At 56.5% G+C, this 230,686-nt stretch carries 143 protein-coding genes and 2 pseudogenes (2 of these 145 only partly in view); 25 read left to right on the top strand and 120 right to left on the bottom strand.

The window, feature by feature from the left end; all coding sequences use genetic code 11:
- The 5 genes from ABC336_RS23700 to ABC336_RS23680 form a co-directional block, all read left to right on the top strand.
- Positions 1-569, top strand: the final stretch of a protein-coding gene (locus tag ABC336_RS23700; RefSeq protein ID WP_413240998.1) for an MMPL family transporter. It extends 1,564 nt beyond the left edge of the window; 569 of the gene's 2,133 nt are visible here — the last part of the coding sequence; the start codon falls outside the window, past its left edge; the stop codon is at positions 567-569.
- Positions 570-595: 26 nt separating this feature from the next.
- The gene (locus ABC336_RS23695) at positions 596-1,267 is read left to right on the top strand and encodes a response regulator transcription factor (RefSeq protein WP_413240997.1); all 672 of its coding nucleotides are present in this window, start codon (positions 596-598) and stop codon (positions 1,265-1,267) included.
- Positions 1,264-2,652, top strand: coding sequence for a sensor histidine kinase (locus tag ABC336_RS23690; RefSeq protein ID WP_413240996.1), 1,389 nt, complete (start codon positions 1,264-1,266; stop codon positions 2,650-2,652). Before ABC336_RS23695 ends, ABC336_RS23690 begins: the two co-directional genes overlap by 4 nt.
- 18 nt (positions 2,653-2,670) lie before the next feature.
- Positions 2,671-3,096, top strand: a complete 426-nt coding sequence (locus ABC336_RS23685) for a hypothetical protein (RefSeq protein ID WP_413242586.1) — start codon at positions 2,671-2,673, stop codon at positions 3,094-3,096.
- Between the two features lie 128 nt (positions 3,097-3,224).
- Positions 3,225-3,869 (top strand): DUF998 domain-containing protein, encoded by a 645-nt coding sequence (locus ABC336_RS23680; protein WP_413240995.1) that lies wholly within the window; start codon positions 3,225-3,227, stop codon positions 3,867-3,869.
- Here the strand turns inward: ABC336_RS23680 and ABC336_RS23675 are convergent.
- From ABC336_RS23675 to ABC336_RS23660, 4 genes are read right to left on the bottom strand one after another with little or no spacing between them, the layout of a single operon-like run.
- Positions 3,811-4,473 carry a cysteine hydrolase family protein gene (locus tag ABC336_RS23675; RefSeq protein WP_413240994.1) on the bottom strand — a complete coding sequence of 221 codons (663 nt, stop codon included), beginning with the start codon at positions 4,471-4,473 and terminating at the stop codon, positions 3,811-3,813. The genes ABC336_RS23680 and ABC336_RS23675 overlap by 59 nt on opposite strands.
- A 2-nt stretch (positions 4,474-4,475) precedes the next feature.
- Complete coding sequence (locus ABC336_RS23670; protein ID WP_413240993.1) at positions 4,476-5,273, bottom strand: ABC transporter ATP-binding protein; 798 nt, start codon at positions 5,271-5,273, stop codon at positions 4,476-4,478.
- A 1-nt stretch (position 5,274) separates the two neighbouring features.
- The gene (locus tag ABC336_RS23665; RefSeq protein ID WP_413240992.1) at positions 5,275-6,048 is read right to left on the bottom strand and encodes an ABC transporter permease; all 774 of its coding nucleotides are present in this window, start codon (positions 6,046-6,048) and stop codon (positions 5,275-5,277) included.
- Between the two features lie 25 nt (positions 6,049-6,073).
- Positions 6,074-7,162, bottom strand: coding sequence for an ABC transporter substrate-binding protein (locus ABC336_RS23660; RefSeq protein ID WP_413240991.1), 1,089 nt, complete (start codon positions 7,160-7,162; stop codon positions 6,074-6,076).
- Positions 7,163-7,434: 272 nt separating this feature from the next.
- Between ABC336_RS23660 and ABC336_RS23655 the strand changes: the two genes are divergently transcribed.
- Positions 7,435-9,120, top strand: coding sequence for a PucR family transcriptional regulator (locus ABC336_RS23655; protein ID WP_413240990.1), 1,686 nt, complete (start codon positions 7,435-7,437; stop codon positions 9,118-9,120).
- Here ABC336_RS23655 and ABC336_RS23650 read toward each other — a convergent pair.
- The 12 genes and pseudogenes from ABC336_RS23650 to ABC336_RS23595 all read right to left on the bottom strand — a co-directional run bounded on the left by ABC336_RS23650 (position 9,107) and on the right by ABC336_RS23595 (position 25,037).
- Positions 9,107-10,138, bottom strand: coding sequence for an amidohydrolase family protein (locus ABC336_RS23650; protein ID WP_413240989.1), 1,032 nt, complete (start codon positions 10,136-10,138; stop codon positions 9,107-9,109). The genes ABC336_RS23655 and ABC336_RS23650 overlap by 14 nt on opposite strands.
- The gene (locus tag ABC336_RS23645; protein ID WP_413240988.1) at positions 10,135-11,205 is read right to left on the bottom strand and encodes a ring-opening amidohydrolase; all 1,071 of its coding nucleotides are present in this window, start codon (positions 11,203-11,205) and stop codon (positions 10,135-10,137) included. Before ABC336_RS23645 ends, ABC336_RS23650 begins: the two co-directional genes overlap by 4 nt.
- Positions 11,206-11,433: 228 nt before the next feature.
- Complete coding sequence (locus tag ABC336_RS23640; protein WP_413240987.1) at positions 11,434-12,297, bottom strand: fumarylacetoacetate hydrolase family protein; 864 nt, start codon at positions 12,295-12,297, stop codon at positions 11,434-11,436.
- Positions 12,298-12,512: 215 nt separating this feature from the next.
- Complete coding sequence (locus tag ABC336_RS23635) at positions 12,513-13,637, bottom strand: S-layer homology domain-containing protein (protein ID WP_413242585.1); 1,125 nt, start codon at positions 13,635-13,637, stop codon at positions 12,513-12,515.
- Positions 13,614-15,003: pseudogene (locus ABC336_RS23630) on the bottom strand (asparaginase domain-containing protein); the annotation flags it as partial. The pseudogene ABC336_RS23630 and the gene ABC336_RS23635, both read right to left, overlap by 24 nt.
- A gap of 19 nt (positions 15,004-15,022) precedes the next feature.
- Positions 15,023-16,414 carry an asparaginase gene (locus tag ABC336_RS23625; RefSeq protein WP_413240986.1) on the bottom strand — a complete coding sequence of 464 codons (1,392 nt, stop codon included), beginning with the start codon at positions 16,412-16,414 and terminating at the stop codon, positions 15,023-15,025.
- A 450-nt stretch (positions 16,415-16,864) separates the two neighbouring features.
- On the bottom strand, positions 16,865-17,698 hold the full coding sequence (locus ABC336_RS23620) for a ribosomal RNA small subunit methyltransferase A (RefSeq protein WP_413240985.1): 834 nt from the start codon (positions 17,696-17,698) through the stop codon (positions 16,865-16,867).
- A 625-nt stretch (positions 17,699-18,323) separates the two neighbouring features.
- Positions 18,324-18,986 (bottom strand): hypothetical protein, encoded by a 663-nt coding sequence (locus tag ABC336_RS23615; RefSeq protein WP_413240984.1) that lies wholly within the window; start codon positions 18,984-18,986, stop codon positions 18,324-18,326.
- Positions 18,987-19,110: 124 nt separating this feature from the next.
- Entirely contained in the window at positions 19,111-22,719 is a 3,609-nt protein-coding gene (locus tag ABC336_RS23610) for a glycoside hydrolase family 44 protein (RefSeq protein WP_413240983.1), read from the bottom strand.
- Between the two features lie 150 nt (positions 22,720-22,869).
- Entirely contained in the window at positions 22,870-23,367 is a 498-nt protein-coding gene (locus ABC336_RS23605) for a hypothetical protein (RefSeq protein ID WP_413240982.1), read from the bottom strand.
- 37 nt (positions 23,368-23,404) lie between these two features.
- Positions 23,405-23,734 (bottom strand): hypothetical protein, encoded by a 330-nt coding sequence (locus tag ABC336_RS23600; RefSeq protein WP_413240981.1) that lies wholly within the window; start codon positions 23,732-23,734, stop codon positions 23,405-23,407.
- 43 nt (positions 23,735-23,777) lie between these two features.
- A complete protein-coding gene (locus ABC336_RS23595; RefSeq protein WP_413240980.1) occupies positions 23,778-25,037 on the bottom strand; it encodes a stalk domain-containing protein in 1,260 nt (419 codons plus the stop codon).
- A gap of 203 nt (positions 25,038-25,240) precedes the next feature.
- On the opposite strand from ABC336_RS23595, the gene ABC336_RS23590 reads away from it, so the two are divergent.
- The 5 genes from ABC336_RS23590 to ABC336_RS23570 all read left to right on the top strand — a co-directional run bounded on the left by ABC336_RS23590 (position 25,241) and on the right by ABC336_RS23570 (position 32,889).
- Positions 25,241-27,301: a sensor histidine kinase gene (locus ABC336_RS23590; RefSeq protein WP_413240979.1), complete on the top strand. Its 2,061-nt coding sequence runs from the start codon at positions 25,241-25,243 to the stop codon at positions 27,299-27,301.
- 47 nt (positions 27,302-27,348) lie between these two features.
- Positions 27,349-28,035 carry a response regulator gene (locus ABC336_RS23585; protein ID WP_413240978.1) on the top strand — a complete coding sequence of 229 codons (687 nt, stop codon included), beginning with the start codon at positions 27,349-27,351 and terminating at the stop codon, positions 28,033-28,035.
- A gap of 1,051 nt (positions 28,036-29,086) precedes the next feature.
- Entirely contained in the window at positions 29,087-29,920 is an 834-nt protein-coding gene (locus tag ABC336_RS23580) for a hypothetical protein (RefSeq protein WP_413240977.1), read from the top strand.
- 141 nt (positions 29,921-30,061) lie between these two features.
- The gene (locus tag ABC336_RS23575; RefSeq protein WP_413240976.1) at positions 30,062-32,236 is read left to right on the top strand and encodes a sensor histidine kinase; all 2,175 of its coding nucleotides are present in this window, start codon (positions 30,062-30,064) and stop codon (positions 32,234-32,236) included.
- Positions 32,233-32,889, top strand: coding sequence for a response regulator (locus tag ABC336_RS23570; protein WP_413240975.1), 657 nt, complete (start codon positions 32,233-32,235; stop codon positions 32,887-32,889). Before ABC336_RS23575 ends, ABC336_RS23570 begins: the two co-directional genes overlap by 4 nt.
- A 146-nt stretch (positions 32,890-33,035) precedes the next feature.
- Here ABC336_RS23570 and tatC read toward each other — a convergent pair whose 3' ends face one another.
- The 4 genes from tatC to ABC336_RS23550 form a co-directional block, all read right to left on the bottom strand.
- Positions 33,036-33,791, bottom strand: a complete 756-nt coding sequence (tatC, locus tag ABC336_RS23565; protein ID WP_413240974.1) for a twin-arginine translocase subunit TatC — start codon at positions 33,789-33,791, stop codon at positions 33,036-33,038.
- Between the two features lie 69 nt (positions 33,792-33,860).
- Positions 33,861-34,124 (bottom strand): twin-arginine translocase TatA/TatE family subunit, encoded by a 264-nt coding sequence (locus tag ABC336_RS23560; protein ID WP_413240973.1) that lies wholly within the window; start codon positions 34,122-34,124, stop codon positions 33,861-33,863.
- A gap of 55 nt (positions 34,125-34,179) precedes the next feature.
- A complete protein-coding gene (locus tag ABC336_RS23555) occupies positions 34,180-34,731 on the bottom strand; it encodes a RidA family protein (RefSeq protein ID WP_413240972.1) in 552 nt (183 codons plus the stop codon).
- 78 nt (positions 34,732-34,809) lie between these two features.
- Positions 34,810-36,399, bottom strand: coding sequence for a flavin monoamine oxidase family protein (locus tag ABC336_RS23550; RefSeq protein ID WP_413240971.1), 1,590 nt, complete (start codon positions 36,397-36,399; stop codon positions 34,810-34,812).
- Positions 36,400-36,669: 270 nt separating this feature from the next.
- On the opposite strand from ABC336_RS23550, the gene ABC336_RS23545 reads away from it, so the two are divergent.
- Positions 36,670-36,963, top strand: coding sequence for a MerR family transcriptional regulator (locus ABC336_RS23545; RefSeq protein ID WP_413240970.1), 294 nt, complete (start codon positions 36,670-36,672; stop codon positions 36,961-36,963).
- Positions 36,964-37,004: 41 nt separating this feature from the next.
- Here ABC336_RS23545 and ABC336_RS23540 read toward each other — a convergent pair whose 3' ends face one another.
- The 10 genes from ABC336_RS23540 to ABC336_RS23495 form a co-directional block, all read right to left on the bottom strand.
- Positions 37,005-39,416 (bottom strand): hypothetical protein, encoded by a 2,412-nt coding sequence (locus ABC336_RS23540; RefSeq protein WP_413240969.1) that lies wholly within the window; start codon positions 39,414-39,416, stop codon positions 37,005-37,007.
- Positions 39,417-39,439: 23 nt separating this feature from the next.
- A complete protein-coding gene (locus ABC336_RS23535; protein ID WP_413240968.1) occupies positions 39,440-40,738 on the bottom strand; it encodes an FAD-dependent oxidoreductase in 1,299 nt (432 codons plus the stop codon).
- Positions 40,739-40,925: 187 nt separating this feature from the next.
- Positions 40,926-41,948, bottom strand: a complete 1,023-nt coding sequence (locus tag ABC336_RS23530; protein ID WP_413240967.1) for an S-layer homology domain-containing protein — start codon at positions 41,946-41,948, stop codon at positions 40,926-40,928.
- 61 nt (positions 41,949-42,009) lie between these two features.
- On the bottom strand, positions 42,010-46,803 hold the full coding sequence (locus ABC336_RS23525) for a chitobiase/beta-hexosaminidase C-terminal domain-containing protein (RefSeq protein WP_413240966.1): 4,794 nt from the start codon (positions 46,801-46,803) through the stop codon (positions 42,010-42,012).
- Between the two features lie 236 nt (positions 46,804-47,039).
- Complete coding sequence (locus tag ABC336_RS23520) at positions 47,040-47,930, bottom strand: carbohydrate ABC transporter permease (protein ID WP_413240965.1); 891 nt, start codon at positions 47,928-47,930, stop codon at positions 47,040-47,042.
- A 30-nt stretch (positions 47,931-47,960) separates the two neighbouring features.
- The gene (locus ABC336_RS23515) at positions 47,961-48,833 is read right to left on the bottom strand and encodes an ABC transporter permease (RefSeq protein WP_413242584.1); all 873 of its coding nucleotides are present in this window, start codon (positions 48,831-48,833) and stop codon (positions 47,961-47,963) included.
- A 313-nt stretch (positions 48,834-49,146) separates the two neighbouring features.
- Complete coding sequence (locus ABC336_RS23510) at positions 49,147-50,913, bottom strand: extracellular solute-binding protein (RefSeq protein WP_413240964.1); 1,767 nt, start codon at positions 50,911-50,913, stop codon at positions 49,147-49,149.
- A gap of 224 nt (positions 50,914-51,137) precedes the next feature.
- Positions 51,138-52,949 carry a cache domain-containing sensor histidine kinase gene (locus ABC336_RS23505; RefSeq protein WP_413240963.1) on the bottom strand — a complete coding sequence of 604 codons (1,812 nt, stop codon included), beginning with the start codon at positions 52,947-52,949 and terminating at the stop codon, positions 51,138-51,140.
- Entirely contained in the window at positions 52,946-54,571 is a 1,626-nt protein-coding gene (locus tag ABC336_RS23500) for a response regulator transcription factor (protein ID WP_413240962.1), read from the bottom strand. Before ABC336_RS23500 ends, ABC336_RS23505 begins: the two co-directional genes overlap by 4 nt.
- A gap of 227 nt (positions 54,572-54,798) precedes the next feature.
- Positions 54,799-55,455, bottom strand: a complete 657-nt coding sequence (locus tag ABC336_RS23495; RefSeq protein WP_413240961.1) for an HAD family hydrolase — start codon at positions 55,453-55,455, stop codon at positions 54,799-54,801.
- A gap of 68 nt (positions 55,456-55,523) precedes the next feature.
- Between ABC336_RS23495 and ABC336_RS23490 the strand changes: the two genes are divergently transcribed.
- Complete coding sequence (locus tag ABC336_RS23490) at positions 55,524-55,739, top strand: hypothetical protein (protein ID WP_413240960.1); 216 nt, start codon at positions 55,524-55,526, stop codon at positions 55,737-55,739.
- Between the two features lie 186 nt (positions 55,740-55,925).
- On the opposite strand, the gene ABC336_RS23485 is transcribed toward ABC336_RS23490, so the two are convergent.
- The 7 genes from ABC336_RS23485 to ABC336_RS23455 all read right to left on the bottom strand — a co-directional run bounded on the left by ABC336_RS23485 (position 55,926) and on the right by ABC336_RS23455 (position 73,101).
- Positions 55,926-56,366, bottom strand: coding sequence for a DUF6398 domain-containing protein (locus tag ABC336_RS23485; RefSeq protein ID WP_413240959.1), 441 nt, complete (start codon positions 56,364-56,366; stop codon positions 55,926-55,928).
- 209 nt (positions 56,367-56,575) lie between these two features.
- Positions 56,576-61,141 carry an S-layer homology domain-containing protein gene (locus ABC336_RS23480; RefSeq protein WP_413240958.1) on the bottom strand — a complete coding sequence of 1,522 codons (4,566 nt, stop codon included), beginning with the start codon at positions 61,139-61,141 and terminating at the stop codon, positions 56,576-56,578.
- A 3-nt stretch (positions 61,142-61,144) separates the two neighbouring features.
- The gene (locus tag ABC336_RS23475) at positions 61,145-62,668 is read right to left on the bottom strand and encodes a PEP-utilizing enzyme (RefSeq protein ID WP_413240957.1); all 1,524 of its coding nucleotides are present in this window, start codon (positions 62,666-62,668) and stop codon (positions 61,145-61,147) included.
- A gap of 225 nt (positions 62,669-62,893) precedes the next feature.
- A complete protein-coding gene (locus ABC336_RS23470; protein WP_413240956.1) occupies positions 62,894-63,445 on the bottom strand; it encodes a TetR/AcrR family transcriptional regulator in 552 nt (183 codons plus the stop codon).
- 214 nt (positions 63,446-63,659) lie between these two features.
- Positions 63,660-70,652 (bottom strand): S-layer homology domain-containing protein, encoded by a 6,993-nt coding sequence (locus ABC336_RS23465; RefSeq protein WP_413240955.1) that lies wholly within the window; start codon positions 70,650-70,652, stop codon positions 63,660-63,662.
- Positions 70,653-70,789: 137 nt separating this feature from the next.
- Positions 70,790-70,954 carry a helix-turn-helix domain-containing protein gene (locus tag ABC336_RS23460; protein ID WP_413242583.1) on the bottom strand — a complete coding sequence of 55 codons (165 nt, stop codon included), beginning with the start codon at positions 70,952-70,954 and terminating at the stop codon, positions 70,790-70,792.
- Complete coding sequence (locus ABC336_RS23455; protein WP_413240954.1) at positions 70,939-73,101, bottom strand: hypothetical protein; 2,163 nt, start codon at positions 73,099-73,101, stop codon at positions 70,939-70,941. Before ABC336_RS23455 ends, ABC336_RS23460 begins: the two co-directional genes overlap by 16 nt.
- Positions 73,102-73,190: 89 nt before the next feature.
- Between ABC336_RS23455 and ABC336_RS23450 the strand changes: the two genes are divergently transcribed.
- On the top strand, positions 73,191-74,690 hold the full coding sequence (locus ABC336_RS23450) for an extracellular solute-binding protein (protein ID WP_413240953.1): 1,500 nt from the start codon (positions 73,191-73,193) through the stop codon (positions 74,688-74,690).
- 310 nt (positions 74,691-75,000) lie between these two features.
- Here the strand turns inward: ABC336_RS23450 and ABC336_RS23445 are convergent, their stop codons facing one another.
- The 5 genes from ABC336_RS23445 to ABC336_RS23425 form a co-directional block, all read right to left on the bottom strand.
- Positions 75,001-75,807, bottom strand: a complete 807-nt coding sequence (locus ABC336_RS23445) for a PPK2 family polyphosphate kinase (RefSeq protein WP_413240952.1) — start codon at positions 75,805-75,807, stop codon at positions 75,001-75,003.
- Complete coding sequence (locus ABC336_RS23440) at positions 75,808-76,650, bottom strand: GNAT family N-acetyltransferase (RefSeq protein WP_413240951.1); 843 nt, start codon at positions 76,648-76,650, stop codon at positions 75,808-75,810.
- Between the two features lie 161 nt (positions 76,651-76,811).
- Entirely contained in the window at positions 76,812-77,783 is a 972-nt protein-coding gene (locus tag ABC336_RS23435) for an SGNH/GDSL hydrolase family protein (protein WP_413240950.1), read from the bottom strand.
- A 36-nt stretch (positions 77,784-77,819) separates the two neighbouring features.
- Complete coding sequence (locus ABC336_RS23430; RefSeq protein WP_413240949.1) at positions 77,820-80,297, bottom strand: hypothetical protein; 2,478 nt, start codon at positions 80,295-80,297, stop codon at positions 77,820-77,822.
- Positions 80,298-80,361: 64 nt separating this feature from the next.
- Positions 80,362-81,804: an L-arabinose isomerase family protein gene (locus tag ABC336_RS23425; protein WP_413240948.1), complete on the bottom strand. Its 1,443-nt coding sequence runs from the start codon at positions 81,802-81,804 to the stop codon at positions 80,362-80,364.
- Between the two features lie 132 nt (positions 81,805-81,936).
- Here ABC336_RS23425 and ABC336_RS23420 point away from each other — a divergent pair, with 132 nt between their 5' ends.
- Both ABC336_RS23420 and ABC336_RS23415 read left to right on the top strand, forming a co-directional pair.
- Positions 81,937-82,722 (top strand): helix-turn-helix domain-containing protein, encoded by a 786-nt coding sequence (locus ABC336_RS23420; protein ID WP_413240947.1) that lies wholly within the window; start codon positions 81,937-81,939, stop codon positions 82,720-82,722.
- A 240-nt stretch (positions 82,723-82,962) separates the two neighbouring features.
- The gene (locus tag ABC336_RS23415) at positions 82,963-85,479 is read left to right on the top strand and encodes a glycosyl hydrolase (RefSeq protein WP_413240946.1); all 2,517 of its coding nucleotides are present in this window, start codon (positions 82,963-82,965) and stop codon (positions 85,477-85,479) included.
- A gap of 65 nt (positions 85,480-85,544) precedes the next feature.
- On the opposite strand, the gene ABC336_RS23410 is transcribed toward ABC336_RS23415, so the two are convergent.
- The 15 genes from ABC336_RS23410 to ABC336_RS23340 all read right to left on the bottom strand — a co-directional run bounded on the left by ABC336_RS23410 (position 85,545) and on the right by ABC336_RS23340 (position 104,967).
- On the bottom strand, positions 85,545-87,788 hold the full coding sequence (locus tag ABC336_RS23410; protein WP_413240945.1) for a glycoside hydrolase family 2 protein: 2,244 nt from the start codon (positions 87,786-87,788) through the stop codon (positions 85,545-85,547).
- 19 nt (positions 87,789-87,807) lie between these two features.
- On the bottom strand, positions 87,808-89,391 hold the full coding sequence (locus ABC336_RS23405; RefSeq protein WP_413240944.1) for a glycoside hydrolase family 3 protein: 1,584 nt from the start codon (positions 89,389-89,391) through the stop codon (positions 87,808-87,810).
- 56 nt (positions 89,392-89,447) lie between these two features.
- Positions 89,448-91,118 (bottom strand): extracellular solute-binding protein, encoded by a 1,671-nt coding sequence (locus ABC336_RS23400; RefSeq protein ID WP_413240943.1) that lies wholly within the window; start codon positions 91,116-91,118, stop codon positions 89,448-89,450.
- Positions 91,119-92,786 carry a response regulator gene (locus ABC336_RS23395; RefSeq protein ID WP_413240942.1) on the bottom strand — a complete coding sequence of 556 codons (1,668 nt, stop codon included), beginning with the start codon at positions 92,784-92,786 and terminating at the stop codon, positions 91,119-91,121. It abuts the gene before it with no gap.
- A gap of 31 nt (positions 92,787-92,817) precedes the next feature.
- Positions 92,818-94,623 carry a sensor histidine kinase gene (locus ABC336_RS23390; RefSeq protein ID WP_413240941.1) on the bottom strand — a complete coding sequence of 602 codons (1,806 nt, stop codon included), beginning with the start codon at positions 94,621-94,623 and terminating at the stop codon, positions 92,818-92,820.
- A gap of 51 nt (positions 94,624-94,674) precedes the next feature.
- The gene (locus ABC336_RS23385) at positions 94,675-95,556 is read right to left on the bottom strand and encodes a carbohydrate ABC transporter permease (protein ID WP_413240940.1); all 882 of its coding nucleotides are present in this window, start codon (positions 95,554-95,556) and stop codon (positions 94,675-94,677) included.
- A 28-nt stretch (positions 95,557-95,584) separates the two neighbouring features.
- A complete protein-coding gene (locus tag ABC336_RS23380; protein WP_413240939.1) occupies positions 95,585-96,481 on the bottom strand; it encodes an ABC transporter permease in 897 nt (298 codons plus the stop codon).
- A gap of 86 nt (positions 96,482-96,567) precedes the next feature.
- Positions 96,568-98,253, bottom strand: a complete 1,686-nt coding sequence (locus ABC336_RS23375; RefSeq protein WP_413240938.1) for an extracellular solute-binding protein — start codon at positions 98,251-98,253, stop codon at positions 96,568-96,570.
- Positions 98,254-98,557: 304 nt separating this feature from the next.
- Positions 98,558-99,313: a hypothetical protein gene (locus tag ABC336_RS23370; protein WP_413240937.1), complete on the bottom strand. Its 756-nt coding sequence runs from the start codon at positions 99,311-99,313 to the stop codon at positions 98,558-98,560.
- Positions 99,303-99,857, bottom strand: a complete 555-nt coding sequence (locus ABC336_RS23365; RefSeq protein WP_413240936.1) for a sigma-70 family RNA polymerase sigma factor — start codon at positions 99,855-99,857, stop codon at positions 99,303-99,305. Before ABC336_RS23365 ends, ABC336_RS23370 begins: the two co-directional genes overlap by 11 nt.
- A gap of 145 nt (positions 99,858-100,002) precedes the next feature.
- Complete coding sequence (locus ABC336_RS23360; RefSeq protein WP_413240935.1) at positions 100,003-101,013, bottom strand: oxidoreductase; 1,011 nt, start codon at positions 101,011-101,013, stop codon at positions 100,003-100,005.
- A 2-nt stretch (positions 101,014-101,015) separates the two neighbouring features.
- Positions 101,016-101,420 carry a MerR family transcriptional regulator gene (locus ABC336_RS23355; RefSeq protein WP_413240934.1) on the bottom strand — a complete coding sequence of 135 codons (405 nt, stop codon included), beginning with the start codon at positions 101,418-101,420 and terminating at the stop codon, positions 101,016-101,018.
- Positions 101,421-101,760: 340 nt separating this feature from the next.
- Positions 101,761-102,660: an aldo/keto reductase gene (locus ABC336_RS23350; protein WP_413240933.1), complete on the bottom strand. Its 900-nt coding sequence runs from the start codon at positions 102,658-102,660 to the stop codon at positions 101,761-101,763.
- 187 nt (positions 102,661-102,847) lie between these two features.
- Complete coding sequence (locus tag ABC336_RS23345; RefSeq protein ID WP_413240932.1) at positions 102,848-104,149, bottom strand: copper amine oxidase N-terminal domain-containing protein; 1,302 nt, start codon at positions 104,147-104,149, stop codon at positions 102,848-102,850.
- Between the two features lie 134 nt (positions 104,150-104,283).
- The gene (locus ABC336_RS23340) at positions 104,284-104,967 is read right to left on the bottom strand and encodes a response regulator transcription factor (RefSeq protein ID WP_413240931.1); all 684 of its coding nucleotides are present in this window, start codon (positions 104,965-104,967) and stop codon (positions 104,284-104,286) included.
- Positions 104,968-105,431: 464 nt separating this feature from the next.
- On the opposite strand from ABC336_RS23340, the gene ABC336_RS23335 reads away from it, so the two are divergent.
- Together ABC336_RS23335 and ABC336_RS23330 are read left to right on the top strand one after the other, a co-directional pair.
- Positions 105,432-105,818 carry a hypothetical protein gene (locus tag ABC336_RS23335; RefSeq protein WP_413240930.1) on the top strand — a complete coding sequence of 129 codons (387 nt, stop codon included), beginning with the start codon at positions 105,432-105,434 and terminating at the stop codon, positions 105,816-105,818.
- A gap of 173 nt (positions 105,819-105,991) precedes the next feature.
- Entirely contained in the window at positions 105,992-108,718 is a 2,727-nt protein-coding gene (locus ABC336_RS23330) for an S-layer homology domain-containing protein (protein WP_413240929.1), read from the top strand.
- A gap of 195 nt (positions 108,719-108,913) precedes the next feature.
- On the opposite strand, the gene ABC336_RS23325 is transcribed toward ABC336_RS23330, so the two are convergent.
- The 9 genes from ABC336_RS23325 to ABC336_RS23285 form a co-directional block, all read right to left on the bottom strand.
- Complete coding sequence (locus tag ABC336_RS23325; RefSeq protein ID WP_413240928.1) at positions 108,914-109,831, bottom strand: acetylxylan esterase; 918 nt, start codon at positions 109,829-109,831, stop codon at positions 108,914-108,916.
- Positions 109,815-112,562: a glycoside hydrolase family 38 N-terminal domain-containing protein gene (locus ABC336_RS23320; protein WP_413240927.1), complete on the bottom strand. Its 2,748-nt coding sequence runs from the start codon at positions 112,560-112,562 to the stop codon at positions 109,815-109,817. The genes ABC336_RS23325 and ABC336_RS23320 overlap by 17 nt, the downstream gene beginning before the upstream one ends.
- Positions 112,559-115,138 carry a glycoside hydrolase family 2 protein gene (locus ABC336_RS23315; RefSeq protein ID WP_413240926.1) on the bottom strand — a complete coding sequence of 860 codons (2,580 nt, stop codon included), beginning with the start codon at positions 115,136-115,138 and terminating at the stop codon, positions 112,559-112,561. Before ABC336_RS23315 ends, ABC336_RS23320 begins: the two co-directional genes overlap by 4 nt.
- A gap of 30 nt (positions 115,139-115,168) precedes the next feature.
- Positions 115,169-120,088: a fibronectin type III domain-containing protein gene (locus ABC336_RS23310; RefSeq protein ID WP_413240925.1), complete on the bottom strand. Its 4,920-nt coding sequence runs from the start codon at positions 120,086-120,088 to the stop codon at positions 115,169-115,171.
- A 74-nt stretch (positions 120,089-120,162) separates the two neighbouring features.
- Complete coding sequence (locus ABC336_RS23305; RefSeq protein WP_413240924.1) at positions 120,163-121,464, bottom strand: glycoside hydrolase family 28 protein; 1,302 nt, start codon at positions 121,462-121,464, stop codon at positions 120,163-120,165.
- A gap of 118 nt (positions 121,465-121,582) precedes the next feature.
- A complete protein-coding gene (locus tag ABC336_RS23300) occupies positions 121,583-123,133 on the bottom strand; it encodes an ABC transporter substrate-binding protein (protein WP_413240923.1) in 1,551 nt (516 codons plus the stop codon).
- Positions 123,134-123,228: 95 nt separating this feature from the next.
- On the bottom strand, positions 123,229-124,113 hold the full coding sequence (locus ABC336_RS23295) for a carbohydrate ABC transporter permease (protein WP_413240922.1): 885 nt from the start codon (positions 124,111-124,113) through the stop codon (positions 123,229-123,231).
- Between the two features lie 37 nt (positions 124,114-124,150).
- The gene (locus tag ABC336_RS23290) at positions 124,151-125,134 is read right to left on the bottom strand and encodes an ABC transporter permease (protein ID WP_413240921.1); all 984 of its coding nucleotides are present in this window, start codon (positions 125,132-125,134) and stop codon (positions 124,151-124,153) included.
- On the bottom strand, positions 125,127-125,252 hold the full coding sequence (locus tag ABC336_RS23285; protein WP_413240920.1) for a hypothetical protein: 126 nt from the start codon (positions 125,250-125,252) through the stop codon (positions 125,127-125,129). The genes ABC336_RS23290 and ABC336_RS23285 overlap by 8 nt, the downstream gene beginning before the upstream one ends.
- A 249-nt stretch (positions 125,253-125,501) precedes the next feature.
- Here ABC336_RS23285 and ABC336_RS23280 point away from each other — a divergent pair, with 249 nt between their 5' ends.
- Complete coding sequence (locus tag ABC336_RS23280) at positions 125,502-127,847, top strand: helix-turn-helix domain-containing protein (protein WP_413240919.1); 2,346 nt, start codon at positions 125,502-125,504, stop codon at positions 127,845-127,847.
- Between the two features lie 187 nt (positions 127,848-128,034).
- On the opposite strand, the gene ABC336_RS23275 is transcribed toward ABC336_RS23280, so the two are convergent.
- From ABC336_RS23275 to ABC336_RS23250, 6 genes are read right to left on the bottom strand one after another with little or no spacing between them, the layout of a single operon-like run.
- On the bottom strand, positions 128,035-128,790 hold the full coding sequence (locus ABC336_RS23275; protein ID WP_413240918.1) for a DeoR/GlpR family DNA-binding transcription regulator: 756 nt from the start codon (positions 128,788-128,790) through the stop codon (positions 128,035-128,037).
- 4 nt (positions 128,791-128,794) lie between these two features.
- Positions 128,795-129,877 carry a DUF4432 family protein gene (locus ABC336_RS23270; protein ID WP_413240917.1) on the bottom strand — a complete coding sequence of 361 codons (1,083 nt, stop codon included), beginning with the start codon at positions 129,875-129,877 and terminating at the stop codon, positions 128,795-128,797.
- 4 nt (positions 129,878-129,881) lie between these two features.
- A complete protein-coding gene (locus ABC336_RS23265) occupies positions 129,882-130,430 on the bottom strand; it encodes a D-lyxose/D-mannose family sugar isomerase (RefSeq protein WP_413240916.1) in 549 nt (182 codons plus the stop codon).
- A gap of 57 nt (positions 130,431-130,487) precedes the next feature.
- Positions 130,488-131,675, bottom strand: a complete 1,188-nt coding sequence (locus ABC336_RS23260) for a carbohydrate kinase family protein (protein ID WP_413240915.1) — start codon at positions 131,673-131,675, stop codon at positions 130,488-130,490.
- Position 131,676: 1 nt separating this feature from the next.
- Entirely contained in the window at positions 131,677-132,837 is a 1,161-nt protein-coding gene (locus tag ABC336_RS23255) for a Gfo/Idh/MocA family protein (protein ID WP_413240914.1), read from the bottom strand.
- Between the two features lie 5 nt (positions 132,838-132,842).
- Positions 132,843-133,682, bottom strand: coding sequence for a class I fructose-bisphosphate aldolase (locus ABC336_RS23250; RefSeq protein ID WP_413240913.1), 840 nt, complete (start codon positions 133,680-133,682; stop codon positions 132,843-132,845).
- 226 nt (positions 133,683-133,908) lie between these two features.
- On the opposite strand from ABC336_RS23250, the gene ABC336_RS23245 reads away from it, so the two are divergent.
- The 3 genes from ABC336_RS23245 to ABC336_RS23235 all read left to right on the top strand — a co-directional run bounded on the left by ABC336_RS23245 (position 133,909) and on the right by ABC336_RS23235 (position 136,668).
- On the top strand, positions 133,909-134,730 hold the full coding sequence (locus tag ABC336_RS23245) for an SDR family NAD(P)-dependent oxidoreductase (RefSeq protein WP_413240912.1): 822 nt from the start codon (positions 133,909-133,911) through the stop codon (positions 134,728-134,730).
- A gap of 909 nt (positions 134,731-135,639) precedes the next feature.
- On the top strand, positions 135,640-135,903 hold the full coding sequence (locus tag ABC336_RS23240; RefSeq protein WP_413240911.1) for a hypothetical protein: 264 nt from the start codon (positions 135,640-135,642) through the stop codon (positions 135,901-135,903).
- 15 nt (positions 135,904-135,918) lie between these two features.
- Positions 135,919-136,668 carry a GNAT family N-acetyltransferase gene (locus ABC336_RS23235; protein ID WP_413240910.1) on the top strand — a complete coding sequence of 250 codons (750 nt, stop codon included), beginning with the start codon at positions 135,919-135,921 and terminating at the stop codon, positions 136,666-136,668.
- Positions 136,669-136,732: 64 nt separating this feature from the next.
- Here the strand turns inward: ABC336_RS23235 and ABC336_RS23230 are convergent, their stop codons facing one another.
- The 20 genes from ABC336_RS23230 to ABC336_RS23135 form a co-directional block, all read right to left on the bottom strand.
- Positions 136,733-138,160, bottom strand: a complete 1,428-nt coding sequence (locus ABC336_RS23230) for a sulfatase family protein (protein ID WP_413240909.1) — start codon at positions 138,158-138,160, stop codon at positions 136,733-136,735.
- Positions 138,161-138,175: 15 nt separating this feature from the next.
- Positions 138,176-139,624, bottom strand: coding sequence for a sulfatase-like hydrolase/transferase (locus tag ABC336_RS23225; protein ID WP_413240908.1), 1,449 nt, complete (start codon positions 139,622-139,624; stop codon positions 138,176-138,178).
- On the bottom strand, positions 139,621-140,595 hold the full coding sequence (locus ABC336_RS23220) for an aldose 1-epimerase (protein ID WP_413240907.1): 975 nt from the start codon (positions 140,593-140,595) through the stop codon (positions 139,621-139,623). The genes ABC336_RS23225 and ABC336_RS23220 overlap by 4 nt, the downstream gene beginning before the upstream one ends.
- A 13-nt stretch (positions 140,596-140,608) precedes the next feature.
- A complete protein-coding gene (locus tag ABC336_RS23215; RefSeq protein WP_413240906.1) occupies positions 140,609-141,898 on the bottom strand; it encodes an alpha-amylase family protein in 1,290 nt (429 codons plus the stop codon).
- The gene (locus ABC336_RS23210) at positions 141,895-143,208 is read right to left on the bottom strand and encodes a sulfatase family protein (protein WP_413240905.1); all 1,314 of its coding nucleotides are present in this window, start codon (positions 143,206-143,208) and stop codon (positions 141,895-141,897) included. Before ABC336_RS23210 ends, ABC336_RS23215 begins: the two co-directional genes overlap by 4 nt.
- Positions 143,209-143,213: 5 nt before the next feature.
- A complete protein-coding gene (locus ABC336_RS23205; protein ID WP_413240904.1) occupies positions 143,214-144,107 on the bottom strand; it encodes a carbohydrate ABC transporter permease in 894 nt (297 codons plus the stop codon).
- A 14-nt stretch (positions 144,108-144,121) separates the two neighbouring features.
- Positions 144,122-145,027, bottom strand: coding sequence for a carbohydrate ABC transporter permease (locus ABC336_RS23200; RefSeq protein ID WP_413240903.1), 906 nt, complete (start codon positions 145,025-145,027; stop codon positions 144,122-144,124).
- Positions 145,028-145,134: 107 nt separating this feature from the next.
- Positions 145,135-146,640, bottom strand: a complete 1,506-nt coding sequence (locus ABC336_RS23195) for a sulfatase family protein (RefSeq protein WP_413240902.1) — start codon at positions 146,638-146,640, stop codon at positions 145,135-145,137.
- A 59-nt stretch (positions 146,641-146,699) separates the two neighbouring features.
- A complete protein-coding gene (locus ABC336_RS23190) occupies positions 146,700-148,106 on the bottom strand; it encodes an ABC transporter substrate-binding protein (protein WP_413240901.1) in 1,407 nt (468 codons plus the stop codon).
- A gap of 127 nt (positions 148,107-148,233) precedes the next feature.
- Complete coding sequence (locus tag ABC336_RS23185) at positions 148,234-152,466, bottom strand: carboxypeptidase regulatory-like domain-containing protein (protein WP_413240900.1); 4,233 nt, start codon at positions 152,464-152,466, stop codon at positions 148,234-148,236.
- Positions 152,467-152,616: 150 nt separating this feature from the next.
- A complete protein-coding gene (locus tag ABC336_RS23180; RefSeq protein ID WP_413240899.1) occupies positions 152,617-153,666 on the bottom strand; it encodes a response regulator transcription factor in 1,050 nt (349 codons plus the stop codon).
- On the bottom strand, positions 153,644-155,434 hold the full coding sequence (locus ABC336_RS23175) for a sensor histidine kinase (protein ID WP_413240898.1): 1,791 nt from the start codon (positions 155,432-155,434) through the stop codon (positions 153,644-153,646). Before ABC336_RS23175 ends, ABC336_RS23180 begins: the two co-directional genes overlap by 23 nt.
- A gap of 60 nt (positions 155,435-155,494) precedes the next feature.
- Positions 155,495-156,835, bottom strand: a complete 1,341-nt coding sequence (locus tag ABC336_RS23170) for a sulfatase family protein (RefSeq protein WP_413240897.1) — start codon at positions 156,833-156,835, stop codon at positions 155,495-155,497.
- 171 nt (positions 156,836-157,006) lie between these two features.
- On the bottom strand, positions 157,007-161,626 hold the full coding sequence (locus ABC336_RS23165; protein ID WP_413242582.1) for an S-layer homology domain-containing protein: 4,620 nt from the start codon (positions 161,624-161,626) through the stop codon (positions 157,007-157,009).
- A 48-nt stretch (positions 161,627-161,674) separates the two neighbouring features.
- Entirely contained in the window at positions 161,675-170,062 is an 8,388-nt protein-coding gene (locus ABC336_RS23160) for a CBM96 family carbohydrate-binding protein (protein ID WP_413240896.1), read from the bottom strand.
- Positions 170,063-170,210: 148 nt separating this feature from the next.
- Positions 170,211-171,581, bottom strand: coding sequence for an ABC transporter substrate-binding protein (locus tag ABC336_RS23155; RefSeq protein WP_413240895.1), 1,371 nt, complete (start codon positions 171,579-171,581; stop codon positions 170,211-170,213).
- Between the two features lie 109 nt (positions 171,582-171,690).
- A complete protein-coding gene (locus tag ABC336_RS23150) occupies positions 171,691-172,755 on the bottom strand; it encodes a response regulator (protein WP_413240894.1) in 1,065 nt (354 codons plus the stop codon).
- The gene (locus tag ABC336_RS23145) at positions 172,733-174,520 is read right to left on the bottom strand and encodes a sensor histidine kinase (RefSeq protein ID WP_413240893.1); all 1,788 of its coding nucleotides are present in this window, start codon (positions 174,518-174,520) and stop codon (positions 172,733-172,735) included. The genes ABC336_RS23150 and ABC336_RS23145 overlap by 23 nt, the downstream gene beginning before the upstream one ends.
- A 38-nt stretch (positions 174,521-174,558) precedes the next feature.
- Entirely contained in the window at positions 174,559-178,077 is a 3,519-nt protein-coding gene (locus tag ABC336_RS23140; RefSeq protein WP_413240892.1) for a CBM96 family carbohydrate-binding protein, read from the bottom strand.
- A 107-nt stretch (positions 178,078-178,184) separates the two neighbouring features.
- Entirely contained in the window at positions 178,185-179,699 is a 1,515-nt protein-coding gene (locus ABC336_RS23135) for a sulfatase family protein (protein ID WP_413240891.1), read from the bottom strand.
- Positions 179,700-179,823: 124 nt separating this feature from the next.
- On the opposite strand from ABC336_RS23135, the gene ABC336_RS23130 reads away from it, so the two are divergent.
- The gene (locus tag ABC336_RS23130; protein ID WP_413240890.1) at positions 179,824-180,723 is read left to right on the top strand and encodes an AraC family transcriptional regulator; all 900 of its coding nucleotides are present in this window, start codon (positions 179,824-179,826) and stop codon (positions 180,721-180,723) included.
- A gap of 20 nt (positions 180,724-180,743) precedes the next feature.
- On the opposite strand, the gene ABC336_RS23125 is transcribed toward ABC336_RS23130, so the two are convergent.
- The 5 genes from ABC336_RS23125 to ABC336_RS23105 form a co-directional block, all read right to left on the bottom strand.
- A complete protein-coding gene (locus ABC336_RS23125) occupies positions 180,744-182,207 on the bottom strand; it encodes a sulfatase family protein (protein ID WP_413240889.1) in 1,464 nt (487 codons plus the stop codon).
- A 10-nt stretch (positions 182,208-182,217) separates the two neighbouring features.
- A complete protein-coding gene (locus tag ABC336_RS23120) occupies positions 182,218-183,048 on the bottom strand; it encodes a carbohydrate ABC transporter permease (RefSeq protein ID WP_413240888.1) in 831 nt (276 codons plus the stop codon).
- A gap of 7 nt (positions 183,049-183,055) precedes the next feature.
- The gene (locus tag ABC336_RS23115; protein ID WP_413240887.1) at positions 183,056-183,997 is read right to left on the bottom strand and encodes a carbohydrate ABC transporter permease; all 942 of its coding nucleotides are present in this window, start codon (positions 183,995-183,997) and stop codon (positions 183,056-183,058) included.
- Positions 183,997-185,484, bottom strand: a complete 1,488-nt coding sequence (locus ABC336_RS23110; protein ID WP_413240886.1) for an ABC transporter substrate-binding protein — start codon at positions 185,482-185,484, stop codon at positions 183,997-183,999. Before ABC336_RS23110 ends, ABC336_RS23115 begins: the two co-directional genes overlap by 1 nt.
- A 99-nt stretch (positions 185,485-185,583) precedes the next feature.
- Positions 185,584-186,975 (bottom strand): response regulator transcription factor, encoded by a 1,392-nt coding sequence (locus tag ABC336_RS23105; protein WP_413240885.1) that lies wholly within the window; start codon positions 186,973-186,975, stop codon positions 185,584-185,586.
- A 114-nt stretch (positions 186,976-187,089) separates the two neighbouring features.
- Between ABC336_RS23105 and ABC336_RS23100 the strand changes: the two genes are divergently transcribed.
- The gene (locus tag ABC336_RS23100) at positions 187,090-188,907 is read left to right on the top strand and encodes a cache domain-containing sensor histidine kinase (RefSeq protein ID WP_413240884.1); all 1,818 of its coding nucleotides are present in this window, start codon (positions 187,090-187,092) and stop codon (positions 188,905-188,907) included.
- A 118-nt stretch (positions 188,908-189,025) separates the two neighbouring features.
- Here ABC336_RS23100 and ABC336_RS23095 read toward each other — a convergent pair whose 3' ends face one another.
- The 18 genes from ABC336_RS23095 to ABC336_RS23010 all read right to left on the bottom strand — a co-directional run bounded on the left by ABC336_RS23095 (position 189,026) and on the right by ABC336_RS23010 (position 219,740).
- Complete coding sequence (locus ABC336_RS23095) at positions 189,026-192,514, bottom strand: golvesin C-terminal-like domain-containing protein (RefSeq protein WP_413240883.1); 3,489 nt, start codon at positions 192,512-192,514, stop codon at positions 189,026-189,028.
- Positions 192,515-192,538: 24 nt separating this feature from the next.
- Positions 192,539-193,690 (bottom strand): alpha-L-fucosidase, encoded by a 1,152-nt coding sequence (locus ABC336_RS23090; RefSeq protein WP_413240882.1) that lies wholly within the window; start codon positions 193,688-193,690, stop codon positions 192,539-192,541.
- A complete protein-coding gene (locus tag ABC336_RS23085; RefSeq protein WP_413240881.1) occupies positions 193,687-195,081 on the bottom strand; it encodes a sulfatase family protein in 1,395 nt (464 codons plus the stop codon). The genes ABC336_RS23090 and ABC336_RS23085 overlap by 4 nt, the downstream gene beginning before the upstream one ends.
- Positions 195,082-195,208: 127 nt before the next feature.
- Positions 195,209-200,002, bottom strand: coding sequence for a glycosyl hydrolase family 28-related protein (locus ABC336_RS23080; RefSeq protein WP_413240880.1), 4,794 nt, complete (start codon positions 200,000-200,002; stop codon positions 195,209-195,211).
- A gap of 20 nt (positions 200,003-200,022) precedes the next feature.
- A complete protein-coding gene (locus ABC336_RS23075) occupies positions 200,023-201,573 on the bottom strand; it encodes an extracellular solute-binding protein (RefSeq protein ID WP_413240879.1) in 1,551 nt (516 codons plus the stop codon).
- Between the two features lie 87 nt (positions 201,574-201,660).
- The gene (locus ABC336_RS23070) at positions 201,661-202,518 is read right to left on the bottom strand and encodes a carbohydrate ABC transporter permease (RefSeq protein ID WP_413240878.1); all 858 of its coding nucleotides are present in this window, start codon (positions 202,516-202,518) and stop codon (positions 201,661-201,663) included.
- Positions 202,512-203,462 carry an ABC transporter permease gene (locus tag ABC336_RS23065; RefSeq protein WP_413240877.1) on the bottom strand — a complete coding sequence of 317 codons (951 nt, stop codon included), beginning with the start codon at positions 203,460-203,462 and terminating at the stop codon, positions 202,512-202,514. The genes ABC336_RS23070 and ABC336_RS23065 overlap by 7 nt, the downstream gene beginning before the upstream one ends.
- A 166-nt stretch (positions 203,463-203,628) precedes the next feature.
- Positions 203,629-205,140: a response regulator transcription factor gene (locus ABC336_RS23060; RefSeq protein WP_413240876.1), complete on the bottom strand. Its 1,512-nt coding sequence runs from the start codon at positions 205,138-205,140 to the stop codon at positions 203,629-203,631.
- A complete protein-coding gene (locus tag ABC336_RS23055) occupies positions 205,112-206,929 on the bottom strand; it encodes a sensor histidine kinase (RefSeq protein ID WP_413240875.1) in 1,818 nt (605 codons plus the stop codon). The genes ABC336_RS23060 and ABC336_RS23055 overlap by 29 nt, the downstream gene beginning before the upstream one ends.
- Positions 206,930-206,980: 51 nt before the next feature.
- Positions 206,981-208,480 (bottom strand): sulfatase family protein, encoded by a 1,500-nt coding sequence (locus ABC336_RS23050; RefSeq protein ID WP_413240874.1) that lies wholly within the window; start codon positions 208,478-208,480, stop codon positions 206,981-206,983.
- Between the two features lie 124 nt (positions 208,481-208,604).
- Complete coding sequence (locus tag ABC336_RS23045; RefSeq protein ID WP_413240873.1) at positions 208,605-210,221, bottom strand: response regulator; 1,617 nt, start codon at positions 210,219-210,221, stop codon at positions 208,605-208,607.
- Positions 210,190-211,965 (bottom strand): cache domain-containing sensor histidine kinase, encoded by a 1,776-nt coding sequence (locus ABC336_RS23040; protein ID WP_413240872.1) that lies wholly within the window; start codon positions 211,963-211,965, stop codon positions 210,190-210,192. Before ABC336_RS23040 ends, ABC336_RS23045 begins: the two co-directional genes overlap by 32 nt.
- A 38-nt stretch (positions 211,966-212,003) precedes the next feature.
- Positions 212,004-213,635: a type 2 periplasmic-binding domain-containing protein gene (locus tag ABC336_RS23035; protein WP_413240871.1), complete on the bottom strand. Its 1,632-nt coding sequence runs from the start codon at positions 213,633-213,635 to the stop codon at positions 212,004-212,006.
- A 58-nt stretch (positions 213,636-213,693) separates the two neighbouring features.
- Complete coding sequence (locus ABC336_RS23030; RefSeq protein ID WP_413240870.1) at positions 213,694-214,566, bottom strand: carbohydrate ABC transporter permease; 873 nt, start codon at positions 214,564-214,566, stop codon at positions 213,694-213,696.
- Between the two features lie 15 nt (positions 214,567-214,581).
- Positions 214,582-215,487, bottom strand: a complete 906-nt coding sequence (locus ABC336_RS23025) for an ABC transporter permease (protein ID WP_413240869.1) — start codon at positions 215,485-215,487, stop codon at positions 214,582-214,584.
- 159 nt (positions 215,488-215,646) lie between these two features.
- Complete coding sequence (locus tag ABC336_RS23020) at positions 215,647-217,245, bottom strand: glycoside hydrolase family 43 protein (protein ID WP_413240868.1); 1,599 nt, start codon at positions 217,243-217,245, stop codon at positions 215,647-215,649.
- Positions 217,242-219,173, bottom strand: coding sequence for a DUF8034 domain-containing protein (locus ABC336_RS23015; protein WP_413240867.1), 1,932 nt, complete (start codon positions 219,171-219,173; stop codon positions 217,242-217,244). The genes ABC336_RS23020 and ABC336_RS23015 overlap by 4 nt, the downstream gene beginning before the upstream one ends.
- Positions 219,174-219,587: 414 nt before the next feature.
- The gene (locus tag ABC336_RS23010) at positions 219,588-219,740 is read right to left on the bottom strand and encodes a GyrI-like domain-containing protein (protein WP_413240866.1); all 153 of its coding nucleotides are present in this window, start codon (positions 219,738-219,740) and stop codon (positions 219,588-219,590) included.
- A 965-nt stretch (positions 219,741-220,705) separates the two neighbouring features.
- Here ABC336_RS23010 and ABC336_RS23005 point away from each other — a divergent pair.
- Positions 220,706-222,265: pseudogene (locus ABC336_RS23005) on the top strand (IS1182 family transposase).
- Positions 222,266-222,365: 100 nt separating this feature from the next.
- On the opposite strand, the gene ABC336_RS23000 reads toward ABC336_RS23005, so the two are convergent.
- The 5 genes from ABC336_RS23000 to ABC336_RS22980 all read right to left on the bottom strand — a co-directional run.
- Complete coding sequence (locus ABC336_RS23000) at positions 222,366-223,049, bottom strand: hypothetical protein (protein ID WP_413240865.1); 684 nt, start codon at positions 223,047-223,049, stop codon at positions 222,366-222,368.
- Positions 223,050-223,882: 833 nt separating this feature from the next.
- Entirely contained in the window at positions 223,883-225,391 is a 1,509-nt protein-coding gene (locus tag ABC336_RS22995; RefSeq protein WP_413240864.1) for a sulfatase family protein, read from the bottom strand.
- A gap of 20 nt (positions 225,392-225,411) precedes the next feature.
- Positions 225,412-226,836, bottom strand: a complete 1,425-nt coding sequence (locus ABC336_RS22990) for a sulfatase family protein (RefSeq protein ID WP_413240863.1) — start codon at positions 226,834-226,836, stop codon at positions 225,412-225,414.
- Positions 226,833-228,320 (bottom strand): sulfatase, encoded by a 1,488-nt coding sequence (locus ABC336_RS22985; protein ID WP_413240862.1) that lies wholly within the window; start codon positions 228,318-228,320, stop codon positions 226,833-226,835. The genes ABC336_RS22990 and ABC336_RS22985 overlap by 4 nt, the downstream gene beginning before the upstream one ends.
- Positions 228,321-228,322: 2 nt before the next feature.
- Positions 228,323-230,686 carry the 3' portion of a carbohydrate binding domain-containing protein gene (locus tag ABC336_RS22980; RefSeq protein ID WP_413240861.1) on the bottom strand. The gene runs 1,473 nt beyond the window's last position, so only the last 2,364 of its 3,837 coding nucleotides appear in the window; its start codon lies off the right edge, out of view — the gene reads right to left on this strand; it ends in the stop codon at positions 228,323-228,325.

Raw genomic sequence — 230,686 nt, 5'->3', positions numbered from 1 at the left:
GCATCACGCCCAAGCTGGCGGATGAGCGGACCGTCAACAACAGAGATATCATCACCATTATCATTCTGGAGACCTTATTGATTCTTATCCTTTTGATGGCATTGACTCGTTCCTGGAGGATGCCGCTCTACATGATGGCAGTCAATCTGCTGTCCTTTGTCTCCGCGCTCGGATTGGGCTTGTTCCTTGTCGACATTCTCTTTGGCTTTGATGCCATCAGTACGCGTGTGCCGGTCTATGCATTCATCTTCCTTATTGCTCTTGGCATCGACTACAATATCATCCTGGTCTCCCGTTTTCTCGAAGAACGCAAGGCGTATCGGGTCAAAGACGCGCTTGAGCGTGCGCTATCCCGCACCGGCGGCGTGATCTCCTCAGCCGGCATTATCCTGGCTGCAACGTTCGCCGCACTGACGACGATGCCGATTGCCGATCTGTTTGTATTTGGCTTTATCGTCGCCATCGGCATTCTTATGGACACCTTCCTTGTTCGTGGAATGCTCCTTCCTTCGCTCATCCTGTTCTTTGAGAAGGACGGTCACAAAAAAGAAGCAGCCATATCCGATTAACCGATGTGCAGATGGAGGCAGAACGCATGAACATTCTTGTCGTTGATGATGATCCGAATATCCGGCAGCTCGTTTCCATTCATCTTCAGCAGGAGGGCTACAAGGTCCTCCTCGCTGACCATGCAGAGCACGCATTGGAGATAATCGATGGCGAGCTGATCCATTTGGCCATTGTGGACGTTATGATGCCCGGGATGAACGGCTTTCAATTAACAAGCATCCTTAGTAAGGAGTTGTCGGTTCCGGTTATCCTGCTGACAGCCAAGGGACAGCTCGAAGACAAGGAGTTGGGATTCCTCTCAGGTACGGAGGATTATATCGTCAAGCCATTCGAACCCAAAGAGCTTTTATTTCGAGTGGCGGTAGTACTCCGACGGTACAAACCTTCGCTAGCGGAACATTTGCGCATAGGCAACCTTTCCATTAATAGGATAACCTACGAAGTGACGATCGATCAGGAGACGATCATCCTGCCCTTGAAAGAATTCGAACTGCTCTCTCACCTCGTCGCCAGGGCGCATCAACCAGTCACGCGCAACCTGCTCATGGAATATGTGTGGGGCGAAGACTACGCGGGCAATGAAATGACCTTGAACACACATATCAACCGAATTCGGGAACGACTGAAGCGACATCATGCCACTGTAGAGATCCAAACGCTGCGCGGCATAGGTTATAAATTGGAGACGCTGCTATGAAGACGCTGTACCGGCAGTTTATCCTGGCAACGCTTTGTATCCTGGCCATCAGTATTATCGGCGGATTTTTCTTGGCCAATCAGTATTACCTGCGGGTGACCAAGGAACGCAGCGATGAGCAAAATGTCGCCATTGCTCAGGAGATCGTATCGGCCATGGAGCAAAATCATCAATCCGAGACCGGCTTTGACGTCTACTTGCAATCCGTGGCAAGGCTGGGCTATCAGATCTATGTACGCAGTCAGGACGGGGAGGAGCATATCTTCGGAGAGGCCTTTGAAGGAAGGACACTGCCACCCGAAGCGATGAGGGTCATTACGGATCAGAGCATCTATCACGGGATTCAGAATTATGCCGGAGGAAATTTTATATTCGGGCATTTTTCCAATGATTTAAAAAACACCGTCGGCGTTCCGTTCACCTACAACAACCAGCGCTACGGTCTATTCGTGAGGCCAAATATCAGATGGCTTTCCTCGGACATTCACACGGTATTCGTCGGATTCATCCTGGCGATCGCGATCGTCAATATCGCAGGTATGCTCTGGCTCGCCAGGCAATTGACTCGCCCCATCGTTCAACTGACCGAGGCGACCAGACAGATCGCCCGGGAGAACTATAGTTACCAGCCGGATATCCAGCGCAAGGATGAGATCGGCCAACTCTCGGACAGCTTCAATCTGATGCAGCTTCAGCTGCAGCACAATCTGCTGGCCCGAAAAGCATTCGTCAGCAATGTATCTCACGACTTTCAATCCCCGCTTATGAATATCCAGGGATATGCCGGACTGCTGCAAACCTCCTCAGTATCAGAGGAGAAGCGCGTGGAATATGCCGCCATCATCGATCAGGAAGCGAGAAGGCTCTCCGCCTTGACGATGCAGCTGCTGCTGTTGAGCTCATTGGAACAGACGCATTATCCTCTCAACCTGAGCGAGTTCCGGCTCGACGAGCAGTTGAAGACGGTCATTCGCAGGTATCGCTGGCGTCTTGAGGAATCCGAGATCGACTTATCGTACAAGCTGGCGCCGCTCTCCATTCATGCCGACGAGGAGCTGCTGATGAATGTGTGGGATAATCTGCTGACTAATGCTATCAAGTACAACCGGCCTGCCGGCAGCATTGAAATCAGCATGAGAACAGACAGCAGCGGCGTGTCCGTCACGTTTCGGGATACAGGAATCGGGATAGCCCCAGCCTCCCTGCCGCACGTCTTCGAGCGCTTCTTCCGAGAGGATGAAGCGCGCAAGAACAATGGTACTGGTCTGGGCCTGTCCATTGCCCGGGAAATCATAACGCTTCATAATGGAAACATCCAGGTGCAGAGCAAGAAAGGGGAAGGAAGTATATTTACGATTTCATTTCCACAAAATATGATCTTTTAACTATTTGGAGGGCTCATGATGGAACAAAAATGGAGTATACGTCTCATTCGGTTTTCTGCAATATTCGGCGTTCTTGGTACATTCATCGGCTCCGACATGGCGGGGCGCAGCGACTATGCCATGACGCCCATTCACGCACACATGCTGCTTGTCGGCTGGTTATCTGTTTTTGCCTGGGGCATCTTCTACAAGGTGTACAGGATTCGCCGAAAATCGCTTGTAGCCCTCCATGGCATCATGGCGATGACTGGGTCGTTCGGTCTCACCTCGGGGATGTGGCTGTACTTCCTTAATCCGTTCTCCTGGAACGAAACCTTCGTGATGATCTACTTTATCGTTGGCGGCTCACTGCTGCTCCTTGCCTTTGTGCTGTTTGTAGTCAATACATTTCTGATCGACAACAAAATCCCGCAAGAATGGACACCCGATAGTCAGAAACCATGATGAACCGTCCCTTGATCTAGAATAGACGCCTGTCGCTCAGTAAAGATTCGTTTCATGACAATTGTAACTATCTCACATGACCGCCCCGACGTACTCTTAAGGTAACGAAAGCTTAGGAGGGGATCTGTATGGGGCATCCACGAACAACAAACGCCCTGCTGCTGTGCGGGGCGTTTGGTTCACTGCTATTCATGCTTGTGTTCCTGCTGGACGGGGCCACTCGTCCGGACTATAACCCTATCTACCACCCAGTGAGCGCCCTCAGCCTGGGCGAGCGCGGCTGGATCCAGACCGCCAATTTCCTAATCGCGGGACTGCTCCTGACCGCCTTCGCCATCGGGATCAGACGGGCACTGCGACCGGGAAGCGGCGCCGTGTGGGGACCGTTTTGGCTGAGTCTATTCGGCATCGGGTTGTTCTTCTCCGGCGTCTTCCCTATGGATCCGATGCAGAACTATCCGCCAGGCGCGCCTTCCGGCGTGCTTACCGACGTCAGTTCGGCGCATCTGATCCATGATGTATTCGGAATTGTCGTCTTCCTGTCACTCCCCTTGGCCTGCTTCGCCTTCGCGCGAGCCTTTGCCAAACGGGCCCGGCCGTGGTGGGCGATCTACAGTCTCCTCACCGGTCTGGTTACCCTCGTTCTGTTCTTTTATTACGGCATGGCCTGGGAGAACGATTCAGAGGCCGGGGGCCTGCTGCAGCGGGCAATGCTTATGACCGGTTTGGTCTGGATGACTCTGGTTGCCTTGCGTTTGAGAAAGCCTGCATGATCGTCCTGGTATTGCTCACGATACCGAAATGCCGCTCGATATTGCGCAGGCTCGGCTCGTAGGCGTCGGGGAACAGACAGGTCGTCGCATCCTTGGCCAGGACGACATGATAGCCGATCAGATGGGCATCCCGCAGCGTCGATTCCACACAGGTGTTGGTATTGATCCCGACGGCGATCAGCGTCCGGATGCCCCGCTCGGCGAGCAGCTGATGGAGCCGGGTCTGCACAAAGGCGCTATAGCGATGCTTCCAGATGACCATCTCCGCGATACCCGGCTCCAGCTCGTGATACAGGTCGGCGCCCCACGTGCCTGTCCGGCAGCTGGCCGGATGGTTGCTGCCGGCGCGGCGCTGGCTCCAGGCATCCTCGCCGTCGTTGAGCTCATTATGCGACATGCCTACCCATACGACAGGCACTTCTGCTGTTCGTGCCTTGTCGATTATTCGTTTTATCGCCGGGATGATCGCCTGATAGCCCGCGACCCGATACCCGGATTGGGCGAACGCTCCCCGCTCATGGACAAAATCATTCTGCATATCGATGACGAGCAGAGCCGCCGGCTCCTGCAGCACCTTCTCCAATGTATACTTGTCACTATTCACCGCTACACCTCCGCCAGCACGCCCTGGGACTGGAAGACGCCGCGGATCTCGCGGACGTACTCCAGGAAGCGTGCATCCATCCGCGTATTCATCCCCCGGGGACGCTCCAGCTCGATCGGGATATCCTTGACGACCGAGCCCGGTCTCGGACTCATCACCAGCACCCGGTCAGAGAGGAAGACAGCCTCTTCGATGCTGTGCGTGATGAACACGACGGTGCAGTTGTACCGCTTGTAAATCTTGAGCAGATCGTACATCATCTGCTCGCGGGTGAGCGCATCAAGCGCGCCGAACGGTTCGTCCATCAGCAGCAGCGACGGCTGCTGGATGAGCGCCCGGCAGATCGAGACCCGCTGGCGCATACCGCCTGAGAGCTCGAACGGGTATTTGTCGCCGAACCCCTCCAGCCCGACCATTTTCAGCATATCCTCCGCCATCTGCTTGTTCGTCGTGCGGTCTTTGCGGTCCAGCCAGGTGACGTTCTGCAGCTCGAACGGCAGCAGCACATTGGCCAGCACCGTCCGCCACTCCAGCAGCAGATCCTTCTGGAAGACGACAGCATTGCCCTCCTGCGGTCCCTTCATCGGCTTGCCGCCGATCTCGATCGTCCCGCCGGTAGCCGTATCCAGCCCCGCCAGCAGGTTCATCAGCGTACTTTTGCCGCAGCCGCTCGGTCCCACCACCGAGACGAACGACAGCGGCTCGATCGTCAGATTCACCTTGGCCAGCGCCTGCACGGCTCCACCGCGTGTCTGGAACGTCTTCTCGACCTCTCGAATGATGATCTGTTCAGCTGCCATCCTATTCGCCTCCTCTGGCTGCACGGTACCAAGGCAGCGCGATTTTCTCGATCAGACCGACGATATTGTAGAGCGTCAGGCCGATGATGCCCAGCATGACGATGACGCAGAATTGCATCGTGATATCCAGCCGGGAGTTGGCCACCAGCTGCAGATAGCCAAGCCCCCTGTCCGACGAGACGAACTCGGCGACCACCGCGCCGACGACCGCCAGTGTGATGCCGACCTTGAAGCCGCCGAAGATGCTGGGCAGCGCCTTGGGCAGCCGGAAGTACAGGAACACCTGCATCCGGTTTGCCCGCAGCGAGGTCGCGAGCATCAGCATCTCCTTCTCCATCGACTTCAGGCCGACGACGGAGCTGACGATGATCGGGAAGAAGGAGATCAGGAAGGCAATCATCACCTTGGTGACGATACCGAAGCCCAGCCAGGTAATCAGCAGCGGCGCAATCGAGATCATCGGCACGCACTGCAGACCGATCAGCAGCGGGAACACCGATTGCGAGAAATACCTGGAATAGACGATGATGACCGCTGCCGGGATGCCGAAGAGCACCGACAGGCCGAAGCCGGCCAAGATCTCGAAGAGGGTAACTCCGGTATGCCGCAGCAGTACATCGCTGTCCTGGATCATCCGGCCGATAATATCGGTCGGGGTCGGGAGCAGATAGGACGGGATGTCGAAGATCAGGCAGGCCAGCTGCCACAGGACCAGAAACCCCAGAAAGGTGGCGCTGACGGACAGCGCCTGCCTCAGACTAAAGCTTGATTTCATCAGGACGGCTCCTTTCGCACAGCCGCTATTGCGGCAAATAGTCGTTGGTGTAGTAGCGGTCAGCCGACTGCCTGGTGTCCATCAAGCCGCTCTCCAGCATACGCTGGGCCATCGTCTCCATCTTCTCGCCGTCCGACCAGCCGTACGGCTTGCCCTCCGGCCGGATGGCCAACTCGCCGGTACGCTTGATCTGCTCGATGACGATCTCTTCATCCACAACATCGGGGAAGAGCGACTTGGAGATGGCAGCCGCCTCCTCCGGGTGTTCAAGCGTGTAAGCGAAGCCTTCGTCGACCGCAGCCAGGAACCGTTTGAGCGTGTTGGGATTGTCCTGGATAAATGCGTCATTGGAGATCAGCGATAGACCCGTCAGATCGAATCCAAAGTCAGCCAGATACATCGGCACCAGCTCCTGCCCCATGGCTTGCTCGAAGATCGGATATTCATTGGTCGAGAAGACGGCGACGGCGTCGGCCTCCTTGTTCAGGAACAGCGTATTGCGGGCTCCCGTCTCGACCATGATGTGATCGACCTTGTCATAATCCGTATCATTGTAACTAAGGAAATGCTCGTAGATGCCTGTAAAGGTGGAGCCCGAAGAGGAGACGAGCGTCTTGCCCTCCAGATCCTTGGGCGTGTGTACCGGCGTGTCCGGATGGGAGAGCAGCATGATCGGCGACTTGGACATATAGGAAGCGATGATCTTCACAGGCATGCCCATCTCGATGCCCTGCACCGGCTCCACCGCAGAGGTCACGCCTATCGCTTCCCGGTTTTGCGAGATCACTTGCAGCACAGCTACTGAACCCGAACCTTCCTCCACGTCGACATCGAGGCCGTATTTCTCGAAGATGCCTTTTTCCTTTGTTACATAAAATGGGGCAAATTCGCCTTTGTACTTCCAATTCAGCCGCAGCGTAATCTTGCTCCTTTCGGCCGGCGGCAGGCCGGTCTCGTCTGCCGCAACTTCATTTTCGGGTGTGTTGTCAGGGGCCGCGGCCGCTGGCGGATTGTCACCTTGATTTACATTCGTACTCGTCGCGGCGCTCCCGCATCCTGCCAACACCAATACCATCACCCACATGACCGCTACTTTCCATTGTCGCTTTCTCATCCCTGCTCTCCTCCTATTATTCGCGTCAATTTATCTATCTCCCCTTGCTGGGTTATTGCTTATTTCACTATTAATGATATATTATATGACATACCCATCCCATGTTAACGGTGCACAATAAACACCCCTCAAAACTAAGCAACATGTACAAAAACCATTGCTGTAGAATATAATCCAGGCTGTTCATGATGCACAACGAAAAGCCCGCCTGATTAGGCGGACCGAGTACACGGAAATCATAGGTTAATTAATATAACATAGGAGGATGTGCGATGTCGCTAACCATCCAACGCATTTTGAAACTCCCGTTGTTCGCCGGCGCTTCCGTCGTCGGCGGCACAGAGGGACTGGGAAGCCCGATCGATTCCGTCAATGTCATGGTCAAGCTGCCGCAGGAAAAACTGCAAGGAACTGCGGAGGGCCCCGATATCTCCACCTGGCTGCGGCGCCATCAGCTGTTATTCACCACTGAGCACGTCATCCAGGAGAACAGCGACGCCTTCCTCCAGTTCTTGCAGCAGATGCATCTGTCACGGAGTTCAGGGCTCGTCATCAAGGCCAACGACCGCCATGCCCAGCTGCCGCAGCCGCTGCTCGACCAATCCGACAGCCTCGGCATGCCGATCATTGAGCTGCCCAATGAAACATCGCTAGGCGAGATGATGAGTCAGGTGCTCGGCATCATCCTCAATGAGAAGCAGGTCGAGCTGGAACGCACGTTTGAGATTCACCGCAAATTTTCCCGCTTGTTCCTGGGCGGCGCCAGCATGTCCGACATCGCCCAGACCCTGACCGGCGTCATCCATCACCCGATCCTGATCCAGAACAGCAAGCGCCAGATCGTCGGTTGGTCGGCGACCGCACGTCAATGGGCCGTCTCGCAGAGCTTCCAGACAGAGCTGCTCCAGCTTATCGTTCATCATGCTTCATCCGAGAACAAATTGACCTACTGCGTGTCCGAGCGCGGCGAACGGATGGGCATCTACCCCATCCATGCTTCGGGGATGTTCAAAGGCTGCATCGTCGTCATGCAGACCGACGAGTCGATCCGCACGCCGCTGATGCCTCTGGAGCAGGCAGCCCAGATCATCGCTTACGAGAGCATCAAGCAGGACGCGCTGCAAGAAGGCTCCAACCGGCTGCGCGAGGAGTTCTTCGGCGAATTGTTGGACAATGAGATTGCGACGACGGAGGAAATCGTCAAGCGGGGAGAAAAATACGGACTCGCAGCTCAAAGTCAGTACTGGGTCGTCGTCTGCAAACCGCTCTCGCACTCGTTTGACGGCCACGCTACCTTCCATCTGGGACAGCCCCAATTGGAGCATCTGATGCGTGAGGTTCAGGCTTATCTGGACGCCGCTCGGATTCGGGCGATCACCGCGACCAAGGGCGAGCATGTCGTACTCATCCTCATGGCGGTACAGGAGGCGCTGCACAGCCAGCAGGAAGGCGAGTGGATCCGGCTGCTCCAGCAGCTCCAGGATCACCTGGAGAAGGGCAAGGACAAGTGGTCCATCTCATGCGGGATCAGCAATCAGGCCGACCAGCTCGACCGGCTGCCCCGGGCTTATCAGGAAGCGTCGCAGGCGCTCAAGCATGGACTGGAGATCAATCAGCAGCCCTCCGTCGTCTCCTACCGGGTGCAGCAGGTGCCCGATCTGATCCGACTGCTGCCCTATCACAAGCTCAGCGAATTTTATGTCAGTATCCTCAAGAGCCTCGCCTACGCCAAAACCGACGAAAGTCTGGAGCTGCTGACGACACTGGGCACCTATCTCGAACAGGGAGGCAATGTCAAGGAAACAGCCAGCGCGATGTTCCTGCATCGCAATACCGTATTTTACCGCCTCAATAAATGCGAATCGCTGCTGGGTCTCTCGCTTAAGGATCCGATCGATCTGCTCAAGCTGCAGATCGCCTTGATGATCCACCACATCCTCATGGCTAACTCGAAGTAGCGGCAGCTCCCCTGCGCATCGCGGCCGGTCGCGGCGCATGGGCCAGCAGCTGGCGCACATCATCCGTACTGTAGAGCACCTCCGCATCCAGCTGGGCGAGCCGGTGGGACGCCTGCGAATCTATGGGCTCAGCGAGCAGCATATCGATCAGAGTTTGCTGCTCCTGCGGCTCATAGAACCGTTGTACATAAGCCAGCAGTTGCGCGTAACCAAGCATATTGCCGCTGCCCAGCGGATTGAACAGATCGCTCATATTGTCGCTGCCCAGCGTGATCCGCACGCCTGCCGCATGCAGCGCTTTGGTCCGGGTGATCGCTCTTGTTGCGATAGCCGTCGGACAGACGATGACATGCAGGCCGGCATTCGCGACGAGCCCGATCGCCTCCTGTGCCGCGTCGTCAGACACATTCGCCAGCGAATTGCAGTGGATCGCGTAGACACGGGAGCCGACACCTCTCGCCCCAGCTTCCCGCGCGATCGCCGGCAGCAAGAAATGCTCAGGCCGGCCGCTCTCATCGGTGTGGAATTCGATCCACGGCGCATCTCCCCGCTCCGCCAGCTCGAAGATCCGCCGGATATGGGCCTGGCCGTCCTCATCCGTCAAGGTGTGGCCGCCGATCCCGATCCGCCCCATCGTCAGTGCTTCGGCCAGCAGCTCCCCGGTCTCCGGATAGCGCTCGAAGCCTTCCTGATTGAACACGGTCAGATCGATGACAGCTTGATCTGCATAATTGCTTTGCAGCTCCAGCAGCGCCTCGACGCCCTTAAGACCGACCAGCGGATCGACATCGACATGGGTGCGGATATAGGTCGTGCCATATTGCAGCATCAGCTGCAGCGCCGCTTCCGCCCGCTCGTAGATATCCTGTTTGGTGAAGCGCGCCTTGTGCTCGCGCGTCCAGCCGCCCCGCACCGGTGCCGGCGCATCACTGTAGACGGCGCCGGGGACGAGCATTCCTTTGTCCAGGTGAGCATGCTCATTGGAGAACCCGCGGATCTGCCAAGCCTTCGTCATCATCTGCCACCTCCCGTACCGGCCGCCGCTTCCGCTATGACAGCGATCAGATTCGCTCCCTGCGGCCCCTGATGCTCCGAACCGGCTGAGCACAGGATCGTCGCATCGCCCACTACGCCTCCTACGACAGCATGAGCCACCGCCTTAGCCAGAATGCCGCTGTGCATGCTGAGCGCATCCGTATGCATCGTGTGCCGCTGGCCGCGGACATGCGGCAGCGCGTCGGCCCCTGCATTGACGAACACCTGGCGGATCCGCCGCTGCTCGTCTGCCTCCAGAACCGGCTGGGAGGCGAGGCCTAGGGTGCTGAACACTTCATGCAGACCGGCGAGATCAAAGCTGTCCTGCATCATACCGGATGCAGCCACCAGCTTGCTGTCGGCGCCTGCTCGGTTGCCCATCACGATGACCCGGACCGCTGTCTGCTCTCCGCCAGCCGAAACCGATGTACGCAGCGAGTACAGGCTATGGTCGCCATTGATGGACGCTTCATCGATCTTCTCACGTGATATCTCACCGAGCGCCACCGCCGAGCCCAGTGCCGACGACGCCTTCGAGCGGGCGCCGCCGATGCCCCACGGGCATTTGATCTCGACGCAGTGCACGTCTTCGAGCGCAGTGATGCCACTATCGGCAATCGCTGCCCGCACCGTCTCCGCCGCCACGTCTATTTGCACGGTTGTACCGATCTCCTCCGGCAGCAGCACCCGGCTGGAGGCGACGCCAAAGACGAAACGCTTGTCGCCCGTGGGATCGACGGTTGTACCGCTCGCATGTTCAGCGCCGCTGCGGATGAACAGCGTATAGTGCGGACTCATCAAGCCGCCTGTCTTGCCGATCATCATCATCGGGATCCGGTCGAATATCTCCTCGTGCGTCCAGCCCAGATATCCCGATAGCAGCACCTGGAACGCCAACGTACTGTAGCCTCTGGCATAACCATCCCCCTCCGTCTGGGCGATGATGCCTTTGATATCCTCTGCACGAACGCTGCCGTCTACCAGCAGCTTCTCCAGCTCGCTCACATCTCCAGGGTGGGTCATCGTCAATTTTAGCAATTCGTATCGCATATCTATCATCCTCTCGTTGGTTCGCTCGATTAGTACTCGCTCGTTGGTCCTCCGCCACCCCTCGCCGCTGTACGAACTCGTTTTTTTTCGCATTCGTTGCGCTCACGACGCGCCATTTCGCCCATCGAGTTCGAAATTACATACTCGTTTGACCTATCGCCCACCAGTCGGCCCGTATGAGTTCGATTTTTCGCATTCGTTTGCCTGTATCGCCTTCGCTGCATCGGTCTACCCTTGCTCGACTGTGTTGACCAGCGGCTGGAAGCCGTCGATTCGGCATTCGATGCGGTCACCTGCCCGGATCACGGCAGGCCCCGGCGTCCCGGTCATGATGATATCTCCGGGAAGGAGTGTCATCACCCGAGAATGAAATGCTACGATCCAAGCCGGTTGATACCGCATCACCCCCACCCGTTTGCTTGCAACCACTTCGCCATTCTTGATGGTCGCCACGCCCAGTTGTGTGAGATCATCGATCTCGCCAGGCGTTACCAACTCGGGGCCGAAGCTAAAAAAAGTATCAAAGCTCTTGGAGCGCGTAAGATATCTGGGATTGCGCTGATGGATATCGTCTGCGCCCATATCGAACACTGCCGCGTATCCTGCAATATGGGCCGCCGCTTCCGCCTCCGAGACATCGCGGCATTTGTTGCCGATGATGATGGCTAGCTCGGCTTCGGCGATGACACGTTCTGATTGGGGAGGCAGGAGGACCGCGTCGCCGTTGCCGACCAGACTCGTATCCGGCTTCAGGAAGCCGACCGGTTCTTGCTCGCGGTCAACCTTTGCCAACTCCGCCTCATCCGCAGCGTAGTTGAAGCCGACGCCCCAAATCTTGCGCGGCTGGCGGTACAGCGGCGCATAGACCACCTCTTCTTCGGCAAGTGCCGGCCAGTTGGCAAGCTCTGATAGCGGGCAGCTCGCAAGCCAGCGGGATAAAGCCTGCAGTTCGCCGGATTCTAACAGACCGTACACATCCGTAGCCCAGCCCGTATCAGCCAGCCGATTAACCGTCTCGACAGGAACGATACCTTGATCCAGGCGGATACCCGCCTGTTCGCGATCTCGGACAACGATGGTTACCAGTTTCATGCGTACCACCCTCCTTCATGGGCTTTATTCCATGATAGGAGATTCTGTATTACGAATCATTGTGCGGCCATGCCCAAAAAAGCCTCCGGAAATTAGTCGCCGCGCCTAAAGCGAGCTGAAACTATCTGGAGGAGGACGCAAAAAAAAAGCTGGCCGGGAACGTTACATTCCCAACCAGCTTTTATCTCACTTGCAGAGCTACTCCTATGTTATCTCTAGCGATTGCCGAGCATATTCATAATCATCGTGATCGAGTCGGCCCGGGTCGCTGTAGCCCGCGGTGCGAACAGATTGCCAGGCCGGCCCTGGACGATCCCCTCGTCGCTGACCGCCTTGACCGCCCCCTTCGCCCAGGACGGAATATCTCCGTCATCGGCGAAAGAAGTCGTAGCGGCAGCACTCGTATCCAGTTCCAAACTGTTAGCTATCATCACCGCCATCTCCATCCGTGTGACGTTTGCGCCAGGACGGAATGTGCCGTCCGGATAACCGCTGATGATACCCGCTCTGACTGCTTCCGCGATCGACGGAGCTGCCCAAGCCGGGATACTGTTGCGGTCGGTGAAGCTAAGTGGCGCGCTCAAGCCCTCTGCCTCCAGAGTCCTCATCAGCATGACAGCAAACTCCGCCCGCGTCACGGTATTGCCCGGTTTGAATGTCCCGTCTTCATACCCCGTCACGATATCCGCTGCAGCTGCCGCGCGGATCGCGGCTTCAGCCCAATGTCCCGCAGTATCAGAGAAGCTTATTGGCACCTGCGGTTCATCGGGACCGCCCGGTTCACCGGATTCCTCGGTATCCACAACAAATACGGCAAATTTCGTAAAGTGATCGACAGATGCGGTGATCACATCGCCGCTGACTTCCCCTCCGATCTCGACCCACTGTTTCGCCTCTTCGTCGTACCAGAAGATCGAAGCTTGTTGTCCCTCTTTCACCAGAGAAGGATCAAATTTGAAGGACAGGGTGACCGGCGCAAGGAAATCGCCTGTCGTACTCTTCGTAATCTCAAAGATTGGCGATGCCAGGACATCCGCTGGACCAGTAAGTCCTGCCGGATCGGCCAGTCTGACAATCTTGAACTCCGTCGGCGTACTGGTAGCTCCGGCCGGCACACTTACAGTAGCCAGATCACCCAGGCTGACGCTGCCTGCGCTGCCCGCCCCCAGCGAAGTTTTGGCCTCATCAGGCGAACCCGGGAACCCAGTGCCCGGAGGGTAGATTCCGCCTTGATCAGAAGTCCTCACCCTCACCGTTAGCCCTTCACTCTCATTGCCTTGGGCGTCCACAGCCTTAATCGTAAAGCTGTACAAGTTGCCGGCTGCAAGCCCCGTCACCATATATGAGGTGGCGGTACTCGGTAAGACAGCGACTGGCTCGGTGAGTGCGTCCCGATATAGCCGGTATTCCGTCACACCGGCATCATCCTTGGCGTGAGGCCAGTTCAACGTTGCGCTGGATGTCGAGACTCCGCTCGCAGCAAGCGCACTGCCTACTACCCAGAATGGCTCGCGATCATCGCCAATCTCTACCTGCTGCGTTCCTGTCGATGCGAACCAGCCCCTGATCGTCTCGACATCATCCGTGAAGGCGAGTGAGAGGACCAGCATGATCCGGGCATGCTGGGGGTTGAGATTGTCGCCCGCGATGATGTTGGTGCCGCCCCCGCCGACACTGCCCGAGCCCGTCCGTGTCGTTGAGACGAAGACGACGCCGTGATCCCGGATCGCATCCGTGCGGGCCGTACCCATAGCTGAGGAGATACCGCCGGCTCCTGTACCTGCCGTGACGATCCCCTTGGCACCGTCCTCGACCAGTCCTCGGATGGCCCCGCCGGTTGCTTCCTGATAGTTGTAGACAATCTCGACGAGGGGCAGCTTGTCTTTGGAGATCGTCCGCAGATCAAACGGCGTCGCCCAGTCGGCTTTGCCCGCCTTAAGGGCCCGGGCGTTGAGCCGGTAGATCCGCACCGCCGGGTCGTCAACATAACCCAGCGCCCCAAACATCGGTGTCTTGAAGGTGTCCATCCGGTGCGAATTGGCCTTGGTTACCTCGCGTGCCGCATGGATAACATCATTCAGCATAACTACAGTACCGAACCACTTGGTTTTGCCGCTCGCCGCAACCTTGATCGCCTGGTACAGGTTAGCCGGGCCATCGGTACCGATCACGTCCCACGGGCGCATCGCGCCAGTGACGACGACCGGTTTCTCTGCGCACCGTCAGATCGAGGAAGTAGGCGATCTCCTCCATCGTGTCCGTGCCTGTCGTGACGACGGCACTGTCATAGATTTCAAGAGCGGCATCCACGGCCAGCGACAGGTCGTACAGTTCTTTGATTGTGTAGCCCCCAGAGCCCTTATTGCCGAATTGATAGGTCGCGACATCGGCATTTTTGTGCTTGGGCAACTGAGAGACCATATCCGCGATCGGGTATGTACCTGCCCGGTAGCTTTGGAAATTGGTCTTGTCTTCGTCGCTCGCCGCACCCGCCAACGTACCGCCCGTAGCGACGACGATGACGTTGGGGAGCGGAGAAGTCTGGTGCTCGTCTGACAGCGCCGGGATAGCAAAGGTGGGCAGCACCGGCGCTTCTTCCGCTCGGACGGATACCGTGTATCCGGTCCAGAGCGAACTTAGTAGCGCTGCGATAATCAAGACGGCAATTTGTCTGCGCAGCGTCCTTTTTGAATCAATGATTGTCATTGCCTGTCTCCTCCTCTGCTTATGGCGTCACCACGAGCTCTTCCTCTTGTCCTTGCGCAGCCAGGTCGGTATCTTCTTCATTAGCCGGAGGCTCCGATTCTTCGGACTCTGTCCCTACAGGAGCTTCCGTCTCGGGAGTCGGCTCGCTTACTATAGGCTCCTCGATCTCGGGAAGGAGCGGCTCTTCGTCTACGGACGTGGTGAGCACGGTGTTCTCGTCGACTGAGATTTCTACATCACCCGTGCCGAAGGTTTGGAACCAATTGCGGATTTGCGTGGTGTCGTTAGAGAAAGCGAGCGACAGCAGCAGCATCATACGTGCATGCGAGGCGTTGAGATTGTCCCCGGCCACCGTATTGCCGGAGCCGCCGTATACCGAACCGGAACCTGTTCTGGTCGTCGATACGAAGACAACACCGTGGTCGCTGATAGCCGCCGAACGGGCCGAACCGAGAGCTGAAGAGATGCCGCCAGCTCCCGTACCTGCCGTGACGATGCCTTTGACACCATCTTCGACCAGCCCGCGAATTGCACCGCCGCTCGCTTCTTGATAGTTGTACACGATGCCGACCAATGGCAGGTTGTCTTTGGAGATCGTCCGCAGATCAAATGGCGTCGCCCACTCCGGCGTACCCGCCTTAAAAGCTCTTGCAGGCGCTCTGTAGATCCGTACGGCAGGATCGTCCACATAACCAAGGGCGCCTACCATCGGTGCATCAAACGTATCCATCCGGTGCGAGTTGGATTTGGTCACCTCACGAGCAGCGAAGACGACATCATTTAGCATCACGACAGTACCGAACCATTTGGTCTTGCCGCTGCCTGCAACTTTGATAGCTTGATATAAGTTGGCCGGGCCGTCGGTCCCGATAACATCCCACGGGCGCATCGCGCCAGTGACGACGACCGGCTTCTCGCTGCGGACCGTCAGATCAAGGAAGTAGGCGATCTCCTCCATCGTGTCTGTTCCTGTTGTAACTACGGCGCTGTCGTAGATCTCAAGAGCGGCGTCCACAGCCAAAGATAGATCGTAAAGCTCTTTAATCGTATAGCCGCCTGATCCTTTGTTTCCAAATTGATAGGTGGCTACATCTGCGGTTTTATGCGTAGGCAACTGAGCGACAAGCTCCGCCATCGGATATGTGCCTGCCCGGTAGCTTTGGAAGTTGGTCTTGTCTCCGTTGCTCGCCGCTCCCGCCAGCGTACCGCCCGTAGCAACGACGATAACATTGGGCAGCTGAGAAGTCTGGTGCTCAGCGGAGAGCGGAGGAATATCAAACGTCGGCAGATCAGGTACTTCTTCCGCCCTTGCCATAATCGCCAACAGGCTTGACATTGTTGCAATCAAAGAGAGAACCAACAAGGGGATAATAACCTTCCTACTTAACCTTCCCTTTACCATATCCGTCATTTTCTCTACTCCTCCTATGTAATATGTTTGAGTGAATCTTATCCGGATTATAGTATTGTGTGAGGATATATAACAAATCAATATGGAGATGAATAAAACGTATACAATATACATTTACACACTCAGTCATCAATTTTAGCTTAAAAAACGTATTAAATTGCATTGAAAACACGCCTAACATTATCATCCAAACAACCATTCAGGATAAAAAGGAGAGTTACACTCAGATTAGGAAAAGCCATTCAATATGTCATAAAAGTTTACATGATGTTGAATATATTTTTGTGAAATTCCAAGCGCTTCGTTTAATAGAAAACCTTTTAGCTGAGGATAAAATGCTATAGTTTCATTCCGGAGAAATACAAGCCAAGTAGATGTGAGAATACTTTTCTTGTATTTAAAAAATGCGACTTCCTCGATCAGACGATCGAAGAAATCGCATCTTGTTTGTCACCTCGGCCAGCGATGGCTTGGGACATATTGCAGCATTGCGGAGAATAGTATCCCCCACTGCCGTATGGAGAGGCGTGCGGAGGATTGGTCCCGATCAGTACCCGCCTGCTTCATCATCCGCTTTATCTGCTCCGCAGTAAAGACCGGTCTCAGCGCTTCATATAGCGGTTCACAGGCGTGTCGCAGCAAGTAGCCGGCGAATGCTCGAAAACGCTGGTGCTGGCCTGCTGCCAACTGGGGGTCGCCTCTGCGTTCCAGGCTGACTAGTGCGGCATCCACCTTTGGTGGCGGCGAGAAATGACTTCGGGGCACAGTCTTCCTGACCGTCATCCGATAATTCATCTGCCACGCCAGCACACGCGGATCAGAAGGGTAAGCGGCAGTAAACCGTCTGGCAGCTCCTAGCTCCATAATAAGCGCCCCTCGTTCAAACCTTTTGCCCCCCTCCCCCAGCAGCCGCTCCAAAATCTCGGTTGTGATAGCAAAGGGAATATTGGCGACAACGCAAAACGGCCCTTCAGGCAGCCGCATCTTTCGGAAATCAATAGACTTAATGACAAGCGGGTATCCATCTCCAATCTTCTCCCGCAAGTAATCCACCATCTGCGGATCTCGCTCGACTGCGACAATCCTGCATCCCGTCTCCAGCAGCGGCAGCGTGATTGCCCCTTTGCCCGCTCCGATCTCCACTACCGTCTCCCCCGGACTAAGGCGCGGCAGTCGGATCAACTCCCGGATTGTTCCTGGATGATGCAGCAGATGCTGACCTGCAAAGCTGGGGCCCGGGACACACTTTCTGATTTTGCGATGCTTCTTGTTTTCATTTCTCATCGTTCCGTCATCTCCCTTGTCGTCTCTGAAATACACGAAAAAACCGCAGGCATCAGCCTGCGGCGGGATAACGAAACAAGAGTTAAGCCAATTCGTGGACAGCCCCGAACACACCTCTCCCGTCCAGGGAGCGGCGTGTGAAGCGATGGCATTCTCCATACAACCGAAGTCCATTCGCTCGCTGACCGCTAGAACCGACGACGAGCTTTAACCGGCATGAATTGCAAGCAGCCTTAGCCATATCAAAGAAGCTTCCCCTTCCTCTTGAGGAGAGAAACGCTGTGTCGACCGAACTTCTAGCGGTATGGAACTTGCCGAAAAGCACAAAAAAGAGGCGGACCTTCGTCCCCTCTCTCCCGGCTTAGCAACTATACGGGTATCCTGGAAATGGGCAGACCGATTCCGTTTGCTCCGCACGCAGGCAGAGCCCTTGAGCACTATTTAGTTAGTGGCACAAAGTTCAAAACGAAATCTGGCATAATTTAGAGCACCCATAGCAGGACAACCCTCCGTTCCTTAAATTAACCACATTATACCACAGTACGCAAAAGGCGGCAAGATGGCAGCGCACACCAAAACCGCCCTCCGCCAGGGGAATTGGCAGAAGGGCAGTTCTTGTGCGAGATTAGCCGCTCAGCGTATAATTTCCCGTCTCCCGCCGTTCAGTCACCATCAGCAAGCCATATGCGGCATAGGCAAGGAAGGATATGGGGAAGACATATCTTCCGTAGATCTCCCAAGGAAAGAACAGCGTCGAGGGCATGATCAGGAAGCTGAGAGCAAGCCATCTGGTGTAGATGCGTGCGCGGAACAATGCAATAATCGTCAAAAGAAACCCAAGCAGCACCGCGATCCCGCCCGCCATTGTCAGAAGGCTGGGGAAGCCTTCCGCCATCAGCGTCCGGTTGGCGATGTCCGAAGCAGCTGCCAGTTGTTCCTCACTAGCAATCCCCTCGAACAACACCGGGTATTGATAAACCTGCAGTACAGAGTGCACCGACTCGACTACGAACGAGAAGAACAGACATAAGTAGCCGATCCATCCCCACCAGGCAATGGTGCCGGCATGTCTGATGAACAGCGCCGTGAGCCCTATGAGCATCAGCGGCGTCGCTAGAAAAAGCGCGATATGGGTGCCGACAGCCATCTCCAGAAAGTGTGGCAGCTGCTCCAGCGACAGCGGCGTATCCTCTTGCAGATGCAAGATATGCGTGATAAAGTGGGCCAGCCCTCCCAGCAGGAGGATAAATCCGCCTGTTCGCAACAGACCTTGAGGCACAATTGCCATGAGTGGTTCTCTCCTTAAATTAAAATTGCGGGACCGGCACAATCCAGGAAGCCGGTCCACCACCGCCCGGGGGAGCCCTTGCTGCCGGACGGTCAGGGTCAAGCCGAAGAAGAAGGAACAAAGATCAAGACGGGTTCAATACGAGCAGAGTAGCCGTCCGCTTGGGCAGTGTCAGCTCGAATCGTCCTTCCTCGCCAGCCTCTACAGTGCCGGCGGGAGCAAGACGGGAGACCGCTCCGAAACGGTACATTGCGGCTGCGTTCACACCCTCCATGCCCGCATCCAGACTGATCTGCCGGCTCAAAGTATCTTTGTTAAACAACAACACATAGGTTTTGCCGTCGTTGCCTTCGATCGTATAGGCCCCTACAGCATCAAACAGTGTCGAGTGCGTACGTACGCTGCTGCCTTCGATGCGCGAGCCGTTGCCGTCATAATCCAGGTAGAGCTTGAACGCATCCTCCATCGGCGTGCCCGCCTGGAAGTTGCCGAAGCGAGTCGCCAGGTCGACGCCTTCGCGGCCGAAGATCGCCAGCGCTTCCGCCTGTGCCAGGCCTGCGGTAATACCGCTGCCGTTGCCAAAGTTGTACTCGGTAATTGCCAGCTTGGTCCCGGGCAGATTGCGCTCGATGATCTCCTTCATGCGCGGGATCAGCCGGATCGGCTCCTGGATCCAGGAGTAGTCGACGAAGTCCTCGTCGTAGAGCGACTTGAGCGCTTGAAAACGGCGCTTTGCCGTGGCCGGACTCTCATCCGCCGAAGGCACAGCGGTCTCCTGGGAGTAATAATGCACGGTCAGGTAGTCGATCAGGCGCACATTCGTCTCATCTTCGTGACTCTTGACCTGCTGCAGATACCACTCCAGGAACGGCGTACCGCCATGTGACTGGCGGTCAGGTCCGTCCGCACATTGATCGGCGGAGGAATAGAAGTACGCGCACCAGCCCCAGGATACCGGCCCGAGCAGCTGAGCATCGCTGTCTACTGCTTTGATTGCCGATCCGTATCGCATCGTCTTCTCCCACAGCTCATCGTAGGTCGGCGCCTCCGGATGCACATCGCGGTGGGTGACATGCCAGATCTCCGGCTCGTTGTCCAGCGCATACAACCGTACTCCATCACCGGAACGCTGTGCCATATGCTCTACCCAGCGAGTCGCAAACGTCTCGTCGACTCGCTTGGAGGTATCCTCCGGATCGTTGCCGACGATCAGCTCGCCTCCGGGGCGGACACCGTTGCCTGCATCCCGCAGCTCGGGAGCCCAGCCTTCTTGCGCGCCATACTTCCGGATCGAGAAGCCGGAGCTTACCGCCCGCTCCTTTGGCGTCCAACCGATCGTCGGGATCGTCATCAGCACATCGTCGCCACGTCCCAGCACACGGTCGATGAAACGGTCGGACATCGATTCGTGCGGCAGCTGACCCGGGTCGTCATTGCCGTAAGGATAGTTGATGAAGAACCAGTCGGCCGCCCGATTGGCCGTATCGAGCTCCCAGTTGTAGCGGGTCGTCTGATTGCCGCCCCAACGCTCGAGCGGGAACGCCAGCTCGGAGTTCGTCGGATGCTGCTCATCGTAATTGGTGCCGTAGATCAAGTTGCTGATCGGCAGCCGCTCCGCCTCTTGATCCACTTGAATATCGATCACCGGCATCTGCGGCTCCGGCAGCTGTCCCGGGGAAGGGTTGCGGAGCAGCGACACATCGTCGAGATAGATCCGGCCCTGGCTGCGGTCTGTGCCCGCCTGCAGGATCAGGCCGTCGAAGGTTCCGTATTCCAACCCTAGATCAGCCATACTGACCGTCACCTCTGTCCACCTGCCCCCGGGAAGCATACCGTCCGGGAGGAAGCGTTCCAGACTCACTGCACCCATCGACTGGCCGCCGTCATAAGCGTGCAAGAGCAGCTCCTGACCGCCCGCCGTCCCGCCATGAAGCCAAAGACGGAAGCCATAATACTGATCCACCTGCTTCTTCTGCTCGCCCGAGATCCAGACGCCATCCCAGCCGCTCGGATCGAAGGCGATCGCATACTGTCCGGTACGGACTTGAGCTGTGTGGGCAAAATCCTTCTCATGCCAGCTATAGTTGCGGTAGCCCGCTGCCAACCGATCGTCATAGACGGTCTCCGCGACGACGTTGGTCACCTGTACGAAGGCATCGGTGCTGAAGTTCTGGTAGGCGAGCGTAATTCGCGCTATGCCTTCGGCATGTGCCGTGACGCGGCCGCCTTCTACTGAAGCGATGTCAGGGCGGTCCACCGTCCACTCGGCCAGCGCCGTGATGTCACCGGTCTCGCCGGAGGCGAGGAACGTCTCTCCCGCCAGCTGCTGCACCTCGCCGGGCAGCATGACCAGCCCGTGCTTGTCGGTGCGGATCTCGACGATGCGAGCTTGCGCCGCCCGCTTGGCTGTCAGGGCAATATCGTCGAGATAGATCGCCGGCTGCTCGCCTGACGATCCGCCTGCGAACTGCAAGCCGTCAAACAGCCGGTCAGGCAGCTCCAGCTCAGACAACGTGAGCTCTACGAACACCCACTCGCCTGCCGGGATACCGCCTGGAATGACGTCATTCAGCCTGCGCTCCGAAACCGTTGCTCCCCCGGCCGTCAGCTTGAGCCGCACATCCTGGCCGCCTGCATCGCCGCCATGGATCCAGAAGCTCAGCTTGTCGTATTCGTTCATCGTCAGGATCCGCTGACTGTACAGATAGAGCGCCGCATCGCCGACCGGACGGAAGCGGATCGCTGCCGTACCGGAGTAGACGATGTCCGTTTCATCCAAAGCGACATCGCCCCAGCTGTTATTGGTCACCGTCTCGGCCAGTCCGTCGGCGAAGATATGCAATCCGTCGACAGGATCGACCGGCCGCTCCGGATCCGCTCCTATAACCTGCACAGGCAATTCGGCCGCGAAGTCGCCATAGACGGCTCGGATCACCACGGAACCGGGGGACTGCGCCTGCACTCGTCCTTCGCTTACCAAGGCGACAGCTTCATCCGATGTCAGCCACTCCACCGACTCACGAGCCGCAATCCGCGTACCGTCTTCCAGAATCATATGGAGGACAGCAGTCCGTGTCTGACCCTGACGGATAATCAGCTCGCTATGCTCAAAGGCCAGTCCGGCTACCTCCAGCTCACCGCCCGGCTCAGGCTCGGGATCGCCGCTGCCCGTACCGCCGTGGAAGGCGAGATCATCGAGATACAACGGTCCTTGAGCTCCCTCTCCCCGCCCCCACAGCTGGATGCCGTCGAGCAAGCCCGTGACGCCGAGCTGCCGCAGCGGCACCACAACTTGACGCCACTCGCCTGCCGGCACGCCGTCCGGGAGCAGCTCGTCGGATGCGATCTCTGCCAGTCCGCCGCCGCCGAGCGTGAGGCTCAGTGTGAATTGCTGGCCGCCGTTCAGCCCGCCGTGCACCCAGAAGCGCAGGCTGTCATAATCTCCGGCATTCATCACCCGGTGCTTGTAAAAGTAGAGCGCCTGCCCTTCACCCGGCACGAAGCGGATCGATCGATCGCCGCTGCGCACGGTGGAAGTCTCCTCAAGGCTGTGGCTGGCCCAGCTATAGTTGACGAACTCATCCGATAGGACATCGCCATAGACGGACAGCGGTTCGCTCGTCTGGCCATAGGACGGCTGTCTGGGCCACATCAGTTGGCTGATCAACAGCGCAGCGATGAGCAGCACGGCGATGATTTTCATTTTATTCCTTCTGCTAACTGCGTTCTTCATCGACAAGATTCCTCCAGTGATTACATCGAATTTATAGAGCCTGGTCCACCAGGGCGGGCCGTTTCATAGCCCGGAGCAGCAGCGCGGCCTCGGCCCGACTGGCACCGGAGGTGGAGCAGAAGGCGGAAGCGGTATCTGTGTCGCCCTGTATCAGCCCCGCCCTTTGCCGTAGACGATAATGCCGGTTACGGTCTTGTTGTCCTCCAGATCGAGAGTAAGGGTGCTGACGAACTTCTCATCGCCTTTGTTCCCTGTATAATTGTAAAAGTCCGCCTCATCCATCAGATAGCTCTCCTGGTATCCCGCCCGCTCCGCATACTCCTTATACAACTCTACGACTTCTCCGAACGGCCGTGTCGAATCAAACGTTACCGTATATCCTTCTTCGGTCGTAATCGAACTCGTCACGACATAATCCGGAGGAAACGGGATGTCGCCGGGAAAGCCTTCCGGCAGCTCCTCTTTGCTCGAGTACGTGGTCTCCTCTCCGTCCTTGGACGTATAGGTGACCGACCCTTGTTCCTTTGTCGTCGTTCCACCCGATTCCCCCACTGTGACATGTCCCATCCCGCTGTGGGAGCAGCCCGCCGCCAGCAGGATGGCGGCCAGCATGATGCCAGCCGCCCCACTCTTGCGTATCCTTTTCACGTTCATGCAACTCCTTGTCTGTTGGATGCCAATGCCATCATTTCAACAATTTGATGCCGCCGATCAGCGGCAGCGGCCGGCTCTGGCCGTTCACTGCATTGAGGATGCCCAGGATGGCCAGGATGAGGATGCCGATCATCCCAAGCGGCGCGATCAGCAGCCAGCCGACAATCGGGATCACGGTACCGATAATATTGATCGCCACGGCCGCCAGCAGCAGCACCAGCCCCTGATTGGCGTGGTACATCGCGTATCGCGAGTCCCGCGCCGCCAGGATCGGGATCAGGAAGATGATATAGCCAAGTGCGGCAACAGCTTTATGCTTGTCGATATCTGTCTGGTCTGTGGCCAGGTTTTGTTGATTCATAGTCAGGTCATCGCCTTTCTTCTAGTAAGTTCCTTCAGCCGGTTTACCATTCCCACTCTCCGGGATCGTAGGAAGGCGGCGGCGGCGGGACGACATCCAGCTTGAGCTCCAGCTCGATTTTATAAATTTTCGAGCCCAATTCTTCAAAATCCGTCGTCACCGATTTGAAATACGCTTTGTCCTGACCGCGCTCCACCAGACGGATGAGCAGTTGCTGCGGCTCTTCGCCGGGCGGTGCGTAGGTCGCGGAGATCTCATAGGTGCCGATCGGGACATGATGGACTCCGTAGCCGTTATTGGAATTGCTGCCTTTGCTGACGATCGTCTGACCGACCTTGCCGTTCAACCCCGGACCCACAGGCTTCAGCGTCAGCGTGACATCGTCGCGGTTCGGCGGCTCGGCGATCGGATTCAGCGGGTGGATCAGATCCATCATATAGAACAGGACAAAGCCGCTGCTGCCCGATGGCCCCGAGCTGTCCAGTACCTGCTTGAAGTCGCGGATCGCTCCTTCATTGCCTGCGAACGGCGTATCGTTGACCGGCTCCAGATCCATGACATACTCTCGCCCGTTAAGTGTCGTCTTGTACTCTGCGTATGCCATATACGTCGCGGCAGCCATCCCCAGCGGGATGCGGTAGTAGCCGTTGGCATCGGTAATCGCCTGGGCGTTGCTGTTGTACAGCAATTGATTGTCCGCCGTCACCCGTGCGCCTTGCAGCGGCTGACCGTCGACATCCACTACCCGGCCCTTCAGGACGCCGGGCTCGACTGTCGAAGGTCCTGCGTTGCCTCCAGTGCCAGGTCCAGGAGCTCCTGATCCGCCTGGCGCAGGTCCGCCGCCTCCGCCCACCCGGATGACTGTTACGCCCGCTTCTTTGGCGTGGTTCACTTCGTACCCGCTATGTTCCGAGACGAAGCGCAGCGGGATCATCGTACTGCCCTTCATGACCTGCGCAGGCACGCTCAGCGACCGGGACTGGCCGTTCACGAGCGCTGTGCCCTTGTTCATCGTCAGCTCGATGTTCAAACCGTCTTTGGTGCCGACGGCCCTCTTGCTCCCTGCATGCCAGGCCACCTCAAAGTCCAGCGCCTCGAACATGGCCCGGAACGGCACCAGCGTCGTCCCTTGGACGATCACCGGCTGCTGCCCGCTGAACTGCAGCTGCTGGCCGCCTACGTATACCTTCACACTCTGCTGCGCGACCGCTGCCGGACTGGCAGCCATCAGCGCCAGTACAAGAGCAGCCATTAATTTTGTAACCGTCAGCCACCACGCTGTTTTTTTGCGGCTGATTCCCATCTGATCACTTCCTTTCTTTGACATTGCTAGATTACGCGCTCTCTTTTCCCGGCCGCAAGAGACCTGTTCCCGGCATGACCGGGAATAATCCGGGAACGATACTTCCCGTGCCGGGCGGGAAAAACCTGTGCTATACTAATGAAAAGAGTGTCGCTACAGCTATTTTCGTGATCAAAAGCGAACGAATAGAAAGGGAAACGTGTATGGTTACCGAGCCTCTCTCCACCCGGGCGCTCCTTCCGATGCGGATCATTATTCATCTGTTATGGTGGGTTGCGGCTGCGGCAGCCATCACCACCACGATCTCCAGCCGCGTGCTCGCGCTGGGCGTCTACGAGCGGGCCTGCATAGGCAGAGATTGCGCCAGCTTTTTGCAGATGAACGCAGAGCAGCTCCGTCAACTGGCGGACTTCGGGATCATGCCCGAGCTGTACAGCAGCTTGACGCTAGTGCTGTTGTCGCTCCAGACCCTTTCTTTTTGGGTCGTCGGCTTTTTGCTGTACCGTTACGGTTGGCGCGACCTGTACTGCGTCGTGGCCTCTATCCTCCTGATCGTCACCGGAACCATCTTTAGTGTGGATGAGGCGCTATTCAGCTCATGGCCGCTGCTCCAGCATTCCTTTGCCTGGCTGAATGCGCTGGGCACTTTATATCTGTTTTTCCTGCTGCTCTTTCCCGAAGGACGCTTCATCCCTCGCTGGACAGCTGCTATAGGTGTCGTCTGGCTCCTGCATACCGTCATCAATGTGATGCTGCCCGATCTCGCCTCCCTGCATATCAATCCGTTGCCGGCAGCCTTCAATTATGTTGTCATCTCGATTGCCCATCTTGTCGCCTTCGGCACACTTATCTACCGTTATACATGCGAGAAATCGCGCAACCGTCGGCGCAAGCTGCTGTGGCTGCTGATCGGAATCTGCGGCTATGTCGCCGCTGGCATACTCGCCAACACGATCCCGCTCGCAGACCACGGCTTCGTCCGGATGATGCTGCAGACGCTGGTGTATGCCAGCCTGCTGTTCATCCCCTTTCCGCTCGGGGTGATCATCCTGGAGGATCGAGCCAGACGCATGGCCGTCGCCTTCAACCGGACGATGGTCTATCTGGTGCTCAGCGTCGTCGCTGTCATCGCCTACGCCTTGCTGCTCGGCGCGGTCGGGCTGCTCATCCAGGGCCGCTCGTCTTCCATCGTCGCCCTGCTCGCGACAGGACTGCTCGCTGTGCTTATGCAGCCGCTTCGCGAGCGCGTCCAGCGCGGCGTGAACCGGCTCGTCTACGGCTTCCGGGACAATCCGTACCAAGTACTCTCCCAGCTCAGCAGACAATTGGCCTCTTCGACGACCCACCGTTCGCTGCTCGCATCCGTCGCCCGCAAGGTCGCCTCAGCGCTTCAGGTGTCCTATGCCGCCATCGAGGTGTACACAGAGGACAAAACCGAACGTCTGGCAGTCCACGGCAAGCCCGGAGGCGAGATCAGCACAATCGAGCTGCAGGCAGGGCAGCTGCCGGTCGGCCGGCTGCTGCTCGGGGCCGCGGACGTCCATACGGCAGTTCCTCCGGGTGCCCAGTCTATGATCGAGGATCTGGTGCAGCAGGTGAGCATCGCGGTGCAGACCTATCGTCTGGCGGACGATCTGCAGCATTCCCGGGAACGGCTGGTGCAGGCTCGGGAAGAGGAGCGGCGCAGACTGCGCAGGGATCTCCATGACGGGCTGGGCTCGTCGCTCGCCAGCATGACGCTCAGGCTCGATGAAGCGATCCACCATCACGGGAGCGATCCTCACCGCTCCCGAACAGAGCTGGAGACAGTACGCAGCCAGCTGCGGCATGCGATCACCGATATCCGCCGGCTCGTCTATTCGCTGCGCCCCCCTGCTTTGGATGAGTTCGGACTTGCATTCGCCCTGCAGGAGCTGGTCATGCAGTACCAGACTCCAGCCCTGCAGATCGCACTCGAGGGGGCCGATCGGGACCTGCAGCTGAATGCGGCGACAGAGGTGGCGATCTACCGGATCGTCCAGGAAGGACTGACCAATGTCGTCAAGCATGCGGCCGCCAGCCGCTGCCATATCCGACTCGCCCTGCAGGAGCAGAGCCTGCGGATCGAGATCGAGGATGACGGCAGCGGTCTGCCGACCGAGATGACGCCGGGGATCGGCGTCCGCTCGATCCGGGAACGGGCTGAGGAGCTTAGCGGCACGTTCGCACTCAGCTCGGAGCCCGGACAAGGAACCGTTATCCGGGTCAGCCTGCCGGCGGTATGACGTTTGCACATTCGGACAATCTCAATTAAAAGAAAGGGGAGTTGAGGATGCTGGATACGGCGATCAAGGAGAAAGTACGCATCCTGATGGCAGACGATCATCCCATGTTTTGCGAGGGGCTGCTGTCGATCCTGCAGTCGGAAGAGAGCTTCGAGGTGACGGGAATCGCCAAAGACGGCCATGAAGCCGTCCGCATGGCGGAAGCGCTGCAGCCGGATATCATCCTGATGGATGTCAATATGCCGGGGATGAACGGCATCGAGGCGACACAGGAGATCATCCGGACTTCTCCGCACATCCGCATCCTGATCCTGACGATGTTCGATGATGACATGTCCGTGTTTACGGCCATGCGCTCCGGGGCACGCGGATATTTGCTAAAAGGGGCGCAGAAGGAAGAAATTATCCGGGCGATCCAGGTGGTCGGCGGGGGCGAGGCGATCTTCAGCGCCGATATCGCCCGCAAGATGATGTTCTACTTCGATGCGATGGTCAAGCGGATGCCCGGCAACCTGCTCTTCCCTCAGCTTACGGAGCGCGAACGCGAGATCCTCGAGTGGATCGCCCGCGATCTGGGCAACCCGGAGATCGCCCGGCGCCTTGGTCTCTCACTGAAGACGGTGCGCAATCACGTCTCCAACATCTTGAGCAAGCTGCAGGCGGCCAACCGCGCTCATGCGATCATGATTGCCCGCGAAGCGGGGATGGGCGGCGACGCCGGAGCGGCGCGGTAGCGCAGGTGCGGGGCGCGAGCGCGGACGCCGGAGCGGCACGGCAGCGCAAGTGCGGGGCGCGAGCGCGGACGCCGGAGCGGCACGGCAGCGCAGGTGCGGGGCGCGAGCGCGGACGCCGGAGCGGCACGGCAGCGCAGGTGCGGGGCGCAGGCGCAGGCGCGGACGCCGGAGCGGCGCAGGCGCGGGGCGCGGACTAAGGCCCCACTCAGGCGCGAGGCGGGCTAGACCGCTATACAGGCATCAGGCGCACCAAGCGGCTGCCTCACACGTGATGCGATGCCCCGGACGCCTGGGTGCCATTATTCCCAATTGCAGTACTAAGCATCGCAAGTGCAATAATACACTTAACTTCGTTCCAGTCCCTGTTTATGATGATACTAAGTGCAATAGTGCCACTGCCCCCCTCTGAATTTACATATAGTGGATAAAAGAAGTGAATTAGATGTACTTATGCCTCTATAAATACTAATATGAGGCTTTTCCAGCAAATTAGATGTACTTTTAACCTTGTTGGAGACTTTGCACTCTAAACTAGCATTTTTGAAAGACGCTCGGCGCTCGGCGCATGTCTGCAAGCACCATTTTGGTGCTTGGAGCTGCCATGCGGCGCTCGGCGCATGTCTGCATGCACCATTTTGGTGCTTGGAGCTGCCATGCGGTGCTCGGCGCATGTCTGCAAGCACCACTGAAAGACAAAAATAAGCAGCTTGAACATCCGGACAATAAGATTCTTTTTGTGGTTCGGCGACGCATGCTTATCCCTCGTGGAAACCTGGGCCATCATGCATCCCCCTCGATTCAAGTGTGATCTGTAATCATTGTATCGTCCGAGGCTAGGAGGCCGAAAGAAGCCCAACCAAAAAAAAATTATACTTATCAACGCACCGATTGCAGCACCCATATGATGCCTGCCGACCACATGCGCTGCAATTCCCGATAAAACTCCCTGACTCCCGGGAGAAAACCTCTTTTGGCCGGGAACCCGCCCCGGTTATGCTGCATATACAGGAGGGCGCGCCCTCCGCGATGACAAATCGGGAGGAAAGTTATTATGGAAGAGAAGACAGCAGTTGCGCGGAATCAAAACCAAATTGTATTTCGTATATTAGCCGTTGTGTTCGCCTTGCTTGGCTGGTTTATGCTGATGGGACTCTCGGAGGGACTCGAGCCTTGGATACCGGGAGGATTGGGGGCTGCTGTCGGAGAGGAGATGCGGTTCTTCGGGGCGGTGCACGGTGCGCTGATCGGCATCCTGTTCAACTTCAGCCTACTGGCAATGCTGAGGCGGCCGCTCGAGAAGCCGCTGCTGCTGCGGTTCTATATCGTTGGACATGTGCTGTTCCTGGTCACTTTGGCGGCCACAGATCCCTCGCTCGCGCTGCAGCGGGCGTTCGTCTTCATCCTGTTTGCCATTGTTATGACCTCCCTGTATGCCGCCTACGGAAAGCGGCGCGAGATGGTGAAGCCTGCCCCGCCGCTCCGAAGGAACCGGGGGATGCTGGTTATGGCTGTACTGGCAACGATCGGACTGCTGCCATTTCTAGTCCTGGGGGTGATCGGGCAGTTCCAGGAGACGGAGCTCCAGTTCCGTTGGGGAGAGGGCGCAGCGCTCAGCGTCGTGATGATGTACGGCGGCTTCCTGGCAGCTGACGGCAGGCCCGGTTCCCGGGCGCTTGGCCTCATCCTCGCTGCCGCTTACCTGTATCTGGGCGCCGCTTCCCTCGCCGTCCCCGGTCATCCCGGCAGCTGGGGGCTGAGCGGCGGGGCGGCCGCGATCGGCTACGGACTCGCGCTCGGCGCGGTGACGCTGAGGACCAAGCCGGCTGCGACTTCAGAGAGCGATATCCTTGGCGGGCATCCACAGATGACGAAGGAGCTGTCATGATCTGACTTACAGCAAAACGCAGCTAGAATTTCCTGATCGCAAGTTTTGAATATTGCATACCTGGAAAAATTGAGCTACTCTCAAATCATATGCTTTGTCCCTACTCATGCCTGCCGGCTACAGCAAAGGAGCCTGACCGAGATGAAGTCTGGTCCCCCTGATCCCGCCTTCCCACTTGAGCCAAGCCATCCGTCCGGATGGCTTTTTGCCTTGCGTCTGGCCACGATCGGATTATGCGGCATGATCGCTTATTTATTCACTGCCCAGTTGCCCAATTATTACGCCTATCTTAGAGAGGACTGCCTTGGCTCCGCCTGCGAGTATGCCGCGATTTCGCCGCCGCCGCTGGATGTACTGCAGCAGCTCAGGATATCCGCTGACCAGTTTGCGGCGGCTTACACCGGCATTGCCGTCTTCTTTTTTATGGTCTATTTCTCGGTAGCCCTGTTAATCCTGATCAGACGTCCGCGAGAGCCGATCGCGCTCGTCGCGTCCGTCATGCTGCTGTCGCTGCCGGCGAACACTTTCATTATGAAGGAGCAGCTGCAAGGGTGGCTGGTCGATTCATTCAACGGCTTGTCGCTCGTCTCACTCATCCTGTTTTTGCTGCTGTTTCCCGGCGGCCGCGCTGTCCGTCCCTGGGTACTGTACAGCTCGCTGTCGCTGCTGGCGCTGCGTCTCGTCTCCAGCGTGTTTGCCGATCTGCCCTGGGGCGTCAGCCACTGGCCGGTGGCCGGTCATCTGATCTGGCTCGCTCTGCAGTACGGGATTTTGCTCTATAATCAATATACACGGTACCGCTATACTGCCGGAGTCATCGAAAAGCAGCAGACGAAGTGGGCACTTTACGGCATCCTGGTAGCCGTCGCCGGGATCGTCACGCTCTCCGTCGTCCCGGCTCTGTTCCAGCCCGGGATTTACGAAACGCAAGACGCCCAGTGGATGTTCATCCTCGATCTGGGAGTGCAGCTGTGCATGCTCCCCATCCCGGTCACACTCGGCATCTCCATCCTCCGCCGCAAGCTGTGGGATATCGATCCGCTGGTCAGGCGCACCTTTGTCTATTTTTTCCTCAGTGTAAGCATCATTGCTCTCTACTCGATGACGATCTGGTATTTGTCGCTGTTGTTTCAGAGCAGCGGGCAAGCCGTTTACCCGGTTATCGCAGCAGCTGTGGTCGCCATCCTGTTCGCCCCGATCAAAGTCAAACTGCAGCAGCTGGCCAACCGGATGCTGTACGGCAACCGGCATGATCCACTCACCGCTCTGCTGCAGCTCGGCGATCGTCTCAAAGCTTCCCTGAACCCGGAGCAATCACTCGACATTGTCGCTCATACGATCAAAGATTCGCTGAAGGTCCCTTATGCCGGGATCAGTCTGGATGTGGATGGCAAGGCGGTCAAGGTAGCCGAGTCCGGACCGCTCAAGGACACGTCTGTGGAGACGATCGAGCTGTCTGCCGGAGGGCGTATCGCCGGCTGGCTCCACCTCGCGCCGCGATTGCCCGGCGAGCCGTTCAACGATGCCGACCGCAAACTGATCGGTGCGCTGTCCCGGCACGCGGCGATCGTCGTCCACAGCGTCCAGCAGGCGGTGAGCATCCGATTGCTGCTCGGCAACCTGCAGGAATCCAGAGAGGCGCTCATATTCGCTAGAGAGGAAGAACGCCGGGCGATACGGCGCAATCTGCATGATGATATCGCCCCGCGGCTGGCGGCGATGCGGCTGACCGCATCGGTGGCGACAGACTGGATCGCCCGCGATCCCGCACGAGCGACGGAGCTGATGGCGCAGTTCAAGACGGAGATCGGGGAGACCGTCGAAGAGATCCGCGGGATCGTCTACAACCTCAGGCCGCATGCACTCGACGAGCTTGGCCTGATCGGAGCGATCCGTCAGCGTATTGAACAGCTGAGGCAGCTTAGCGCCGACATGGAGGATCCGCGGCTGGAGATTCACTTGGACGCGCCCGACGCGCTGCCGATCCTGCCGGCAGCCATCGAAGTCGGCGCATACCGGATCGCCACCGAAGCGCTGGTCAATGTCGTCAAGCACGCCGGGGCCGGGAGTTGCACCGTACGCCTCGTGCTGGAGCGGGAATCCGAGCTGATCGTCGAGGTTACGGACGACGGGATCGGGCTGCCCGCCCCCTCGCCGGACCCGGGACGCCGCAGTATCGGCCTGACCTCATTGCGTGAACGCGCGGTGGAGCTTGGGGGCATGTGTCATATCGAAGGCGGACCGGGAGGGTCAGGCACGCGTGTAAGAGCAATCCTGCCGGTCCGACCACAATCAGATCCAGGGGGAAGAACATGAGAACCATTACGATATTGATCGTTGATGATCATCCATTGTTCCGTAAGGGCGTAATCAGTGTGCTGCAAGGAGAGCCGGATATGGAGGTGGTAGGCGAGGCCGTCTCCGGGGAGGAAGCGGTACGACTGGCGGAAGAGCTCGATCCCGATGTGATCCTGATGGACCTGCGCATGGAAGGGATGAACGGGATCGAGGCGACTGCGCAGATCAAATCCCGGCATGAGCGGACCCAGATCCTCGTATTGACGATGTTCAAGGACGACGCATCAGTACTGACGGCGATCAAAGCCGGCGCCCGCGGCTATTTGCTCAAGGACGCCGACCGGGAGGATATCGTCCACTCCATCCGCTCTGTCGCCACGGGCAAAGCCGTGTTCAGCGAGGCCGTCGCGAGCCGGATGATCGAATATGCCGTCAGACCGGCCTCGAGATTGGGAGACTTCCCCGAGCTGACCTACCGCGAGAAGGAGGTGCTCACACTCATGGCCGAAGGGCTGGGCAACGCCGACATCTCCCGCCGCCTGGAGCTGAGCGCCAAGACAGTCGCCAACTACGTTAGCTACATCCTGAACAAGCTGCGCGTCTCCAGCCGCGAGGAAGCGATGGCACTCGTCCATAGTAGGCAGCGGGAAAGCGACGGCGGCGGCGGGTAACTAGGCCGCCGCCCATGACGGGGATGTCTACTCTGTAGGTCTAATTTCTAGCATTGCAACACCGCGCGGCGGGGAATTCCCGTCTGTAGATCTATTTTCTAGCATTACAGCGACGCACAGCGGGGATTTCCCCTCCCCAATTTCTCCTACACACTCATCACTCCTTCGCTCCGCTCCGCTTGTTCTTCTCGCTCTTGCTGCTGCAGGCGTCTGCGGTAGACGATGCGCGAGAGGCTGATGCTGCATTCGTACAGCAGCAGCAGCGGGACGATGACGAGGATATCCGATACCAGGTCAGGTGGGGTTACGATGACACCGACGATGACCAGGACGAAGTAGGCGCCCTTGCGCGCCTTGGCCAGACGCTGCGGGTTGAGGATGCCGAGCTTGGTCAGGAACAGCACCGCCGCGGGCATCTCGAACAGCACGCCGAACGGCAGCGTCATGTGTACCATGAACGTGAAGTATTTCTCCGCCGTATATACCGTATCGAACTGACCGTCGGACAACCCTCCGAGGAAGGCGTACACGACCGGAAAGACGACAAAGTACCCAAAACAGATCCCGACAATGAACAGCATCGTCACGGCTGGGATCATCCGGAACGCCGCCTGATGCTCCCGCTCCGTGAAGGCAGGCTTCACAAATGCCCATAGCTGATAGGCCAGCACCGGCATCGTGGCAGCTGCGGCAAACACGGCGGCAATGAGCATGTATACCCATAGAATGTCGCTTGGCCCCAGTAAAGCAAGTTTTACCTCAAGCCCGCGTGTCAGCCAGTCGTAGATCGGCTTCACAAAACAAAAGGCCGCCGCCAGCGACACGACAAAAGCGGCCATCGTAATCATCAGTCGTTTGCGCAGTTCACCGAGATGCCCTACCAGATTCATCGTATCCTGCATCCGATCCCCTCCCTGGCTTTAATTCCAAAAAAAGGAGGCCGACGGTTCCCCATCGCCCCCTCTCCCCTGCTACATGGCTGCCGGTTTCTCCGGTTGCGACTCGATTACAGCGATACCGGGCCGCGCTTCCCGCATCTCCCGGGATTCACGGGTCTCCCGCAGCTCGCGCACCTCCGGCTCGTCTTCATGCACCAATTCCTTGGTCGAGCGTTTGAACTCGTTCAGCGTCCGGCCGAACGCCCGGCCGATCTCCGGCAGCTTGGACGGTCCGAATATGACCAGGGCGATGACCAGAATGAGGATCAGCCCAGGGATCCCGATACTTTGCAGCATGGCTTGCGCCTCCTTTCGTATTGGACAGCCTACTCGATCTCCACATCGTCATGGTTTAACGCTTTTTAGGATAGACCGCTACCGCTTCGATCTCGATCAGCCAATCACTGTTGACCAGTCCAGCGACCGCCATCGTCGAGCGCGCGGTCTTCGTCGGATTGGCTTCCGTATTGAAGAACTCGCCGTACGCCTCGAACCATCCGTCATAATCAACCTTGCCTTCTTTCTCCGGATCAGCCACCAGATAGACCCGCAGGTAGACGACGTCCTTCATGGTCAGCCCCTTCGCCTTCAGATCGGTCTCGATCCGCTTCAGGATGCCGACCGCCTGCGTCTTCGTATCGCCGAAACGTTCATGGATCGTCTTGCCTTCGCGATTGAGCTGAGGCGGGACGGTGCCGCTGGTCCAGAGGTAAGACATATCCTGCGGTACCGAGACGCCGGAGGCGATCGACGATGACGGCGAACCATAGAATTCGACCTCGTGGATCGGTTCAGCCGTATACTTGTTGGGTGTCAGCGGACTTGCAGCATAAGCCGTAATACTAAGCGCACTGATCGACATGGCTATCAGAGCCGCTGTCATCCATTTCTTCCTGCTTCTCATAGCTCCACTCCTTCTTATATTTTCATAAAGTCCGCTCCCCATCACGAAGCTACGCTTAGAAGCGAATTTGACGTCGCCCTATGATTTCATCACGCGGTCGCGGATCGCGTTGACCGTCAGTCGCGCGGATTCGAAAGCGCCCGCCATCCACCCTGTCAGATAGCTCATGTGCTCGCCAGCCAGATAGATGCGGCCATCTGGCTTGTTCAGCGTCGGATAATAAGTGCTGCGGTCGTTGGACGAATAACTTGCCCAGCCGCCCATATTATAAGCTGTCTTCTGCCATGCAATGGAGAAGGATGTTTCGATTTCCTTGTGGTACTGCGGGTGGATCTTCGCGCCTTGCTGGAGCGCGTGCGTCTCCCGTTCGGCGAGCGACATATCGCCCAGCTTCACCGCAGCGTCCCCGAAGTTATAGTAGCCGACGACAACCCCTTTCTGACTGAGATAGCCGCTCGACGGATACCAGATCTGGTTGATATCCATGTTGGTTGTCGTCATGCCGCTATAGATGCCCTCGTCCTGTTCCCAGAAGCGCCGGCGGAACTGAAAGCCGATCTTGCCGGTCGTCGCATAAGAAATGCTGCCGATCGCCTCGGCCATCTCCTTGCTGAAGTCTGCCGGGATATCCTTAAGCACACTAAGCGGAATGGTACAAATGCAATAGTCGCCCCGCACCTCCTGCAGCGCGCCGTCGCCATCGCGGTACTCGATGGTTACGCCAGTCTCGTTCTGGCGGATGCGCTGCACAACGGCCTGATAGCGGATCATGCGGCCGACCTTGCGGGCAAACGCTTTGCCGATCTGATCCATGCCTCCTACCGGCTGGAACATCATCATCTGTTGATCCAGCGAGTACTCCGAGCTGAAGCTGTTGCCGAAACCCGACTGGATGATCGCGCTGAGGTTATACGGATCCTCCTGCACGCCCGGCGTCTCTCCGCCGCCCGGCAGCACTTTGTACCCCCTTCGACCTGAGCCTTTGTAGAACAGATCGGCATTAAGATCGCCTTCGCGCCGCAGATAGACGACCAGCTTCTCTTTGTCGTCTGCGCTCAGCGGCACGTTAAGCGCATTTTGGTCGATGGCCTTGGCCAGCAGTTCGCTGGTGTAGCCCCGCATATCGGCCTTCGCGGCCCGCTTGGTGATCTTCTTGCCCGAGAGCGGCCCCACATTTTCGCTGTAGAAGTAAGAGGCTTCGTTGACGTTGCCGAACACTTCCAACGGGACTCCCAGCTCCTTGCAGTAATCCATCGTAATATGATGCTGCGGGATCCGGGCCGGGCCAGGGTTGAAGTACAGTCCCTCATCGAACCGGGCTACCTGCTTGACCCCGCCCACCTCCGTCACGGCATCGCCGCGCCGGATCGTCCAGTTGCGTCCCCCCGGGCGGGAGCGGGCCTCGAGGATCACGCATTCATAGCCTGATTTCGTCATTTCGTAGGCTGCAGCCATCCCGGCGAGACCGGCACCTAGGATGACGATCCTTCTGCCATTGCGGCTAGCCGCATTCACTTCTCCCGGCGGCGGCAGCGTCGCTCCGCTGGCTGGCTTGCCCAACAGCCCAAGCGTGCCCATGGCGCTGTACACGGCCACCGCACCGCCCGCTTTGCCTACTTGCATCAAAAACTGCCTTCGAGACATTTGCGATCCCACTTGTTCTGCCACCCTGCTTCCTCCTTCGTCGCCTTGATGAGCGTCGTTCTCAGAACCTAGGATAGCACCTGACCATCCAGCTTGTAATTATTTGCGTCATATTTTCTTACACACATTTTGATTTATGACGAATTCGACAAAGTTTTAACGTAAGATAATCTTACAGAACTATGTTCAACCATAAAAAAATACGCCAATATATAAACCAAGCAATGTATTTCAAGAATGAATAGCAATAGCGATCCCATTCCGATCGTTTACACGAAGGGGTGACACTTACGGATGTACAAGGAGAAGAAGGTCATTGCTATCGGATTGGTGAGCGAGTTGACGGGTTTATCGGAGCGCAAGATACGATATTACGAGGAACGGAGGCTGATCTTCCCTGAGCGCACCCCGGGCGGGACGCGCAAGTATTCATTCTCGGACATCGAAAGGCTGTGTGAGATCGCGGAAAAGATGGAGGACGGATTGTACATACGTGAGATTAAGGAGATGGAGCGGCGCAAGCTCGCCAAACCGCCCCACCCGTCGTTAATCGGCAGTGAGAAGCCGGGTCGGAGGGTTATGGGCTAAGGAGTGAGCCGCTTGCCCATACGGTGAACTTAGGTTCGTTTCTATTTAACCAAATGCAGCACCTCACCTTGTATTCCCCATTTGACAAAATGCCAATGCTTGCCCAAGGTATGCTCCGGCGCATCGGCCCTGTCGGCGAAATTTTTGATGCCTTCGTATTGTCCCGGACTGGTCAAATGCCGGTCTCCATCCACATGGCGATGCGGTCCATATACGTTAAAGGTACTCGGATATAACGACACGTGCAAATCGTAACGGCCGGCCTTCAGCGGCTCTGTCTCCAGTCGCCAGTCCGGCCCCCAGCACCAGCCCAGCTCATCTGCACCCAATCGGACACGGGCAGCGGCAGCATGAACACCTGTTAATTGCAATACACCACCGTCCGTATGACCGCTCTCGATGTTCAGCTCTTTGCTTACTTGAACAGGCTCCCCAGAGAATGGCCATCCCGAGGCGACCAGATCCGCGCAGTCTGGCGTCTGCACCCGAGTCAACCGAAACGCGCCCTCGGTCTGCCACTGCGTGGCGTCTTTCTCCCTATACGGTGACATGCTCATCACAGAGAATTGACCGCGCAGGAAGGCCAGCGGGACCTGCTCTCCCTCTCGGAGCGGCACAACCTCGATCAGCAGCTCATGACTCCCGTCACAGCAGTCCTCAGGAATGGCCGCCTCATAGACGTCCGCAGACGCCTCTGCCTTCAGCCGTATTCCGTTCACCCGCAGCACCTCCACCTCATCATGCAGCATGAGGCGTGTACCGGCGATGATCGACGGTTCGTCAAGCTGGAGCTTCGCACGCAGTCCCCCCTCCGGCGTCTGCCGAAGCTCAAGAAGCACTTGATTGACCGAAGGCATCTCAGCTCGCCATGCGGTTTGCTCTATCGTATAGACGGCGGCAGGCGGGCCGGAGCGTATCGGTTGAACTTGCGCCGGCGGAGTTGGGCGCCAGGTGGCCGCATCCAACACTCTTATGCCGGCTGTCTTCGCCTCTGTGATCCACTCCGGCTTATGCCACAGACAGCCTTCAGCCAACACTACAATACGATAATCCCGCGCGCCGATGCGCAGCTTGCCGGGTTGGATCTGCCCCTCCTCCTCTAAGACTCGCTCCTCTGTCAGCTCATAATGCAGCATTGACTCATAGCATGCATCCACCAGTTGAAGCAGCTTCGTATTGAGCAGCCCGCCTGGCGAATCCGGCACATGCGATCCATCATGGACATTGAGCTGTTGTGCCTCATCAGGCAGGAAGGCGGCCATGATGCCGCGCGTTGGTACGACGATGAGTACATCGGGCTCGCCGCTCAGGTCAGGCAGCATCGCTGCCCGCTTCCGAATCGATGCCAGCACGTCCGGGAAGGCTTGCTTCCAGGTCAAGTGGCATGGCATGGAAGGCGGCCAGTCCTGCACGGCCTGTGTCTTCAGCTTAAACTGGTTCAAGTGGAGGACATAGCGGTCGATGCCGTGTCCTGCCAGCCACAGGATATAATCCGTGAAGCTCTCGGGGCTGACGCCCCAGCCGCTGCCGCCCATCGCTTCCACCAGACAGCTCTTCCGGCCTTGCTGGACTGCTACGGAGTGCAGCAGGCGGGGGTAGAAGTGATTGCCCGGATATCTCTCGAGCGCATCGATCGCCGGCGTCTCGATGCCCTTCAGCACTTGAAAGCAGGAGCCGCTGAACGACAATTGAAAATAGGGATGCTCCTCAGCCTTCAAATGGGCGGTGAACCGCTTGCCGTGCGACTCGCACCACGCCTCGATCGGCTGGTAGAAGCCTTCGATGAGCGCGTCGGTCAGCAACTCCCAGTACCGGGATCTGAGTTGCCCGTGTGCTGCGCCGCCAACAAACAGCTGCGGTAGCAACGACTCCAAGGGCTCGCCGTATCGCTCCTCGTACATCGCGGGAAACCGCGGATCCCAGGGGACTGCGCCTTTGCTCACGGTGACCCCATGACCATCGAGAAACCCTACCTCATCGGAGAAGAAGCCCTCGACATAAGCAAAGGCCTCCGGCTTCAAGCCTCTCCGGTAGCCTTCATGCGTAATCTCGATAAATAACGCCGTCGCTTCTCTATTGAACGAGGACACACCTGTATGAGCGTGGAACGTCACGCCGGGCGCTCCATCTGGCAGCGGTCCGTACTCCAGCCATTCACAGGTCAGATCGGGCAGCCTGTTCATCACTTCGCCGCCCGCCGTGCCCGATGGCCAGCCGTTCTCGTCATAGAGCCAGAACTCCATCTCCAGCTCGCGGGCATACAGGATAAGATCGGATACGATGTCCAGATATGCTTCACTCATATACATCGGTTTGTTCGGGTAGTAGCGGGGGTGAAACACAACGCCATCCAGGCCAGCTGCCTGCAGTTCGTCCAGCTGCCGCTTCAGCTTGCCCAGATCCAATGCGTCGTTGATCGACCAGAAGCTTAAAAACCTCATCGGTTTGTGCATATCTCATTCTCCTTGGCTGCCAATTATGCAGGTACAATTGCATCATGCGCCTGCAGGGTCTGTCTGATCTGCTCTACGTGCACATCACGCACGGACAGCTGTCCGAGAGCGGCCAACGCCGCCGCAGCGCCCGCCGCCTGGCCCGTGGCCATGCAGGTGGCCTGAACCCGATAAGCGGAATGGGCCGTATGGTCGCCGGATATACAGCGGCCAGCCGCAATCAGGTGATCGCTGCCGCGCGGGATAAGCGCGCCATAAGGAATCGTCGGCACCACGCCTTCGGCGAGCGGGCGGATATCCGTGTCATTGGAGTTATGCTGGTGAATGTCGATCGGATAGTAGCTGTAACATACGGCATCCGGCCATAGATGACCGCTTATGTAACGGTCTGCATCGATATACGCTTCGCCGACAATCCGCTGGGTCTCGCGAATCCCGCATTCATTGGCAAAATAGTCCACGTACAGCCCTTCACATCCCGGAATGGTTCTCAAATACATATAAATGCGCATCAATGCCTCACGCGCCTGAATCTCAGCCCCGGATTTGGACACAGAGGTCGACCCGTCAATGCCGGTCACGTGCAGAGAAGCGCTTCCTCTGCTTACAAGCTCTCTATAGAACGGGATGTCGCCAGGCAGATGATCCGTTGTTCTAAGCTTCCCCGCCTCAAGAGCCGCACCGTAAGCTTCCTTCAGCTTGTCGGTATCGACCTGATCGAGCTCATACCCTTCGAGCTTGTAGATCAAGGTGCCTGGCTGGAGATGCTCATCCCTCTCCAGCGGATACCCCATCAGCATGGCAAGATTGGCATCGCCGGTCGCATCGACCAGCTTCTTGAAGCCAATCGCCGACAGCCCTGATTTGCCATTCACGATTAAACGATGCTCTTCCTCCTCGGCTTCACTCATCATGATCGCGGCAGGCATTTCGTGATAACGTAGCGCCACCCCTGCCTCCAGACACATCTCCTCCAGCACAGAGCTGTAGACGAATTTGTTGACTCTGACCTGATGCTCCCAATGCCTCTCTCCTACATCCTCGGTGAAATCGGGGATGACCGCGCCGCCTTTGGCTGCCGTTCTCTCGATCGCTTCCCAGCCGACGCCGGCGATCACTTGCCTGCCCTTGACATGGAACAAGCCCGGATAGTTGACCGCCGCGACTACTGTTGTGCCTCCCAAAATGCTGTTTTTCTCTATAAGCGCCGTCTTGGCACCGGCTCTCGCCGCTTGAACGGCCGCAGCGAACCCCGCCGAGCCTCCGCCAACCACCACGGCATCATATCGATCCGTAATCGCCAATTCGTGTAACTCCATCATGGTCTTCCTCTCCTTTGCCCCTGCTGCTTCCACCTTCATGATGGCTAGTTTCGAACGCGCAGGTTTTCTTTCATGTTAAGCCTGCTGCGACTTTTACAGAATGATCGATTGTGCGAAATGATTGAAATTTTATTGAGTCGTCTCAGGAGAGGTTGAACTTTTTAGGGATAAAGTTGAACAATTCGGCTCAAATGGAAAGCAGATTCAAGATAGCAGTGACCGATTCTGCCCGCGTCGTGTCATCACCCGGTCCAAATCGCTGGCTGCCTTTGCCCTGCACGAGACCTGCTTCTACAGCTGCCGATACATAAGGGACCGCCCATGCCGGGATCTGATCCGCATCGGCAAAGCGAAGCGCGGCTGACGCTTCATCTCCTGCCGCATCCGCCCTCTCTCCCAGCGCCCGCACCAGCATGACCGCCATCTCCGACCGGGTGATCCGCTGATCCGCGCGGAACGTATGATCCTCGTAGCCGTCCACGAGCTTCGCCTCCACAGCCGCGTAGATGTAAGGTCTGGCCCAGTCCTGAATCACCTCGTGATCGGAAAATTCCCGTGCTGTCTCCAATGAAACAGGTAGCTGCAACGCCCGCACCAGCAACGCGGCAAATTCGGCACGCGTCACCTGATGCTGCGGCCGGAAGGTACCGTCCTCATAGCCGGTGACGAAGCCCAGCTCCATGGCTTGCGCAACGGCCTTCTCCGCCCAATGCCCGGCTGTATCCGACATGGCGACTAGAGACCCCTGCCTGCTAATGGTGACTTCCTGCCCCACGGGATGTACCGTCATCTCCAGATCCGAATCCACCAGCCTTGCTTCCAACAGCTCGATGACTGCCTCGCCTGCGTCCATACGATCGAAGGTCAGCACAGCCAATTCCGCATCGCCATCCATTCCCGCTACTCGGCCCACCATCGTATGGGCGATCTGGATCTGCGTTTCTTCCACGATCGGCGGCACCGAAAAGCCTGCAACCTCGCTTGTCGCACCCGTCAGCCTCAATCGCTGCGCATCAAAGCTGAACTGCAGCTCGAATGCATAGACATCGACAAGATTGCGGGCATCCACCGTGACGCGGAGCTGTCCATCCTTCTCTTCTGCCACTTCCAATTGAAATGCCGTTTGGCTTGCGGCGTAGCCCCCCGCCCCGCTCAAAACCAATACGATTGCCAGGAGCAATGCCAAACCAGCGGCCAGCCTATGTCTCAATACTACTCATCCCCTCTAAATCAAAATGGGAGGAAGGCGCTTTACGCCTTCCTCCAGCCTGTTATTCAGACAGCCAGTCGTCCAATATCATGCGGGCGACTGCCGCAAGGACACGAATCGTAATCTCTTCTTCGTCGAACAAATCCGCTATGGCGACCTCACTCCAGCCCGGGTCCTCTGCACCCACACCGTAATAGTTCGCCAAGATGGACAGATCTGCGATCGAGATCTTGCTCTTGCCTTCAACCAGTGTAACGAGCTGCGTGCCAAATTGTTGCAAAGCTGCGTTCACATCGGCAGTCGCTTGATCCACTTGCGCTTGCGTAGCGGCTGCCTGTTCTCTGACAGCCTTGGCGCTATCAATCGCAGTCTGCAACGCAGCCTTTGAGCCCTGCGCATAATGGCCCAGCTTGCCGTTGTCAACCGCTGCATCGTGCTTCGCCTGCGCTTGGGTAATTGCCGCTATCAGAGCGGTTTTATCAGCAGATGGAAGTACGATAATTATCGAATTTTTGAAGCTCGAGACCGCTTGCTGCAATGCGGTGTATGCCGCATTAACTTCCTGTTGCGTCGCTGCCTGATGATCACGGACCGCTATCGCAGCCAGAATCGCCGCTTTCAGTGTTGCTTTGGAGCCATTCGGATACTGGCCGTGCTGCGAGCCTTCCGTTGCTCCGTCATGAATCGCCTGGGCATTCGCAATCTCCGTGTTCAGCGCAGCTGTATCCACATCACTCACTTGAACCGTTAAAGTCACATCATCTGTATTGATCTGTCGGACTGACGAGGCATTGGATATCGCGAAGTCAGATAAGGTAATCTCGGTCGGACCTGAGGCTGCTGCCGCTTTTGCCTCGCCATGCAGCGTCAGCACCTGATGGTTGCCGCTTACCGGCGTATCCCGGGAGAGCATGATGATCCTTATCTGCCCGAGGTCCGGCTTGACCGCCGTCCCGGCCACCTCCATCTGGCTCGTCAACGATTGGATCGTTTGCGGCGCCAGTTCAGGATGACCTTCATCATCGATGAGTGTCTCGAGCTCCAGCCGGGATGGATCGTAGTGTACGATCACATCCAATGCAGTATAGCCTTCGCCTACATCTTCGAGTTCGATGGTCAGCTCCATCGCTTCACCGGCTTTCACCAGGGAGGAGCCCGTCAACTTCGCGACAGGCTCGCCCGCCGGCTCTTCCGGCTCTTCTGGCTCATCCGCCGAGACAAGCACGTTCACCTGATCGATGAAAGCCATACTGTTCCCCGAGGTGCTGAGCCCTTCTGTCTGCTTGCCGACAAACTTCAACGTATGGAGGCCGGCAGAAGCTGTGAAGCTGTCGGTTGTGAACGGTTCGAAGGCAGCATCGGTAACGGTGTAGGAGCCAATGACCGTATCATCAAAATACACATCAAAGGATTGCGCCCTGCCGCCTGATGCCGTTCGTTTGGCAGCAAAGAATTCCATCTCGTACGTTCCGGCTTCAAAGATGACCGATTGACTGATCTCGCCGTACGTGTCGCCTTTGGTTTGCAGCAGCGCCGTCTGGACGCCTTCCGGAGCCTCATTCGCGCCCATCGCACCGCCGTTTCGCTGTACGCCTGTCAAGCTGTCGAAGACCCATCCGTTCGTCATCGGACCCAACTTGTAGCTGGGAATGGACGGCGCTTCAAAGCCGCTGTTGACTAGAACGGGAGGCACCGGCGGCTGATCAGCCCAGTCGACAAGAGTTATCGCATCTATAAAGCCCGTACTCTCTCCTGTTTGGCCGGGTGTCAGCGTGGCGACAAACCTGATCGTATGCGCGCCCTCACTCGCGTCAAAGGTGAAGGTCAGAAACTTCTCAAAGCTTGCGGAAGTCAGGGCGTAGGAACCGATCAGCAGATCGTCAAAATAGACTTCAAACGATTGGGTCCTGCCGCCATTCGTTGCCCGTTTTGCAGCTTCAAACTCAAGCTTGTAGGTTCCTTCTTCGAAATTCAAGTACTGGGTGATCTCGCCAAAGTTACCGCCTGTCGTCTGCAGATACCCCGTCTGCATGCCTTCAGGAGCATCTGCGGCGCCAAATGCGCCCCCGTTGCGCTGAACGCCTGACCATGGGTTGAAGGTCCAGCTATGCTTCATAGGACCCGCCCGATGTGTGGTCACCACCGGCTCTTCGAAGCCAGCATTGCTAAGGGTCTCAAGCGGCAATTCAGGGGGCGGCGGATCCTGCTCGTCCGGAGGTGGCGGAGCCATGCCTGCCGTTCTTATCTTGATGGCATCAAAGAAAACCGCATGATCCGTTTCCGTCGCAGCGCCTGCGAACTTGATCGTATGGTAGCCGGCTGAGGCCGTGAATGCATCCGTTTTATGCAAGGTGAATTCGGGCGAATCCGGCTCGAAGGAGCCGATCAGCGTATCGTCGATATAAACTTCAAAGGGCAGTTCTGTACCCGGCGAGGTACGCGAGGCCATAGAGAACCATAACTCATAGTCGCCTTCCTTGAAATTAATCCGCTGGCTAATCTCACCGCCAATGAAGTCCCGTCCGACCATGAACGCCGTTTGACTGCCTTGCGGAGCCGCAGCAATCGCGAATTGGCTGCCATTGCGCTGAACACCTGACCGCACATTGAAATACCAGCCGTTCGTCATGGGACCTGTCCTGTAATTGTCAATGTTCGGTGTCTCGAACCCGGCGTTGTACACCGTCACAACCGGCAGCTCTGCAGGGATGTTATACGTATAGTAGCAGCGCTTGTCGGTGCCCGGAAGAGGGTCGCCGAAGACAGCTGCGGTACAAGCTGCACCATCCGTGAGCGTCGCATAATTGAACAGCCCATCTGCACCGAAAGCGACGCTGGCCTCTCCTTCGAATTCACAATCAAACCCGTCTTCGTAGGCACAGAATGTGTACCCCTCTGGGCCAAAGCTTGCATTGGCCAGCTTATAGAGACTGAAGGTCTCAGGCGACGGGGTCATCCCTGCCTTGAAAGCCACAGCTTTAAGCCGCGTCGTGCCCGGCTCCGGGAAGATCGGTGACGTATACAGCTCCGAAGTCTCGGTCGGCGTGCTGCCATCGAGCGTATACCGGATCTCGGCATCCGGCGTAGCCGTTGTGATGACAATCGCTTCCCCCGAAGGATACTTGCCGTAAGGAAGACTGAACTCGGGAATCGCCACTTGCCCTGCCGGCGCTGCCGGCCTTACCTTCACAAAGGCGATGCCGTAGCCTTCGGCATCCTGGTCGCTGGTCGCCCGAATCGCCACAAGCTTCTCCTCGGTTACTTGTGGAGCCATGTATAGGCCGCCATTTGTAATCGATCCGTTACCTGCTCCTACTACACTCCAGGTCACACCGCCGGTGTTGTCGATGACATTGGCGTCAAGCTGCAGCGTTGCTCCGCCAGCAACTGTCGACTCAATAGGAGTCACCTCCACTTGGGTTTGCGCTGCCATAGTCGTGTAGACAATGATGTTATGGTCTGCGCTGATCGCAGTATCCGTAAAAGTCTGACCGGCCGGGAACGTGCCACTGACCGCTGGAATAAGCGCATTGCCATCAACGACCACATCAGCCTTGTATACATGTTTGTTGAAGGGCTTATTAACGACTTCATTGAAATCGATGGTCACTTCCTTGTTCGTCCCCGCTTTTGTCTCAAGCACGACCGTTACGTCCCCATCGGCTGTCTTAAAAGCGGCTGCCCGCACATCTTCGGTACCTGTATTCACAGCCGCAACGGAGCTATGAGGCGGGATGTAGCGAGTCAGCAAGCTGCTTTCATAGTATCTTCTGTAGGGATCTGTACCCAGGACCAACGAGTCCCACATCGTATAATTTCCGTTCGTATCATTGCCGACATAAGGGTCCGGCAGCCAGACGCCGTTCAACTGCCAGATCAATGCGCCTCCGAGGCCCATATTGGCGGCTTTAATGACCGATCCCGTCAACCCCGCGCTCCATGACGAGTTGTCCTCGGCAAATCCAAATTCCGTCATCATCACCGGCTTGCCCCCGGCGACACTTGTACGGTCCGTAATGGACTTGGTCAGGCCCTCATAGGACTGGCCGTAGACATGGAAGGTATAAGCGTCGAAGTACGCATCGGCGTTCTCCTGCATGTACTGCGTCCAGGCCGGCGCTCCCGACTCCTCGGGTCCCCAGATTTCGATATCATCCCTCAGACCGTCCACCGTCAGCTTGTCGGACACCTTCTTCACCATTTCCGCAAAGTAGGCTCTCTGGTCGCCAGGTGCTTCAAAGTCCCAGTTGCCGTTCGCTTCGTTGTAGAAGGTTAAATATTTGATATGGTCATAGCCTTTGACATGGATCAGCTGATTCAAAGCAGCCGATGCCGCGTTCGCGAAAGCATCCAGGTCGACTGGCGCGCTGATCCGCTTGTCCACGTCCGGGAAGCTGAACCACTCCTGTGCCTGGGTGCCAACCTTCCATCCGAAGTTGAATTCCACCTCGGTTCCGGCCTCCTGCAAGACGTCCATATACCGGTAGAACTCGACCATCTTGTCGCTGTTCCACGTATAGACGCCCTTCTCCACCTCCATCCAGTCCGTCTGGAACCAGACCCTGGCCACCCTTGGCTTCATCGCAAGAATCCGCTTTCGGTCCATCTCCCAATGCGTCTCGTTGTAGCCGAACCTGCTGGTCCCTTCCATGAAGCTTACCGGAATCAAATTCACGCCAACCCCGAGAAAATCATCGTTCACAATATCCTGAAGATCAATATCCACCGTGACGGCCTCCGCCGTCTCTGCTGCTTGAACAGACTCAGGCGCATACAGCGGCATCTGCAGCAGCAGCGCCGTCATTAGAATGCCAAGTCCCCATTTCCTCAAAATCTCGACCTTGTTTTTTCCCACGTCCAGATCTCCCTCCTCACATGGTATTAAGCGTTTACAACTCTGATCATATCCAATAAATGGCCGGCACAACACGGAGAATATAAGGATTCTATTGAGGATTCTACTGATACTTGTCCGGCACGGTTGAAATAATTTTAGGTGGAGTTGAAAAAAAGGCGCTGCTTCCCAACCAATTGGGGAGCAGCACCTTTTAAAATCTTGCTAGAGCGGACATCCAACCGCTGTTGTCTTGACTATCCCTTTACAGCGCCCAGCATGATGCCTTTGACGAAGAAACGCTGAAGGAAGGGATAGACCACGACGATCGGCAGTGTGACGAGCATGGTGATCGTCATCTGAACCGATTGCGGCGTCATCACGCGTACTTGGCCGTTTCGGGTCAGCTCCTCGCCTGTCATGCCGGCAAGGGAGTTGGTCTGGCTCAAGAAGTTGTACAATAACAGCTGCAGAGTCTGCAGCTTCGGATCTGAGACAAGGAAGAAGTTGTCGAACCAGGTGTTCCATTGCGCGACCGCCGCGAAGACCGCGATCGTAGCAATGATCGGCATGGACAACGGGAACACAATGTGCGTAAAGATTTTGAAATACCCCGCTCCGTCAATCTTGGCCGACTCTTCCAGAGAAGGCGGCATCTGCTCCATAAACGTCTTGATCAGAATGATATAGAAGCCGATCAAGGCGCTGGGCAAAATGTAGAGGAAGAAGTTGTTTTGCAGCCCGTACGCCTTCATCGTCAGATACCACGGAATAAAGCCTGCGTTAAAATACATCGTGATAAGCACGAAGCGATAAATGGTCTTGCGCAGCGGCATCTCCCGCTTCGTAATCAGATAGGCAAAAAATGCACTGCACAGCACTGTAATGACAGTTCCCAGTATGGTACGCGACACGGAGATGATGGCTGAATCCCCTAGTCCCTTCAATTGAAAGGAAGCTTTATAGCTCTCCAGCGAGAACCCCGCAGGCCACAGGAACACGCCTTTTTGCGCCTCGAACGAATCGCTGATCGAATAGATAAAGATATAATAGAACGGGTATACCGTTACAATAAGCAGCAGAAAAAGCAGAAAATAATTGACGGTGTTGAACAATAGATCCGATGCGCTTGTCTTTTTCTTAATCATCGTAGTCCCTCCCTGATCGTCTGCCGCCCGCTAGACAATGCTCTCGCCTCTGATTTTCTTCGAAAGCCCGTTAACCATGAACAACAGCACTATACTAATGACTGACTTAAACATGCCTACAGCGGTGGAATATGGATAGTCATTGAGCACAAGTCCCAACCGGTATACATACAGGTCCAGCACTTCGATCTTGTCGGCTACCATGACATTGTTGAACACCAGATATTGCTCAAAGCCGGCCGACAACAGGTTGCTTATGGCCAGCAGCTGCAGCACGATAAAGGTCGGCATCACGCTTGGGACGGTAATATGCCAGATGCTCTTGAACCGGCCTGCCCCATCTACCCGAGCTGCATCATACAGCTCGCTATCGATACTGACAATCGCCGCCAGATAGATGATCGCGTTCCAGCCGATCGTCTTCCATAACAGGATCAGCGTCTGGGTCAGCCATACATGCTCGGAATTGCCCAATACATTAAGCGGTACGTCAATCATACCCAAACGCATGAGAATCGTATTAATCGCGCCTTCGGAGCTGAACATGCTGAAAGCCAAGGAGTAAATAATGACCCAGCTAATGTAATGCGGCAAGGTAGAGGTGGTCTGAAATAATCGCTTGAACCGATTGCTCTTCACTTCCGATAGCATAACGGCCAGCAGCAGCGGGATCGGTGCGCAGATTAGAGCCAGGAAGCTGAGTGCCAGTGTATTGATGAGCACCCGCACCATATTGGGGTCCGTCAGCATCTCGGCGAAGTGCTCCAAGCCGACAAATGCCGTCTTACTGAGCGGAATGCCCGGCCGATAATCAAAAAAAGCATAGATCCAACCGAATAATGGAACGTAATGAAAAGCAAACGCCAGAATAATAAATGGAATGGCCATTCCCAGCAAGATCATGCCTTCTCTACGGATGCGGGGTCGTTTCTTTTTGGGAACCGCGGGCTTGGAATCATATGAAAGGTCCACTTTGTTTCGCTCCTTATGGATCATGATGACTTCCTGATCGATTCAGCAAGTATAGTCTAATCATAGCTGGCGGCTCGGTTGTGCTGAATGAAAAATCTAATGAATCAATTGAACATTATTGGGTAACCGTATCTTGCCTATTTGCCTTTGCGTGGTGACTTGAACAATTTACAGATTCGCCTTACCAAAGAGCAAAAGGACACAGGGCGTTAGAACGCCCCATGTCCTTTTAGTATCCCTTCAATCAGTCGTTAAGCTTGGCAGGCAAAGCGTTGTTCGCTTCACGCCGCTCCGCATAATCGTTGGTATAGAACTCTGTAAACTCCTGAGCGCCGTTTTCTTCAAACACTTTAAGTGCTTCCTCTTTAAGCTTGGCGAATTCCTCATCGGTCTTAGCCAATATCAATCTGGCCGCATGACGCGACGCAAGTTCTTTCAACTGGGCTTCTACCTTGAGCAGATCTTCCGGAATCGCTGGCAAGCCTACTTTGCCTTCATTAATACGCTGCTCCGGTGTCTGGGACAGGATGATGGTGTTGTTATCCTTCAGCTTGCCTTGTTCGATAAGCTTGCCCAGTACATCGCCAGGATGCAGACCGCCGTAGTATTCACTAAAGTCTTTCTCCAATGCTGTGTTGCCTTTTGCCAGCGCGTCAGGCGTTGTGAAGAGATCCAGCGGCATTTGCGTTTCCGGATCCAGAACCGCGCCGCCGAGTCCGATCAGATTCGGATCCGAATTGATTCCTGTTTGCTCCCACTCGGCGCCCCCTGCATTCTTAAGCGCAAAGGTATCATCATTTACTTGCGGTACACCGTCAACATAATCCCAATGTACGCCTTCAATGCCACTGTACATCGTTCTGGCACCCTCATAGGAATACAGATAGTTCAGGAACTGCATCGCTTTCTCCGGATGCTTCGAGCTCTTGGAGATCGCGTAGCTCTTCCCAGTCCAGCCGAGCGGGTTGGCGCCACCGCTCCATGCGCGCTTGCCTGCAGGCAATACGACATAGCCTTTGCCGTCTTTGGCATATTTTGAATTGAAGTCACCCATTGCCCAAGTAGCCGGGCCGATGACGATCTGGCCCGCTGTTGCTTTTGCCAAATAATCATTGTGCTTCATAGTAAGCGCGTCCGGATCAAGCAATCCTTTGCGATTGGCTTTGTTATAGAAATCCATGGCCACCCAGAACGTCGAATTTTCATCTGTCAAAATGTTACGGTATTGCGTTTCTTCCAGACTCCGCGCCATCAAGTCACTGTTGTTGGTGGCCTGAGTCGTATACCAGGTGAATGGGAAGATGTAAGGCCACAAGCCCCAATCCTGCCACATCGACACCCCGTAGATCTTCTTCCCGTCTTCCGTGGTCGGGTTCTTGGCGACGATCTGCTCCAGCACATCCAGCAATTCATCCGGCGTATTGAATTCCGGCGCTCCGATGTCTTTATAGTAGTCCCAGCGAATCGTCGGCCCGATCGTGAGCGGCGGGTACACCGGGCTTGGCTCGGATTGGATCTGCGGCGAGATGAAGTACATCTGATCTCTGCCCTCGCTCCAATTGGCCTTGCTGTACTCTACCACCGTAGGCACATTTTGCAGGATGTCCTGCCCGTATTCTTCCAGCATATCATCCATCGGGATAATGAGATCCCCTTCGATCAGCTGCTTGCCATGCTTGGCCGGCTCCGCTCTGACGATGTCGGGAAGATCCCCGCCGGCGAGCAGGACGCTGAATTTACTGTCGTCGGACTCTACATATTCGATCTTGACACCCACCTTCTTCGCGATCTCTTCTGCAATCGCGCTATCAGGGTACGTGTTCCACTTGGTTCCCGTTTCGATAACAAGCAGCCTAAGTGTTACCACTTCCTCTTCCTTCTGACCCGTGTTATCCGGCGTTCCGGTATCGGCCGGGTTTCCGCTATTGGTATTGTTCGAACATGCAGCGAGAAGCAATGACAAGCTCAGCAACATCGCCGTCGCCGATTTGGCGAACCCCCAATTTTTCATCTTGTTACCTCCTCGATATGAATAAATCTTCCTTCCCTTATGATCATACCGGCTCGCAACGACTTGAGAAACGAAGAGAATGTAGATTCTATTGAATTATCTACAGAACCCCCCTTGGAGGATTGAACTATTTTGGACTAAGCTTGAACATTTCCCCGCAGCCTGCCCGCATCTCCGTTCTTCTGGTAATCAAAAAGACAGCGATCATGCGCCGTCTTGTCGTTTTATTCACTGTCATTATTTGGGGGAATCCGGACAAGCGCCAGCGTTCCTTCCGATTGCTGCACCAGCCGCACGCCATACTGGACGCCATAATTTAATTGAATCCGTTTGTTGATATTATACAAGCCTATACCACTTCCCGTTCCATTCAAAGTGGCGTGAGGCTCTCCCGCCTCCAGCCGACCATTGATCTCCTCCAGCTTGTGTGCATCGATCCCGACCCCCGAATCATAGACTGATATGATAAAATCCGAGTCTTTGTACGCCTGGATCTGGATGGTGATCTCTCGCCCATCCTCTTGCCTTCCGAACGTAATCGAGTTCTCGATCAAGGGCTGTAAGATAAATCTCGGGATCTTCTGGTTCAAATCACGTTCGTCTACGTCGATCTCGAAGATGACACTGTTGCTGAATCTCATATTAATGATTTTGATATAGTTCTCCAAATAATACAGCTCATCTCGCAAGGTACACATCGTGTCCTTGCTTGCGAATACAGGGCGCAATATATTGCCCAAAGCCACGATGCTGTTGACGATGTTGTCCGCCTTGATCGCAGAAGCCATCCAGCGCACCATATTCAGCGTGTTGTATAGAAAATGCGGGTTGATCTGATATTGCAGCGCCTCCATTTCCAGCTCGCGCCGCTTCTCCTGCATTTCATTGGTTTTGTGGATCAGGTCGACAATGCTGAGGGACATTTCGTTGAACCGGCGTATCACCATCCCGAACTCGTTGTTAGGCACTTTGGCGAAGGTGATGCCAAGCTCTCCCCGGCTCATATCCTTCATCTTGTGTGCGAGTACTTGAAGCGGACCTACCATCCGCTTCAACCAGAAATAGGAGATGACAAAAATGACAACCAGGCTTATCAAAAAAATAACCACAAGCAGAACTTGCATGGAAAAAATCTGACTGGAGAACTGGTCAAGCGGAATCTCCTTCACCATATACCAATCTGCCTGGTTCAAGCGATAATATACCACTTGAACGGAATCGTTACGGTCCCCGCCGTAGCTGCCATAATTCGTCGCGTCATCGATAAACGGGAAATAGTTGCTGCGGCTGCCGATATCCCCTTCCTTGCTGCTGGAGATGATGATCCCCTCTTCATCAACTATATACATCTTCCCTTCGGATGCGTCCAGGGATGCGGAATAGATCGACGATAAATACTTTTCATCGACATTCAAGATCAGGACGCCATTGGTGATTGGAGCATATAAGGGGCGGATCGCACGCGCCATGCTGACCGTAGTCCCATACTGGGGCTCGACCATGTAAGGGTTGTAATAAGCTTTTTCGATCCCCCCCTTTATGATTAACTCAGGGAAGTACTGACGGGCGTCACGAAAAATATCGGACGCTACAAAGCGATCCATCCATTCCTGATCCGGGTGCACGAGCGTGGTTTTATCCGTCCCGCCGATCGCCCCCTGTGTGTCGCCGATGATGTAGATAGAATCAATATAGTCATAGGTAGTGACATAGTCCTGGATCGTCGCATGCAGGTCGTTTTTAACCTCTCTCAATTCAATGTTGCCCATCTCGGGGGTGTAGTTCATAAATCGTTGTACACTGGGATCCAGCAAAAAAAACTTCGACAACGAATCCACATCGTCAATCAGACCGTCGATGTTATGATCCGATTGCTGAAATTGCTGAAGCAGCAAGGTCTCATTGTTCTCCTTGATAATGTTCAGCATAAAAGAATAGATCAGATAGGATGCCGCTGAGAGCACTAGCAGACTGATAATCATATAAAATAGGATCAACTGCGTGCTGAGCTTTTGATAACGTCCCCACAGCTTCATTGGGCGCCTCGCGGACCCGGGAGATATTGCCGGCGGAATTCATTGGGATTCATCCCTGTCATTTTCTTGAACACCTTGCTGAAATACGTGTACTCCGGCGAAAAGCCGACTTTGACCGCAATGTCATAGGATTTCAAGTTCGTGCGGATCAGCAGTTCCTTGGCCCGTTCAATGCGGTAGCAATTCAGATATTCGATAAAGGTGATTTGCAATTCTTTTTTGAATAAATTACTCAAATAGCCAAAGCTTAAGTTGACATGATCGGCCACCTGCTGAAGACTGATGTTCTGGTCATAGTTTTTCTTGATAAACGCAACCGCCTTGGAAATTTCTCCGCTCATCTGAAGATGAGAACGTGACTGCTCCACGATTTGTCCGATGTAATCGTGAATATGGTTGAGCATTTCCGGCAGAGTATCACATTGGTTCAGCTTGTCCGTCACATGAAACACCAGGACGTTTTCATTTTGCAGATTGTCGGAGAGATTGGAGCCGACCCATTGTATGAATTGATACAGCATGATTTTGATTGCATTTTTCTCGCCAGCGAGTTCGCTCGCCAACCTATCTAAATATTGATCCAACTCCGCATGCTTCATTGGGCTCAGCATGTTGCGCAGCGGTGCGTAGGAGCGGATCGTTTCGATCTGCATATGGATAGGCCCCAGATCCATGCTGTCTTCCGCTTTATGCTTTTGTCCCGGACCCGAGATGAATTTTCGATCCAGGGCATGCATGGACTCAAAATAAAGTTTGCGCAGCGATTTATAGCCGCTCTGGACACCGCTTATTCCAACTGACACCGAGCTGCCAAAATAGGTGTGAATGACATCCTTGATATGATTCAGGATGGTATGAATCTGCTCATGAATGCTTTGTTCCGAGATCTGGTCTTGAAAGCTGAAGAGGAGCAAATAATGCGTCTCATCCAAGTATATCGTCTCACCCTGCTTGTAAGAGTCCATAATCTCATGAAAAATATTCAATAAGGCCGCCTTGATCAGATGGCCGTTCTTATCCTTGAAGCGCTCTTTTAATAGATAATAGCTGTCCACCTCCACGGTGCACGCCATCATCCGGACTTGAGAAAGCCGAAGACCGCTATTGCTCGCAAACTGCTCGAACTCTTCGGCGGAATAGATCCCATAGAATAAAAAATCCTTGACGTACTTTTCCTTAATCAAGTCCAGATTGGACGTCGGGATCCGCTTCTTCTCCTGCGAGCCCTTCAGCGATTCCTGAGCTTCCAGCTCCGTTAACACCGCGCCCAGCACCGTTTCAATTTCATCCTCTGTCATCGTCAGTTTCAGGATATAGTTGGATACACCAAGGCCCATTGCCTTCCGGACAAGCTCGAACTCTTCCAGGCAGGAAAGCACCACGATGCGTGTCCCTTTGTTTTCTTTTCGCACAAGGGATATCAGCTCCATACCATCCATTTTGGGCATACGAATATCCGTAATGATCAGATCAGGATACCCTTCACTCTGACAATAATTCCATGCGGCTTGACCATCGGTCAGATCCGCCACAACCGTCATATTGAATTTGTCCCAGTCTACTGAGTTTTTCAGCCCAATTCGCACGAGCATTTCATCCTCGACAATAATAACCTTGTACATAGTACGCTCCCTCCCGGGCCTCTACTAGCTAAGCAATGCTCAACAAGATTGATACCGTTTACACTACTCGTGCCAGATCCGCCGGATTGTCAAATCCGATCGACTGTGTTTGTTAATCACATGTCAATGTCTGTTTATAACAAGATCTTATCGAAAATGCCAGCTGCTGTCCACGAGGAAATGAGGAAAGCACTGGTACGGAAGTGTCAGACGAGAGCGCTCCTCTACTACGCCAGAAAATCCGCAAGCTGGCCGATCTCCCGAATCTCCGCATATCGCTGCACCCCCATCGTCTCCATCCGCACGGTATCTCCGTTATACGAGACAAAACGGATGCCAGCCGCCGTCGACGCTGCACCATCGATCCAGGCATCGCCTACTGAGAGCCAGTGCTCGGCAGGAATGTGCTTGTAGGCAGCGAGAACGTGCAAGAAGGCATCCGGCGCAGGCTTCATCGACTTCACTTTGTCCCGTCCGATCACATCGTCAAAGTAATGACGCACCTTGTTCTCCTTGAGCGCCAGCTCCGCCGCCCCGCTCGAATTATTGGTCACCACGACCAGCGGCAGCCTCCCGTGCAGCTGCTCGAGCAGCTCGGGTACTCCCGGCTCCAGGTCCGCTTGATGCATGCCCGCTTTCTCGATCCGATCCGCAATCCCCCACATCTCCGCGATCATCGCCTCGGTCATCCGCGATGTACGAACTGCCTCAGCCATCAGAGTGGAAGTGGTGTGACTCTCCATATCCAGGTCTTCGTCCAGTATGCTTATCTTCCTCAGATAGGCATAGGTCTCCCGCTTCATCTGATCAAAGTCAATCCGCGAGCGCAGCAAGGTATTGTCCATATCAAAAATGAGGCCTCTTACATCCACATGAACCGTCATCGCATCCTCCCCCTTGGCCATCCACCGCAGCAAGTCTTTTATGTTATTGTACCGCAAGGATTCAGCTTTTGCCTTGCTTTAAATGGAGAGGAGCTACAAGCGACTCCAGCCCGCGGGTCACCGGGTATGAAATCACCGTAAACGGCGAAGAAGCCCGCATCGCTTACGCGATGCGGACGAGCATGCCTGCTTTTTATGAGACGATCGAAATCATCCGCTTCGGCACGGAAGACGGCCGAACGTCGTCATTGATTATCGGACCGAGGTTGAGAATCGGCCCATGAATTGAAACCGACAAAGACGCGGTACAAGATTCTGAAAATGTTTAGTGGATCAGATCGTACGATCCATTAGGCCCTGTCGGACTGTACGGAGGCGCAACCAACAACGCACGGACGCCAACGAACAAATCTGGCGTCAACAGCAACTTCGCGCCATACCCATCCAACTCATAAGCGCGCGCTAAATTATTACTTTTTATCATCCAGATAATCGGCAGGGACAATAAACCCATTGATGGATATCATCTTATTAAAGGGATTACTTTGCTCTGACACTGTTGTAGCAAACTCACCGCCAAAATATCCCAAGTTGAACATATCGCGTATCGTATTGGACTTTTGTGAGGTGGTGCTCTGAGCAGTACCGAAGTATTCGCATATCTCGTGAACGGATACGTAAGGCTCAAAGCTCTTGTCGAACAAAAAGTTAACCGTGCCAATCGCATGAATAATGCCTGCTGCCCAGATCTCAAGCTTCCCTCTCATAAATGGAACAGTCCGTTTACGCCCCAGCTTTTCCACCATCTTGATTGATAGTTGCTCATAATCATCATCTAAATATTGTTGACAAAATCCCTTTACTAATTGCAGCAACTGCTCTTTCTTTTCAAGCATTTTTGGATCTTTCATTTCATGCCTCCCTCCAGACGAATCATTATGCGGTTTGGATGAATAACCCCGTATTTTACATTATATCGTGTAGGGGCAATTTTCCAAGAAAACGGACAGAACAAAACAACTCTCCCGAGCCTCGCTGATCATCCTAACACGAAGATATGATCCGTCGCTCAACATTCGGCAACATTCATTAAACTCCTGTCGACATTTATCTCTTCATTTTACATACGGCCAAGCACCTTACTGACGACGACGGCCGCTTCTGCCCGCGTTAATTCCTGTTGCGGCCGGACACTTCCGTCCGGGTAGCCTGTCAGCACCCCTTCCACTTGCAAGGCGGCGATTGCTTCCACAGCCCAGGACGCAATCTTGTCCTGATCGGTAAATGTCACCGTATTACTTACCGATGGCAACCCCATCGTCCGCAATAAGATCAACGCCAATTGTTCTCTCGTGATTGGGTCGTTCACCCCAAAAGTGATCTCGTCGTATCCCGACACGATGCCTTGCATGGTGGCAGTGGCAATCGCCTCACGCGCCCAATGACCTTCACTATCGGCAAAAAACGTTTGTTCCGTGTTATTGGTTACGTCCTTGCCTTTCAAATTCAGGGCATGAACTGCCATCGCCACAAATTCCGCTCGAGTCATGGACTGATTCGGTTGGAAGGTACCGTCGGGATAACCTTGTATCGCATCCCGCCCCACCAAATCATAGATCGCTTCTTCCGCCCAGTGTCCGTCCAAATCGGAAAAGGTCATCTGTGGACTAGCTTCCGTCGGATCACGCGGTTCCAACAGGTCTTCTCGATCCGTTTCGTCTGTCGCTTCCACAGGATGGGCAATCGCAGCAAAGTTGGTAAAATGATCGATCTCTCCGCTGATCGTACCCTGCTCCACATCCAAGTCGATGTTGTCCAGCTCCACCCACTCGCTCGCTTCTTCATCCAGCCAATACAAGCTGATCGTCCAGGCTTCCATCACACGCTTCAGATCCTCGTCCAAAATTTCTAGATCCAACTTCAGTGTGAGGGTGATCGCTTCCTCAAATAATCCTTCCGTATCCTTGGTCAAGGTAACGATCTTGCTGACAAATCGCGCCTCATTCGTTAACGGCAACGTATCCGTTGCTGGCTTCCCCTCCCTAGTATCGATCCTTAAATGAAAGGAGCCTGGCCAAGCGCCCGCAGGAATCTCAATCAGGCCTCCGTCGAAGGAAATCGCGGCACCACCGTTGCCAACGAACCTGCTGTTCGCCGGCCACGAGACTCCCTCCCCTCCCGAAGCCCTGCTCGCTTCCCGGACAATATGAAGGGTGTAGTGTCTCTTAGCTCCGTTCAATGCTGTCACTTCCACGACCACCGTGTTGTCGCCGACGCGCAAAGGCAGACGCTCGCTCGATTGCCCGCTGACGACCTCTTGGTATTCACCGTCATCGAGCTGTACCTTTACGCTTGAGCCGTCTTCGGCTGTGACTGGCGTCAATGTGACTTCACTGATCTGGTTCGGAACATGTACGGTATATTCATAGATCTCTTCGTCAAATGCGGGACGAAGCTCACCGTCCGAAAGCGTCAAGTCACTTAAGTGCGCATCCGATGTATCCAATCGAAACTTGTTCGTCGTCGCCTGCGCTTCGTTGCCCGCTGCGTCTGCTGCTTGTATATGCAAATACCAAATCCCATCCGCATCCTTCTTCACGAGATGTTCGCCGTTGGCAAACGTTGCCCAACCTGTGTCATCAGCGGAAGGAGGTGACGAAGCTTGCGTCCAGGCATACCGCAAGCTGGCATCGTCCACGTCGCTGTTGGCATCGACTGGACCGTCGATGTCAGTTACGGTCACCGTCGTGTCTGCGAATGTGGACCAGGAATCATTACCGTTTGTCTCGAAATAAATCGACGGAGCGGTCCGGTCGATCCGAATCATCCGTTCCGCTTCCACTGTGGTACCCGTATCGTCCTGAGCGCTCACGGCGAGGAGATGGACACCTTCAGCGCTAAATTGAAGCGGAACAGTATATTCCTGCCAATCCTCATCATGATTCAAGGAATAAAACAACGTATTCACTGGCACGCCAGCATCATTGGCAGCATACACCGCTGCGGTCACACTTTTGTTGGTCCATGCGCCGGATCGATATGGACTGTCGTCCACATGGGTCAGCCTGATATCCACGATACTTGGCACGGGTAAGGCTGTTCTGGCCGTGACCTCAGCGGCTTCGCTTGTTCCGGATGCGTTCACTGCCACCAGGCTATAGTCATAGTCCGTCTCGGGATCAAGACCAGTATCGACATACGATGTTGATGTCCCCCGATATACTTCCTGATCATCACGGACTAATACATATTCAACGACATATTGCACGCTTTGCCAGCTTAGATGAATCGCCGTTTCCTCTGTATGGTCTACTGACATACTCGGTGTGCCTGGAACTGGAGGTTTAACCGTGATTTCAATTTGCACTGTACCAACTGCCCCGTATTCCGTTTCCACGCGTAAAGAAACCGTCAAAGTTTGTGGTGTCGATGTGTAGTCCGATAAATCCAATATCTCATTCGTACTTTTTTCTAGGCCGTCTACCAGCCATGTCACACTTTCTATATCGGCCGCATCATGACTGTATTCAGCTGACAAGTGCCCCGTTTCCTCAAAATCCAGCGATAATTCTAAGCCAACTGCTTCTTCTCCATACCATATGTTGACATGGGGTTCAGAGTCAAACGCAATGAATCGATAACACTTCATATTAGCGTGATCCGCTGTAGTGGATCCTTCCCAACCGTACAGGGTGAGCGAGGCGTTGTTATCGTTCAAGGATGCAGAAGCTATATTCACTTCATTGTTGTAGATCGTGATTGATTCTAGCATATTTCCCAAAAAAGCGGCGTTTCCAATCTCTGTCACACTCTCAGGGATCGTTACGGATTTCAGGAAATTGTCTGCAAACGCATAACCCCCAATATATTCAAGCGAATCAGGAAGGGTTAGCTTCTCAATGGAAAGATTTCTAAATGCAGCACTATCTATTGAACCATCCCTTATTCTTGTCACCGTCAACCCATTAATTTCACGGGGAATCACTAAAATATGCGGTACATGGCCACTGTCATTATTCCATCCATTGATCGTCGCAGTCCCATCTCCGTTGTCGGTATATTCAAAATCCGATGGGGGAAAAGTCGTAGTTGCCGTTACTGTGGATGCATCACTCGTGCCACTGGCATATACACTAACCAAGCTGTACTCATAGGCTGTATTGGGATCAAGACCAGTATCGACATACGATGTTGATGTCCCCCGGTATACTTCCTCATCATCACGGACCAATACATATTCATCCGCATGGTGCACGCTCTCCCAACTTAGATGAATCGCAGTTTCCTCCATGCTGTCTATCGATAGCATCGGACCCGGATAGGGGATATGGAGGATCAATTCATATTGGCCGACAAAGTCGGTTTTTCTCGTGAAGTTTTGGATCAGTACTTTGTTCTGCCCGGGCTGGACGGTTACTGCAACTCGGTCATCATCCAGCCTCGCCCCGTTATGATCGCCATGATCAGCATGCAGGAGCTGAATGACCGAATCCGCTTCAAAGGGGATGATGGACAACTCTACTTCATTCACATTTCGATCGAAAACGACATTGTACGATCGCTCGGCAGGCTCAAATGCAACATCCCACGATGCGGCGCTCTCCGAATTCACCTCAAGCCGGGTCAATCGGTTGGCATGGAAGTCTCCGATCAGACGAGGATACGCGTACATATCCGCTTCTTCGGTATGGAGCACAGCCCAGGCCTGCTCAAAATCCCAATCCGTAAAAGTCGATTTCTGCCGCATCTCCCCGTCAGTCTTTCCTTCCATATCTGGACCGCTGTAATTGCCTCCTATGCCTGCGTTATGTCCAGTTGACTCCGTATTCCAGTAGGAAGCATCAATAACAGCCCCAAGATTATTGGGAACTTCGCCAAACAAAGCACCTGTATAATAAGCAACTGGCGATACGTTACCGACAGCATATGCCGTTGACACGTTTCCACTTCTATGTTCACCAATCAGTCCACCAGCAAAGTGAAGACCTGATATATGGTTTGCGATGATATCTCCGGTTGCATAAGCATTAGAGACGCTCCCCGTGTTAAGGCCTACCAATCCGCCGATATAACTTCTACCTCTGACATCGACGCTCGAGTAGGACGACCTGATCTCTCCATCATTTTGACCTGCGATCCCGCCGCTATAGATACCGCCAATATAGCCGTCAGTGTTTCCAATGATCGAACCGGTCGTAGACACGTTTTCAATCTGGCCATAATTTCTTCCAACCAGACCGCCTATATAGCTAGGATTGCTATTAATCTGAATATGAATTTCAGTCACACCTACATTTCTGATCTCACCTTCGGACGTTGTTGCGCGAAACAGACCGATGTAAGGATGTCCATACCCGTCTATCGTCATATTCCGGATAACGTAGCCCTGGCCGTCAAATATGCCGGAAAAGCTTTCATCCCCGTCGCACAGCCCCTCACCGGCCCATTCATTGGTGCATTTACCGATTGGAATCCAATTGTCTGAGCCCAGGTCTATATCATTATCCAAACGATAGTTTCCCGACAAATCTTCCCGAATCGATTCGAGACCGTCCCGGTCAACTATCGATATCCAATCTTCCTGATCTGCCGCTAAGGAATAGCCTAAGGGTGAAAGAACTGGCGAAATCATAAGCAGGAAGAACAGCATATATGTAACCCATTTTTTCAGCTTGCTTTTACCCATCGTTTAATCTCCTCCAACCAAAATACGTTTTACAGTACCCCGCTCTCCGTCCACTTCGACCAACTGACCATCCTTTAGCGTCGTTATCGCATGATCTACCGCTACTACCGCCGGCAGCTGATATTCCCTCGCAATAATAGCGGCATGTGATAATATGCCGCCAAACTCCGTAACCAACGCTCCGATGCTGGGGAACAGGATCGACCATACCGGAGAAGCAATCGGGCAGACGAGTACATCCCCCCTCCGAATGCGATGAAATTCCGATTCATTCCGGACAATGCGGACCGTCCCCCGGTAAACTCCGCCGGAAGCCGCTAAACCTTGTAGTTGGTGTGCATCTTGCTCGCCGGATCGGCGCATGGGCGCGATCATCGCATGCTCCATCGTCCATTGCTGTGCGCGGATTTGAAAATACACTTCCTCGGGCAATCCGTCCGGCAGCGTGGATGGTGGCGAAGGCGAACCGTAATGGTCAGGACCCGGATGATCAAGCGCCTCTTTATGCTCTGTTTCCCGCTGCTGAACCAGATTGAATAGCGGCTCGCGGTGTTGCAAGCCTGCCCGAACCTCTTCCCATTCCAAATGAAATACAGCGGGGACGTCAGCCAGTTGATCCCGATTCACCATTCGGCGGCCCGCCTCCAGATATGCGTACCGCAGCAGGGCCAACGGAAGATCGCGATCGTAAAATCCGTGTTCTTCCCGCACCGGGTACGCATCCCTCGCCCGTACCAGCGTGCGGATGAATATATCGAGGGTTTGCCCTCGCAAACCGGCGCGCGCTTTTGCTTCTTGCTCCCGTCGCTTTTGCTCCAATTCACGCTCCTCGCGGTCGGGTTGATATCCGCCAAACAGCTGATCGCGCAGCAAGCCAAACAGCAACTCGGGCATTTCCGCAATCGTTGGGAAGGACAATTCACATCGCAGCGCTCTGCATCCGTATTCCTCCTGATACTTCTGGAACATCCGTGAGAACGTTTCATCCATGTCCAAAAGCTCGGAAAGGGAAGCACCTGCCTCAAGCGCCTTCATGAAGGTCGGGCGTGTTCGCGCATGGCGACCAAGCTCGGCGATTGCGATGGCCGGTTCACTGGACATAGCGGACAACCCTCCGAACAAGGACATAAGCTCTTGCTCTTCCCATCCCAGCGCATCACGGCACAAAAAAGCATGCTCGGCAAGCATAAGTTGGACGGCGTTATTGATCAACATGTGCTTTCGGAGACAGTCGTGCAAAAAAGTCTTTGTCTCTGCCAGATGTGCAACCAAATGAGCATCGTCCATCGATTTCAGTTCGACCGCGCCAAGTTCCCGGCCGCGCCGAATCATGTCCGCCTTCCATTCCAGACGCCATGTTTGCAGAATGATTCCTGCCTTATCCTCGCGAATCGCCAAGGCGCAATTTTCGACTCTCGGCCGGAATATCGAGTCCGGTGGCAACTGTCCTTCTCTTCCGCCTAGCGGGACCGCCCTCTGGTACATCCATCCGCCAATCTCGGTTTGATGAATCGTCTCGATCAGCAATGAAAACTCCTCGCACACCTGCCGGAATGCATCATTCACAGCGGGTACAAACGTTGAGCGGGTAGCTGCGGTCACCGGTTCGGGATAATGGATCGCTTCGCGTTCCCAGTATCCTTCCGGCAGGTCCATTGGCTCCTGTACGTCTGCGCCCGATAGCCGTACAATCGTTTCATGTTTCACAAGTTCGTCCGTTTGTTTTGGATAGGTCATATTCCTCTCCTTATTTCAGTTTCTTTCCAGCTCTGCCGCATGTAAGTAAGCGATTTGAGCCTTGATCCCTTCCGAGACAACCGTGACGATCTCAGCCAAGCTCAACCCATGCCGGCCTTCATATTCCAGCCATGTACGCATGCTGACCAACATGCGCATAACATGATAGGAGATTCTCCGTCTCTCCTCGGACACACGGGGAAACGCTTCATCGATCAAGCATCGGATCCACTCATCCCGGTTGCGACTTTGCTCCAGGACATCACGAATCTGCAAAGCTTCCAGGGCGGAAAACAGCGCGCGAATGTCGGCAAAGCGCCCGTCAAACATCGGAATCGCCTTCTCCACCCAAGAAGGCAGTTCTTCCAACTTCTTGACATACGGCGGCGGGTCCACCTTCAGATGAGAGACTTCGGAAGACCAGTCACGGAAGGAAATCAACAACTGCTCCCTTGAGGGATAGTATTTGTATACTGACGCGTAAGAGACGCCAGCCAGATCCGCAACTTTTTGAATGGTGAAATTATGAATTCGCCCATCCAAGATCAGTTCCTTGACCGCCATCATGATCGCTTCCGTTGTCATTCCCTGTTGTTGCTGACGGAGCTTGCTGGTGTAAGTTCGTTTGCCCTGTAATTTTTGTACCACCCGACTCACATCCAATTATTTAGATATAGAATATCTATATTTAATATATATTCCATTTTATTTTTATAGGATTGCTTCTGTCAATGATAAATAAGGGGAGGCTCATAAGAGCCTCCCTGGATAACGCGTTACACTAATGTCTCGTATCAGTTGAAGCCTCAAGCAGCTTCCAAATCATGCTCATCGATTGCGCTCTCGTCAGCGTCTGATCCGGCTGGTACGAGCCGTCCGGATGCCCGCTCAGGATACCCAGCTCCACGAGCCTTTGCACGGACTCCAACGCCCATGGCGCAATATCCGATTCATCCCTGAAGGCGCTCGCTGCCTTGGATCTGCTGTCATCAGCAGCACGATCAGGGGATGAAGCCTGCTGCAGGCTCCAGGCCCGGCTCACCATTACAGCAGCTTCCTCACGGGACACGGCGGCATCTGGTCTGAGTCTCCCGTCTGACCCCTGCAACAGACCGCTGGCCAGCCCCTTCGCGAGTATCTCGGCATACCAGCCCTCCTGCCGCACATCAGTGAATGCTTGCAGCCGCCGGCCATCAGCCGCGATCCCTGTACGTGAAGCCTGCTCCAATAAACGGATCAGGAGTGCCGTCAGCTCTGCACGGGTCAGGTGCCGCGCCGGCTCAAACCGGCGCTCGGCCACCCCTTCGACGAGATGACGTGCGGCCAGCTGATTGGCATAGCTGGACGCCCAGTGCCCTTGCAGATCGGCAAATTCCGGATCGTACGCCATCCACGCATACGTGCCTGGACCATTAATTGTGCCGCTGGGCGCATCGACGTCCCCGGGTTCATAATGCCAGCCTGTATGCCGCCAACCCGCCGGATGCTCCGCATCCTGCTTATACAAGCCAACCGCTTCTACATCCGCCCATGCACCGGACGTTCTCTGCCACGATACTTGGAAGGGGATGAAGGACGTGCCGCCTTCGGATAAGCTGGTGATCTCATACTGAACACCGGCATGGCGGTATCTGCTGTCATTAGGCCAGCCGTCCTCTCCAGCTATCCGTTCAACCTGCACGGTCCCTGCGGAGACAGCCTGAGCAGGCACGCGGATCGTCAGCTCGCCGTCGAACAGCGAGATCCGCTTGCCGGCTTCTTCATCTGCCCATACGATCGTCACTGCCCCCGGCTCACTGTCCGGTTTCTCTTCAGGCTCGGAAGGCTGCGCAGGAGGAGGGCTCCAGCCACCAGTTCCACCATTGCCGCCATTGCCTCCGTTTCCGCCATTTCCGCCATTGCCTCCGTTTCCGCCGTTCCCGTCATCTCCGCCTCCCGGCTCGTCAGCTGTACCCGAGTTCGCCGTCAGGATATAAGGACTGGACCGATAGCCTGCCGCAACGGAAGCTATGAGCTGGATGGTATAATCGGTGTCTTCATCCAGCCCCGTCAGGTTCATCTGCCGCACACCTGCTTCTACGGTAGCCGACCGCGGCTGACCGTCGCTATCGCCCTTCTGCCAGTAGACCGTAATCGCCTGCAATGCAGGGTGAGCCGGGTCCTGCCAGCCCAGCTCGATCGCATTCCCACGGCCTAGAGCTGTGACTTCCCGCACCTGCTCCGGGCTGGCAGCACTGCTGCTCGCTGTCAATGCGGACGGCTCTGCCTGCAGGGTCACGCCAGGTGACTTGTTGCCGGCCTGATCTACGGCTCGGATGCGAACCTCATAGGTCTGCGTGTGATCCCAGTCCGGGATGACCGCATATTCCGTACGCGGCTGGATGACGATCACCTGCGGCTGTGGTGTGCTCTGGGATGACCATTCCAGCTCAATGCTCGCCAGATCTTCATCAGCGGGATCGCTCCACTCTGCGTACAACAGCTGTTCGCCCGGAGCAAGCGATGCTGCTGCAACGTCCGAAGGCGCCGTGTCATCGGATACCAGCACCTGCACCTGGATCACGGCATCCTCCGCAAGCGGCAGTCCATTGTACCCCATCACCAGCCTCTTCACTTCAACCGTTACTGTGTCGCCCGCCTGCAGCGGCGAAGCTGGCGTAAAGACCACATGCTTAGCAACCGTACGGCCCTCATACAGCACTTCATCCGGGAAGCTGAGGCTGCCATCTACGCTATTGCCTGTCGAACCCGTTACCACAATCGTATTCGCATTCACCGATTCCGTCTCCACGTGCCGGCTAAAGGCGAGCTCAATGGACTGACCGTTGTTCTGCGATACAATCCGTCTCACCTCAGGCGCCTCGAGCGAGCGCAGCGGAATGTTGACATCGAAGTGCGGTGGCAGCACCTCGAGCTCTTCACTGAATGCCGACTCATAGCCTTCCATGTCGTATCTGACCTGCCACAGACCTTCAGGAACATCCCAGCCGTACCTGCCTTCCCAGTCTGTGATAAGCGGATTGAACTGACCGAACCACTCGGCGTCCCATTGCTCCCAGATCTGACGCTCTTCATCGTACTGGAACAAGGTAGCCGTCACACCTTCGAGACGTTGGTCCGGCGTCACTTCATAGACATAACCGCTCGGGTCATGAATATAGGTGGGCTTAGCCGTTTTCTGTCCGTCGTCAGGCTTGGGCTTTATCATTTCCCGAATATTCGGTCCGCCTTCCCCCGCGTGACAACGTTCAATCGAAACAGCAATGCTATTCATCTTTACATTCAAATTCTCATCCATCGCATAGCCATACAGCTGTGAGAATGTGAAGGCCAAGCCGGCTACAGCAACAGCTCCTGGGCCTGTTAACGTTGACGCGCCGGCAGCTGCCAAGCCGGCGAGCGCGAACCCGTATTTGCTTGCTTCCTGCAGCATCGCCTGATTCATGAGCGATTCCGTACGATCTTGAAGTGACCGCGCTGTCGACGCGTCACAGTATTGATGGGCATAGCCGATCAACTGATTCATCGTATTCAGCTGCCCCTCGAACCCGCCGCTCTGGGAATACATCAACCCCAGATCGAACATATTCAGCCCCAGGTCGAACTTGCTCATCGTATTGAGAGGAATCGAAGCGATCCGTACCGCCTGCCCCTTATCCTTGCTCATCATGCGCGCCAGTTGCTCTGCTTCCTCTGTGGGAATATAGGCAGTGATGCGTGCCTGAAGATTTATCGGCTTTTCCTTTGTCTCCCGCAGGAATTTTTGCATCACCCCCAGAGAGTTTCTGTAGCCGGCTGACGGAGCAGGGAAAACATCTGCGTTCTCGATCTCCACCCATTCTACCTTCATGTCATACATGGTCATGCCAAATCCATTGACATACTCTTTGCCGGTCGGATCAAAATCCACATCATATTCGACCGACAGCGTAGCATCGACGCGCGAGTTTTCATGCATATCAGGCAGCGGTATGCTCATCTCTGCTGTTGTAATATTCCCATCCGTCGTGACAAGAATATCCTCTTGTTCCGGTACCTCCGTATGCTTCAGCCACCAAGGCAGCTGGTTGCGCATCTCCTCCTCCGTCTCGGCCTTGCTGCCGAGATTACGCTCCGGCTGGGTGTCATAATGAACAATAATATCGCCCAGATCCTGAAGCTCATCCATGGATTTGAAATCATACCTGGCCCAGTAGATGCCTTCCTTATCCTTGATAGCGGGTATCTTGAGGTTGCCGTTTTGCAGGAAGACATTCGAGACCGCATCAGGATCATTGAACACAATCTGATGCTTCACCAGGCCGGTGTCCGTGGGGACAGCGAATTCACGGACTCCCCTGGACGTGTCGATCACATAGTTCAAGCCTCGCATATCGAATTTCACCTGAAGCGCCCGCGGGGCATTCGGCAACAGCGAGACCGTAGACTGGCTCAGCCATTCCTGATCCCATGCCTCCATCACCGCTCTCAACTGATAGTCGCTATTCCCTGCTCCGAGATTCGGCAGTTCAATCGGCAAGCTCCAGTTGCCAAGTGTATTGGCTTGCTGCTGGCCCAGCAGCGTGGACTCATGATAGATTCTTACCACAGTGCCAGGCACGCTCTTGCCGGTGGCCGTTATATTGCGAAATGCTGTAATGGTCGGCACATCCATGCTCAGATTGCTGACCCGCACCTCTCGATAACCTAGCGAAATGTTCCGCTCCTCCCCCGGCAGGCTCATCTCCGCGCTGAAGATCACTGGTCCCTCCTGATAATTATCCGGTACCCGCGTCTGAAAATGAACGGTAGCCATACCGTTAGGAACAAGGCTGCCCGTTGGTATCGTCATTACAGATGTCCCTTCATTCCAGGTCCATGCTGCCGGCGGCAGCACGCTTCCATTGAGAAGCACACTATACAAGGAAGGTGTCATCTGCTCCGGTAGACGAATGTGAAGCGAAGTGCCGTGCTGCATAACCCCTGTGCGATTGGTGTAGACCACCCTGCCCGAGGCAGAGGTGCGCGGCGAGACACTCTCCGGCTGTACAACGATGCTGCCCATCAACGGATCCGACCTTCCCATGGATGAATCCGCAATCAGCGATACATTCGTTATCTCGCCTTCCACGATTGCAAAGCTCTGCTCGAATACACGGTTCCGCAACCGGTTGCTGCCGATTCCTGTCTCATACAGGGTAATATGGTAGTCCCCCGATGAAGGGAAATAATTAAAGTATTCATTGCCATCGAAATACTCAATATTCATCATCCCATTATGACGAATATACCCGCGCCAGCTCGTATTCGCATCCATACCCATGATATCCAAATCGAGGTATCCGCCCGTATAAGGGAACGCAAGGGTAAGTGAGCCCGTTAACGTCTCATCCATAGTGAAAGACTCACAGATCGGATAAGCTGAGATCCCGCGATGCCCGAAGCTCCTTTCTGCACATAGCGAATAGCGGGTATTGACTTTGCCTGGGATGGTGACCGGCAGGCCTTCCGCAGAGATATAATCTTCCGGATTCAGATCGATCCGCTGGCCATTGCCTTGCAGATAGAGCTTCAGTGTGGAAGCGAGACGATTGACAAATTCATCCGACTGATCATCCGCATCAATGCGCACCTGGATGACTGCATTGCCCGCTCTCCTGAACAGCTCCAGATGATGCGTGGTTTCGCCTGCCGTGAGCGCGCTCCAGGTCGTTTTATACGTATCCATATCAGGATGCGAGGTCGTCACGATGGCAGGGAGTCCGGCATACAATTCGACATGGTAACGGCCGTCCTGATCTGTCAAGATCTGATGCGTGCTGATCCCTCCCGGTATACGCTGGTCTACCTGACTGATCGTCAGCGCAACTCCTGCTGCCGGCGAGCCGGCTTGATCCGTCACCTGACCGCTTACCTGAGATCGCGGACTGTAGGCCAGCGTAATCTGCTGCCTATTCTCTCCAGCGGAGAGCTCGAAGCTGGCAGGAGGCGAGAGCGGCATATAGCGGATATCAGTATTCGGAATCCGGATGACTGCCGTATCTCCCTCCGTCAGCCAATTCTCAAACCTGACGATGCCGGCAGCATCCGTCGCCAGCGAGGTCACATCTGTGTGATCAATCGACAGGTACACCCTGGTGCCTGCAACTGCTGCTCCGTCTTCATCCTGCACAGCAACCTCGAGCGTTGCCTTGCTCATCCCGCTAATGACAAGGGGGCCCACGGAATCGGAGCTGCGCACTTCGATCGCAGTCAGCTTGACGATCTCCCGCCGCAGTTCCGGCGAATAGACTACCATCTCGTAGTCATCCGACGGGATGAGCTGCTCGTAGGTCAGCAGCTGCGGGCTGTCGACCATGGCCAGTTGACTATAGCGCCCGGAGTCCCCCCGCAGCAAAACGTTCAGCTTCGGAATATCCCCTCCTTCCGGCTGAAGCTGCACCTGAATTCGGCCGCTGACCTTCATGTCTATAGACACCTGCTCCGGCTCGGATACCGTATCTCCAAAACGGGATATTGCATGAGCGGACACCACTTCGGCAATCTGCCGCGGGTCATCCATGACCCATGCTGCAGTGTAATACCCCGACCGCTCCGCATCCTCCGTCATATGAATAACCTGCTCGATCTGCTCCGGTGCCTCCAGCAGCTCGCCCAGTTCGTCCTTCCACACGTGATAGACAAGGGTGAGCTCCGCCTCCGAAGCTGCCATGCTCTCATATTCGAACGTCATGGTGCCGCCCCATTGCAGCGCCTGACTGCGGTCTCCGACCACTGGTGCGGACCAGCCCAGCTTATAATTCCCCACTGTGCTCTGTTCGATGGTAAGCGGCGGACTTAGCTCACCTGACCTGTCAACCGCGATGACTTCAACCGTATAGCGATTGCCCAGCAGCAGACCGCTTAGCAGACAGCTCCGCTCGTAGGCTGCCGCCTCGATGACCTGCTGCCCATTCAACACGATGCGATAGCCGACGATGCCATCCATCGCCTCTGGCCAGTGAACGGAGAAGCTGCTGTCCGTCACATCCTGAATGGACAATGACGCATCCTGTGGCCAGTACGGGGGGAGACCGTCATCTGACAGATGGATCGCGCCAAACGCCTCTCCCACGAGCGGGGTAATGTTGGGTGGAATAAGATTCTGAGCCATGATCCTCACGGTATAGGATTTGCCATCCTCGAGTACCGGAGTCGTCACTTCATTGACGGAGAGATCAATCCTGTCACTTGACCACACATAGTTTCCTTCCCCATATAAAACGACAACATAATGTTTCACAAACTGAGAATGATATCCGTTCCAATTCAAGCGAACCCGGTTATCCGCGAGCCTCTCCTGTTGGAGGTTCACTGAAAACTGCCAGATGCCGTTCGGCGACAGCTCCGCAAGCAGTAAATCTGTTGAGAGCTCTCCTAATGATTCCCCGGATGGCGAGGCTTTCACTTGAATGCGCACCCGGTATTGCTGCTCCGCATCAAGACCTGACAAGGGCCAATACAGTGATTCCGTCCATCCGCTGGCTACTGCTGACTCCTCGTCATTTTCGGAGAGCTTATACAAAGTTATGTAATACTGCGGCGCTGTAACATGGAATGCCGACGTCCAGTATACAATGGCTTCCCCCTGAATCGTCGGATAGAATTGAATGTCCCCCTCCCACAGCTCCTCGGCTGATGCCTTGGACGATTGAAACGGATCGCTTACGCTTCCTTCCCCGGGTACGATCAGACCGACCACCATCGCAACTACAAGCATAAGCGCCGTATATCTTCTTCGGACTCTCTGCTGCACTATTGCCCCACCTTCCATATAAAAAAATACACCCGCAGACCATGCAGGTGTATCGAATATAGCATCAGACCCCGGTTAATTATATAATCATTTCAAATGATTATCGCGAGGCGAGCGTACCCGGCGGTTCTTGGGCCTCAGCGATGGCGTCTCCGGTATTCTCCGGGGGTAATCCCCGTCTTGCTCTTGAACACCCGGATGAAATTCTGGGCATTCGTATACTGCATTCGCACTGCGATCTCCGCTACCTTGAGCTCCGTATTCGTCAGCAGCGCCTTGGCGCGTTCTACTCGGTGGGCAATGACATAGTCGGTGAAGGATAAACCGGCCTCCTGCTTGAAGAGCAGACTGAACTGAACTCCGGCAGACCGGTATACTCAGCGACTGCTGGGAGCGATACTTCCATGTCCGCGTGCTCCTGAATGTACTGCATCGCTCTGCGGATCGAGCGGGCTGCCTCGGTCGTCTCCTGACTGCGCTCGGATGCCAGCAGCTTGGACACCGCTCCCAGCACCTCTTCCATTAGCCAATGATGAACCTGATCGATCTCCCGGAAGCGGGACAGCTTCTCCAGCAGATTGGCACCAAACACGTTATCGTCACCGCTCCCCGCCCCTGGGCCGGGTAATCGCATCAACGATGTGATCAGCACGGAGTAATACTGCAGCATCCGCTCATGGGTGAGGCTGCCCTCCTCCGACAGGACAGTCTTGAAGTCCTCCAAGGCTTGACATGCGCGTGGAAGATCGCCCAGCTTGAGTTGAGCGATGACAGCCTGCTCCTGCTGGACCGGGTAGTGAAAACCTGCGGCGCACGCCTTGACCTCATCGATCCAATAGATGCGGTTACCGCCTCCGGGCAGCCGCTGCCTCAGCGCCTCCAGACTGTCCAGGAAGCTGCTGTGCACGTTATCGGCGCCGGATACGCTGCGGCCGACCCCGATGACGACATCTTGCCCCAGCCCCTGCCTGACCTCCTCTATCCATCTCTCCAGTATATACTGGATCTGAGCTTTGGCGGGTCCATCCTCGCCTGACGTTGTCGCGAGCAATCCGCCGATGCGGTCCCGCTCCAGCTTGACCAGGAAGCAACGGGCCGGCGCCGCGTCAACGCCTTTGAGCGTCGTCAGCAGATCCTCGAGCTGCAGCGTATCCCTGTTCCGCCCACCGACGTCCTGTACGATCCAGTCGATACAAATGGCGATGTATCCTGTGTCCGCGCGGACCACATCCAGCCGAGCCAGCTCGGCTTGCAACGCCGGAGTCAGCGGCTCGGTAAGCCAGCTGCGCACGTAATGCGTCTCCAGCGCCGGATAACTGCTCTTCACCCTCTCTTCGAGCGTGTCGTTCCTGTCATGCACCGATTCTACGTAAAGGACAATCTGATCCAGTTCATCCCTTCCTTCAGCAGCGCCCGCCTCGCGGCCGCGCATCCGCCCAAGGACCGACCGGACCCGCTGGTGAATCGCGTTCGACATGAACAGGGCCAAGATCGGCATGATCAGGATGAGCAGCGCAGTGGCCCCCCACATCACCCGCTCGATCACCTGCCAATGACCCATGATCTCTTTGTATGGAACGATCGAGATATACGTCCAACCATTGGCTGGCGCCTGCATCGCATGAACCGACAGCTTGTTATCTTTCCCGGTCAGGATAGAAGCAGCATCCGGAGCGCGGCTGCCTGCAGGTTGCACTAAGCGATTCTGCCAGCCGCTGTCCCGGGCGGAGAGCAGCGCCTCTACAGCAGGCTCAGCGTACCAGTGGCCGGATGGCGTCAGCAGCACCGTGCCGCCGGTGCGGCCCAGCCGCATCTGATCGAAGATCACCGAGAACATCTCCGCTCCCAAGCGGACGATGAGATAACCGTGAGGCGTTTCAGAGCCAATAGGAATCGTCCGCACTAGCGTCATGCCCGTGAGCCTGGAGGACGCATGTCCGGACGGCTGCTCATGGTCCCTATCTGTCATCTCCAGCCAGAGCAAGGACGACTCCGTCTCCTCCAGCGCTTGCAACAGCTCCGGCTCCAGCCGCTCCCGCGCATCGTTGTAGACCCCGGAGCTTGCAATTACACGCTCCGACACGGGAGCATAGAGAAACACATCTTCCGCATGGTCGATCAGCTGCTCCAGCGCGGAGAGCATCATGTGGGCATCTTCCAGTCTTTGGCCTTCTCCCCGCAAGCCGTCTTCATACAACAAGATATGGAGCGCCTGACTGTAGGCGCCTTGCACGACCATCCGGTCGACCTGGTCGAGCGTGCTCTCGACGCGCTCCTGCATTTGCCTCATCGTATTCCGATTGGTCTTCTCCAGCTCATCCGAGATGCTCTTCTTGGCAATGATGAGCGTCATTCCGGCCATGATGACAATCGGTATGATCGACAGCACCAGACCCGCCAGGAAGAGCTTGGAGCGGATCGAGGCTTTGGCGGCAAGTAAGTTCAACATGCTTGATCCCATCTTCCTCTATCGTTGTAATGCAAATTATATCGCATTCAGGTAAAATAGGAAGATAATCCAGTTTTGGAGGGGACCCCTTGAACCTGAAGCGTGCCAAAAAGGCGTCAGCAACATCCGGTCTGTATGCGATAATTCCCCTGCTGCTGCTCCTCCTCTTGCCAGGCGGGTGTGTGTCACAGGAAACCGTGTACCTGCATTCGGAGCGTTCATCGGTCCCGATTGCCCTGATGTATCCACTATACAGCGAACCGCCGAACTCCCCGGAGCTGCTCGCCTACATCGAGGAGCGGTTCCAGATCAGGCTGGAGCTGCAGGCGATTGCACCCGAAACGTATAACCGCCGCTCACGTATTGGCTTGATCGCCGGCAACGGACCGGATGCGCTCGTCTGGACTCACTTCCCGCAGGCCGAGCTGTTCCATTATGCCCGGACCGGTCTGCTCCGTCCGTTGGATCCGCTTCTTGAAGAGGCCGAGCATCTGGCGGCCATTCCGGAAGAGATATGGACCAATGCCATGATCGACGACCAGCTGTATGGCATACCACGACCACGAGCACGCGAAGACCAGGCGTATTTCATCCGGAAGGATTGGCTGGACGCGCTGGGCCTCCCGCATCCGCACACGACGGATGAGCTGGCCGAAGCCGCCATCCGCTTCGCCAGCGACGATCCGGACGGGAACGGCCGGCCTGACACCTACGGTTTTGCAGCGGGAGATGCGTTGGAGACGATCTACAATATCAGCCACGCCTTCGACGCAGGCAACAGCTGGCGGCTGCAGGAGGACGGCAGCCTGCTGAACAGTCATCTGGCCCCCGGCAGGGAAGCCGCGCTGCGCTGGATGCGGACGCTGTACAGTCAAGGAGGGATCGACCCACTCTTCGGCACGTTGAATAGTACCCAGGTACAAGAGCAATTCACTTCCGGGCGCGCCGGCATCCTCCTTAGCGAGATCAGCAACTTCCACCCGTTCCTGCAACGGCTGCAAGAGCAGGTCCCCGGCTCGGAGATCATCATGCTGCCGCCGCCTGCGGGACCGGAGGGCAAGTCCGGCCTGTCGGCGAAGATCGGCTTCTTCGGCCAGTTCGTCATCCCGTCGCGCGTGCCCGAGGACAAGGCCCGGCGTATCGTGGAGCTGCTGGACTGGATGTCCGGCGAGGAGGCTGAGGCGCTCCGGCGCTCCGGGCTAGAAGGCATCCATCATACGCAGCATGCCGACGGAACGTTCGAGCTCTATGCTGCTCGGATGGAAGCGGAAGGCATCGGCGCCTATTTCCCCATGAACGGTTACGACCCATACTATTATGTCAGCACTACGGCACCGGAGGAGACGCGCCTGCAGCAGCGGAGCATGCTCGATCAGGTGCGGTCGCTCGGAGTGAGCGATCCCGCTCTGCACTTTATGCCCCACAGCCGCTACAAGATCGGTTCGATCTACGCCAGTCAGATCGAGTCGTTCTACGTCCAGTACGTCCGCAGCGAGATCCAGCCCGAATCCTTCGACGAGTTCAGAGCCGCTTGGCTGGAGAAAGGCGGGCGCGAGCTGACCGAGGAGGTCAACCGCTGGTATCGCTGATGGCGGCGGCACTGCTCCGCCGCCATGCTGGCTTTACTGTAGCACGACGGGATGAGCCTGGAAATAATCTAATCATATGATCATCCAGGAGTATCTACGCTGGCAGAACAAGAATAAGCGTCATGCTTCAAACTATGAGAACAGATTCTAAACTCCGTATTGAACAAGTCATGCTAGATGATTTTTCAATACAACTTGGTTTGATTCGAGAGCCCTATGGATTTGATTAACAAATAGACTAAGCGACGTCTCCCCTCAATGGACAGCTACCGCTTAGTCTATTTTTGATTTCCACACTAATGAAGGTCCCCTACTTCCCGAGCATCTCCAGATACTTCTCGATCCCCGGCACCGGATCCGGCTCCTTCAGCTTCATGCCGCGCAAAGCTTCGACGGTGAGCCGCAGCACGACGTAGTCACGGTACCACCGGTTGTCTGCGGGGACGACATGCCAGGGGGCGGCCTCGTTGCACTCGGCCATCGCTTCTTCATAGTAGGCCTGATACCGGTCCCAATGTTGGCGCTCCTCGATATCGCTCGGATCAAACTTCCAGTGCTTGCGCGGATTCTCGATCCGCTTGCGCAGCTTCTCCAGTTGGAACTCCGGTGAGATGTGGAGGAAGATTTTGACCAGGGTCACCCGGTTATCTACCAGCAAGGATTCGAACTGATTGATCTGCTTGAACTTGGCCTTCGCTTCTACATCCGATACGCGGCCATGCACGCGGTTGATCAATACCTCCTCGTAGTGGGAGCGGTTGAACGTCGTGATGCGTCCCAGACCGGGCACATGCCGGTGGACCCGCCACAGGAAATCATGCCTGGCTTCTTCCTCTGTCGGCTTCTTGAAGCTGTAAGAGGAGATGCCCTGCGGATTGACACCGGAGAACACCTGCCGGATCACCCCGTCCTTGCCGCTGCAGTCCATCCCCTGGACAACAACCAGCAGCGCCTGCTCCTGTCTGGCAGCCAGCTTCTCCTGCTCCTCCTGCAATTCCTTGCGCAATTGATTCATTTCCTTGACGGTCTCGCGCTTGTTCTTGAACTTGCCCGTGTCTTGCGGATTGATTCCCTTCAGGTCGACGCCGCCCTTGGTCGGCAGTTGCCACTTGCTCATCTACGCATCACTCCTTGGTTTCAGGATGGGGGTCCAGGTGGTACGCACATATGCGACCTTCATGCCGGCCCGTTCCATATTGCGGTGACTTGGTGACAAAAACGAGCACTGCCCGACAACCAGGTCACAACCCTGCTGCTTGGCCTCGGAGAACCGCCGATGCAGCAGTTGCTCGTGCAAACCTGTCTTGCGGTATTCGGGCAAAGTGGCTGCAAAGGTCAGCGAAGCCGTTCGATCCTTTATGTACATGACAGCTGCTGCTGCGGGACGATCCTCTACGTGAGCGATGAAGAACGTCCACCCCGGCCGTCCCAGCAGCACCTTGTTATTGGCAGCCACCGGGGCAATGCCATGCTCAGGCAAGCCGAAGGCCTTGCAATGAATCTCGGCATACGCCTCAATCTCACTCTCCTGCAGCTTGCTGATTCGGACCCGCGGCGTATCGAACGCTTTCGGCTTCCATAAGGCAAGATCCAGCGCAAGTGAAGCATGCGTCCCCGATGCAAAGAACCCCCGCTCCGACAAGGCCTGGAGCGTCCGCCGATCCTCTACCCCGGGAACAATTTCGAATTGCGGTCTGCGTTCTCTCGTTTTGTAGAAATCCACCATCTCATCAATCGCCGCCGCTTCGGCAGAGCCTGCCCCCTTGACAGTGTTAAAGGATGGCCACGGCATCCCTTGGCTGTAGAAACAAACCGCTTCGCCGACGGCTTTGAGCTCCACCCCCTCCGGATTGTCCGAGCGCTCGCGGATTGCAATCATCCGATCGGATAGATAATCCATTTCTGAAGCTTCGATTGCAGCTATGTATTCTCTGGTTGGCGCTGCTCCCGTTATACGCATTAGGCTACCTCCGTTTGGACAGATATTCTTCTGCTTGTCTCCATTGTATCTCATATCCGACAAATTGTGGCCCCAGGTAAAAATACGTTTTTCGCAGCTGCAGGTTTCAAATCCAAAACAACCGTCAGGCGATGTGCCTGACGGTTGTTTATCTCAAAACATTAGAAAGTACATTTACTTGCAGCACGTAAATATAACGCATGACCATAGTCGTTCGGATGATTCAGGTTGTTGAGCAGCAGGCTCTCATGGGATTTGCCTTCTGCAAGGACCTGCTCCCATAAGATCTGAACATCGGCAACGGGCACCTCCAGCTCGCGTCCTATGCGCCGGATCACCTCCGCGTAGTCGCGCACATTGGCGCTGGCCAAGGCCCAGCGCGGGTTGGGCAGACAGGGGGTGATCAGCAACACCTCTGCTTCTGTATGCTCCCGGACCGTCTGCACCATATCGATCAGCCGGCCTTCGAATTCAGCCAACGGTGTCGCATTGCCGCCGTCCGGCTGACGATTCTGATCATTCATGCCATAAGCGATGCTGACCAGATCAGGAGCAAGCGAGGCGACATCCGCCCGGAGCCGCTGCAGCCCGCCGCCGCTGCTCTCGCCTCCCTTCGCCCGATTGTCCAGGGCAACCTCGCCCGAAGAGCTGCGGGCACGGAGGGTATCGGCCAAACGCATCACATAGCCGGCTTCGGGCCGGCTCGCCTCGTAGCCCGCGCTGATACTATCCCCATACGCGACATAGGTGACGGGCTCGCCTGCCGCCAGCCTTGCATGGAGCCTGGTAAACAGCGACAGCTGCGCGGGAGGATCCGGCTGCACTGCAGCTGCAGGCTGCTCGGCGTATTCCAGGATGCAGGTATAAGGCGCATTGGAATACCCGCTTGTCTCCCGGTGATCGAAGCCTTCCAGCCCGTAATGCGGGTGGCCGCGCCAATCGGGGACCGCGCTGCCTGGCAGACGCCGGATCGTACCCGCAGCGCGGTCGATCCCGTAATCTACACCCTCCCCATAGATGACCGCTGGCTCCTCATAGCTCCGGAGGCAGCGGATCGTGTACTCCGCAGGGAGCCTCAGCTTCTGCTCTTCCGTGCCTATGAATACGAGGGTGTCCCATGTCTCATCTCTCATCAGACCCGCTCCTGTTTTCCAGTATAGCCAGCACGCTTACCATGTGATTTCAAGGACGCCGCTCATCTTCTCCAGCACGATTTTTCTACCGTGGATGGCATCCGACAGATCCAGATATACCTCGCCCGCCTTCACCTCGACGAGCCCCTGCTCGAGCGCATCCAGCGGCGGATACAGCGTCACAGTCGCTTCCTCCAGCTGCTGGACGACCAGCTTGCGCGACGGCAGATTGTGCAGGAACCGTTTCTTCGGCGTAGGCACACCCGACATCTCCCGGCATCGCACCATCGTCTTCGCTTCCTGCTTGACGAAGATCCGGCATTCATCCCGGAACGTACGGTCCAGCGCATAGGCCGCCGTGTCGCCGCCAACCTCGGTCGTCTGCCCGATCAACAGCGGCACCCCGTCGGGAAAGCCGAACGAGAGCTGCACGGACGTATCCTGCTTGCAGCCGGTGAAGGTGAAGCCATTGTCCCGCCGTCCGACGAAGAACAGGGCCGCCGGCGTCTCCGGACGCTGTCTCGTCTGGAGCAGCGTATATCCAAAATCCTGCAGCAGATAACGGGCAAGCGCCGCGCTGTCTCCGTAAGTGAAGTCCTGCCGCTGCGGAAGATTCGTGATGCCGGCGCTCTCATAAGGCAAGGCGCCTCTGACCCAGGCGATCCGGCCGCCCTGCCACTCAGGAAGCGACCGGCTCAGGGCGAATACCCGCTCTGTCTCGCCCTGGACGACTGTGGCGCGCACGCGGGTATGAGGATCCTGCGGGTCGGCGCACACCTCCTGCAGCTCACCGTCCGAGATCGTCGCGGCCACGTTCAGCTTCATCCTATGCATCGCCGCCCCGTTTACCTCATCGCCCGCCAGCCGCATCTCCAGCTCAGCCTCGCCCGATACACCCTCGGCCTGGCGCATATTCAGAAAGGCCATCAGCGCATCATCCCGGAGCGCTCCGTAGAGCAGCGCTTTGCCCCCTTGCCGCACATGACGCATGAGGCGCTCGCCCGCTTCCTCCTGCAGCCAGAAGGTGGAGGTGACCAGGATCGTATCTCCGAATACAGCGCTCCCCTGCTCCGTCAGCTCCCCGAAGATCTGCGAGCTGACGACGGTATTGAGCGGCAGCCCTTCATTGATCGCATTGCGGACAAACCAATCGTGGAAAAAGATCGAACGGTCATTCGCTGCGCCCGCTGCCGCCGCATCGTGCAGCTCATCGAACGGATAGACCCAGGTCAGCAGGCCCGGTTCGTCCGGAAAGCTCTTGAGCGCCCGCCGGAGATGCATCGACACTTCCAGCGCCGTATCCTCCGGCAGCTCGCCCCGCTCCGTATCGATCGTCAGCAGCTCGACCAGGCGCGGCGGCTGCAGCGCTCCATCATCACCTATCCTGGCGGCACTCAGCGGACAATAGATATCATGCGGCTCCCTGTCGTACAGATCCGTCCACGGATTCTGCCAGAACCAGGGGTCATTCGGATAATAGCGGTACGGATAATCTTCACCGGGCAGGACGGCGATGCGGGACATATACCCCGCCATCTCCAGCCCGAAGTCGAAGTTCAATGCCCCCCACGGCGAATTCGGCGGCGGATAGGTCAGATACTCCCGCTTGTACAGCTCCCGCAGCGGGATATGGTCCTTGGCCAGGTCCATGCCCGTGCCGAAGTTGGTGCCGCGGACCTCGGTGCGGTAGCCGGGACAAGCCGCTTTGAAGGCGTCCCAGAAGGACAGCACCTTGGCGGAGAGCTCGTGATGGTCCGCCAGCGACAGCTCGGTTCCGTTATAATTGGCCCCCAGATACGTCCAGGGGAAGTAGGACAGCGCAAACCCGTTGGAGAACCAGATATAGTCGAAGCCAAGCGCCGGCAGGAAGCTCGCGCACTGACGGCCCAGGAACTCCCCGAATGGCGTCCCCTCGGGGATCCCTTCGGGATACGCGGCATACCGGACCTGATCCGCCTTCAGCTTGGACCAGGTGCAGACGACCGTATAAGCGGCTTTCAGAGTAACATAGGCGCCCCCCAGCTCCGCCATGTTGATCTCCGGGTGATCCTTGTATTTGAAGTCGGAATAGGCGAACTCCGGTCCGGCATCAAAGGTCGCCCCCACCTCCAGCTGCAGCCCGAACCGCGTCCGGCCAACTTCCTTCATGGTGGCGATGATCGTCTGCAGATGGCGATAAGTCATCTGCACCGGCTCCTCCGTGTACAGAATCGCCGTCTTTGGATCGTCTTTACCCTCTGTAATTTGACTGAATAACCATTCGTTGGCGAACCCGATATACCGCGCCCACTCCATCTCGCGGTCCAGGTCGCCGTCCCATACCAGGATCTCGCTGCCATCGGACACCCACAGCAGGACGGATGCCGTATCCGACAGTCCGATCAGCGGCAGCCATTGGCGGATCGCTTCCTCGCATACCGCCTCCACCGCTTGCGGCTCCATGCTCCGGAACGGCTTCAGGCTCATCTCCAGCGTCACCCGCTTCAGGTGCTTGTTCTCCTGCACTTTACTCATCTGTTCCCCCGCCTCCTCTGTTGTTCTTCATGCTTCTTCACGCATCACCATGCTTGGACCGCTGCTACACGGTGTGCACCTCGATGCCCATCACCTTGCCGACCCGGCGGATCTGCTCCGCGACATGCCCCACGCCAAGGGCAAAGTGATGCGTAGGCCCTGCTGCACACCACTCTTCCACGAACTCGGCTACATTGCGGTCAAAGCTGCAGCGCGTATTCGTATTGCCGGTCTGCGGGATCTCGCCGGCGATCGACTCGCCTTCGGCGACGATCATTTTGTACTGTCCCTGGGCATTTTGCGAGATGCTCAGGATCGTCACCGGTCCGGTTTTGATGCTGAATTCAACGCCGATCCCCGAGCCCGCTTTGCCATGGAAGACATCCAGACCGCGGATGATCGGCTGGCCGTCACTGATCTTGATGTTATGGGGCCCGTCATGACCGACCAGGACGATATTGTCTGTAAAATCGCACGGGTGCAGCTCGGCGAACGAGCCGCCGGCGCCCAGGCGGTCCATGATGAGCATCGCCGCGCACGTCTTCAGGTCGGCTTCGCCAGCCAGCGGGACGCCCTTGCCTGTGAGCAAGGAATTGCCCAATACCATATTAGAGCCGATGCGCTCAAATTCGTTGCCGTCCAGCCCTTTGTAGTAATAAGCCAGCCCCGTCAGCCCGAATTGCTCGATCAGCTTATCCAGACCGACCGCGACCTTGGCCGACCATTCGAGATCCTCCGTGCGGATCGGGCGGGTAATCGGGTCGATGAAGGGATCAGCAATCGTAAAGATGCTTTTGATCTCATCCAGCTTCTCCTGCATCTCGTCACCGCTTACGCCATGGACCAGCTTGGCCAGGTCATCCATCTCGATCATCTGCACATGCGAGCCAAAGGAAGCGGTGAAGGCCGTCGGGTCGGAGTTCATATCGTACATGCCTTCATAGGTATGACCGAGATAGCCGATCTTCGCCTGCTTGAAGGCGCTTGCTGCAGTAGCCACACTGCACCATTCCTTGATCTGCTGCCGCGCCCGCGGGTCATCGTGCAGTGTCCCGGCGATCATGCCCGCCGCTGGCTTGCCCGCCCGCACCAGCACGCCGCCAATCTCGGGCAGAGAGCAGATATTATCGTTGGCAAGCTGCATATAAGTGGTCGTCTTGTTGTAGTCTAGCTTCTTCAGCGGCTGCAGCGCGACGAGCACGGTCGGTACGTTCAGATTCATGATGGCGGTCGCCGCCGAAGAGGAAGTGACATAGGTCGTCAGGAAGCAAAATAAAAAGTCGATATCCTGCGCCTTCAGCGCGGCAGCGGCAGCAAAAGACTTGTCCACATTGTCCACGAACCCGCCGGAGACCACCTCGACCTCCTCCTCTTGCAGCATGGCCTCGAACACCTCACCATACCCCATGAGCTCCTCCTTCAGTCCGGGAAACTGATGCCAGTATGGCTCATGCCCGACATGGATAACCCCGACACGGGCCTTCTTTCGTTGGAATGATACATGCATTTCAATCCCTCTCTTTCTTTGATTCCATCTACTTCAAGCTTATAATTCACAACGTTGCGGGACAAGGAAAGGAGCTATATTTATTTGAATAATGCTACGATTTTTATATAATGTAGAGTGGAGGTGATTGACATGATAGCGCCCGCATCGATCTATTATGAACACTGCGAGCCGGGCTGGCATGTCCCGGAGTCCGTCGCGCAGCACGCGATCCTGCTGCTGGTGACGCAGGGTACTCTGACTTATCATATCGACGGACATACCGTGTTCCTCGCCAAGGGCGATCTGCTGCACATCCCCCGGGGGGCAGTCCGCGCCGCGTCTCATGCTTCAGGCCAGGCCCATGACATGTATGTGGCCCACTATCATTATGAGGGGGATGGAGACGGACTGGATGTGCTGCGCAACAGCAAGCTGCTGCATCAGCGGCTGTATCAGTTCGATTATATGAAGCAGCGTTTCTCCCTTCTCGCCCAGCACTGGCTGCGCAGATCGGACCATGTCGCCGTCTTCTGTCACAGCATCCTGCTGGAGATGCTGGCGATTCTTGAGGAAGAAGCGCGCTCAGGAGCGAGCCAGGACAAGTCCTTCCGCATCGTCTCCGAGGTGCAGCACTATATCGCTTCGAATTACCGGCGGACGCTGCCGATGGCAGAGATCGCAGCTCTTGTCGACCGCACGCCCAACTACGTCTCCCACCTGTTCAAGGAAGCGACCGGCCAGACCATCACCGCCTATACCCAGCAGATCCGGATCGCCGCCGCCTGCGACCTGCTGGCTAATTCGCAGATGAACGTAGGCGAGATCTCCGACTTCCTCGGGTTTTGCGAGCAGTCGTACTTCAACAAAGTATTCAAACGCCTGACCGGCACCCTGCCATCCGCTTATATGAAGGAGAAGACGAAGGTGTGGAAGTAAGGCCGCTGCTCTGCGGCCTGCGTCCGGTCAAGTCGTCAATATAAGTCAATGACCGCAAAAATGAAATATAGGCCATCACCGCCGCCTCGAAGTACACTGATAATGCAACTTCATCCTGCCAGGGAAGGAGGCGAATCAGAAATTGGGCTTTATCAAGCATAGCAACCAAATCTGAGGAAAGCGCGGTGATGGGTAAAGATGACATCAGAACTGACCTTGACGTGGAGAAGGACGGTCGCATTGTCTTTGGCTTTGGTCATGGGATTGGGGATGCAGGCTTCGCTTCCGGCAGCAGAGGCACATACCGGAGCGACGGTCACGATCGATGCGCAAGCTATCGTGAACGACAACTTCCTCGGGATCGGGGCAGAGTATGACCCGTTCAGCTTTATGCCCGAAAGTATTGCAAACGGTTACAATAACAATTGGTGGGAAGTCGAGAAACGGCGGCTCGCCAAGCTGCAGCCCGATATCGTGCGGGTCTGGTACCAGATCGACTGGATGGAGCCAGTCAACGATAATGGCGATCCGGATGTGATCGACTGGTCCGGCATGCAGACCAACAGCCCCAAGATGCAGGCCCTGTACTCGGTGCTTGATGAGCTGCAGCAGCTGGAGATCGACGTGATGCTCGTAGCGGGCTGGAAGATGACGCCCGAGGTGCAGAGCTGGCTCGGCTTCCCGGGTCTGGACAAGCCGGAGACAAGCGCCCCCACCGACCTGGAGGAATGGGCGGAGTGGGTGTCCGCTTCCGTGCAGCAGCTGATCGTGAACAAAGGGTACACCAACATTAAGTATCTGCAATCCTATAACGAGCCCAATCTCGGGGATTTTGAGACACCGTCCCATATCGACCAGAAAAGCTATTATGAAGCCATGTACCGGGCCATCGATGATCGGCTGACCGCCGACGGCGTCCGCGACCTCGTGCTGCTCTCCGGGCCGGACGAATCCTCCGGGCTGGACTGGCTCCAGTATGCCGCAGCGAATATGGACGACATCCTGGATCTGTACCAGGGGCATGCCTACGGGAAGGACTATGAGACGATGGGCGACTGGATCGACGAGCGCGCCGCCTTCGTCGAACCGACCGGCAAGCCGCTGCTCGTGACGGAATTCGCGGCGCCAGGCGACAAGACGACGTATCAGAACGGACTTGAGCTGGCGGACCTGATCGTCTCGGGCATGCGCAACCAGGCTTCTGCGATGCTCATGTGGCGGATGTCCGATCAGCATATCCCGGCTCCGCTGAACTTCCTGGACAGCGCAGAGTTCGGCACCTGGCCGTGGCTGCCCCACTCGGGAACGCCTCGCTATACTTACTATGCTCTAGGCTTATTTACCCGCTTTATTGAAGCGCATGACCAGGTATTGTCGACGATCTCGGATGATGCCGATCTGCATGTGACGTCCGTCAAGCGGGCGGATGGCCACTACTCTGTCTTCGTCATCAACAAAAGCCGGACCGCCGACAAGCAAGTCACCCTTCAGTTCAGCGAGGCTGTGAACAAGTCTGTCCGCCGTCACCTGTATAGCGGGACGTTGACGCCGTCGGCTGACGCGCAGCTGATCCCCAGCGACAAGTCATGGAGCAGCATCGGCACGAGCTTGACGGATACCGTGCTGCCTGCCAACAGTGTGGCCGTCTACACGACGGTTGCAGAACCGGTACAGATCGCACTGACGCCCGGAGAAGTCTCAGCGGCATTTGGCAGCCAAGTGGACTTTGCCAGTCAGATGAGCGGCGGATCTCATGGCGTGAGCTGGTCGGTTATCGGCGGCCCGGCTTATGGGACGATCGACAGCTCCGGCGTCTACACCGCGCCTGTGACGATGCCGGCCATGCAGCAGGCGATCGTCAAAGGGACGAGCCAAGCCAACCCGGAAGACTATGATCTGGCGATCGTCCGGTTCCGGGTCCAAGGATTAACGGCCGTTGGCGATGATGAAAGCATCCAGTTGGCCTGGGAGCCGACGGCGGGCGCAGCCAGTTACAATGTCAAGCGCAGCCTCTCGCCGAACGGCCCCTTCACCACCATCGCTTCCCAAGTCACGACGACCAGTTACCTCGATACGGGGCTGACTAATGGCGTCGGGTACTCGTATGTCGTATCTGCGGTCAACAGCAACGGGGAAACCGCCAACTCGCTCACCGCGTCGGCCGTCCCCACCGCCAATGCGCTGGAGGACGACTTCGAGGGCAGCGCGATCGATTCGAACAAGTGGCAGGTCATCGACAGAGGACTGCGCTCCACTGCCCCTACAGGCTTGACGGCTGGGGTAGCCAATGGCGTGCTGACGATCTCCGGCACCTCCAGCGTCAACTTCTGGGGAGGGCGCACCCTGCAAAGCGTCACACCGTTCCATGTCAGACCGGGAGAGGCGTTTTCCGTTGAAGTCGACCGGGTATCGATGTCCGGTACCGGAACAGGCACGAGAAGCGGACTCTGGCTCTTCGTGGACAACACGAGCTATCTGCGTCTGAGTCAGAACATGGATACCGGCGTTTGGGCCTACAATCTGAACGGCGGCAGCGACGTCCAGATCTATGCCAACAACGATTATGGCAACCACCGGATGAAGATGGTCCATGACGGCAGCAGCGTGAAGCTGTATGTGGATGATGTCGAGTATGCGGATGTACCAGTATCCTGGAATCAGGAGATGTATATCCTCCTAAGCGGAGAAACACGCGCCAGCGGCGATACGTCCCATGTCGTCTTCGACAACCTCCAGGCGGGACCGGTCAGTCCATAAGCTCAGTCGCTGTCCCCTATACAACAATCCCCGGCCCATTCAAAGGGCCGGGGATTTGCTTCATGCTATTGGAAATTCAGCAGCGAGCGGCCGGACGGGGCTAGCGGCTGCTCACTCCGGTAGGACAAGGTGTAATCCGAGTGCCAATCCGGCTGCTCCCGCACCTGCAGCTCCAGCCTCATGCTGTCCACTGCAGCGTCCGGCAGCCGGAACCTTGCGGTCGGCCCGCGCCGGTTCTCGCCGGGCTGCATGCCGTCAAACGCCCAAGTCAGGAGCAGATAGCGCTCTGAGCCGATGACCAGCCAAGCCTCCAGCTCTCCGGGGGGCTGCTGCGCCGGCGCATCATTCAAGATCCACATCTCCGGCTCGAACCACTCTTCTTTCTTCCACATATATTTGGGAATACGCGCACTGGCGAGCACCGGTCGGCAGGAGGCCTGGACCGCATAGTATGCGGGCTTCGGCTTATCCGGCCACATGATGATGCTGTTGTTGGCGGCCGTAGGCCACGGTTCGTTGTAGCACCAGTTCAGCGCCATCGAGCAGACCGGCTTTTGTCTCCTCGCTTCCTCATAGATGCACTTGTAGCCTTCGGATTGCAGCAATTGACCGTAAGCGACCAACTGCTCCAGCGATTCCCACGTCCCCAGATAATGCTCGATCTGATCCGCCATCAGCCACATGTTATCCGACAGCGCATGGAACGCATGGTGACTCTCCCAGGCCGTGCCGGGGCGGGGCGGATACAAGTCCTCCTCCGGGATGATGGTGCGCAGCACCTCCACCGAAGCGGGCGAAGGCACGCCGAATTCCGTATAGGCCGTATTGCGCGCCTTGGGCATCGACTGCAGCACGTCCTCCCCGTTCCGGTATTGGAACATATAATGTCCATGCCCCATCCCTTCGACAGGGGACGTCATGAGAAAAGGCGTCTGCGGATCCATCTCGTAACAGATGGCGTTCAGCAGCCGCAGCGGCCATGACTGATCCGTCATCCTCGACCAGGCGTTGAACAGCTCGTTGCCGCCGCACCACAGCACTAGGGAAGGGTGCTTCCGCAACCGCCGGACGATCGAGCGGGCTTCCTGCTCCAGTACCCGGAGATAAGCCGGTTCATCCGGATACTGATTGCAGGCCAGCGGGAACTCCTGCCACACCATAAGGCCGATCTCATTGCAATAATCGAAGAATGCCTCCTTGTTCACGATGCAGCCGCCCCAGATGCGCAGCATATTCATGTGCGCTGTCTTCGCCATATCCAAAAGCGGGCGATAGTGAGCGTCCGTGATCGCTCCCGGGAAGATGTCCGGCTGGATCCAGTTCGTCCCTTTGCTGAATATCACTCTACCGTTGATCTCTACCGTGACCGGCGGCAAGCTGCGGCTCTTGGGAAACTGCGAGGGCTCCTTCCAGGCCCCCTCATGCATCACAAGTCGGACCCGGCGGAAGCCGATCCGCTGAAGCCGGCAGGGCTGAGCCGCGCCATCTCCTGCTGCCGGCTTGAAGTACACCTCCGAGGTATAGAGCGGCTGCTCCCCATGATCATGGGGCCACCAGAGCTCCGGCTCCCGCACCGTCATTCGCATGACCTGCTCCTGCTCCGTACCCTCCAGCTCGCTCTCGTGACTATCGACGCAGACGCCTTGCGGATCGAGCAGCCGCCATCTGAGCACGCCTGCCGATGCAGCACGCAGCTGAACCTTCAGCTCCAGCTCGGCTCGATCCAAAGTATCACTCAGCTCGTAGCGGACCTCCGCATCCGAGATGCCCGTCTCCGGCTGCACTTCCAGATAGGTCTCATCCCAGATCCCGAGAGGGATGAGACGGGGGTGCCAGTCCCAACCGTAGCTGGACGCAGGCTTGCAGGAATGGTCAGCCTGATCCCTGCCGACAGGAGCACCCTCGCGTTTGGGCGCGGGCTCGATGATCACCAGCAGCTCGCTGCCAGCTTGACCAACCTTGCCTGTCAGATCGAGCTGCACCGGCGTAAACATGCCTTCCTGCCGCCACAGCTCTTTGCCATCCAGCACGATGCGAAAAGCGTAATCAATGCCTAGCGATACGAAAGCCAGCCGCCCCGCTTCGACTACCTGCTCCGGCTGAACCGCGGCGCGATACCACCAATATTTGTCTTCCATCCAACCATATTGCTTCCAGTTATCGGCATACGTATGCGGTCCCCAGCCCTCCGCTCTCGCCCAATCGAGCTGGACGGCGCCCGGCACCTCAGCCTTCACCCAACGTTCCGGCGGCAGATCGGGTCCATCGCTCCAGCCCGTCTCCCACTGCAATTCATACCTCTTGTCCATCGCTCTCTCGCCACTCCTCTCAATCATGCGCGTGCAGGCTGCGAGTCAGTGTTCTCAGGCCCGCAATACCTTCGATTAGAAGCTCGGCCGTACAGTCGATGTCACCATAGGTGTTGATGATCGTATCGATCGAAGCCTCGTATTCCTTATGCACGAACGGGTGGAAATGCGAGACAAAGATGATCGGCACCCCCAGCTTCGTCCATCCGCCCATCATATTCCTGGCGACTTCGTCATGCAGCCGGACGACATTAAGCCCATAGCTGAGCCTGCTGCCGATCGAGCAGACGACCAGGTCATAGTCCCGGTCGCGCATCGCGGTGAACAAAGCATCAGGCCCCGGATCGATCCATTGGGTCACATGCGGGGTATGCTTCTCCAGCTCCTGCTTGAGCCTGGCATACAGTTCTCCGTTGCGATCATGGTTGTTCATGATGACCGCATGCAGCACGCGGGTCTCCTCCCCGATCGTCGCCGGGATCAGCCCCTGCCGGTCGCGGACAACCGTGATGCTGCGGGCGGCGACCTGCTCCGCCGTCCGGCGGTGGGCATCCGGGTCCAGCTCCCGCACAGCCGCAACCGGCCGTTCATCGAGCATGCCCAGCTGCTCCTTCAATGCCACGATGCGTCGGGCGCGGTCCTGCAGCGCCTCCATCGTGAGCATGCCGCTTGTCGCTCTGCGCTCCATCTCCGTGTAAAAATGCTCGTCCATGCGCGGGAACAGCAGGCAGTCGCAGCCGTTCTCCAGCGTTAAGGCGCAGGCATCATAATAATTCATATACCCGACGAGACCGCCCATCTCCACGGCATCGGATACGATGAGCCCCTCGAACCCCAGCTCCTTGCGCAGCAGCTCGATCAGCAGCTTGCGCGAGATCGTCGCCGGCGGATAGAGCCCCGTCTCAGGGTCCGGCTCGTCGAAGGCCGGGAGCGCGATATGACCCGGCATGACAGCCATCGCACCCTCGTCGATCAGCCGCTTGAATACCTCGCCCGGCCCCTGCCGCCAGCTTTCCCGGTCCAGCTGAAGCACCGGCGTCGTCAAATGATGATCGTATGAGCCCCAGCCATCGCCGGGAAAATGCTTGATCGTAGCCATCATGCCGTGATCCTGCAATCCCCGCATATAAGCGGACACCATCTTGACCGTATGCTCCGGCTCATGGCCGGCACTCCGCATGCTGACGACGGGACTGTCAGGGTCATGCGCCAGATCGGCTACCGGAGAGAACGTCCAGTTGTAGCCGATCGCTCCGGATTCCCGGGCTGCGATCGCTCCGGTCTGATAGGCCAGCTCTGGATCATTGGTCTGACTGAGGCCCATCATATAAGGGAACCTGGTGGCGCCTAGTACCATATTGCCCGCCCCGCATTCCAGATCGCTTACGATGAAAGGCGGGATGGCGCACGCGGACTTGAACTGCCCGATATGTCCGACCAGTTCCTGCCGATCCATCGGATGAAAGAACAGCGCCCCATAATCCTCCAACCGCTCCTTGACTCTTCCGAACGTCGGACAGCACACCTGATTGAGCAACTGCCGGAAGCTCATCTTCCCGACGGCTTTTGCAGCAGTATCCGATGGCTTAATCGTAAATTTCATCCAGATCACCCCGTATTAATTATGCGTCAATTAATGTTTGTTTTCAACATAAAAAGTCAGGTTGTAACATTCCTATCATTCACCTCTTGCGTGATCTTATCGCCGCCCAGCCGTTTCCAATCGCTCACAAACCGGTCAAACTCCTCGATCGGCTTCTCCCCCATAATGATCTGGATAAAGGTATCGTCCTGCATCCGTTTGAGGGCGGCCAGCTTCTCGGCCATCGTAGCCGTAGCCGCTCCCTGATAGGCATCGTATCTTCCGAGCTGCGCTTGGTCGTACTGATCGATGACCGCATAGGAGCCCGCCGCCCCAAACACAGCTGTCGAGAACCACATCTCCCGGTTGCCCGCTTCATAATCCTTCAGCCTGCCATAGTGTACCCGGGACGGAAACCCCAGCTCGTCGCCATTGCCCGTGCGCAGCGCCTCCTGCACCTCGCGGAATGCCTGGAGATTAACATCGAGCGGATGCACCAGGACGGCCGGATACTTGCCCGGGTCGATCCCGTGCGGTCCCGAGATAAAGGGATTCGGGTCAGGACGGTAATCCATCTCATAGTAGTGGCGCAAGTAAATGTTGGCCAGCTTGACGACCAGCTCCGGATGCGGACTGTCTTTGCGGACCACATAAAAATTGGACGCTGCATCTTGCAGCTGCGGATGCACCGCCTCGCCGCTCAAAGAGACGATCGGATAGGCTCTCCAGGCCGCATCCGGATCGCTTCGCACGCTCTCCCGCTGGATTACCCCGCCGTCGGATACCGTTCCGTACGCCATGCCGAGCCTGCCATCGGCGATCTCTTCTGCCACCTTGGTCCAGGGCGAGAGTGGAAATTCGGCATCAAGCAGACCTGCCGCGTACATCTCGGACAGCTTGAGCAGCGCGACTCTCATCTCTTCCTGGATCGAGCCATAGACCAGCGTACCATCGTCCCTCTCCAGCCAGATCTCCGGATACGCACCGAACCCGTTGAAAAAACCTTTGAGCGAGCCGTGATACATGAACAACTCGTTATTGACGCCGAGCCCGATCGTATCGTCGAGCCCGTTGCCGTCGGGATCGTCATGCGCAAATGCCGACGCAATCCGGATCACATCGTCGATCGTCCGCGGCTCCGGCAGTTCCAGCTTTTCCAGCCAATCCGTACGGATCCACAGCATTTCAGATGTACTGACCCCGCCATTTACCATCATCGAAGGAAGACCCCATACCTTTCCGTCGTAAGTAGCTGCGCGGAGACTTACTCCCTGGTCCTGCTGAAGCAATCGGGCAAGATATGGACTGGCCTGAGTCGCGATGATCTCCGTCAGATCCGCCAATTGACCGGTTTCATGGAGCAGCTGCATCGTCTCTTTGTTCACTCTGGCAAAGTCGGGAAGCTCACCGGCCGCAATGCTGATATTGAGCTTCTGATCGTACTGCAGGGCGTTGACGGTCCACACATTGCGGATCCGAATGCCGTATTCGTCTTCGAATATCCGGGTCCATATATTGTCTTCCAGCGTGTCGCCTTCGGCAAAATTGATATTCTGATCGATAGCCCGCACCGTCGTCGCTTCCACAGGCGGATCATAACGATGAAAAGGATCCTGGCGTTGCTCGGGCACGGGTCGGAGGTCCGCATCATCAGCTGGAGGCAGAGCCGGCGAGTTCCTCTCGCACCCCGCTGCCGCTGCCAGCAGCAGCATTGCCAATAGCAGCGTTCTCGTCCGATTTCCCCACATCTACAGCGCCTCCATCCCCTTGCTGCTCTCCCGGTAGTCTTGCGGTGTCCGCCCTGTCTTCTTGCGGAACAGCCGGGTAAAATAAGCCGGCGATTCCAGACCGACCTCCGCAGCAATATCCTGGATCTTCCGGTCGGTTGTCTTCAGGAGCAGCTTGGCCCGCTGGATGCGGGTATCATTGATATAATCGAGCAGCCCCTTGCCCGTCATCTGCTTGTACAGCCGGGAAAAGTAGGGCGGGCTCAGGTAGACCAGCTCCGCCAGCTTGGTCAGCGACAGCTCTTCGTGCAGAAACCGGTCGATGTACAGATGCACTTTTTTGATCAGCTCATGTGTGTGCTCATCCTGCTTCCGGCTGTTGTGACGGGCCACCTGGGCTCCCAGATCGCGGAAGAAATCAATCATCTCGTGCCAGCCGGCATGGGCGTTCGGATTGTAGATCTTCTCGGGATGAATATGGCCCTCCATCGCCTGCAGCAGCTCGCGCTTGTTCATATAGCTCAGGAAAAAAGCGGAAAGATGCGAGAACAACTCCAGACCGAGCCATTGACCCGCGTCCCCTGCAAAAACAGGCTCATCAAACCGGAACAATTGATCGAACAGCGCCCGGTACGCCTCCTCCCGTCCGTTATCCATATCCGCCTCCAGCAGGTCGAGCTTATGGATACGGGAGCGTACGCGTCCCAGCTCGAGCATCGGCGCGCTCGCGCGCGGGGCGGGCCCGGCCTCCGGCTGCGGCATGCTGACAAGCATCTCTTCCCCGGAGCCCATCCGGAAGGAAAGCTGCAGCTTCAGAGCTTCGATGCGCTCCCCTGCGTCGTCCCAAGCGGTAGGATCCGGCGCAAGCGCAAGCGACAGCGACACCTTCAACAGGCTTTTGCAAGCCGCCTGGATCCGCTCTGCGCAGCTGTTCAGAGCCGATCGGGCTACGTCCATCGACTGGCCTGGCTTCGGCTGCACGAACCAGACGACACGGGTCCGGTCATATTGCAGCGGGAGCATCCTCAGATCTGGCTCGAAATACTCCTCTGCAATATTGTGAATCGAGTAGAACAGCAATACGCGGTCGCCCGGCGCCTGGAACGTGCCCCAGTTGTCGACGAGCCCCAGCGCCATCAGCACCGGCTGCTCGGGATCGAGATCGATCGTCAGCTCCGCGAACCGTTTTTGACGGGCCTGCAGGCTCTCTTCTTCCCCTTGCAGGCACTCGATCAGATAGTCCCGGCGCAGCGAAGGGAGCGCCAGATGGTACTGTTGCCTGGCCTTCTGCAGGATCTGCTCCTCCCCGACTTGCGCCTCGATCTCCTGCACCGCCTTCTTCAAGGCGCGGACGACCGCCTCATCGCCTTCGGTCTTCAGCACATAATCGACGCCACCCCGCCGGATCGCGGATTGCGCATAATCAAAGTCGTTGTAGCCCGTCAGGAAGATGATCCGGCAGCGCGGCCGCAGCGCGAATACTTCATCGGCCAGCTCGATCCCGCTCATGCCGGGCATCCGGATATCGGTAAGCAGAATATCCACCTTGCTCGAATCCAGCTTGTTCAAGGCATCCTTGCCGGAGTAAGCCTTGATGATCTCAAACTCCAGATCAGGCATATCCTCCAGCGCTTCTGCCAGATAATCCACTGCCAATGGCTCATCATCGACAATCATCAAATGATACATGCCGCCGCCTCCTTTCTGTAACGATAGGCCTTCAGACTTCCCCCGCTTCACCGATTGCGAGCGGGATCGTCAGGATTACGAGCAGACCCGCAGGCCGGTTGGCCGCCAGCGTCACGCCGCCGTCCTCGCCATACCGGATCCGGAGCCGGCGGTGTACATTCAACATGCCCGTCACTTCCTCCGCAGACGCCTCGCTCGCGAACGTCCGCGCCCAGGCTTCGAGCATCGATTCCGTCATCCCGACGCCATTGTCCCGCACTTCGATGTGCAGCAGCCGCCTGCCTTCCGGCGACTCGCTGCCGCGCATCCCGATCTCCAGACGGCAGTCGTCCAGCTCCGTATCGAAGCCATGCTGATAGGCGTTCTCGACAATCGGCTGCAGGATCAGCCGGGGGACTGTCACGTCTCCGAAGGCCTCCGGTATCTCCCCGATCTCCACCCGGATGCGGCCGCCCGAACGGATCGATTGAATCTCCGTATAGGAGCGGACATGATTCAGCTCTTCTCCCAGCGGCACCTCTTCTTTGCCGCTGCGGGTAATATATTGATAATAATCGCCCAAGAACTTCGTAAACCGGCTGGCATTGTCCACGTCATGCGCCTTGGTCATCCGATACAGCAGGTAAAAGCTGTTGTACAAGAAATGAGGATTGATCTGCGACTGCAGCTGCTTGAGCTCGGAATGCTGCAAGTGGATGCGATGCTCGTATACCTCATAGATCAGCTTGTTCAAATGCGCCACCATGCCGTTGAATTTCTCGTATAGATAATGAAATTCATCGTTGCTGTGATGGGCAATATGGGTCTGCATCATGCCCGCCTCCACCTTCCTGAACGCGCCTACAAGCTTGCGCAGCGGACGGTGGATAATCCGGTAGATCCAGTAAGCAAAGACGATGATGACCATCAGCGCAAGCGCGGAGATCAGCCACATATACGTACGGTACTGCTCAATCGGTCCCATCACCTCGCGTTCAGGCACATACGCGATGAGGTGGGTATTGAGCAAGTCTGAGCTCAGGTGTACGATCATGTACCGTTCCCCTTGCATCGTCAGCCGCTCGATGCGCGCGCCGGCGTCTGGCGGCTGGTCCTCCGCAGCAGGCTCGGATGCGGGCAGGAGCTGGCTCAACTGCTCACGGATCAGGTCAGAGGAAGCCGTACGCCGCTCGCTGGCGATAACGGTATCATCATGGATCATCATCGCCCCGCCCGTACTATAGCCCGGCAGCTGCTCGAGGAAGCGGTGCAGCTCCGGGATCGACACCTCCAGCTCCAGTATAAAATTAGGATTGCGCGTCTCCAGATTATACGGACTCGGATAATACTCGCGCAGATATAGACGGCCATCCTTCGCAACAAACGGAGGCTCGGCCTGCAAGATATCCGCTTTCAAGCCATCCAGGCTGACCTGATCGAGCTGATCCACCATCATGACGGAAGAGATTACCCGCGACACAGAAGGGATATAGGCCCGGGCTTCGGCAATGTACGCGCTGGAGGCCTTGATCAGGCCGAGCCGGGTCTGCAGACGCTTCATCGCCGAGAGCCTCTCGTACAAGGTCATCCTCTCCACCATCATCGAGAGCGATTCCAGGTCTTCGTCATTCATGAACTCGCGCTGCAGCACGGTCATCCGTTCGATCTCCGTCTCCAGAGACATCAGGTAGAACTGAACCTGCTGCTTCAGGGACTGGGAGATCTCCCGATCCACGGCTTTGGCGCCGCCGTCATTGATGAAAGCGCCGAGCAGGTATAACGGCGTGATCACAACGAGGAAGGCAAGCGCCAGCTTGCTGAAGATCGAGGATCGGATCGCGGGCCAGACCAGTCGCATGGGGGTCGCTCCTTCAGGTGGACGTTATCGTATTGCCTCTATAAATGTATGCTACTCCTTTACGCTGCCAAGGACAATGCCTTTGGTGAAATGCCGTTGCAGGAAAGGATAGACGAGCAGCACCGGCAGCGCGCCGACGAAGAGCTGGGCCGCCCGCGCCGTGCGGTCCGACACCATCGTCAGCAGCTCCATGTCCGTCGAAGAGTTGATAATCGTCTGCATGCCCACGACAACCGTATACAAGTAACTCTGCAGCGGATAATTGTCCGGCGAATTCATGAACAGGATGCCGTCAAACCAGGCATTCCAGTGCATCACGATGGCGAACAGCGTCACGGTCGCGATGGAAGCGGCAGACAGCGGCACGTAGATCCGCCACAGGATCTTCCAGTGTCCGGCTCCGTCGATCAGCGCCGCTTCCTCCAGCTCCTTGGGCAGATTGCGGAAGAAGTTCAGCAGGATGACGACATTGAATACAGGCACTGCGGCATGCAGGACAAGCACCCAGATGGTATCCAGCAAGCCCAGGAACCGCATCGTCATATACATGGGGATGATGCCGCCGCTGAACAGCATCGTAAAGACAAATATCCACACATAGAAGGTTCTCCCCTTCAAGGCCGAAGATTCTTTGGACAAAGGATAAGCGACCATGATGGTCAGCAGCATATTGATCGACACGCCCAGCAGCACGCGCTGGATGGTCACCCCCATCGACGTCAGGAAGGCCGATTGCCCCAAGACGAATTCATAGGATTTCAGGGTGAAATCGACCGGCCAGAGAAAAACCTCGCCTGCCGTCGCCGCCGAGTTGGAGCTGAGCGAGATGGCGAACAGATGGATAAGCGGCATCACGCACAGCAGCGCCAGCACGGTCAGAAATGTATAATTGAATACCTTGAACAAACGATATGCCCACGATTGGCCTATCACTTGGATCCCTCCTTCAAAAGGTGCGATATCAGAAGATGCGGTAATTGGCAAAACGATAGGCCAGGAAATAAGAAACCGAGATCAAAACCAGGGATACGACTGATTTCAGCAGCCCAACCGCTGTCGCCAATCCATATTGCGCTTCGATCATCCCGATCCGGTAGACAAAGGTATCGATGATGTCCCCGCTTTCGTAGACGACCGGGCTGTACAGATTGAACACTTGCTCGAATCCCGCGTTGAGGATGTTGCCGATGCTGAGCGTCGCCATCAGGACGATAATCGGCGTCATGCCCGGAAGCGTGATATGCCACGTCTGCTTCCAACGGTTGGCGCCGTCGACCACAGCCGCCTCATACAGTGCCGGGTTGATCCCCGCGATCGCCGCCAGATAGACGATGGTGCTGAAGCCGAACTCCTTCCATTCATTCGAGATGACCAGGGTGTACGGGAACCACCGGTTATCGCCGAGGAAGAAGATCTTCTCCATGCCCAGCCAGTCGATTACCATGTTCACCGCTCCGCGGCTGGGAGACAAAATATCGATCAAGATACCGCTCAGAATGACCCAGGACAAGAAGTAGGGCAGGTAGATCAGTGTCTGAATCGAGCGCTTATACGCTTCCTTGCGGATCTCGTTCAGCAAGATGGCGATGGTGACCGGAACGATCAGGCCGACGATGATCTTCATCGTCGCAATAAAAATCGTGTTCCAAAGAATCTGGTAGAAGCCGGGAAGCTGAACCATGTAGCGGAAGTTGTCGAGCCCGATCCACTCCGACCCGAACAAGCCCCGGACCGGCATGAAATTCTGAAAGGCAATGACCATGCCTGCCATGGGAATATAACTGAAGATTAGGATAGCGATTAATCCAGGGATAAGCATGAGATGAAGCGGCAGCTGGATGCTCCATTTTTTGAACATTCGGATTCCCTCCGGTAAAAAGACTAGGAGAAGACGAGTCCCCCCGTCTTCTCTTGTGCGCTGTCTATGGACTTGCGATTCGGAACTTAGGAAGCTGCGGCTTCGTTAACTTCTGCTGTGATCTGATCGCCGCCGAGCTTTTTCCAATCTTCAGCAAACTTGTCGAATGCCTCAAGCGGCGCTTGACCCATAATGATCTTGGTGAAGGTTTCTTCCTGCATCTTATCGAGCGAGGCCATCTTGTCGGACATCGTCTTGGTCGCCGCTCCCTGGTATTTATTGTAGATGCCCATACCGTTCTGCTCATAGTAATCAATCACGCTGTACGAGCCCAGCTCGCCGAAGACAATCGTGGAGAACCACATCGTCTCGTCGCCCTCTGCATACTGCGTCAATCGGTCATAATGCACGCTGGCCGGGAAGCCCAACTGACTGCCGTCTCCCGCAGCGAGCGCTTCCTGAACCTGGCGGAACGCATCCAGATTGACATTCAGCGGATCGATCACAACCGGCGGATATTTGCCCGGATAGATGCCGTCATCTCTGGAGATGAAAGGGTTGGGATCCGGCACGTAGCTCGTCAAGTAATAATGCTCCAGATAGATGTTCGCCAGCTTGATCATCGCCTCGGGATGCTTGGCGCCTTTCTTCACGACATAGAAGTTATTGGCCGTATCGCCTAATTGCGGCTGGACCTCGTGGCCATTGGCGCCTACAATCGGATAGATCCGCCACACGGCATCCGGGTTATTCTCCTTGCTGGCTTTATGAATATGTCCGCCGTCGGATACCGTGCCGTAGGCGATGCCCAGCCGGTCGGCTGCGATCTCTTCCGCCAGCTTGTTCCAAGGTTTGACTGTGAATTCCTGATCAATCACACCATCCGCATACATCTCCCTGAGCTGCGCGAGCGCCTCTTTGACCTCCGGCTGGATCGAGCCGTAGACCAGTTGGCCGCCCTCACCCTCCAGCCACATGTTCGGATAAGCATTGAAGCCGTTGAAGAAGCCCTTCACCGTGCCGTGGCCCTGGAACAGTTCATTGTTCAAGCCCAGTCCTGTCGTGTCATGCTTGCCGTTGCCGTCCGGATCTTCCTTGGCAAAGGCTGTCGCGATCCGCACGACATCCTCGATCGTCTTGGGCTCGGGCAGATTCAGCTTCTGCAGCCAGTCATAGCGGAGATAGATCATCTCTCCCGTGCTCACGCCGCCATTGACCATCATCTGCGGGATACCGACCAGTTGACCGTCAAAGGTAGCTGTGCTCAAGGCGGCTCCCTGGTCCTGGTCCAGCAGCTCCTTCAGATAGTCGCTTCCGTAATCCTCCAGCAGTCCTGAGAGATCCTCCAGCTGATCCGATTCATACATCCGCAGCATCTCTTCTTTATTGACGACCATGAAGTCGGGGATATCGCCGGAGGCAATCGAGATATTCAGCTTCTGGCGGTATTGGGACTCGTCGACAACCCACATATTTTTCACTTCGATCCCGTATTCGTCTCTGAAGATATCCGTCCAGATGTTGTCGTCGATCGATTTTCCGGGATCGTACTTGAAGGCCTGGTTTACGAAACGCACCGTGGACACTTCGATCGGCGGATCGTATTTGCCCAGCGGCTCCGCCGGCGCATGATTGGCGGCGGGCGGGTCGGCCGGCTGCCCGTTGGTCCCTGTGTTGGAGCCGTTATCATTATTGCCCGTGGAGCATGCTCCGAGTACAAGCACGGTTGACAAGAGAAGCGCCGTTGCGCTCAAGCCTGTTTTTTTATTCATCTGTTTCCCCTCGTTTCACAATGTATTATCGTCTGCATCTTGATTATAAAAGCCGCCGCAGCCGCCCGAAACGGGACATTTTTGCGGTTCTTGCCTAATATTAAGGACTTGCTCTGAGCGTAGGAAGGCGCCGACTCCGACTTGCCACGTGAACTCGATTTTTCATATTCCTGAAATAAGGTTGAAATTTCATATTCGTTGGACTACCTAAACTCCTAAACAACAACAAAAAAAGCCGGACCCGCGTTCCCCCTGATGGGGAAGCTTGGGTCCGACTCATGCAGACTAGAGATCAGCCTGCTCTTCACGCTAGCGTGGAACTCGCCAGCGCTGTCGCTTGCGCTTCGTTGATCGTGCCTACAATACTGTACTGGATATCGCCAACCTTCCAGAACAGCTCGGTCAGCGTCGGCTGCGCGTAGATCATTCCTTCTGCGTCGCCGAGATCGATGGCGCTGAACAGGTCGCCGGGATACACAGCATCCTGCTTGTCGACGCTGAACGTCAGGTAGCCGTCCTCGCCGCTCTCATACTGGAAATGTACGCGCAGGGGCGATTCCCCCGGGTACCCTACCGCGGCGATCTCGACGAGCTCATAGCCTTCAGGCATAGCCTCCGGCAGCCGGATCGGCTCGCCGAACTTCTCCTCCGCTTCCTCCAGCGAGCCGACCTGCTCCGTGACGAGCGGCGACAGCTCGCTGCTTCCTGGATCCACTATGCCGCCGCTGGTGCCGGGGTCTGGAGGCTGCGTGCCCGGAACGGTAATCTCAGTCCCAGGCAAGGGGATCGGATTGTTGCTCAGGAAGAGCGGGATTCCGATGCCCAGCATCAGCGCTGCCGCGACCGCTCCGCTCACCAGCCGTTTGCGGCCGGATGTCCACCAGTTCGTCCGTACTTGTACCGTTTCAGTTTGTTGAATCATATCCATCCACTCCTTTTTTTTATCGTTGTCAAGCGCCAGTCCATCGAACAGATGCGCATCGAGCTCTTCCTTGAACAGCCTGCCCATCGCCTCGTCTTCTGCCGGTCTGGGCTTTGTTGTGTTACTGTCATCGACCATCGCTCGCCACCTCCTCCTTCAACTTCTGCGCCAGCTGCTCGCGCGCCCGGTGCAGTCTGCCGCGCACGGTCCCCTCTGGTACGCCAGTCGCTTCAGCGATTTCTGTCGTTGTGAAGTCCAGATAATAATAGAGATACAGCACTTCCCTGTACGCTAGCGACAATCTCGCCAGCTGCTGCAAGAGCTCGCTTCGGCCCAGCCGGGCCATCGCTTCTTCTTCCACGCTGCCTGTGCGGTTTAGAGCCAGCAGCCCCGGGTCTGTCGGCTGCTCAGAAGCGGAGCGGAGCGCTGTCTTGTCGCGGCACAGATTGAGCGTGATTCGGGTCAGCCAGGTGAGCACCTTGCTGCCGCCTCTGAATCCTCGCCAGTTGCGATAAGCTCTCAGGAACACCTCCTGGCTGATATCCTCGGCCAGATGCCGATCCCCTGTATAGAAATAAGCGGTCCGCAGCACATCGCTGCCATGCGCATCCATCATCTGTTGCAATGCCCGGGCTGGGTCGTCCGGGTAGTTCTCTCTTTGGTCTGAGCCGGCCGGCTTCATCGGATAACCACCTCCACCCTATTAGACGGACCAGCGGCAGGATCCGCTACATATGTTTAGATTAACTTTATGATTCCCGTTCCACTTAGCAGCAAAAAACCTCCACCTCGCTTATACGGCAGGGATGGAGGTTTTGTACATTGGTTCAGATATCGAAGGAAACGCCGGTCAACGCTTCGCTAAGCGACCACAGCTGCGCGGCAGCCTGTCCGTCGGCAGCCCAGTAGCTGACGCCGGGCAGGTTATGATCGCGGACACCATCTATGGAAGATAACAGTGGCGCGATATCGATATTTTGGCAATAGACGCCGCCCTTCCCCTCAAGCTGGCTGCTAGTCGCGCACCAGACGATCGTAGCCGCGCCTTCGGGCACCGTCTTGCGCTCCTCTGTGGTTTCGCTGTAAGCTCGCCGTCCCTCTTCATCCAAAGCTCCCATCTCTCGCATCTCTTCGTCGGACAAATGACGGGAGAGATCGGTAACTATGGAGCCGGGGTGCACCGAGAAAGCACGCACGCCATGGGATTTTGCTCGTCTATCCAGCTCCAGGGCCAATAACGCATTCGCCGTTTTGGACTGTCCATAGGCTTCCCATTTGTCATAGGGACGATCCCTGTAGTTCGGATCCTCAAAATGAATCGGGCTCAACCGGTGCGCTCCCGAAGATACCGAGATCACCCTTGCCTCGCCTGCAAGCTGCAATGCCGGCCACAACCGCGCTGTGAGCTGGAAGTGGCCCAGATGATTGGTGGCGAACTGAAGCTCATAGCCTCTATTGTCGCGCTGCTCCGGGATCGCCATAATGCCTGCGTTGTTGATCAACATATGCAGCGGTCGGCCCGACTCCAGGAATCTGTTGGAGAAAGCATCAATAGAATGCGGATCAGATAGATCTAGTCTCTCCAGTTCCGCTCCCGGGATGGTGGCTGCCACGGCTGCTGCTTTTTCCGGTGACCGCACCGGAATGATCACATGAGCGCCCGCTTCCGCAAGAACGCGCGAAACTTCCAGGCCGAGTCCGGAGTAGCCTCCGGTGACAAGCGCCGTTTTTCCGCTCAGTTTGGTTGCTCCCAATATATCGCTGGCCGTCGTACGCGGCCCATAGCCGGAATGCAGAGGCTGCTGCTGGGTTTGTGCTGTATTGGATTGTAAGTTCAACACTATCTCTCCTTCGATTCACCGTCTTTGATGTCCTGAAAGTGCTCCAGCTTGTAGCGAATGAGGTTCAATGTCTCCTGCAAATCGGCCATCTGGGTCTCGATCGCTTGTCTATGCTCGTCGAGCAAAGCGTAGCATTGTGCTTCATCCTGCGCATTATAGCTGTTTACATAGTTCCGAATCTTCTTCAGCGGCATATGTGTCCGCTTGAGGTGGGTAAGGAATCTGACTTTTCCGATATCCCGCTCGCTGTACCTCCGCTGCGATCCGCTCCCGCGAACAGGCGATTCGATCAAGCCGATTTTCTCGTAGTAGCGCAACGTATCTGCAGTAAGGCCGGTAAGGGCCGCCGCTTCGGATATGGTCAGGCTCCCGCCGCTTTCATTCAGGTTTCCATGCTCTTTCATCCGCGCCCTCCCTTCGCTTCGTTTTGCCTCGCAATTGAAGATTACGCCCTGGAGCATACTCCAAGTCAAGCCGTTTTTAATGATCATCAAAAGGAGTCGGGCGATTTGATGCCCGGCTCCTTTGCTAGTGTATATGTCGTTTTCTTTTGCTGACCGACGGCGTGGAAGTCCGCCCATGGCCTAATGGACACGAATAATCGTATTCGTTTGACCACTTTTGCTCAAATAACTGCAACGAGCTCGAAAAATCGTGTTCATTGGACCGATTTCAGTTTTTTTACGCAAACGAGTATGAATTTTCATGTTCATCCAGAGCTATTCCGTTCCCGCATCCAGCATATTAGGTCTTGCCCGCCCAGGCCGGCTCGCGCCGCTCCTGCCAGCGCGCCCGGATCCGTTCCAACTGCTCCCGCTCCAGCGGCCCCTTGCCAGCATCCTGCAGATTGTCCCGGAGATGTTCCATATTGGTCGTGCCGACGATCGCGATGTCCGCATGCGCCAGCGTGAAGCGGAGCGCGGTGCCGATCGCAGCCTTCGGGTCCTCCCCGATAAAGCCGAAGTCCAGCTTGTCCAGCCGCTTTTCGTATTCATCCGGCCGGTTAACCGCGTCCTGGGGGCGCTTCCAGACAACATTGGCAACCGGCCGCTTGGCGATGATGCCGAGCTCCCGCTGTCTCGCCTCGCTCAGGAACAGATCAAGCGCCTCCTGATCCGCGATGTTGATCGATGTCTGCAGCGTATCGAATACACCGGTCTCCACCGCGTAGAGGGCATCTGTACTATCGCCGCTGTAGCCGATGTAACGGGTCAGACCGGCAGCCCGCGCTTTTTGCAGCTCCTCGATCAGCCCGCCCTGTCTGAGGATTGCCTCGGAGCAGCTATGGATCTGGACGAGATCGACATAGTCGGTCTTCATCCGTTTCAGACTGCGCTCGATGCTCGGCCGCACCGCCCGTGGATCCCAATCCGGATAATCGAGACCCACCGACTGCGCCTCGCCGCACTTCGTAAATAGATAATAGGAGTCCCGGCGGTCCGATATCGCCTTGCCGATTAGCTCTTCACTGTTGTTGTAGGTCGAAGCCGTGTCCACCACATTGATTCCCGTATCCAGCACTTCCTGAAGCAACCGGATCGCCTCCTGCTCAGGCAGATCGGTGATGCCGATCTCGGCCGCCCCAAATCCGAGTGCCGTCACCTCCATGTCCGTCCTGCCGAACTTGCGCTTTTCAAGTTTCATGAAACCTGCCTCCTTATGTCTAGGATTATTTCCTATTACCCCTCTTTTACTCTTGCGGACCAGTTTTTCTGAAGTGACGCCGCCTAAGTGGCAGTAAAAAATTATCCCCACAAAGCCCAGGAAACTTATAAATGAAGTAAAAAAAAGCTGATCGCCAATAGCGAAAAGCTTTTTTTGCTGTAAGGTACTACGATTTCAAATGAAAACTGCGGTTGCCTATCTGGACGTATACCCGTCCATCGTCGCGAGGCGGCTGGACCGCATACACAAAGCGCTCTGTTCGTCCGTCATCATAGGTCAATGTTATGGTGTTGCGGTTAATCGCATAGCGGCCGGATACGCTCTCTTCGGAAGAGACGCTGTCCGTGCGGGCGACTCCCGTATTCAGCGAGGCTATCGAGGAGCTGTCGCTCTCGAAACGCCCGTCGCTATAAAACTTGATCGTATCGGTCCACGAACTCGAGAAGGGAGTAATGCCCACCAGTCCATGATAGCCTTGTGAGATATACTCTCCATTCATGCGGGTCCCCTCAGGCATCGGGCTTACCGGACGCAGCCGGACCTCGTCGATCTCCAGCATCCCGTCGTCTGTCAGGCCGATCGTCAGCGCTTCTTGTCCTTCAATCACAAGCTGCCCATTCTTGATCGCATACGTGCGGCACTTATCTACCTTGCAGTCGACGGTCTCTGGGCCACCGCCCGCAATCTCCCCCACGACCACGCGGTTGTCGGGCAGGAAGGTATAGAACACCCAGCATATCCCGCCGCACTCATAGCCGCCATAATCATAGGCTCCGCCGTAATACATACCGGTCAATGCATTCAGATTAACTTTGGCCGACGTACCCGGCTGTGCCGGAGGCACTGGCGTCTGCGGCTGGTTTGCCTCTTCCGCTCGCTGGGCAGCATGCTCCGCATTGCGTTTGGCCTGCTCCTCCACCAGTAATGCCTTGACCAGCTCTATCGTGACCCCATTGTCTTCCATCCAATCTGCTGTCACAATAACAATCGAGCGGCCGACAGGATCCCAGTGCACGTATGCGCCTGTGGATTCGCCAATAAACCGCAAAGGGACCATCACATGACCCTCATGGTTGACGGCGGGTACCTGCAAGGCGATCGCCCTGCCGTTGACCGTCGCCGTCTCTTCGCCTGGTTTGAGCTCCAGCGTCACCCCGTCCCTCTTGGCGCTAACCTGCCGGGAGACTGCATTCCACGAGACATCCATGCCCAGTCCCTCAAACAGCGGGCGCATCTGCACCAGTGTAGTTCCTTGATGATTTAATGGATCTACCACAAAAGCAACCGGGTCTTCATCTACGTTGAAGAACACAGTGATTCTCTCCTCCACACGATCCGCGCGCGCCTCAGACGCACCAATCACTAACACTGCTGCCACCACAATTGCTGCGCACAAGGCTAAAATTCTGCGGGTATGCACGCTGCTGTCCGAGATGAGGCTCGTTTTTTTCCAACGTATAGAAATCATTCAAACCCTCCTTCGCTCTAAATCGTCCTCGCTTTTATTAGTTTACTTTTCCTTTCCAAATGCAACCAGCGTCTTCCTTCTCAATAAAAAGGGACTATGTTCACAAAAAAACTTCGGGCTCATTCGGAACACGGTCAGTCTCTCATGATCTCAAGCTTGTAGCCGATCCCCCTCACCGTGAGTATCGCAAACCCTCCGGCCTGTCCATGTCCGCCGAACCGCTTGCGGAGCCGCTTGATATGGACATCCACCGTCCGCTCGTCCCCGACGTAGTCGGATCCCCAGACAAGACAGATCAACTCGTCTCTGGAGAACAGCCTTCCCGGATACTGGGCAAGCTGGGCCAGCAGTTCAAATTCTTTCATCGGCAGCAGCAGCACACGGTCTCCGTCCGTCACCTCATAATTGATGCGATCAATTATGAGACGGCCAAGCCGGATTTTGTCATGGGATGCCAGCGAGTAGCGGCGGAACAGCGCCTTGATACGATACAGCAGCTCCTGCGGCTCCACCGGCTTGGTGACGTAGTCGTCGGTCCCGCTCAAATAGCCTTGCACCTTGTCGCTGAGCTGACTTTTTGCCGACAGCAATATGATCGGAATATCGTAATTTCTCCGGATATGCTCACATAAAGTGAACCCGTCCACTTCGGGCATGATAATGTCCGTTATTGCCAGATCCACGGCATGCGCCTTCAGCAGACTCATCGCTTCGCGGCCGTTTTTGGCCTCCAGTACCCGAAAACCTTCCATCGTCATATAATGACCCAGCAATGACCGGATATCGGCGTCATCGTCTGTGATGAGCAGCTGCTTCATTGGCAAGGCACCACTTCATTGCAATTCATCTCTTCCTCATCCTTCCTTAAGCAAGTTCCCTTCCGGAAAACAATTTATGTAGATGATAATGATAATTATTATCACATATATAATTTACCAGTTTATTTGCGTGCCTATCAACCTTTTTTTGAAGGCGGGGCCACTGTGCTTATCGAAGAACTTTTTTTATAGGGAGGCATGTCATCCATTTTGTAATTTTTTGTTCATACTCTGTTCACAATCGATGTGTACGATAAATTTGCGAAGACGATGTACACGTCTCCGCCCTGACGAAGTCATGAATCGGCAGGCGGCATGAAACACCGGTGTAGCTTACAACTCTCCCAAGAAGGTCAGACGTTAAAGGTAAATTTTTTTAAGTCGTTACTGATAATGATTATCATTATCTTGTGAAGTCCGAGCTCTGACAAGTCAAATACCCGAATATGAGGAGATGAAAAGTAATGGCACAATCGATGAAACGCACACTGACAATCATGCTCGCTCTGACGATCATGGTACTGGGCATGGCTGCTTCGGCATTTGCCAACCCTTATAACGACTACAACTACACCTTCCACTATGATGGTACCTACCATGCCCATTCGAGCGGCTACATTGCCGGCGACGCAGTGGTATCCGGCAGCAACGTCACGATCGTGCTGTCCGGCAACTACTTTCCGGAGATTGAAGTCGGCGGCATCAGTTACAGCGGCAGCTATAATCCTGCGACTGATCTGACCACCTTCACTTTCCCGGGCAGTTCATCCTCTGACATTGAGCTTTCGCTGCACGTCGTCGTCGCCCCTTGGCATGACGCCTGGTACGATCTGACCCTTGTGTGGGGTTAAGCTGACTCTTCCTTGTTACCAAGCGGGCCGTTCCATCGGCCCGCTTTTTCCAGGGAAGTAGTGAGCAGCCATCTGCAGCTTGTACAGATGGCTGGAGATGGCTGCTCATTACATCGTTCGTTGGTATTGAGAAGCAGAAGCTATTATATTTTATTTGAAAGGGAGACATTCATTTGAACGCTTTAAAGACGACCCGCCGTTATATTGCTGTCTTGTTGACCTTCGCGCTGCTCTTGGGCGGAGCATGGCCTGTCGGCACTGCCGCCGGAGCCCCATCGCTCCCCGAAGGCGAGTACGATGTACCATTCCTTTATTTGAAGGACGGCTCGAATGATACTTCCGCCGCTCATCATTTCATGGTCGCCGATTCCGGCAAGCTGATTATCGAAGAGGGTCAAGCTTTCTTTGAGCATGAAGTAAGCAATCGGAATTACGCCACCTTCGCTTATTTCGCCTCCCGTCAGGATGGAGCGCCCAAAGCCGTCATCTCATCTTCCGGCGGCGAAACGATCATTACCGGCCGGGACGGCTACACGCAGGCCGTCGTCAGAGCCGCGGCGAATCCGGAGCACACGGTCTTGCGGCTGGAAATCATCGATCCGGCTCAAAAGCAAGACATCCTCATGCACATCTATGACGAAGATAATATCTATCAATTGCCATCCCCCTATAACAATTGGTATAACACGCAGCTTCAGCTTGATCTAAGCGGCATCGATGTGCCCGGTTCGGGGCCGATTGACAAATCTCATCTGATCGCCTGGATTGCGACCGCATCCGAGTGGGCGGCGACGGCCAAGGATTATGGCGAAACGGCTACCGGCTCGCCAGGCAATCCCAACGCAGTGCCGGTAAGCGATGGTGAATACCCGGTCGACACCAGCCAGCGCCCGATTACCGGACCGGCAACAAAAGTACGCACTGCAATCAACGAGGCCCAGGCTATCGTAGACGATCCCGCAGCAACCCAGGCCGATATCAGCGCCAAATACAACGAGCTGGTCCATGCCTTCGACTGGGAAGACCTTGAGAAGCAGAAGTACACCGCATCCACAGTGAAGCTGCTCGTGCTTGATTCGCTCGAGGCTGTTGCGCAGCTGTCGCCGCATGCGGACGATTTTGGATCTGAGGCGGTCATCCTGCAGCAGGCGGCGGATCCGTATTATGCTGCCTATGCCAATATTACGTTCGTGGATCCCGAGGACAAGCTCGGCGCTGCCGATATTCAACAAGTGACATTGCAGGCGGCAGACGGATTCTTCGGCAATTATACTTCCGCCAGGGCCAAGCCGGTTGCGTCAGGTGAGCCTGACGGCCACAAAGTGTACCAGGCATATATTCGCTCGAACAATGCAACCTACCCTCAGACCGACGAGCTGTGGCAAGGCCTGTTCAAGCTCAAATATCCGGTTACTGCACCGGTAGAAGAACAAAAAGAAGTCTTCCTCAGCTTTAACGCGGCTTATCTGGAGACGCTGCAGACTCTCGTTGAGGAGACCCAGGAGCTGCACGATCAAGCAGCGGAAGCAGACTATCCGGCCGCGGCCTTCACGGCGCTGAATACGGCGATTGAGACAGCCCGGACGACTGCCGGCATGCTGGCTGCGCCGCGCCCGCAACTGCTTCAGGCTGCCGCAGCGCTGCAAACCGCGGTGGATGCGTTTGAGGATGCTAGAATCACGGATCCTAATCCTGGTCCAGGCCCAGGTCCGGGTCCAGGTCCGGCACCGACGAATCCCGTTTACCCTGCGGACGGTACGTATTTGATGCCGTTTTCCATACTGAAACAAGGCAGCAGCCAAACCTCTGTAGCCAATGATTATGTCGTCAGTCCCGCCTTGGTTCGGGTCAATGGAGGCAGCAAGTCGGTTTCCTTCACAGTCAAGCGCAGTGCGGAAATTACAGGCTTGACGTTAAACGGCAGCAGCGGAACGGTTTCTTCCACCAATACGTCTGCCAACACCCGCGTGGTGACCTATACGCTATCGGATCTGTCCGGGAATATTCCCGGCTGGGTGAAGATCGACTGGGCAGAGCACAACTACCATTATGATTACAACATCCAGTTCAGCTTCAATGAAGGAGGGGCCACATATGCCGGATCTGGCGCCGCCGTACCCGGCTCCGACGGCCATACTCCGCCACCGCCGCTAACTCTTCCTGGAGATACTAATGGAAGGAACGGCAACCCCGTTAAAGAAGAAGATGCCAATGAAGACGGGAATGAAAATGACACTGAGAACGACAATGCAAACGACAATGAGAATACGAATGGAAATGAACCATCCGCTCCGGGACCGACAGATCAATCCGGCGGAGAACAAAGGACGATCCAGTTCTCAGACACGATGACCCATTGGGCCCGCGCCTCGATCGAACGCGCAGTCACGCTCGACATCGTGAACGGCTATACGGACGGCAGCTTCCGTCCCAATGCAGTCGCAACACGCGGCGAGTTCGCCGTCATGATCAGCCGTGCGCTCAATCTCGCCAGCCATACGGCAGACACTCGCTTCAGCGACGCAGATGCCATCCCGGCCTGGGCTCGGGATCACGTCGCTCGGGCAGTTGCCGCCGGCATCATCAACGGCTTTGACAATGGCACATTCCGTTCGGACGGACAGCTCACCCGCGCCCAACTGGCAGTCATTATCGCCCGCGCGGCTGGATTGACACCGGAGGAAGACGGCACTCCGGCCATCGCCTCCTATGCGGATGCCTCCGACGTCCCGGCCTGGGCCAGCAATGAATTGGCCGCAGCGGTTACAGCCGGTCTCCTGCAAGGGCAGAGCGGCAACCGGCTGGCGCCAAACGCCACAGCGACGAGAGCCGAAGCACTCACCCTGATCATCCGGCTACTGGATTGGCTGGATGTGAACAACGCGGCAAACGCTGGATAAACCTGCTTCGGTAACGGATTTAAGTAACTTTTTACCCCTGGTTGTGGACCGCGGCATCCAACCCAGCCGGGAGCACAACTTATCCACAAGAGACGAAATTCATAATTTCCTAAACAAGGACAAAGCCCCCACTCTAAAGGTAAAGGAGCGGGGGCTTCTTAAGGACATCGCATCTCTAAGTCTTGAGCGAGCGGTCTAGGCATAGAGCCGAAACCAGGCTGATGCCAGCGTTACGAACTCCCTCGTATACCGGTGCTCAGCTTCGCGCAGTATCGTCAGCGACTTGCTCCCGGGGAGCTCGTCATACAGTGAGGCGATCGTCTCCGGAGGGCACGCCTCATCCCTGCCGCCCGATGTCAGCAGCACCGGCAGCTGCAAGCGCCGGGCATGCGACAACGTATCGATATGGCCCAGTGCATGCCATAGCTCCCGCTCGTCTCCGCCCTCCGGCCAGGTCAGACGCGCCGTCGCATAGGCGCCGCGCCAGGCCGCCAATGGAAAGTTGGTCAGAAACGGCAGATCCGCAGCCGCACACCGTACCCCGTGATCCCGGTACATCGAGGCTAGCAGCAGCGCCGTCCCGCCGCCCTGACTCGTGCCGAAGAACGAAATCCTACCAGGCAGCACGGGCTGATGCTCGAGCGCCCAGCGTACGGCAAGCACAGCTGCGGTCAGCCACTGGCAGTAGCCTCGCTGCGCCTGCGAGACCGCCGTATCCGGCAGCACGGGCCAATGCCCGTGCGCGGCACGCTTGCGCTCATCCGGACCGGTCGGAGTCATGTACCCCATCGGCGAGACGTGCAGCACGTGATAGCCAGCCCCGACGAGCTCCGGATGCTGCACGATCTCCGCGCCGTAGCCGGGCAGATGCACGAGCAGAGGAGCCGGGCCCGAAGGCGCCGGCTGCCAGTACAGATAGAATGCCGGGGTCACTGGCGAAGAGATGCGAACAAACCCTGCCCCCTCCGTATGGAGCACGCTTGGCGGGAGAGCGGGCAAGGCCGGCGGCATAAGCTCAGTCTCATAGGAGGCCATAGTTGCCTGTGCATAGAGCGAGTCGATCCAGGCATCGACTTCGGAGTCGGATGGGTAATGCTTATGCACGCATCCCATTGCCATCCTCCTCATCCTCAGCTGTCTGGTCAGCCTGCCCCCGCCCCACCAGATACGTCGCAATCCGCTTGGCCGGCAAATACACCTCGCAGCAATCGCTGTCCGTCTGCACGACCGCTCCGCGTTCATCCAGCAGATTGGCCTCACTCACCTGTGTTCCCAGCAATGGCCACCGGGCCTGTACCGCAGAGGACTGCGCTTCGACATTGTACAACCGGACGACAGCATCTCCCCGATCTGACCGCTTGAGCGCGGAGAGCATCACCTCACCCGTAATTGTCAGGAACTGTTGACGCTGCGGCAGCGACGGACGGTCCGCATGGGGATCGGCCTCGTGTACCGGATCGCTGAACGAGCTGCCCTGCACCCACGGCCGCCCCTGATTCCAGCGCTGGGCGTCGATCGGAGTGCATTGCGAGCGCAAGCCTTGGTGGAACAGCTCCGCCTCCTGGTACAGCCGCGTTGCCGGACAATCGTGGAAGGGACGCAGCGCAAGCTCCGTCTTCAGCGTTCCCAGACATTGTCCCAGCGGCTGCCGGTCCTGCTCAAGAGGGGTCGTCTCCCGCAGGAAGATCGTGTCCACTCCGCGGTGCAGCGTCACGGCCAGCGTCGAATCGCCGAGGCATTCATAGTCATGCAGCCCTTTGGCGTACAATGCGATGCCCGCTGTCTCCTGCACAGGAGCGACCCATTTCCAGAAAGGCTGACTGTTGGCGTCCCGGGCGCCGTGGCGGCCCTCGTCCCACCTGCGCTGCAGCACATCGAACTGTCCGCCGGCAGCCACATGAGTCGGCGTCCAGTCCAGCGGCAGCAAAAGCCTCAGCCGGTGATCACGGGCATGATTGTCCGCTTCAATCGCCATCTTGAGGTGACGCGCCTCCCGATCCAGTCTCAGCTTGACGCGGAACTTGCAGGTGGCCAGAGAAGAACTGCGCTTCTCCTGCGACTCGTCCAGGCGCTCCGGCAGCTCCCAGTCGAAGGCATAGCTGCACTCATGGTACAAATCGTTGTGCACAACTTCCGTGAAACGCACCTTTCCATCCCAGATAAGGGGACTCTCTTCCGGCAGCCTCTTGTACACATACAGATCTCCCCGATCTCCACTGTCCTCGAAGCGGGCGATGCCGGCATATCTGCGGCCGCTTGCCTTGTCGACCATATGCAGGCTGCCGTCCCTGCCGACATCTATACGCAAATGCTCATTCTCCAGATATGCCTCTTCCGCATCCTGCAGCAACTGCGCTGCCGGCTCCTTGTCGGCCGCTACCGTTCCCTGAACGCCAGGGCGGATGCGATAGGCCGCATAACCCAGCGCGGGAACGCAAGGCTGCCACTCGATGACATACTTGCGGATCTGGATGATGCCCGGCAGATTGACTGGGCTCAGCACCTGGCGCCGTACCAGCTTAGACGAGACCACCCGATAAGGCATCGGCGTACCATCCTCAGCCTCGATCGTAAAGCATTCCACTTCATCTTCGGCCAGGAAGCTTATCTCGCTGCGGACCACGGCCCGCGATTCCAACTGGGCCATGTTGAAGACGACGAGCTTCTGGTCTTCCTTGGCATAGCCGCCAGAAGAGATCTGTCTTGCCAGCACAGCCAGCTTGCGGCCGATCATCTCCTCAGCCAGCTCGCCCAGCCGTGCGTACCGGTCCATCATGTGCGCGTGCACCTCATCCTGGCTGCAGCCGCAGATGCTGTCGTGCGGATGGTTCTCCATGTACAGCCGCCAGCAATAGTCGAGGGCCGCTGCATCATACGTATCCAGCCCTTCCGCCTCGCACCACAGTGACAGCGGCTCCAGCCATTTCTCCAGCAGATCGTGGCCGTGGGCGTTGGCCTGCTTCAGATAGATGCGGCTGGACAGCGTCCCGGCCAGGATACTGTACTCGTCGCCTTCCCTGAGCTCGCCTTGCACCGTCTCGAATGCGTCCGGCAACTGCGCTGCCATATGCTCCCGGATCTGCGATGCATAAGCCTCCAGCGTGCTGTGGACGATCTGCTCTCCGGGCCCCGCCACACTGCGCAGCTGTTCCAGCACCTGAGACAGATCCTGCTGCGCTTCCAGATGGTCGACGCCATTCATCATGACGTAATGCGGCGCCTGGACGACCGCCTGCTCGCGTTCGCGCAGCATGTCGAACATCTCCCGCAGACGCTCCGGATCGGCAGGCAGACGCTGGGCGCTATTGTACCAGTGCGGCATCAGGATGCCAGCGACTGACGTGCCGTCGGGCGCTTCCCAGCGGAAGAGCGGCCCGCGGTGATTGGCCAGATCGTAGCCTCTGCCGAATATCGCATTGTCTACGCCAATCTGCTGCAGAATCTGGGGCATCTGTCCGATCAGGCCAAAATGATCCGGCAGGTAGCCCACCTTCATCTCCCCGCCCAGCCGCCGCGAATCCGCGATGCCTCTCATCAGGTTGCGCACCGTGGATTCCCCGCTCGTCAGGAACAGGTCATTCTGTTGATACCAGGGACCGATGATGATCCTGCCGCTGCGGATGTACGACTCCAGCCGCTCCCGGTTATAGGGACGCAGGACGTAATAATCTTCCAGTACGATCGTCTGGCCGTCCAGATGGAAGCAGACGAACGCCGGATCCCGGTCCAGCAGGTCAAGCAGATTATCGATCAGCCGGACGAGCCGGTAGCGGAATTGCTCGAAGGTCAGATACCATTCCCTGTCCCAGTGCGTATGCGCTATAAAATGATAGGTTGTATTCATCCCTGTCCCTCCTGGATCTTCAACGTGTCGACATTAAGACCCTGCAGCCGCAGCGCCGGACGCTCCCGTGCTGTGCCGGCAGCCAGAGGCGTGACGCGGAGTGTGCGTTCCATGCCGGGCAGCAGCGTAAATGCACCTTCGCTGATGTCAAGGAAAGCTGCCGCTTCCTCCTGTTCCGCCTGCAGCATAACCGCCGCCCACGGGCTGGTATTGCGGACGGTCAACCTCTGCTCAGACGTCCAGCTCACTTCAACCCCGGCGGACGGCAGCTTGCGCAGCGGTGCAAACGGGTGCTGTTGATCCACGGTGAACAGATACGTATCCTCGTACACCAGCCGATCGTCTGCTTCGATGCGGATCACATACAAGAACACGTCCGCTGGCAGCGCGGCAACCGTCCAATGTGTATCTCCCAGACGAACAACCTCTTCATCGCCGTCCGTCCTGCGCCAGGACCACCTCTCTGCTCGTTGCAGCAGCGATCCATCCAGCGAGTATAATGCGGCGCTGATCTCAGCTTGCTCAAGCCCCTTCGCTGCGTCGTGCAGATATACCGCTGCCCGGAAGGCATCCCCTGAATGGTAAGCGATCCGGTCATACGCACAGGTCAGATGAACGGGCTGAAAAGCCTTCCGCAGCGCACTGTAGGCGAGCTTCGGCCGGCCGTTGTACTCGATCACGGACGTATTGGCCGTGTTGGCAAACGGCTCATTGCCCATCCAGATGACCAGTCCGCCCGCTTCCGGCTGCCGGCGCTGCACCGCACCTGCCGCATAGCGCAAAGACTCGGCTTGCACATACTGTGAAGCCAGGGAATAGCCCCGCACATCCGCTTCCTCGGCGCTCCACGGTCCCCAGAGCTGCTGCAGCTCTTCCCACTGGATCCACCAAGCGCCGTGATGCAGCCATAGGCGATTGTCCCGGTCCGGCGGCCACAGCTCCATCTTCCGCGCGATTCGCTCCAGCGTACGGACGCTGCTCACCCCTGGCGTACCCAGCTCGGAGCGAAACAGGGCATCATCGTTATTAAAGTACCGGTAATGCCGCGTATCCCCGGTATAGTCCCACGGGCCGTGCACATCGTGGTGCAGCCCTTTGCCGAAGTCCGTCTCTTCCGCCACGAAGATCGGGCCCCAGGGACTCGCCGGGATGAACACATTGTCAGGGTCTTCCTGAGCCACCAGGCTCGCGAGCATCTGCAAGTTCGGATGGCCGCCGCCCACAGGCTTGAATGCCTCGGTCAGCAGCTCGTTGCCGCCGCACCAGATGCACAGACTCGCATGATGCCTGCGGCGACGGATGGCGCTCCGCGAGGTATCTTCGAGCTGACGCAGGAAGCCGGGGTCATCCGAGGGCATATTCTCGACGCCGCTGGACGATTGAAACAGCTCTTGCCAGACAAGCAGACCAAGACGGTCGCATACCTCGTAGAAGCCTTGCTTCTCCAGGATGCCCCCGCCCCACACCCGCAGCAGATTGACATTCATCTTGTAAAAACGGCCGATATAATGCTCATAATCCTCCGTGGTGACCGTCCCGTAGAACGGACTGACGGGCACCCAATTCACGCCCTGGACAAAGATCCGTCTGCCATTGACCTTTAACGCAAAAAGCTCCTGCCCCTCTCCTGCATCCATCCCGGCTGCGTCCACCTGCATCTCGATGCTGCGGAACGCTACCGTCTTGGCGGCCTCATCGCTGACCTCGCCCTTGGCATCCAGCAGCCGTACCTTTACTTCGTAGAGCGGCTGCTCTCCATAGCCGGCGGGCCACCACAGCTCGACATCCGGCAGCGGCAGACGCTGACGGAACGCATCCGACTGCAGATCCTGCCAGCGCCAACTGCCCACCTGTGCGCCCCGCAGCGTCATCTCACACTCGATGGCATAAGGCCCGGTGGATGAGGCGTGCGAGTCGATTGCCAACTCAAGCTCCGCGGTGCCCTCATTATCCAGCAACCGCGCCTTCGGCAGAAACTCTCCGATGGTGCGGCTCTGCGTCTTCGCGATATAGATGTCGTCCCAGATGCCGACCGGCACGATGCGCGAGCACCAGTCCCAGTTATAATTGAAGCGGGACTTGATATGCCGGACCCGGCTCGTGTAGCCGTATTGCCCATACACCTCGGGCACTCGATAGAAGATGACCTTGAGCCGGTTGTCCTCTCCCGGTCTCAGGGTATCTGTAATCTCGGTGCGAACCGGCACCATCATCCCTTCGAAGCCCGTCAGCTTCGTATCATTGAGCCAGATCTCACCCCAATAATCCAGTCCCTCGCAATGGAGAAAATAACGCTCGCCGCCCGCCTGCTCCGGTACGAAGAAGGTTTTCTCATAAACCCATTCCCGGTTGGCCACCCACTCGCCGGCCTGACTGTCCTGATCGATATTGGGATCCGGGATGCGTCCTTCCCGCAGCAGATCTGCATTAACCGCCCCGGGTACGACGGCAGGAATCGGCAGGGAAGCCGGATAGATCCGGTTCCCCAATTCCATGGAGCGAAAGAGCCGCCACTGGTGCTCCCACCAGCCGGTTACGGTCCAATCGCTTCCATTCAGACATAACCATTTGCTCACGATATTGTTCATCCTTTCATTGCTGCTTCGTTAGTACACCTGGATGAACCGGATTGCATCCACCCATAGTTCATCATGTTGGTGCACGGGGATGAGCTGGATGGTCAGATCGGTCACGCCGCTCCATCCCGTTAATGCCGCCACATCATAGGTCTGTACGCCGATCATCGTGCCGTCCAGCTGCAGCTGCTTCGTCTCGCTGCCATCGGACACACGCATCGCCCAGTAGCCGTTCGTCGCCGTGATATAAGAAACATCAAGCTCCAGGAGCGGATAGGCCGACAGGTCGACACGGATATTTCTCGTGACGATCCCCCATGGTGTGTCGGGGTCGACCTGTTCGATCGTCAGGTGCTTGCCATCGAGGACGCGCCCCTGGGCACCTGCACTATTCCACGCCGGATCGGGCGAAAGGTGCAGCCAGTCGAGCTTCACCTCCGCATCGCTGCCGATCGCGTAGATGCGGATCTGGAAATCCTGCTGCCCCGACCATCCCGTCGCCTCACGAAGGTCGTAAGTGAACACGCCATTCTGACCCGTGTCCTGCTGGACATCCACATCTGCACCGCCCGCGTTGACCTTGAGCGCCCACAGATCGGTCGCCTCATCCACTTTCACCCGGAGATACGGCGTCGCATTCAGATCCGCATGGATGGTATCCGAGATGACCGAGCCGTACCCGTGCTGCGGCGCGTTCATCCGTACAGTCGCTTGGCCACCGCTGGCGGTAATCAGTGACGTCTCGTCCGTCCAACTGCGTGCATTGGCGAATGACTCGTCGTAGGCCCCAAAGGCCAGCTCATGGACATCGACTTCACTGCCTTCGCCGACGGCATGCAGCTGGAGCGAGATTTGAAGCGAGCCGCTCCAACCGGTTAGTTGTTTTACGTTGTAGGCATAGGATCCTGCCTCGCTTGTTGCCGGCTGAAGCACGACTGCCGGACTGCCATCGCCTTTATCGGCCCGCAGCTCCCAGGAGCCCGAGACAGATCGGACATCGATGAAGACATAAGGACTTTGATCCAGATGCACATTGTAGGTCTTCGCCGCATAACCTGAGCTGCCCGGGCTCTCCTCTGCAAAGATTGCCCCCCCGGGGACCAACGTGAGACTCGCATCTTGCTCAACCCATCCAGCAACTGTCTTGAACATGTCCCGGTAGGTCCGTACCCCGGCTGTCACCTTGCCGAAGCCTTCATGATAGGGCCCATTCCGGATCCAGTCGAACGTTACACTGCTGCCGGAATCGACCGCATACAGCTTCAGATTGTAGGTCTTGACGCCGCTCCACCTTGTTAAAGCGCGCAGATCATAGTCATATACGCCTGTCGCCGTCGTCGGCGGCTGGAGCGTGAACTCCTGGTTGCCGTCATTGACCCTGAGCGCCCATCTGGATGTGGCTTCGTCGACCTTGACGCTAATATGGGTATTGACATCCAGATCGCTGGTCACGCTGGAAGTGATATTGCCCTCCCATTGCTGCGGATCGGACTGCGTGACCGTCAAGGTGCCGTCGCCGCCGAGCATCATGCTCGCGCTCTCTTCCTGCCAGAGACGGTCTGTCGCCAGTTCATCCTGAAGCGGCGTGAACCGCACCCAGCCGAAGCTGGCTTCCGAGCCCTCCCCGACACTGAAGAGCTTGATCGTAAACGTCTGTGATCCAGACCAGCCGGTGGCCGCTTTCAGATTGTAGATATGCTCGCCTGTCGATGAGGTCTGCGGCTGCAGGTCAATATCGCTCTGCCCCCCATTGACCTTTAGCGCCCATTCCTGCGAAGCGGAGGATACCTGGATGGTCACATAGGGATTGCGGTCTACATCGATGGTGAAGGAACGTCCGATATAGCCATAGCTGTCATTGCCATTCTCTGTTACGACGGCACTCCCGTTGTCCACGGTATAGTCAGCGGAGTAGAGCGTCCATCCCGCATCACTTGTAAATTCATCTCCCGCTGATGCGGTTCCGGCATAAGCGCTGCTCATCTGTACTGGCCCGGCGAGCGGGCCTTCATTGCCCAGCCGGTCTTCTGCAGCAACCAGATACTCATAAGTGGCCCCAGACTCCGCTTGATCGTCGATATAATTGTTTACGTAAGATTCGCCGACCCACTCTGCGCCGGTAGTACCCGGCTGGCGACGATAGACATTGTACTTGGCAAAGTCCTCAGCAGCGGTCGCATCCCAGGACATTGTGATCCAGCGGTAGCTGCGCTCCCGGTCATGGACGGCTTCCTGCGCCAGATTGTGCAGCATGGACGGAGCCGTATTGGCTGTAGTCGCGATACCCTGGCTGCTCGATGCGCCGGCAGACACCATGCCGCTTGAGGCGACGGCCTTGAGCTTGTAATAATACGTCGTCGAAGGCGTCAGCCCGAGATCGGTAAAGGTAAGGCGCTTGGTCTGGCCGACGCGATTGCTGCTCCGATCCGGCACGAATGATGCGTCTGTGCCGCGATAGATCTCATAGTGCTCCACATCCGCTCCCGGCGTCTCGGTCCAGGTTAATGTAATCGTGTCGTCTCCTGTGGCAGCCGCCGCAGGAGCGGCAGGCGTCTGGGGCGTCGCCCCGGTGTCTGCAAGTACTGCGCGGATCCGGTAGCTGCCCTCTGCCGGTACCTGGACGGACAGACCGGAGGTCGACAGATCCCCATATTCATGCATGCCGTCCGTCTGATCGTTGCGCAGGATATGATACGTCCCGTCCGTCATGTTCTGGAGCTTGAAGGTTACGGTCTTGGCCGTGTCGCTCGTGTTATACAGGACGAACGTGTGATCTTCGGACTGGTACTCCTCGACCGCCGTCGGACTGATGCTGACGACCTGATCGTCCGAGACGTTGCCAAATGCCTCGAACAGCATATACATCATGAACACATCGCCGGCACCGTACACCTCTCTCGGCGCTACGCGATCCTGCAGGATAAATTCATATGGCAGATATTCAGGATAGGCATCCACGCCGTACCCGAGATAACTGTCGTTTTTGGACAGGAACCACAGCTGGTTTTGTCTGGCCATGGCCAGCATCTTGAGCAGCGTATCCGGCGTACGGTACTTTAGAATAGACGACGCGTACCACATGCTCTCCGCCGCTTCCCGGAATGCAATCTGCCGCTCGATCGTATCGGCTCTCGCCAGACCGACCGTAGGGTGCGTATTGTACTCCCCGTCATTGTCCCAGGTATAATTGTAGAAGAAATAGGTCAACAGCATTTGCGCCGCATACGCCTCCGCCTCATCCAGGTAATCCTCGCCCAGTCCAGCCTCATAGGCCTCGACAAGCGCACGGACCGCGTAGGCAAACGATTCATTCTTCGGCGTTGTGCGAATGCCGTACATCTGATCGTAGCGCGTGCTTAGCATATGCTTCACCGTATTGAGGCCCAGCTCGCGATACGTCTCATCGTCGAACTCCTTGGCTGCATACAGCATCGTCAGGGCATACGCAGCTGCCCCGCCGCCGTTGTCGAGGCCCTGCTCTCCCAGCTCTCCGCCATAGGGCTCATAGGGATCCGGCTCTCCGTACACCTTATAGCCTGCCGGCTGGGAATAATGCTCCTGATCCAGCGAGAAGTTACGCTTGACGAACTCCACCATGCTGCGGAACGCCTCGCGGTAATCTTCATCCCCGGTCACTTGGTACATCATATAAGCGCTGATGATTGGGTCATAGAAATAGTTGGGGTTGGTGTACGGCATCTGTCCGTCCAATCCCTGCCATCCTACAAAACCGGTCTCGTCGAAAAACTGATGATGCCATCCGTCATCGTTGCTGCCGTCATTAATGATGAATCCGCCGTGGACAAAGTTGTCCGTCAGCGTCTTGATATTCTGATATAACGTGGACTCTCCTTTCACCTGCGCATACGTCAGCGCGCCTCTGGAAATGCCGCTCGAGCCCCATACGTCGGCAAAAGCGATACCCGGCATGTCGGAGTCGCTGTAAGGCATATACCAGCCTACGCCATCGGAACTGATAAAGGTATGATCCGAGCTGGCTGTTGTATCGTTGCCAAAGTAATCCAGCAGCCCGTTGGCCGCATCTTCCCACGTCGGAATATTCGGCGTCAGCGGGTAACCGATCAGCCCGGATGGATAATCAAAGATGTCCCAGTACGCATCCGTAGCCGTTTTCGTCAGACTTCGAAAGCTGGAATCGCTGCCATTGCGAGCGTAGATATAGGATTCGACCGTGTTTACAGCCTGGCCCTCTACCTCTGCTCCGTGAATACCCGCATTCGCACCAATTGTTGTGACACCCTCGTTGGATTTAATACTGGCCCATCCGCCTGGCGCAGACAACGTCTCATTATCCATCAGAATTGCCAGATCGGCCATCGGTCCGACGTCCAGCCTGCCCAGAATGAGCGGCAGGGCGATGTCGAAGGGCTGATCATTCGAATTTTTGGGACTATACGTCGCAATGGTTCGTTCCCGGATGACACCTTCGGAGAGCATCGCGAAGCTCGGATAGACGAGTCCGTCCCCCGCATATGTAATGGTAAACGTACGCTTGACCCAATCCATGCCTGCCCTTGCCTCAAGTGTCCCTTCCCAGGTATAGTCATTGCCGGCATCGCTGCCCGCCCCCGTGAATCGGATGCTTACAAGCTCCGGGGTATTGCTGAGAACCGTATATCCGCTTGCCCTGGAGTTATAGTCAGCGCCCAGGATGAAACTGCCCTCGTTGTTGAACAAATCCGTCCAAGACGCGTCATCTGCCTGGATCTGCATGGCCGTGAAGCCCCATTGCTGGTTGCCATCCTTATCAAAAATCCACTGCTGCTGGTCTCCCAGTCTCAAGACAATCTGCGAAGCGCCGACTTGAAGGGAAGGCGCATTTCCATTTGCTTGCTGGGCCTTTGCGACAGGGGGCGGCAGGACCGGCAGAAGAAGGGTGACAACCAGTACCATAATCATTAATCGGAGGTGTGCTTTGCGGTTTTGCATGCAATCGTCTCCTTTGCGATGTTGTGAGGTTTGGTTTTACTTTTCACTTGCAAGATGGAAAATACGGGCCACGCTCAACCTCTTGGCCGGCGCTTGACGTCGGCCTGCTCGACCTCCGCCGACTCGTCTATCACCGCGTCATCGCCGGTATAACGGACATGGCGCAGCAGCACATCGGCAGCCTGATTCACGTACAGCCAAGGCAATCCTTCCGGTACAGGCTGCGCAGCAAACGGAGCCAGATCCAGAGACTGACCATACAAGGGACGATTGCGGCCTTCGGATAGCGATAATGACCAGTCCGACAGCTGGATCCCGCTGATATTGCCGTCCGTGCCGTGAACAATCACACTGTTCTCGGCAGCTGCCTGCACGCCGTCCACGACAATGTCGCGGATATAGCTTCCCTGGCCCGCAGCGCTGATAATCAGCGGCTCGCCCTGGCCCCACCATGCGCCTGCTTTGATCTGCGTATCGATGGTCAGATGCCGGGCCGATACCCGCTCGACGAAGCCCCCGTCACCGGCAAACAGGCCGAGGCCGCGGTTGGTGCCCCGGATCATGACGGTGTTAATCATCACATCCCGCACCTTGCTGGCCAGATGGCCCATCCGGATCGCCGAAGAGTGTGATGTCAGGATACAGCCCTGAATCAGGATTCGCTCCGATACCCCGTCCCAGGCCGTGATGCCGGTAATAGCGATGCAATCGTCCCCGCTGGTGATCTGACAATTCGTAATCCGCACATCCTTGCTGCTGCACAGATGGATGCCATCGGAGTTGGGCACGCGCAGGTGATTGACGATGCAGACCTGATCGACGACAACCTGCTCGCAGCAGCTAAAGGTGAGCGTCCAGTAAGGCGCCCGGCTGATCTTGAGCCGGTCAACAGTTACATGCGAACAGCCGTGGAAGAAAATCGGCTGATTGGGACGGTCGAGATACATCGCCGTCGCTTCCTCGCGCTGCTCCTCCGTCAAGTCGCTCTCCTCGAACTGGAACGGGTGAAGACGGTTAAAGTCGATGAAGGCGTGATCGCTCAGCTGAATCTCGCCATCTCCGGTAATCCGGATATTGCGGCCGCCCAGCGCATAGAGAAATGAGACCGTCTCGCCCATTTCATTATGATAGAAGCCGATCTGCCGATAATCTTCCATTCGTTCGGAAGCGCGCAGCACGGCTCCTTGCTCCAGCAGCAGCGTCACGTTGGATTTCAGTTCGACCGTGCCGCATACATAGTCGCCCGCAGGCAGCGACACGATCCCTCCGCCTGCCCCGGCGCAGTCGTCGACGGCGCGCTGCAGGGCAGCTGTAATCAGCTGCCTGCCGCCCTCTTGTATACCGTAATCCATGATGTTATAAACCGATTGTTTCATTTTATCCTCCTAAAAGTTTTCCGAAGGAAAACTCGCTTCGGAAGCACAGGCTTTAAGTTTTCCGAAGGAAAACTCGCTTCGGAAGCATAGGCTTTAAGTTTTCCGAAGGAAAACTCGCTCACTGGTTCTGCAGGAACTCATCATATTGCTCCTGAATCACTTCCTTAATACGGCCGATGCCCGCGGTCTCCGCATCCTGTTGCCAGCGCGGCAGATATTCGGCAGGGTCGAATACTCCGGACGCTACAGGCTTGCCAATCGAATCCATGACCGCCGAATACTGTGCCATTTCCGTTCTGACCGGCTCCACATTAACATTAAACCCTGCACTTGGCATCATGGTGAACGACTCGGCCTGACGCGAGAGGTCGAACCAGTATTTGTCTTCTTCCTTCATCGAGCTCAGTGTCCGTACAAGCGTCGGACGCCAGGTCATGACATAACCGGGGAAACTGTACTGGCTGTCATTAATCACTTCATACTGGTCATCGCCGATCGCCTGCCAGTCTTCGCCTTCGATTCCATACTCGAGCAGATCATGATTTTCTTTGATCGACAGCCAATCCATCAGTTCGATGACCTTCTCCGGATGCTGCGAGCTGACCGGAATCGCCAGGAAGTTGGCCTGCACAAAATCCGAATACGGTTTCACGCCTTCTTGATACGGCAAGACAAATTCAATTTCCGCGCCAGGAACATTTTTCTCCACGTCATAATACTTTTGGCCTTCTACTGCGTTGGAATCATAAGTAACCGCAGCGATGCGGCCATTGTTGAACAACTGCTGCGTATTTTGCTGCTGCAGGATATTGCGCTCCAGGATGCCATCCGCGTAATACTGATGCACACGCTCGAATGCGGTTTCAATACCGGGCACGTCATACAGCGGGTGAACTTCATTCGTGGCAGGATCGGCGTACATCCCGGCACCAAGCGGCAGGAAGAGCGGTTTGTCTTCATACTGCTCGGGGCTGAAATTGGCGAATTGATGCTCAGCAGCGACGCCATTCACGCCGTAAGGCATAATATCCGGATCGTTTTCTTTTACCTGGTAGAGGAATGTTTCCAGCTCTTCCATCGTTTGAATCTCGGGCAGACCGTATTTTTCTCTCAAGTCTTTGCGGATCGTGAAGCCCTTGTAGTAGCCCTGCGTCGTCCCCAGCGGGATGGCCATGATGTCGCCGCCAAAACGATTGGCATCCCACATCTCGTCCGGAATCGAAGCCTGCAGGTTCGGCGCATCCGCAATATAGTCATCCAGCTTGAGGATCGCCCCCTTGGCGATCATGTCATGGATGTGGAGCCACGGCGCATCGAGGAACATATCGAATTCATCGCCGGCCGTCGTCATCAGGTTCGTCTTGGTGCCGTAGTCGTCCCAGGGCACGAATTGAATGGTCAGGTTGATCCCCAGTCCGTCCGTTACGAGCTTCTCATTTACTGCACCCAGCACGCGGTCGAAGCCGACCGGCGTGTCACCAGGGAACACTGCGGAGAGTGTGACCACCTCCTGAGCAGCGCTGCTGTTCGTATTGCCGGGTTGCGTGGTTCCTCCATTACCGTTGCTTTCCTGGTTGCCGCTGCATCCTGCCGCGATGAGGGACAGGGCGAGAATACCACACCCTACGGTTGAACCCAGACGTCTGCTTCCCCTTGTTTTTGTATGCATTGCGTGTGCCTCCCTTTATATGATGGTTTCAATATGGAAACAGCACCGGAGCCGAAGCTTCCACTACTGATGATCCCTTGGATGATGTCGATTGTCTAGCCCTTGACTGCGCCGATCGTCAGTCCGCTGACGAAATAACGCTGCACGAAAGGATAAAGGAAAATAATCGGGCCAATCGCCACGACGGTCGTCGCCATGCGCATGCCCAGGCTGGGGACGTTGACAAACTGCGAGACCGAAGCCGGCAGCAGGTTCTGGGCCGCCTGCATGTTGGAGATCAGGCGCCGCAGCAGGATTTGCAGCGGGTACAGCTCTTCCCTGTTGATGAAGAGCAGGGCATTGAACCAGTCATTCCAGTAGCTGAGGGCAAAGAACAAGGCAACTGTGGCTACGATCGGTACGGAGATCGGCAGGACGATGCCGAAGAAAATGCGCACCTCGTTGGCTCCGTCGATCCGTGCCGCTTCTTCCAGCTCATCCGGGAGCGTCCGGAAGAAATTGACGAGCAAAAAGACTAGAAACGGCTGCATCACGACGGGGAAAACCATCGCCCACAGCGTATCGCTGAGTTGAAGCCACTTGTGGATCAGGATGTAAAACGGAACAAGTCCGCCATTGAACAGCATCGTAAAGTAGACATAAAACGCCAGCGGGTTGCGCAGCCGGTTTCTTTTGTTGGCGATCGCATAACCGAGCAGCGCACTGATGATGACAGCAATGATGGTGCCAATCGTCGTAACCAGGATCGTCACGCCATAGCTCCTGAAGATCGTGCCGGAGCTGAAGAGCAGATCATACGACTGGAATGAAATCTGACCGGGCCATAAAGCGTAACCGGATAAAATCAGCTCCGTCTCATCTGTGATGGAGCCGACGATCATCATCCAGAATGGAACGACGCAAAACAAGGCAAACAGCGATATAAAGACGTAACTAAAGGCTTGAAACAAGCGGTCATTGACCGATTGCTTGATGACCATTTCTCCGACTCCCCCCTTGCTTGGATACCCATTCGTGTCAGAACAACGAAGATTCCTTTGAAAATCTGCGTACAATGCCATTCGTAATAATGATCAGAATAAAGCCCAGGACAGACTGGGTCAGGCCAACAGCCGCCGACATGCCAAAATCGTTAAGCTGTCTCATCGCCCGGTACACATACGTATCGATGACATCCGTCGTCGGATACAACAGCGGGTTGTCTCCGACAATCGCATAGATCATGCCGAAGTCTCCGGCAAATATTTTGCCTACCGCGATCAGAGTCAAGATCGAAATCGTAGGTACCAGCAACGGCAAGGTAATGCGCACCATAATCTGCCTGCGGGATGCGCCGTCGATCCGGGCAGCCTCATACAGCTCATCCGAGATGCTGGTAATCGTCGCCAGATAGATAATCGCGGCATAGCCGCTTCCCTGCCAGATCCGGATGACCAGCAAGATCCATGGCCAGTACTCCGGAGTAAACATCCAGTCGGCGCCTGGCAGGCCAAACAGAGCCAGCCATTCATTCAGAGCCGGATTCTGTCCCCCGAGTATCGCAGACACCATCATACTGATGACGATCCACGACATGAAATAAGGAAGAAAGATCAGCGACTGCGATACGCGCTTGAACCACTTCACCCGGATTTCATTGATAAACAGGGCGATCGCGACGGCAAAGACCGTAGTACCGATCAGGAACAGCACATTCAAAAACAGGGTGTTGTAGACGACCTCCCCCAGCTTGCCCGACGTCAGGAAAAACTCGAAATTACGGAAACCGGCCCAGGGGCTGCCCAGAATGCCTTTTGTAAGGTCAAAATCCTTAAAGGCAATCAATACTCCGTACATCGGCATGTAACTGAAAACGAAATAAAAAACAATGCCTGGAAGCGCAATCAGGTATAAGAATGGATTGCGCCTCATGTGGGTGAACAGCGGCATCTGACCGCCCCTGTCCCTCTTGCCGCGCACCCTATCGGGGCGGCTGGCCGCTGAGACTGTTTGTTTATCCAACTGCGTCCTCCTCCTGCTGGATCCGGCCGGCAGCACCTGCCGTCTGCAATGCGCCTGACCCGGATTCGATTGTCATAACCCACCTTAACAACCCGGCCAGACAGCTGACAATCGCCAAAACAAAAGGCATCCTTCAAGAACCGAAGAACAGCCGTCTCCCCTGGACGAAATCCCGATCGGACCGGGCTTGACCACCTACCAAAACCGAAGATGAAGGTTCCAAAACCACATACCGCACGCTCCAAAAAGCAAAGATTTTGCTCAGATCGCAATAAGATGGGCCAACGAACGAAAAAGACAGCGGTAAAGGTGATATAATATGGCCTATATATAAAGCGTTTTCTTAATTGGGGGGATAGCTGCATTCATGACTTCACCTAGACCATCGCTGCTCCGCGTGCTACAGCATCACCAGACCTTTATCCGCATCCTGATCTCCTTAATCTGTCTTTGCATCGGCTCGATGACGATCAGCACGTTTTTTCTTTACAGTCAATTCTCCCGTTCGTCGGTTCAGGAGATCGGCAACAATGTGCAGGTCCTCCTGGAAGAAAAAGCCGCCAGTCTGGCGTACATAATGAATTCGGTGTCCCTGTCGGCTCTGCGCACCTCGGCCGATCCCGATATGATGACGTATGCACTATCCGCCTCGACCGACCCGGAGCGGGATCTGATGACCTGGCAGAAGCTGAAGCAGGCAAAGCAGGATATCTCCTTCGCCGATTCGATCTACCTTGTCAACACCTATTCGGGACAAGTGCTCGATACCAACTCGGGTCTTGCTCCCATGGAGACCTTCTATGATCAGGAAGGCTTGGAGCTGATGGAGCAGGTGGAGAGTGCCGTTTCACCGAACGGGCAAAAACTGTACGTCAAGTACTTCGTGCGCAAGCTTGATGCCGTAAATAATACCTTGCCGGTCATCCGCAACTACATCACGATCGTTTTGATGTATGAGACCGGTGCGCCCGGCTCCGCGATGATTGTCAATCTCGATGCGGATTTTATTCACACCTATTTCACCAATACATATGAGAGCTCTAATGGCGATATCGTCATTCTCAATGAAGATCAACAGATTATCTCCAGTCCCGATCCCGTGCAGTTCCTCTCGCCGGGTACGGCGCATTGGCCGCTGGGCGGCCCCCAGTCGGGCTGGCGTTCGGATCACAGCGAGGACCTGCTGCATGTCTATGCCTATCTTAGTTTCTCGGGCATCAGTGATTGGGTAATCGCTCAGACCATTCCTATCGATCAGGTGTTCATGAATGTCCGCAAGACACAGACCGTTACCATCTGGTTCTACTGTTTTATCCTGATCGCCGCGCTGATCGTCGGCTGGATGGTCTCCAGGAAGCTGTACAGCCCGATACGCGCCCTGGTCAAGGATGCGACCGTGCAGTATGCCGGTCAACAGACGCCGGTGACGCCCGACTCCAGGGATCTCGATGAGTTTACGCTCGTCACCAGCGCGCTGCGCCATCAGAAGATGCGGATCTCGGAGCTGACGAATGAACGCCTGCAATCTCGCCAGGCATCGCGCAATCATTTTTTGAAGGATCTGCTGACCTATCCCTCGCAGTACGATCAGGCCGCGCTGGGAGAGCAGTTCCGGAAGCACGGACTGTCGATATCGAACGTATCCCTTGCCATGATCTTGCTTCGGATCGACGGCTATCAGCAGTTTCTGGGCGCCTACAATGCGTTTGACCAAGGGCTGCTGCGTTATGCGGCAGGCAACATCGTCGAAGAGGTGCTGGGCGGCCATATGGCTCTGGAAATGGTGGATATGCGAAGCGACCATCTGGTGGCCATAGTGGACGCTGTCGGGGATCATACCGAGGAACTGCAGGAATTGTCACGCGTCATTCAGTCGCGGGTGGAGGAATTTCTGTCGCTGTCGCTTACCGTTGTCATCAGCGATATTGTCGAAAGCAGCGCAGACCTGCACCATCAATACGTACGGACCTTTGAACATTCCAATGAGCGATTCTTGAAAGGTCCCGCGCACATCCATCTCCAGCACGGCATGACAGGCCATGCGCTCGGCGAACCGTCCTTTCAGTATCCAGAAGAAATCGAACGGCTGCTGATGAATGAACTCCGGCTAGGTCATGAAAAAGAAGCCCTGCAGCATTTCGATCGGCTCATCATGCAGCTGCGGGCTTATTCCTTTGCCAACGCGCGGTTGGCCATTATGATGCTGCTCGTCAATTTCTCCAAAACTATCCATCAGATGGATCTGGATACTGACATCCCGGCAACAGGCTCGCTGACACAGCTCGACAACCTGTTGCAGCAGCTCGAGACGATCGAGGCTTTTGCCGACTGGATGGCAGAGCTGCTGCGCAACGCGATCCGGACTTCAGCCCGGCAGACGATCGGCAACAACCGGAACCAGGAGTTGATCGCCCAGATTATCCAGCTCGTCCAGGAGGACTTGACCAATCCGAATCTGTCTACCAAATCCATCGCAGATGCCTTGAAGCTGTCGGTGATCTACGTGAGGCAGTCGTTCAAAGAAGCCACCAAGCAGTCCCTGTCGGACTACATCAACGAACAGCGTCTGGAGAAAGTGACGGAACTGCTGCGCAATACGGAGCTTCCCATGGAAGAAATCGCTGCCAGGACGGGATTCAGCGCCATGAATTCCTTTTATACGATCTTCAAACGCAAACTGGGCCGGACGCCGACCCAGTACCGGAATTCCTGAGCTCTCACTCTGCTAGAAGCGTGGTGAAAATGAGGCCTACGTTGTGCGGATCGTCCTTCCGATCGCTGTGGTTCCCAGAATTCTTGAATCATAACCTCTGGTTGAGGTTGAATTCCGGGAACCAAGGCGAACGCTCCGCTTCTCCAGGACAATTCCGCCCCACTTCCGGCACTTTTTCACCAATCTGCTAGGCCACGGTGACTTCCATGTCAGCCTCCTTGCACGCCGACAGGAGCTGGTGGTCCGGGGAAGCATCTGTGATCAGGCGGTTAGCTTCAGAAAGCCGGGCGAAGGAGAGCAGCTCCTTCGCCCCGAATTTGGTGTGGTCCGCCAGGATGTTCACTTCGGACGTCTGCCTGATCGCGGCTCTCTTGATCTGTGTCTCGTACATATTGGAGTTGCTGAAGCCATGCTGGGCCGACACGCCGGTCGTACCCAGGAATATACGCGTATAGGCCATGGAGCCGACCAGCTGTTCAGCAAACGGACCGATAAGCGTCGAGGTCGCTTCCAGGATCATGCCGCCCGAGACGATCGCCGGGATGCCTTTATCCTGGAGCACGCCGGCCACATTCAGCGCGTTGGTCACGACTGTAATGTCCAGACCGGGCTTGAGTGCCCGGGCCAGCTCATAGGTTGTGGAGCCGCCGTCAATAAAGACATAATCTCCACTCTGGATGAGTGCAGCCGCCATGCGGCCGATGCTGATCTTCTCTTCGGTCATTACACTGACGCGATCCTTCAGCGCAACATCTCTGTCCGCCAGGATCGCACCGCCAAATGTACGGCGCAGCAAGCCCGCCTGTTCAAGCTTCTCCAGATCGCGGCGTATCGTCATCTCCGTCACGGAGAAGGCTGACTTCAGATCATGCAGACGAATCTCGCCATCCGTCTGGAGCCGATCCACAATTTGCTGCTGCCTTGCATTCCACGCACCTGCCATGTCTTCAACTCCCATTATCCTTAATCCGATCTCTTGTTCCATTATTGCCGGGAAAGGCCTCCACATTCAACCCCAATGTGTACATGACCTCTTCGCCAGGCTGCAGCATGGGGATGCCCCTGCTTGCCGCTTCCGCTGCTCTGCCTTCGACACCGCAGTTCGAGGGCTCCAGACCGAGCGCGTAGACGCCTGCGCCAGGCATCTTCCACTGTACGAGCCGGGGCAGCGTATGTGCCGACCATTCCAAGGTAACCGAGACCGGCACCCCGGCTCCCCCCGCCTGGGGAAAATAGGGCTGCGTCAATGTCACCGACGCCGAATCCGACCCGATCGGCTCATGGTAATAGACACTCTCGCCGATGCCGGACTGCGGCTGTTGGAACCCCTTGTGTCCTTCGCGTGCTGCCCCGCCTATGCCAGTGGCAGTGGAGCCTTCCGGGAACCTGATGGCGGTGTGCTCTGAGAGCAGCGGATACCCGAAGTTGAAATGGTAGAGCATCATATGGGGGACCGGCTCAAAGCCCGCGTTTTCGACCCGATCGATGATGCGGATCGCATTGTGTCCGAGCCGGGAGCGGATTTCCCTCCTCAACCGCAAATGGCCGCCGAAGAGCATCGACTCCTCGACGGTCCCGCGGATCACCATCTCATATTCTTCCCCCGCCCAGTTCCCCTCTGCGCAGACATGCCTGGCAGGTGTGTGATGCGCGCGCCCATGAAGACCGTACGAACGGCCTTCATAGGTGGACGGGCTGCCGGCATGCATGAGTCCGCACGTCATCATCAGTCCGCCTGAGGCGGTGCGCAGCCATCCCGCGCCATCCGGTTCGTAGAACATCGGGTGAACATCTCCCCCCGCCGATTGCCAGCTGATCGGGATGCCGCCGTACTCCGCGAGGGAGATATCCAGTCCCTTCGTCGGCGTGACCATATACGACAAACCCGCTCCCGTCCGGACCTGGATGAAGTCCATACCCGCTTCCGGTCCGTCTGCGCCTGTGAATCGTCGCACGCCACCGACCTGCTCCAGCCGCCCCACATGCATCTCCAGCTCTCTGCGCGTCCACTCTCTGCCGTATAGCTGCATCGCTTCAGTCCTCGGCGATAACCGGGATCCGTGCGATATGAGGATCCGTGAAGATATCGTGCTCATCACGACTCGTGCTCGAAAATTCGGACACGACTGCGCCCTGCTCTCCTGCCTGAAACCAGTGCAGTGTCCCTGGCGGGATCGTATACTGCTGGCCGGGGTGCAGGACGATCTCGCACCTTACTGTATAGTACGCCTCGCTCTTAGCCGGAATCACGGCCTGGATCGGCTCCACAGCCTCCCCTTCTACATACAGATACACGGAGCCGGAGCGACACCTGAACGTCTCCATCTTGCCCGGATCGGCTCCGATCTGCGGATGCATGTGTTCCGGACAGGTCTGCCGTGGGAACAACACGAGCTCTTTGGCGCAGTACCGTTCGGTATTGATATACGTTACGATCTCCAGACCTTGCGTCTCCAGGTCATCCAGGCCAAACGAGGCCACTTCGATCGCTTCGCGCTCCTCGGGCGAGAGTACGATGCCTGCTTCGTGCAGGAACTGGGCTGTCCTCTCTTGGGCTGCTTTGACTTGACTGCGTTTCAACATGCTTGTTGCCTCCTTCTGTTCGCTAGTGGACTGCATAGATGCTGTCCTCCTGCTCTCCTACCGCCGATAGATTGTCGCACCTGACTTGTCGTCGGGCTTATAATCTGGCAGCCGCAGCCGCGGCTCATGTTGCCGCCATCCCGAAACCACGCGCTGCCGGACGTCTTCCCAGGCCGGGATGCCGCTGATCGCATCCTGTCGTTCGACATTGCAGGCTCCCGTGCCTACAGCTCCAATAATCGTGTCTTCCGGCCCGCAGCCCAGGATGAAGGCTGCCAGGAAGCCCGCGATCGTACAGTCGCCAGCGCCCGTCGTACCTGCGACCGCGACCTGAAAGCATGGCGCATACAGCTCGCGGCTCTGCCACGACTCCGGGCTTGCCGGCGCGTACCGGCCAGTCTCTGCGAGCCTTGCAGCGCTATCCGTCGTCCGCATGTACAACCCGTGCTCGCCCAGCTTGATTACTGCTATAGCCGCCCCCATCGCCAACAGCTCCCCGGCAAGCCCGTGCAAGAGTTCGCCGTCCACCTGATCGATCAGCCCTTCCGCCCCGTAAGACCGCACCATGTCCTCGTACGTGCTCCTGCGCAGCATATACAGCAGTTCCTCCAGGCTGGGCAGGAAGAGATCCACCGACGGGAGGACAGCCTCCAGAAGCCGTCTCCAGTTTACTTGTCCCGAGGGCCCATCCGGATCGGGCTTGGCCATATCAAGCGAGGTCGTCACTCCGGCCGCCTTGGCTTGCTGCATGAGACGGGCCAGCTCCGCCCCTTCCTTCTCATACATCCTCCGCATGAGCGGCGGATAGCCATAATGGAACAGTCCTGCCGCCTCCAATTCCTCGCTGCCCACATCATCTGCTCCGAACGTATCGTTGGCTCCGGTGCAGTGCAGGAACATCCGGTCGACGCCCGGCGGACTGATGACGATCGAGTAGGAGCTCGCCTCGCCCGGCGCCACGATCATGCCGTCTGCGAGCCCCTGGTGCTCCTGCCGGATCGCCGTCAGGATCGCTTCTCCGAAGGCGTCGCCGCCGACTTTGCCCATCAGCCTGACAGGCACGCCCAGCCGGTGCAGGGCCAGGCCGGTATTGGGTACCGACCCGCCCGTCGACAGCATGGCTTCGCCTACATTGACCAGCTTGCCTGGTACGAGACCGAAGGAAGCGCCCGTAATGGCAGGGATGATGTCCAGACATACATGTCCCGCTGCGATGACGGGATAGGGTAGTACCAGCTTTGTCACGTTATTCCCCCCAGTGAAGCTCGATGGTCGCTCCTGTCCGCCCCGACTCCAGCGCGGCAGTAAATACCTTGTGACTGCCCTCAGCCTCTTCCGGCGTCGCGCAGTGGAACGGCTGGCTCATGCCCTCCCGACCGTTCGCGATCTCATCGCAGAACGCTGCCCACATCTGCAGGATAGAGTCGGAGAAGCCAAATTCAAAAATGCCTCCTGTAATCGTGCCATACGCCGATTGATACGGCGCGTCCATGACATGCCACGCCTGTTCTCCGCCCGGCTCATAAGGCAGCCAGGCCACCTGCTTCGGATTTTTCGTCGAAAACTCGGCGGAGAACGCCGTGCCCTGGATACGGATAAACCAGGTGTTGGCATGTCCCGGTGCGATACGCTTGGTGGAGAGCACCATCGGGAACGACTGCTCATCTGTCCGCACTTCGCAGGCCAGGATGGCATTGTCCCATGTCTCGCAAGGCGCCATGCCCCCCTTGCCGTCCGGACGCTCTTCCATTACCTTCGTCAGCAGCGACCTGACATTGCGCGGTCTCCAACCGAAGCGCATCGGCAGATGCAGCACATGCATGCCGAGATCGCCCATGCAACCATATTCGCCGTTTGTAGCCACTCTCCTCTTCCAGTTGATCGGCTTGTCGGGATTCATGTCGCTGGAGTGCCAGAAACCGGCTTCGACCTCAATAATACGTCCAAACCGTCCTTCTTTTACCCACTGGAGCACCTGCATGGCCCCCGGGAAGAACGGGAATTCCGAAGAACAACGGACGACAACCTCGGGATGCTCTGCCATCACCCGCATGATGTCCGCATTGGCCTCGCGGTCGATGCCAAACGGCTTCTCGCCGAGCAGATGTTTGCCGGCTCTTATGATATCTGCATAGATGTCTGCGTGCAGGTTATGGGGCACCGCGCAATACACCGCATCCACCTCGGGATCTGCCAACAGTTCCTTGTAGTCCGTATAGGAGCGCTTGACACTCGGCACCGCTTCTTCAAACCAGGCCGTGGCGGCCGGATTGGCATCGCATACTGCCGTGATGACCGGGACAAAATCAACCCCGGTCAGATGAAGCCACCGCGCTGCCGCACTGGCAAACTCCTTGCCCATCAAGCCGCAGCCGATGACGCCGAATCGGATCACACGTTTGCTCATAGGATCTATGCCTCCCCTCTTAGAACGGCCAGCGCTTGATCCGCACCGTCGTTCTTATGCACAATGCCCATAAGCGCGCGTGTCATCCGGCCGGGATGCGGATGCTGGATGACATTGCGGCCATAGACGATGCCGGCAGCTCCCTGCTCCATCAGGTTGACGGTACGGGTGACGATCTCTTCGTCCGAGGCGCGGCCGCCGCCCCGCACCAGCACCGGGATGCCGGAAGCCACCTCGATGACGCGGTGATAGTCCTCCACATGGTCGCAAGGATCCGCCTTGATGACATCCGCTCCAAGCTCCACGGCCTGCCGCACAAGCGGCATGATCTTCTCGATATCGCCGTCCACCATGTAACCGCCCTTCGCCTCGTTCCCCAGCATAACCAGCGGTTCGACCATGAGCGGCATGCCGTAACGCTCGCAGTCGCTCTTAAGCTTCATGACGTTCTTCACACATTGGTAATGCAGCTCAGGCTGTCCGGGCAGCAGCAGGAGATTGACGCAGACCGCTACGGCGTCCAGCCGCACCGCGTGTTCGATGGCTTGATCGATGATCTCGCTGAACAGATAGTCAGGCAGCTTCGTCCCATAAATGTTGGCCGCGTCCGTACGAAGCACCAGTCCCGGCTTCGACTTGCCCGGAATCTGCTGAAGATGGCGCGCCTGGCCGAGGCTGAGCTGGATACAGTCTGGATCCGCTTTTACAACCGTCTCTACGGCCTGCTTCATGTCTTCAATAGAGGAGAGAAAAGAATACTCATTAAAAAAACCATGATCGATTGCAACATCAAAACATTTGCCTTCCTCGCTGAACATTCGATTTAGCCGAACCTTATTTGTCATGTCATCGACTCCTAGTGTTATTAACAAACACTAAATGTTTGTTTATAACATTACTATAAAGGAACGAACAACCATTTGTCCATTGTTTTATTATTCGGCCGCGGAAATCCTGCGATCGTGTAGTCCGAGTAATACGCCTGCGGACAGGGTAATGAATAGACAGACCTTCGCCTATAAAGTCGGCGCCCTTGCGTCGGCATTTGAAGGCCAGAGAGGAGTATGCGAGATGAATGCAACAACACCTGGACATCTGGAACGTAAAGTCGCCCTGGTCACCGGGGCCGGACAAGGCATCGGCCGGGGCATCGCCAGCGTGCTGGCGCAAAAAGGCTATCAGCTGGCTCTCACCTATCGCAGCAGCGCGGACGAGATCGAGTCGTTCGCACAGGACATGCGCCATACGTACGGGGCACAGCCGCTCGTCCTGCAATGCGACCTGATGGAGCAAGAAGACGTCGCCCGTGTCGTAGACGAGACACTGGAGGGCTGCGGCCGGCTCGATCTGCTCGTCAACAATGCCGGAGGCGGCAACAACAAGCCGCTGCTCGACATGTCAGAGGAGGATATCGCCTCCCTGGTGCAGTTGGACTACACCGCGCCGATCCTCATCTCCAAGCATGCCGCCGCAGCCATGATCGAGCGCAAGATTCCCGGCAGCATCCAGTTCATCACCTCGTCGCGCGGCGAACGCGCTTATCCGGGAGACAGCATCTACGGCGGGATGAAGGCGGCGCTGATCCGATCCTGCGGGTCGCTAGCGCTCGAGTGGGCGCCGCATGGTATCCGGGTGAACTGCGTGGCCCCGGGAGCTACCGTCAACAATCTGGAGGACGATGCCCTGACGATGCCGCTGGGGCGCAAAATCCCGCTCGGACGCCTGGGCACCCCTGCGGATATCGGCGAAGCCGTCGCCTGGCTTGCTTCTGATCAGGCCTCGTATATTACCGGGATCAATCTGCGGATCGACGGCGGCCTGATCCTGCCGGGCATGCCCGAGGACACCTCCAAGGAGGCCGGATATGGTTGGGGGCGGGTGTACGAGGAGTAAGACTGACCCCGAACCCCGTTGGCGATCTGCCAGCACAGGTCCCCTCTTGCTGTCCGTGCCTGCGATTTGCGCCTGCACCGGCGGCAAAAATCGCGGCTGTGGCTGCGGCTGCGCTTGAGTCCGCAGTTGCAACCTGCGTCTGTCCATCTAGGCATGAGCTAGGTGCCCGCGGTTGCGAGTGCACTTGCTACCTACGATTGCTCCTGGATCCGCAGCTGCGATCAGTAGCGATCAGTAGGTGCATCCAGCGACGCCCTGCCATAATCGACCACTGCTGCGAATTCCCCCAGCTTAACGGACTCAATAGCGCCTATTCGGAACAAACGCTAGCTGAAAGCAGGGGAGGCGGACACACGATCCGTTAATTGTTGGTTTTCTGTTGTTTTGGTGCCATTTCCAGACCAATAGCGTACCCTCTGTCCGCAAGTAGAGTGAAATCAAGCGAATGTTCGATATAGGTGCTACTGTGTCCTTTTGTGAGACGAGCGAAATGGCGACCCACGGAGCTAGCGTATATAGTGACCCGTGAAGCGTCGCACTTCACCTCCACCAAAAAAAATGGCTGTCTCCGGAATGGTCAGATGACTCCGAAGGCAGCCTTTTAGTTTGATCAAACTTACTTTTTCCATAGCACCCCGCCGCCGGGTTGCGAGCCCAGCCAACGAAACTTTCTTTCTCAACAGCTCCCACGCTCAGCTTCTTCCTACGTTAGCGCTTCTCCTACAACCTAATATATGTTAATATCACACATATCTGTACGCTCAAAAAGATGGATCGTCAGCTTCGGCCAAGGACGTGCCCAGTCTTTCTTGCGGATCGCTTTTCATAGACTTCAGCGCGTTCATTAGTTTCTACGAGACGCGCAGCTGCACAATAACCGTTTCAATCGAACAGGAGAGGAGGACTGGCATGAGAAACCAGCTCAAAAGCTTCTGCTTCTGGTTCACGGCGTTTGCTCTGGCCGTCATCGCGTTTCATCTGACTGGACTGGACGACAAAAATTTGCTGCTCTTTTTCACGAGTCCGATGCTATGGTTATACGAGGCTTATCCCGCTGTCAGGGAGGCCGATATCCCTCGCTTTCTGTACCTATTGTCTACAGTGTTCATCTGGTTTTTGGCGGGCTTGCTGCTGGATCGGCTGGTGGCACGGTTCAAAACCAGTCGCGCTTAACGAAGGAGTGAGGACATGTTACCCAGACATCTGGAAGAGATGACACTAAATCATTGGCAGCCCTTGTCTACCGAGATATATGACGGCTGGGTGCTGCGATTTGCCGGGGGCTATACGAAACGGGCCAATTCGATCCAGGCAATCTATCCCTCCCTGCTCCCAGTGGAGGAGAAGATCGTTGCTTGCGAAGAGCTGTACGAGGAACGCGGGCTGCGACCCGTCTACAAAATAACCCCCTTCGCCCAGCCTGTGGAACTGGATGGGCTGCTGCAGGACAGAGGATACACGATCCTGGAGCCCAGCAGCGTCCAGACGGTCGGTCTCTCCCGGCTCGCCCCGCCTGTGCTGCAGTCGGCCAGCATCCAAGAGCAGCTGACGCCAGCCTGGATCGACCTCTACTGCTGCTTCAACTGCGTCGATCCCCGGCACAAACCGACGATGACGGGCATGCTGTCCCATATCGGCGCCGCCACGGGCTACCTGACCCTTTATCATGATGGGCAGGCGATCGGCTGCGGTCTTGGCATCCTGAGCGGAGGATATATCGGTCTATATGATATTGTCGTCGACAGCCGCTTCCGCAATCAAGGCATTGGCGAGCAGCTGATCCTTCACCTGCTGCAGTGGGGCAAGGCGCGCGGAGCAACGCATAGCTACCTGGCGGTCGTGAAAGCCAATGCTCCCGCCCTGGCTCTCTACTCCAAGCTGGGATATAAAGAGATCTACTCTTATTGGTATCGTGCGAAGGTTGCTCGGGAGCACTGATTGCGCCAGCAAAGGCAGGCGGGCGCTGTCCGAACATCTTGCCGTGGCTGCCACCTGGCTGCCGCTACCCGAAGGTCTTGCCGATGCCGCGCCCTCCCGCGCTGGCGAAGCGCTCCCGGATCTCGCGAACCTCGGGCTTTACTTGCTCCCTGCGCATCGTATCGGCAATCAGCTCCCGCCGCATCCGGGATGCGACAGCCGCGTAGCTGTCGTCACCGATTACATTGTAACGCTCACTGGGATCTGCCCTCAGATCGTAGAGCTCCTCCGCCAGCTCCGCCCCTGACGCCTCATCCGCATAGTGATAGAGCGTATAGCGGTAATCCTCGGTCCGCCAGGTCCGGATATTGACATTATAATGCGGGCCATAATGATGTCCAGAGACGCCCGGTACGATCTCGCCCTCTCGCTCCAGTGCAGCCAGCAGCGAGCGGCCTGTCATATGCGGCGCAGGGTCAAGCTTGGCGGCATCCAGCAACGTAGCCACCGCATCCTCCTGTCCGACCAGCCGGCCTTCCACCGTGCCCCTGCGCTCCTGGGGCAGCCGGGGATTATAGATGATAAGCGGCACATGCGTCAGCGCGTCATACGGATACGGACCCTTGTTAAGCAGCCGGTGGTCACCCATCATCTCGCCATGATCCGAGGTGAAGACGATCATCGTATCCTTCATCCACCCCCGCTGCTCCAGATGAGCGAGCAGGCGCCCGATCTGAGCGTCCACCAGCGAGATCGAGGCATAGTAATGCGCTGTCGCCAGCTGAATGTCGGTATCCGTCATCTCAGCCGGGCGCACGCCGGTGCGCCAGTGCTCCGCCGAATCGGCCTGCTTGTGCGGGGCCGCCCCCGGCTGGAGTCCGTCCCAGCCTGCAGGCAGCGGCATCGCTGCAGGCTCGTACATCCCGGCGTAGGAAGCCGGAGGGTTGTAGGGCGGATGCGGCTTCTCATAAGAGAGCCAGAGGAAGAACGGCTTCTCTGACGGTTCGTCGAGGTAGGCGATCGCCTGATCCGTCTCATACACCGTCAGATAATGCGCTTCCGGGATCGGCGACACCCAGGTGGAGAACTGCTTGGTCCAGTCGGCCGGATACTCTTCGCCAAGCGCCGGATCGATCCCTTGCGCCGCCAGGTACTCGCGGTACCCGTCGTGGGCCAGAATCGTCTCGAAGCCGAAGGCTTCGCCCTTTGGATAATGATGCCACTTGCCCACATGTCCAGTCCGGTAGCCCGCCCGCCGGAACAGCTCCGGCACCGTCTCCAGCCGCAGATCGGTCGTCATGTCATTGAACAGTACGCCGTGCACGCTCGGGTGGGCCCCCGTCACGATCGTCGCCCGTGAAGGCGCGCACACCCAGTTGTGCACATGGCACTGCTCATAGCGGATCCCTTCCCCGGCAAGCCGGTCGAGATGCGGCGTGCGGACGATCGGATGGCCGCTGCATCCCATCGCATCTGCGCGCATCTGATCCGGCGTGATTAATAATACATTCATCCTTTCAGCTCCTCATCAGGAATACATGGTCTCAATACGGGGATAATCCGTCTCCGTCCGGATCGTCCATTGCAGCAGCCGCTCCATCAGATCGGCGATGACCTCCCTATGCTCGGGGAGCGCCGCGACATCGCAGTATTCACCCGGATCCTCGCGGAGGTTGTACAGCTCCTTGACTCCGCTCAGCCGGTAGACCAGCTTCCAGTCGCGGGTACGGATCATCTTCGCCCGGTGGATCGACCAGGGATGCCGCACGATCAGCTCCTGCTTCCAGTGGTAGTTTGGATGCCGCTGCCGGTGCGCCTCTGTATCCAGACCCACCGTCCGGGACAGCGCCGCTTCCTCTACGCCGCCTTCGCAGAATACGGCATCCTTGTGCGTATCCGTCTTGCCAGTCAGCACATCGCCGAGTGAACGTCCCTGCATCCAGTCCGGCACCTCCAGCCCAGCGAGCTCCAGCAGCGTAGGCGCAACATCGACATTGTCGGTCATCGCTTCTGTCGTCCGCCCCGCACGTACATGTCCCGGATACCGGATAATCAGCGGAACCTTCACCATGCAATCGTAGAATAAGGTATCCCATTTCTCCACACAGCCGTGCTCGCCGGCAAAATCGCCATGGTCGGAGGTGACGACTACCACCGTGTCCTCCGCCAATCCGCAGGCCTCCACGCCGTCCACCAGTTGACCGACGAGGTCATCCACGAAAGCCACCAGCCCGTAATAGGCTTCGACAACCTGGCGCCATTGCGCCGCGCTCAGATGCTCCAGATCATAGACCTCTCTGTAGGCCCGCAGCAGCTCCGGCGCCTCATCCAGCGGCTCGATGCGCGGCAGCGCGATCTTCCGCTCCCGGATCAGATCGATGAACGGCGGGATATCCGTGTAGGGAGGATGAGGCGCATTATAATTCACCAGCAGGAAGAACGGATCCTCGCTGTCGCGGTGACGCTCCATGAAGGAGAGGGCGTCCTGTGTCGCATGGTGGTCCGACATGCCGTGCACATCGCTGAAGGCGCCGCGGTAAAAGGCGCGGAACAGATCGTCGTCTTCTTCGGACTCCCTTCTGGCCCAAGGCACGTCGGCACCTTTGCGGGCGCGGCGGCACTCGTCGAACATCTCCTCCATCCACTCCGGCTCGATCGTATGGTTCTTGCCGAACATGGCCGTCTTGTACCCGGCCCGTTTCAATTCCTGGACGAGATGATTCTCGCCGCGCCGGACTTCGAAGCCCGGCAGCGTCCGATGTCCCTCGACATGCGGATACCGGCCGGTCATGAGGGCTGCTCTGGAGGGCACGCACTTGGGAAAGGTGCAGTACGCCTCGCGGAACAGCGTTCCCTGCGAAGCCAGCTTGTCCATCATAGGCGTATAGGCGTCGCGATTGCCGTAGCAGCCGAGCGCAGACGCCTTGCATTCGTCCAGCGTGATCAATACGATATGCGGTCTTGACCGCTTCTTCATCCTTGCTTCGCCTCCAGTCTCATCACCCATCTGAAGCTGCTGCGCTCGCCTGCCCGCAATCGGATACGGCCATAGCTCGATTCATCCTCAGGATAGTTGAACGCATCGGTAATGCAGGTATAGGGCTCCAGTGATACCTCGCTGCCGCCCTGGGGGCGGAACAGGACGAGGAACGGGAACCCTTCGGATAGCTCATAGACAAGCTTGTGCCCGTCCGATGGACCGTAATCGAGCTCGCAGACGGCGCGCGGCGGCAATGAAAACAACAGGTACCCCGTCGCCGGCAGGTCTGCCAGCCGCATGCCTTCCCTGAGGGACGCGCAGCGCATGCCGTCCGCAGGAGCGCCGCTGACGAAGCGGTCCTCGCCGATCGGCCATTCACTCACAGCCGGCAAGGTTAGCACCGCTTCTTCCTCCTCCCGTCCGGTCAAGTGGAAGTACGGGTGGAAGCCCAGCGCAAATGGAGCATCCAGGGCGCCTTCATTGACCATCTCCGCATGCATCCGCAGTTCGCCCTCCAGCAGCGTGTAGGTAAGCCGGTAGACGAGCGCATGAGGATAGTAGTCATAGACGCCCGGATGCTCCGGGATCCGAAGCTCGCAGCTCAGACTGGCGCCGCCTGCTTCGTCCGCCTCGTGCCGCATCACCTTCCAGGGCAGATCCTTGAGCTCGCCATGGATATGGTGCTGGGGGATGATGAGCGGCAGCTGGTGGGTTCTCTGATCAAATGTAAACCTTCCATACCTGACACGATTCGGCGGTGACAGAACCGGGATGCCGTACAGGGAAGCGTGCCGTCTCAGCTCATCCAGCCCGGGCGGCGGCAGCACGATCGTGCGCCCGCCCAGCACCAGACGGACTGCATTGCAGCCCAGCTCCGGCACGATCCAGGCTTCACTGCCCGTGACCGTATCCTCAAGCGTCATGATCCTGCAGCCGTCCCAGACCTGTTGTTCTGTTTTGTAGCGCATGGCATTCTCCTTTTTACAGCCGTATTAGTGAGGGAATGGACGAGAAATGCGAGGCATCCATTTTATGTTCATTATATTCGTTCAACAGATCCCGCACCAGCCGCTGCGTCTGCTCCGAGAAGCGGTCGGGCAGCAGACTGAGCACGGGATATCCCGGCACCCGCCGGAACAACTGCAGATGCTGCGCGAAGTCCGCTTCGCTCACCTGCGGATCGTTGCCGCCGATGTGATCCAGATTGAGCCAGCGGCAGGGCGAGGAGTGATAGCAGACGCTCCAGTAGGCCTTGGTCTGCTGCATCCACGGCGTCCCTTCCCGGATCAGGACATCGTTGGTGCGCACCACGTCGCAATACCGGGAGACGAACAGGTCCGGGATATGCGCCTCGATCTCGATCGCATCATGGATGCCGTGCGCCGTCTCGTAAGCCAGCGCCATAATCGCTTTCATCTCATGCTTGAAGCCGTACAGCATATCGATCTTGAACTTGACATACCCGGCATCGATCAGCCGGGAGAAGATCTCATGAAACTGACGGCGCAGCGTCTCCCCCGGCACAGCCTGCAGGAATCTGCGCTCCGCATTTGTCTCTGTGTCTCCCCAATAGGTATGCGGCTTCACCTGATCGCCATGACGCTGGTAATAGGCCGACAGCGGCGACACGCACCCCAAGTCGAGCCAGATGCCCGGCTGGTAGCCTGCCCCCTCGATCCGGCGGGCCAGCGCAGCCAGGTCCGGGAACCGCTCGTTCGGCTCGATCGTCCCGCTGCCCCCTTCGGAATGTCTCGTATACCAGCCATCGTCGATCGTCAGCTTGCCCTTGGGCAGGCCCAGCCGCTCCAGCCGCTCCATATATCCGTCGACGAACGCTTCGGACAGCACGCTGCTGTACTCCGCCTTGCTGCGGGCGGCCGCTTTTTGCTCCACCCAGGTGCAGTATTCCAGCGCGCGATGGAGCTCCGTCGGTGTCTGCTGCTGCAGACCCAGCCGCTTGACGGCTTCCGCGTTGTACTGCGCCCAGGCCGCGAAGGGATCCATATGCTCCCGCACAAACAATCGCTGCTCCGCAGGGTGGACGACCGTCAGCGTCTCCCGTCCATCATAGATGAACCGGCCGCCGCTTTCATCCAGGAAACCGACGAACAGCTCATCGCTGAAGAGCACCGGCGAGCCGCTCGTCGCCGCGGCGGGCAGCGTAAACGGATCAAGGTCAAACGCTTCCTCCCGCACATAGCTGAGCTTGCCCCACTCGCTGTAGAAGGGCGCCGTCAATGGACCGTTCACCCGAAAAGACGTCTGGATCATCCACCATCCCCCTCTCTGGCAACGGCGCTTGTGAGCGCATGCAGAGCATCGTCATAATAAGGAGAGGAGACCGGCCCATGCAAAATCGGATCCTCCGTCTCCTGCATCCAGCGGAGCAGCCGGTCTGTGAGCTCCGCACGCAGCCGGGCATGAGAAGGCGACTCGGCCAGATTATCCATCTCCAGCGGATCCTCCAACAGGTCGTACAGCTCCACGGCCGGGCGCGGCCGGGAGAGATCATCCACCATCAGCGGATAGACCGGACTGCGCACAATATCGCTCGGCACATCGACCTGCAGACTCACCTCAAGGTTGACGATCAGCTTGTAGCGCTCCGTTCGGATGCAGCGCATCGGCTCATAGCGGGCATGGTAGTTCTTCTCGGCGAACACCGCTTGCCGTCCCTGGCTGTCATCCTCTTGCAGCATGGTCCAGAACGACTCGCCCTGCAGCTCGAGCGGACCGGCCTCCAGCGCCAGCGCTTCCAGCATCGTCGGCAGCACATCCACCTGGCTGACGAGTCCGGCAAGCCGCTTGCCTCCCGCGATCCCCCGCCGCGGCCAGCGCATCAGCAATGCAACCTCGATCCCGGCATCGTAGAGAGTGCTCTTCGCCCGGGGCATCGCCAGGCCGTGATCCGTCGTGAAGATCACCCAGGTGTCCTCCGACAGGCCGGCCGCCTCCAACGCTTCAAGAACCATACCGACGCCGAGATCCATCTGCCGGATCATCCCCTGCAGCGCAGCCGTATCTGCCTGCGCCTCACGGCTCACGGGCAAGTACGGCGGGATCGCGGCGCCCTTGCTGTCGTCGGGCCGCGTCCCCCGCCAATCATACGGGCGGTGCGGCTCGAAGAAGCCCACCTCCAGGTAGAACGGCTGAGCTGCGCCCTGCCGCGAACGGATCCACTCGGCCGCCTGCGCGCCGAGCACGGCCGCCGGTTCGATCGGCGCCGCATGCTCGTAGCCGAGCTCGCTGGCCTCTTCGGCGACATGCTGCACGCCGAACAGGGCGGCGGCGTAGCCCTCCTCGCGCAGGAGCTGCGCCGCATGCTTCTCGCCGCGCTTCAGCCGCCAGCCGAAGTGAGCGTGGGTAAGTCCCATCACGCCGTTGGAATGGGAGTAGCGGCCCGTATGGAGCGCGGAGCGGCTCGGACTGCACAGCGGCGAGGTGCAGAATGCGCCGTCGAAGCGGACACCCTCTGCCGCCAGACGGTCCAGATGCGGCGACTGCACCGTCTGCTGGCCATAGCAGCCCAGATGCTTGCCCAGATCGTGGCAGGTGATGAATACGATATTCGGTCTGTCCATCCGGCTCACCCTTTGACCGACCCTTCGGTCAGCCCTTTCATGAAGTATTTCTGCAGGAAGAAGAACATGATGACGATCGGGATGACGGACATCATCGTGCCGGCCATCATCAGATGCCATGCGCTCGCCCCTTCGCTGGAGCTCCGCAGCGCATAGACGCCTACGACCAGGGTGCGCAGATCCGGATTGTTCATCGTGAAGACATAGGGGATCTGGAAGTTGTTCCAGGCGGCCTGGAACGCCAGGATCGCCGTCGTCGACAGAATCGGCCGCATCATCGGAAAGGCGATCCTGGTGTAGGTCTGGAAGAAGCCGCAGCCGTCGATCGAAGCGGCCTCGTACACTTCCTTGGACAAGCTCTGGCAGAACGCCTTGATCAGGAAAATATGAATGACCATAATACCGGCCAGCTCGACAAAGATAATGCCCCACAGATTCAGCATCTCCAGCTCAAGGGCAATAATGAACTTCGGATACAGCGTGATCGTGCCGACGCCGAGGAAGATCGTCGCTGCCATGACCGCCTGCATCACATTGAGCCCCTTCAGCTGCTTCCTCGCCAGTACATACCCGAACATGGACGAGAAGACGATATCGAAGATAACCACAAAGGCTGTGATGAAGATCGTGTTATAAAAGTACCTGGAGAAGTTGGCCAGCCGCCAGACATCGCTGTAGTTCTCCCAGCGCCAGGTCGTAGGCAGCAGCTTGGCTCCGTCGGCGAGCAGCTCATTCAGCGGCTTGAAGGAGGCAAAGAAGGCGTACAGGATCGGAAGCACAGTGGCGACAGCGGCGACTAGCAGGAATGCGTATAAGACGATGTCCGTCAGCTTGATTCGCTTGCGCGGCCGCCTGGCAGCCGCGCTCGCTTGCTGAACCGATGGTTGGGTCATGGACATGGTGAAGCTCCTCTCTACGTGTGCGATTTCAGATTGCGGGTCCAGCGGTGGTAGACAAGCGTGATGATCGCGATGATCACCGTGGCGATAACGCCCAGTGCCGAACCGTAGCCATATTGCGATCCGTACGAGCTGCCAAAGAAGTAATTGAAGATGTAGGTGAACATGACTTCCGTCGATCCGAACGGTCCGCCGTCCGTCAGCACCTTGATCAGGTCAAACGACTTCAGCGTCCATACAATCATCAGCATCGTCACGATCTTCAGGATACTGCCCAGCATGGGAATCGTGATGTACCACAGCTTCTCTGCCGCGTTGGCTCCGTCGATCGAAGCGCTCTCATATACATCGCGGGGGATCGTCTGCAGGCCGGCAAGGAACAGGATCATATTGATGCCGAATCCGTGCCACACCGCGACGATGATGACGCTGACCATCGCTGTGAAGGGCTGTCCGAGATAGTCGATCGGATCCCCGATCAGATGAAGCATCTCCAGGATGCCATTCAAGATGCCGTTCAGCGGGCGGAAGATGAAGAAGAAGATCAGGCCCATAACCGCCATACTGGTCACGTGAGGCATGAAGAAAATTGCCCGGAACCAGCTTTTTCCCCGTACCGCTTCATTCAGGATAACCGCCATGATCAGCGCCAGCGGCACCTCGATGATCAGCTTGCCGAATGCGAAGATCATCGTATTCATGACCGAGCTCCACCATTCGCTGTCTTTGAACGCCAACATGTAATTGTCCAGCCCCGCGAACGTCGGAGAGGTGTAGCCGTCGTAATAGGTAAAGCTGATATAGACGGCCCACAGGATCGGGATAAGATTGAATAGCAGATAGGGCAGCAGTGCAGGCACGGTCATCAGATAGGCCATGGCATTTTCTTTGCGCCGCCAGCTCGGCTTCGACAGGTTCATGCATATCTCTCCTCGTAAGTAATGTAGTTCCCATTATAGAGTCGCCCTGCCGTTGCATCCATGTCAGGGAGCCGTCCCGCTTGTCTTCTGAGGACAAAAAGTCTTCACTAGCCATAACAGTGCCGGTCGACCCGATAGGCCGTGGACTCGAGCTCGGCTAGCAGCAGTCCGAAGAGCTCGGTCTGAATGTCGTGATAAGCCGGCTCGCGCCACCGGTTGACGATCTCGCCGGGATCCAGCATCAGGTCATATAACTCGCCATAGCCAGACCCGTGGTGAACCGTCAGCTTATAGTGCCCGGTAACCACAGTCGTGCAGCGGATGCCGGCAGGGTCGTCGACGGCCTCGATCAGCGCTGCTTGTCTTGGGACAGGGCTTCCTGCCGTCAGATGTCCGGACCAGTCCTTGCCGTCCAGCACTGGCGGGACGGTCACCCCGCACAGCGAGAGCAGCGTCGGCGCCACATCCGCGAGGCTGATAATCTCTTCACTGCTCGTAGGGGCAATATGTCCCGGCCACCAGATCAGCAAGGGAACATTGATCAGCTGCTCGTAGTGAAACGGCCCCTTCATCCACAGCCCGTGATCGCCTAGCAGCTCACCGTGATCCGAGGTGAAGACGACGATCGTATCGTCCTTTAGCCCGAGCGCCTCCAGCGCCTCCAGGATCCCGCCCATCGCCTCGTCGATCTTCTCCACCATGCGGTAATAATAGGCCCTTCCCCACTGCTGATCCTCTGCGCTGACTTGATCGAACCGGAACCGGTGCGGGCCCTGCCCCGCCATCGGGAAGCTGCCGTGCAACGGATGACTGGCATCCCATCCGCCTTCCCTCATCGTCTGAAAGTAAGGCGGCTTGTCGAGCAGCTCCCCCTCCTCATACTTGGGAGCAGGATACCGCCAGGGCTCCAACCCCTCCGCACTGCCTTTCGGGAGCGCATGCGGGTGATGCGGATCCTGGAAGCCGATGCTGAGGAAAAAAGGCTGGTCGCGGCGCTCAGCCGCGTGAGCTTCAAGGAAGCGAACGGTCCGCTCCTTCACCCAGGCGGCGTTGGAGAGCTCAGCCGGCAGCTCCCAGTCGACCGCTTCGCCGCCAAAGGCAGCCGCAGACCTTGGCTTCGCTTCAAAGGCAGTGGTGCCGGCATGCGCTTCGACCCACAAGCCGTAGTGTCCCTCCACTCCCTGCAGCGTATGACCCAGGCTCAGCTCCACGGTTTCGAAGCCGTAATAGGGTCCGGTAAAGTCGGGGAACCTCTGTCGCCAGTGTCGTCTTGACTCGATGGATTGGGCATCGCCCTGATGGGGCTGAAAATGCAATTTGCCGATATGATGCGTCCGGTAGCCGCAGCGCAGCAATTCGTCCTGGACAAAGCCAGTCTTATCCGGCACCTTGACCCCGATGTTCCAGGCCCCATGCCTGGAAACATATTTGCCGCTGTATAGAGAAGCGCGGCTTGGCGTACACACCGGGTTCGTGCAATAGGCGCGATGGAAGCATGCTCCCTCACCAGCCAGCCGGTCCAGATGCGGAGTGTTCATAAAATCCGATCCGTAGCAGCCCAGACTATCTTTGCGCTGCTGATCAGTCGTAACGAGAATGACATTGGGTCTCATGTACCGTTCCCCCTTGAAATGAAGAAAGGAGCCTCCGTCTGGAAGCTCCCTTAGTCTTGTTATTCTGCCATGCTGTAGTGTGACGGGTCGATCTCGCCACTCTGCACAAGCTTGGTGTAAGCATCCGTATAGACCTTCGCCAGATTCTCCAGTACCGGGTCGATCTCTTTGTTGGTCAGGATCAGCTCCATGACAGCACTGCTGTAGTTATTGCCTTGAATCTTGAGCAAGCTTGTCGGATCGGCAGGGAACTGCTGATCGAGCTCGCCGGGAACAAAATGCTTGAACTGCTCTACGCCTTCCGGCATGTATTGCTCGTCGTTGGCCGCCGGATTCAGCGCGTTGAGCAGACCTTTCTTCTGAAGCTCCTGCGACGTCTCGGCGCCGACCAGATATTCCAGCACCTCGGCTGCTTCCTCCGGATGCTTCGTATCCGCGGAGAGAGCCCAGTTCTTCCCGGCATTGGAGATGTGCCGCAGCGCCTGCTCGCCGTCCGGCACCGGGATCGGCGCAGCCGACCAGTCAACCGTTGTGTTGAACTGCTCGTTCAACGTGCCGACATCCCACGAAGCCCCGATGAACATGCCGATTTTCCCTTCCGCAAACGCCGAGCGCATCGGGTCGTTGTCCAGCGTGCTCGCTCCCGGATACGCCCAGTTGTTGCTTACAATCTCACGCAGCATCTCGATGACCGGCTTGTATTTGATCGTCTCGAACTGCTGGGTACGGAGATTGAATAGCCCCTTCTTGGTCAGCTCCATGTCCGTGCTCAGCACGAGCGGGTCCAGATGCCAGTCCATGAACCCGTTCCACTTGAGCGGAAGACCGACGCCGAAGTACTCGCCGGCGCCTTTCTCGGAGATGATCCGGGCGTAGTCGACGAACTCGCTGAAGGTTGTCGGCGGCTGCTCGGGATCCAGTCCGGCTTCTCTGAACAAGTCTTTGTTATACACCAGACGAACTGTGACGGCATTGATCGGTACCGCATACGTCTTGCCTTCGAATACCGTAAGCCCGTTTTTTCCGAACGCCGCGAAGTCTTCCAGTATCTGCGGATCCAGCACATCCTCCAGCGGCTGGAGGAAGCCGGCTTTGTACAGAGCGATGGTCGGAGACGCCGGGAAAATATCCGGACCTTGCTTGGACTGGAAGGCCAGCCTCAGATTATCCTCGAAGCCGTCCGAGCCTTGCTGGATAAAGTTGATCTGGATGTCGTCCCGCTCGCTGTTGAACTTCTCGACACGCTCATTGATCGCATCCGCCATCCCGCCGGCCTTATCCCACATCGTAATGGTCACCGGATCCTTCTTTTCCTCCCCGCCTTGCGTCGCTGGCGGCGTATTGGTCCCCGCCGCCGGTTCATTGCCGCCGCCGGAATTGCCGTTTCCGCATGCACTCAGCGCAAGCGACAGCACAAGCAGCAGGGCAAGCATCATTCTTGTCGAATAGGCCTTGTTACGCTTCATCTTTCTGTAACCCCTTTCAATGCACATGAATTAGTAAGTTCCCCTCTAGCGTACCGGACAACGCGCATCGTGTACATGTCATGAGGAGCAGTCAGTTGTCCTGCCAGCACTGAACGTCTCCTGATCCTCAAGATGACAGTAACTTCGCCGACTGGAGGATGTTCTTCAGCAGGACAACGGCTTGCGCGCGACTCATCGGCGCAGTCCGTTCGCCCGACCATTCCTTGATGCCAGACGTGAGCCTCTCCTGCGCCGCAGGTTCCCGTCCAGCCTCAGCATCTGCCAGCTGCCACACGCGCTCCGCTAATAGCAACCCTTGGGCAACCGTCAGCCTGCTGCCAGGTGAGAAGCTGTCCGGGGCCGTACCCTTCAGCAGATCATAATGATAGGCAGATCCAACGGCCTGGGCATACCAGGCCTCCGCAGGCACATCTGTGAAGGGATGGTCGGTCGGCTGCTTCGGCAATGCCAGTCCTCTGACCAGCATCGCTGTGAATTCCGCGCGTGTGACTGGCGCGTCAGGCGCAAAGCGACGGTGATCCAAGCCGCTGACGATCAGCTTGGCAGCGAGCAGCTCGATGTCCCCGCGAGCCCAGTGCGCGTGCGTATCCTCGAAGCTCCGACTGGATTCGACCACCGTATAGATGCTGTTCCCCATTCGTCTCAGCTCTACCCAGTATCGCCCCGTCTCCCGATCCAGACCAAACTGCGTCGGCACCGCCTCCCATGCCTCCTCTGCCGCATCGTACCGCACCCCGACAGCTCGGGCAGGGTCTGGCTGATCGGGTAGTGTCAGACTGCGACTGACATACAAGTCGGCCGGCAGCTCCCATTCGATGACTCGGTCTTCTGTCTGCGCGGTCACTGAAAACTCGATGATTGGCGCGACCACCCTGATCCCGGATCGGCTGGCTGAGGCGTATGCTTGAGCTGTCAACGAGGGGTTGGCATCCGTTACGGAGATCTGCAGGAAGATATCGCTCCCGTCGGCTCCCAGCAGCTGTTCGATCGCTTGAAGGTCCACCGCGTGCAAAGGCAGCTCGTAGCCGGCTTCCGGCGATTCAATCTTCAAGCGGGCTTCCGGCCAATGCTCCAGGATCTGCTGCCACGCAAGGGCCGAGAGGATCGTATGTCGAACAGCAGCCCCCTCGCCAAAGGTGACTGTCAATGCCTCCTCTTCCTCCAGGCGTTGGAGCAGAAGCTCTGAGGCATCTTGCGCCAACGTCCGCTTCTCCATCATTCTGCCATCTTGATCCTCGATCCGCTCTACGCTCCAGCCTCCCGGCGATTCGGTCTCCGGTCCCGGCGTCTCAACCGGCGGCGCCGGGCTGCCGATGACTACGGGGTAATGCGGCTGCGGCGGCGAGGTCGGCGTTTCCGTCCACTCCAGGCGTATGACACTGTAAGGAGGAATCAGGACCGGATTGTCCGTGCTCTCGGTCACGATCTCCAGTCGATTCGGATCGGTCTCGTCATTGCGCAGCGTCATGTCGGTGCCGGAGATGGAGTGCATGACGAGGGATGATGTCAATGCAGCGCCATCCCGGTTAATGACAGCCAGGTGACCCTGATCCGATTTGTTGGTCAGGACCAGATAACGTTTGCCGGCTGCGCCTTTGTAGGCCTGGGCATGCAACGCCGGGATCAGCTCGTTCTCCTGCAGCGTCGGTACCCCGGCCCCTCCGCTTAGCGTCGTATGCAGCAGCGCCTCGCTGCGGTTCACCGCGTCATTGACAAGCTTCAATCCCAGTCCAGTGGCCGTGGGATAGAGGCCAAAATCCCAAGTCGTCGTATCGCAAGGGGAAGCCTGGGTACACTCGCCGGCGTTGTACTTGGCTTTCAATTCCTGCGTACGGTCGTTCACGCTGTTGAAGCCGTCCTTCTGCAGGACATGCAGGCCCACATGCTTGACATTGGGGACGTTGCTCATGCGCGCCACATATTCGGCAACATAGATGCCGTTGTACAATGTCCGGAGCAGCGGCGATTTCTCAACACGGACATTATTGTTGAACTCGGTAATAATAATCGGCATATCCTGGCGGTCTGCCGGCATCTTCGGCTTGTAGTAGCTGTCGATCACTTCGTTCGTCGTATGGGCGAGCGCATCGTTCAGCTTGCGCACAGACTCTTCGATGATCATATCTGTGCTTGCTCCCGTGTAGTAGTGGAAGGTCATGGCATCCCAATACTTGTCTGGGTAATTCCCCATCTCCTCGTCCCATTCCGGCTCTTCTCCCTGCGAAAAAGGCATCGAGCAGAGCGCGTCCGGGAGTACGCTCTTGACCGCCTCGCAATAAGGCTTCATATGCTCTGCAAAGTCGGAGGCATCGGCAAAAAACGGCGTTGCCCCGGCAGGCGAGCTGTCATTGGTAAACATATATGGTTCGTTGGTCAGCTCCCAGTAAGTGACAGGAAGATTGCGGTCCTTGACGTACTGAGCCAGCTCGACAGTCGATGCTACACTGTCCGTAAATCCGTTGATAACCATAATGATGTCCGAGCCGCTGTAGGCGACCAGCTCCTCGAAGTCCTGGATCCATACGCCGCCCTTGCCATGAATCCATGGCTTGTAATTGCGCAGTGTGTTGTACATGCCATACCCTACAAATTGGTCCAGCCAGGCATCAGGGTAATCGCCTGTCTTCCAGTTGTAGGCGTCCGAGGCCGTCCCCGAGGAGAATCGCAACCAGCCCGGCGTCAAGTACTTGGTCGCCTCCATTACCTCTTCATCGTTGTACATCATGGCAGTGGCAAAGTTATTGACATTGAAGCCGCTGAACTGCGGGGCCATCTCCGACTCCTGGTCCGAGTCGATATCGATCTGCACGGGCAGGATCGGCTTCGCACTCGTGAACGCAAACTCTATCGGCTGAGTCAGCGATGCTTCGTCGGCTGTACGAACCCCGGAAGAGATCGAAGCTGTGTAGGTTGCCCCTTCCTCCAGCGGTTCGTCGAAAAGGATCGTATAGGTCAGATTGTCCGCTTCATACGCCGTATAGGCGACTGGCTGACCATTGACCGTGAGGGTAATCGTCGCCGGATTCATGGAGGCCGGATCCATCATCGTGTTAAACTCGAACAGCCAGCTGCCCACATCCAAGGGGACCCCGGTCTGATGGTTTCCTGGCGTTGCTGTTGCCGCAAATGCGGTGTCACCGGAGTGCAGGACAACCTGCACGTGCTCCAGCGGCTCGTGGTCCACCATTACGATAGAGGTGTGGCTGGCATAGCCGCTTTTTGTCACCTCCAGATAGTAGGACCCGCTCGCGAACCCTGGCTCCAGGATGAAGGCGCCTGAAGCGTTGGAAGTCGCCGCGGCCAGCGGATTGATAAACCCTACGTCTCCGAGCGTGTACAACTTCACCGAAGCACCGGACAAGGCGGCTCCCGCGGTATCCTTGATCTCGCCTGCGATCGTATAACCGTCCTCGCTTGCGATGGACTCGCTCAGTGTAACGCTGAACCCACCAGGCGCACCGCCAAGAACCGTCAGTGTCTGCAACGAAGAGGCATAGCCCTCTAGACTGGCGCTCACTCGGTATCTGCCCTCGGCATACTCGTCTGCAAAGGCAAACGCTCCCGCCGCATCGCTCACGGTCTGTCCGAGCGGCGCTGTCAACAGCTCGTCGTCGTAACTGTACAAAGCCAGCTCAACGCCTTCAAGCGGCGACCCATCGGCCATCAGCACGCTGCCGGCTATGGGGTACGCCGGAGCTGGCTCTTCCGGGTCGATCCCGATCTCGAGATACGGCTGCAGCTCCGAATTAGACGAGCTGTAGGACAGATTGCGTGTGGCGTCTGTGCTGAGCTTCAGGGTGAATGTCCCGCTTGGCGCCAGCTTGCCCGTCAAGTCGATCTCGATCCATGTGCCGCCCGGAGCCTTCACAGCATTCTCCGTCGGGTTCTCCCATTGCTCCAGTAGCTCCTTGGCGCCGTCCACATCCCGTTGAAGGACGGTGAGGTCCGACTCCGACCATCTGCCGATCGGGGTCAGGGACAGCATCGTCTGTCCGGTTGGCGCTGCGAACGGGTAAGAGGCGTACAGATGCAGCCGCACCTGCTCCACCTTGCCCTCCAGAGGCGGCACCGTGAATTGCATATAGCCTTCTCTCCAAGACGGATTGCCGGTCTGGTTGCCGTTGATCGTCATCGTCTCCGCAGCCGGGTCTTGATAATTCAACCGGTCCTGAGCTGCTCCCGCTTTCTCCAGGACAAGATCGGCGTCGGCATATACCCGGTGCTCTGTTACTCCCTGAGCTATCATTGTATCCGCTTTCATTTTTGTCGGCATGAGCGCTCCGCTCCAAGAACCTGCGAGCAAAGCTACACTCAGCCCCAGTGTCAGCATTCGTCTCATTCGCTGCTTCCTCCCATCATAGATATGTTAGATCTCGCTGATCATCGTACCTCACCATTCTTTCCCCGTACATGTCGGCAGAGATCGCGGATTGTCCTCTCGCCACAAAAACCCGGAATCTGCGATCCCGGGTGGTGCATGCCTGATCATTCAGCGGTACTCTCCTGACTTTTCTCTGTACTCCTGCGGAGACATTCCATATTGCTTCTTGAACACTTTGGAGAAGTACGGGTAGTCGCTGAAGCCGCACTGCTCGGCGATCTCCCCCAGCAGCGTCTCCTCGCCCTCGTCCAGCCGGCGCTTCACCTGGGCCAGTCTGTACTCGCTCAGATAATAAGTGAACGGCTGATGGACCAGGTCGCGGAACATCTTGCTCAGATACGAGGCGGAGATCCCCGCCCGGTCGGCGAGATCGCGGATCGTCAGCTCGGGATTGCCGTACTCTTGCTCGATCAGGGAGATGACGAACTGGACGACCCGCTTGTTGCGAGGCACCCGCTTCTGCGTAATCTCGTCAATCATCCGCAGCAGCTCCGCCGTCCAGTTTCCGATCAGCTCTGCCGTATTGCCGGCCTCCATCCACTGCGTATCGACCGGCAGCGGATCGGCATAGCGGGAGAACATCTCCGTCTGGAAGGTCAGCCTCAGGACGCCGATCATCTGCTTCCATTCATGAAGCGAAGGCGGCCTGCCGTCATAGCTGCCGCGCCAGTCGTCGATGAGCCTGGTTACACGATCTTTCTCCTCCGCCAGCACAGCCTTCACCAGCGCATTCGCCAGCTCCTTCATCTCTTTGAGGCGAGCGACATCGATCCCGTCCAGCCACCGGGCAGGATTGTTGGTCAGGATGCCATTCACCACTTCATTGATCTTCACTTGGGTTACCGGCTTCAGGATGTACTCTGTGACCCCGTATTGGAGCGCTTGGCGGGCATACTCAAAATCCGCATGACCGGTCAGGATCACCTTGACCATATCGGGGTATCGGGGGAAAAGCTCCCGCATCAGCTCCATGCCGTCCATCACCGGCATCTGGATGTCGGCGATCAGCAGATCCGGCTTCTGCGCTTCGATGATGGCCAGCGCTTCGCGGCCATGAGCCGCTTCACCGACAATCTCTACAGCATGGTGGCATTTCTCCAGCAGGATCCGCACCCCTTGTCTGATAATATCCTCATCATCCACGATTAAGACTCTCATCTTCACCCTCCTTGGCGGAGTTCTCGCGATCCTGTTTCCAGGGCAATCTCACAGTGACCTGCAAGCCTCCGGCTGCGGAAGGCTGCAAGGTCAAGCCGTATCGCGGCCCAAATTGCATGCTCAACCGCTGGTGGACATTGGGCAGTCCGATCCCGCCTGTGACAGCCGGACCTTCGGAATGCGCCAATGCCAGCTCTTCGAAGCGCGCGTTCATCTCCGCGATCGCCTCCGGGTCCATCCCGACCCCGTTGTCCTCCACATGGATCAGACAATGCTGCTCAGGCGACTCCTCTGCCCATACCGAGAGCCAATAATCCTTCTCTCCCTTGAACCCATGGATAAAGGCATTCTCGATCAACGGCTGGAGCGTCAGCTTGATGATGGGACAAGGCTGAAGCTGCTCCGGAATCCGGATGATCACCTCGATATCCGGGCGCCGCTGATACTGGATATCCAGATAGGTCTCGACATGCTTCACTTCCTTGAACAACGGCACGATGACCTGCTGCTTCTCGATCGAGTACCGGAAGAAATCCGCGAGCGCTTTGCTCATCTTGCTGATACTCGGCACATCGTGGACAATCGCGTGGCAGTTGATCGCCTCCAGCGTATTGTAGAGGAAATGGGGATTGATCTGGCTCTGCATAGCCATGATGGTCGCTTCCTTCTGCTTCAGCTCCGAACGCATCTTCTCCAGCCGGATGTCATAGACCTCATGGATCAGGCTGGAGAGGCTGCTGATCATCTTGTTGAAGCCTGTCCCCAGCTTGCCGATCTCATCGCGGTAACGAACCGGATAATGCACCTCCAGATCGCCGATCTCTACGCGCTTCATCAAGCCGTGCAGACGGCGGACCGGCCGGACCAGCGTCAGAGAGAGCACGATGGCGAGCACCCAGGAGACCAGCAGCACCGCCATGATAACGTAGATATTGAGGCTTTTCACCTGACTCACTTTGTTGTACACTGCCGTCTTGTTCAGCCGCACCGAGGTTCGGAACCCGGTATCCGACAGCGTGTCTTCAATGGTGAGCCACTCCCCCTGCGCATCCGGTGAAGTCGGCTGCCGCGACGTATAGACCAGGCGCCCCTCGCGGTCGAACAGCTCGATCGTCAGATCCTCGCTCGCGAGATGGCGATACGCCTCGCGGAAGAGCTGCGGATTGAGGCGGACGACAAAAATGCCGTTGCGCTCGAACATATCGTACATGCCCATGGCCAGCGATATCGTCCGCTCCGGCGTGTCTTTGTCGAACAGCACCTCTTCCGAGGGCGCTAGCCACATCTCCCGGGATTGCTGCTCATAGTACGTATACCATTGCTGGGTAGTGTAATCCACGCCCTCCAGCCGCTTCAGATTGTAGTCCGTAAAGAAGGCCCCTTCGCGGAAGAAGAAGGCGGATTCGACATCGACGGGGTAACGATAGCGGAAGGCCGACATCAGATCGGCCGCCTGCTTATAGTCCTCGGTTAACTGGAGCGGATGGATATCGGCCTGCATCAGGAATGCGCCATTTTTGGAGTAGGCCACAAAATGGAACATATCGCTGACGATCTGCCTCATGTAGCTGTCGATGTTGCGGTTCGTCTGCTCGACCGTGGTCCGCGTCCGCTCGACTTCCATATCCAGCAGAACGGATTGGAAGTATCGCTGATACAGGAATACGATCGAGACAATGCCGATGACCGAAACCAAGGCAACCGTCAAAAAAATCTTCGTAAAAAACGACCGATCAAGCAGAAACTGCACCATCCGTTTCCAAACCACGGCAAGCCCTCCACCTCTAGTCCTCATATCCTCATCATACTATACAACCCGCCGCTCGTGTTAGAGTCCGGGCTTGCGCAGATGCAGGATCTTCTCCTCCGCCGGCGCTATGGTGCAGTCGATGCCTTCGACCTCCCGGATCCGCTCTGCGAGCCGGGTGCGCAGCTGCTCCGCGATATCGGAAAAAGCCGGCACGCCTGCCAGATTCATCAGCTCGTACGGATCGGCTTCGAGATCGTACAGGAACTGCTCAACATAGTGCTGCGAACCAGACTCCTCCCGGGGATGGACGCCAGGCGCATGCACGGCATATTTCCACTTCGGCGTCCGCAGCGCCCTGCCTACCTGCGACTCGCTGATCTGCACGAACAGCTCATCGCGCCACTCCGTCTGCTGCCGATTCAGCAGAGGCATGAGCGAGCGGCCCTCCATCGCTTCGGGACGCTCGATCCCGGCAGCCTCCAGCAGTGTCGGGGGCAGATCGACGATGCCTGTCAGCTCCCGGCGCCTGCCTCCCCCCTCGAAGCCGGGTCCGATGATAGCCGTAGGCACCCGAATCGAGCTTTCATGGCAGCTGCGCTTGTACTCATTGGAACGGGTATTGAAGTGGCAGGCGTGGTCGGAGGTGAACAGCACGATCGTTTCGTCGATCAGATCCAGGCTGCGCAGCGTATCGAGCAAGCGGCCGAGCGCCTCATCGATGCGCTTGACCATGCCATAGTAGCCTCCAAGCTTCTGATGGGCATTGCCGCCAAGCGCAGCCAGATCCGGCGGCACCCAGGCCGAGTGATAGCTGTCTTTGTAGATGGCCGGGGCGCTGTAGTCGTCATTGTAGTTCTGCTGATGCGGCTCCAGCAGCGACAAGAAGAGGAAGAACGGCTTCTCCGGGTCCCGCTGATCGATATAGCGGATCGCCGCATCGGTCAGCGCATCAACACGGTAGCCCGGCAGCTTCACCTGCTCGTTCTCCTTGTTGTAGACCACCGTGTGGTAAGCGTCGGACATCAGCTCGAGCGCGTCGGCTGCGAGCCACTCGCGATAGCCGCCCCGCCTCTCCACCGGCACGGGCTCTGTCTTCGTCGCCGCCAGATGCCATTTGCCGATGTATGCGGTATCATAGCCGTGCCGGTTGAAGCTCTCTGCCAACGTAGGCACGGTATCCGGCAGCGGGATATTGTTCCTGAAGCAGCCTGTCGATGTCCCGTACATCCCGGTCTGCAGGCAGGCTCTGGCCGGTCCGCAGACCGGCTGGTTGGTGAAAGAATGGTATAGATGCGTGCCGTTCATCGCCATCCAGTCAAAGTTCGGTGTCAGTCCCAGCGGATTGCCATGCACGCCCGTCGTGTCCCAGCGCTGCTGGTCAGTAAAGAACACAATTACATTCGGCTTCTTGTCATTCATGGGGATCCCCTTCCGTTAGTTGAAAGCTGTTATATGACCAGAACATATAAATTTATAAATCAAGATTATACGCAGTCTGCCCCTCCCATGCCATGTCTGCTGGAGAGAGAGTTGTCTTGCAAAGAAAAAAAGACGTCTGCGCCCGGGCAGACGTCCTCATAAGATACATACTTAATCCATGAATTGGATATGTTGTAGTATCCGCTTTATCATTGTTGCCGCTTGCGCTCTTGTGGCATATGCCTGAGGCAATAATTGTTGACTGGAAGTCCCTAGAATAATATTGTGCGACAGACAAAAATGCATCGCTTCTCTTGCCCAAGGCATAACTGTGTTCCAGTCCAAGAATCTTTCGTCATAAAGACCACCTTTATCAAGCGACTCCTTGTTGAGCCTCATACTTGCCCTGTGCAGCATCACAGCCATTTGCTCCCGAGTAATGTAGCCGTCAGGCTCAAAGCTTGCCCCTCCGGTACCTTCTACTAATTTTGCGTTTACGGCTGCTCCGATTGCACCTGCATACCAGCTGCCTTGGTGGACATCATCGAAAGTTGACGAATAAGGTTCGATAAGGCCCAATGCTCTGGTCAGCAGCACCGCGAATTCTGCGCGCGTCATATTCCGGTTTGGAGCGAACTCCGTTGAACTGACACCCTTTATAAGCAATTTGGAAGCCATCATTTCGATATCTGCCCTTGCCCAATGATCCGTAAGATCGTTAAAACTTTTATCTGAAGCGACAATGGTATACAAACTGTTGCCCTGACTCCTGAGCACCGCTTTTACACCCTCGTGTTCATTTTGAAAAATAGTCGGAATGAACTTTAGTTCCATCGATTCATCATCCAGTTGAACACCTGTCAGATTGCTTGTATCTTCTGCACTGGTCAAACCAATCCGTATCTCTACGTATTCGTCTTTAAAATAACGGAGATCCATCTCCGCTCCATTAGCTCCTTGTGCTGTAAGGCGGTATGATAAAGGTGGTGTGAGCAAAGCAGCGCCTTGGTTTCTTGCTGCCTCTTGCCATGTACGGCTTTGGGCTTCCGTAAGCTGCTGTACATGCAAGATGACGGAAAGCTCTTCCGGCTCAGCCTTTAAACGGTTGGCTGTATGGTGGATAGACAGCGCACGCAGGGGAAAGGCGTAGCTTATCGTCTCTGCTTCCAATACGACCTGCACATCCTCAAATGTGTGTTCTTGTTCAGCCAGAAGACCAATTGGAATTTCGATCTGCACGTCCTCCATCAGCCCATCCCATTCCACGACTAAAGCGCGTCGTTCTGATTGCATAACCTCTAATGCAGCTACAGCGGCAAGAAATGCCTCGTGTGTTATGCTAACCAGTTGAGCAGTTGATCCGTCCGCTCGGGTGGAGTTGTGAAGGATGGTGCCAGATTTGCTTATTTTCACTTCTCCATCAAGCACATGAATTAGCGGGTCTCCGTTGCTCTCAACCATTTGTATTGGAAAGTAAGAATTCTGCACACTGCCTCCCGGAAGTCCATCCCGACGATACAGATTCAATATACTGCTTGCCTTGATGAAGCTCGTGTGGCCATTAATGATTTCCTTCACGTAATACCAGGAATCGGTAGCATAATGGTGCTCACCCCAAGTAGCGAAGTTAGCCATGAGCACATTTGACGAATTATTCACCTCTACAATTCCCCGTCCTGGCTCCATCTGCGCCAACCCTGCATAACCGATAATCGTAATATCAGTTGAATCATCAATCCCTATCGAGATGGGCCATGGCCCGCCCGTCCAGTTGCTTGGATTAAGAATAGTCTCGCTCTTAAGAGAATAGATCGTCACATTCGAAGCATTCGAGATCTCTGCCATTCTTGGTGCCTGGTGATATTGATTATGCAGCATATAGAAGGTGAGCGGCTCTGAAGTTCCTTCAATCAGCAACTGCCTGGAGTGATCGTTCTTGGAGTCTGCCGCAATCATGCCTAGCGTGTTGTACCAACGTCCCCCTCCGTTACCTGTAATCACTGTCCGGCGAAGCGGATGTGGCGGATTTGGAAGCTCCACCGAATCCAAAGGATGCATGTACACCCACACGTCACGCACGATCGAATGTCTGCCCGCCATCCACTTAATCGCTTGAATGTGATGACTAGAATTCCGCAACAAAATCTTAAAGTTTGACATGGAGGTGCTCGCCGAAGCATCGTCTGGGGTGATAATAACAGGGGTCTCCTCAGCTTCACTCCACGTGCCCGGATCGATTAGTGTAATATGTCTGGCCACGCCAAACAACATCGTATTTGCCCGTAACCTTAATGTATCACTGACATTATAGACGCCTCTTGGCAGAAACACCTTGCTTCCCGCATCTATAGCTGCCTGTATCGCAGCAGTGTCGTCAGAGACCCCGTCGCCTTTTGCGTTGTAGGGAGCCTGCTTTACATTAATCACATCAACATCCAAAGGCCGAAAGTACGTTTCTGGGACAATGTGTTTTGAGATTATATCCACTGGCGGCTCTGTTGCAGAAATCTGCTGCTCATAGACCGTTTCGTTGGAATAGGTGCCGTTAATCAGCTTGGACGGATCGGAGTAATTCGTGCTATAGGCATATTCATCTACGACTGTCCAGCTCGACGGCTGTACGATCTCATGAATTGTGCCTTCTTCTGCATGAGACGCTAATCGTTCGGCATGCTTGATATAGACATTCTTCATATAGATGGATCGGTCCGTATTCTCGATCACGGTATCCTCGTTGCTGTCGCCTGTTAATTCGATTATTCCGTCTACAAGCGAAATATTACCTGCTGATTCTGCTGCGCCTAATGCATCAGTCTCATCTTTGGCTAATGAAAACACCGGTCCCTCTTCTTTTCTGATCTCAAAACCAACGATCGTAAGCGGTGTCCATTTCGTGTAGTAAATGGCTAGGTTCGTCTGGTCATTTAATGTCAATCCGGTAATAAGCGGAATCGGCTGTCCCCAAGGGGCATAGATACCATATTTGCCGCCGTCTACTGCAAGATTCGTGATACTGCCGCCGCTGCCCAGTAATTCATATACTCCGGCGAACGCGCCGTATGCTGAGATATGCACATCCGTAATGGCGCTTCCCTCTGCCCCGCGATGGCGGATAGCCACAGCACCGGAATTGCCCGTGCCCAAATCGAAGTCAATACCACGAATTACTTGATTGTAGTTCTCGTTCGCCTTTTGACCAGCTGCATTTCCTGGCCAGGCGACATTCTCATGCCAGAAATAAAATATCGGCTTGATCGATGCCGGCTGAACCGCATTGCCCTCCGGCTTGGAATCGTCCTGAAAGCCAGCAGCGTTGTCAGCCAGTTTAATCAGTGGACGTGATCCCCGCGTGTCCCCTATCAGCACATGACCCTGCCGTTTCCTGTTGTCAAAAGTAGCAAGGTCTTGCTTCAGATGAAGAGTGTCGCTTACCAGATAGGTACCGCTGGGAAAGAAAACTGCCATATTGTATTGGAATGCCCGTTCAATGGTTTGTCGAATACTTGCGGTGGCGTCAAGTTGACCACTCGGATCCGCGCCATATAAGGTTACATCCAAATAACCCATTTGAGCTAATTCATTATGAATATCAACCTCTGGAGGAAGCGTATCGTAACCAATGGTCGCCGTAGTAAAAGTCAGCGTATCCTCAGTATCCGGTTGAATCCCCTCTGCGCTCTCTACAGATGTAGTAATAGTGACGCCATATGTCGTACCGTGCTCCAGATGACTGTCTAGTAGCAACATATAGGATGTGGGAGTTCTCTCATAGCTTGCGTATTCGATGTCTTCCGCAGCTCCAGCTGTTCCTAGCTTCTTCAATTGAATAGTATCGGGGTTCAAGCTGTCCAAAACCATCTGCTCGTTGAATTGCAACACAATATGTCCCAGATGGACATCTACCTCTTGATCATGTCTTGAGGGCGAACTTTCAATAACTTGAGGCACCATTCCTTCTACAAGAATAAAATCCGCCGAATCCACATCTTCGGTATCTATTGAAATGGATAAAGTTTGCGGTAGATATCCTTGTTTTGCAGCTTTTACAATATAGTTTCCTTCCAGATAGCTGTCAGCAAAACGATATGCTCCCTGGTTATCCGAAATCGTGGAGCTAAGAAGAGCTTGGGGAGCCGTACTTCGGTATAGCGATAGCTCCGCACCCGTTAACGCTTGGCCATCTGCTGTCGCTACAGTACCGCTCACGGAGTAAAGCGGCGCATCGATAACCAATTTCAATTTTGGTCTCAAATCCGGCTTTTCCGGATAGGTATCCCACATTTCTCTACTATAAATGTTCACATCCTTGGCGTTCCCATTTAATACAGCATCTGTTGAAATATAGAAATCCATTGAAGCGGCTGCCTCATTCTCCTCGATCAAGCGCAGCACATCAACTGTTACTGTTTGATCTTTTGCAGGGAGTGGAGCAAGAACGAGTTCATTGCCAGCGGAGGGGACGACAGCGTCCCCCCAACGAACATTCTCCTCCCAACCGCCCACTGTCGAAGGGACAGCTCTCTGAACGGCTAGACTCCCTCCACTCGGGGCTGAACCGGTATAAGTAGCGGACAATGAAAGCTCTGCTGCGAGAATAGTTGATCCGGCAGGTATTTCATTCAGAGAGAAACGCAGCAAACCGATTTTCAAAGGCTCGCCCGGCCCCCTAGCAACGATGGGGACCATCGCCTTGTTGAGATGATGAATTACTTTGAATGAATGTATCCGCTTCTGGCAATAAGGCTTCCAGCTCAATACCGGTTGGCTGGGCAGCGTAAACGGACTTTTCACTAATTGCAAGAAGAAGGCACGTGATTAATAGCAGACACAGACTCCGCTTCAATGTCCAAGCCCCCCTTCGCTATTCACGTCGTTGATAAACGCCAGCCGTACCATCAGCCGGTACAGCACCGCCGCGGCTTCCGCGCGTGTCGTCGTCTCCCGGGGGGCGAAGCGCCCGTCCGGCATTCCCGTAAGGATGTCCTGACGGGCCAGCGCTGCCACTGCCTCTGCCGCCCACGGCGCGATGGCCTCCGCGTCCCGGAACGACTCATCCCCTGGCGCAGTGTCCGCTGCCTGCCCACCGGCTGCATACCGCTGGGCCCGGTCAGCCAGGACTGCCATCTCCTGCCGCGTCAGCAGCTGATGGGGATGGAACCCGCCATCCGGGTAACCCTGTACCAGCTCCGCAGCCATCGCCCGTGAGACGGGATCGGCGTACCAGGTCCCGTCCGCCACATCGGCAGGCAAGGTACGGCTGTAACCGGAGAGTGCGAGTGCCCGGGTCAGCATCGTCGTGAACTGGGCGCGTGTCAGCGGCTCCCCCGGCGCATAACGGGTTGGCGAGACACCGTTGACGATCTGCTTGGCCGCCAGACGCTGGATTGTAGCATGTGCCCAATGCCCGGTCAGATCCGTGAAGACAGACGCGCCTTCGACCAGGGCGTAGCGGCTGTTGCCCTGCCGTTGGAACCAGACCTGCCGCTCATTGCCGGTGCCGCCGACCACCGTCGGCACCGGCTCCCATTGCCCCGCTTCCGCATGCCACCACATGACGACGGCACGGTCCGGGTCCGGCGGCGCTGCCGCGACGATGGCCCGCTTCACATAGCGGCTGAACTTCTCGATGGGCAAGGACGCTCCCGATGCGTCGGTCGCGGACAAGCTGAACGCCATCGGTTCGCCGATCGGCCGGAGTCCTTGCGCGAGCAGACCATCCCTGGCCTGAGCCGCGTCTGCGTCCGGCAGCGCCGCGATCGTCAGTGTCAGCCTGCTCAAAGCCGGATGCTGCTCGCGCAGCTCCCGGACCACGTCCATCGGCAGCTCATAGATGCCCGTTGCGGCACTCACCCGCAGCAGCGACAGCGCTTGCGCGCTTGCGCGCTCCATGTCGAGAAAGGACTGCACGTCGAGCGCCACCGACACCGCTGCCTCCTCCACGTCGATCAAGCCTACGCCCGGCTCCTGCTCGGATTGGCGTATGACTACACTTTGCTGCGTACCGTCCGGCTGCTCGACCACTGCCGGCCCCGCCCCCGGCTCATCCTGATCCTCAGCATCAGGCTGAGCACTCGGATTCGAATCTTGATTCGGATTCGGGTTCGGATTCGGATTCGGATTTGGCTCAGGCTCGGTCCCCGGATCGGTTGCATTGCCGGTCGTGATGATCTCCAGATAAGGATGATGCGCAGCCGCTTCTTTGGCATGGAAGGTGATCACATTGCCGGATTGCTGACTCTCCTGCAGCACCAGGCTTAGCGGCAGCCCTTGATCGAAGCGCTCCTGCACATAGGCGGTAATATCGAAGCGTTCCCATACGTTAACGCCGCTGGCGCTCGCATTGGCCAGCGACTGTCCGCCTGCAGGCCGGTTGTTCCATGTCAATGCCGACTCCGACCAGTCTGCCCCCGCTGCATCCAGATCCAGCGTAACTGCTGGCCCTTCCGGCTGCATGCCGCTGTTGTATACATTGAACGTCGCACTCTGGATATCACCTGTGATCGAGCTCAAATCGAATTTGAAATATGCGGCTGCGTCGCCATCAGGAGCTGCCGTATCCGTAACCTTCAGCTCCGCGTCAGCGCCATAATTCGTATCCCGCGCATTGGCGGCGCTGCTCACATACGCGTCGTCTGTGGGCAGCAGCTCCAGCTTGGCCGGCGAGACAAAATGCTCGTACTCATACACCCAGGTGCCATTGGAGGTCGCGACATAGACCTGGGGAAGGTTGGGATGGAACGCAAGCACCCATATATCTCTCACCCCGGCCATGCCGGGTACGAGGTGCCAGCTCTCGCCGCCGTCCAGACTCTGGAACATCCCGATGCTCGGCGCCCGGAAACGGTTGTTCCCCCCTGCTACCAGATGAAGCGGATTGTGCGGATTCTGGGCGATATCGAACATCTCCAGCTCGCCATCGGAATCGCGGACGAACCCGTAGGATTCATCCAGGTAGTCGTATGTTTCTCCGTCGAACCGGTAGATGCCATGATCTGTTGCCACCCAGTACCGGTCCGGATCGGCGATGTCCGGCTTGACGCTGCGGACCAGGCTCGTATTCTCCTCGTCGAACAGGCTGTTCACTGTCCATGTTACGCCCCGATCCTCAGAATAATACAACGTATTGCCGTTAACCGCCCATATATGATCGCCGTTGTGCGGCGACACCGCCACTACGTTTTTCTCCCTGATCTGCCAAGTCTGTCCGCCATCTTCGCTGTACCTGGTCCCGGCATAGACGATGCTCGGATGCTGCGGATGGAATGCGATGAGCTTGACATTGTTGCCTTCCGTCCCCGGGATATGCTGCATCGTTTTGCCGCCGTCGAAGCTCTCGGCCAATATCGTATGCACATTCCAATGACCGACATTGAAGATGATATGATCGGGATCAAGCGGATTTCTGGCGATGCTGTGTCCGGTTTTGGCGCCCTCGTAACGGATGGCATCGTCGTAAGTCATCTCGAAGAACATCGGATATACGCCATCCTTGCCGGGATCGATCGACTTGATAATGCCTCTGTCGATATAAGCGATATAGATATTGTGGTCGTCGTTCTCGTCAAATAAAAACCCGCTGGCCCGGTGTCCCGAGAAGCCCGAGCCCGCCTTGAAGAACGTCCTGCCTCCGTCCTCGGATTTGAAAAAGTTCGAGTTGAAGCTGGCCCAGACCAGCTCCGGGTCATGGGGATCGGTCTTCAGCGCATCCGCCCGGAATCCGCGGATGCCCTGAACAAAGCCGACCGTATTGTCGATCGCCGCCCGATGCCAGCTCTCTCCCAGATCGGTGCTGTAGCGGTAAACATCCGGGGTATCGTTGGACATCATATAGAGCATCGGCGTCTCGCCTTCTCCCCGGTATGCGCCAAACATGACCTTGCGCATCTTTCTCGCCTGCGGGATATCGGCCGGCCGGGCGAGCGCAGTCCAGCTGCTGCCGGCATCCTCGCTGCGATAGATCGTATTGTCGATCGCGGCCACCCAGACATCCGGATCATCGGGATGCACTGTGATGCCGTATCCCTCTGCCGAAGGCAGGGTACTGTTGCGGGCCTCCCATGTGACGCCGTCGTCTTCACTCACCAGGATACCATTCTCCTGAGATGCGACGATGATCCTCCCTTGCGCGGCATCCAGCACCATCGCTCCGATGGTATTGCCCGAGAGGCCGAGATACTCCCAGCTCTGCCCTTCGTCTGACGACTTGAAGACGCCGTCCTGATGGGACGCGATATAGACAGGGCGGATGCCGCTTGCGGTGTCCGGCTCGCCGAAATGGATCAGATGCGTGCTGGAATAGCGGTAATAGGACGTATGGAACACTTGCTTCCAGGACCGTCCGCGGTCGACCGACTTCCAGATGCCTGTCTTGTTGTTCATCTCTGTCGGACGCACTTCCCTTGCGGCAGTCGTCGCGACATAGATCACATCGCCGTCATCCGGCGAGATCGCCATATCGACGGTACTGCTGATCTCCAGTCCGTTATTGCTGATCTCGAAGCTCAGCCCGCCGTCCTCGCTGGCGAATACCCCCGTCGTATCGGTCCCCATCATCACATGGCTGGGATCGGAAGGATCAATGGCGAGCGACCAGATGCGCTGCGCCCCGTCCCCGCCCGCCACATTGGCCGCCACCGAATCAGGCGTCGTCATATGCAGGTTCACCCACCACGGCGCATATCGGGTCGTCGTCAGCTCGTCACGGGTCTCAGGAATTGTCGTGAAGGAGACGGTCTCGCCTGCTGCGGCTCTGCCCTCGGCATCCTTGACCGCGTCGGTCACTTCAACCTTGTAAGTCGTCAGATAGGCCAGTCTCTCCGGGAGCTCGATCGTAATCGAAGTCGCGTCGCTCGTGTAATTCGCATACGCAATCTCCTGGTCCTCCTGCAGCAGCTTGACGTTCGCCGGCACGAGCGTGCTCGTATCCATCTCCCGGTCGAAAGTAAGGGTGATCCGTTCCAGATCAAGCGGAAGATGACGCGCACCATTGGCTGGCTCACTCTCCTGCACATACGGCGGCTTCTCCTCCACGAGCAGGACAGGGCGATAATCGGCATTTTCTTTGGTATAAAACGTGATCGCACGATTGTACACCGGATCGCCCTGGACCGCCAGGCTTACGGGCGCCTCGTCAGCTATCTGCTCCCTCACCCAGGACGTCACGTCCAGCTCGATCCACTCCTGAAGCTCGGCGACTGTCGCATTGGACAATGACCGGCCGATGTCGGGCCGATTATTCCAGGTAACCGTCGTCTCGCTCCAGCTATTGTCCGCCACGGCATGGGCGCTGACGGTTGTCGGGCCGACATCCGGGTTCATCTGGTACGGATAGAGCCTCAGCCATGCCCGGTCTGCGCGATGGTCGATCTCCGAAAGGTCGAATTTGAAGTAAGCAATGCGGTCATTGGCATCCCCGGCAGGATTCCTGACGACGGCACGCGGCAGCTGGCCGGTATTGTCGTCCGGACTGGACGCATTGACGAACGCATCGTCCACCGGAAGCAGCTCGGTGCTGGGCAGCGGCTCCATAGGTTCGTTCGGCTCGGGATCGATCCCGGGATCGCTCTCATTGCCGGTAGTGATGATCTCCAGAAACGGATGCTTGCCGTTCGCCTCTTTGGAGTAGAAGAGCACCGCCTTGGCCGCTTCCGTCGTATCCGCGACCGCCAGGCTGATCGTCGTCTCGTTCGCAGCGCGCTGCGAACGGATATACGCGGTGAGATCAAAGCGTTCCCACAGATTGATGTCGCTGACGCTGACGCTGGCCAGCGGCTCCAGCAGGTCGGGCCGGTTATTCCAGGTCACGGTCCCTTCATCCCAGCCGTCGCCCGCCGCGAACACATCGAGCATCACCGAGGGCTCATACGGGTTCATCTGGAAATTATGCAGATTCAAGGCCGCGCTTTGGATCTCGCCTTCAACGCCGCTGATATCGAACTTCAGATAGGTGATTCTGTCGAAGCCCTCCCCTGCAGCATCTCTTGCAAAAAGCCGGTCGGCCGAACCGAAGTTGGTGTTGCGGTCCGCCTCGATGCTGTTCACATAAGCGTCATCCGTAGGCGGAAGGACTGTCCTTGCCGGATCGACGAAGTTCTCATATTCATACACCCATGTGCCGTGCGAGGTGCCCACGTACACGTGGGGAAGACTCGGGTGGAACTCGATTACCCAGATGTCCCTGACGCCGGCCATCCCCGGTACGAGATGCCAGCTGGCCCCGCCATCAAGACTTTCGAACAGCCCCTCGCTTGGCCCGCGGTTCGTGTTGTAGCCCCCGGCTACAAAATGCTGATGGTTATGCGGATTCTGGGCGATCGAGAAGATCTCCATGTTCCCGTCCACATTGGGCACTAGCCCCTGCTGTTCGCCGATAAAGGTATGCGTGCCGTTCTCGAAGCGATAGATGCCATTGTTGGTCGTCACCCAGTAGATCTGCTCCGAGGACAGATCAGCTTCCACCGAGCGGATCGGGATCGTATTGGCGCTGTCGAACACCGGATTCTCCGTCCACGTCGCCCCGGCGTCTGTCGATTCATAGAGGGTCGTCAGATCGCCCGACTGGATCACACCCCAGATGCGATCGCCGTTCAGCGGCGACACGGCCAGCACATTCTGATCGCGGAACTGCCATGTCGCCCCGCCATCCGTACTGAAGCGGGTGCCCGCATAGATGATCTGCGGGTTCTGCGGATGGAACTCCAGCACCTTGATGTTGTTGCCGGCCGTGCCCTCGATATGCGCCATCGTCCGGCCATTGTCGAAGGTCTGCGCAAGGATCGTATGCGTATTCCAGTGCCCGATATTGAAGATCAGATGATCCGGGTCGTTCGGATTCCGCGCGATGCTGTGAACGGTCTTCGCGCCTTCGTAACGGATGGCATTATCCGACGTAAGATCCTCGAACATCGGATAAACGCCGGATTTCCCGGGATCGATCGACTTGGCGATGCCGCGGTCGATGAGCGCGATAAAGATATTGTGCTCATCCTCCTCATCGAAGAGGAAGTCGCTCGCGCGATGACCGGAGTATCCGGAGGCTGCATTCACAAAGGTCTGTCCGCCGTCCGTCGACTTGAACGGATTGGAGCTGAAGGTGGCCCAGATCGTATAAGGGTCGCTGTAATCCGGCTTCATCGCATCGGCAGCGTAGCCCGTGATTCCCTGGGAGAAGCCGTACTGATTGTCGATGACCGGCGTGTTCCAGCTGGCACCGAGATCCGTGCTGTAACGCAGGTTATAGGCGACGTCTTCCGCCTGCACATACAATCTCGGATGCTCGCCGCCGCCCGGAGAGGCTCCGAACATCACTCTGCGCAGCTTCTTCGTCTCATTCATCCCGCTCGGTCTGGGCAGCGCAGTCCACGATGCGCCTGCGTTCTCGCTTCTGTAGGCGGTATTGTCGACTGCCGCTACCCATAGATCGGGATCGTCCGGATGGACGGTGATGCCATAGGCTTCCGTGGAGGGAAGATTGGTGTTCATGGCCTGCCAGGTGGCTCCATCATTCTCGCTAACCATGATCCCGTTCTCGAAGGAAGCTGCGATCAGACGGCCGTTTGCAGGATCGACTGTAAGATCGCCGATCGTCTGACCGGACAACCCCAGGTAATCCCAGCTCTTGCCTTCGTCGACCGATTTGAACACGCCTTCCAGATGTGTCGCTGCATAGATCGGCCTGATCCCCGACGGGGCATCCGGCTCGCCGAACCGGATCAAGTATGCGCTAGGGTATCGATAGTATGGCGTGTGGAGCACATGTCGCCAGGACTGTCCGCGGTCGGTCGTTTTCCAGATGCCGCTGTGGACGGTCGTATTCGTCTTGTCTGCTTCCCTGCCCGCCGTCGTGGCTACGTAAGCGACATCGCCGTCATCCGGAGAGATGGCGATATCTACCGTACCGATAATTTCAAGGCCGCCGCTTCTGATGCTGTAGGAGTCCCCGCCATCTTCACTGTTGTATACGGCGATGGTGTCCGAGCCCAGCATCACATGCTGGCTATTCGAAGGATCGACACCATAGGACCAGACACGCTGCGCCCCTTCGCCGCCTCTCTTCCCGCCCGCCACGGACTCGGGCGTCGTCAAGTGCAGATTCACCCACCATGGCGTATAACGGGTTGTCGTCAACGCATTATCCGTCTCGGGCAGCGTGGTAAAAGAGATGATGCTGGGTTCTTCTATGTAGACCCCTTCTGCATCCCGCACTTGCGCAGTCGCGACGACCTTGTAGATCGTAGCCAAGGACAAAGGCCCAGGCACATGAATCGTGTAGGTGTCTGTTCCGCTGACATCCCCAGTGTAGGATAACGGATTGTCGTTGCCATCCAGCAGCTGAATGGTCGATGGATTCAAGGTTGCAGGATCCATCTCCCGGTCGAATGCAATCTCGATGCTCGGCAGCGACACCGGGACATGCTTCTCCCCGTTCGCTGGCGAGCTGCTCTTGATATAAGGCGGCTCTTCCGTCACCAGCAGGACGGGTCGATGCTCGTTATTCTCCTTCGTGTACATCCGGACAGCCCGGTTTTGCTGTGCGTCATCGAGTACAGCGATGGACAGCATTCCGCCCGGATCGGCATGCTGCCTGACGTAGTCCGTCACATCCAGCTCGATCCATGCGTTCACGGTCTCTGCAGTGGCACTGGACAGCTTGTCTTGCACCTCCGGCCTGTTGTTCCAGGTCAGGCTGCCTTCGCTCCAGCTGTTATCCGCAACAGCGTAAGCGCTTACGGTTGTCGCCAGCTGCTGCGGTGCGATGTCATGGACATACAGACGCAGCACGGCGCGATCCGCCCGGACCTCTGCCATGCTGAGATCAAACTTGTAATAAGCGATCTTGTCATTCATGTTGCCGGGCACATCGCGCACGATTGTACGGATCGCGCTGCCGAAGCTTTGATCAGGCAACACTCCGTCGGCATAGGAATCCTCAACCGGCGTTAATGCTGCGCTTGGCAGTGCCGCAAGCTCGTAGACAGCTTCTGCACCTGCACCTGTATCGGCGTCGACATCAGCATCAGCACCAGCATCGGCATCCGCAGTGTCTTCGGCTTCCGCTTCATTTTCTGCTGCTGCATCGTCCTCGCCACCGGCTTCTGTCTCCATCTGCTCCTGTTCAATCTCTTGCACCGTCTCTGACTCTGGCAAGGCATACACCACATTGCCTGCGATCAATAACAGCACCAGCATCATGATCAGCGCTCTTGATAACGGTTTCATTTTCGTCATAGTCATCATCCCCTTCCTTGGCATTACTGCGATTATAGCCAATGAGAAAGGGGATGGACCATGTCGGCTGGCGATGGAGTTGTCCTCCATAGAATAGGATGCGCAGGATTCCTGATGATGCCGCTTGGACGCGGCATCATCAGGATAGCTAATCCTTTCGGTACAGCTCTTCGTCAATCGCGCCGTCTTGAACGGCCTTGTTGTAGGCTTCAGTGTAGGTGTCCGAAACGGCCTCTAGCGTTTCTATGATCGGCTGATCCGTCAATATCAACTCGATAATGGTATCCTGATAGCTTTTCCCTTGAATTTTTAGAAACCCTGTGGGGTCGCCGGGAAATTGTCTGTCCAGCTCAGCTGGAATAAAATATTTGAATTGCTCTACGCCTTCAGGCATGCTCTCCTCGGTTGCGGCAGCTGGATGAAGCGAGTTGAGCAGCCCTTGCTTCTGCAAGGATTGGGAGACTTGCTCGCCCAGCAGGTACTCCAGCAGAACGCCGACCTCCTGCGGATGCTTCGTATCGGCCGAGACCGACCAGGGCTGGCCGGCATTGGAGATGTGCTGCAGTGCCTCTTTTCCATCCTCTACGGGGATGTGAGCCGCTGCCCAGTCAACAGTCGTATTGAACTGTTCGTTCAAGGTCGCGATGTCCCAGGAAGCCCCCATGTACATCCCTATCTTTCCTTCCGCGAACGCTGAGCGCATCGGGTCATTATCCAATGTCGATGCTCCGGGATACGCCCACTTGTTGCTTACGATCTCGCGCATCACCTCGATCACCGGCGCATACTTTGCCGTCTCGTACACCTGTTCCGAGCGGTTGAACAATCCCTTCTTCGTCAAGTTCAGATCGGTCGCCAGGACCAGCGGATCGATATGCCAATCCATAAACCCGCTCCACTTCATCGGCAATCCGAGACCGAAGTATTCCCCATTGCCTGCCTCCGATATTGCTTGGGCATATGCCTTCAATTCACTGAAGGTTGCAGGCGGCTGCTCAGGATCGAGCCCCGCTTCCCGGAACAGGTCCTTATTATACACCAGCCGGATCGTCACAGCGCTTGTTGAGGCTGCATACAGCTGATCGTTGAAGATTGTGCTGCCTTTTCTGCCGTGCGGTTTATAGATCGCAAGCGTTTCTTCGCTCAGAATGTCATCTAGCGGGAGCAGAAACCCTGCCTGGTACAATTTTTCGGGACCATTTACGACAAAAAGGTCAGGCCCTTGTCTGGACTGAAAGGCCAACCGTACAGTATCCTCATAGCTGTCAGAGCCCTGATGCACGAGATTGGCTTGAATATCCGTGTGCTCGCTGTTGAAATCATCGATCAGCTTCCGCACAGCATCCCCCATGCCCCCGCCTTTATCCCAGACTGTAAGCGTGACAGGTGTATTGCGTTGCTGATTTCCCGCTCCCTCGGGGTCTCCCGCCCCGTTTTGTCCGCATCCGCTCATGATAACCGCCGCCGTCAAACTGCACAGCGCAAGCTTGAGCAGTCTCGATTTGTAATTCCTCTGCATATCCCTGAAACCCCTTCCATATCATTTTTGATGTTGGAGCAGCTGCAGATTCAGCTTACTGGAACGGCTTGTGAAAGTACATGTGCATCAACTCTTCATTTGTCTTCTCTTAACTGATGTCGCCGCCGGGATCCGACTGAAACTTTTCCCTGTATTCCTGAGGCGCTAGCCCGAACCTTTTTTTGAACAGTTTGGAGAAATGGGGATAATCGGAAAACCCGCACACCTCTGCCAGTTGTCCAATCCGCAGCTCCCTGCCCGAGAGCAGAAGCTGCCTGGCCTTGTGCAGTCTTAATTCATTTAAATAATGCGTATACGGCTGGTTTACGATCTCCCGGAACATTTTACTTAGATAAGCAGCGGACACTCCGGCACGGTCTGCCAGCAGACGGATGTTCAGCTCCTGATTGCCAAAGTCGCGATCGATTTCCTGAAGTACAAAGTCGACGATGCGCTTATTTCGCGGCACCCGTTTCCCGGCTATTTCGTCAATCAGTCGGGTTAACTCCTGTTGCCATTCTTCGATCAACTCTCCCGGAGTGGAACCTTCCAACGGACTTGAATTGATCCTGACCACACTTGAATAACCAGCCAACAGCTCAGTCTGTATCGTCAGTCTTACGATCCCCATGGCCTGCCTCATGTCATGGAAGCGTTGAAAGTTCGTGCGGCAGTACTCTCTCCAATAGGCAATGAGGTTCCGGACCTCCTCTGCATTTTCTGCCAGCACATGCTTTACAATCGCCATAGCCAGCTCTTTGATATCCTTTAATTGCGCCACCTCGATTCCATCAAGCCAGCGCGTCGGGTTTTTGGATAATACGGCTTGCACCATCTGATTGATCTTCACTTGATTGACTGGCTTGACGATGTAATCCGCCACCCCGGATTTCAACGCTTTTTGGGCATATTCGAAGTCAGCGTAACCCGTCAGCACTACGCTGACCATCTCTGGCCCGTGTGCCGCAGCCCGCTCGATCAGCTCCAATCCATTCATAACCGGCATTCGAATATCGGCGATGAGCAGGTCCGGCGGGTCCTGTTCGATCAGCTTCAAAGCTTCTTTGCCGTTTTTCGCCATGGCTATAACCTGGATGGAAGGATGGCTTTTTTCCAGCAGTACTTTGACCCCTTGGCGGATAATATCCTCGTCATCCACGATCATCACTTTCATCCGGATTCTCCCCCGTATCATGTGAGATTATCTTTGTCTTCCGCGGCACCCGCAAGAGTATTCTGAGCCCGCCCGCTGCGGATGGTTGCAGTTCCAGACCGTACGGGGCGCCAAAGTAAAGCCTGATTCTCTGATGAACATTTAACAGGCCGATCCCCTGAGCAGGCACGGACAGCTCCGCGCCTAGCGGCGAACCCCGCCGGAACAACCGATTAAATCGTTCTCTTTCTTTCGCTTCCATGCCTTCACCGTTGTCTTCTACGTACAAGAGGCAGTCCTCTCCCGATGCTTCGACTCTGATATTGAGCCAATACGACCGTTCCCCTTGAAAAGCATGCATAAACGCATTCTCGATCAGCGGCTGCAAGGACAGTTTTACCACGGAACAATACTTGAGCCGCTCGGGCAGATCTACTCTTACGTCGATCTCCGGGTATCTCTCCAACTGGATATCAATATACACACGGGCGTGCTCGATCTCTTCGATCAAAGGGACGAGCGCCTCATGACCTTCGGTTGAATATCGAAAAAAGTCGGCCAATGCTCTGCTCATATTACTGATGCTCGGGATATCGTGAATTATCGCATGGCAGTTGATCGCTTCAAGCGTGTTGTAAAGAAAATGGGGATTGATTTGACTTTGCAGCGCCTTTATAGTCGCTTCTTTTTGTTTCAGCTCCGCTTCCAGCTTCTCCATTTTGAAGACATAGACCTGCTGGATAAGCTCGGAAAGCCGGTTGGTCATTTTGTTGAAGCCTCGTCCCAGCCTGCCGATCTCATCCTTGTATAACACCGGCATCTGGACTTCAAAATCTCCTACCTCCACGCGTTTCATCAGCGTCTGCAATCGCCTCAAAGGCCTGATCAGCGTCAGGGACAAGATGCCGGCCAGGATGAATGAAGCCAGCAGGACGCTTAGGATGGCAAATCGGTTCAAATTGCGCGATTGCACTGCTTTTTCATAAATCGCCGCCTTATCCAGACTTACCTGCAGCGAGAACCCGGACTTCTCTAGCACGCTGCTGTAGCTGATCCACTCCTGCTTGTGTTCCCCTTCACCGGGATCCGATGCGTAGATGATATGGCCCTGGGCGTCCAGCAGGCTGATCCGCAGATGGGGACTCGCCAAATGACGAAAGGCCTCTTCAAACATGAAGGGGCTTAACCGGACAACGAAAATACCATCCTGACCCGAAATATCGTACATCCCCATCGCAATCTGAACCGCCGGCAATGGCTGCTCGCGGGTAAACAAAATCTCCGTTGACGGCGGCAGCCACATCTCCCGGGATTGATCCTGAAAGTAGCGATACCACTGTTGATCCCGGTAATCCACACCTGGGATAAAGCGGAGATCGTAATCCATGAAGAAAACATCAGGCTTAAAGAAAAACGATGAGGTGATATCTCCTCCGTAGCGATGACGAAAAGCAGACAGCATATCCGCTGCCTGCTTCATATCTTCCGTTAACTGGGAGGAACTGGTCTGCGCTTCGAGAAGAAAGACGCCATTGCCCGAGTAGGTAATAAACTGAAACATGTCTTTGACGATCTGGTCCAGATAATGATCCAGATTCAAGGTCGATTGGGCCACGCTGTTGCGTGTCTGCTCGAGCTCCAGGTTCAACAAAACGGACCGGTAATAATGTTGATAAAGCAGGGAGATCGTTACAATCCCCAAAACGGAGACGAACGATATCGTCAAAAACAGCTTGGTGAAAAAGGATCGGTTCATCATGAGCAGCTTCAATTTGTACCAGATCAAGCGGCATCCTCCCTTGCTCGCGCAGCTGCATAGCGCATTTACGGATTCTCTTCCTCGTTGGTTGTGATAATCTCCAGGTAAGGCATGCCAAATGACGCCTCTCTCGCATGCAGGGTGACCGCCTTGCCTGATGCCGTCAGATCACGGATCGCAAAGCTCGCAGCTTCCTGTTGCGATAGCTGTGCTCTTACATACTCGGTAACGTCGAACCTCTCCCAAACCTGCGAAGCGCTCGCACTGGCGCTCGCTAGCGCATCAAGGAGCTGTGGACGCCCGTTCCAGACAAGGCCGCTTTCGGTCCAACTGGCTGCCGTGGAGAAGACATCCAGCATCAAAGAAGGCTCATACGGCGTCATTTGACTGTTGTATACACCAAGTACTGCGCTTTCAATCGTACCGGTAATTCCTTGCAAATCAAACTTAAGATAAGCGATTCGCTCATGATTGGACACAGGGTCGTTGTCTACGGTCAGGGTTTCCGCCGCGCCGCTATTCGAGTCGGGATTAGCTTCATCCGCAGTCGTGTCATCCGTGGGAGCAAGCACAATGCGGGCGGGATGTTCAAAATGCTCATACTCATATACCCACGTTCCATGGGAAGTGGCCGCATATACTTGGGCGAGTGCGGGATGAAACGCTACTTTCCATATATCCCGAACGCCCTTCATCCCGGGAATCAGATGCCAATGCTCTCCTCCATCCCGACTTTCAAACAAACCAGCTGTGGGACCCAGGTTCGTGTTATAGCCCCCTGCAACATAGTGCTGATGATCCACTGGGTTTTGGGCGACAGAAAAGATCTCGAGTCCGCCATCTACATCCGGGACCAGTCCATGCTCGCGGCCGATGTGGGTCATATTTGCACCATCAAATTTGTAGATCCCTTCATTCGTCGCAACCCAGTACTGTTCTTCGCTTGTCAGATCGGCCGTCACGGAACGGATGGGGATCGTGTTGAATTCGTCAAATAAAGCATGGGTTTGCCATGTGTATCCTTTGTCCCGCGATTCGAACAATGTAAAATAATCCTCTGTCCGTTGAACAGCCCATACATGATCGCCATTCACCGGAGATACTGCGACGACATTTTTGTCCCTGATCTGCCACGTGACGCCGCCGTCCTCGCTGTAGCGGGTACCGGCATAGATGATGAGCGGTTCCTGCGGGTGGAAGGCAAGCGTCTTTATATTATTGCCCGCCGTCCCCGGGATGTGTTCCATCGTCTTCCCGTTGTCGAAGGACTGCGCCAGAATGGTATGCGTGTTCCAGTGACCCACATTGAAGATGATATGATCGGGATCCAGTGGGTTTCTGGCAATACTGTGAGCACTCTTGGCTCCTTCGTAACGAATCGCTTCATCATGCGTGAGATCAAGAAACATCGGATATACGCCGTCTTTTTCGGGATTGACCGATTTGGCAAGCCCCCGGTCGATAAAGGCGATGAAAATATTGTGCGGATCGGATTCGTCAAATAGAAAGTCGCTTGCCCGATGACCGGAGTATCCTGACGACGAATTAAAGAAGGTTTGTCCACCGTCTGTCGATTTGAACGGATTGGAATTAAAGGTTGCCCATACCGTATACGGATCTTGATGATCCGGCTTCAGGGCGTCTGGCGCATAGCCCGTAATGCCTTGAGTAAAACCGATCGAATTATCTATGACCGGACGGATCCAGTTCATGCCCAGATCCGTACTGAAACGCACATTATGGGCGACATTTTCACCGACAAGATACAGTCTTGGGGGTTCAATACTGCCGGTAGATGCCCCGAACAGCACTTTTCTTATTTTTTTGTCCAGAGCAAACCCGGACGGTCTCGGGAGCCCTGTCCATGTCTGTCCCGCGTCCTCGCTCTTATAGGCCCGGTTGTCCACAGCAGCTACCCAGTAATCGGCATTATCAGGATGCACAGTGATCCCGTAGGCTTCTGTCAGGTGCAAGCCCGTATTGGCCGTGCTCCAGCTCTGTCCGCCGTCATAACTGACCTGTATTCCAGTTTCCAGAGAAGCAGCGATCATAAATTGTTCATCCGGACTCACATAAAAATCGCCAATGGTATTGCCGGAGAGCCCCAGATACTCCCAACTCATACCTTCGTCCTCCGACTTGAATACTCCTTCCTGATGCGTTGCAACGTAGACAGGTCGCGATGAGGTCTGAGGAGACAGTGCCCCGAAACGAATCATGTAGCCGCTGGGATACCGGTAATACGGCGCGTGTAACACATGACGCCATGTCTCTCCGCGGTCCGTAGTCTTCCAGATGCCGCTGTGCACCGTGACATGGGTCTTGTCTGATTCTTTGCCTGCTGTCATCGCTGCATAGGCAACCTCGCTATCGTCAGGAGAGATCGCAATATCGACGGTTCCGATAATCTCCAGTCCTTCTCCGCTGATCTGATAGGAAAGTCCCCCGTCTTCGCTGCTGTAGATGGCCGTTGTGTCCGTGCCAAGCATGACATGATCGGAGTTGGTCGGGTCAATCCCGTAGGACCAGACTCTTTGGGCGCCGTCTCCGCCCTTGATCCCGGCTGCCACGGCATCCATCGTCGTAAGGTGAAGGTTGACGAGCCAAGGCGTATAGCGGGTAACGGTCAACGCGTCCGTCGCCTCGGGCATCGTCATGAAGCTGATCTCCTGATCATCCGCGATGGCGCCGCCTTCTGCATCCTTAACAGTACCGGATAGGACTTTTACCTTGTATGGGGTCAAGTATGCGAGCTTGTCGGGCACCGAGAAGGTGTATTGCTCGTTGTCGACTGTAAAGTCAGTATAAGGCAAGACGGTCTCGCCGTCTCCTTCCAGAAGCAATACACTTGCCGGATCCAAAGTAGACATGTCCATCGGACGGTCGAAGTCAAGCGTGATGCGAAGGTCCGATACGTTGACATGGCGCTCGCCATTGGCCGGGGTACTGCTCATGACGTAAGCAGGCTCCTCCTGAATGCGCAGGACGGGCTTGAACGCAGGGCTTTCCTTAGAACTCAAGCGAACGGCCCGGTTATGCTGCTGATCGTCCATGACAGCGATCGAGACATAGCCGGAAGCTGACATGCCCGCTTTGACATGCGAGGTCACATCCAGCTCGATCCATGTATTGCTTGCCGTTGCAGTCGTACCTGACAGCTTGCCTGAGACTGCAGGCCTGTTGTTCCAGGTCAAGGTATGCTCGCTCCAGCTGTTATCCTCGACTTCGTAAGCGCTTACGTTCGTCGCAAGAGGATCAGGCGTAATCCCTTCTACATACAAACGCAAGAGCGCCCGATCGCTCCGTATAGTCACATCGCCGACATCGAATTTGTAATACGCAATCTTGTCATTCATCTGACCAGGTACATCTCTGACAATTGTGCGGATCGCACTGCCAAAATTCTGATCGGGCGAGACGCCATCCGCATACGTATCATCGACCGGAACCAGCTCGACAAAGTCCTGCCCGGCATTCGCCTCCGGCTGCATCGGAATAATGCTTGCTGTCCCTTCCAGAACAAGCAGCATGACCAATATAACGACTATTGCCTTCACCCGGGAAAAGCTTCGAAAGAAAACCATCTACCATCCTCCTCTGTCTGTAATAGTCCGAGTATAAAACAGAGGAAGAGGATCGAACATGTCAGATGGAAATTAAGTTGTGCTGCCGCAAACAACCTCTACCTGGCTTACGCATGCGCAATCCGCGGCATCGGCAGCGGCTCCTTGCCCAGCTCCGCCCATGCGTATCTCAGCAGCAGCTCTGTCTTCAGCATCTGATGGTCCGGGCTGTCCCACAGGTTGCGGAGCTCGCCGGGGTCTTCCAGCAGATCGAAGAGCTCGCCATAGACTTGATTGTAATACAGCGTCAGCTTGTACCGCTCCTCGATGTAGGACTTCTGGTGAATCGTCCGCTCGGTATGCCGGAATTCGCAGATCGCATGATCGCGGGCAGACGCCGACAGCCCCCGCCACACTTGCTTCTGGCTAACGCCGGTCATCGAGCGCGGAATCTGCAGGCCGCAGCAATCCAGAAACGTCGGCGCCAGATCGACGAGCGACTGGATCGCGTCGGACGTGCGGCCGGCAGGGACATGACCGGGGTGGCGGACGATGAACGGCAGCTTCAGCAGGTCCTCGTAGTGAAAGCCTCCCTTGGCTTGCAGACCGTGCTGCCCGAAGAAATGTCCGTGATCGGTCGTAAACACGACGATTGTCTCCTCCGTCAGGCCAAGCGAGTCCAGCCGGTCCAGGATGCGGCCGATATATTTGTCCATCAGACTGATCATGCCGTAATAGGTGGCGACCAGCCGCTCCCGGTCCTCCTCCCCGTACATCGCCGTGTGAGAGCGGTAGCCGTGGATCGCGAACTCGTCCTCGCGATAGGCCGAGAAGTCCGGTTCTGGCAGCTGCGTCATCGCGAAGTGCGGCGGGTTGGCTTCATGCTCGCCAGGCGTCAGCTTCGGGATCGTCAGCTTGCGGGGATCGTACATCGTATCCCAGGGCTCCGGCACCAGGTAGTCCGGATGCGGGTCGAAGAAGCTGGCCCAGAGGAAGAACGGCTGACCGTCATCCGCGCATTGCTCCAGTTGAGCGTTGGTCCTCTCGGCGATCCAGGCATTATAATGGTATGCCTCGGGGATCGGCCACGTATGCTTCACAGCCGGGTCCATCGTACCGGTAGGGGGCAGGAAGTAGTCCCTCCAGTTCAGACAGCCCTGCTCTTCCAGCCAGAGCGCATAGTGCTGACCGACATGAGCTTCGTTGGTATGGTTGCGGGCCAGCTCCACATGATCAAAGCCGTAGAACCGTTCGTCGAATTGCCGCCAGTAGTCCAGATCCTGCAGCAGCGGATAGGCCTCCAGCGAAGGATACGCCGCGGTCGAGACGAGCGGCTGGAAGTGCGCCTTGCCGATCAAGGCGGTACGGTACCCCGCATCCGCAAAATCCTCGCCTACCGTATGCACGCCCTCCATCAGCTTGGTGCCCAGCGTCCATGCCCCGTGCTGGCTCGGATACATGCCTGTGATGATCGAGGCCCTTGTCGGTGTACAGGTCGGATTGGGACAGTAGGCCCGGGTAAAGGTCGTCCCCTCGCTCGCAAGCCGGTCCAGGCTTGGCGTCTTGATCTCGGGGTTGAACGCCCCGATGGTGTTCCAGTGCTGCTGATCGCTTGTAATTAACAAAATGTTGGGCTTTTTCATGGTCCGCCTCCCGCTTGTCTCGTGATCGATATAGATTTATTATAGCTTTACAGAGACAAAACGAAATTGCCGGATGTACGGATTATTTGTCTATAAGTCGGATGATGAACGGAGGAGGGATACATTGCCGCATCTGTCTGAATCGAGAATCGAACACGCGCAAGTTCATTATTTCGATCCGGGTCCGTTCGAGAGGAAGAGCGGGCTGTGGTGCATCCGCATGGGGACCAACCGGGCCAAGCCTCTCTACAGCGTAGGACCGCGGACGATCGAGTGCTACGGTCTGCATCTGGTACTCGAAGGCCGCCTGACGCTCCGATACGGGGATCTTCAGGCGGAGCTCCAGGCAGGCGATGCGTTCTGCCTCTATCCGGGGCACACGTATCAGTACGGACGTACAGTCCCCCGTCCAACTGCCTCCGGCCCGCCTGCAGCCGCTCAGGCGGAAGCTCCGCTGCGCCTGTTCTGGATTTCCTTCGACGGCCCGCAAGCCGCCGAGCTTCTAAGCGCCATCGGGATGAGCAGCCGCTTGCCGTACCGCCGCGACTGCTTCCCGGCTTCGCTCCAGCCCGCGCTCCAACAGCTGCTCGCATCGGCTGCGGGAGAAGCGGCCGCATCCATCGGACGGTCGATGCAGCTGCAGGCCGAGCTCTATACGGTTCTCGCCGCCTTGCTGCCGGCAGCGCCGGCGCATCCTCCGTCAGAACCTGCCGATTGGTTCGAACGCTGCCTCGCCTTCATGGAGCAGCACTGCACAGAGGAGATCACGATCCGGGAGATCGCCGAGCATATCCCGGTCCACCGCTCTCATCTGCACGAGACCTTCATAAGCCGGATGGGCTGCAGCCCGGGGCATTACCTGCAGTCGCTGCGGATGGACAAAGCAAAGGACATGCTGCGCAATTCCTCCCGCAGCATGTCCGATATCGCTCACTCCGTAGGCTATGCCAGCCTCTACTCGTTCGCCAGAGCCTTCAGCCGGGTCGTCGGCTGCCCGCCCGGCGCTTACCGCCGGGGCGGCTAGGCCGGCCCGAATGGCCTGCATCAGAACCGCCGATCCTCCTGGAAGGGGACCGCATCGGCGGTCTCGAGATAGAAGGTCAGCAGCCGCTCCTTCATAGCCAGCGCGACCTCGGCCAGTGCCGGGTCGTCGATCCGGTTGCGCAGCTCCTGCGGATCGCTCTCCAGATCGTAGAGCTCATCGGTCTCGTAGAGCCGCCGGATATACTTGTAGCGCTTCGACCGGCACATGACCGCCTTCCCGTGCTCGGCACTGTCCAGCTGCTGCAGACTGAGACGCGGCCAATAGAGCGAATCCGTCGTCTCCAGACTCTGCGACTCCTTGCAGTGCGCTTCTTCCCGCAGCCGCCCGCCCTCGCAGAAGACGGCATCGCGGTGCTCTGCCGTCTCCCCGGCGATGACCGGCAGCAGCGACCGGCCGTAATGCGTATGCTCCGGCACGATCCCCAGCAGCGCCTCGACCGTGGCCGGGAAGTCGATCAGCTCGACGAGCGCGTCGCTGACGCCAGCCTTCACCGGTACGTCCCGGGGCGGCTTCACGATGAAGGGGACGCGGGTGAGGCAGTCCTCAAACGTATTCTGCGTCTTCTCCACCAGGCCGTAATCGCCGGTAAAATCTCCGTGATCGGAGAAGACGAATACGGCTGTATCCTCATACAATCCTTGCTCCTTCAGCGCCTTCATGAGCAGCCCGAACTGATGATCCACACGCGAGCACATACCGTAGTATACCGCTCTCAGCTCGTTCCATTGCGCCTCGGTCCAGCCTTGCAGACCTTGTCTGTCGCTGAGTCCCTTGAGCAGGGACGGCTTGGCTGTCCAGTCCGGAGTGCCGGCACGGGCAGGCACCGCCTGCCGGTCGACCAGCTCGTAGAAGGGCGACTCCACCCCATATGGCGGATGCGGGTACCCGAGCGCCAGATAGAGACAAAGCGGCTGATCCGCAGGCGCGTCCCGGAGCTGCTCGATCGCCCCCATCACGGTCGCCCAGTCGCCATCTTCATAATACGGCGCATCTGCATCCTTCTCCAGTTTCCCTGCCAAGAAAGAGTAGTACTGATCGCCTCCCGGCTCTCCCCGCCAGGAGGTATCTGCATGCAGATCCGCCTTGACTGGCGGCTTCGGCGGCTTGTACTTCACATCGCAATAATCGTCGAACCCGCCGCTCGGCGGCACCAGATCGTTCTTGCCGCCCCACCAGACGAAGTATCCTTCCTGCTTGAGCCGCTTCAGCAGCACTGGCTCATCCGGACGCATCATGTGATGCATCGTCCGGTGGCCGCGCACATGCGGGTACCAGCCGCTCATGAAGGAGCAGCGGCTGGGCGTGCAGACCGGATTCTGGCAGAAGGCGTTGCGGAACGAAACGGCGTCGGTCTGGACGATCCGGTCCAGGTGAGGCGTCACGGCGGCGCGGTTGCCCATATGACCAAGCACGTCTCCGCGCCACTGATCCGGATTAAAGATAATCAGATGCGGTTTTTTCATAATATGCATGTCACCCCTTGACGGATCCGGAGATCCCTTCGATGAAGAAGCGTTGGAAGACAAGGAAGACGACCATGACCGGTACCAGCGAGATCGAGGCAGCGGCAGCCATCCCCGACCAGTCGATCGAATATTCGCCGACGAAGGAGTACATCCCCACGGCCAGCGTCCGCAGCTCCGGCTTGCTCAGCGTGAAGACAAGCGGTGTGAAGAACGAATTCCAGGTCCAGATGAACTGCATGATGGCCGTCGTTGCAATGATCGGCTTGGAGAGCGGCAGCATGATCTGCACGAAGGTGCGGATAAAGCCTGCGCCATCGATCTCGGAGGACTCCTCCAGCTCCTTGGGGATCTTGTTGAAGTACGACATGAAGAGCAGGATGAACAGCACATGCGCGCCCGACGACTCGGCCAGGATGACGCCAGCAAGCGAATTAAGCAAGCCGAGCTCCTTGATAATGTGATAGATCGGGATAATCGTATATCCCTTCGGGATAAACATCGTCGCCGTGATGGCTACTACGACGAACGTCCGGCCGGGAAAATTGACTCTTCCGAGCGCATAGCCAGTAAGGCCGCAGAGCAGCACGACGATAACCACTGTACTGACGGTAATGATGACCGAATTGAAAAAATAAGTCGAGAACTGGGCTTCATTCCACGCTCGCACATAGTTGGCGAACTGCCAGGTCTCAGGGACCAGGCTGATCCCCGAATTGATAAACTCGGTATTCGTCTTGAGCGATGAGAAGACCATCCAGATAAAAGGATAGATCCAAACCAGGCCGAACCCGAGCAAGAGAACATGCAGCACCAGATTCAAGGCGTTTTTTTTGAGCATCCGTGCATCAGACTCCCTTCGCTGAGGCGCGGAGCTTGTCTGTCTGCTTCTCGCCGCCCGATTTTTTGACCAGCCAGCCCAGGAACAGCGTCAACAGGAAGATCGCCATGCCGAACAGGATCCCCGCAGCCGATGCGTATCCCATCTGGGGCAAGCCCTGGGCGTCAAATGCGTATTCGTAAATGTACAGATCGACTGTCTCGGTGGCATAGAAAGGACCGCCGCCGGTCAACGTCTTCGCGAGATCAAATACATGCATGCTGTTAACGACAGTCAACAGTAGGATGACTGCTGCATAAGGCAGCAGCAACGGCACCGTAATATGCCGGAAGGTCGGCAGCGTACCGGCACCGTCGACCTTGGCCGCTTCATACACATCGGCCGGGAGCGACTGCAAGGCCGCCAGCCAGTAGATCATGATCATCCCGAAGAACTTCCACGAGCCGACCAGGATCAGCACGGCCATCGCCGTAAACGGCCGGCCCAGCCAAGGGATCGATTCCTCCAGAACCCCCAGCTGCAGCAGGATTGAATTGACAAGCGCATCCTCATTGCCGAAGATAAATTTCATAATGATGCCGACGACCGCAGCGGTTGTTACGACAGGCAGAAAGTACAGCGCACGGTAGAAGGTCTTGCCCCCGAAGCGGGGGCGGTTCAGCAGCAAAGCCATAATGAGCGACAACGGCAGGAGGATCAGGCACTTCATACCGATGTAGACAAGCGAGTTCTGGAAGGCATTCCAGAACCGCTCATCGCTGATCAGCCGCGTGAAGTTGTCGAATTGCACATACCTCGTCAACGGTCCGATCCCGCTCCATTCGTAAAACGAATAGATATAGCTCATAATAATCGGGTAGATCGTGAATAGAACAAAGAAGACCATTTGCGGCAAAATGAAGAGATAGGCCCAGATGTGTTTAATTTTTTGCCGTTTGGTGCTTTTCATTAGTTCGTCCCCAGCTCGTCATACTTGTCAGTCGTATAAGGCTCAAGCGGCGTCCAATTCTCAAACACATAATCGGAGGCCTGGACCTGGTTGCCGCCGCCCGCCACAACATCGATGGAAGCCTGCAGCAGCTCATTGTACTCACCGCTCAGCCGCTCAAGCATCTCCGGCATATTGCTGACTTGGCCGGCGAGATAGCCCTCCAGGAAGGTGCCCAGATTGTTCTTCGGAAGCTTGGCCCCCATCTCTGCAGTCACCTCGATTGTCGCCAGATTGCGCTGGAATGGCGAAGGCGACAGGATGAACTGATCGTTTTGGATTTGCATCGCCTGTACGAACTGGGTATTGTCGCTCTGGAAGTTTTCGTTTTGTTCGACGATCGGCGATCCGTCAGTACCCGTCTCCAGCAGCTTTGGATAGTAGTTGTCAATTACGAATTGCAGGAACAGCTTGACTTCCTCGAAGTGAGGCGTGTTTTTATTGACATGGATCGGCGCTGGCGTCTCGCCCTGGAAGCCCCAGTATTGCGGCAAGCCGTCCTTGGTCGGCAGCGGCGCCGAGCCGAACCGGTCAAAGTCGAAATCATTTTGCAGAATAGCTGTTTTGTACGAGCCTTCGACCAGGAAAGCCGCCCTGCCGCCGGCAAACAGACTGCTCGCTTCATTGGTATCGATCACCAGGCTGTTCGGGTGGAGCAGCTTCTCATCCTGCATGTTCTTCAGAAAATCCAGCGTTTGCACAATGCCTGGCGCATGATGCTCGTATTGACCCGTCTTATAGTTGATCGATGTGTTCGGGAATACCTCTGGCGAGATCGCGCTTGCCATCGATTTCACCGCGCGTTCCATCAGCCAATGCGTCTTCAGCCCCATGATCAGGCACTGATTGTCCGCTGCGACGATCGTGCGGCAGACGTTCTCCAGCTCGTCCCATGACTTCGGCACATCGGCTTCTGTCAATCCGGCTTGCTCGAGAACATCGAGATTATAGAACATCATCGTCGAGAAACGGCGGGAAGGCAGGTTGGGGAAGGCATAGATCTTGTCATCCATCGTCGTATAGCCTTCCATCCACGTTCCCTCGTAGAAGCGGTCGCGCATCTCCGGCGTGATGATCTCATCCAGATCATGGAGAATGTCCAGTTGATGAAGATTGGCGAGCTGCAGCGCTCCGCCGCCCGGGAACATGTCCGGGAGTTCATTGCCGGCGATCGCCGTCTGTACCTGCGCGGCCCATTGGTCTGGCGGCGTGGACACCAGCTCCACCTGGATATGCGGATATTCCGCCTCGAAGGCATCGATCGTCTCCTGCATGATCGCCTGCGGCTCCGGCCATCTGTACCACAACGTCAGATTGACTTCCTCTTGCTGGTCCTCCGTTCCGGTTTGCGGCGTCTCTTGCGGCTGATTGTTGCCGGAGCATGCTGTGATCAGCATAATACTGGCCAGCAGCAGCATCACAAGCTTGCTTGCAGTTTTCTTGTTCATTGGTGAATCCTCCCCTTGATCTATACTTGTCACATGGCAAGTATAGCAAGTGTGCTTGTATCCGATTAGGGGAATAAATAAACCGCAGGTCAGAAAAAATTAATGGTTTTGTCTGCGGTATTCTCCCGGCGTACAGCCATAAGCCTTGCGAAACAGCTGACTGAAGTACTTGCTGTCCTGATACCCCGACTCGCCAGCGATCTCCCCCACCAGCTTGTCCGTTGTCAGGAGCAGCCGGGCTGCTTGCTTCATCCTGAGGCTTGTCGCCTGATGGACAAATGCCGTGCCGGTCTCCTGCTTGAACATCCGGCTCAGTGCAACCGGGTGCACTTGCAGCTTGGCCGCCGCCGCTTCCAGGCTGATCACCCCGTGGTGGCGGACAAGCAGCTGTTCGGCCTGCTGAACGACCGTTTTGCCGGGCTGCTCCTGGGCAAGCCTGGCTTCCTCCAGCGCCCGGATGCCTCCCAGCACCACATGCGCGATACGTCCGCTAAGCTCCTGCCAGCTCGGCCACTGCCGCACCCACTCCAGCCAGTAGTCCGCCTTCTCCTTCTCGATAACCCGCGGCCTGGAGCCCGAGATCAGACCTTCATCCAGCATCGCCATCAGATAGGCGGACTCTACATGAAGAGCTGGCAGTCGCAGCGAGGCCGCTGCCTCAAACCAGCGCTGCAGCCACTGCTCCGTCAAGCGGTCATCCCGGTCTCTGGCGGCATCCATCACCCGGTCGCGGCAGGTCTTGCATTCGCGGATGGCATAATTGTCCGTACTGGCACTGCGCTCCGCCGGCCGGCCCATGAACCGTTCGGTTTCCAGCCGTTGCCTGGCTTCGGCCAGCTGTAAGACGAACTCATCGCTCTTCACAAAGGTGTGGTCTTCTGCATGTTTGGCGATACTTACGCGCCCGCTGTATCCGCCAGCCATCGCAAATGAAAAGATAACCGCCGCCCCCTTGTCCTCCTCTGTGTCTTGCAAGTCTTGAGCAGCCGAGGCGCCAAGCTCCAGCTTCTTGGGCGCTGTCTTGTCAAACCATCGCTCGGGTCGCAAGGGCCGGAGCTCCTCGATCGCCGCTCCCTCGGCTGCTAGCTGGCTCAGGACGGGCTGCAGCTGCGTCTGCAGCTCCCCGGCGAAGTGCCCTCTTATGCGCAGCAGCATCTCCTCCAGCTGTCTGCTGGCCACCGGCTTGAGCAGGTAATCGAATGCCCCGTATTTCACGGCTTTCCTCGCATATTCAAAATCGCTGTAGCCCGTCAGCAAGACCACTTGCGTGTCATGGAGACGCTCTTTAACCTGCTGCAGAACCTCCAGCCCGTCCAGCTCCGGCATCTGGATATCCGTGATGACCAGCTGCGGCTGGATCCTGATGATTTTATCCAGCGCTTCGCGCCCATATCCGACATCGAATACCTCAGGGCACAGTGAAACGCGCTCAAGCTTGCGTACGATGGTCTCCCTTACCTTCAGCTCGTCCTCCGCGATGCAAATTTTCATCCGATTCCCTCCGGTTTCCCCAAGCATTGGGCTTGCCTTGTCATTTATAAGAAATGAGGTTATTCTGTAGGGGTTAATCTGGTCAAATCTTCTCACAGGAAGGGGTCCTCGTCAATGCAAGGCAAGCTCAACAAGACACGCTGGATTACAGGTCTGCCTGTCCCTACGATCCGGGTCAGACTGTTCCTGCTGCTGCTGACGGCGATGCTCATCCCCACCCTGCTGGTCAGCTCGATTGCGCAATATTATATGCTGCGGGCGGGGGCCGTCCATTCCATTGACCAGTCTTCCCAGATGATGCGATACGTAGCCAATGAACTGGACAAGCAGTTGCTGAGCATGGAGCAGCAGTTGAATGGCATCGTGCTTGATCCCGAATTTCAAAAGTACCTTGCCGTGCCCAAGACCGATATCCGCTCGCAGGCTGCTGCGCAGATCAGCTTCCGGCCGCTTGTCGATTCCTTTCTGCGGTCGAATGCCGATGCCGTCGGCTTCCTGTACCTGGATAAGAAAGATAAAGTCTACTTTGAATCGCTCCACAATATTTCCCTGCAGATCGACTATCCCTTCGCCGAGGATCCCGTCTATCAATCGATCCACGAGATCAACCGGACCGTCCTGCTGCCGCCCCATGAGCAAGCCTATACGCTCCTGCGGACCAGAGAGGTCTATTCGCTCGTCAGACCGGTCTATCAGTTCAGCACCAATCAGATCTCTGCGTGGATCGTGATCGAGCTGGCTGCCGATTCACTCTATGATGCGGTTCAATCGGTGGAGCTCGCCCCTTCCAGCAGGAATGTCATCTACGACGCCCACACGCGCAAGCTGCTGACGCCCGGCGCCTGGAGCGACAGTCTGGAGCCGGCTCTGCTCCCCCTGCTGCCCGGGATCGATACGCCAAGCGGCTCCTTCCAATTGCAGGCGGAAGGTATCAGCTATCAGGCCGTCTACGAGCCCGTGCGCTTCAGCAACTGGCGCCTGATCGGCATCACGCCGCTTGAAGAGCTGATGCGGGCTTCCCATCAGACCCAGCGGCTGACCTGGTTTGTCGCTTTGGCAGGCCTCCTCATCGCAGGGCTGATTGCCTTCCCGATCATGGACCGCGTGCTCCGTCCGCTTCATCGTCTGAAGCGGGGCATGCGCAGCTTGAGCAGAGGGAGTTATGTGCCGATTACGGACTATCCCAAAGACGAGTTCGGCTTCCTCATCGAGACCTATAACAACATGCTGAACGACTTGAGGCGGATGGAGCAGGAGGTGTATCAGAGCAAGCTGAACGAAAAAGAAAAGGAGCTGCTGCAGCTGCAGGCGCAGATCAACCCGCACTTCTTCTTCAACACGCTGCAGACGATCGAATCTTACGTTGAAACGGCGGACAGCCTGGCTGTCGAGGAGATCATCCAGAGCGTCTCCCGCATGATGCGCTACAACGTCCGCAATGACGGCGGCTGGGCGCCTTTGTCTGAAGAAATGGACCATATCCGGGATCTGCTCGAGATCCACCGTTACCGGACGGATCAGGCCGTGCAGGCCGAGCTCCTCATGGCACCGGAGCTGGCGCAGATGCCGGTGATGAAGCTGAGCATACAGCCCTTCGTCGAGAATGCCTTGAAGTACGGTTGGTTGCCGGGCAACGCCAACTTCCGGATTACCGTTCTCGTCCAGCAAGCGGAGGACGGGGTCCTCATCGAGATCCGGGACAACGGCCAGGGGATGAGCGCGGAGACGCTGCAGCGGCTCCGCGCGCTCCGGCCTGGCGGCGCCGCAGACCCCGCCTTCTTCGAGCGGCATACCGGCATCCGCAATGTCTATCGCCGGCTGCTCCTGGTCTATGGCGAGCAGTTCGAGTTGACCTTGAGCTCCAGGCCGCATCAAGGGACGACCGTCCGGATCCGCATCCCGTTGCGACTACCGGAAGGCACGATCCAGTAGCACGCAGGACAGCCCTTCCCTTCAAGCTCCGGTACTTGTCCGGTCTTGAGGAGAAGGGCTGCTGCGCCTTCCTATCTTTTACAGCTGAATCGTGGAATTTTTGAACTCGCACTCAGGTTCAGGAAGCGCCTGCCGCTGCGGGCACCCATCTCACGGCGTCCGCCCGGGCGCTCTTCCATTCGGTCTGATGCCATAACCGCACCCAGCCGTCCATCCCTTCGTCAAAGGCGAAGGTGCCCAGTTCCACCCAGCCCGAGCTTCCGGACGTATAATCCAGATAGACCGTCTCCATCCCGCCGCTGTGTACGATGTCAATTCTGGCATTGGGATCAGATGCGCTATGAACAATTTTGTAGATCGACACGGTATACTCCCCGGCCGCCTGGAAGTCCGGCTGCCAGGTTGCATGATGAGGCTGTGCCAGGCTTGTCGAAGAGTACCGCGTCCCTGTGCCGTTGTAGCCAGTCAGACCGCTGTTCTGCCAGGAACCCTGCTCGGTGTAACCGATATCGCCATTGTCGATAATGATCGGGCGTTCCACAGGGTCGAACCGGACCGCATCGGCCCGCAGAATCTTCCCATCCGTGTTCAAGGTGCTGCTCACATAGCCTTCCGCTCCCGCCGCGAATGGATACCGGCCAAGATATACCCAGCCGGAGGATCCCGACGTGTGATCCAGGTATTGAGTAGCTGTGCCTCCATCGTAATGGATATCGACCTTGGCCTGCGGATCCGAATCAGCTTCTACGACTTTATAAAGATAGACATCGTAATCCCGGGTCGCTGTCATCAGCGGCCTCCACTCCACTGCGCTGCTTCCTGCCGGCCCAGGTCCCGCATAGCGCGTACCCGTGCCCGCATGGCCCGTCAGCGAGCTGGACTGCCATACCCCTGTCTCCGTATAGCCGGGATGACCATCAGCGACCAGCAGTGTATCGACCGGGATCAGCTTGACGCCATTGGCCAGCAGATACGTGGACAGGGAGGGATCAGCCGCGTCCTTCTCCACCCGGATGTAGTCTGCAGCCGTTCCAGAAAAGGCATGCGACCCCAGGTATTCCCAAGCGCTGTCAGTCGTCTTGCCGTATTGACTCCTGAGGACCGTTGCGCTGTCCGTTCCATTGCCGATCGTATATCTGGCTGCCGTCGTCCCTTCCAGATGCCGCGCATTCCATACCCATACTTCATACGTCTTGGCTTCGATCCCCTCGCCCGGAGACCACTCAAAATAGGTGGACGGACCATATTGCTGCGTCACCGTGACCCGGCCGAACTCCCCGCGCTGCCACCACTTGATCCAGCTTCCTGCACGTGAATATCCGGACATGTTCGTGGCATAGGCGGCGATATGCTGCTCCAGCGGCGCGGCATACACCGGCGCGGAAGGCGGCGACTCGTTCCCCTCCAGATCCACGGCTGTCACGGTAATCTCGTAGGTCTGGCCATTGACGAGCCCAGTGAGCGCGTAGCTTCTGCCTGCCGGCTGCGTATTGTGCCTGACTCCGTCAACATAATAATAGTACCCGCGAAAATCGTATTCCGTATTGGCCACCCGCCAATACTCCCCGAGTGTGCCGATCTCCGCCAGCAGCGTCCCGCTTCTGCCTTGCGTGAGCGTAATTGCAGTCGCGGGCGTCGCAGGCGGGGCCGCGTCGCTGCCCGTCGTGACCGTGATCACCGCCGGTGCGGATTCACTGCCGGCATGATCGACCGCCCGGACATCAACGGTGAAGGAATGCTGCGGCAGCAGCCGGTCCAGTACAGTCCGGTTTCGGGTAACCAGCGTCTGGTTGATCCTGAAGCCGTTCATGTAGATGTTGTAGCCTTGCACGTCTGCTTCCGTATGCGCCTCCCATTGCAGCTCCACCGAGTAATTGCCCGTCACCGGTTCTGTTCCTGCCTGGTAGCTCAAGCCTGACGGCGCAGCCGGCGGGAGCGGATCGAGGGGCTCAGACGGGTACAGCTTGATGGCATCCGTCCGGAGGGCGCCATCGTGCTGGGCGCGGGAGAGCTCGATCCAGGCGTGCGTGCCGCTGAACTCATGCGTGCCCAGATGGACCCAGCGGCTCTCGCCCTCCCTGCCGGACACGATGCGATCGGCTGGCTGACCATCCGCATGCACCGTATACTTGAACTTCGAGGCATTGCCCGCATGCACCGGCAGCCAGGCATAGATGTCATAGGCGCCCGGTCCGGGCAAGACCGGCTCCCAGCTGGCCCGCGGTGCAGCGCCTGTGGCGTAGCGGGTCGTCGATTGGTCCCAGCCCCGCACTGTGGTCGAGGTGTTCCAGCTGCCCGCGCTTTCATCGTACACTGTCGTATCCTGTTCACTGGCCAAGGCGGCTATGGGGATGAGCATGACACTGTCGGCCCGGATATAACTGGCGTCGCCACTGACCTTGGCGATCGAGACATACTCGCCCGCTGTCCCGGCAAAGTCATACACGCCGAGCGAGATCCAGTTCTGACCGGCGGTCTGCTGATTCAGCGTCCGCGTCGACGCTGTCCCGTTATGCTGCACGGTGACCTGTGCCGCCGCGTCCGTACTGTCGAAGTAACTGGGGTTCCAGATGAACACCTCGTAGCTGCCCGCATCCACCGCCGTCGTCCAGCGCGCTTCTGCGCCGGGCTCGTTGGATTGCCGCGTCGAGCGGTCCTGGTAACCGAACGGCACGTTCGTACTGTCCCATAGCCCTGTCTCGGTGTATGCCGGATCCTCATTGTCATAGATGACGGCTTTCAGATGAGCCTGGACCAGCTCCGGCTGCTCCTTCACGTAATAACGGAAGTAGTCGACGTACATGTAGCCGGGAAGCACGCTGTCATCTACCTCCAGTGCGTCATGCGACAGCTGGAGCGCGGTAAGCCACAGATTTTGCATCGCATGCGGCCCTTGGTAGGGATAGGTTTTGATCACCTCGCCGTCGACGTACCAGATGACCCGGTCCGGCAGCCATTCGAATCCGTAGACCCTGTACCCTGCCGTCGGATCATCGATCGTGACGATCGACTCGCTGCCCTCCGGCTTTACATGCCGGCCGTTGGGCGTGTTGTGATAGTGCGAGGTTGCAATCAGCCGCGTCGGATTGTCGGAGTCCACCTCGAACATATCAATCTCATTGATCATATTCATGAATGGCAGGTAGTGCTCATGATCAGAGGCAAAGTTCAACCCCATATTCCAGAAGGACTGATGCAGCCCGTGCCCTTCCGCCCACAGCTTGGCCCGGATTTCGTAATAGCCGTAGCCAAGCAGCGATTTGGTAATGACGCCGCTGCTCGTGTACGGCACGCCGTTGTTCTCAGCAGGATCGGCCGCCTTGTCGAACGCGAGCCGGAGCGCCTGGACCGAAGGCTCGTCAGGATCCGTGGTTACGCTTACATTTTCCGGTACATTGCGTCCAAAAAAACGGGTATCTTTCCGGTAAAGCCACTTGTCCGTATCCAGCGCCGCGCCGTCAAATTCATCGCTCAGCTCCGGCACCAGCACATACGCCTCCGAGGGCGGCGCTGCCGATGCCTCATGCTTCTGCAGCAGCAGAAGCATGATCATCGCGAGCGCGCCGATCAACACCAGCCTTGGTACACCTTGGACTACACGATCCATGCAAAGACACCTCCGAATAGTGGATTAGATCGCGCCGGCTCCGGTGTCTGCATCCTGGTGCAAACCCCTTGCCCCCGCGCCGTCTGACTTGAATCCGTCCTTCCTGATCCGCTCTCCCATCTGAAGCAGGGTCTGGTAATCCTGCGGATGGACCGAGCCGTCCGGCAGCAACCCGGTATTGAGCAGTAGATTGCAGCGGTGCGCCGCCGCATGCCCGAGCCGGTCCATCGCTTCATCTGCCGTGATGTGCTCCGCTCCCCGGATATAGCCCCACCCCTTGCGCTGCAGGATCGTGCAGACCTCATTCCATTTATCTCGGTGGGCTTGCCACACCCGGTTGGACATCGCGATGGCGTCTTCTGTCGCGCCGCCCTTGCGCAGCCGATCCTCCAGCGGGACGAAGCTCATCTCCTGTGACATAAAGTCTTCTTCCCCCGTCACCCCCTGCTTGAAGGAGATCAGGCACTGGGGCTGCAGGGAGCGGATCAGCTCGTAGGTCTCGCTTACGGGGAACAGATCCGGCCTGTAGTAGCAGGCGGAGATCAGATCGAACCAGACGCCGGCTACTGGCCCGTAACCGGTCAGCAGCTCGCGCAGCTGCGCATGCATGAAATCGACGTAACGCCTGAAATCGCTCTCCTGGCTGTACAGATACCGGGGCTCGGCATGCTCGTATTCCGGTCTGGCGCACAAGACGCCAGTGTCGTTGGAGGCGAAGTACGGGTGACGCCAATCCGCCCCGTAGCTGTAATAAAGGAACAGGCCGATGCCCTGGCGTTCGCACGCCTGGGCAAGCTCCTTGACCAGGTCGCGTCCGGCGGGCGCCTTCTTGCTGTTGAAATCTGTCTCCCTGGTCTCGAACAGACAGAAGCTGTCATGGTGCCGGGTGGTCACATTGATATACGACATCCCCGCCCGGACGGCCAGATCGACCAGCTGCTCCGCATCGAACTGCTCGGCAGTAAACGCCCCCTGCAGCTTCTCATACTCGGCAACAGGAATCTTCTCGTGGTACATCACCCACTCGCCGCGCTCAAGCAGGCTGTACAAGCCATAGTGGATAAACATGCCGAATCTTGCATCGCGGAACCAGGCGAGCGCCGCTTCGCGCGGATCCTTCTCGTACAATCGTTCGTAGCCCTTCAAGTAGGAAGGCATCTGTTGGTCAGCTATCATGTGGAGTCCTCCATCGGTAGATTTGGTTGCGTCTGCTCCCAGGAAGCCGCCAGCGGATCTCCCGTCTCGAGGAGCCACTGCTTCATCGTCAGGCTGAGCTCATCCGCGAGCTCGCGGTGAGCGGGGTCGCCATACAGATCTCTCAGCTCCCACGGATCCTCGGTCAGATGAAACAGCTGCATCCGGTTGACGCCGGCACCCGTCTGCGGATGCCGCCAATAACGGATCAGCTTCCAGTCCCTCGTCTTGATCATGCGCTGCTGATAGCGGTAAGCCGATCCGACCGCAGCACGCACCTCCGCCTGCTCCCCTCTTATCAGGGGCAGCAGATTGTGTCCTTCCGCCGTCCCCGGGACCGGCACAGAAGCGAGCTCGCACACGGTCGGGTACAGATCATACGTACAGGTCAGCGACTCGATAACCGCACCGCTCGGGATGCCGGCACCGCTGATGATTAGCGGGATGCGCACACTGTGCTCGTACATATTCTGCTTGCCCATCAGACCATGGCTGCCGATGGCGATCCCGTGATCTGCCGTATAGATGATGACGGTATCCTCCCGTTTGCCGCTCGCTTCCAGCGACTGCAGGATACGCCCGATCTGCGCGTCCAGATGCGTGATCATCGCATAATAAGCGGCCAGCTCGGCGCGCGTCCCCGTCTCGGTGCGGGGCAAGGGGGCCAGCTGTTCATCCCTTACCTCCAGCTCGCCGTTGTCGAAGGGATGACGCGCCAGGACATTGGGCGGCAGCAGGAGCTGAGCCGGATCGTACATCCGGTGATAGCGCTCGGGCGCCCTGCGGGGATCATGGGGAGCGGTGAAGCCGATATACAGAAAAAACGGCTCACGCTCCTCAGCTCCCTCGATAAAAGCGGTCGCTGCATCGGCGAACAGCTCCGAGGCGTGACCCTGCTCGGTGCGCTTGGTCTCCTCCGGGTACAAGCCCTCCGGATCGTAAGGCTGCGTCGGCGTCTCGTACGGATCGCTGTAGCCCCGGAAGAACAGACGGTCCCCGCCGCCGAAGCTGCGCTGAAAGCTCGCCTTGTCATTATGCCATTTGCCGATCGCATAGGTCCGGTAACCGGCGCCTCGCAGCGTCTCGGCCAGCAACGGCCGCTCTTCCCGGATCGTCATGGCCCCCTTGGAGTCCACATCCTCCGTGCTGACCGCCGCCCGGAACGGGCTCATGCCGGCATGAAGCGCTGCCCGCGCCGGCGCGCAGACAGCCTGCAGCACACCGCCCAGCATATGAGACTGGCGGAAGCTGGCGCCTTGCCGCGCCAGCTCGTCGAGTACTGGAGTATGCACCGCCTCCAGTCCTGCCGCGCCGATAGCGGAGTAGCGATGGTCGTCGGCGACAATGCAGATGATATTCGGTCGTTTTGACATAGGCGCTCCTCTCCCGCAGGCAGCAGCTGCTGCGACGGCCAAGTCGGCGGCTCTGCCCTGGATACTCTTATCCTAGCATCCAGCGCAGCCGGAGAAGTTCACTATTCTATGCGTTTCTTTCAAAGTTTTACGAATGATCTCCATCCGTTAGCCCTGCATGCTGCAGGACCCGATGAAGCAGGACGACGGCTTCAGCCCTGGTCATGGTACGATGCGGTTGTATATGATTGCCGTTGCCCTGGACGAGACCGGAGGCGATCATTCGACCGATGGCATCCCCGGCCCATGCAGATACCTCCGCTGCATCTGTGAAGCGATGAATAGCTCCGCTGTCCGTATCCAACATCCCCCCGCCTGGCTGGCTCTCTCTCACTAGCCGAAGAGCCCGTTCAATAATTACGATTCCTTCCTGTCTGGTGATCGGTCGTACGCCCTGGAACAGACCATCTCCTGTGCCGCGTATGAGATCATACGCATGGGCGATGGCAATCTCCCGATGGGCCCAATGATCAGCTGAGATATCCTGAAACTCGGCAGCATAGGTCTGGTTATCCATCAATCCCATCCCCCGGACGACGATGGCAGCGTATTCAGCTCTCGTCACCTCCCTATCTGGCAGGAAGAGACTTGCGCCCGCGCCTTGCAGCAGCAGTCTTGCACTCATCTGACCTGCAATTGCCCCGGACCAGTGCCGGCTTAGATCGTCAAACTTGACGGGATTATGAACCGCCGCGTAAACGCCGCTCATTCTTCTGTCGCTTCCTGAGGCAAGCCCGGGTCCGTCAGCCCTTTGCAATCTAGTAGGCACATGGTGTACAGAGCCATCGTCCATGACCCTGACTACCGTCGTCAGCCGGTCTTGCTCCCGGGGCAAGACGATCTGCTTGGCGACATAGGCACTTGCCATATCCAAGCGATGCTGCAGCTCACCGTGATGGATATAGAGCGACAGCTCCACCGGATCGACAAGCAGCTCATAGCCGACGTCAGCAGCCTTTGATCTTGCGTTGGACAGCAGAAGCTCTGGCGCTCGGGACATGTGCAAACGGACTTCAAGATCGGACAACGGGATCTCTTCCGCCGAGGCGAAGGAAGCCATAGCCGGATATATCGCTTTGTCCATGGTATAGATTGCAGCAGGATGAACCAGCTCCAGAACACTGTCTGTCTCGGCAAGCAATAGCAGGTGATTCGCCTTCAAGCCCCGCCAATCCACCTTCCCCTCATGGGGAACCTCGATGACCAGATGCATCTGCTTGCCTTGCTCCAGCAACCCGGTGATCCGATCGCCGTCCATGTCCACCCGCACGAATTGACCGCCCTCTTCCTCCGATTGAACGGCTTGAGCCAAGGGAACGTTCACACCATCCACTGCAGACCTGATCTCCAACGTTGGGACATCATCCGCGGCAGCGGGAGGAAGCTGCGGCAGCCACCCGTTGTCAGCACTTCCTCCGCCTCCGCTGCCACTCCCATTGCCTCCATTCTCTCCGCCTGAAGCCGGCTGGCTCTCCAGGCTGTCATAAGCCAGCTCAAGCTTGACTAGCGCCTCATCGACCTGCAATTGTGTGGCTTGAGTGCTCTGCAACACCGCTTCTGCTTCAGACAAGGCTTGCTGGAGACGCGCCCAGCTCTCGGTCGTGTAGCTTGCTTCTAATAAATCACCATTGTGCATCGCGTTTCGCACCCATGCTGCTAGCGTCTGCAACGCCGCATCATCCAGTTCCGCTACAAGTGCAGCTGGCGTTGTCAGACTGGTGTGATCCATGTAATACGTCCATTCCGGTTCAGTATTTGTAAAATAAATAATGGCTTCGTCCAGATTGCCCTCCCACGTCAGATTGACTGTTCCGCTCAGCTTCTTCCATCTGTAGTCTTCTGCCAACCGGGCTACGGTATAGACTCGTGTTTCTCCACCATATGTCAATCGGATCTTGGCGCTGATCTCACTCGGCGTCTGGATCAGGCCGTTCTGCGGACTGTACTGCAACGGCCCTTCGTTCTTTACCCTTGCCTCAAATGTATAAGCGCCTGGCCCGTATTGCTCCAGCGCGGACTTGATGGACTGTTGCGGCCCCTCGTAGATCTGCTCACGGTCACTGATCTTCAAAGCCGCATGCCCAGCATACACGATGTCTGTATCCACTGTCAGGCTCACATTGCCGAAGGTTTCCCAGCCTGCCAGCCCCGCTTCAAAGCCGTTATTAACGAGCAGGTTGGCAAGCTGTACAGCCTGCTGGCGGCTGGCGAGCAGAGCATAATCGATCCTGAATTGCTGCGCATGGCTATGTTCGATCCTGAGCTCAGCTGACACCAGCGTTCCCTCCCAGTGTACTTCCGCATCGCCCTTCAGACGCCTCCAGGTTGTGCCCGTCTCTACGGATGCCAGATCGATGATCTGCTGCTCTGCCCCGTTGTCCAGGAAGAGGCTCGCCTGGACCTGACCGCTCGAATGATCATTTTGAACCCAGGCTTCAAAGGAATAACGGCCTGGCCCTTGTTCCTGGAGCGCGGCAGCCACATCGGCAGCAGCACCCGAACCCGTGATCTGAAGCGCTTGCTTCCCTTCAAACACATGACTCCCGGTATAATCGACTTGAGCGTCCCCAAGCGGCATCCACCCTTCTTGAAGCTCCATGGAGCCATTCCGCAGATGATTGCCGGCATGTCGGTACACGACGATCGGATGATCATCCGGCAACCGATCGTCTCCGTCGGCTACCCATAATGCGTCTGGAAGCTCATTTGTCGAATACGCCTTGCGAGCCATATTGTACAGACTTACGTCCGATGAATCCTCTATCACAAAGATAGCTTCATCATTTGGATTGGTAATGCTGTAGTTTCCCGAGCCTCCGAACACATTGATGTCGCGCGAATGCACGATCCGCATCAGTTCATCGTAAAATTCATATTTGAATGCAAATATCGATACCTGGTTGGAATCTCTGATCTCCGATTGCGGGGAATGATAGGCATGCTCGATATCAAAATAATAAAACGTTAACGGACGGCTCACGCCTTCGACCAGTACATACCGGAAGGGCTCCTCGATACTGCCAAGCTCCGCCGTAGTCGACATATCCGCCACCAGATTGTACACCCTGCCGCCGGCATTGCCGCTGAAGTGGATTAAGGGCGCTTTGAACACATTATCGCGATAATGGCGATTGAACTCATCCTGTTCCTCGACGAAGGAAAACTGGATATCGCGCACCAGACTCTCGCCGCTTTTCATAGAGAACAGCGTCAAGTGCTTTTGCCCGTCCGTTCCTAGTCGAAAACTGGGCTTGTTGCCAAGAATCGCAAAGTCGGACAAGACGATGCCTCCCTGCGGGTCGTCCGCCGTCGCGAGCGCCGCTGTCGGTGCGGTGACGATCCAGTCCGTTGAGACCTGCAGGACAGAGATATTCTTCCCCGCGCCAATCAGCTTGACACCGGGCCGCACTTGAATCGGACTGCGGATATGAAAATGACCGCGAGGAATAAATACCGTCTTTCCATAATTAGGGTGACTGCTGTCGGCCGCTTCATCGATCGCGGTTTGAATGGCCGGCGCGTCATCATCCATTGCATGATCCGGCGTCGCGCCATAGGCGATAATGTTCAGTTTGTCCGGCTCTTCCCAGGAAGGCATCGTGTCCCATAGATGTCTGGCAATCAAATCCGTCTCAGGCTGATCTACATCCTCAAGCGGCGACATCCTCGCATAATCAACAGCCGTATTGGCATATTCCTCGCTATCTATATAGATGTGACCCAGATCGGAAGCGGTTGCAAAGAAATACTCGGGTATGCGTTTCCATTGCGAGCTATTGCCGAACACAAACTCACTTGGCGCATGCCGGACCCCGCTCTCGATCAATACATGAGCTTTTATAAAGACATTGTGCAAGGTTACATTTTGATCAAAATTATAGATGCCGCGCCCTGTCCCCCCCAATACTTCAATCTGACCGTCTACCATGGTCAGGTTGGCGTGCGACACATCCGAAGCGCCAGTGCTGATACTTCGGACATAGACGGCACGGTAAGACGTGCTCGGACTCGCGGGGCTGATAATATTGAAGCCGGTAACGATAAGCGCCCCTCTCGATTCCCTCACATCAATACCATATTGGCTCTGACCTTCAAGATGCACACCGACCACTAGAGGTGTAGGCCGGTATTGGTTCTGGTAAATGCCGATCTTGCCCCCGAGCACCTTAAGATTAACGACACTGCCCCCGCTGCCGGGCAAGTTGTAGATGCCGGCATGAAACTCCTCCCCGAAAATATCCACATCCTGAATGACGCAATGCTGAGCGCCAGCCATGGAAATCGCGCTCACTTCGGGGTTTGCGCCCATATCGACATCGATACCGCGGAAGGTGGCCAAATAATGTCGCTCTGCCGCCGTAGATCCGTCAGCCGGGTCGAACCAACGGAACAGCAAAAAGATATGATCCGTTACCGTGCTATGATCTGCCAGCTTGATCACTGGTCTGGCAGTGCCGGTAGTCGAGCCGACAAGCAGATGTCCAAATTTCCGCTGACTGCCAAACGGACTCCCGGGGTGATAGGTCCAGTCGGCAATCTGCTCCATGCGCAGCTGCCGTGATACCAGATACGTGCCTTCCGGGAAATAAACGACCAGATTGCTGGCATACGCGTCATCGATGGCGTTTTGAAGCGCCTCCGAATCATCGGTTATCCCATCGCCGGCCGCATGATAAGGCGCCTGCGTGACATCCAGAAATCCTTCTTCCCACGGGTGATGAATCAGATGATCCTGCAATCGCTGCGGAAACGTGCTGCTCGCTGCATTTTCATAGTATCGGAAGTGTGCGTGGACCTCATGAGCCGGAAAATACGGACTGATCCCCCACACCAGACAGATCGTTATGATGCACACGCATAGTTTTGCAATTGGTCTCAACATTGGCGCCTCCCAATAGAAGATTATTGTTGCAAATCAAGCTCATCGAACTGCTGTCTGCTGCTTTCCAGAAAAGTGTCATAATGAAAAACATTTTCGAGCGTTTCAAGAAAAGAGGCATACTGGGACAACGGCGCTTTATCATAGAAAAACTTCAGGAGCTCTTCCTGTATAAAGCGATTGGCATCCGCCGGATTGTAGCCGGTCGGGTTTTGCAGCAAGCCATTGTAGGTTTCAATATAATCAAGCTTGTTGCCATCCTCAATGTAGGACGCTTGCTCCGGAAATTTTGTAGTCAAATATTCCAGCTCCGGCCGCCCCATAATTTGATACACCCAAGTAAACTGCACCTCGGCGTTTTTCTCCATCATCACCTTTGGCTTGCCGCTTTCTATGGTGTAATGCTCATCCAGCAAGCCGTAAGATACCAGATCCAGACCTTCTTCGGAAGAAACATAATTAAGCAGCTCCAACACTTTTCTCAGCTTATCTGGCGAACGCTCCAGACTTTTCGGCAGGGCGACATACCCGCTCGTCGCGCCGCGGTCCACGTAGCCCATCTGACTTCCTGCCGGTCCCGCAAGCGTCATTATCCGAACCCACTCCGCTTCCGGATTGGCTGTCTTCCACTGGTTCACTTCATTGTCGCGCATAACGACCCATTGATGATACAGAATGCCGGCCTGCCCCATAAAGGCTTTGTCGTTTGCTTGCGGCTGCTTGTTGCTAGCGAACTCCGGATCAACCACGCCTGCCGCAATAAACGATTTGATCATCTCCAGTGCATCCGCCATCGCTGGATCATAAAGCGCATTGATCAGCTCGCCTTCCTGGACATAGAATGGTGCCTCTCCTCCTTCTGGGGTTGCGATGCCATATGCGCCGAAGATCGGAGCAAAGACTTGATGCGAAGCCCCTGTGATCCCGAACGTATCTTTGCGTCCATTTCGGTCGGGGTCCTGCTCGGTAAAAGCTATCGCGGTTTCAAGCAATTCTTCGACGGTTTCAGGGATGGGCAGGCCGAGGGTATCCAGCCAGTCCTTGCGGATCCAATAAGAAAACCTTGCGAGACTGGGCTCTTTGGCAATCGCGTATACATGGCCATTATACGTCCCTTTCTTTACTGCATCTTCGCCTAGAAACGATCTGACCTCCTCCAGTTCTTCCAGATATGGCGTGAGGTCCAATAGCAAACCTTTGTCCGCGAATTGCTGAAACTGATTTTTCGTACTGAACTCCATAATTTCCGGCAAAGTCGATGATGCCGCGCGCACATTCAATTTGTTCGATAATTCATTGTCGTCGGGTTCCTGAGAGATCACCAGATCCGTGTTCAATTTGCTGTCGATTGCCGCCTTCACAAAATCTTGATCAGGCATTTTCTGTGTCGCCCGTTTGATAACTTCGATTTTGATCGGATCTCCTGCCTCCGTATTGCCTTCATCGGACTGCATAGCATTTGCGGGCTGCTCCGTGTTGTTCATCGGTTCATTTGCTCCCCCGGAGCATGCGGCGAGCATCAGCGCGATTATGAACCACACCGATAAGCCTGATAACAGCTTTTGTGCATTCATACTACCCCTCCATTAATTTTTATAATGAATGCGGTCCCACGAACGTCATGGAAAATGACCGCGTTTCATTCTAGTCATGGCTTGCCTTTACCCCTTTACCGCGCCCAGGAGCATCCCCTTGGTGAAGTGCTTTTGCAGGAACGGATAGATACAGATGATCGGGAGACTTGCAGCTACGACGGCTGCCATTTGTATCGTTACCGTCGGGACGATGATATCCGTGTTGGTATTATTCTGCTGTGTGGTCAGGAGCAGCTCCCGGACAGCAACCTGGACTGGATGGAGTCGCTTGTCCTGCACATACAGAATGGCATGGAAAAACTCATTCCAGTGCGAGACAAGATAGAATAAGCCTACTGTGAGCAGCGCCGGCACGGATAATGGTACGACAACCTGCAGCAGCGTTCGCCACTCCGATGCACCGTCTATACGAGCCGACTCCAGGATTTCGTTCGGCAGATTTTCGAAAAAGCTCTTTAATATAATGACATTGAATGTTGCAATCGCATTAGGTATCATCATGGCCCAGACGGAATCCAACAGTCCTACGTTTTTGACGACCAGGTAAGTCGGAATCAGCCCGCCGTTGAAGATCATCGTGAAAATAACAAACAATAAAAAGGCGCTTCGAAATCGCAAGGCTTTGCGGCTCAGAGGATACGCTAGCAAGACGCTCAGTATCATATTGATCGCCGTGCCGACGACCGTAATGAAGGCCGTCACGCCAAAGGACCTGCCGATGGTGCTTTCTTCATATAAAAAACGATAAGCCTCAAGCGTAAAGCTTTGGGGGAAGAGAACGAAGCCTCCATTGCGCAGCACTTCGCCGTAAGGCGTTAATGAAACGGAAAGGACATAGAGCAAAGGCACAATGGCGATCAGCATGACACAAAAGAGCAGAACATAATTGACCGTATCAAAGAAGGTCCATTTTCGGCTTACCATATCCCTTCACCCCATTTCTTCGCCAGTTGGTTCGACATGACCACCAGGACAAAACCTATGACCGATTTAAATAATCCCACTGCTGCAGCAAGGCTGAAGTTTAACTGCTCCAGTCCTGTACGGAATACCCACGTGTCGATAATATCGGCTACCGGATATACACTGATGTTATACATGATGTAAATCTGCTCAAAGCCTGCATCGAGGATCTGCCCCAGCTTCAGGATGAGAAGAATGACGATGACATTGCGTATACCCGGCAGTGTCACATGCCAGATCATCCGCAAGCGGCCGGCTCCATCCACTCGACTCGCCTCGTACAGCGTAGGATCAATGCCGCCAATCGCGGCCAGATAAATGATCGCCCCCCACCCGAGATCCTTCCACATATCAGAGCCGACCAGCATGCTGCGAAACCAGTCTGTCGAGTGAAGAAACGGCACGGAACCACTGCCGTATTCAGAGAGCCAGCGATTGACAATCCCGGATGTCTCTGAGAAGAGCGCTACCATGATGCCGTAGATAATGACCCAGGACAGAAAGTGCGGCATATAGCTGATCGTCTGCACCCATCGCTTCATGAATGGAATCCGGCACTCGCTGAGCATAACCGCCAGTACAATGCTTGGCAGCATGCCAAACACCAGCTTGTATATACTGATCAGAAAGGTATTATTCAGAAGCTGCCAAAAATAGGGGGAATTGAAAAACTGGATAAAGTGCTTGTTCCAGGGATCTGCCCAAGGGCTTGCCAGAATACCGCCCATGATGTCGTAGTCCTTGAAAGCAATAATGAGGCCGTAAATAGGCAGGTACTTGAATACGAGGTACCAGACCACTGCAGGCAACAGCATCAAGTAGAGCGACCTTGATTTCCAGATGTCATGCAGCCAGACTTGTTTGATCAAGCCTTTCTTTGCATGCAAGCGTTCTGTTCGGTTCATGCGTGCTTCCCCTCTCTTGCGTCGATATGATTATTGTAGCTTGCCGCTCTATGAAACATTAGTCACGATTTTATCCACTTTCCCTACCAATCTTGTGATTGTTCTGAACGTCAAACGGACCGCCTGCCCTTGGGGCAAACGGTCCGCATCATGTGTTAAGCACTGTCTAGCAGTTCGCAGGACTTGGCTTCTGTGATTGGAGACGATAGATCCCCGGCGTGACGCCTAACCAACGTTTGAACATTTTAGAAAAATGATTGTCGCTTGCAAACCCTACCGCCATGCCAATCTCGCTTACTGACATATCAGTGGACAGCAGAAGCCGTTTGGCTTGGTCAATCCGATACTGGTTTACATAGTTGACAAAAGCCATGCCCGTCTTGCGTTTGAATAAAGCACTGATATAATGCTCCTCCAGATTTACATATGCTGACAGATCAGCTAGCGAGATCGGAGCGTGATAATGATAATGAATATATTGCAGCATCTTGTTGACTTCAGCGTGATCGGTCTGAATTGGCGACTGCTTCGACAACTGCCTGCCGCATTCCTCGATAAGCTTCCATACCGTTTCCTTGAAGCCGCCAGGTGAACCCGGACTTGCTATGCCAAGAAGGCCATCACTAGGCAGTGGATGTCCGCACAGATCGGCGATTTGCCGAAGCAGCCGTTGCCAGATCGATTTGAGATGATGATACGGGATAACCTGCTGACGGGCATACTCCCATATAGCTTCCATTGCTTCTCGACACGGTTGCGGTTGATAGGAAGACACACATTGTATCAAATTTTTCTCCAGCTCCCATGGCAGAGTAGCTGTCAGTCTGGCCCTATTGGGTGCAATCGCGCCCAAGTGTATCAGCTGCGACTCCGCTTGGCCGGCATACCAGCATTCATACACGCGATTCAATACCGTCTGCCACCCCTCCGATAGTTGCTCCGGCCGCAAGTTGGCCAGGACATACGCAGAGGTTGGCATCTTTTTAGAACATGCCGTATAGACCTGCCTCGGGGCAGCTGCGGTTTTGCTCCAGATGAACCAATTTATCGTATCATGGTGGTGGAATTCGTGGATGACAGCATCGTCTTCAACAAGCATTCCCGAGCCTTCCTGTACGACTGACCAATGCCAGGCCGGACTGTACAAAGCCGTAACAACCGTCACCCGATCATTGGGCAGCTCCGGTGGTGACGATAAGGAACCAACGGCTGCATCGGCTGCACCTGTCCATTGCCGCCAAAGTTCCTCATACCAGTCTTTTAATTTAAATTCATCCATCAGCTGCTTGCTTCGTTTGTCTCTATCCAGCTCCTCCCTTACCTTCTCCAGGGTCTGTCTCAGCTCATGAGGCGTCATAGAGGATTTGAGGATATAACCTGAGGCCCCTTGCCGGATCGCCTCCTGGGCATAGGCAAATTCATTCATGCAGCTCAGCATAACGAACCGGGCATTGCATCCTTCACTCCGAGCAGCGTGCAGCAGCTCCAGCCCGTCCATCATCGGCATCACAATGTCAGAGATGACGAGATCCGGCTTCAGACTCTTGATCTTCTCCAGCGCTTCCTTGCCGTCTTCAGCCTCGCCCACAACTGTAAATCCATACGCTTCCCAATTCGTATGCTTTATAAATGCCTTTCGAACAAAGGGCTCATCCTCTACGATCAGCACGTTCCACATCCGCATCCCCTCCATCATATGGGACTGAAAGAAGCAAAGGCATGCGTATCCGCACGACAGTGCCGTTCCCTTCCGCAGCCGCCATGATCTCCAGCTTCCCCGACTCCCGGAATAGCAATTGCAAGCGCTCTTTGATATTGGCCAGGCCGATACCCGGACGCTTCTTTTCCCGCACCTTGTTATGTGTGCCTGATGGATGCGCATTCCCAGGTGTAAAGGGTGTCCCGTTGTTGGAGATCTCCAGGATAAGCTCCTCCTGCTGCGTATATCCTTTGACTGTAACTACGCCGCCGCTTCGCATGTTGTGAAAGCCATGCTGATACGCATTCTCGACAAGCGGCTGCAGACATAGCTTGGGCACCAATACATAGTCCAGGTGTTGGGGCACATCGTAGAGCACTGCATGCCGGTGATCAAACCGGAAGTTCTGGATATGCACATACGCCTTCACCAACTCCATCTCCTGCTTCAAATAAATCAACTCTGTTTCGAGATTAAGGCTGGTTTCCAAAAGCTTGGCCAGCGCAATGCAGATATCTGCCGTTTCTTCATCCTGCTTGCTCAGTACATTCCAGCGAATGACATTCAATGTGTTAAGCAAGAAATGAGGATTCATCTGCGACAAGAGCATCTGGAACCGAATGGCTTCCTTCTGCCTCTCTTCCGTTTTCAGTTGTCCGATCAAACGCTGGATGTCCTTCACCATCCGGTTGAAGGAAGCAGCCAGAAACCGCATTTCTCCGTGAAAGGCATTCTCCGGCAAGGTAGTCTTCATATTATGGGGCACAAAATCCTGGAGCTTGCGCTGCAATATCGATACGGGGCGAGTAATCGTGGAGGAGATAAAAAAGGTGATGCCGATAAACAGAACAGTAAGAATCGCAGATGTGATCAAAATCCTGCTGCGCTGTGCCTCCAGATCACCAAAATAAATAGCCATGGGAAACTGACTGACGATGGTCCAGCCAAGTTGGGGAAGACGCACGGCACCGATCAGCTGCTGTCCCTCCATACGTGTGACATACGGCTGAGCTTGGGCATCTGCAATGATCTGTCTGCGCACGGAGGAACGAAGGGCATGTTCATCGCCCGTACTTGCCAAAGCCACACCGGCGTCGTTCAGCACGGCGTATTTTTGGTGAATCAGCAGCTCTCTTCCCAGTTGAAAGAGCCAGCCCTCGAAATCAATAGCAAATTTATAATAGCCGTAGGCTTCGCCGTCCTCATCAAACAAAGCATTATAAAGGCTCAGCAGAGCCCGGCTTCCAGATACCTCTACAGGCAGATCGTTGCTGTCTTCAATCACCCATACATACGTCCTCTGAGGGGTTAATTCCTTAAACACCTTGCTCGCCATCATCGTATCGTATGCGTATCTGCCCTCCGTCAATGAAGAATAGAGATTGCCGTAACGATCAGCAATATGGTAATGAACATGCGCTTGCGAGCCTCCGGTGTTCATCTCCTGACGAGAGAGGATAGGCATAACAATATCTCCGCGGGTCTGCTCATCGTAATGATCCGGATGACGCAAGAGATCGATCAACTGCGTGTTCGTTTCCAACTGCAGCATGGTCAGGAAGACACCTGACTTCAGCTTCGCCAGGCTTTGTTTGACCAGATTCAGTTGCTCGCCTGCCTGAACAGCCACACTTCTCGTAATTAATCGTTCGGTATCGCGATAGGAATACAATTGGAGCAAAGAGTAGGGAATCAGAATCAACAACAGAAATGCGAAGAACAAACGGTATTTCAGCCGGCTTGGCCAAACACGCATCAGCAGCTTCATCCTGAATCCCCCATCATGAGCTCTTATCCTAAAGCCATCATACCACTTCTCCTACTTGGCCGCATCGCGCTGGTCCCGCTGCCAGGGTACCGCATCGCTGGTTTCCTGATAGAATCGCAGCATGCGTTCCTTCAGCTGCGCCAGCGGCTCGCGGTAGGCCGGGTCGCCGGCAACATTGACCAGCTCTTGCGGATCGCGCTTCAAGTCGTACAATTCGTCGTCTTCATACAGCCGCCTTACATACTTGTAGCTCTTCGTCCGGCACATCGTCGCCTTTGTATGCTCAGGACCGCTGCTCCGATGCAGGTGCCCTCTCGGCCAGTACAGATCCTCCACCCGGTTGTTCTGCGGGGTCGAGTCCATGCAGTGCTGCTCCTCCCGCAGCCGCCCGCCTTCGCTGAATACCGCATCCCTATGCTCTTGCTCCCGGCCGCTGAGCAGCGGCACGAGGCTCTTCCCGAACTGGGTATAAGCAAGCGGCAAGCCGGTTATGTCCGCAACAGTGGCAGGAAGATCGACCAGCTCGACCAGCGCGTCGCTTACTCCCGGCCTGCTGTCGATCCAGGCGGGCGGCTTCACAATAAACGGCACCCGTGTCAGACAGTCCTCGAAGGTATTCTGCGTCTTCTCTACCAGATCATAATCGCCGTTGAAGTCCCCGTGATCCGAGAACACGAACAGGGCTGTGTCTTCGTACAAGCCATGCTGCTTCAACGCCTGGATCAGCAGGCCCAACTGATAATCGACCCTGGCGCACATGCCAAAATAAGTGGCGCGAAGCTCGTCCCACCGCTCCTCCTCCCAATGCGCCAGGCCGTAGATACTGCGCAGCTCACGCACCATGCTGGGCTTGCGCCCCCAGTTCTCGTCAGGCCGGATCCGCGGCGGCAGAGCTCGCCTGTCCGTCAAGCTGTACCATGGCTCCTCCACGCCATAAGGAGGATGGGGGTAGACCAGCGGCAGGTAGAGACAGAACGGCTGATCCGCAGGCGCCTCCGCCAAAAAACGCAGCGCATCCCGGATATGTCCCCAATCGCTGTCCGGATAACAGGAGAAGTCCGCCTCTGCAGGCTCCGACTCCAGCTTGCCGGCGAATAGCGAGCGGTAGCCATCGCTGTCCGGACCGCCCCTCCATTCATCCAGCCGGTCCATCGCATACATCGGCTTGCAGGGCATGGACGGCGTATTCTTGTGATTGCAATACTGTGCTACATTGTCCTGGGGTACCAGATCGTTTTTGCCCCCCCACCACACGTAGTAACCGGCATCCTTCAAATGCTTCAGCAGCACCGGCTCATCCGGCTTCATCATATGAAACATGGTGCGGTGCCCTCTTACGTGCGGGTACCACCCGCTCATAAAAGAGCAGCGGCTTGGCGTACAGACCGGATTCTGACAAAATGCGTTGCGGAACGAGACGGCATCTTCCCCCACGAGACGATCGAGATTGGGGGTCTGAACCGCCGGATGACCGAGATGGCCCAGCGCATCACCGCGCCACTGATCCGGATTGAACAGGATAAGATGTGGACGCTTCGCTTGGCTTCCCATGCGGATCACCGCCTTTCAGTATGATTCATTTGATCCATCGTACCAACAGACTTCATCTCCGGGTAAGGATCAATTTTATGATGATGACCTAAGGTTTTTATGAAATAACGCTGAAGCTGGGGCCTCACCGCTTCAACTGCTTGCGGTATTGCTGGGGCGAGCTTCCCGTATACTGTCTGAACAGCGTGCAAAAATACCGTTCGTTGCCGATGCCGATCCGCTCGCTCAGCTCGAAGTTGCTGAAGCTTCTTTCGAGCAGCAGCTGCTGGGCCAGCTCGATTTTCTTCCGGTTGATATAATCCACCAGGCCGAGCTGCTCTTCTCGCTTGAACATCGCGCTGAAGTAATTGGGCGAGAGCCCGACGTGATCGGCGACCTGCTGGAGCGTCAGACGTTCATGCACATGCGATGAGATAAAAGCCTTGGCTGCCTGAACCTCCGGACGATCAGAAGTCCCGCCCCGGGCCGTCATTTCTCTCACCAGCTCGCGGAGCAGCTGCAGCTGTTCTTCCAGCCGCAACCAAGCAAAGGTGTCGATCTGCCAGATCGGACGCTCCAGATGCGCTGCCGCCACCGGGCTCCAGGCGGACAATTCGGCTGCCGCTTCCCGCAGGAGCGAGGTCGCCCGGGCGGGACGGATGCGGAGCTGCCGGATCCGGGCAGCCAGCGGCGCCAGCGCGTCTTCAAACGTCTGGCAGGGAAGACCGGCTCTCACGCGGCCAAGCAGCGTATGCAGCTGCTTCCGGAGCTCGCCCTCCGCTTCCGGCAGGCCGGGTTCATGGAGCTGCAGCTGGTGAGGCAGCAGCACGACAGCCGGCTTGTCCGTGTAATAGAACAGCTCCATCACCTCATCGGCATGCTTGTAGGCGGGCTGCAGCCCATCCAGACTGCGGAACACCCCGCTGAAGGCTACCGATACCCGCAGCTTCAGATAATGTTGCGCATGCTCGATGATCGCCGTACCCAGCTCATAGGCCCGCTGCATTTGCTCCGACTGGCTGTGCATATGAGGCCAGGAGATATAACCGGCCCAGGCTGCCTCCGAATGCTCGAACAGGAAGCCTCGGCCTCTGGACTGCAAGCATTCCTCAGCCATATTGAGCAGCCCATAGCGCAAGGCGCGCTGATCCGCCTTGGAGAAGCGCTGCAGAAATGCGCCACAGTCGCCCAGCTGGATGCGGCAGGCGCAGTAGCTGTCCATGTCCAGATCGAGCATCATCTCGTGCTCCCAGGATCGGATCGATCGGGCTGGCCACTCGCCCCGCATCAGCTCGGCAAACACCTGCTTGCGCACGCGATGCACATTTTTACGCTTCGTCTGGTCCAGCCTGGTCATCTCATCGGTTTGCTTCTTCTGTTCCTTCAGGGCCGAGGCGCCCTTGCGCAGCGCCTGCAGCAGGGCTTGCTCGTCCAGCGGGACCTTCACGATATAATCTCCTACCTTCAGCTGCATCGCTTTTTGCGCATAGGCAAACTCGGAGTAAGCGGACAAGATGATGCCGTATATACCGGGAACACGCTGCTGCAGCTGCTCGATCATCTCGATGCCGTCCATCTCGGGCATGACGATGTCGGTGATGACGATCTCAGGCCGCGTCTCCTCTGCCAGCTGAAGCCCCTCCGTGCCGCTGTAGGCTTTGCCCACCAGTTCAAACTCATCCTGGTGCTTCATAAAGAAATGCTCCAGTCTCTCCAGGATCAGATCCTCGTCATCCACGATCAGGCAGCGGCAGCTGCTCATACTTCTCACCCCCGTTATCCTCGGCATAGGCGGGCAGGATGATGCTCACCCTGGTGCCTTCTCCTTTGACACTCTCGATCTGCAGCCCATAGGAGGATCCGTACCGGAGACGGATCCGCTGATGGATGTTGAACATGCCGATGCGGGCTCTCGCGCGTCCTGGCGCACTCCGCCCGTTCAGTATGCTCTCCAGCTTGGCCTGGCTCATGCCCTCCCCCTCATCCTCCACTGTCAGGCACAGCGCCTGGCGGTCGATGACCGCCGAGATCCGGATGACGCCTTCGATCCGGCCGCCCTTGTAGCCGTGGAAGATACAATTCTCCACGATCGGCTGCAGGATCATCCGCAGTACGGGAGACGTCATCAGCGTCTCCGGGATGCTCGTCTCCAATGGAAACAGGCGATTGTAGCGGACGTTCTGGATATTCAAATAGTCTCTTGCGTTGTCCAGCTCCTCGCGCAGCGTCACCAGGTGATTGACATCGCTCATGCCGTATTCCATAATCCGGATCAGCGATTGGATGATCGGATCTACTTTATCCAGCTTGCCCAGACTTACAGCGTTGCTGATCGAACCCAGCGTGTTGTACAGGAAATGCGGATTGATCTGCGCCTGGAGCATCTGGATCTCGATCTGCCGCTTCGTCTCCTCCTTCTGGTGCAGCTCCGTGAGCAGCTCGCGGATGCGCAGGATCATCGCGTCGAAGGTCGTCGAGAGCACGCCGAACTCGTCCTTGCGGTCCATGCCGATTGTGACATCCAGATTGCCCAGACGGATCTGATTCATCTTGAGCATGATGCGCTGCAGAGGCGCCCGGATAAACCGGGTGACGGCATAAGCAGCCAGCAAGCTGATCGCCATGCCGCCCGCTAGGAAGAAGACGTAATAGCGCTGCATCGTCGCCAGCGACCGGGCCAGCATCCCCTCGTCATGCATCGAGATGACCGACCAGCCGAACCTGGCGGACGCATGCTTGTTGATCGTGAGGGGACGCCCCTCCGGCGTGGCGGCCTTGATCGTCCCGTTGTTCGCGGCGGCGATCTCCTGCGAGGACACCCCCTGGAACGCCAGGGTATGCGAAGCCTCGTCATACGTGCCGAACAGCCCCGGCACGCCGGCTACCAGCCGTCCCGAGGCATCGATAATTGCAATGCTGATATCGCTCTCGCGATTGATCTGGAGCAGCCGCTGCTCGATCCTTCTCATGTCCATGTCCAGCGCTGCGACAGGCGCCTCCCTGCCGCTGTCCAGCGCCTTGAGCAGCGTGACAGTCCAGCCGGCATAGGTGGAACGATAGGTCGGGCTGACCGAGATCGACAGGGCATCCTCCCGCGCCAGTCCGACCAGCGGCTCGCGCTCCGCCAGGGATTCATTGAAGACCCTGGAGAGCAGCGAAGTGCCGCTGATCGAGTAGTCGGGATGAATGATATACAGATTATGAATATAGTTGTAATTTAGCTCATACAAGCGCCGCATCTGCGGATGCAGAGCTTCCGGCTCCCGCAGGCCGCCGTCATAGGCCGACTGGACCGAGAACAGGATCGTCTGCAGGGAAGTAAAGCTCAGCTCCAGATATTCGTCCGTCTTGGCCAGGATCTCCTGGACGTAAAGCGTATTGTTCTTGCTGATCTCATTTTTCACCGCGACATAGGCCAGTTGGGTCAGAAGGGTCGTGCAGCAGAGGACAAACGTAAAGCAGATCATAAACAGCTTGAACGTCAGACTGCTGAACTTAAGCTTCATCCCTACTCCCCCATCGCCGCTAGTTCTCGAGCCTGCAGCTACTGCAGCACTCCCGCAGCCGCAAGCGTCTCTGTCACATACTTCCGATAGTTCTCATAGTCATACCGATTCGTCAAGGTTTCCTTGTAATCCTCCCATTGACTGAGCGGAGCGCGTCCGGTCATGAATCGCAGCAGCGACTCGCTGATATACTTCTGGCGGTCCGAGTAGAGCCGGTCGTCCGGATCGGGGACGATGATCGCTCGGGCCGGATTGGGCACGACATGATCCAGATTGACCTGGTGGAAGCCCGCCGTATCCGGATTTTGGAAGTCATAATACAGCTCGTCATCGGCTCGACGCGGCATATAATAGTTCGATGTCCAGCGGTAATTGTTCAGGATATCTTCTGCGCTCTCCTTGACGATCGTATCGCCCTCCATGTGCCACTGGACGCCTTCGATGCCGTAGGAGAAGGCTTTCCTTGCTTCCTCGTCGGTGTACCAGTATTGCAGGAACTCGAAGATTCGCTCCATCTTCTCCGGATCCCTCGCCGCTTTCACGGAGATGCCCCAGGAATTGCTCTGGGATGCGGTATTGCCGAGGATGCGGTCGCCATAAGGGCCCTCGACAGGCGGGACCGTGACCCACTCCGGCACCTCCCCTCCGATCTCCTGCATATTCTTCTGATTGGCCGGTTCCATCAGCCGCCAGCCGGTTACCAGCATGCCGACCTTGCCCCGGAACATCTTCTGGTTCAGCTGCTGTACGTCATTGATCGATACCCAGTCCGGATCGACGACGCCGCTGTCAACCATCTCGGAGATATAGGCCAGCGCCTCCCGTGTCCGGTCATCCGTCGCACCGAGCACCAGCTCGCCATCCTTCACATCTACAACTTCCGGATGGGCGCCGAACAGCCAGAATACCTCGCCCCAGCCCAGATTGATCAGACTGCCGTCCTTGCCGACACCAGCCACAAAGCCATACGTATCCTGCTGGCCGTTGCCGTCGGGATCTTCAAAAGTAAACGCCTTCATCACTTCCAGCAACTCGTCCGTCGTTTGCGGGATCTCCAGTCCTAGCGCATCCAGCCAGTCCTGGCGGATCCACCAGCCGACCGTGCCGCTCACTGGCTCGAAGGCCGGCGCGCCGATCTGCTTGCCGTTATAGCTCAGATCGCTCCATTGCTGCTCAGTGAAGTGTGCCTTGTAATCCGGATACTGCTCCAACTGCTCTGCAAAATCGGCAGTCACGCCTTCCTCGTAGTACTTCACCGCTGTCGCACGGTCCTTGAAGTAGATCAGATCGGGGATATCGCCCGAAGCGATCAGGGCATTGAGCATCGCATCGGCCTGGTCCGGCGCCGGAATCATGTAGTCCAGCTCGATATTGACCGCCTCCTCCAGCATCTGCCTGAGCGGATCCTCCGCCTTGTCGGGCATCGGCGTAGCCGGATTGAATGCCCCGGAATTGAACACCGAGAGCTTCAAATGCTTGTCGAAGGTCTTGGCATTGCTGTCCTGCTGTGCATCAGGCTCCTGAGCATCAGGCGCTGTGGAGGAGTTGACGTTCGCTCCGTTGGCATCCGGAGTCCCCGTGGCCTGGTTGTTGCCTGCGCAGGCCGCCAGCAGCGACATACATAGCACGAGGGCGACCAGCATGGACAAGCGAGGGTTGACAGTACTCATGATTGACCTCTCCTTTATTCATAATCATATCTATTATCAAGACAAATAGCCATGATAATCATCCTTTGACGGAGCCCAGCAGAACCCCTTTGGCAAAATGCTTCTGGATGAACGGGTAGACGAGCAGGATCGGTACGGTAGATAACATAACGGCAGCCATCTGGACCGAAAGGAAGCTGGCCGGCAAGCTCGGATCATTGACCGCATCCACCGACTGCGTCTGAAAATTAAGCAGGATATTGCGCAGCACCACCTGCAGCGGATACAGCTGCTGATCGCGAATATACATGATGCCGTCAAAGTAGCTGTTCCAGTGAAACACAGCGTAGAACAACCCGATGGTCGCGATAACCGGCAGCGAAAGCGGCAGGACGATCCGCCACAGCACCCGGAAATCACCGGCGCCGTCCACCTTGGCCGATTCTTCAATCTCCGGGGGCAGCTGCTCGAAGAAGCCCTTGACGATGATCAGATTGAAGGCGCTGATCAAACCGGGGATGATGAGCGCCCAGACCGTATCGAGCAGCCCGAGATACCGCGTAAGCAGGTAGGTGGGGATGATCCCCCCATTGAACAGCATCGTGAAAATGACAAAGAGCAGCATGGCTGAGCGCCCCGGCAGATGTTTTTTGGACAAGGAATAGGCCATCAGCACGGTGAAAAACAGGTTGAGCGCGGTGCCGACCACGGTGCGGAACAACGTCACCTGATAAGCGTTGCCCAGGCCATAGCCTTGCATGACCTGCTTGTAGGCATATAGCGTGAACTGCTCGGGGATCAGCACAACTCCCTTCCGCACAACCTCGGCAGCGGGTGTAAAGGAAACACTAAGGACATAGAAGAAGGGGAACAGGCAGGCAAGCCCCGCCAGCAGCAGCAGGACGGCGTTGATGGCTTGCAGCAGCTTCTCGCCCCGGCTAGTGGTTATCATTTCGCGCCCTCCCTTTTACCAGATTTGCCCGTCAAAGCGTTTGGCCAATTGATTGGCCCCGATCACCAGAAAAAACGCAATGAAGGATTTGAAGATGCCAACGGCAGTGGCCAGGGAAACATTCATCCGCTCCAGCCCCTCCCGGTACACCCAGGTGTCGATGATATCCGCCTTCTCCAGATTGAACACATTGGCCATCATGAAGATCTGATCAAAGCCGGCATCCAGAATATGACTCAGCTTGAGAATCAGCAGGATGATGATGACATTGCGGATACCGGGCAGCGTCACATGCCAGATCTGCCTTGCCTTGGACGCGCCATCGATCTTCGCTGCCTCGTACAGGCTCGGATCAATGCCTGCGAGCGCCGCCAGGTACAGAATGGCCCCCCAGCCCGTTTCCTTCCATACGTCGGAAGCGACGATGAGCGGCCGGATCCAATCGGGCTCGGTCAGAAAGGAGATCGACGAGAGTCCCCAGCCCTTCAGCAGCTGATTCACCAGCCCGTCTCCCGGCGCGAGCAGCGCAACCATCAGCCCGTATACGATGACCCAGGAGACGAAGTGGGGAAGATAAGTCAGCGTCTGTACGGAGCGCTTGAACCACACCAGCCGCACCTCGTTGAGCATAAGCGCCAGCAGGATGGGCGTCGTGAACCCGAACAGCAGCTTGTACAAGGAGATCAGCAGCGTGTTGGCCATGATATCCCAGAAATAGACGCCGTTGATAAACTGGCTGAAATTGCTGAGCCCAGCCCATGGGCTGTCCCAGAAGCCGAGCATCAGCTTGTAATCCTTGAAAGCGACGATCAGCCCGAACATCGGCACGTACTTGTACACCGCGAAATAGAGCAAGCCCGGCAGTAGAATAAGATACAAAAAGGAATGTCGTCTCACCGTCCGGAGCAATCGAACCGGCATTGCCAATCACCTGCATTTCTGTAGAGGGTATAGCCTTATTCTAAGGTGAATGCGGATACACAAGGTTCGCGATCCTCCCCTGTTGGTTCAAAATATTACGATGGAAGAACACTAAAAAACCGCCAGCGCATAACTGGCGGTAAACCTATCTATCTGGGCTTACGCCCAGCCTTTATATTGCAAATAATCAAAATCCGCATGGAGCTCCTGACCCGACTGGTCCTGCACGGCAATGCCGATGAAGCTGCCTGTGTACTTGCCTCCCGCGCCGTAATCGTCCGACAGTATGCTGGCGTCCAGCTGCGGCCCCACCGCCTGCCAGCTCTCTTCATCCTCAGACGCATAATACTGGAGGCTGCTGCCTTCGATGACGACCTTCAGGTAGATGGCTGCCCAGCCTGCGAGTGCAAGCGGCTCTGCCAGCGGCTCATCGAAGCTCCCGTCATCCCGGCTGATCAGCCGCAGGCAGATCCCGGCCTGCTCATCCTGCGTGACATGCAGATAATAGAAGTTGTCCGTATCGTAATAACAGACCAGACCGGCCGTCTGCATCGGCGTCTGCGGCGAGAAGTCCAGGCTCGTGACGGCTTCGCAGTGCTTATGCTGCTGCCGGCGTGCCAGCAGACTCTGACGGAACAACGAGGTCAGAAAATCCCTTCCTCTGAGCCGCACATAGCCTGGCCGCTCCGCAAGCGAGCACCAGCTGCTCTCGACCGGGATCCGCAGCGACTGCAGCTGCATGTCCAGCCGATCGCCGTCAAACTCCTCCCGCCATACGACCGAAGGCTCGCCGGATACGGTGGACTCGGGTGCTCTGCTCGCCGCCGGCCCCTCTACATGGACGTATGGGCGATTGCCGCCTCCGCTCAACCGCAGCCAGCCGCTCTCTGTCCAATGAACCTTCTGGATGCTTGTCTCTCTGCCCAGGTTGCATCTGCGCTCCGGCATCAGCGGCCGCCCGCACAGATGCACGATATAGTGCTCGCCATCAGGCGTATCGACATAGCTGGCATGCCCTGCCTTTTGCAGCTCAAGTGTCTCATCGCCCTCTGAGGTCAGCATCGGATTGTCCGGATCGGTCTCATACGGGCCCCAGATCGAGGTCGAGCGGGCCATGGACACCGCATGCCCCCAGCCGGTGCCGCCTTCCGCAGTCATCAGATAATAGTAGTCGCCCCGCTTGTACAGATGCGGACCCTCCGTTTTGCCGAGCTCGGAGCCGGTGTAGATATTGCGCACCTCGCCTATCAGCGACTGCTGTTCCGGGCAATATTGCTGCATGACGATCCCCGCCATCGTCTGCTTGCCCTTGCGGGGATCGAGCCTCATATTAAGCAGCCATTTGGTGCCGTCGCTGTCATGGAACAGGGAAGGATCGAAGCCGCTGCCGTTCAGGAATACCGGATCGGACCAGGGGCCTGTGATGTCTGGCGCTGTCGTCAGATAGTTGGGTGTGTCCATCAGCGGCCATTTTTTGTTGGTCACGTTGGTGTAGATGAGGTAGAACAAGCCATTGTCATAGCTTAGGCAAGGCGCCCACACGCCGCCGGAGTCGGGCACCCCTCTCATGTCGAGCAGCCGCACATCATCGAGCGGCCGGCTGACCAGTGTCCAGGTCGCAAGATCACGCGAATGATAGATCATCACGCCAGGGAACCATTCAAAGGTTGAGGTCGCCAGATAATAATCCTCCCCTACGCGAACGATGGAAGGATCGGGATGGAAGCCGGGTAATATCGGGTTGGTAATGGTAGTCATCGATAGTCTCCTTTCGTATTGCAGCCGCGCAGCAGAACAGGCCGGTCTCCGTCCGCATGCCAAGGCGTCTCATAGGAAGGCTGCTGCGTATAGCGTTTCATGCCCAGACGAAGCTTGACACCCGCCCCCGGGGCCAGGCGCACGGGAACCCATTTGCCCGAAAGCTCAACGGATCTGCCCCGCTCTCCCTGTTCGTTGAACAAGGCTGCGCTGGTGAACGCATGCTCGCCGAACGTTCCAGCCTGCATGATCACTTCCCGCTCCTCGGAGAGCGACAGATTGACGAGCGTGACGACAGCCTCCTCATCCTTCAGCTCCTCGACGAGCGCAGCGACATCCTCCGGCAGACCGGGTCTTCTCCGCAGGCCATCGTAGTAACGGAGCCTGCCATGCTGCAGTCCGCCATGCGAGATATGCATCGGCGCGCCCCACATCAGCTGCACCAGTCCTTCAAAATAAAGCGGGCACATCTCCTGCCACTTGTGGATGCTTGATAAGGCTCCGGCGTTGAAGTCGTCGGTCACCCACTGCTGCGGATCGCCCGCCTCCGATCGCATCTTCTGAAGCTGATGCTGCACCAGCCGGTAGTTGGCGTGAAGGATCTGCTCCGGGTAGTCCGGATAGTCGCCCTGCATGAAGCGGAACCAGGGAACGGTGTTGGCAATGTAGTGCTTGGTCTCCTTCATCGTCGCATCGTTGCGCCCGGAGTAACCGGGGATCTCGATGTACTTGTAATCATCCGACAGCGGGATGCGCTTCACGCGCTCCGCATCCTCCTGCGCCATCGAGATCGACCACAGATAGACCGGCCAGGTCGGTACCTGCACGCGATAATCGGTCCAGCCGGCATCGATATGCTTGTACGGCACCTGCCACACGCCATCGATCTCCTTGCCGAGCCGCCAGTTATAGTCCAATTGAGAGCGGGCAAAATCAAGGCTCGATAGATCTCCGGTCAACAGGGCTTTGTTCATGCTTGCGTTCAGAAGCGGCTCCATGATCGTCAGCAGACCGTGCGGCCAGCGCCAGCCGTAGAAGCCGCCCCACCATTTGCCGTCATTATACTCGCCGATCTCGCCGGACAGTCCGATGTTGTCCGGGATCACGCCCCCATTGCGGGCGGTGCGCGCCTCCCAGGCCTCCACGTAATCGATCACCCATTGCCTGAACGATTCGTCCCCTGTATGCAAGTAAGCATTGGTCAACAGACCGGTGGCGTTCAGATTGACCGGCACATCGCCCTTCGCCTGCCTCTCATTCATCAGACGGATGATCTCCCGGTACACCTCGTCGTCAGACCATGGACATCGACCGCTGGCGAAGTCCACGCCTGCCAGATCCTCGAAGGGCGACAGGTAATCGTCCAGGATGCCCCGGTGCGTGACCCAGTCCTCCTCGGTCATCTCGAAGCGCGGCCCCTTGCTGCCGGTGATCGGCGAGCGCATCAGCTTCCGCTCCGCATCATAATTGTCTGCCTCGGGATGATCTCCCGTATACAGCCCGGCAAAGGCAACCGCACGCTGGCGCGTCTTCAGATGCTCCGGGGCAGCCAGTCCCAGGAAGTAGAAGTACAAATAGCCCTCCCCGTGATGCATCCAATCGTAGTAGCCGTCGAATTCTTGATGGATCTGCCCGTACTGCGTCCACTGCCAGGTGATGCTCTCCCACATCTCGGCAGCCAGCTTCCCGACCCGCGCGTCGCCGCCGAGCGCATAGAGCAGGGCCAGATTCATGAATCCCTCATACGGATCGTCCGATCCATCCATGCCCGGCCAGTCCTGGCGCCAGATCAGGGTACCGTCCTCCCTGGTGTAGCGTTCGACAAACTCGACAGCCGCTTCGTTCAGACCATCCAGCAGACGCCGCTGCAGCAGCGCCCATTGCGGAGGCAGCCAGCTGTCGGTGACCGTAATCGTATTCGCATTCAAAGGTAGCAGCTCCCCTTCGTTAGTTTTTTATAAGAAACCTATTCCGATATTATAACTCATTTCTGGACATTTGTAATTACCACGAAGAATTCCGCTACTAGTGCTTTCTGTAACGGACCCAGTAGGCGCTATTGGTGCATAAAGCATGAGAATAGTGTGGCTGCGGACAGACGATCCGTTATCTGGCCGATGGACGCGTGTAACCATCGGTTAGTTGGGGAATAGCGGATCTGGTGTCCGATAAAGTGGCAGTCCGCTCCTACTTGTGAGGAATAGCGCCTACTGTGTCCGCTCGTGGAACGAGCGCTACGCACAGATAATAAAACTAAAGAAGGAGCCGTGGACAACACGACTCCAGTAGCACAGTAGACCGCTTCAAAGGCGGGCGGGTTGCGACGAATATAGCCTATCATGTCATCCGACTTCGATCGGAATGTATATTTTTATACTCGCTTCGTGTGCCTTATAATATTGCCCTTCATAGTATTCAAAATCAAATCCGCCTGACAGCATGCCCCCATGCTTGGCGAACCATGTCCCGTAAATATAGCGGTATGTGAGGGGCAACGGGGTACGATGAGGTCGAGATTTAAGGTTCGGATTGCCGGCGCTAACTGCTCATGGGCCTTGCGCAGACGCAGCGTATCTTTGATTAACAACTTGTGATGCGGCACCCGACAGTCCATCGCGTGGGCAACTAAGGCGTCGCTCTCCAGGGATTTGAAGTGAAAGAGACGTTCGCCGCCGACGAGCCAGCCGATGATGAGGTACTGCAAGATCCGATGTGTAGGGAAGATGGCGTTCACCGCTTTGGCTTGACCCAGAGTCCGAAGCGTTTAATTGAATCGAATCGATTCAAGGAAGCCAAGAATGACTTTACTGCCTGCAAAACTTGTAGCGTTTCTCATGAGACGGCACTTGCGTAAATCAAGTTTAAGGTCTTTTGAGAAGTAAATAAAGAAGGAAATTTGTAGTATCATAAAGCATGCTTTATGAAACAAAGAAATAAGGACAAACTCTCCTGCCCCTCGCGGATGTACAAACAATAACCCTCCTCACATGTAATCCGAAAGCATCGGTCAAAGGCAGGCCCGGCATGTTTGCCAGGGCCTGCCTTTGCTAAATAATACCGTCTCGCGCCTTGAAGTTGCATTCGGACGTCTTACGGTTTTTATTGTATGATTTTCATCAGGCTAGGAATACGGTATACTTAACTTATGTAAACTTCTGAGCAAGGGAGGTTTAGCTTGTGAGCTGGTTTTATTGGCCAGAGTTTATCGGCACCATCGTGTGTGCAGTGCTGTTACTGTTCGCTATTTATTACGGCGTTCGCAAATGGTTCAGCATCCCCCGCAGACTTAAGCAACTAGAGAGTACTGTATATAAAAAACAACAATAATTAAAAGGGGCTGTCCCAAAAGTCATCGTTCGATGACTGAGGGCCGGCCCCTTCTTCAAATTGTAAAACACAAAGAAACCGTTTCTTAGTAAAATGGAAGTGCGACCAACCATTTAAGAAAGGAGCGGTTTCTTTGTACATTCAATATACCATGGACCAACTTTATCTGCCAATGGATTTAGAGGACGACATCCCCCCACATCACCTCGTTCGCGTTGTGAACGAAGCCGTCAATCGTCTGGACGATCGGATTTTTTCTGCTGCTTATCCGGGTGGAGGACGAGACAGCTATCACCCCAAAATGCTCACCAAAGTCATCATATATGCCTACACGCAACGAATCTACTCCTCCCGTCAAATTGCTAAAGCCGTCCGCGAGAACGTCATGTTTATGTGGATTGCCGGCAGACAACGCCCAGACTTCCGCACCATTAATCGCTTTCGTTCCGAGCGTATGAAGGACGTACTGGAGACCGTCTTCACTGGCGTACTCCAATTTCTTGCTGAGGAAAAGTACGTTAAGCTCGAACACTACTTTGTCGATGGCACCAAGATCGAAGCCAATGCAAATCGGTACACGTTCGTCTGGAGCAAGGCCGTCGTGAAGCACAAGGCGAAGCTGCAGGAAAAAGTGCACACGTTGTTTGCCACGATTGAAGCTGCGCAGACACAATAAGATCAGGAGCAGGCTGGAGTGGACCTTGCTGAATTAGGCGAAGCGTCGTTCCTGACCAGCGAAAAGCTGGAAGCAGCCATTGAGCAAGTAGAAGCAAACTTGGAAGCTCGGCCCAAGGACAAGCCGCTTAAAAAAGCAGTACGTGTGCTACGTAAAGACCTCCTGCCCCGCTTGCAGACATACGAGCGTCAACAAGAAATTCTCGGGGACCGAAACAGCTTTAGCAAGACCGATCCTGACGCCACCTTCATGCGAATGAAAGAAGATCACATGCGCAATGGTCAGCTCAAACCAGCTTACAATGTACAAATTGGAACGGAAGAACAATTCATTATCGGATATAGCTTGCACCAACGCCCAACCGACACGCGATGCCTGAAACCCCATCTAGAGAAGGTGAAAGGCGAGCTTGGTAAGCTCCCCAAAACCATCATTGCAGACGCTGGATACGGTGGAGAAGAAAATTACGCTTACCTGGAAAGCGAACAACGCGAAGCCGTGGTAAAGTACAGCACTTACCACAAGGAAAAGTCAAAGAAATGGCAGCAAGATATCAGCAAGCTGGACAATTGGCAGTACGACGAGATGGAAGACACGTGGACGTGTGCAGCCGGACGAAAACTCGTATTCCGTTATGAAAGCAAGGAAGAGACCGAAAGTGGATATGAAATTAGAAAACGGCATTATCGGAGCGAGAGTTGTGAAGGTTGTCCGCTTAAGGAAGCTTGCACGAAAGCGAAAGGAAATCGAGAAATCAGCGTCAGCTTGAAGTATTTGCGTTACAAGCAACAAGCCCGTGAGAAACTCAGAAGTGAAGAAGGATATGCGTTGTCGGTTCGAAGGATGATTGAGCCGGAGAGTGTGTTCGGGCAAATGAAGAACAACCGGGGATTCCGGCGTTTCCTGCTTCGAGGCCTGCCAAAAGTGAGCCTAGAGGTCGGGTGGCTTTCGCTTGCTCACAATTTGCTTAAAAAGGCAGCAATAGACCAAAAGGCAAGAATGGCGGTGCAGGGATGAACCCCTAGCACCGCCATTTCTAAATTTCCACCGATTAATTCAAGATGTGAGCTGTCTCATCAAGCGAATGAAGTTGCTTTTGAGACAGCCCCTTTTCTCATCACCACGGGGTGACAGTACTAATGGTTACACTATTTGCGTCTGTGCCAGCACTATAAAAAATCTGTGACACCGGCGCTGCATATCCATAGATCATTATACCGGTAAAAGGTGTAGTTTGGTCCATAGTGCAGTCACTTCTATTGGTACAAGAATTTGATTGTGTAAAATCAACAACTTTCCCGATGACTCCATCTGTACCAATAAATCCGTACCCGCTGAAATTCATAGAGTTGGTAATTCTAGGACGGGTTGTACCATCCCGATCATAGGCAAGCATGTATGTGCGCAAGCTGTGGTTGATGGTTCCTTTAGTCATTTGAAAAAAAACCTGTAGACCGGCATCAATTAAGCCATTATTGTTGTATCCTTCAAAATAATCGGTGTCTGCCGCAATCGTGACAGTCTTCCCGTCTTTTTCTACTTCAGCTTCATTAAACCGAATTGGCGCATGCTTTTTAATAAATTCAGCATCCTCGGGACTCAGGGCTTCTCCAACCTCATATTCCTCTGCAATCCGTTGCAGTTCTGCTGCGATTCCATCATTGACTACATTTTTTCGCAATGCAGGATTGGACTCTGATGCCCTTTGCTTAACTTGTTCTTCTGGACTAAGAGCAAAAGCAGCAGTAGCGAATGACATTATTAATACCATTACCAAGGTAAACGCGAACCATTTCTTCATGTACAATTTGCCTCCTTATACAGTTCAAGCTTTGGATTTAGATCAGCTCTACCCATCCAAAATCTTTTTCACCCCCGTCCCCCGATTTCAGTTTAACTTTCAGTAGCAAGTATTCTTCAATTAGTTAGCGTTCTCAAGTTGCTCTTGCTCAAGTAAAGCAAAGTCATCGGAAGAGCTCACCTATTACATAGACGACGTAAACCACAGCAATATTACGTTCTTCATTCAATTTTTTTCATTTCCTTTTATTTCAGCTCGGCTGGTGTTGTCCATTCCGCATCTAAATAAGCTGTCTTATCCCGGACTAATATGCCCCGTCGCTGAAGGGAGGCAAGCTGCTTATTGCGCATAAACGGGGCATAATGCTGCCTATTCTCTTCAAACAATTGTTGTAGTTGCTCATGAGTCTCAAGCTTGTTTTCCGGGACAAATAATCCATCGTCCTCTACAACGCTTAGATTTATCTCCTGTCCTTCATCACCTAGGCGATGCGGTTCTTTTACGATTAACCCTTGTCCGCAAAGTTCATTCCTCCAGAGGCAATATCTGCAAATTGATCTGTACTCAACATGTCCTCTCCTTCTTTGCCCACGAACCGGTCTGTCTCCTTCGGAAGCAAACCCGAGCATACGTTTGCAATGCCCAGTTTAACATGCCCGGATCTTTTAAATAATGAATAGATTTCTTTATTGGACTGAACAAATTTCTCGAAAACAAACGAGCAAACAGGCCTATGCTCTCATGCACAGGCCTTAGCTAAATACTTTTATCCACCATTCGACATACATCTAAGCATGACCTCTCCAAGCTCGACCAGACGTCTCCCCACAGCGCTAAAGCTTCGGTGTCAGCGGCGCCAGCAGCAATTGCTCCATCAGCGCCGCACGCAGCTCGCTCAGCTTCGCCCCATACCGGGGGTCCGCAGCCAGATTGCAGATCTCCTTCGGATCGTTCTCCAGATCGTACAGCTCCTCCCGGTCGCCGGTGTAGTAGCTGTACTTCCAGCCGTTCTTGCGAATGCAGGCACTGCGTCCCCGCACCGTATAGTCCAGGAACCATCTCGTCCCGCGTGCGGCTGCCTGCTCTCTGGCAAACTCGGCAAAGTCGGCCAGGTTATCGAGCGGCGGCGGCGGCGGCTCCTCCATCCCGACCTCGGCGAATATCTCGGTACGATGCTCATCCTTGCTGCCGCGCAGCACATCCGCAAAGGAAACGCCTTGCACGTCGCTGCCAGTCGGCAGCCCGATGAGCTCGAACAGCGTCGGGAACAAATCGATATTGCTGAGCTGCGCTTGCCGGCGCAGGCCGCCTCCCGCCAGACCCGGCGCCTTCATGACCAGCGGGATCCGCAGCAGACAGTCATAGAAGGCTTTCGTCTTGCCGATCATGCCGTACCGGCCGGCAAAGTTGCCGTGGTCTGCCGTGAAGACGATGATCGTCTCTTCAGCCAGGCCCTGCCGCTCTATGGCATCCATCACCATACCAACCGCTTTGTCGATGTACGTGATCATCCCGTAATAAGCGGCAATTATATGCTTGCGCTGCTCCGCGCTGTAGCTGTCAAAGCCATTGACCTGGGATTGTACATAATGTGCGAAGGGATGACTGGACCAGTCGATGTCAAGACCGTCCAACTCTTCGATCAGATCCGGAGCGTACATCGAATGATAAGGCTCGCATACGACATTGGGCCAGTGCGGATCAGGGAAGGAGCAGTACAGGAAAAACGGCTGCTCCCCGCACGCCTTCATGAACCGGATCGCATCCTCTGCAATGCGGTGGGTCTGACATAACGTTTCATGGAACGGCTCCGCCTCGTCAATCCAGCCTTCCTGAAGAACGATCCCCTCCGTATCCGAAGTACGGGACCAGGCATCTTCGCCGGATTGCAGGAAGCGTTCCCGTTTCTCCTCGTGCCGGTAACGATATACCGCCTTGTCCGCCTCCGTAATCATGCCATGCGTTTTGCCCCAGTGCGAGTATTCCTCGCGATAGTCGAACCACTGCTCCATGTACTCATCAGTAAACGTATGGTTCTTCCCGGCCAGGCCCAGCTTGTAGCCGTGCGCCTTCATCGTCTCGATGGAAAAGGCGCCGCGCGCTCCGCCGACATGATGCTCATCATACATGAAGGTAGCGCCATTGCGGCTGATGTATTGACCCGTGAACATCGCGACTCTGGATGGGACGCATAACGGCGAAGCGCAGAACGCCTGCTCGAAGATCTGCCCCTCCCCGGCCAATCGGTCGATATGAGGCGTCCGGACCAGAGGGTGACCCATGTAACCCAAGGAATCGTAACGGAGTTCGTCACAGACGATAAACACGATATTTTTTGGCATGGCTTTGATGCCTCCTTCCCTCAACCTTCCGTACCGCCTTGCTGCTGCCAGTACAGCGCCCCGGCGGGATGCTGCTCATCCTTCCATTCGGACTTGTACCGCAGCAGCTCCTCGCGCAGCCTGGCTTCAATCGTCTTGAACGCCTCCTGCCCGGACAGATCCCAGCGCTCCCCGGGGTCGCTCCGGAGATCGAACAACTGGGTGCGAACACCCTCCGCCGTACGGTACTGGATGAGTTTGTACTGGTTGTCTTTTACCGCGCGCACCTTGCTCTCGTAGGCCGCATACAGCGTTTCCCTGCCCGTCCATTGGCTATCCCCGAGAGCAGGAGCAAAGCTGATCCCTTGCACGGATGGCGGAATCTGTACACCCGCCAGCTCGCACAGCGTCGGGAAGAGGTCGAGCAGATAGACATAGGCTCCGCTGCGCTCCCCTTGCGGAATCCCCGGACCGCTCAGGCTGAGAGGTACGCGGATGCTGTGCTCATACGCGCTCTGCTTGCCGAAGAGCCCGTGCTGCCCCAGCGCCAACCCGTTGTCCGCGCAATAGACGATGATCGTATTGTCGTCCAGCCCTCTTCGCTTCAAGGTCGACAGTATGCGGCCTGTCTCTTCATCCAGGTGACTGATCATGCCATAGTAGTCTGCCAGATGCTCGCGCACATCCGCTTCTGTGCGAGGCTGCGGCGCCAGCAGCTCGTCACGAATGCCACGAATCCCGTAATCGAAGGGATGCTCCGGCAGGAAGTTCTCGGGCAGCCGCAGCCGCTGCGGATCATAGCGCTCACGGAACCTCTCCGGCATGCTTCGCGGATCATGGGGCGCCATGAATGAGACATAGAGGAAAAACGGCTGTTCGCTCTCGTATCCGTTCAGCCAGTCAACGGCCGCATCCGCGAACAGCTCTGTCGAATGCTTGCCAGGCCGGATATGGTCACACGCCATCCGCACCGTACTGCGGGTTCGCATCGGATCGAGGATATGCTTCGACCGGCCCGCGTATTGTCCCGTCGGATCGAATGCGCAAGCCGGCACATTCCAGTGGTCCCACATGCCGCCGAAGAAAATCTCCGCGCCGTCGGTGAAGCTGCGGGCATAAGCATCCGGTCCGTTATGCCATTTGCCGATGCCGCATGTGCGATACCCCTCCTGCCGGAGCACCTCGCCCAGCAGCGCATGCGTCTGAGGGATGCGCTGACCATGCTGCTCGAGCGCGAAGAGGGTTCGTCCCGTGTGCAGCATCGCACGGCTCGGCATGCATACAGCGCCGACCGTGCCGCCGGGGATATGGGCCTGGGTGAAGGTGAAGCCGGCGCGGACCAGCCGATCCAGAGTAGGCGTCATGACCTCGCTGTTGCCGAGCGCGCCAATCGTATCATGGCGCTGATCATCGGCAAGCAGAAACAAGATGTTGGGGCGCTTGCTTCTCACCGGGTGTCTTGTCATCGTCTCTCCGCTCCCCCCTCTGCGGCCAAGCCAAGCCGGACGTATTGTTCCTGCGGCGCTTCATGCTCCTGCAGCAGCTGCCGCAGCAGCTCGGCAAGTCTCGCCTCCTCCCCGGCATCTCGGCAAGGCTGCTCCTGCTTCGGGTCGCGCTCCAGGTCGAACAGCAGCGTGTCCAGCGCCAGCTTCCTGTGCTTCAGCCCGGCCCCGATCTTGAGCGGCCTCACGCCATGCATGAAGCCGAACGGCTCGGCCAGCTCCGCCCCCCGCAGCTCCTCCAGCGTGAACAGGCTTTTCATATGCGCCGGCATAAGCGTGTAGTTGTATAAAGGCTGATTCGATGCGTCCGCCGGCCCCTTCATATACACATACCTTCCATCCGTCACATTGACGTGGCCGCCGTGGATGCCGAACAGCGCCGCCTCCCGTACAGGCTGATCGCGCTCGATAACTCCGCGCAGCGGCTTGCCCAGCATCGTATCCGGGATCGGCACCCCGAAGTAGTCCAACAGCGTCGGCGCCATATCGATCATCTGGACCAGACTGGCCCGCCGCTCGCCCTGCACCCCGCTTCGCGGATCCCAGATGAAGAGCGGCGTGTTCGCCACTTCGTTGTAGAACGGCTGATGACACTTCGCCCATTCGTCATGCTCCCCCAACAGGAAACCATGGTCGGTGTTGACGATCAGCATCGTATCCTGCCACAGGTCCAGCTCATCCATCGTATCCAGCAGCTTCCCGAGGTACGCATCGCACATGCTGAGCAGCGCCGCATACTCATAACGGCAATGCTCGATCTGCTCGGGCGTCTCTTGCACCTTGGCATAATTCGGCCAGTCGAAGACCGGTCCCTCATAGGCATGGGGATAAAGATCCTTGTACCGCTGCGGCGCATGGAACGGCTCATGCGGGTCGAACGTTTCGAGCTGCAGGAACCAGCGGTCCGCCGACGCATTGGCCTGGATGAACTCCAGGCCGGCGGCGAACGTTCTCGCCTGCGGGTAGTCCGCCTCCTCGCGGATATAGCTGCGGTTCACGACATCCTGGCGGAACATCGCGTTTGCCAAAGTCTTGCTAAGGTGCGGCGGCGCCTGAGGATCGTTGACCGACCCTTTCCAGGGATCGCCCTCTTGACCGCGAATCAGCTCACAGCTATTGTACCGTGTATGATACGTCGCTCCGCCATCCTCCCAATAATGCTGGTGATCCGTCACGAGATGCGTGTAGATCCCCTGGCGCTTCAGCAGCTCGGGCATTGACTCGTCAAACGGCTCGATCGGCCCCCAGCTGCGATGCAGAAAATTGTACCGTCCCGTATGCAGATCCCGGCGGGCCGGCATGCACGGCATGCTGCCGACATAGCTGCCATCAAACGTCGCCGACCGCTGCGCCAGCCTCCGGAAGTTGGGCGCATGCACCCAATCGCAGCCGTAAGGCGGCAGCATATGCCGATTTAGCGTGTCGAACATGCACATAATGGCTTTCATAATCAGTCCTCCACCGCAATCACAGTAATCGCCCCTGTATCCGGCCCGTTATGATAGCCGAAATAACCGTCCAGCATAAGCGGCGCCTCCGTGTCTATATAATCAAACACGCGCACGCCATCCACATAGAGGAAGATCCTGACCCCATCTGCCATATCCTCCGTACCTGCCTGGACGCGGTACGTTTGCTGTCCGCCTGCAAAATGGGTGTTCGGCGTCGTGCGGATTATCCCTCCGGCTCCATCGACAAACCGCTGCAGCTCCCACTGATTGGGCTTGAGAACGATCAGATACGCGGTATCTGCCGACTGCCAGATCAAGCTGGACGATTCCTTCTGCGAACGCAGCACAATACCCGGCCAGTCCCGGCTCATGCCATTGAAGGTATAGCGCAGATCGAACTCGAACAGCTCGTCGCGGAAGGTCTCGCCCAGATACTTGTTGACTGCATGGAATGCCAGACTGCCATCTGTTTGAGGCTGTACATTCGTCTGACTGCTCCATTGCGGCAGATCCTGCAGTATGGAGATCATGTCCGCCCGCGCCAGAGCCGTCAGAGGCGTCTTGTTCACCCGCTGAAGAAACGTATCCAGTTCCGCCTCCAGCTCCTGATGTGCCAGTTCAAGCTCCTGCATCGTAGCTTGCAGGTCTTGCAGCAGCTCCTCCGCCTCCTCAATCGCCGACCAGAGCTGCGCTTTGGCGCCCGGCTCATATTGACCGACTGCTCCGCCTTCGACGGCGGCAGCATGCTTGCTGTCCGCAGTCTCCATCGTCTTCAACAGCTCCACTCGGGCAGCCGTAACCTCGTTCAAAGCCTGCAGTGATGCGGCAGCGTCCGATTTCTCTTGCCATGAAGCCGTCGCATCCTCTATTACCTCGCGTGCCGCTTCGGTCGCTTGTTGCAGCTGCGCCAGCACTGCGGCAGGAAGCTGCGGGTTGAGCCGCGCCAGTTCCTCGGCCTGGATCAATACGTCATTAAGCGGGTCTTTGTATTGCAAGCCCGTATCCTCCACATACACCCTGCCCGATCCGGCCGACAGCTTCTTCACATACACCGTAGCCGAGGTCGCCTGCTCGCCGGTGCGAAAGGTAAGGAGTGTCTTTTGCCACAAGGCGTTGGTACTCGCAACAGGATCGCTGCATACCTCCGCACCGCCGTAATCCCTGACCCCGATGCACGCCTGCTCGCCGGCGTCGACACGCAGCTTCGCCATCCATTCATACGTCGTGTCCGGCTCCAGATCCTCTATGACCTGATAGATTTCATTGACGCCGCTGCCCAGTCTGGCGCTGTAATGACCGACCAGCGTCGTCTTGTTCACGTCCCACTGGAAGGAAGAGAAGTTATGCAAGTCGACCTGGTTGCCGGACGTCTGCCATGGCGCAAGCTCGGCCGCTTCAAAAGAGGCGTTGATGACCCGGTTGCGCTCCCGCACCGCAGTCCGTGATACATCGACCTGGACAGGCGGGCTGAGGAAGTTATGGCCTGCCGTCCATGGTGTCTGCCCCAGCTCGTAAGCGCCCCGGTCCGGTCCCTGGCCCGAGTAGGCATCAGTGATGCCCTGAAGCATCACAGCCGAGTCTACGGGTGCGGTGCCGCTAGTCAGATACTTGTTGTCGATCAGGTCGCCATAATTCGTCTCATTATTATAGATGGTGGCATTGCTGCCTTGGATCAGGATGCCGCCTGTCGTTACATTATTGATCCACTGGGACCCGTGCTGGTCCATCTCCATCGCCGCCGCCCAGGTCGAGCCGAAGCCGTTGCTTCCTGCGGTCGTTCCCGTATTGTTAAGCCACAGTACATAATTGGTATGCATATTATTGCGGAATGCATTGCCATTCACGCCCCATACCGCGTTATGATGCACGATCATATTTTTTACCCCGTGATCGAAATGGAGCCCGTGCTGATTGACCGGCGCATAATTGTCATGCAGCCAGTTGTACCGGATCTCCGAATTGCCCCCATCCTGCGCATTGAAATAGAGCAAGCCGAGATCTGCCGTCAAATAACCGCCGTAGCCTAAATCATTATATTGCAGCAGCGAGTCATAAAAACCTCCGTTATCATTGCCCCGGCCGACAACCGAACGTCCGGCCCGTTGAATAGTGTTGTGGCTGACAAGGTTGCGCTTGCCGTTGAAGATTAACGGGGCTGCATACGAGCCAATGTAATTGAAATCGTGAATATGGCTGTTCACAACACGGTGATCATCACCCTTCAGCACGACACCGGATCCGGAACCGTAGCCAATCTCGCTATTGAGAATTTCATTGTGCGTACCGAATACCATCAGGCCGGTATCCAGCTGAGACAGATACGCCTGATCTGCCCGATTCGAATGATAAAGATAACGCATGGT

The organism is Paenibacillus jepli (assembly GCF_047238105.1).
Classification (GTDB): Bacteria; Bacillota; Bacilli; order Paenibacillales; family Paenibacillaceae; genus Paenibacillus_D.
The sequence above is the reverse complement of the archived record's forward strand: the minus strand, read 5'-3'. Positions and strand labels throughout refer to the sequence as shown.

Coding starts and splice junctions, on each gene's coding strand:
- ABC336_RS23505 (WP_413240963.1), bottom strand. CDS start 52,949: ATGAAGCTGTGGGGACGTTATCAAAAGCTCAGCACGCAGTTGATCCTA.
- ABC336_RS23500 (WP_413240962.1), bottom strand. CDS start 54,571: ATGTACAAGGTTATTATTGTCGAGGATGAAATGCTCGTGCGAATTGGG.
- ABC336_RS23035 (WP_413240871.1), bottom strand. CDS start 213,635: ATGAGTACTGTCAACCCTCGCTTGTCCATGCTGGTCGCCCTCGTGCTA.
- ABC336_RS23305 (WP_413240924.1), bottom strand. CDS start 121,464: ATGAAACAATCGGTTTATAACATCATGGATTACGGTATACAAGAGGGC.
- ABC336_RS23455 (WP_413240954.1), bottom strand. CDS start 73,101: ATGTTGAACTTACTTGCCGCCAAAGCCTCGATCCGCTCCAAGCTCTTC.
- ABC336_RS23235 (WP_413240910.1), top strand. CDS start 135,919: ATGTTACCCAGACATCTGGAAGAGATGACACTAAATCATTGGCAGCCC.
- ABC336_RS23050 (WP_413240874.1), bottom strand. CDS start 208,480: ATGGGAAGCCAAGCGAAGCGTCCACATCTTATCCTGTTCAATCCGGAT.
- ABC336_RS23595 (WP_413240980.1), bottom strand. CDS start 25,037: ATGGGAATCAGCCGCAAAAAAACAGCGTGGTGGCTGACGGTTACAAAA.
- ABC336_RS23590 (WP_413240979.1), top strand. CDS start 25,241: ATGGTTACCGAGCCTCTCTCCACCCGGGCGCTCCTTCCGATGCGGATC.
- ABC336_RS23645 (WP_413240988.1), bottom strand. CDS start 11,205: ATGCGATACGAATTGCTAAAATTGACGATGACCCACCCTGGAGATGTG.
- ABC336_RS23205 (WP_413240904.1), bottom strand. CDS start 144,107: ATGTCCATGACCCAACCATCGGTTCAGCAAGCGAGCGCGGCTGCCAGG.
- ABC336_RS23125 (WP_413240889.1), bottom strand. CDS start 182,207: ATGAAAAAACCGCATCTGATTATCTTTAATCCGGATCAGTGGCGCGGA.
- ABC336_RS23685 (WP_413242586.1), top strand. CDS start 2,671: ATGGAACAAAAATGGAGTATACGTCTCATTCGGTTTTCTGCAATATTC.
- ABC336_RS23085 (WP_413240881.1), bottom strand. CDS start 195,081: ATGTCAAAACGACCGAATATCATCTGCATTGTCGCCGACGACCATCGC.
- ABC336_RS23245 (WP_413240912.1), top strand. CDS start 133,909: ATGAATGCAACAACACCTGGACATCTGGAACGTAAAGTCGCCCTGGTC.
- ABC336_RS23375 (WP_413240938.1), bottom strand. CDS start 98,253: ATGAATAAAAAAACAGGCTTGAGCGCAACGGCGCTTCTCTTGTCAACC.
- ABC336_RS23040 (WP_413240872.1), bottom strand. CDS start 211,965: ATGAAGCTTAAGTTCAGCAGTCTGACGTTCAAGCTGTTTATGATCTGC.
- ABC336_RS23075 (WP_413240879.1), bottom strand. CDS start 201,573: ATGAATGCACAAAAGCTGTTATCAGGCTTATCGGTGTGGTTCATAATC.
- ABC336_RS23370 (WP_413240937.1), bottom strand. CDS start 99,313: ATGGTCGATGACAGTAACACAACAAAGCCCAGACCGGCAGAAGACGAG.
- ABC336_RS23155 (WP_413240895.1), bottom strand. CDS start 171,581: ATGCAGAGGAATTACAAATCGAGACTGCTCAAGCTTGCGCTGTGCAGT.
- ABC336_RS23655 (WP_413240990.1), top strand. CDS start 7,435: ATGTCGCTAACCATCCAACGCATTTTGAAACTCCCGTTGTTCGCCGGC.
- ABC336_RS23345 (WP_413240932.1), bottom strand. CDS start 104,149: ATGATTTCTATACGTTGGAAAAAAACGAGCCTCATCTCGGACAGCAGC.
- ABC336_RS23495 (WP_413240961.1), bottom strand. CDS start 55,455: ATGACGGTTCATGTGGATGTAAGAGGCCTCATTTTTGATATGGACAAT.
- ABC336_RS23560 (WP_413240973.1), bottom strand. CDS start 34,124: ATGCTGCAAAGTATCGGGATCCCTGGGCTGATCCTCATTCTGGTCATC.
- ABC336_RS23240 (WP_413240911.1), top strand. CDS start 135,640: ATGAGAAACCAGCTCAAAAGCTTCTGCTTCTGGTTCACGGCGTTTGCT.
- ABC336_RS23265 (WP_413240916.1), bottom strand. CDS start 130,430: ATGTTGAAACGCAGTCAAGTCAAAGCAGCCCAAGAGAGGACAGCCCAG.
- ABC336_RS23470 (WP_413240956.1), bottom strand. CDS start 63,445: ATGATGGCGGTCAAGGAACTGATCTTGGATGGGCGAATTCATAATTTC.
- ABC336_RS23425 (WP_413240948.1), bottom strand. CDS start 81,804: ATGCATGTATCATTCCAACGAAAGAAGGCCCGTGTCGGGGTTATCCAT.
- ABC336_RS23570 (WP_413240975.1), top strand. CDS start 32,233: ATGAGAACCATTACGATATTGATCGTTGATGATCATCCATTGTTCCGT.
- ABC336_RS23635 (WP_413242585.1), bottom strand. CDS start 13,637: ATGGTGACGGGGCTTGCAGCCGGCAACTTGTACAGCTTTACGATTAAG.
- ABC336_RS23650 (WP_413240989.1), bottom strand. CDS start 10,138: ATGATGACGAAGGCTTGGCAGATCCGCGGGTTCTCCAATGAGCATGCT.
- ABC336_RS23110 (WP_413240886.1), bottom strand. CDS start 185,484: ATGAACAAGAAAACTGCAAGCAAGCTTGTGATGCTGCTGCTGGCCAGT.
- ABC336_RS23090 (WP_413240882.1), bottom strand. CDS start 193,690: ATGATAGCTGACCAACAGATGCCTTCCTACTTGAAGGGCTACGAACGA.
- ABC336_RS23045 (WP_413240873.1), bottom strand. CDS start 210,221: ATGAGCAGCTGCCGCTGCCTGATCGTGGATGACGAGGATCTGATCCTG.
- ABC336_RS23555 (WP_413240972.1), bottom strand. CDS start 34,731: ATGAGAAGCAGGAAGAAATGGATGACAGCGGCTCTGATAGCCATGTCG.
- ABC336_RS23485 (WP_413240959.1), bottom strand. CDS start 56,366: ATGAAAGATCCAAAAATGCTTGAAAAGAAAGAGCAGTTGCTGCAATTA.
- ABC336_RS23000 (WP_413240865.1), bottom strand. CDS start 223,049: ATGAAGAAATGGTTCGCGTTTACCTTGGTAATGGTATTAATAATGTCA.
- ABC336_RS23445 (WP_413240952.1), bottom strand. CDS start 75,807: ATGAGCAAGTGGCAACTGCCGACCAAGGGCGGCGTCGACCTGAAGGGA.
- ABC336_RS23320 (WP_413240927.1), bottom strand. CDS start 112,562: ATGAATACAACCTATCATTTTATAGCGCATACGCACTGGGACAGGGAA.
- ABC336_RS23280 (WP_413240919.1), top strand. CDS start 125,502: ATGACTTCACCTAGACCATCGCTGCTCCGCGTGCTACAGCATCACCAG.
- ABC336_RS23150 (WP_413240894.1), bottom strand. CDS start 172,755: ATGAAAGTGATGATCGTGGATGACGAGGATATTATCCGCCAAGGGGTC.
- ABC336_RS23440 (WP_413240951.1), bottom strand. CDS start 76,650: ATGCGTATAACGGGAGCAGCGCCAACCAGAGAATACATAGCTGCAATC.
- ABC336_RS23065 (WP_413240877.1), bottom strand. CDS start 203,462: ATGAACCGAACAGAACGCTTGCATGCAAAGAAAGGCTTGATCAAACAA.
- ABC336_RS23660 (WP_413240991.1), bottom strand. CDS start 7,162: ATGAGAAAGCGACAATGGAAAGTAGCGGTCATGTGGGTGATGGTATTG.
- ABC336_RS23540 (WP_413240969.1), bottom strand. CDS start 39,416: ATGCACAAACCGATGAGGTTTTTAAGCTTCTGGTCGATCAACGACGCA.
- ABC336_RS23355 (WP_413240934.1), bottom strand. CDS start 101,420: ATGAAAGAGCATGGAAACCTGAATGAAAGCGGCGGGAGCCTGACCATA.
- ABC336_RS23275 (WP_413240918.1), bottom strand. CDS start 128,790: ATGGCAGGTGCGTGGAATGCAAGGCAGCAGCAAATTGTGGATCGGCTC.
- ABC336_RS23600 (WP_413240981.1), bottom strand. CDS start 23,734: ATGAATCAACAAAACCTGGCCACAGACCAGACAGATATCGACAAGCAT.
- ABC336_RS23480 (WP_413240958.1), bottom strand. CDS start 61,141: ATGGGTAAAAGCAAGCTGAAAAAATGGGTTACATATATGCTGTTCTTC.
- ABC336_RS23435 (WP_413240950.1), bottom strand. CDS start 77,783: ATGAGAGATGAGACATGGGACACCCTCGTATTCATAGGCACGGAAGAG.
- ABC336_RS23255 (WP_413240914.1), bottom strand. CDS start 132,837: ATGAGCAAACGTGTGATCCGATTCGGCGTCATCGGCTGCGGCTTGATG.
- ABC336_RS23135 (WP_413240891.1), bottom strand. CDS start 179,699: ATGAAAAAGCCCAACATTTTGTTAATTACAAGCGATCAGCAGCACTGG.
- ABC336_RS23620 (WP_413240985.1), bottom strand. CDS start 17,698: ATGAGAAATGAAAACAAGAAGCATCGCAAAATCAGAAAGTGTGTCCCG.
- ABC336_RS23025 (WP_413240869.1), bottom strand. CDS start 215,487: ATGCCGGTTCGATTGCTCCGGACGGTGAGACGACATTCCTTTTTGTAT.
- ABC336_RS23390 (WP_413240941.1), bottom strand. CDS start 94,623: ATGCGACTGGTCTGGCCCGCGATCCGATCCTCGATCTTCAGCAAGCTG.
- ABC336_RS23670 (WP_413240993.1), bottom strand. CDS start 5,273: ATGGCAGCTGAACAGATCATCATTCGAGAGGTCGAGAAGACGTTCCAG.
- ABC336_RS23160 (WP_413240896.1), bottom strand. CDS start 170,062: ATGACGAAAATGAAACCGTTATCAAGAGCGCTGATCATGATGCTGGTG.
- ABC336_RS23270 (WP_413240917.1), bottom strand. CDS start 129,877: ATGCAGCTATACGGCAGAGAGTGGACGCGCAGAGAGCTGGAGATGCAT.
- ABC336_RS23520 (WP_413240965.1), bottom strand. CDS start 47,930: ATGATTAAGAAAAAGACAAGCGCATCGGATCTATTGTTCAACACCGTC.
- ABC336_RS23060 (WP_413240876.1), bottom strand. CDS start 205,140: ATGTGGAACGTGCTGATCGTAGAGGATGAGCCCTTTGTTCGAAAGGCA.
- ABC336_RS23180 (WP_413240899.1), bottom strand. CDS start 153,666: ATGAGAGTCTTAATCGTGGATGATGAGGATATTATCAGACAAGGGGTG.
- ABC336_RS23250 (WP_413240913.1), bottom strand. CDS start 133,682: ATGACAAATAAGGTTCGGCTAAATCGAATGTTCAGCGAGGAAGGCAAA.
- ABC336_RS23340 (WP_413240931.1), bottom strand. CDS start 104,967: ATGAAGCAGCTGCTCATCACAGACGATGACGCCGATATCCGGTCATTG.
- ABC336_RS23190 (WP_413240901.1), bottom strand. CDS start 148,106: ATGAAGCGTAACAAGGCCTATTCGACAAGAATGATGCTTGCCCTGCTG.
- ABC336_RS23230 (WP_413240909.1), bottom strand. CDS start 138,160: ATGAATGTATTATTAATCACGCCGGATCAGATGCGCGCAGATGCGATG.
- ABC336_RS23400 (WP_413240943.1), bottom strand. CDS start 91,118: ATGTGGGGAAATCGGACGAGAACGCTGCTATTGGCAATGCTGCTGCTG.
- ABC336_RS23080 (WP_413240880.1), bottom strand. CDS start 200,002: ATGTTGAGACCAATTGCAAAACTATGCGTGTGCATCATAACGATCTGT.
- ABC336_RS23350 (WP_413240933.1), bottom strand. CDS start 102,660: ATGAAACTTGAAAAGCGCAAGTTCGGCAGGACGGACATGGAGGTGACG.
- ABC336_RS22995 (WP_413240864.1), bottom strand. CDS start 225,391: ATGCCAAAAAATATCGTGTTTATCGTCTGTGACGAACTCCGTTACGAT.
- ABC336_RS23300 (WP_413240923.1), bottom strand. CDS start 123,133: ATGCATACAAAAACAAGGGGAAGCAGACGTCTGGGTTCAACCGTAGGG.
- ABC336_RS23405 (WP_413240944.1), bottom strand. CDS start 89,391: ATGAAATTTACGATTAAGCCATCGGATACTGCTGCAAAAGCCGTCGGG.
- ABC336_RS23510 (WP_413240964.1), bottom strand. CDS start 50,913: ATGAAAAATTGGGGGTTCGCCAAATCGGCGACGGCGATGTTGCTGAGC.
- ABC336_RS23395 (WP_413240942.1), bottom strand. CDS start 92,786: ATGTATCATTTGATGATTGTCGATGATGAGCCATTGGCAGTGGATTAT.
- ABC336_RS23420 (WP_413240947.1), top strand. CDS start 81,937: ATGATAGCGCCCGCATCGATCTATTATGAACACTGCGAGCCGGGCTGG.
- ABC336_RS23575 (WP_413240976.1), top strand. CDS start 30,062: ATGAAGTCTGGTCCCCCTGATCCCGCCTTCCCACTTGAGCCAAGCCAT.
- ABC336_RS23515 (WP_413242584.1), bottom strand. CDS start 48,833: ATGATCTTGCTGGGAATGGCCATTCCATTTATTATTCTGGCGTTTGCT.
- ABC336_RS23580 (WP_413240977.1), top strand. CDS start 29,087: ATGGAAGAGAAGACAGCAGTTGCGCGGAATCAAAACCAAATTGTATTT.
- ABC336_RS23100 (WP_413240884.1), top strand. CDS start 187,090: ATGCAAGGCAAGCTCAACAAGACACGCTGGATTACAGGTCTGCCTGTC.
- ABC336_RS23115 (WP_413240887.1), bottom strand. CDS start 183,997: ATGAAAAGCACCAAACGGCAAAAAATTAAACACATCTGGGCCTATCTC.
- ABC336_RS23120 (WP_413240888.1), bottom strand. CDS start 183,048: ATGCTCAAAAAAAACGCCTTGAATCTGGTGCTGCATGTTCTCTTGCTC.
- ABC336_RS23410 (WP_413240945.1), bottom strand. CDS start 87,788: ATGGACAAGAGGTATGAATTGCAGTGGGAGACGGGCTGGAGCGATGGA.
- ABC336_RS23545 (WP_413240970.1), top strand. CDS start 36,670: ATGTACAAGGAGAAGAAGGTCATTGCTATCGGATTGGTGAGCGAGTTG.
- ABC336_RS22990 (WP_413240863.1), bottom strand. CDS start 226,836: ATGACAAGACACCCGGTGAGAAGCAAGCGCCCCAACATCTTGTTTCTG.
- ABC336_RS23640 (WP_413240987.1), bottom strand. CDS start 12,297: ATGAAACTGGTAACCATCGTTGTCCGAGATCGCGAACAGGCGGGTATC.
- ABC336_RS23335 (WP_413240930.1), top strand. CDS start 105,432: ATGGCACAATCGATGAAACGCACACTGACAATCATGCTCGCTCTGACG.
- ABC336_RS23690 (WP_413240996.1), top strand. CDS start 1,264: ATGAAGACGCTGTACCGGCAGTTTATCCTGGCAACGCTTTGTATCCTG.
- ABC336_RS23615 (WP_413240984.1), bottom strand. CDS start 18,986: ATGGCAATTGTGCCTCAAGGTCTGTTGCGAACAGGCGGATTTATCCTC.
- ABC336_RS23105 (WP_413240885.1), bottom strand. CDS start 186,975: ATGAAAATTTGCATCGCGGAGGACGAGCTGAAGGTAAGGGAGACCATC.
- ABC336_RS23680 (WP_413240995.1), top strand. CDS start 3,225: ATGGGGCATCCACGAACAACAAACGCCCTGCTGCTGTGCGGGGCGTTT.
- ABC336_RS23095 (WP_413240883.1), bottom strand. CDS start 192,514: ATGGATCGTGTAGTCCAAGGTGTACCAAGGCTGGTGTTGATCGGCGCG.
- ABC336_RS23170 (WP_413240897.1), bottom strand. CDS start 156,835: ATGAATGACAAGAAGCCGAATGTAATTGTGTTCTTTACTGACCAGCAG.
- ABC336_RS23625 (WP_413240986.1), bottom strand. CDS start 16,414: ATGACGGATATGGTAAAGGGAAGGTTAAGTAGGAAGGTTATTATCCCC.
- ABC336_RS23210 (WP_413240905.1), bottom strand. CDS start 143,208: ATGGACAGACCGAATATCGTATTCATCACCTGCCACGATCTGGGCAAG.
- ABC336_RS23380 (WP_413240939.1), bottom strand. CDS start 96,481: ATGTTCAAAAAATGGAGCATCCAGCTGCCGCTTCATCTCATGCTTATC.
- tatC (WP_413240974.1), bottom strand. CDS start 33,791: ATGCAGGATACGATGAATCTGGTAGGGCATCTCGGTGAACTGCGCAAA.
- ABC336_RS23365 (WP_413240936.1), bottom strand. CDS start 99,857: ATGAAGCCGGCCGGCTCAGACCAAAGAGAGAACTACCCGGACGACCCA.
- ABC336_RS22985 (WP_413240862.1), bottom strand. CDS start 228,320: ATGAAAGCCATTATGTGCATGTTCGACACGCTAAATCGGCATATGCTG.
- ABC336_RS23030 (WP_413240870.1), bottom strand. CDS start 214,566: ATGATAACCACTAGCCGGGGCGAGAAGCTGCTGCAAGCCATCAACGCC.
- ABC336_RS23295 (WP_413240922.1), bottom strand. CDS start 124,113: ATGGTCATCAAGCAATCGGTCAATGACCGCTTGTTTCAAGCCTTTAGT.
- ABC336_RS23070 (WP_413240878.1), bottom strand. CDS start 202,518: ATGGTAAGCCGAAAATGGACCTTCTTTGATACGGTCAATTATGTTCTG.
- ABC336_RS23325 (WP_413240928.1), bottom strand. CDS start 109,831: ATGGGATGCGTGCATAAGCATTACCCATCCGACTCCGAAGTCGATGCC.
- ABC336_RS23185 (WP_413240900.1), bottom strand. CDS start 152,466: ATGAGACGAATGCTGACACTGGGGCTGAGTGTAGCTTTGCTCGCAGGT.
- ABC336_RS23220 (WP_413240907.1), bottom strand. CDS start 140,595: ATGCGCTACAAAACAGAACAACAGGTCTGGGACGGCTGCAGGATCATG.
- ABC336_RS23430 (WP_413240949.1), bottom strand. CDS start 80,297: ATGAGTAAAGTGCAGGAGAACAAGCACCTGAAGCGGGTGACGCTGGAG.
- ABC336_RS23215 (WP_413240906.1), bottom strand. CDS start 141,898: ATGATCCAGACGTCTTTTCGGGTGAACGGTCCATTGACGGCGCCCTTC.
- ABC336_RS23310 (WP_413240925.1), bottom strand. CDS start 120,088: ATGCAAAACCGCAAAGCACACCTCCGATTAATGATTATGGTACTGGTT.
- ABC336_RS23140 (WP_413240892.1), bottom strand. CDS start 178,077: ATGGTTTTCTTTCGAAGCTTTTCCCGGGTGAAGGCAATAGTCGTTATA.
- ABC336_RS23195 (WP_413240902.1), bottom strand. CDS start 146,640: ATGAGACCCAATGTCATTCTCGTTACGACTGATCAGCAGCGCAAAGAT.
- ABC336_RS23695 (WP_413240997.1), top strand. CDS start 596: ATGAACATTCTTGTCGTTGATGATGATCCGAATATCCGGCAGCTCGTT.
- ABC336_RS23055 (WP_413240875.1), bottom strand. CDS start 206,929: ATGAAGCTGCTGATGCGTGTTTGGCCAAGCCGGCTGAAATACCGTTTG.
- ABC336_RS23020 (WP_413240868.1), bottom strand. CDS start 217,245: ATGACTACCATTACCAACCCGATATTACCCGGCTTCCATCCCGATCCT.
- ABC336_RS23585 (WP_413240978.1), top strand. CDS start 27,349: ATGCTGGATACGGCGATCAAGGAGAAAGTACGCATCCTGATGGCAGAC.
- ABC336_RS23200 (WP_413240903.1), bottom strand. CDS start 145,027: ATGAACCTGTCGAAGCCGAGCTGGCGGCGCAAAGAAAATGCCATGGCC.
- ABC336_RS23535 (WP_413240968.1), bottom strand. CDS start 40,738: ATGATGGAGTTACACGAATTGGCGATTACGGATCGATATGATGCCGTG.
- ABC336_RS23610 (WP_413240983.1), bottom strand. CDS start 22,719: ATGAAGAACGCAGTTAGCAGAAGGAATAAAATGAAAATCATCGCCGTG.
- ABC336_RS23665 (WP_413240992.1), bottom strand. CDS start 6,048: ATGAAATCAAGCTTTAGTCTGAGGCAGGCGCTGTCCGTCAGCGCCACC.
- ABC336_RS23225 (WP_413240908.1), bottom strand. CDS start 139,624: ATGAAGAAGCGGTCAAGACCGCATATCGTATTGATCACGCTGGACGAA.